183 protein-coding genes, 6 tRNA genes, 1 rRNA gene and 2 pseudogenes are annotated in these 209,825 nt (G+C 47.7%); 110 read left to right on the top strand and 82 right to left on the bottom strand.

Annotation, left to right across the window (positions count from 1 at the left end; translation table 11 throughout):
- The 4 genes from rrf to R0I52_RS00940 all read left to right on the top strand — a co-directional run.
- Positions 1 to 108, top strand: a 5S ribosomal RNA gene (gene rrf / locus R0I52_RS00955); the annotation flags it as partial.
- A gap of 155 nt (positions 109 to 263) precedes the next feature.
- Complete coding sequence (locus tag R0I52_RS00950) at positions 264 to 674, top strand: OsmC family protein (protein ID WP_317052768.1); 411 nt, start codon at positions 264 to 266, stop codon at positions 672 to 674.
- Between the two features lie 84 nt (positions 675 to 758).
- Positions 759 to 1,223, top strand: a complete 465-nt coding sequence (locus R0I52_RS00945; protein ID WP_317052767.1) for a flavodoxin family protein — start codon at positions 759 to 761, stop codon at positions 1,221 to 1,223.
- 81 nt (positions 1,224 to 1,304) lie between these two features.
- A complete protein-coding gene (locus R0I52_RS00940) occupies positions 1,305 to 1,961 on the top strand; it encodes a DUF938 domain-containing protein (protein ID WP_317052766.1) in 657 nt (218 codons plus the stop codon).
- A gap of 38 nt (positions 1,962 to 1,999) precedes the next feature.
- On the opposite strand, the gene ppc is transcribed toward R0I52_RS00940, so the two are convergent.
- On the bottom strand, positions 2,000 to 4,780 hold the full coding sequence (gene ppc, locus R0I52_RS00935) for a phosphoenolpyruvate carboxylase (RefSeq protein ID WP_317052765.1): 2,781 nt from the start codon (positions 4,778 to 4,780) through the stop codon (positions 2,000 to 2,002).
- 675 nt (positions 4,781 to 5,455) lie between these two features.
- Between ppc and R0I52_RS00930 the strand changes: the two genes are divergently transcribed.
- Both R0I52_RS00930 and R0I52_RS00925 read left to right on the top strand, forming a co-directional pair.
- Entirely contained in the window at positions 5,456 to 7,543 is a 2,088-nt protein-coding gene (locus R0I52_RS00930; RefSeq protein ID WP_317052764.1) for a catalase, read from the top strand.
- A 248-nt stretch (positions 7,544 to 7,791) separates the two neighbouring features.
- Entirely contained in the window at positions 7,792 to 8,586 is a 795-nt protein-coding gene (locus R0I52_RS00925) for an MBL fold metallo-hydrolase (protein WP_317052763.1), read from the top strand.
- 63 nt (positions 8,587 to 8,649) lie between these two features.
- Here the strand turns inward: R0I52_RS00925 and R0I52_RS00920 are convergent.
- The 7 genes from R0I52_RS00920 to leuS all read right to left on the bottom strand — a co-directional run bounded on the left by R0I52_RS00920 (position 8,650) and on the right by leuS (position 17,945).
- Positions 8,650 to 8,725, bottom strand: a tRNA-Lys gene (locus tag R0I52_RS00920).
- A gap of 285 nt (positions 8,726 to 9,010) precedes the next feature.
- Positions 9,011 to 9,086 (bottom strand) — tRNA-Lys (locus tag R0I52_RS00915).
- Between the two features lie 379 nt (positions 9,087 to 9,465).
- Complete coding sequence (locus tag R0I52_RS00910; protein ID WP_317052773.1) at positions 9,466 to 11,415, bottom strand: MacB family efflux pump subunit; 1,950 nt, start codon at positions 11,413 to 11,415, stop codon at positions 9,466 to 9,468.
- 191 nt (positions 11,416 to 11,606) lie between these two features.
- Positions 11,607 to 12,965: an efflux RND transporter periplasmic adaptor subunit gene (locus R0I52_RS00905; protein ID WP_317052762.1), complete on the bottom strand. Its 1,359-nt coding sequence runs from the start codon at positions 12,963 to 12,965 to the stop codon at positions 11,607 to 11,609.
- 208 nt (positions 12,966 to 13,173) lie between these two features.
- Positions 13,174 to 14,265 carry a DNA polymerase III subunit delta gene (locus tag R0I52_RS00900; protein ID WP_317052761.1) on the bottom strand — a complete coding sequence of 364 codons (1,092 nt, stop codon included), beginning with the start codon at positions 14,263 to 14,265 and terminating at the stop codon, positions 13,174 to 13,176.
- Positions 14,266 to 14,356: 91 nt separating this feature from the next.
- On the bottom strand, positions 14,357 to 15,043 hold the full coding sequence (locus R0I52_RS00895) for a hypothetical protein (RefSeq protein ID WP_317052760.1): 687 nt from the start codon (positions 15,041 to 15,043) through the stop codon (positions 14,357 to 14,359).
- 169 nt (positions 15,044 to 15,212) lie between these two features.
- Positions 15,213 to 17,945, bottom strand: coding sequence for a leucine--tRNA ligase (leuS, locus tag R0I52_RS00890; protein WP_317052759.1), 2,733 nt, complete (start codon positions 17,943 to 17,945; stop codon positions 15,213 to 15,215).
- A 239-nt stretch (positions 17,946 to 18,184) separates the two neighbouring features.
- Between leuS and R0I52_RS00885 the strand changes: the two genes are divergently transcribed.
- Positions 18,185 to 18,565 carry an arsenate reductase gene (locus R0I52_RS00885; protein ID WP_317052758.1) on the top strand — a complete coding sequence of 127 codons (381 nt, stop codon included), beginning with the start codon at positions 18,185 to 18,187 and terminating at the stop codon, positions 18,563 to 18,565.
- A 154-nt stretch (positions 18,566 to 18,719) separates the two neighbouring features.
- Positions 18,720 to 19,079, top strand: a complete 360-nt coding sequence (locus tag R0I52_RS00880; RefSeq protein ID WP_198335856.1) for a hypothetical protein — start codon at positions 18,720 to 18,722, stop codon at positions 19,077 to 19,079.
- Between the two features lie 64 nt (positions 19,080 to 19,143).
- Here the strand turns inward: R0I52_RS00880 and R0I52_RS00875 are convergent, their stop codons facing one another.
- From R0I52_RS00875 to R0I52_RS00850, 6 genes are all read right to left on the bottom strand, one after another.
- The gene (locus R0I52_RS00875) at positions 19,144 to 19,374 is read right to left on the bottom strand and encodes a hypothetical protein (RefSeq protein ID WP_317052757.1); all 231 of its coding nucleotides are present in this window, start codon (positions 19,372 to 19,374) and stop codon (positions 19,144 to 19,146) included.
- A gap of 18 nt (positions 19,375 to 19,392) precedes the next feature.
- Positions 19,393 to 20,304 (bottom strand): acetylglutamate kinase, encoded by a 912-nt coding sequence (gene argB, locus R0I52_RS00870; RefSeq protein WP_075101447.1) that lies wholly within the window; start codon positions 20,302 to 20,304, stop codon positions 19,393 to 19,395.
- Positions 20,305 to 20,367: 63 nt separating this feature from the next.
- A complete protein-coding gene (locus R0I52_RS00865) occupies positions 20,368 to 22,248 on the bottom strand; it encodes a phosphomannomutase (RefSeq protein WP_317052756.1) in 1,881 nt (626 codons plus the stop codon).
- A gap of 102 nt (positions 22,249 to 22,350) precedes the next feature.
- Positions 22,351 to 22,815, bottom strand: coding sequence for a dUTP diphosphatase (gene dut / locus R0I52_RS00860; RefSeq protein WP_317052755.1), 465 nt, complete (start codon positions 22,813 to 22,815; stop codon positions 22,351 to 22,353).
- A gap of 128 nt (positions 22,816 to 22,943) precedes the next feature.
- Positions 22,944 to 24,347, bottom strand: a complete 1,404-nt coding sequence (gene mgtE / locus R0I52_RS00855) for a magnesium transporter (protein WP_317052754.1) — start codon at positions 24,345 to 24,347, stop codon at positions 22,944 to 22,946.
- Between the two features lie 163 nt (positions 24,348 to 24,510).
- Positions 24,511 to 26,544 carry a UvrD-helicase domain-containing protein gene (locus R0I52_RS00850; protein ID WP_075101451.1) on the bottom strand — a complete coding sequence of 678 codons (2,034 nt, stop codon included), beginning with the start codon at positions 26,542 to 26,544 and terminating at the stop codon, positions 24,511 to 24,513.
- Positions 26,545 to 27,550: 1,006 nt separating this feature from the next.
- Here R0I52_RS00850 and ndhC point away from each other — a divergent pair.
- The 14 genes from ndhC to R0I52_RS00780 all read left to right on the top strand — a co-directional run bounded on the left by ndhC (position 27,551) and on the right by R0I52_RS00780 (position 44,862).
- Positions 27,551 to 28,174, top strand: coding sequence for an NADH-quinone oxidoreductase subunit A (gene ndhC / locus R0I52_RS00845; RefSeq protein ID WP_192994816.1), 624 nt, complete (start codon positions 27,551 to 27,553; stop codon positions 28,172 to 28,174).
- 123 nt (positions 28,175 to 28,297) lie between these two features.
- Entirely contained in the window at positions 28,298 to 28,966 is a 669-nt protein-coding gene (locus R0I52_RS00840; RefSeq protein ID WP_105244960.1) for a NuoB/complex I 20 kDa subunit family protein, read from the top strand.
- 145 nt (positions 28,967 to 29,111) lie between these two features.
- The gene (gene nuoC / locus R0I52_RS00835) at positions 29,112 to 30,902 is read left to right on the top strand and encodes an NADH-quinone oxidoreductase subunit C/D (protein WP_317052753.1); all 1,791 of its coding nucleotides are present in this window, start codon (positions 29,112 to 29,114) and stop codon (positions 30,900 to 30,902) included.
- A gap of 172 nt (positions 30,903 to 31,074) precedes the next feature.
- Positions 31,075 to 31,584 (top strand): NADH-quinone oxidoreductase subunit NuoE, encoded by a 510-nt coding sequence (gene nuoE / locus R0I52_RS00830; RefSeq protein ID WP_075101455.1) that lies wholly within the window; start codon positions 31,075 to 31,077, stop codon positions 31,582 to 31,584.
- Entirely contained in the window at positions 31,581 to 33,005 is a 1,425-nt protein-coding gene (gene nuoF, locus R0I52_RS00825) for an NADH-quinone oxidoreductase subunit NuoF (RefSeq protein WP_317052752.1), read from the top strand. Before nuoE ends, nuoF begins: the two co-directional genes overlap by 4 nt.
- Before the next feature lie 10 nt (positions 33,006 to 33,015).
- A complete protein-coding gene (nuoG, locus tag R0I52_RS00820; protein ID WP_317052751.1) occupies positions 33,016 to 36,087 on the top strand; it encodes an NADH-quinone oxidoreductase subunit NuoG in 3,072 nt (1,023 codons plus the stop codon).
- A gap of 52 nt (positions 36,088 to 36,139) precedes the next feature.
- Positions 36,140 to 37,132 carry an NADH-quinone oxidoreductase subunit NuoH gene (nuoH, locus tag R0I52_RS00815; protein ID WP_317052772.1) on the top strand — a complete coding sequence of 331 codons (993 nt, stop codon included), beginning with the start codon at positions 36,140 to 36,142 and terminating at the stop codon, positions 37,130 to 37,132.
- A 55-nt stretch (positions 37,133 to 37,187) separates the two neighbouring features.
- Positions 37,188 to 37,736 (top strand): NADH-quinone oxidoreductase subunit NuoI, encoded by a 549-nt coding sequence (gene nuoI, locus R0I52_RS00810; RefSeq protein WP_198335865.1) that lies wholly within the window; start codon positions 37,188 to 37,190, stop codon positions 37,734 to 37,736.
- Positions 37,733 to 38,440: an NADH-quinone oxidoreductase subunit J gene (gene nuoJ / locus R0I52_RS00805; protein WP_317052750.1), complete on the top strand. Its 708-nt coding sequence runs from the start codon at positions 37,733 to 37,735 to the stop codon at positions 38,438 to 38,440. Before nuoI ends, nuoJ begins: the two co-directional genes overlap by 4 nt.
- Before the next feature lie 98 nt (positions 38,441 to 38,538).
- Positions 38,539 to 38,847, top strand: coding sequence for an NADH-quinone oxidoreductase subunit NuoK (gene nuoK / locus R0I52_RS00800; RefSeq protein WP_075101564.1), 309 nt, complete (start codon positions 38,539 to 38,541; stop codon positions 38,845 to 38,847).
- Positions 38,848 to 38,851: 4 nt separating this feature from the next.
- Positions 38,852 to 40,726, top strand: coding sequence for an NADH-quinone oxidoreductase subunit L (gene nuoL, locus R0I52_RS00795; protein WP_317052749.1), 1,875 nt, complete (start codon positions 38,852 to 38,854; stop codon positions 40,724 to 40,726).
- A 1-nt stretch (position 40,727) separates the two neighbouring features.
- Positions 40,728 to 42,353, top strand: coding sequence for an NADH-quinone oxidoreductase subunit M (gene nuoM / locus R0I52_RS00790; protein WP_317052748.1), 1,626 nt, complete (start codon positions 40,728 to 40,730; stop codon positions 42,351 to 42,353).
- Positions 42,354 to 42,356: 3 nt separating this feature from the next.
- The gene (locus R0I52_RS00785) at positions 42,357 to 43,835 is read left to right on the top strand and encodes an NADH-quinone oxidoreductase subunit N (protein ID WP_317052747.1); all 1,479 of its coding nucleotides are present in this window, start codon (positions 42,357 to 42,359) and stop codon (positions 43,833 to 43,835) included.
- 208 nt (positions 43,836 to 44,043) lie between these two features.
- Positions 44,044 to 44,862 carry a ferredoxin--NADP reductase gene (locus R0I52_RS00780; protein ID WP_410524020.1) on the top strand — a complete coding sequence of 273 codons (819 nt, stop codon included), beginning with the start codon at positions 44,044 to 44,046 and terminating at the stop codon, positions 44,860 to 44,862.
- 164 nt (positions 44,863 to 45,026) lie between these two features.
- On the opposite strand, the gene R0I52_RS00775 is transcribed toward R0I52_RS00780, so the two are convergent.
- Positions 45,027 to 45,800 (bottom strand): hypothetical protein, encoded by a 774-nt coding sequence (locus R0I52_RS00775; RefSeq protein ID WP_317052745.1) that lies wholly within the window; start codon positions 45,798 to 45,800, stop codon positions 45,027 to 45,029.
- Between the two features lie 381 nt (positions 45,801 to 46,181).
- On the opposite strand from R0I52_RS00775, the gene R0I52_RS00770 reads away from it, so the two are divergent.
- Positions 46,182 to 47,069, top strand: coding sequence for an energy transducer TonB (locus R0I52_RS00770; RefSeq protein WP_317052744.1), 888 nt, complete (start codon positions 46,182 to 46,184; stop codon positions 47,067 to 47,069).
- Between the two features lie 136 nt (positions 47,070 to 47,205).
- Positions 47,206 to 48,093, top strand: coding sequence for a mechanosensitive ion channel family protein (locus R0I52_RS00765; RefSeq protein ID WP_317052743.1), 888 nt, complete (start codon positions 47,206 to 47,208; stop codon positions 48,091 to 48,093).
- 72 nt (positions 48,094 to 48,165) lie between these two features.
- On the opposite strand, the gene ybeY is transcribed toward R0I52_RS00765, so the two are convergent.
- On the bottom strand, positions 48,166 to 48,771 hold the full coding sequence (ybeY, locus tag R0I52_RS00760; RefSeq protein ID WP_317052742.1) for an rRNA maturation RNase YbeY: 606 nt from the start codon (positions 48,769 to 48,771) through the stop codon (positions 48,166 to 48,168).
- Positions 48,772 to 49,043: 272 nt separating this feature from the next.
- On the bottom strand, positions 49,044 to 50,150 hold the full coding sequence (locus tag R0I52_RS00755; RefSeq protein ID WP_317052741.1) for a PhoH family protein: 1,107 nt from the start codon (positions 50,148 to 50,150) through the stop codon (positions 49,044 to 49,046).
- Between the two features lie 553 nt (positions 50,151 to 50,703).
- Between R0I52_RS00755 and R0I52_RS00750 the strand changes: the two genes are divergently transcribed.
- From R0I52_RS00750 to R0I52_RS00740, 3 genes are all read left to right on the top strand, one after another.
- Positions 50,704 to 51,999: an FAD-dependent monooxygenase gene (locus R0I52_RS00750; protein WP_317052740.1), complete on the top strand. Its 1,296-nt coding sequence runs from the start codon at positions 50,704 to 50,706 to the stop codon at positions 51,997 to 51,999.
- A gap of 100 nt (positions 52,000 to 52,099) precedes the next feature.
- The gene (locus R0I52_RS00745; protein ID WP_317052739.1) at positions 52,100 to 53,353 is read left to right on the top strand and encodes an FAD-dependent oxidoreductase; all 1,254 of its coding nucleotides are present in this window, start codon (positions 52,100 to 52,102) and stop codon (positions 53,351 to 53,353) included.
- A 36-nt stretch (positions 53,354 to 53,389) separates the two neighbouring features.
- Positions 53,390 to 54,631 (top strand): PIN domain-containing protein, encoded by a 1,242-nt coding sequence (locus tag R0I52_RS00740; RefSeq protein ID WP_317052738.1) that lies wholly within the window; start codon positions 53,390 to 53,392, stop codon positions 54,629 to 54,631.
- A 5-nt stretch (positions 54,632 to 54,636) separates the two neighbouring features.
- Here the strand turns inward: R0I52_RS00740 and R0I52_RS00735 are convergent, their stop codons facing one another.
- The gene (locus tag R0I52_RS00735) at positions 54,637 to 55,548 is read right to left on the bottom strand and encodes a lysine exporter LysO family protein (RefSeq protein ID WP_317052737.1); all 912 of its coding nucleotides are present in this window, start codon (positions 55,546 to 55,548) and stop codon (positions 54,637 to 54,639) included.
- 196 nt (positions 55,549 to 55,744) lie between these two features.
- Between R0I52_RS00735 and R0I52_RS00730 the strand changes: the two genes are divergently transcribed.
- The 3 genes from R0I52_RS00730 to R0I52_RS00720 all read left to right on the top strand — a co-directional run bounded on the left by R0I52_RS00730 (position 55,745) and on the right by R0I52_RS00720 (position 60,626).
- Positions 55,745 to 58,396 (top strand): alpha/beta fold hydrolase, encoded by a 2,652-nt coding sequence (locus R0I52_RS00730; protein ID WP_317052736.1) that lies wholly within the window; start codon positions 55,745 to 55,747, stop codon positions 58,394 to 58,396.
- Positions 58,386 to 59,630, top strand: a complete 1,245-nt coding sequence (locus R0I52_RS00725; RefSeq protein WP_317052735.1) for a patatin-like phospholipase family protein — start codon at positions 58,386 to 58,388, stop codon at positions 59,628 to 59,630. Before R0I52_RS00730 ends, R0I52_RS00725 begins: the two co-directional genes overlap by 11 nt.
- Before the next feature lie 171 nt (positions 59,631 to 59,801).
- A complete protein-coding gene (locus tag R0I52_RS00720) occupies positions 59,802 to 60,626 on the top strand; it encodes an SDR family NAD(P)-dependent oxidoreductase (protein WP_317052734.1) in 825 nt (274 codons plus the stop codon).
- Positions 60,627 to 60,671: 45 nt separating this feature from the next.
- Here the strand turns inward: R0I52_RS00720 and R0I52_RS00715 are convergent, their stop codons facing one another.
- The 3 genes from R0I52_RS00715 to nadA form a co-directional block, all read right to left on the bottom strand.
- On the bottom strand, positions 60,672 to 61,574 hold the full coding sequence (locus R0I52_RS00715) for a phosphatidate cytidylyltransferase (protein WP_317052733.1): 903 nt from the start codon (positions 61,572 to 61,574) through the stop codon (positions 60,672 to 60,674).
- A gap of 132 nt (positions 61,575 to 61,706) precedes the next feature.
- The gene (nadB, locus tag R0I52_RS00710) at positions 61,707 to 63,659 is read right to left on the bottom strand and encodes an L-aspartate oxidase (RefSeq protein ID WP_410524019.1); all 1,953 of its coding nucleotides are present in this window, start codon (positions 63,657 to 63,659) and stop codon (positions 61,707 to 61,709) included.
- Position 63,660: 1 nt separating this feature from the next.
- Positions 63,661 to 64,800 carry a quinolinate synthase NadA gene (nadA, locus tag R0I52_RS00705; protein WP_317052731.1) on the bottom strand — a complete coding sequence of 380 codons (1,140 nt, stop codon included), beginning with the start codon at positions 64,798 to 64,800 and terminating at the stop codon, positions 63,661 to 63,663.
- Between the two features lie 349 nt (positions 64,801 to 65,149).
- Here nadA and R0I52_RS00700 point away from each other — a divergent pair, with 349 nt between their 5' ends.
- From R0I52_RS00700 to R0I52_RS00685, 4 genes are all read left to right on the top strand, one after another.
- Positions 65,150 to 66,199: an NrtR DNA-binding winged helix domain-containing protein gene (locus R0I52_RS00700; protein ID WP_317052730.1), complete on the top strand. Its 1,050-nt coding sequence runs from the start codon at positions 65,150 to 65,152 to the stop codon at positions 66,197 to 66,199.
- A gap of 164 nt (positions 66,200 to 66,363) precedes the next feature.
- Complete coding sequence (nadC, locus tag R0I52_RS00695) at positions 66,364 to 67,242, top strand: carboxylating nicotinate-nucleotide diphosphorylase (protein ID WP_317052729.1); 879 nt, start codon at positions 66,364 to 66,366, stop codon at positions 67,240 to 67,242.
- Between the two features lie 139 nt (positions 67,243 to 67,381).
- Entirely contained in the window at positions 67,382 to 68,023 is a 642-nt protein-coding gene (locus R0I52_RS00690) for a MarC family protein (protein WP_317052728.1), read from the top strand.
- A 124-nt stretch (positions 68,024 to 68,147) separates the two neighbouring features.
- Positions 68,148 to 69,521 carry an NAD(P)/FAD-dependent oxidoreductase gene (locus R0I52_RS00685; protein WP_317052727.1) on the top strand — a complete coding sequence of 458 codons (1,374 nt, stop codon included), beginning with the start codon at positions 68,148 to 68,150 and terminating at the stop codon, positions 69,519 to 69,521.
- Between the two features lie 104 nt (positions 69,522 to 69,625).
- On the opposite strand, the gene R0I52_RS00680 is transcribed toward R0I52_RS00685, so the two are convergent.
- Complete coding sequence (locus R0I52_RS00680) at positions 69,626 to 70,228, bottom strand: LysE/ArgO family amino acid transporter (RefSeq protein ID WP_317052726.1); 603 nt, start codon at positions 70,226 to 70,228, stop codon at positions 69,626 to 69,628.
- Between the two features lie 208 nt (positions 70,229 to 70,436).
- On the opposite strand from R0I52_RS00680, the gene R0I52_RS00675 reads away from it, so the two are divergent.
- The 3 genes from R0I52_RS00675 (at position 70,437) to R0I52_RS00665 (ending at position 72,579) form a co-directional block, all read left to right on the top strand.
- A complete protein-coding gene (locus R0I52_RS00675) occupies positions 70,437 to 71,177 on the top strand; it encodes a hypothetical protein (protein WP_317052725.1) in 741 nt (246 codons plus the stop codon).
- Between the two features lie 133 nt (positions 71,178 to 71,310).
- Positions 71,311 to 71,982 (top strand): hypothetical protein, encoded by a 672-nt coding sequence (locus tag R0I52_RS00670; protein ID WP_317052724.1) that lies wholly within the window; start codon positions 71,311 to 71,313, stop codon positions 71,980 to 71,982.
- A gap of 42 nt (positions 71,983 to 72,024) precedes the next feature.
- Entirely contained in the window at positions 72,025 to 72,579 is a 555-nt protein-coding gene (locus tag R0I52_RS00665) for a hypothetical protein (protein ID WP_317052723.1), read from the top strand.
- Positions 72,580 to 72,680: 101 nt separating this feature from the next.
- Here R0I52_RS00665 and rluB read toward each other — a convergent pair whose 3' ends face one another.
- Entirely contained in the window at positions 72,681 to 73,604 is a 924-nt protein-coding gene (gene rluB / locus R0I52_RS00660) for a 23S rRNA pseudouridine(2605) synthase RluB (RefSeq protein WP_317052722.1), read from the bottom strand.
- 690 nt (positions 73,605 to 74,294) lie between these two features.
- On the opposite strand from rluB, the gene R0I52_RS00655 reads away from it, so the two are divergent.
- The 17 genes and pseudogenes from R0I52_RS00655 to R0I52_RS00580 all read left to right on the top strand — a co-directional run bounded on the left by R0I52_RS00655 (position 74,295) and on the right by R0I52_RS00580 (position 93,238).
- Positions 74,295 to 75,335, top strand: a complete 1,041-nt coding sequence (locus tag R0I52_RS00655) for a polysaccharide biosynthesis/export family protein (RefSeq protein WP_075101487.1) — start codon at positions 74,295 to 74,297, stop codon at positions 75,333 to 75,335.
- Between the two features lie 9 nt (positions 75,336 to 75,344).
- Positions 75,345 to 75,821: a low molecular weight protein-tyrosine-phosphatase gene (locus R0I52_RS00650; RefSeq protein WP_317052721.1), complete on the top strand. Its 477-nt coding sequence runs from the start codon at positions 75,345 to 75,347 to the stop codon at positions 75,819 to 75,821.
- A 77-nt stretch (positions 75,822 to 75,898) separates the two neighbouring features.
- Positions 75,899 to 78,172: a polysaccharide biosynthesis tyrosine autokinase gene (locus R0I52_RS00645; protein ID WP_317052720.1), complete on the top strand. Its 2,274-nt coding sequence runs from the start codon at positions 75,899 to 75,901 to the stop codon at positions 78,170 to 78,172.
- 96 nt (positions 78,173 to 78,268) lie between these two features.
- Positions 78,269 to 80,266: a nucleoside-diphosphate sugar epimerase/dehydratase gene (locus tag R0I52_RS00640; protein WP_317052719.1), complete on the top strand. Its 1,998-nt coding sequence runs from the start codon at positions 78,269 to 78,271 to the stop codon at positions 80,264 to 80,266.
- Between the two features lie 129 nt (positions 80,267 to 80,395).
- Positions 80,396 to 82,195: an ABC transporter ATP-binding protein gene (locus R0I52_RS00635; protein WP_317052718.1), complete on the top strand. Its 1,800-nt coding sequence runs from the start codon at positions 80,396 to 80,398 to the stop codon at positions 82,193 to 82,195.
- A 29-nt stretch (positions 82,196 to 82,224) separates the two neighbouring features.
- Positions 82,225 to 83,541, top strand: coding sequence for a hypothetical protein (locus tag R0I52_RS00630; protein ID WP_317052717.1), 1,317 nt, complete (start codon positions 82,225 to 82,227; stop codon positions 83,539 to 83,541).
- Positions 83,538 to 84,509: a polysaccharide pyruvyl transferase family protein gene (locus tag R0I52_RS00625; RefSeq protein WP_317052716.1), complete on the top strand. Its 972-nt coding sequence runs from the start codon at positions 83,538 to 83,540 to the stop codon at positions 84,507 to 84,509. The genes R0I52_RS00630 and R0I52_RS00625 overlap by 4 nt, the downstream gene beginning before the upstream one ends.
- Positions 84,510 to 84,538: 29 nt before the next feature.
- Positions 84,539 to 85,285 (top strand): glycosyltransferase family 32 protein, encoded by a 747-nt coding sequence (locus tag R0I52_RS00620; protein ID WP_317052715.1) that lies wholly within the window; start codon positions 84,539 to 84,541, stop codon positions 85,283 to 85,285.
- A gap of 23 nt (positions 85,286 to 85,308) precedes the next feature.
- Positions 85,309 to 85,815 (top strand): annotated as a pseudogene (locus R0I52_RS09005) (glycosyltransferase); the annotation flags it as partial.
- A 15-nt stretch (positions 85,816 to 85,830) separates the two neighbouring features.
- Positions 85,831 to 86,412, top strand: a complete 582-nt coding sequence (locus tag R0I52_RS00615; RefSeq protein WP_317052714.1) for a glycosyltransferase — start codon at positions 85,831 to 85,833, stop codon at positions 86,410 to 86,412.
- 119 nt (positions 86,413 to 86,531) lie between these two features.
- A complete protein-coding gene (locus R0I52_RS00610) occupies positions 86,532 to 87,575 on the top strand; it encodes an EpsG family protein (protein WP_317052771.1) in 1,044 nt (347 codons plus the stop codon).
- Positions 87,572 to 88,453, top strand: a complete 882-nt coding sequence (locus tag R0I52_RS00605; RefSeq protein ID WP_317052713.1) for a glycosyltransferase family A protein — start codon at positions 87,572 to 87,574, stop codon at positions 88,451 to 88,453. Before R0I52_RS00610 ends, R0I52_RS00605 begins: the two co-directional genes overlap by 4 nt.
- Before the next feature lie 85 nt (positions 88,454 to 88,538).
- Positions 88,539 to 89,705 carry a glycosyltransferase gene (locus R0I52_RS00600; protein WP_317052712.1) on the top strand — a complete coding sequence of 389 codons (1,167 nt, stop codon included), beginning with the start codon at positions 88,539 to 88,541 and terminating at the stop codon, positions 89,703 to 89,705.
- Entirely contained in the window at positions 89,702 to 90,313 is a 612-nt protein-coding gene (locus R0I52_RS00595; protein ID WP_317052711.1) for a sugar transferase, read from the top strand. The genes R0I52_RS00600 and R0I52_RS00595 overlap by 4 nt, the downstream gene beginning before the upstream one ends.
- Before the next feature lie 10 nt (positions 90,314 to 90,323).
- Positions 90,324 to 91,565 (top strand): DegT/DnrJ/EryC1/StrS aminotransferase family protein, encoded by a 1,242-nt coding sequence (locus tag R0I52_RS00590; RefSeq protein ID WP_317052710.1) that lies wholly within the window; start codon positions 90,324 to 90,326, stop codon positions 91,563 to 91,565.
- Between the two features lie 207 nt (positions 91,566 to 91,772).
- Positions 91,773 to 92,663, top strand: coding sequence for a bifunctional methylenetetrahydrofolate dehydrogenase/methenyltetrahydrofolate cyclohydrolase FolD (folD, locus tag R0I52_RS00585; protein WP_317052709.1), 891 nt, complete (start codon positions 91,773 to 91,775; stop codon positions 92,661 to 92,663).
- A gap of 80 nt (positions 92,664 to 92,743) precedes the next feature.
- Positions 92,744 to 93,238, top strand: coding sequence for a phosphate-starvation-inducible protein PsiE (locus tag R0I52_RS00580; protein WP_410524018.1), 495 nt, complete (start codon positions 92,744 to 92,746; stop codon positions 93,236 to 93,238).
- Between the two features lie 226 nt (positions 93,239 to 93,464).
- Here R0I52_RS00580 and R0I52_RS00575 read toward each other — a convergent pair whose 3' ends face one another.
- The 4 genes from R0I52_RS00575 to R0I52_RS00560 all read right to left on the bottom strand — a co-directional run bounded on the left by R0I52_RS00575 (position 93,465) and on the right by R0I52_RS00560 (position 98,650).
- Positions 93,465 to 94,913, bottom strand: a complete 1,449-nt coding sequence (locus R0I52_RS00575) for a di-heme oxidoredictase family protein (protein WP_317052707.1) — start codon at positions 94,911 to 94,913, stop codon at positions 93,465 to 93,467.
- Positions 94,914 to 94,936: 23 nt separating this feature from the next.
- On the bottom strand, positions 94,937 to 96,673 hold the full coding sequence (locus R0I52_RS00570) for a chromosome condensation regulator RCC1 (protein ID WP_317052706.1): 1,737 nt from the start codon (positions 96,671 to 96,673) through the stop codon (positions 94,937 to 94,939).
- 317 nt (positions 96,674 to 96,990) lie between these two features.
- Positions 96,991 to 98,205, bottom strand: a complete 1,215-nt coding sequence (gene corA / locus R0I52_RS00565; protein WP_075101502.1) for a magnesium/cobalt transporter CorA — start codon at positions 98,203 to 98,205, stop codon at positions 96,991 to 96,993.
- A gap of 55 nt (positions 98,206 to 98,260) precedes the next feature.
- The gene (locus R0I52_RS00560; RefSeq protein ID WP_317052705.1) at positions 98,261 to 98,650 is read right to left on the bottom strand and encodes a DUF2237 domain-containing protein; all 390 of its coding nucleotides are present in this window, start codon (positions 98,648 to 98,650) and stop codon (positions 98,261 to 98,263) included.
- A 499-nt stretch (positions 98,651 to 99,149) separates the two neighbouring features.
- On the opposite strand from R0I52_RS00560, the gene R0I52_RS00555 reads away from it, so the two are divergent.
- From R0I52_RS00555 to R0I52_RS00500, 12 genes are all read left to right on the top strand, one after another.
- A complete protein-coding gene (locus R0I52_RS00555) occupies positions 99,150 to 100,457 on the top strand; it encodes an ATP phosphoribosyltransferase regulatory subunit (protein ID WP_317052704.1) in 1,308 nt (435 codons plus the stop codon).
- Between the two features lie 201 nt (positions 100,458 to 100,658).
- Positions 100,659 to 101,948, top strand: a complete 1,290-nt coding sequence (locus R0I52_RS00550; RefSeq protein ID WP_075101505.1) for an adenylosuccinate synthase — start codon at positions 100,659 to 100,661, stop codon at positions 101,946 to 101,948.
- Between the two features lie 365 nt (positions 101,949 to 102,313).
- Entirely contained in the window at positions 102,314 to 102,745 is a 432-nt protein-coding gene (ndk, locus tag R0I52_RS00545; RefSeq protein WP_100749128.1) for a nucleoside-diphosphate kinase, read from the top strand.
- A 372-nt stretch (positions 102,746 to 103,117) separates the two neighbouring features.
- Positions 103,118 to 104,353 carry a 23S rRNA (adenine(2503)-C(2))-methyltransferase RlmN gene (rlmN, locus tag R0I52_RS00540; protein ID WP_317052703.1) on the top strand — a complete coding sequence of 412 codons (1,236 nt, stop codon included), beginning with the start codon at positions 103,118 to 103,120 and terminating at the stop codon, positions 104,351 to 104,353.
- Between the two features lie 106 nt (positions 104,354 to 104,459).
- A complete protein-coding gene (pilW, locus tag R0I52_RS00535; RefSeq protein ID WP_317052702.1) occupies positions 104,460 to 105,410 on the top strand; it encodes a type IV pilus biogenesis/stability protein PilW in 951 nt (316 codons plus the stop codon).
- A complete protein-coding gene (locus tag R0I52_RS00530) occupies positions 105,401 to 106,216 on the top strand; it encodes a helix-turn-helix domain-containing protein (protein ID WP_256713736.1) in 816 nt (271 codons plus the stop codon). The genes pilW and R0I52_RS00530 overlap by 10 nt, the downstream gene beginning before the upstream one ends.
- Positions 106,217 to 106,300: 84 nt before the next feature.
- Positions 106,301 to 107,416, top strand: coding sequence for a flavodoxin-dependent (E)-4-hydroxy-3-methylbut-2-enyl-diphosphate synthase (gene ispG / locus R0I52_RS00525; protein ID WP_317052701.1), 1,116 nt, complete (start codon positions 106,301 to 106,303; stop codon positions 107,414 to 107,416).
- Between the two features lie 79 nt (positions 107,417 to 107,495).
- A complete protein-coding gene (hisS, locus tag R0I52_RS00520; RefSeq protein WP_100749132.1) occupies positions 107,496 to 108,785 on the top strand; it encodes a histidine--tRNA ligase in 1,290 nt (429 codons plus the stop codon).
- 130 nt (positions 108,786 to 108,915) lie between these two features.
- Positions 108,916 to 109,677: a YfgM family protein gene (locus R0I52_RS00515; protein WP_317052700.1), complete on the top strand. Its 762-nt coding sequence runs from the start codon at positions 108,916 to 108,918 to the stop codon at positions 109,675 to 109,677.
- 272 nt (positions 109,678 to 109,949) lie between these two features.
- On the top strand, positions 109,950 to 111,158 hold the full coding sequence (bamB, locus tag R0I52_RS00510) for an outer membrane protein assembly factor BamB (protein ID WP_410524017.1): 1,209 nt from the start codon (positions 109,950 to 109,952) through the stop codon (positions 111,156 to 111,158).
- A 425-nt stretch (positions 111,159 to 111,583) separates the two neighbouring features.
- The gene (der, locus tag R0I52_RS00505) at positions 111,584 to 113,005 is read left to right on the top strand and encodes a ribosome biogenesis GTPase Der (RefSeq protein ID WP_075101512.1); all 1,422 of its coding nucleotides are present in this window, start codon (positions 111,584 to 111,586) and stop codon (positions 113,003 to 113,005) included.
- 321 nt (positions 113,006 to 113,326) lie between these two features.
- On the top strand, positions 113,327 to 115,273 hold the full coding sequence (locus tag R0I52_RS00500) for a HAMP domain-containing sensor histidine kinase (protein ID WP_317052698.1): 1,947 nt from the start codon (positions 113,327 to 113,329) through the stop codon (positions 115,271 to 115,273).
- 177 nt (positions 115,274 to 115,450) lie between these two features.
- Here R0I52_RS00500 and R0I52_RS00495 read toward each other — a convergent pair whose 3' ends face one another.
- Entirely contained in the window at positions 115,451 to 116,617 is a 1,167-nt protein-coding gene (locus R0I52_RS00495; protein ID WP_317052697.1) for a D-alanyl-D-alanine carboxypeptidase family protein, read from the bottom strand.
- A gap of 581 nt (positions 116,618 to 117,198) precedes the next feature.
- Entirely contained in the window at positions 117,199 to 117,633 is a 435-nt protein-coding gene (locus R0I52_RS00490) for an MCR_0457 family protein (protein WP_317052696.1), read from the bottom strand.
- Between the two features lie 651 nt (positions 117,634 to 118,284).
- Between R0I52_RS00490 and surE the strand changes: the two genes are divergently transcribed.
- The 6 genes and pseudogenes from surE to R0I52_RS00460 all read left to right on the top strand — a co-directional run bounded on the left by surE (position 118,285) and on the right by R0I52_RS00460 (position 122,960).
- The gene (gene surE / locus R0I52_RS00485) at positions 118,285 to 119,181 is read left to right on the top strand and encodes a 5'/3'-nucleotidase SurE (protein ID WP_317052695.1); all 897 of its coding nucleotides are present in this window, start codon (positions 118,285 to 118,287) and stop codon (positions 119,179 to 119,181) included.
- Positions 119,182 to 119,344: 163 nt separating this feature from the next.
- Positions 119,345 to 120,145: a LysM peptidoglycan-binding domain-containing M23 family metallopeptidase gene (locus R0I52_RS00480; protein ID WP_317052694.1), complete on the top strand. Its 801-nt coding sequence runs from the start codon at positions 119,345 to 119,347 to the stop codon at positions 120,143 to 120,145.
- 219 nt (positions 120,146 to 120,364) lie between these two features.
- Positions 120,365 to 121,669: a lytic murein transglycosylase gene (locus tag R0I52_RS00475; RefSeq protein WP_289056598.1), complete on the top strand. Its 1,305-nt coding sequence runs from the start codon at positions 120,365 to 120,367 to the stop codon at positions 121,667 to 121,669.
- Positions 121,670 to 121,937: 268 nt separating this feature from the next.
- A pseudogene (locus tag R0I52_RS00470) lies at positions 121,938 to 122,192 on the top strand (molybdopterin molybdenumtransferase MoeA); the annotation flags it as partial.
- A 43-nt stretch (positions 122,193 to 122,235) separates the two neighbouring features.
- Positions 122,236 to 122,484 (top strand): substrate-binding domain-containing protein, encoded by a 249-nt coding sequence (locus R0I52_RS00465; protein WP_317052693.1) that lies wholly within the window; start codon positions 122,236 to 122,238, stop codon positions 122,482 to 122,484.
- 212 nt (positions 122,485 to 122,696) lie between these two features.
- Entirely contained in the window at positions 122,697 to 122,960 is a 264-nt protein-coding gene (locus tag R0I52_RS00460; RefSeq protein ID WP_256713739.1) for a hypothetical protein, read from the top strand.
- A 128-nt stretch (positions 122,961 to 123,088) separates the two neighbouring features.
- Here the strand turns inward: R0I52_RS00460 and R0I52_RS00455 are convergent, their stop codons facing one another.
- From R0I52_RS00455 to R0I52_RS00445, 3 genes are all read right to left on the bottom strand, one after another.
- Positions 123,089 to 124,078 (bottom strand): D-cysteine desulfhydrase family protein, encoded by a 990-nt coding sequence (locus R0I52_RS00455; protein WP_317052692.1) that lies wholly within the window; start codon positions 124,076 to 124,078, stop codon positions 123,089 to 123,091.
- A gap of 366 nt (positions 124,079 to 124,444) precedes the next feature.
- Positions 124,445 to 124,521, bottom strand: a tRNA-Asp gene (locus R0I52_RS00450).
- Between the two features lie 49 nt (positions 124,522 to 124,570).
- A tRNA-Val gene (locus R0I52_RS00445) sits at positions 124,571 to 124,646 on the bottom strand.
- 211 nt (positions 124,647 to 124,857) lie between these two features.
- On the opposite strand from R0I52_RS00445, the gene R0I52_RS00440 reads away from it, so the two are divergent.
- The 7 genes from R0I52_RS00440 to R0I52_RS00410 all read left to right on the top strand — a co-directional run bounded on the left by R0I52_RS00440 (position 124,858) and on the right by R0I52_RS00410 (position 135,729).
- Positions 124,858 to 126,513, top strand: coding sequence for a cardiolipin synthase (locus tag R0I52_RS00440; RefSeq protein WP_317052691.1), 1,656 nt, complete (start codon positions 124,858 to 124,860; stop codon positions 126,511 to 126,513).
- Positions 126,514 to 126,642: 129 nt separating this feature from the next.
- The gene (locus R0I52_RS00435) at positions 126,643 to 128,211 is read left to right on the top strand and encodes a sel1 repeat family protein (protein ID WP_317052690.1); all 1,569 of its coding nucleotides are present in this window, start codon (positions 126,643 to 126,645) and stop codon (positions 128,209 to 128,211) included.
- Between the two features lie 383 nt (positions 128,212 to 128,594).
- A complete protein-coding gene (locus tag R0I52_RS00430; RefSeq protein WP_317052689.1) occupies positions 128,595 to 130,184 on the top strand; it encodes a 3-deoxy-D-manno-octulosonic acid transferase in 1,590 nt (529 codons plus the stop codon).
- Positions 130,181 to 130,900: a 16S rRNA (uracil(1498)-N(3))-methyltransferase gene (locus R0I52_RS00425; RefSeq protein ID WP_317052688.1), complete on the top strand. Its 720-nt coding sequence runs from the start codon at positions 130,181 to 130,183 to the stop codon at positions 130,898 to 130,900. Before R0I52_RS00430 ends, R0I52_RS00425 begins: the two co-directional genes overlap by 4 nt.
- Before the next feature lie 325 nt (positions 130,901 to 131,225).
- Complete coding sequence (locus R0I52_RS00420) at positions 131,226 to 132,347, top strand: extracellular solute-binding protein (RefSeq protein WP_207970202.1); 1,122 nt, start codon at positions 131,226 to 131,228, stop codon at positions 132,345 to 132,347.
- Positions 132,348 to 132,435: 88 nt separating this feature from the next.
- Entirely contained in the window at positions 132,436 to 134,115 is a 1,680-nt protein-coding gene (locus tag R0I52_RS00415; RefSeq protein ID WP_317052687.1) for an iron ABC transporter permease, read from the top strand.
- A gap of 186 nt (positions 134,116 to 134,301) precedes the next feature.
- Complete coding sequence (locus R0I52_RS00410; RefSeq protein ID WP_410524016.1) at positions 134,302 to 135,729, top strand: ABC transporter ATP-binding protein; 1,428 nt, start codon at positions 134,302 to 134,304, stop codon at positions 135,727 to 135,729.
- Between the two features lie 17 nt (positions 135,730 to 135,746).
- Here R0I52_RS00410 and R0I52_RS00405 read toward each other — a convergent pair whose 3' ends face one another.
- Positions 135,747 to 136,673: a methyltransferase domain-containing protein gene (locus tag R0I52_RS00405; protein ID WP_317052686.1), complete on the bottom strand. Its 927-nt coding sequence runs from the start codon at positions 136,671 to 136,673 to the stop codon at positions 135,747 to 135,749.
- Positions 136,674 to 136,940: 267 nt separating this feature from the next.
- On the opposite strand from R0I52_RS00405, the gene R0I52_RS00400 reads away from it, so the two are divergent.
- The 8 genes from R0I52_RS00400 to R0I52_RS00365 all read left to right on the top strand — a co-directional run bounded on the left by R0I52_RS00400 (position 136,941) and on the right by R0I52_RS00365 (position 147,294).
- Positions 136,941 to 138,602: an alpha/beta fold hydrolase gene (locus R0I52_RS00400; RefSeq protein ID WP_317052685.1), complete on the top strand. Its 1,662-nt coding sequence runs from the start codon at positions 136,941 to 136,943 to the stop codon at positions 138,600 to 138,602.
- Between the two features lie 156 nt (positions 138,603 to 138,758).
- Positions 138,759 to 138,938 (top strand): hypothetical protein, encoded by a 180-nt coding sequence (locus R0I52_RS00395; protein WP_317052684.1) that lies wholly within the window; start codon positions 138,759 to 138,761, stop codon positions 138,936 to 138,938.
- 302 nt (positions 138,939 to 139,240) lie between these two features.
- Positions 139,241 to 142,051 carry a DNA gyrase subunit A gene (gene gyrA, locus R0I52_RS00390; RefSeq protein WP_317052683.1) on the top strand — a complete coding sequence of 937 codons (2,811 nt, stop codon included), beginning with the start codon at positions 139,241 to 139,243 and terminating at the stop codon, positions 142,049 to 142,051.
- Positions 142,052 to 142,262: 211 nt separating this feature from the next.
- Complete coding sequence (rarD, locus tag R0I52_RS00385; protein WP_317052682.1) at positions 142,263 to 143,333, top strand: EamA family transporter RarD; 1,071 nt, start codon at positions 142,263 to 142,265, stop codon at positions 143,331 to 143,333.
- A gap of 477 nt (positions 143,334 to 143,810) precedes the next feature.
- On the top strand, positions 143,811 to 144,881 hold the full coding sequence (gene rarD, locus R0I52_RS00380; protein ID WP_317052681.1) for an EamA family transporter RarD: 1,071 nt from the start codon (positions 143,811 to 143,813) through the stop codon (positions 144,879 to 144,881).
- A gap of 231 nt (positions 144,882 to 145,112) precedes the next feature.
- On the top strand, positions 145,113 to 145,781 hold the full coding sequence (locus R0I52_RS00375) for a glutathione S-transferase (protein WP_317052680.1): 669 nt from the start codon (positions 145,113 to 145,115) through the stop codon (positions 145,779 to 145,781).
- Between the two features lie 105 nt (positions 145,782 to 145,886).
- The gene (locus R0I52_RS00370; protein WP_317052679.1) at positions 145,887 to 146,147 is read left to right on the top strand and encodes a hypothetical protein; all 261 of its coding nucleotides are present in this window, start codon (positions 145,887 to 145,889) and stop codon (positions 146,145 to 146,147) included.
- A gap of 28 nt (positions 146,148 to 146,175) precedes the next feature.
- Positions 146,176 to 147,294: a ribonuclease Z gene (locus R0I52_RS00365; protein WP_317052678.1), complete on the top strand. Its 1,119-nt coding sequence runs from the start codon at positions 146,176 to 146,178 to the stop codon at positions 147,292 to 147,294.
- 14 nt (positions 147,295 to 147,308) lie between these two features.
- On the opposite strand, the gene R0I52_RS00360 is transcribed toward R0I52_RS00365, so the two are convergent.
- Positions 147,309 to 148,286, bottom strand: coding sequence for an ATP-binding protein (locus tag R0I52_RS00360; protein ID WP_317052677.1), 978 nt, complete (start codon positions 148,284 to 148,286; stop codon positions 147,309 to 147,311).
- 218 nt (positions 148,287 to 148,504) lie between these two features.
- Between R0I52_RS00360 and R0I52_RS00355 the strand changes: the two genes are divergently transcribed.
- Positions 148,505 to 149,503 carry a serine/threonine-protein kinase gene (locus R0I52_RS00355; protein ID WP_317052676.1) on the top strand — a complete coding sequence of 333 codons (999 nt, stop codon included), beginning with the start codon at positions 148,505 to 148,507 and terminating at the stop codon, positions 149,501 to 149,503.
- A 1-nt stretch (position 149,504) separates the two neighbouring features.
- On the opposite strand, the gene R0I52_RS00350 is transcribed toward R0I52_RS00355, so the two are convergent.
- The 11 genes from R0I52_RS00350 to R0I52_RS00300 all read right to left on the bottom strand — a co-directional run bounded on the left by R0I52_RS00350 (position 149,505) and on the right by R0I52_RS00300 (position 156,418).
- Positions 149,505 to 149,768 carry a hypothetical protein gene (locus tag R0I52_RS00350; protein ID WP_192993740.1) on the bottom strand — a complete coding sequence of 88 codons (264 nt, stop codon included), beginning with the start codon at positions 149,766 to 149,768 and terminating at the stop codon, positions 149,505 to 149,507.
- A 639-nt stretch (positions 149,769 to 150,407) separates the two neighbouring features.
- Positions 150,408 to 151,580 carry an Arm DNA-binding domain-containing protein gene (locus R0I52_RS00345; protein WP_317052675.1) on the bottom strand — a complete coding sequence of 391 codons (1,173 nt, stop codon included), beginning with the start codon at positions 151,578 to 151,580 and terminating at the stop codon, positions 150,408 to 150,410.
- Between the two features lie 214 nt (positions 151,581 to 151,794).
- Positions 151,795 to 152,061, bottom strand: coding sequence for a hypothetical protein (locus tag R0I52_RS00340; RefSeq protein WP_317052674.1), 267 nt, complete (start codon positions 152,059 to 152,061; stop codon positions 151,795 to 151,797).
- Positions 152,062 to 152,063: 2 nt separating this feature from the next.
- On the bottom strand, positions 152,064 to 152,261 hold the full coding sequence (locus R0I52_RS00335) for a TraR/DksA C4-type zinc finger protein (protein WP_286707808.1): 198 nt from the start codon (positions 152,259 to 152,261) through the stop codon (positions 152,064 to 152,066).
- On the bottom strand, positions 152,258 to 152,503 hold the full coding sequence (locus tag R0I52_RS00330) for a hypothetical protein (protein WP_201585257.1): 246 nt from the start codon (positions 152,501 to 152,503) through the stop codon (positions 152,258 to 152,260). The genes R0I52_RS00335 and R0I52_RS00330 overlap by 4 nt, the downstream gene beginning before the upstream one ends.
- A gap of 44 nt (positions 152,504 to 152,547) precedes the next feature.
- Positions 152,548 to 152,757 (bottom strand): helix-turn-helix domain-containing protein, encoded by a 210-nt coding sequence (locus tag R0I52_RS00325; RefSeq protein WP_201585255.1) that lies wholly within the window; start codon positions 152,755 to 152,757, stop codon positions 152,548 to 152,550.
- A 9-nt stretch (positions 152,758 to 152,766) separates the two neighbouring features.
- Positions 152,767 to 155,514 (bottom strand): toprim domain-containing protein, encoded by a 2,748-nt coding sequence (locus R0I52_RS00320; RefSeq protein WP_317052673.1) that lies wholly within the window; start codon positions 155,512 to 155,514, stop codon positions 152,767 to 152,769.
- 34 nt (positions 155,515 to 155,548) lie between these two features.
- Positions 155,549 to 155,740, bottom strand: coding sequence for an ogr/Delta-like zinc finger family protein (locus R0I52_RS00315; protein WP_317052672.1), 192 nt, complete (start codon positions 155,738 to 155,740; stop codon positions 155,549 to 155,551).
- An 11-nt stretch (positions 155,741 to 155,751) separates the two neighbouring features.
- On the bottom strand, positions 155,752 to 155,913 hold the full coding sequence (locus tag R0I52_RS00310) for a hypothetical protein (RefSeq protein WP_317052671.1): 162 nt from the start codon (positions 155,911 to 155,913) through the stop codon (positions 155,752 to 155,754).
- Positions 155,906 to 156,184: a hypothetical protein gene (locus R0I52_RS00305; protein WP_317052670.1), complete on the bottom strand. Its 279-nt coding sequence runs from the start codon at positions 156,182 to 156,184 to the stop codon at positions 155,906 to 155,908. Before R0I52_RS00305 ends, R0I52_RS00310 begins: the two co-directional genes overlap by 8 nt.
- Before the next feature lie 39 nt (positions 156,185 to 156,223).
- Positions 156,224 to 156,418, bottom strand: a complete 195-nt coding sequence (locus R0I52_RS00300) for a hypothetical protein (RefSeq protein WP_317052669.1) — start codon at positions 156,416 to 156,418, stop codon at positions 156,224 to 156,226.
- Positions 156,419 to 156,536: 118 nt separating this feature from the next.
- On the opposite strand from R0I52_RS00300, the gene R0I52_RS00295 reads away from it, so the two are divergent.
- From R0I52_RS00295 to R0I52_RS00285, 3 genes are all read left to right on the top strand, one after another.
- Entirely contained in the window at positions 156,537 to 156,977 is a 441-nt protein-coding gene (locus tag R0I52_RS00295; protein ID WP_317052668.1) for a helix-turn-helix transcriptional regulator, read from the top strand.
- 218 nt (positions 156,978 to 157,195) lie between these two features.
- Entirely contained in the window at positions 157,196 to 157,420 is a 225-nt protein-coding gene (locus R0I52_RS00290) for a hypothetical protein (RefSeq protein ID WP_317052667.1), read from the top strand.
- Positions 157,413 to 157,985 (top strand): DUF2335 domain-containing protein, encoded by a 573-nt coding sequence (locus R0I52_RS00285; RefSeq protein ID WP_317052666.1) that lies wholly within the window; start codon positions 157,413 to 157,415, stop codon positions 157,983 to 157,985. Before R0I52_RS00290 ends, R0I52_RS00285 begins: the two co-directional genes overlap by 8 nt.
- Before the next feature lie 44 nt (positions 157,986 to 158,029).
- On the opposite strand, the gene R0I52_RS00280 is transcribed toward R0I52_RS00285, so the two are convergent.
- From R0I52_RS00280 to R0I52_RS00265, 4 genes are read right to left on the bottom strand one after another with little or no spacing between them, the layout of a single operon-like run.
- On the bottom strand, positions 158,030 to 158,632 hold the full coding sequence (locus tag R0I52_RS00280) for a hypothetical protein (RefSeq protein WP_317052665.1): 603 nt from the start codon (positions 158,630 to 158,632) through the stop codon (positions 158,030 to 158,032).
- An 11-nt stretch (positions 158,633 to 158,643) separates the two neighbouring features.
- Positions 158,644 to 159,489 carry a Bro-N domain-containing protein gene (locus R0I52_RS00275; RefSeq protein WP_317052664.1) on the bottom strand — a complete coding sequence of 282 codons (846 nt, stop codon included), beginning with the start codon at positions 159,487 to 159,489 and terminating at the stop codon, positions 158,644 to 158,646.
- A 1-nt stretch (position 159,490) separates the two neighbouring features.
- Positions 159,491 to 159,688, bottom strand: coding sequence for a hypothetical protein (locus tag R0I52_RS00270; protein WP_317052663.1), 198 nt, complete (start codon positions 159,686 to 159,688; stop codon positions 159,491 to 159,493).
- A complete protein-coding gene (locus R0I52_RS00265) occupies positions 159,678 to 159,851 on the bottom strand; it encodes a hypothetical protein (protein ID WP_317052662.1) in 174 nt (57 codons plus the stop codon). Before R0I52_RS00265 ends, R0I52_RS00270 begins: the two co-directional genes overlap by 11 nt.
- Positions 159,852 to 159,984: 133 nt before the next feature.
- Between R0I52_RS00265 and R0I52_RS00260 the strand changes: the two genes are divergently transcribed.
- The 4 genes from R0I52_RS00260 (at position 159,985) to R0I52_RS00245 (ending at position 163,169) form a co-directional block, all read left to right on the top strand.
- Positions 159,985 to 160,284: an Arc family DNA-binding protein gene (locus tag R0I52_RS00260; protein WP_317052661.1), complete on the top strand. Its 300-nt coding sequence runs from the start codon at positions 159,985 to 159,987 to the stop codon at positions 160,282 to 160,284.
- Between the two features lie 2 nt (positions 160,285 to 160,286).
- The gene (locus tag R0I52_RS00255) at positions 160,287 to 160,916 is read left to right on the top strand and encodes a hypothetical protein (RefSeq protein ID WP_317052660.1); all 630 of its coding nucleotides are present in this window, start codon (positions 160,287 to 160,289) and stop codon (positions 160,914 to 160,916) included.
- A gap of 225 nt (positions 160,917 to 161,141) precedes the next feature.
- Positions 161,142 to 162,275, top strand: coding sequence for a DUF262 domain-containing protein (locus tag R0I52_RS00250; RefSeq protein WP_317052659.1), 1,134 nt, complete (start codon positions 161,142 to 161,144; stop codon positions 162,273 to 162,275).
- Entirely contained in the window at positions 162,276 to 163,169 is an 894-nt protein-coding gene (locus R0I52_RS00245) for an MAE_28990/MAE_18760 family HEPN-like nuclease (RefSeq protein WP_317052658.1), read from the top strand.
- On the opposite strand, the gene R0I52_RS00240 is transcribed toward R0I52_RS00245, so the two are convergent.
- The 25 genes from R0I52_RS00240 to R0I52_RS00120 form a co-directional block, all read right to left on the bottom strand.
- Complete coding sequence (locus tag R0I52_RS00240) at positions 163,155 to 164,171, bottom strand: DNA cytosine methyltransferase (protein WP_317052657.1); 1,017 nt, start codon at positions 164,169 to 164,171, stop codon at positions 163,155 to 163,157. The two genes, R0I52_RS00245 and R0I52_RS00240, sit on opposite strands and share 15 nt — an antisense overlap.
- Positions 164,172 to 164,244: 73 nt before the next feature.
- Positions 164,245 to 165,252, bottom strand: a complete 1,008-nt coding sequence (locus R0I52_RS00235) for a contractile injection system protein, VgrG/Pvc8 family (RefSeq protein ID WP_317052656.1) — start codon at positions 165,250 to 165,252, stop codon at positions 164,245 to 164,247.
- Between the two features lie 260 nt (positions 165,253 to 165,512).
- Positions 165,513 to 165,941, bottom strand: a complete 429-nt coding sequence (locus tag R0I52_RS00230; RefSeq protein WP_317052655.1) for a phage tail protein — start codon at positions 165,939 to 165,941, stop codon at positions 165,513 to 165,515.
- A gap of 13 nt (positions 165,942 to 165,954) precedes the next feature.
- Entirely contained in the window at positions 165,955 to 168,447 is a 2,493-nt protein-coding gene (locus R0I52_RS00225) for a phage tail tape measure protein (protein ID WP_317052654.1), read from the bottom strand.
- A gap of 45 nt (positions 168,448 to 168,492) precedes the next feature.
- A complete protein-coding gene (locus tag R0I52_RS00220; RefSeq protein WP_093071355.1) occupies positions 168,493 to 168,609 on the bottom strand; it encodes a GpE family phage tail protein in 117 nt (38 codons plus the stop codon).
- An 8-nt stretch (positions 168,610 to 168,617) separates the two neighbouring features.
- Positions 168,618 to 168,947, bottom strand: a complete 330-nt coding sequence (locus R0I52_RS00215) for a phage tail assembly protein (RefSeq protein ID WP_317052653.1) — start codon at positions 168,945 to 168,947, stop codon at positions 168,618 to 168,620.
- Positions 168,948 to 169,029: 82 nt separating this feature from the next.
- A complete protein-coding gene (locus R0I52_RS00210) occupies positions 169,030 to 169,557 on the bottom strand; it encodes a phage major tail tube protein (protein WP_201585230.1) in 528 nt (175 codons plus the stop codon).
- Between the two features lie 38 nt (positions 169,558 to 169,595).
- Positions 169,596 to 170,195, bottom strand: a complete 600-nt coding sequence (locus R0I52_RS00205; RefSeq protein ID WP_317052652.1) for a phage tail sheath C-terminal domain-containing protein — start codon at positions 170,193 to 170,195, stop codon at positions 169,596 to 169,598.
- 27 nt (positions 170,196 to 170,222) lie between these two features.
- On the bottom strand, positions 170,223 to 170,843 hold the full coding sequence (locus R0I52_RS00200) for a hypothetical protein (RefSeq protein ID WP_317052651.1): 621 nt from the start codon (positions 170,841 to 170,843) through the stop codon (positions 170,223 to 170,225).
- Positions 170,822 to 171,373, bottom strand: a complete 552-nt coding sequence (locus R0I52_RS00195) for a hypothetical protein (protein WP_317052650.1) — start codon at positions 171,371 to 171,373, stop codon at positions 170,822 to 170,824. Before R0I52_RS00195 ends, R0I52_RS00200 begins: the two co-directional genes overlap by 22 nt.
- A gap of 10 nt (positions 171,374 to 171,383) precedes the next feature.
- Positions 171,384 to 172,454 (bottom strand): phage tail protein, encoded by a 1,071-nt coding sequence (locus R0I52_RS00190; RefSeq protein WP_317052649.1) that lies wholly within the window; start codon positions 172,452 to 172,454, stop codon positions 171,384 to 171,386.
- 9 nt (positions 172,455 to 172,463) lie between these two features.
- Positions 172,464 to 172,994: a phage tail protein I gene (locus R0I52_RS00185; protein WP_317052648.1), complete on the bottom strand. Its 531-nt coding sequence runs from the start codon at positions 172,992 to 172,994 to the stop codon at positions 172,464 to 172,466.
- The gene (locus R0I52_RS00180) at positions 172,987 to 173,877 is read right to left on the bottom strand and encodes a baseplate J/gp47 family protein (protein WP_317052647.1); all 891 of its coding nucleotides are present in this window, start codon (positions 173,875 to 173,877) and stop codon (positions 172,987 to 172,989) included. Before R0I52_RS00180 ends, R0I52_RS00185 begins: the two co-directional genes overlap by 8 nt.
- Entirely contained in the window at positions 173,874 to 174,260 is a 387-nt protein-coding gene (locus R0I52_RS00175; RefSeq protein ID WP_317052646.1) for a GPW/gp25 family protein, read from the bottom strand. The genes R0I52_RS00180 and R0I52_RS00175 overlap by 4 nt, the downstream gene beginning before the upstream one ends.
- Positions 174,253 to 174,861, bottom strand: coding sequence for a phage baseplate assembly protein V (locus R0I52_RS00170; protein WP_317052645.1), 609 nt, complete (start codon positions 174,859 to 174,861; stop codon positions 174,253 to 174,255). Before R0I52_RS00170 ends, R0I52_RS00175 begins: the two co-directional genes overlap by 8 nt.
- 86 nt (positions 174,862 to 174,947) lie before the next feature.
- Complete coding sequence (locus tag R0I52_RS00165; protein WP_317052644.1) at positions 174,948 to 175,391, bottom strand: phage virion morphogenesis protein; 444 nt, start codon at positions 175,389 to 175,391, stop codon at positions 174,948 to 174,950.
- A 2-nt stretch (positions 175,392 to 175,393) separates the two neighbouring features.
- Positions 175,394 to 175,825: a phage tail protein gene (locus R0I52_RS00160; RefSeq protein ID WP_317052643.1), complete on the bottom strand. Its 432-nt coding sequence runs from the start codon at positions 175,823 to 175,825 to the stop codon at positions 175,394 to 175,396.
- The gene (locus R0I52_RS00155) at positions 175,822 to 176,448 is read right to left on the bottom strand and encodes an N-acetylmuramidase family protein (protein WP_317052642.1); all 627 of its coding nucleotides are present in this window, start codon (positions 176,446 to 176,448) and stop codon (positions 175,822 to 175,824) included. Before R0I52_RS00155 ends, R0I52_RS00160 begins: the two co-directional genes overlap by 4 nt.
- Positions 176,445 to 176,753 (bottom strand): hypothetical protein, encoded by a 309-nt coding sequence (locus R0I52_RS00150; RefSeq protein ID WP_201585215.1) that lies wholly within the window; start codon positions 176,751 to 176,753, stop codon positions 176,445 to 176,447. The genes R0I52_RS00155 and R0I52_RS00150 overlap by 4 nt, the downstream gene beginning before the upstream one ends.
- Entirely contained in the window at positions 176,740 to 177,141 is a 402-nt protein-coding gene (locus R0I52_RS00145; protein ID WP_317052641.1) for a hypothetical protein, read from the bottom strand. The genes R0I52_RS00150 and R0I52_RS00145 overlap by 14 nt, the downstream gene beginning before the upstream one ends.
- Entirely contained in the window at positions 177,132 to 177,338 is a 207-nt protein-coding gene (locus tag R0I52_RS00140; RefSeq protein WP_201585213.1) for a tail protein X, read from the bottom strand. The genes R0I52_RS00145 and R0I52_RS00140 overlap by 10 nt, the downstream gene beginning before the upstream one ends.
- A complete protein-coding gene (locus tag R0I52_RS00135) occupies positions 177,338 to 177,790 on the bottom strand; it encodes a head completion/stabilization protein (RefSeq protein ID WP_317052640.1) in 453 nt (150 codons plus the stop codon). Before R0I52_RS00135 ends, R0I52_RS00140 begins: the two co-directional genes overlap by 1 nt.
- A 110-nt stretch (positions 177,791 to 177,900) precedes the next feature.
- Positions 177,901 to 178,626: a phage terminase small subunit gene (gene gpM, locus R0I52_RS00130; RefSeq protein WP_201585211.1), complete on the bottom strand. Its 726-nt coding sequence runs from the start codon at positions 178,624 to 178,626 to the stop codon at positions 177,901 to 177,903.
- Positions 178,627 to 178,671: 45 nt separating this feature from the next.
- Positions 178,672 to 179,691 carry a phage major capsid protein, P2 family gene (locus tag R0I52_RS00125; RefSeq protein WP_201585210.1) on the bottom strand — a complete coding sequence of 340 codons (1,020 nt, stop codon included), beginning with the start codon at positions 179,689 to 179,691 and terminating at the stop codon, positions 178,672 to 178,674.
- A gap of 42 nt (positions 179,692 to 179,733) precedes the next feature.
- The gene (locus R0I52_RS00120) at positions 179,734 to 180,570 is read right to left on the bottom strand and encodes a GPO family capsid scaffolding protein (RefSeq protein WP_317052639.1); all 837 of its coding nucleotides are present in this window, start codon (positions 180,568 to 180,570) and stop codon (positions 179,734 to 179,736) included.
- A 176-nt stretch (positions 180,571 to 180,746) separates the two neighbouring features.
- Here R0I52_RS00120 and R0I52_RS00115 point away from each other — a divergent pair, with 176 nt between their 5' ends.
- Both R0I52_RS00115 and R0I52_RS00110 read left to right on the top strand, forming a co-directional pair.
- Entirely contained in the window at positions 180,747 to 182,534 is a 1,788-nt protein-coding gene (locus tag R0I52_RS00115; RefSeq protein WP_317052638.1) for a terminase large subunit domain-containing protein, read from the top strand.
- Positions 182,531 to 183,544: a phage portal protein gene (locus R0I52_RS00110; RefSeq protein WP_201585205.1), complete on the top strand. Its 1,014-nt coding sequence runs from the start codon at positions 182,531 to 182,533 to the stop codon at positions 183,542 to 183,544. The genes R0I52_RS00115 and R0I52_RS00110 overlap by 4 nt, the downstream gene beginning before the upstream one ends.
- Positions 183,545 to 183,950: 406 nt before the next feature.
- Here the strand turns inward: R0I52_RS00110 and R0I52_RS00105 are convergent.
- The 3 genes from R0I52_RS00105 to R0I52_RS00095 form a co-directional block, all read right to left on the bottom strand.
- Positions 183,951 to 184,035 (bottom strand) — tRNA-Leu (locus tag R0I52_RS00105).
- Between the two features lie 216 nt (positions 184,036 to 184,251).
- On the bottom strand, positions 184,252 to 186,060 hold the full coding sequence (locus R0I52_RS00100) for a sigma 54-interacting transcriptional regulator (protein WP_317052637.1): 1,809 nt from the start codon (positions 186,058 to 186,060) through the stop codon (positions 184,252 to 184,254).
- Positions 186,061 to 186,126: 66 nt separating this feature from the next.
- Complete coding sequence (locus R0I52_RS00095) at positions 186,127 to 187,506, bottom strand: two-component system sensor histidine kinase NtrB (protein ID WP_317052636.1); 1,380 nt, start codon at positions 187,504 to 187,506, stop codon at positions 186,127 to 186,129.
- A 134-nt stretch (positions 187,507 to 187,640) separates the two neighbouring features.
- On the opposite strand from R0I52_RS00095, the gene rimO reads away from it, so the two are divergent.
- From rimO to R0I52_RS00035, 12 genes are all read left to right on the top strand, one after another.
- Entirely contained in the window at positions 187,641 to 189,227 is a 1,587-nt protein-coding gene (gene rimO / locus R0I52_RS00090; RefSeq protein WP_317052635.1) for a 30S ribosomal protein S12 methylthiotransferase RimO, read from the top strand.
- Positions 189,228 to 189,651: 424 nt separating this feature from the next.
- The gene (gene pyrH, locus R0I52_RS00085) at positions 189,652 to 190,377 is read left to right on the top strand and encodes a UMP kinase (RefSeq protein WP_075101540.1); all 726 of its coding nucleotides are present in this window, start codon (positions 189,652 to 189,654) and stop codon (positions 190,375 to 190,377) included.
- A 128-nt stretch (positions 190,378 to 190,505) separates the two neighbouring features.
- Positions 190,506 to 191,060 carry a ribosome recycling factor gene (gene frr, locus R0I52_RS00080; protein WP_075101541.1) on the top strand — a complete coding sequence of 185 codons (555 nt, stop codon included), beginning with the start codon at positions 190,506 to 190,508 and terminating at the stop codon, positions 191,058 to 191,060.
- A 319-nt stretch (positions 191,061 to 191,379) separates the two neighbouring features.
- Positions 191,380 to 192,138, top strand: a complete 759-nt coding sequence (gene uppS, locus R0I52_RS00075) for a polyprenyl diphosphate synthase (protein WP_317052634.1) — start codon at positions 191,380 to 191,382, stop codon at positions 192,136 to 192,138.
- A gap of 241 nt (positions 192,139 to 192,379) precedes the next feature.
- A complete protein-coding gene (locus R0I52_RS00070) occupies positions 192,380 to 193,189 on the top strand; it encodes a phosphatidate cytidylyltransferase (RefSeq protein WP_317052633.1) in 810 nt (269 codons plus the stop codon).
- Positions 193,190 to 193,263: 74 nt separating this feature from the next.
- Positions 193,264 to 194,475, top strand: a complete 1,212-nt coding sequence (ispC, locus tag R0I52_RS00065; protein ID WP_317052632.1) for a 1-deoxy-D-xylulose-5-phosphate reductoisomerase — start codon at positions 193,264 to 193,266, stop codon at positions 194,473 to 194,475.
- A gap of 85 nt (positions 194,476 to 194,560) precedes the next feature.
- Positions 194,561 to 195,928 carry an RIP metalloprotease RseP gene (rseP, locus tag R0I52_RS00060; protein ID WP_317052631.1) on the top strand — a complete coding sequence of 456 codons (1,368 nt, stop codon included), beginning with the start codon at positions 194,561 to 194,563 and terminating at the stop codon, positions 195,926 to 195,928.
- A gap of 262 nt (positions 195,929 to 196,190) precedes the next feature.
- Positions 196,191 to 198,614, top strand: a complete 2,424-nt coding sequence (gene bamA, locus R0I52_RS00055; RefSeq protein WP_317052630.1) for an outer membrane protein assembly factor BamA — start codon at positions 196,191 to 196,193, stop codon at positions 198,612 to 198,614.
- Positions 198,615 to 198,784: 170 nt separating this feature from the next.
- On the top strand, positions 198,785 to 199,807 hold the full coding sequence (gene lpxD, locus R0I52_RS00050) for a UDP-3-O-(3-hydroxymyristoyl)glucosamine N-acyltransferase (RefSeq protein ID WP_317052629.1): 1,023 nt from the start codon (positions 198,785 to 198,787) through the stop codon (positions 199,805 to 199,807).
- Between the two features lie 123 nt (positions 199,808 to 199,930).
- Positions 199,931 to 200,440 (top strand): 3-hydroxyacyl-ACP dehydratase FabZ, encoded by a 510-nt coding sequence (fabZ, locus tag R0I52_RS00045; RefSeq protein WP_075101548.1) that lies wholly within the window; start codon positions 199,931 to 199,933, stop codon positions 200,438 to 200,440.
- A 179-nt stretch (positions 200,441 to 200,619) separates the two neighbouring features.
- A complete protein-coding gene (gene lpxA / locus R0I52_RS00040; protein WP_317052628.1) occupies positions 200,620 to 201,399 on the top strand; it encodes an acyl-ACP--UDP-N-acetylglucosamine O-acyltransferase in 780 nt (259 codons plus the stop codon).
- 341 nt (positions 201,400 to 201,740) lie between these two features.
- On the top strand, positions 201,741 to 203,093 hold the full coding sequence (locus R0I52_RS00035; RefSeq protein WP_317052627.1) for a sodium-dependent transporter: 1,353 nt from the start codon (positions 201,741 to 201,743) through the stop codon (positions 203,091 to 203,093).
- Between the two features lie 135 nt (positions 203,094 to 203,228).
- On the opposite strand, the gene tgt is transcribed toward R0I52_RS00035, so the two are convergent.
- Together tgt and asd are read right to left on the bottom strand one after the other, a co-directional pair.
- Positions 203,229 to 204,380 (bottom strand): tRNA guanosine(34) transglycosylase Tgt, encoded by a 1,152-nt coding sequence (tgt, locus tag R0I52_RS00030; protein WP_075101550.1) that lies wholly within the window; start codon positions 204,378 to 204,380, stop codon positions 203,229 to 203,231.
- 216 nt (positions 204,381 to 204,596) lie between these two features.
- The gene (asd, locus tag R0I52_RS00025; RefSeq protein ID WP_317052626.1) at positions 204,597 to 205,730 is read right to left on the bottom strand and encodes an aspartate-semialdehyde dehydrogenase; all 1,134 of its coding nucleotides are present in this window, start codon (positions 205,728 to 205,730) and stop codon (positions 204,597 to 204,599) included.
- A gap of 421 nt (positions 205,731 to 206,151) precedes the next feature.
- Between asd and R0I52_RS00020 the strand changes: the two genes are divergently transcribed.
- A complete protein-coding gene (locus R0I52_RS00020) occupies positions 206,152 to 207,282 on the top strand; it encodes an endonuclease/exonuclease/phosphatase family protein (RefSeq protein WP_317052625.1) in 1,131 nt (376 codons plus the stop codon).
- A gap of 567 nt (positions 207,283 to 207,849) precedes the next feature.
- Here the strand turns inward: R0I52_RS00020 and R0I52_RS00015 are convergent.
- From R0I52_RS00015 to R0I52_RS00005, 3 genes are all read right to left on the bottom strand, one after another.
- Positions 207,850 to 207,925: transfer RNA gene (locus R0I52_RS00015), tRNA-Asn, on the bottom strand.
- Positions 207,926 to 208,196: 271 nt separating this feature from the next.
- Positions 208,197 to 209,399 (bottom strand): pyridoxal phosphate-dependent aminotransferase, encoded by a 1,203-nt coding sequence (locus R0I52_RS00010; protein ID WP_317052624.1) that lies wholly within the window; start codon positions 209,397 to 209,399, stop codon positions 208,197 to 208,199.
- A 326-nt stretch (positions 209,400 to 209,725) separates the two neighbouring features.
- On the bottom strand, positions 209,726 to 209,825 hold a 100-nt coding region (locus tag R0I52_RS00005; protein WP_317052769.1), incomplete at its 5' end, for an integrase core domain-containing protein.

The raw sequence follows: 209,825 nt of genomic DNA, 5'->3' as shown, positions 1-209,825 counted from the left end.
ACAATAGCACGATGGCACCACCTGATCCCTTCCCGAACTCAGAAGTGAAACATCGTTGCGCCAATGGTAGTGTGGCTCCGGCCATGTGAGAGTAGGTCATCGTCAGCTCCCTATACCCTAAAGCCCCCACAACAATGTTGTTAGGGGGTTTTTTTTTGTGGGTTAATATAGTGTACTCATGTCTTGATTGGCTACTAGTTATTATTCGTTCATTCCATTACACTATTTATAAAGTATATTTAAGCTGTTTAAAAGGAATGAAAATGACAACCTCAAAAGTAACCTATCAAGGCGACTTGCGTACCACTGCTATTCACTTGCAATCAAACAACGAGATAATTACCGACGCGCCAACAGATAACCAAGGTAAGGGTGAAGCCTTTTCACCAACTGATTTGTTAGCGACCAGCTTGGCAAGCTGTATGCTGACGATCATTGGGATTAAAGCGCGTGATATGAATGTCGACCTTGCAGGTACTACCGCTGAGGTGACCAAAGTGATGGCTGCTGATCCAAGACGCGTCAGTGAAATACATGTCGCGATCACTTTCAATAAACAGCTAGATGAAAAAACGCAAAAGATATTTCATAACACTGCGCTTACCTGTCCGGTTGCGAAAAGTATTCATCCTGATATCATGCAAAAGGTAACTATTAATTTTAAAAGTTGCTAAATTTAAACATTACTAAATTTAAACATTACTTGCTCTAATAACTGCTAATTGCACTAATTAGTAACCTTTATAGAGGTGATTCATATGGCTACCAAAACCTTGCTTATCGTCGCGCATGCACCATCACCCAATACCAAAAAACTAGCGCAAGCCGCTTATGACGGTGCCAATCACCCTGATATAGATACCAATGTCATTTTAAAGACGCCCCAAGATACGCAGCCTGAAGATGTGCTCGCAGCTGATGCGTTATTATTAGGTACGACTGAGAACTTGGCATACATGGCAGGACTGACCAAAGATTTTTTTGATCGCTGCTATTACCCTGTGCTAGAAGAGAAGCAGGGTATGCCGTTCGCGCTGTATATTCGAGCAGGACAAGATGGCACAGGAACCAAGCGGGCGCTGCAAACGATTACGACAGGATTACGCTGGGAGTGGATACAAGAAGCGCTGATTTTACAAGGCGATTGGCAAGAGGCGTTCACTGAGCAAGTCGAAGAGCTGGCAATGACATTGGTAGCAGGCATCGAGGCAGGTATCTATTAGGTCGTTGTAGTAAGTTATTATTGCTTATCTTCGTTATTGATATCTGTACTTGATGAAAACAGCATTATAAGGATGGCCGTAGTGTTTAATAGTGATTCAGATAATACGCAATCGATTGCTCCAGCGGGAGTGCCATTTTCGCAAGCGTGTGAAAATAATAAAGCGCCTATCTTAAACGTGCTACAAAAAGAGCTACAAGAGCATACTCATGTCTTAGAAGTCGGCTCGGGTACCGGTCAGCACAGCGTTTACTTTGCACCAAGACTGCCACACCTACAATGGCAAACCAGCGATGTAACTGATAATCATCAGGTGATACAAGCTTGGCATAATGCCTATCCCGCACCAAACCTGTATGCACCGTTGGCTTTTAACTTGTTAACAGATTCTATTCCAAAAACTAATACTGGCGAACCTTATGACGCTGTATTTACCGCCAATACCTTACATATTATTGCTTGGCCTTTAGTTGAGAGGTTGTTTGAGTTGGTCGGAGCAGCACTACCGTTAGACGGCAAGCTGATTGTTTACGGGCCATTTAACGAGAACGGACGCTATACCAGTGCAAGTAATCAGCAGTTTGATATCAGTTTGCGCCAGCGTGATGCTGGTAGTGGTATCCGGCATAAAGAAGAAATCATTGCTTTAGCCAACACTCACCATTTAATATTAATGACTCAATATCAGATGCCAGCGAACAACAAAATTTTGGTTTTTCAAAAAATAACCGCTAACTAAGTCAGCGGTTATTTGTGTTTTAATATCAGTATCAAGTTCTAACCAGTATTACGTAGTCCTGCCGCGAGGGCATTGATACTGCGAATCAGGGGATCTTCTACCGCCAGTTTATCAGTACTTTTAGCATCATTGTCATCAGGTTGGCGCATGCGCTTGAGTAGCTCGATCTGAATATAGTTGATCGGATCTAAGTAAGCATTACGCCATTGTAAAGACGCTGCCAGCTCTTGCTGCGTGGATAATAACGAGGTTTGCTCAAGCAAGGAGTTTAGGCCAGAGTGAGTAAGCGCGTGCTCTTGCTCGACGGCCTGCATGACCTGTGTGCGTAAGTGCTCATCTTTGCACAGCTGACTGTAGGCGTGGGCGATATTCATCTCCGATTTGGTAAAGGCCATTTCGATATTGCTGATAAAGGCGCTAAAAAACGGCCAGTTTTTATTCATCTCTTTCATCAATGCTTCGTTTTGTTTGACACTCTCTAATGCCGTACCCACGCCATACCACGCAGGAAGGGTAAAGCGGGCCAGTGACCAGCCAAACACCCAAGGTATCGCCCGAATGGTCGATTTGCTTGGCAAGCCTTTTTTGCGGTGGGCAGGGCGCGAGCCGATATTTAGCAAAGAGATCTCTTGTACGGGCGTGGCCTCGGAGTAAAACTGGTAAAAGCCTTCTGTATTATCCGTCAGTGCTCGATATTGCTGCTCACCAGCATCGGCCAAATCCGCAAACAGTGCTTCATAGCTATCGAGCTGGGCCGGCTGCGCTACAAAGCGTGATGAGCTGGCTTTTAGCGCGCCTGTGATGCCCATGGTTAGCTCAAACACTGCTGTATCTGGGTTGGCGTATTTGGCATAGAGCACTTCGCCTTGTTCGGTAAACTTGATTTGTCCGTTTAATGTACCAGCAGGCTGAGCGGCGATGGCCTGATGAGTTGAGCCGCCGCCGCGACTGACAGAGCCGCCGCGGCCATGAAACAGACGGGTGCTAATACCATATTGGTTGGCAATACGTGTGATGGTCTGCTGGGCGCTATACAGCTGCCAAGCCGAGGTGATAATGCCGCCGTCTTTAGAAGAGTCCGAGTAGCCCAGCATAATCTCTTGAATATTGCCTGAGTGCTCAAGTAGCTCGCGATACAGCGGGTTATCCAGCACCGTTGGCATGATTTTATCGATATTTTTAAGGTCTTCGATGGTTTCAAACAATGGCGCTACCGGCAAGGCGGCAAATAAGTGTCCGTCGTCATCGATACCAGATAAACCAGCAAAACGCATCAGCAGCAGTACTTCTAGCAGCTGACTGGCGTTATTGGTCATCGAGATCACGTAGCTGCCAAAGGTATCGTCGCCGACCAGTTTGCGTAGTTTGGCCACCGACTGCATCAATGCCAGCTGCTCACGGGTTTGCTCGCTTAAATTATCGGTATAAATCAGCGGCGTGCCTGGTTTTTGTAGCAAGCGGGTTAGCCACTCTTGGCGCTCTGCTTCGCTTAGCGCCTTGTAATCGGGCAAGTTGGAGGCACTGGCAAAAATATCGGCAATGACCTCGCCATGATAGCCTGAGTCTTGGCGAATATCAAGCGCGGCCAGATGAAAGCCGCAGGTTTTGATCAAACGGATGGTATCTAACAGTAGCCCTTCGGCATGGGCACTATCATGTGTATTCACGCTTTTGCGAATAAGGCGTAAGTCATCTAACAGTGCGGCCGGCGATAAGTACGCCTCTTTTGCTGCATTCTCGTCAGTGCCTTGACTTTGGATATGTTGGTTGGTCGCTTTTATTTTGGCAAGGATAAGTGACAACAATCTACGGTATGGCTCGTTATTATAATCATCAGGGTTATAACAAAACACCTGCTGGTCCAGCTCACTGTAATCTTGGATGCGCTCATAAATCTCGGGCGCGATGGTAACGATACTATCGCTATGAATGAGCTCGCGGCGCAGCTTTCGGATCAATACTTGATAATGGCGCAGCACCGTATTGGCGTGCATCAACACGGCCATTTCTGTGGTCTCATGAGTGACAAAGGGATTGCCGTCTCTATCGCCGCCGATCCAAGAGCCAAAATTAACAAAAGCGGGCAGCGCATAGTCACTAAGTTCCGGATAAATCTCCACGATTGCGTCTTTGATATTGCGATAGACTTTCGGTATGGCGGTAAAAAGACTGGCGTCAAAATAATGCAGACCATTATTAATCTCATCATAGACCAAGGGTTTACGAGTCCGCACTTCATCTGATGACCACAGTAGATCAATGGTTTCTGCGGTTTTTTGCTTTGCTTGCTCAAAGGCGAGACTGCCCTCAGGATAGGCACCCATGGCATCGGTGTGCTCGTATAGTGTTTGCAGAATATTCATCGTTGTACGGCGACGCGCCTCGGTAGGGTGCGCGGTAAAGACAGGGATAAATTTTAGCTGATCAATGAGCTCTTTGATTTGTTCAGGTTCGATCTGGCGCTCGCGGCATTCTGATAAAGTACGGCGAAAAGAGCCTTCCCAGCTTTGGTTGGACTCCGCGCGCATCACTCGCCGTTGCTCACGTAAGTAGTTTTCTTCAGTCAAATTTGCCAAAAAAAAGTAAATAGAAAACGCGCGAATGACGTTTTTTAGTGTTTGATTGTCTAGCGAGGCGATGAGCTCGATAAGTTGCTGTTTTTTTCCGTCGTTATGCTCGCGTCGCTCTTGGATAAAACCTTGGCGCAAGGTTTCGATAGTGTCTAAGGTCTGTTGGCCAGACTGGCGAGAAATGGCCTCACCTAAAAACGATCCTAATAAACGAATGCGCGCACGCAATACGTCGTTGTCTAATAACATAACTGTCTTCCTTGTCTATAACTAGGGAATATATCCAATAAAGCTTAGATATGGCTATTTTCTTACTTAACGAACAATACGCCCTAGACGGATGAATAAAGACGGCTCGTAAATACAGGTACGAACCGCCTTATACAAAGTAATGCATCAAGCCTTCTATAATGACTATAAGCAATGGTTATAACAATTTTGCTTAATTGAAAATCGGCGCTAGTGTTTACCACAGCTTTGATGTCGGCTGACTTTATTTTATGGCTGTCCTTATAATCTAACTGATAATAGGCCCGAACGCTATCGATATTCTTTGGCTAAAAAATCTATATGACATAGCCCTGAGCGTTAAAGATTTAGCAATATATTTGATGATAAGCAGGTGCTAATAGTTTGGGTAATTGGTTTAACCAAAAATCAACAAGCTTCACGATATATGTGACATAAATCGCGAAGTTTTTAAGTAAGATGAGTGATGAGCACCATGATTGGCATTGCTAGTGGTTGGCAATGCCCGCCGTAGTAGCAGTGAAAGAGCAGCCATAAAAAGTTAAATCATACGTAACCCATAAAATACGAATCGACAGTCGAAGTCACTATATAGGTACAAGGATACAAATACTGGGTTTACGCGCTTTGGATAGTCTCATCAGAGACTATTTCATTCATCAGCTAGGATATATTATGAAAAAGAACCTTGATCATACTGACCCCGCAAACAACATGAATACTGAACATGGTAACGGGGGAGAAACTCATCAGCGTGCAGACGATAATGGTAAAGTTTTAACGACGCAGCAAGGCGTTGCGATTTCTGATAACCAAAACTCATTAAAGGCAGGCGCACGTGGGCCAACTTTGCTAGAAGATTTTGTCCTGCGTGAAAAAATTCATCATTTTGACCATGAGCGTATCCCTGAGCGTATCGTCCATGCGCGTGGTAGCGCGGCACATGGTTATTTTGAGCTGACAGAATCATTAGAAGAATACACGACCGCCAAAATCCTTACAGAAACAGGGAAGCAGACACCTTTATTTACTCGTTTTTCGACCGTGGCTGGCAATAAAGGCTCAAAAGATACGCCCCGCGATGTCCGCGGCTTTGCGGTAAAGATTTATACCGAAGAAGGTAACTGGGATATCGTTGGCAATAATATGCCGATTTTCTTTATTCAAGATGCCATGAAATTCCCAGATTTGGTGCATGCAGTGAAGCCAGAGCCTGATCGCGGCTTTCCGCAGGCAGCATCTGCTCATGATACCTTTTGGGACTTTGTGTCATTAAGTCCTGAGACCATGCACAATGTCATCTGGCTGATGAGTGATCGAGCGCTCCCGCGTAGCTTTAGCATGATGGAAGGCTTTGGCATCCATAGTTATCGTTTGATTAACAAAGACGGCAAAAGTACCTTTGTACGTTTCCATTGGAAACCAGTAGCAGGTGTACAGTCGCTTACTTGGGATGAAGCGGTAAAAATATCTGGTGCTGACCCTGATTATAACCGCCGTGATATGTATGAAGCGATTGAGAACGGTATGTATTTTGAGTGGGAGTTTGGTGTTCAGTTATTCACTGAAGAAGAAGCCAATGAGTTTCCATTTGACCATCTAGATGCGACCAAGCTGATTCCAGAAGAGACGGTACCTGTGAAAATCATCGGTAAAATGGTCTTGAACCGTAACCCCGATAACTTTTTTGCAGAAACGGAGCAAGTAGCATTTTGTCCGTCACATCTGCCGCCTGGTATCGATTTTAGTAATGATCCTCTACTACAAGGTCGTCTATTTAGTTATCTTGATACCCAGCTGTCGCGTTTGGGTTCGCCAAACTTTGCGCAAATCCCTATTAATGCGCCAAAATGTCCGTTTGCCAATAATCAGCAAGACGGCCATATGCAAATGCAAGTCCCCAAGACGCGTACCCTCTATGAGCCACAAAGTCTGGATTTAGATCGTCCACGTGAAAGCGTCAAAAAGGGCTTTGAGTCTTATGCAGAGCGCTTAGATGATAATGTAAAAGGCCGTATTCGCGCGGAGAGCTTTGCAGACCACTATAGCCAGCCGCGTATGTTTTATCGCAGTCAAACCCCAGCTGAGCAGGCACATATTGCGACGGCCTACGCATTTGAGCTGGGTAAAGTAGATACTCCTCATGTACGTACCCGTATGCTCGGCCACCTGCTGCATATCGATGAAGATTTGGCCAAGCGCGTGGCAACTGCCTTGGGTATGGAGTTGCCAGAGCCTGCTGATGCGGCAGCGCCTGTACAAGACATGGCGACATCAGAGGCTGTGCAGACCATCGGCCGTACGCCTAAGAGCTTAAAAGGACGATTGGTGGGTATCTTGGTCGCCGAAGGCTCTAAGCATAGCGAGATTAAAAAGTTCGAAGATGCGGTCAATGCTCAGGGCGGGATGGTAAAAATCGTTGCGCCGAGTAAAGAAGTGAAACTAGATGATGATACTCGCATACAAGCTGAAGAGCGCGTAGCAGGGGCGCCTTCGGTATTCTTTGATGCGGTGGTCAGTATCATCATGCCAGAGCAAGCCAAGAAACTAGCAAAAGACAGCTCGACCTTAGATTGGTTTACTGATGCTTATGTACATTGCAAAGCCATTGCCTACTGCGAAGCGACTGAAGAATACATTTTAAGTAAGTTACCAGTAGAAAAAGACAGCTTTGTCACGCCTCTTGCTGACTTAGATGCCTTTATCGAAAACGCTAAGTCGCGTCTGTGGGAGCGTGAGCCAAAGGTTCGTGACCTTGCATAGTTGACTGATACGGTATCAGTTTTTATCTTCAAACGCTTTATCTTAAACTCAGCCTAAGTGCTGAGTTTTTGCTTTTTTAGGGCTGGGTGCATCAGTGTATGATTTAAAGCTAATATAAGGTGAACTATTTATAGTCACAAGCGTTCACTCAAAGGCATTTTTTTAGTCATAATGAACGCTATACTAAATAGCAAATGGATTTAATAAATGCTCATGGCATTGAATCATGGGTCAGGGAATAAATAATAATGAGCTTATGTGACATTGTACGTTTAGAAGGCTATATTCAAAGTACCTATCTTGCGGTATATCCAGACAAGATTATGCTGTTAGATGGTGGCTGTCGTCCTGATGTGGCGTTGGTGCTTGATTATATAAAAACGACGCTACAACGCCCGCTAACGGATCTAAAGGTGGTGATGGTCACACATATGCACCCTGATCATGCTGGCGGTGCTCTGCAGTTTAAAAAACAGACAGGCTGCCTGATCGTATCAGCAGACAAAAAAACTCAGTGGTATGGCGGTATCGGCGGGCGAGCCATGCATCTCATCGATATGAATTTGGCGCATTATGTGGCGAGACGGCAAGGACGCTCGGCCAAAAATCTTTATTACCCGGCACATCTGAATCCTGATGTGATGGTAAAAGATGGCGACCGCGTGCCTGAGTTTGATGAGTGGCAAGTTCTTGAAACGCCAGGACATACAGATCGTGACTTATCGTTATTTCATCTGCCAAGTCGGCAAGTATATACGGCAGACTTGATCATCAAGCTGCGTCACAAGTTTGTCGCGCCATTTCCTATTTATGATCCAAAACTCTATATCCAGTCGCTACAAAAAATCAAAGCGTTAAAGCCCTCGGTGGTGATGATGGCGCATGGCCGCGAGCTGGCGATAGACGACGCCACTTTTGATATGCTCATCACGCAGGCACCCAAGCATCCGCGTACCATCAAAGACACCATCAAACATAAGCTGCTATGGCGCAAAAACTTTGACTTTACTGTCTTTCCGCGTCGCCGTAAATCTAAGCGATAGTGGTAACAGGCACGCAAAAAAAAGCCCCGTCACTATTAAGTTAGTGATGGGGCTTTTCAAATATGGTGGGCCGACCGCGACTCGAACGCGGGACCAATTGATTAAAAGTCAACTGCTCTACCAACTGAGCTATCGGCCCTGAGCGAGGATAAAATGAAGTGCTACTTCATCCGAGTGCAAGAGAATTTACATTTTCGTAAATTCTAAGAAACTCGATATCAACACTAGGTTTGCATGTTACTGCAAGAGAAAATCCTTTAAATAGGGTTTTCTAATATTTATGCATATAATCAATATATCTGATGCTATGCAAGAATAATTTTCTTAAAAGAAAACTATATAAATCTAAACATCTTAATGATGCTTTTTACTCATTTATCACTACCGGATAGGGCAGAACGATAAACAAGCATCAAGCTAAATATGGTGGGCCGACCGCGACTCGAACGCGGGACCAATTGATTAAAAGTCAACTGCTCTACCAACTGAGCTATCGGCCCTGAGCGAGGATAAAATGAAGTACTACTTCATCCGAGCGCAAGAGAATTTACATTTTCGTAAATTCTAAGAAACTCGATATCAACACTAGGTTTGCATGTTACTGCAAGAGAAAATCCTTTAAATAGAATTTTCTATCAAGCTTATTATCTGAGTATATCGTATTATCAATATTAGCAGAGACATTAAGCTTGGTTTCTCGTTTAGAAAGTTTGTATCCCTAAACGTGAGAGCACATTATATATATTATTATGACAATTACAACCCCACATGATAAAAAAAGTGCAAATCTAGCAGGATTTTTTAGTTTTTTTGCCATTTTTATCATTTTTGCTCTTTTTGACCGTGTGTGTTTGGTCAATGCGTCATTCTGTGTCGCGATTAGTCTCGAGACAGTGCGTCAACAGGATCGAGTTTGGCGGCATTACGGGCTGGTAAAAAGCCAAATACAATTCCAATGAGCGTCGAGCAAATAAAAGCTGCGATAATAGAGGTCGGTGAGTAGATGACTTTAAAGCTATCGCCGCCGATGCGGTTGATCAGCTCACCGATGGCAAATGCCAAACCAATACCCAGTAGTCCTCCTAAAATACAAACCAAAACAGCCTCTATCAAAAACTGCTGCATGATATCGCTTTGCCGTGCCCCAACCGCCATACGCACCCCAATCTCGTTGGTACGTTCGGTCACAGACACCAGCATGATATTCATCACCCCGATACCGCCGACGATCAGTGAAATAACCGCCACTGAAGAGATGAGCAGCGTCATCGTCCCTGTCGTGGCCTCGATGGTCTGGCGAATAGAGTCAGAGTTGATAATCTGAAAGTCCGCCTGACCGTGACGGCCCTCTATTAGCTCGTAAATAGCAGACTCGGCGACACTAGATGAGACGCTGTCATCGAGTAATGCCACAAAACGATCGATATAAGCGCCGCCCGTGATACGGGACATGACGGTGGTATAGGGCATATATATGGTGGGTGTGGTGATGTCAGGGCCAAAGCCGCCATCGTTTTCTGCTAGTACACCAATTACCCGCCCTGGTACGCTACCGATTAGTAGGACCTCACCGATAGGGTTGTCGATGTCGGCAAAAAAAGTCTGCTTGGCGTTGTCGTCGATGATGATGTCCTGACTGCGCATACTGATACTTTTTGCATCAAAACCTTGACCTTGTGCCAGTGTTTCGCCTGTGACTTGCAGGTAGTCTTCGCCGATCCCGTTGACCGTTGCGTCTTCTTGTACACTGCGATAACGAACGCTAGAGGTGCTATTTACTTGCGGACTGACGCTAATGACGTAAGGCTGATTGCCCACAGCTTGCGCATCTTCAGGGGTCAGGTTGTCGTCATTATACCGGCGGCGCGGATCGCCTCTGGGGTAGCCGTCATTGACAGTAATGGTGTTGGTGCCCAATGAGCTGATGTTGGCAAGTATCTGCTGCTGCGAGCCTTGACCGAGGCCGACGATAGAGACCACCGCCGCGATGCCGATGATGATGCCCAGCATGGTGAGTAGGGTACGCATTTTGTGCGCGCGCATGGCGAGCAAGGACATCTTAAAAGCTTCAAGCAAGCGATCAAGAAAGCTTGCCAAGGCGCTTTTGCGGTGGTTACCCAGAATAGGGGCTGGCTGCTGGGTGGTTGGCTGATAATGCTCGGTTTTATAATCTGCAATGATATGGCCGTCTTTTAGTTCAATGACACGTTCGGCTTGCTCGGCAAGATGCGGATCGTGGGTGACCATGATGATGGTATGACCCTGAGCATTGAGGTCATGCAAAATCTCCATCACATCATTGCCGGACTTGCTATCGAGCGCGCCTGTCGGCTCATCGGCCAAAATTACATCACCACCGTTCATCAAGGCTCGAGCGACAGAGACGCGCTGCTGCTGACCGCCTGAGAGCTGATTAGGACGGTTGTCGACTTTATTGCCTAGTCCGAGATCAGTGAGCAGCGCCTCTGCCCGCGTCATACGTGCACTCGTATCCATGCCTGCATAGACGGCAGGGACAGCGACATTATCACGGGCGCTGATGTCGCCTAGCAAATGATAGCGCTGAAAGATAAAGCCGAAGTGCTCACGGCGCAGCTCGGCCAGCTCGTCAGCATCAAGCTGGTTGGCTGATTGTCCATAAATCTTGTACTCTCCCGCTGTTGCTTGGTCCAAGCAGCCCAAGATATTCATCAACGTCGACTTGCCAGAGCCAGACTGACCGATAATCGCGACCATCTCGCCTTGATAAATCGTCAAATCAATATCGTGCAACACGCGAATGGTCTGCTCACCTGCCGCAAACTCCCGAATGATCCCCGACAGCTGCATGATGGGTGTGGTAGGAGGAGCGGCTGCTCGGCTTTTTTTATCAGCTATCAGCGAGCGCTCGCGCGGCTGTAGAGAGGGTTGAGGTGTCATCATAGCAGTGTCTCAATAAGGTCATGAGCTGTGTCATAAAAGCGCTTGTGTGCGTCAGTGCTTGTATGGCCGAGTGAGTTTAAGGCAGATTCAGTCAACATCTACATTCTTGGCGGGCCACCTGCGCGGCGACCACTGCGCAAGCCTTCTGCGTTTTCTGTACTGATGATGACTTCTTCGCCTGCTGTTAGACCACTGAGTATTTGCGCGTTGACGCGGTTGTCGATACCGACTGTGACGGCGCGTTTCTCTACGCTGCCGTCGTCTTTTAACACACGGACAAATTTACTGGTATGCTTGGATGTATTGCTACTCGCTTGGCGGTTGGTTGTATCCGTGGTCTTGCCATCAGCAGGTCCATCATGGATGGCAGCAGAGGGCACCAGCAGTGTGTTTTTTGCTTGATCGATGACGATATAGATCTGCGCGGTCATGTCGATGCGAAATAAACGCTCAGGATTGGGAACTTCAACGTAGCCGACGTAGTAAATGGCGGCGTCGGTGGAGCTAGTCTCGCTGATTTTTTCTGGTGCAGGCTCTATGGCGGTCAAGGTAGCATCGTACTTTTGGTCTGGATTGCCAATGATGTTGAAATAGGCGGGCATGCCAGCTTTAACATTGATGACATCGGCTTCAGAGATTTGCGCGTTGATACGTACGGTCGAGAGGTCGGCAAGGGTGACCAGCGTCGGGGCGGTTTGATTGGCATTGACCGTGGTGCCTTGCTCGGTGGTGATCGAGACGACAGTGCCAGAGATAGGTGCGCGGATAGTGGTATAGCTCAAATCCTCGCGAGCAGTATTGACGTTGGTTTGGGATTTTCTAAGCTCGGCTTGTTGGCTACTGATATCGGCATTGGCAGTCACGATAGCGGCCTTGGCAGTGTCAATTGCCGCGCGTGCATTGTCCACTGCCGCTTTAGCCGTTTGAACCGCTGTGGCTTGGGTGTCGTATTCTTGCTGACTGATGGCGTCAATTTCTACTAAGGATTTTAAGCGGGCAAAGTCAGATTGTGCCTGTTTAAGCTCAGATTGACGACTGGCCAAATCGGCATAAGCGCTTTTTAAGTTGGCACGTTTACTTAATACATCTGCCTGAGCGCTTTGTAATGCTGCTGCGCTTTGCTCTAGTGTGGCTTGTTGATTGTCTAAGGCATTTCGTTGCGTGACTTGGTCAATTTGAGCAATCAAATCACCTTGCTGGACTTGGTCGCCAATATCGACATACAGCTTTTTGACTTCACCAGAAACCTGCGCGCCAACCTCAACCGTATTTAGCGCTTTGACCTTGCCTGATGCCATGACATTGTTTTCGATATCACCGACCTTTACCTTCGCCGTTAAATAGTTAGGCGCTGTTTCTTTTGGCATAAAAAAACGATAGGCCAGCGCGCCGAATACGACGATGACCAAAGCGGCCACTGCCCATTTGATCGCGGGTTTTTTGCTTATTTTGCCCATGACAACTATCCAATCACAATAAAATCAAGAGTAGCTATAGTAGAGGCTTGCTACGCAGAAAGGAATGATAATTATTTTAAGAAAGGTTAAGGAGGGTCGAGAAAACCAAATCTGCCACTCGACTGTGGCGGATTTGGCCGTCGTTTATGCAAGTAAGTCGTTTATGGAAGCAAATTAGGGGTGGCGGCCAAACGAAAGGAGAGGTGTGTTAATTGCTAAATAAGCGTTTGCCGGACAGCTCAAGCGCTGCTTGTAATAATAACTCCCACGCAGGCTGATGGACAAGTCCTTTGATGGCTTGGTCGCAGCGATAAAGCAGCGCCGGCCATTGCGCGGTCTGCGCCTTTGACTGGCGACGACACGTCTGCTGATATAAGCCTTGTTTGCTGCGCCAAATGCCGAGCGCCTGTGGGTCTTGTCCATCTAGCAGCTGCATAATCTGGCGCATGTCTTTACTGATTGCCCACAGTACCAACGTCGTCGGCTCATCGGTGGCCTTGAGCTGCGTGATGATTTTGACTACCTGCGCGCTGTTGCCAGCCAGCATGGCATCGGATAAATCAAAGACACTAAACTGAGCATCACTGACCAGCGCGGCTTGTAGATCATCAATATCTAATGCGACGTTTTCGGTAGGAGCTTTGCCGTCAGTTGAGCTGATAGAGTGACGGGCTGATTGTTGATGAGTAGTCGCCGCAGGTGTGAGCTGCGGCGCAAACAGATAAGAGAGCCGCCATAAGGTTTGATAGGCGCTTAGCAGATGGTGCTCGGTATGCGACATCAGCAGCTGCCACGCTTCTTGTGACAGCGTGAGGCCAAACTGCTGGGCCTGTATCTGTAATAACTGCTGACGCTGCTGCTCATTGTACAAGTTGCAATCAATCACATGACCGTACTGAGCAAACGGCGCAAACCATTTGCTGCTCTGGCTGCGCTTGTCTTGCTTAGGCGTGAGCCATAGCAGGCTGTGACTGTGCGTGCCTGCTTGTGCCTCGATAGCAAAACGTTCGAGCGCGGCAATGACGGCTTTATCAGGTTTGTGATTGCCTGTCACAATCAGCGCACTGGCATCGTCAAACAACGACTGACTGCCAAGCTCGGATAGCACTTCTTGCCAGCTTTTGACTGACACCAGCTCGATGCGTTTGATGGCATAGTTTTGCGCGCGCCAGTGCGGACGCATGGCATCGATAAGCCATTGACTGAGTAACGGCTCATCACCGTGTGCCAGCCACAAGCCAGCTACTGCCGCCGCGGGTTGTAGTAGTTTTGGATAGGCTTGGATAAAAGTATCTTGCATAGGCTGAGGATACACAGGTTAAAAAAAAGAAGAAAAGAGCGGCGTTACATTATCATGAAAAATGACGAAGCATTCCTACAGACTTATAGAATTACTGGGCGTTTGGCACCATCACGGTGGGCGCAGTGGCGCTGTTTATCATGGGTACTGCCTGCTTACCAGCAGGTGGCACTTTGGGTAAGGAGATAGCGACGTATTGATCCGTGATACGGCGTGCCAAGCGCTCATAGAGCCAGTCACGAATCTGATCGCCTTGCTGATCGTCAGTGCTGACCGAGGCTTCGTTGTACTGATAGCTGCGATCGACTTGGATGGCGTTTTTGAGTATCACAGGTTTGCCATTTTCAAAAGTTTGATAGCTGACATCGGCTGAGAGCACCAAACGAATTTCTGTCAAAACCCCAACCAGCTCATAACGCTTAAATTGCACATTGCTGATATCGATGACGGCGATGGGCTCTGCATGTGCTTGTCGATTGTTACGTGCCACCTCATCTAAGGTCGTATTGCTCATGACTTCCGCGCCTAGGGTTTTTAGGCGCTGAGTCAATGGCAGCTTTAACGGAAACGACGTGCGATCATCCTCGATAATGACCGCTGTTTTGGCCACATCGAGCAGCATCGGCGTTTCATAACCGCGCAGCTGAAAGCCGCAGCCACTCAGTGCAGTGGTGGCACCGAGTACGGTCATCATCGGCAAGGCGGCCAGTAATGCTGTTGCAAGTTTTCGTCCGCTGGTCGATGATTGTGACGGTACCGCTCGGTGCTTATACGACATAATCGCTATCCTTTAATGATAAAAAGCTTGGGAAGTGTCCTCAAATCCTTGTCTTTGGCCTAGTGAGGCAGTAAAGGCCGCTATCGATGGAGGTAAGGACACGCCCTAACGTAATAAAGACGCATCGCCTAGTAGTGCTAGCGGGTAGCGCCTAGCTAAAGACGATGTACTAGCCTGCGACCACGATATTGACCAGCTTATTGGGTACGACGATCTCTTTTTTGATGTCCCCTGTCAAAAACTTGGCCACACCCTCAAGTGCGCGTGCTTGCGCTTTTAGCTGCTCAGGGTCGCTGTTGGGGGCGACATCCATTTTGCCGCGCATCTTACCATTGACCTGCACCACCATGGTGATGGTGTCTTGTACCAGTGCGCGCTCGTCGACAGCAGGGTAGCTTAAGTTGAGCGTATCGACACCCAGCTGCTCAAGCAAGTGCTCGCCGACGTGCGGTGCGTAGGCAGATAGCATAATCAACAAATCAATCAATGCTTCGTGCTGTACTTGCAGGTCTTGTTCACTGCTGGCTTTAAAACCAGTCAGCTCATTGGCAAGCTCCATAAGGCTTGAGACTGGCGTGTTTAGCGCCAAGCGCTCGCCTAGGTCACTGTCAATCTTGGCGATGGTTTCGTGAGTCTTACGGCGTAAGTTTTTCGCCTCTTTGCTAAGATGCTCTGTGTTTAATGCTTCGTTACTGAGCGTGGCTTTATTTAATGCATCAGGGCTTAGGTTTGCAGCCGCTAGGGCTTGCATATGGTCGGTTGCGATGCGCCATACTTTTTTAACGAAGTTATAAGGGCCTTTTAGCGCGTCATCTGACCACTCAAGCGTCTGGTCGGCAGGGGCGGTAAATAGCGTGTACAAACGTACGGTATCCGCGCCATATTTATCAATGGTGATTTGTGGATCGACACCGTTATTTTTTGATTTGGACATTTTTTCTATTTTGCCGATGGTGACAGGCTGTCCATCAGATTTTAGTGTCGCTTTAACTGGCTGACCGCGCTCGTTGTAGTCGATATCGACATCTTCGGTGAAGTAGTAAGTGGTGCTACCGTCAGCGTTGCGGCGGTAAAAAGTGCCCGCGAGCACCATGCCTTGCGTCATCAAGTTGGCAAATGGCTCATTGCCTGATACCAGGTTTTCGTCGCGCATGAGCTTATGGAAGAAACGCGCATAAAGTAGATGCATGACCGCGTGCTCGACACCGCCGATGTATTGATCGACAGGCAGCCATTTATTGGCGGCAGCTTTATTGACCATATTTTGTGTGTCGTTTGGACTGGCAAAGCGTGCGTAGTACCAGCTCGACTCAACGAAGGTGTCAAAGGTATCGGTCTCGCGCTCAGCTGGGTTGCCGCACTTTGGACAAGTGGTGTTGACAAACTCTGGCATGCTTTTGAGCGGGTTGCCGCGGCCATCAGGGACGACATCCGTTGGCAGTACGACAGGTAGGTCTTGCTCTTCGACAGGCACCGTGCCGCAGTGCTCACAGTTGATCATTGGGATAGGGCAGCCCCAATAGCGCTGACGCGAGACGCCCCAGTCACGCAGACGATACTGGATTTTTTTCTTCGCAAGCTGTTGTGGCTCAAGTTTGGCAAGCATTGCCTCAAACGCTTGATCAAAATCCAAGCCGTCAAATTCGCCTGAGTTCACCAAGGTATTACGCTCAGTATAAGCAAGGTTTGGTTCAGAGCCGTCCGCTTGAGCCGCAGCAAGGACGGATGCTTCAAAGTCTGCAGGCGACTGGATGACTTGCTTGATAGGTAGGCTGTATTTGGTCGCAAACTCATAATCGCGCTCATCGTGCGCTGGTACTGCCATCACTGCGCCTGAGCCGTAGCTCATCAAGACATAGTTGGCAACCCACACAGGGACTTCTTCACCAGTGAGAGGATGGGTCACGGTCAGGCCTGTATCCATGCCGATTTTTTCGGCTTTGGCCAGATCCGCTTCGGCAACCGAGCCTTTTTTGCACAGCGCACAGAACTGAGCGATGGCGTCATCATGCTCAGAGGCGTACTGCGCTAACGGATGCTCAGCGGCAACGGCGACATAAGTGACGCCCATCAAGGTATCAGGGCGAGTGGTAAACACTTCTAAGGTGTTGCGTTCGCCGGCAAGCTCATAAGGGAAGTGTACTTCCATACCCGCGCTACGGCCGATCCAGTTGCGCTGCATGGTCAGAACTTCAGATGGCCAATGACCCTCTAGCTGGTCTAAATCATCGAGCAGCTCATCGGCATAATCGGTGATATTAAAGTAATACATCGGGATGTCGCGCTTCTCAACGGGCGCGCCACTACGCCAGCCTTTGCCATCGATGACTTGCTCGTTGGCAAGGACGGTGTTGTCGACCGGATCCCAGTTGACGGTAGAGAGTTTTTTGTAGACCAAGCCTTTTTTGTAGAGCTGCAAAAACAACCACTGCTCCCACTGATAATACTCAGGGCTACAAGTGGCAAACTCACGTGACCAGTCGATAGATAAACCGAGCAGTTTTAGCTGGGCGCGCATGTTGTCGATGTTGGCAAATGTCCAAGCAGCAGGCGGTGTTTGGTTGGCGATGGCGGCGTTTTCCGCTGGCAGGCCAAAGCCATCCCAGCCCATTGGCTGCATGACATCAAAGCCTTTGAGGCGATAATAACGGCTGAGTACATCAGAGATGGTATAGTTACGCACGTGTCCCATGTGCAGCTTGCCACTTGGGTACGGAAACATCGACAGCATATAGCGACTTGGCTTGTCGCTTGGCTCATTGCTCACTTCATAGCGTTTGTCCGTTGCCCACTTGGCTTGTTGTGCCGCTTCGATCAGCTGCGGTTGGTATTGGGTATGGTCTATAGAAGTATTGTTGGTCTGATTGGTATTAGCAGTTTCTGCTGTCACGGCGTTGCTCATAGTCGGCTCGAAATTGATGATTACAGATAAATTGGGTAAAACAAAATAATGCCATAGCATAGCGTAATTTGGCAAAAATTGCGATGGTATGATAACGCGTTTGCGCGCTGTCACGACGACAGGTTGGCAAGTTGGGGGAAAGGCATCATAGTAGCGACAGGAGGTTTTTGTTTAATAAACCAAAAATTAACCGGCTTCGGTATAATACAGCGACTAATGATTATGGATTGGGAGTTTTTATGAGCATCACTGTTTATGGTATCAAATCTTGTAGTACCATGAAAAAAGCGTTTACCAAGCTTGAGGAGTTGGGTGTCAGCTATGAGTTTCATGATTATAAAAAGCAGGGTATTGATAAAGAGAGCGTAGAGCGTTGGGTAGATGCGCTAGGTATCGATAAAGTGCTAAACAAGCGTGGTACCACATGGCGAAAGCTGACGGATGAGCAAAAGCAAGCCGCTGCTGATAGTGTAGACAAAGCGATAGATTTGCTGGTAGAAAACACCAGCATGATTAAGCGTCCGATTGTGGAAGGTCAGATTGACGATAAAAATCAAGGTCAGCCAATATTGTTGTGCGGCTTTGATGAAGCTGAGTTTGAGGCGGTTTTTTATAAATAATTTTTATAAAAAAGCTGTCACTTTGACAAATAATAAACTATGCTCTCATAGGTAGAATTAAGTTTACTAATTCATAGGGTTTATTGAATATTCAGATGTGCTACCAGCACGATATCTGAATATTCAATAGACCCTAATGTTCGAGGATAGAATGATGAAAAAATTATTACTGATGGCTACGCTTGCAGCAACACCTATAATGGCCACAAGCGTACAGGCGGCAGACTCATCAACTAAAGTAACCTTTGCAAAAGACAGCTATTGCGGTAACTTTACAGGCAATATCAAAGATGGAAAAGTGTTTCGTTTATGGCTTGCAGCAGACCAGAATTTAGTAATTCGTAATGTCGGCGATGATCGCATCAATGTGGCTTACGTCTCAGGGCCAAGTGGTCGATTGGACGGTGACCGCTATGATAATGAAACGTCTTATATTACTGAGAGCAAAGGCAATCACTATATGAAGGTTTATGGCAATAGTTACCATAGTTCTGTTGAGTTCTGTGCTTATTAAATTCATCTTGTTTGAATGAATGTTGATGGGTCATAAAATTGATAGACAGTTAAAAAGCCCAAGCTTAGAGTCTAAGCTCGGGCTTTATAATACCTACGATAAACCAAATCGCACTGAAGCACCAAATAATGAGCACGTAAAGACGAATTTGCTCTGCTGTCCAATCAAGCGCAAACCACTCAATCATAAAGAACGACTTCCAGCCTTCTATCCAGCGCGCACCGCCGTAGCCAATAATCCACCAGCAATATAGGCTCTCTAAAACAAACAGTAGGCACCACAGCCACAGCGGCATGATCGACTCCTCAAGAAGTTAAAGCATGGCCGCATCAAGGTCACGACTGATTAAGGTACCGACGCCTTCGTTGGTAAAAATCTCCAGTAAGGTCGCATGAGGCACACGACCATCGACGATAACCGCACTTTTGACACCGCCACGTACCGCATCGAGCGCGCATCCTATTTTAGGAATCATACCACCTGAAATGGTGCCATCTGCGATCAGGCTATCGACAGTTTTTGGTGTCAGGCCCGTTACCACTTTACCATCACGGCCCAAGACGCCTTTGATGTTAGTTAAGAGCATGAGTTTTTCTGCTTGCAAAAACTCTGCCACTTTACCGGCCACCAAGTCGGCATTGATATTGTACGTATGCCCTTCGCTATCGACGCCAAGTGGGGCGATGACAGGGATGAAGTCGGAGGCAATAAGCATATTTATCACGTCTTTGTTGACGCTCACCACATCACCGACGAACCCTAAATCCACAGGTACAGCGACGCCATCGGTACCTATTTTGTCCATCATCAGTTTTTTTGCTTGGATTAAGTTGGCATCTTTACCAGTTAGGCCGATAGCGCGGCCGCCGTGTTTGTTGATGAGACTGACGATAGATTTGTTGACGCTGCCGCCTAGCACCATCTCGACGACATCCATGGTGCTTTTGTCAGTGACACGCATGCCATCGATGCGATCAGACTGCCGCCCCAGCTCTTTTAGCAGGTTGTCTACCTGCGGGCCGCCGCCATGAACGACGACAGGATGCATGCCAACGGTTTTGAGTAAGACGATATCACGGGCAAAGGAGCTCTCAAGCGCAGGGTCAGTCATGGCGTTGCCGCCGTATTTGACCACGATGATCTTATCGACAAAGCGCTGAATATAAGGCAGGGCAGTGGTCAATACTTCAGCGGTGATTTTGGCATCGTCTAGATTAAGCGTCATTACAAACTCCTACGGTAAAGGTACAGGGTAAAAAATATAAGCCAAAAAAGTGGGGGTGATAAGTTATTCAGCAGCAATCGCGATGATTTGCTCTGCCAGTCTTTGATCAAAGGGTCGGCACAAAGCGGCAAATCTGTTTTGTACTTCTTTTAAATCGTCAAGACTATCACCTGCAAAGCGCGCGGTCAGGTGATGACTGGTATTGGACTGCCGCAATACGCCAAAACCATGCGCAAAATCCAAGCGCACACCGTCGATACAGCTCAGCCTCGTGCCGATAGGCAATAACTGACGCGCCTGCGTTAAGGTGATAGCGGGCAGTTGCGCACAATCACAAGACGAGCGCTCATTAGCAACCGTGTGACTGCAGGCGGGATTGACCAAACAATGTTTTTGAGACTCTGCTGTATCTGACTGCTCGCGGGCTGCATCCATGAGCTGCTGTATGTACTGACAAAAAACCTGTAGCTGCGTCACGATAGAGCGCTCGCGCGTGAGGGCAGGCGGTATTGGCAGATAATGATCGGCGGTACTGACCATCGTAGGCAGGCTTTGGGTGATAGCTGCTAAGGAGGTTTGGGTAGCATCGTCCGGCTGAGCGGCCAATCCATGTAATAATCGTAAAGCCGCGTACATGGCATCATCATAAGCGATAAAATGCTTATCATTAAAAATAAAATGCCCTGATAGCTCGCCTGCAAAGACAATGCGGCTATCGGTATGCTGCATCTGCTGGCGCATCAGACTGCTCCCCGTCCGGCTTACGATAGGCTCAGCGCCCAGCTCGGCCAGCAATGCAGGCAGATGGTGAGAGCACTTAATATCAAACAGTACTTGAGGCACCGCAGTTGAGGCTGGATTAGGCGCGCTATCGCAGAGCGCGGATTTTGCCAGTAGATACAACAAATGATCCGGCATCACTGTCTTGCCATTTTCATCGACGACCATCAGCCTATCGCCATCGCCATCGAACGCCAGTCCGATATCGGCTTTGTGCGCAGTGACCGCTTGCTGCAACTGTTTGAGCCGACTTGGTTCAGTAGGGTCGGGGTTACCTAAAGGAAAATGGCCGTCTGCTGTATCATTAAGCATGATAACGCTCTGAAAAAAACGCTGAAATAAAGGCTGAGCGATGTGACTGGTCGCCCCGTGCATACAGTCGATCACTACCGTCAGCTCAAGCTTGGGCGCAGCATGGCGCCAGTCGCTGCATGGCTGCTGGGCTGTGCTGTGTTGTCCGTGAGGGTGCGATGCTTTATCACAGGCCTGCTCACCACTTATAGGGTATAGAGGGTATAGCTGGCTAAAAACATGATAAATGGCGTCGATATAGCCATGACTCACTTGCTCCGTTGGCAGATGCCCAGTCGAACCTATCGCTGCAGTCAGAGCAAGCTGCGTATCAGGAGGCGCTAGCTGCTGATAGAGCGCCTGAATCTCAGCACAGCTAGGGGACTGATGGTTTACCAGCCATTTTATACCTAAGATATCTTTGGCCGAGTGACTGGCGGTCACCATGATGCCATGTCCCTGATATTGCGCCGCCCAATATGCCATCATCGGCGTGGTCACCAAACCGAGCTGAATGACATGCAGGCCATGCTGTGCCAAGATAGTCGCTAAGGTATGTGCGATGTCATCACTGCTGCAGCGCACATCGTAGCCGATGACGACGATGCTTTGTTTGTTGGTATTGTTTATGGTATTAGGAAGGATATGCTGCTGATCAATGCTGTGCTGATCAGTGTTTGACTGACTGATATTTGACGGATCGACATTTGCCAAAACATCCATATCAGCGCTGGTGTCTCGGTATTCGGCAGTTTGATACAGATGGGCAAAAGCGTGCCCCAACGCTTGAATAAAATCGGTGGTAAAATGCTGACGCGGCCCGCGAATATCATAAGCACGAAATAAGGATTGCTGCGCAGCAAAAGATGGCATCGCTTACTCTCCTTATGGCGTGATAGTTAAAATAGTAGAGGTTTTCTAGGGGCTGTCTTCCATTCAAGCGACAGTCATTAAATAGTCAAAAAGCAAGTCGGTCTACTGGCGACCTGAATGACCAAAACCGCCCGCGCCGCGCGCACTGGTATCGCTAAACTCTGACACCACGGTAAACTCAGGACGAGCGACAGGGACGACGATATACTGCGCCATACGCTCTGCTGGGTTTAATACAAAATCCTCACCGCTGCGATTCCAGATACTGACCATCAGCTCGCCTTGGTAGTCGGCATCGATCAAACCCACCAAATTCCCCAAAACAATACCGTGCTTATGGCCCAGCCCTGAGCGCGGCAGAATCATCCCAGCATAGTTAGGGTCCTCGATATACACAGCCAGACCTGTACCGACAAGATGTGTTTCCCCGGCTTCGATGGTCAAAGGCGCATCGATACAGGCGCGCAAATCAATACCAGCACTGCCATCGGTTGCACGTGTCGGCAAAGAAAATGCTTTGTCTTCAACGATTTTCGGGTTTAACACTTTTACTTGTACAGCTTGCATAACACACTCACTCAACGATTGGATAGGTTGTAAATTAAATTCAAAAAAATGCCTGATTCAGGCGAAGCCGATTGGCTTTGTAAAAACAAAAAAGTCAATGACTACTACATGACTGTTTTGGTGCTCAATCACAGTATCAGCACACTTGCTAGGCCCAAAAACGACATAAAACCGACAATATCAGTGACGGTGGTCAAAATCACTGACGCTGATAGAGCAGGGTCGATATTCATGCGTTTTAGGAGTAAAGGAATGCTAATGCCTGAAACATTGGCTGCAGTCATATTGATGGCGATTGCCAAGCCAATGACCGCACTGATCTTGATATCATGAAACCACAATTGGGCGATAATCGCCATGATGATTGCCCATATCATACCGTTTATCGCGCCGACCCACAGCTCTTTATTCAGTAGCCATAAACGGTTGGAGCCACCAATTTGACCCATCGCTATACCACGAATGACGACTGTTAAGGTTTGCGAGCCAGCGATACCGCCCATACTGGCAACCACGGGCATTAAAATCGCCAGCGCTACCACTTTTGCCAACACCGCCTCAAACTGACCGATGACCGCCGCCGCCAATAGCGCGGTACACAGGTTGATACCGAGCCAGATACTACGGCTTTTGGCGCTGGTCAAGATAGGAGCAAACAGCTCCTCATCTTGGCTGACACCTGCGAGGTTTTTCATGGTGCTATCGACATCATCCTGGATAATCTCCATGATGTCCTCGCCATTCAACTGACCGACCAGCTCGCCATGGCTGTTGATGACAGGGGCAAAACGAATGTCTTCTGAGCGAAAAATCGCCGCCGCATCGGTGATATCGAGGCGATCATTGATGGTGACGGCAGGGTCGATAAGCGCTGAAACCAAAGTCGTTTGATCATGTTTGATCAAATCCACCAAGCTTAGCAGCCCAAGCAACTGCTGGCTTTGATCGACGACCAACAGCTCTTGGCTTTCGTCATCGAGCAGATCGTCATTGTCGCGCAGCCAGTCTTGTACCTCAGCCAGCGTAATGTCGTCTCTGACCTGAATGAGATCAGGGTCCATATAGCTACCGACTTCCCAATCGACATAGGTGTCGAGCTTATTGACCTGCACACGGATATCTTCGTCCAGCGTCGCCATCACCGAGGTGCGGACGCTGTCGGTCACCGTGTCCAAAATCTCTGAGATGTCTTGGGCATCTAGGTCTTGTGTAAAAAGCGATATCTCTTTGGAGGAGATGTTTTCCATCAACGGCTGGCGCGTATCGACTTCTAGCTCGGCCAGCACCTCACCTTTGATATTATCGGGTACTTGCTCCCAAATCAGCAGGCGGTTTTGTGCTGGAAAAGACTCAAGTAAGCTGGCAATTTCATATTCTGACTGCTTTTCTAAAAACGCGGTAATGTCCTCAAATGCCCTGTCAGCCACCAGACCTTGTAAATACAGCAGCTTGTACTCAGCGCTATACTCTGCAGGATTGTAATCTCCTTGCAGGGTCGATGGTCGTTCTTGTTCAGGCGGTGGCGTAGGCATAAAGGTTCCAATGTTTTTTACAAATGCTAGAACAGGTACTAGGGCGTGTTTTTAATTCACTCGGTAGTTGTCTCATCACTCAGCCATGTCGATGTTTTTTGTGCTGTGCCCTTATAATAACAAAGACGGAGACGAGCTGCGCTCGCTGAACGTTTAGTAACCGTTAACGATTGCCCAATAATGCCCGAATATTGGCCAAATATTCATCAGCGACTTTTTCAGGGTCTTTGCTGGCTTTTTTCTTTTTGGCTTTGGCAGGCCAGTCGATATGATCCTCTGGCAGCTCATCTAAAAACCGCGACTCGGAGGTGACGCGCATTTGTCCACCAGCGCGGCGCTGGGTTGCCAGCGTCAGCGTCAGCTCACGGCGCGCGCGGGTGATGCCCACGTACATCAAACGCCGCTCTTCTTCGATGGTCTCACTGATGATAGAGTTGCGATGCGGCAGCATTTCTTCTTCTAACCCCATGATATAGACAAAATCAAACTCCAAGCCTTTGGCCGCGTGCAGGGTCATCAGATTGACTTTATTGGTGTTTTCTTCTTCTTGCTGCTGCTCGAGCATATCGAGCAATACCAGCTTGCGAATGATGGTATCAATGGTGCGATCTTCATCGTCTTCTGCGCGGTTGATCAGCGACTGAATACTGGTGTAGAGCATGTCGATATTGTCAAGGCGGTTTTTTTCTTGCTGCGGCGTCTTGGCGTCGCTGCGGACAAAGTCGATATAGCCTGTCTCATCAATCATCTGGCGCACGATGGGCACAGGGTCAGGGTGCTGATCCAGCTCGCGGGTATAGTGCTCGATAAACTCGCCAAACTCCTTTATCGTACCATAGGCTTTGGATGGCAATACGTGCGAAAGGCCCGCATGGGTACAAGAGGCGAGTAGGGAGATGCTATGCTCTTGGGCAAATAAGCCTAACTTCTCAAGCGTCGCAGGGCCCATACCGCGTTTGGGCGTATTGATGATACGCAAAAACGCACTGTCATCTTCTGGGTTTAATATCAGGCGCAGGTAACCCATGATGTCTTTGATTTCACTGCGTGCAAAAAACGACTGACCGCCAGAAAGCTTATAGGGCACTTGCAATTGGCGCAACTGTGCCTCGAGCATACGTGCTTGGAAGTTACTGCGATAAAGCACCGCGTATTGCTCCCACTCATTGCCAAAGCGCAGCTTGTGTGTGACGATTTCTTTGGCGACGCGCTCGGCCTCGTCATCGTCATTACGGCAGTTGATGATGCGGATCTTTTCACCTTGACCTTTATCCGACCAGAGCTTTTTTTCAAATAAATGCTCGTTGTTAAGAATTACCGCGTTGGCTGAGGTCAAGATACGGGTAGTCGAGCGATAGTTTTGCTCGAGCATGACGATTTTTAGTTTGGGAAAATCTTCTTTGAGCAGTGCCATGTTTTCAGGTTTGGCACCGCGCCACGCATAGATCGACTGGTCGTCATCGCCGACCACGGTAAAGCGACCTTGCGGCCCGACCAAGTATTTGATCATCTCGTACTGGGCGGTGTTGGTATCTTGATACTCATCGACCAATAAGTAGCGAATGCGGTTTTGCCATTTGTCGCGCAGCTCCCTGTTTTCACGCAGTATCTTGGTCGGCAAGACGATCAAATCATCAAAGTCCACAGCGTTATACGCGCGCAGATTGCGCTCATATAAACCATATAGCGTGGCAAAAATCATGTCCTCTGGATCGTCCAACGTCTCCATCGCCTTATCCGGCTCAATCAAGTCGTTTTTCCAGTCTGAGATCATCTTGATGGCTTTGCCGACCAGCTCACGACTCTCAGCACCGCTTAGGTTGTCGCGCATCATCAGCTCCATCAACAGGCGCTTACTGTCGTCGCTGTCCATGATAGAAAAATTGCCCTTGAGCGGCGTATGCATCAGCTCATAACGCAAAAACTGTAGACCAAATTGGTGAAAGGTTGAGACTGTCAGACCACGCATCTTTTCGCTAGGGAGTAGCTTGCTGACACGCGCCTTCATCTCGCGCGCCGCCTTGTTGGTAAAGGTCACCGCGGTGATACGCTCCGCTGGCATGTTGCACTCTTCAATTAGATACGCAATCTTGCGGGTGATCACTGATGTCTTGCCAGAGCCGGCACCCGCCAGCACCAGTAGTGGGCCTGAGACGTAGAGCATGGCCTCGGATTGTTTGGGATTGAGTTGACTCATAACGTGACCTGTAAGACAAAAGCAAAAGATAAAATATCGTCGATTCTAAATAAAAGCGTCATGCGTTTATTGACCAGAAAGGCCGATAAAAATTTTCTGGCGTGCTATGCCGCTGCAGACAGAGGCTGCAAAAATTTCTATCAGCCTTGCTATAACATTTTATAGTGAACTGGCTATAGCGGTATAAACACTGTACCGACAGCCACTGGATAAAAATAAACCATCACTGTCATCTAAGAGGGACAAACAAGTATTGCCAATATATGCTAAGATTTTTCATCAGATATCGTGCTGTAGGTTTATCATTACCAAAGATGATTGAGACGCTGCCAAAGGTGTCTTTGTGCCAATGGCGAGACATCATTAAAATTCGGTGAGGTATTATAAAGCAAAAACAACGACTTTGGGGAGGAGATGGACGCGCAGAGATGCCAAGTAAAGCCAAGCGGTTTTGCTTAACAATGATATGATATCAATCATAAGTAAAAGTTATGGATTTGGGGTTAATATAAGGTAACGTCTATATCATAATTTATAATAAAAAAAACATATTTTTTTTATAGAGAAAGTGACCGTTCAATACAGTTAAAAACTAGCTTTTGGGCACTGAAATGCGTATAGTACGTAAATAATTTATGCCAGTTGTCTCGTCCATTGTTGACTACGTGTAATGAGTTATTAAATCAATTAAGTAAGCAGTGCGATATGATATTGATTTAATAAGTTGATCTTACGTTGTTACAAGCGGGGTTAGACGACCAGCTTGCTCCGTATGTCTAGCGGAACCTCTACAGTTGGTCATATCTGACATCGTCGTCAATACACTTGATAATTGGCTATTACCAGCACAGTACCTAATATGGTTATTTAGTCGTTACTTAAATACAGTGGCTCAATGACAGTCGCTTTGTGTTTTCGTCTGCGTCAAGCCTGCCGCCCACCGACCCTTGTTGGTCAGTCTCTGCGCGGCGCTTGACACTCGATTGGGTGAGGAGCACGTATTATCATGTCTGCTTTTAATTGGTCAGCAATTGCTTTTATCTTAGCCGCCATTGGGCTGGTTGTTTTTATGCTGGTCGTGCCGCGTTTGCTTGGCGGTCGCTCTCAAGGCTCACAAAAAGAAGAAGTATTTGAAGCGGGTGTTGTCGGAGCAGGCAACGCCCGTATTCGTCTGTCTGCCAAATTTTATTTGGTGGCGATTTTCTTTGTGATTTTCGATTTAGAGGCGCTTTATCTTTATGCGTATGCCGTTTCAGTGCGTGAAGCAGGCTGGTTAGGGTTTGCCGCCGCCGCTATCTTTATCACAATCTTAATCATTGGTCTGATATATGAGCTGAGTCTGGGCGCGATGAACTGGGCACCAGCGGACAAGCGCCGCAAAAAACCTCGGCTACATGCAGCGCCAGCTGGATTTAATTTGGCAGACATCACCCGTTTTGATGGGGCGCACGAGCTGATGGTCGATCCGACAGGTAAAGTCCCAGCGCAGTCATCAGGGCAGATCAACGTCTCAAACAATATCGAGACCAATCGTCGCCATCTACAAAATATCGATCATATCAATACCACGGGCAATGTGACCTCCGTGGATTTTGCCACGTCTGCGCAAAAAGACAGTGTTGAGCGTTAAGACGGTCAAGCTGTACAAAACCTTAGGGTTTTATGATGGTATATCAATGATCACTTATGAATAATGGGCGCGCGCGGTGGCAAGAAGGTAGTCCTGCAGTGCCCCATATAAAGGTTGTATGTTATGAAATACACATTAACAAAAGCCAACCCTGATGCAGATACCTATCCTGCTCAGACCAGTCAAACAGTCAATGACCCTATCGAAGATGAAGTCAATAAAAACGTCTTTATGGGTCGTCTCGAAGACCTTGTCCATTCAACAGCAAACTGGGGTCGCAAGCACTCGCTTTGGCCATTTAACTTTGGTACCTCTTGCTGTTATGTCGAATATGCCACCACGTTAACTGCGGTTCATGACTTGTCGCGCTTTGGTGCCGAAGTCATTCGCGCCTCGCCGCGTCAGGCCGATGTGATGATCGTTGCTGGGACTTGTTTTGTCAAAATGGCCCCTGTTATCCAGCGTCTTTATGAGCAAATGCTAGAGCCAAAGTGGGTCATATCAATGGGTGCCTGCGCCAACTCAGGCGGTATGTATGACATCTACTCTGTCGTACAGGGCGTGGATAAGATCATCCCTGTCGACGTTTATGTGCCAGGTTGTCCACCGCGTCCAGAAGCGCTGATTCAGGGGCTGATGCTGCTACAAGAGTCTATTACCAAAGAGCGCCGTCCGCTGGGTGTCCATGTCAATGAGCAGGGTATCTACCAGCCGCAAATGACGCCTGAGCGCGATCGCAAACAGGCAGACCGTATCGCGGTAAAAAACCTGCGCAGCCCAGACAGTATCTAAGCGCGCTGTTAGCGCCAGCGGTTATGTAGTCTGGCTAGGGTTTTATCGTTAATAATTCGTAGACGTGCTCAATACGCGTACGCCCATCACAGTTCGGTTATGATTAACATCGTTTAGTTATGATTAATGAAGGAATACATCATTCATGGTCACGGTAGTCGAAAACACAGATCCTAACAATAGGGGTCCTAAGAGCAAGCCTGCTCCAGCAGTCATCCAAGAGCTTACCCATAAATATGCTGGCAAGTTTGTGGTGCAGCATACGGTTGATGAGATTCCAACGGTGTGGGTGGCGCGCGCAGATTTGCTTGAGATATTGTTATTCTTGCGCAAGTTGCCCAAGCCCTATGTCATGCTATTTGACTTATCCGCGATAGATGAGCGGTTGCGCCAGCACCGTGCAGGTCTGCCAGATAGCGACTTTACGGTGTTTTATCATTTGATGTCGCTTGAGCGCAATAGTGATGTGCGTATCAAAGTGGCGCTAGATGAAGACGATTTGACGCTGCCGAGCGCCACGCAGATTTGGCCAAATGCCAATTGGTATGAGCGCGAAGTCTGGGATATGTTTGGGATTGTCTTTAGTGGCCACCCACATCTGACGCGCATCTTATTACCGAAATACTGGGAAGGCCATCCACTGCGCAAAGAGTATCACGCGCGCGCCACTGAATTTACGCCGTATTTCCTAAACGCGGCAAAACAACAATACGAGCAAGAAAACCTGCGTTTTGTCCCAGAAGAGTGGGGTATGAAGCGCTCGGGCCGCGATGAAGACTTTATGTTTTTGAACATCGGGCCTAACCACCCCTCAGCGCACGGTGCTTTTCGTTTGGTACTACAGCTCGATGGCGAGGAAGTCGTTGATTGTATTCCTGATATTGGCTATCACCACCGCGGCGCAGAAAAGATGGCTGAGCGTCAGACGTGGCACTCATTTATCCCTTATACCGACCGTATCGATTATCTGGGCGGGGTGATGAATGAGCTGCCCTACATCATGTCGGTGGAAAAGCTCGCTGGTATTAAGGTACCGCCGCGCGCTGAGACCATCCGCGTGATGATGAGCGAGTTTTTCCGTATTACCAACAACCTATTGTATGTCGGTACCTTTATTCAGGATGCCGGTGGCATGACGCCGGTATTTTATATGTTTACCGACCGCCAAAAAGCCTATGATGTCATCGAAGCCGTCACCGGCTACCGTATGCATCCAGCGTGGTTCCGTATCGGCGGTACGGCTGCTGACCTGCCGCGTGGCTGGCAGCGCTTGGTACGTGAGTTTTTGGAGTGGATGCCCAAGCGTTTGGATGAGTATGTCAAAGCGGCACTACAAAACAGTGTACTCAAGGGCCGTACTCAAGGCGTGGCACAGTACAATGCCAAGCAGGCTTTGGCTTGGGGTGTCACTGGAGCTGGTCTACGCGCGACAGGGGTGGACTTTGATCTGCGTAAGGCGCGTCCATACATGGGCTATGAGAATTTTGACTTTGAAGTGCCTATCGGCTACAACGGTGATGCTTATGATCGCTGTATGGTAAAAGTCGAAGAGATGCGCCAGTCGCTGCGTATTATCCGCCAGTGTATGGACAACATGCCGCAAGGCCCGTACAAAGCCGACCATCCGCTAGCGGTACCACCGCCAAAGGACCGTACGCTAAATGACATTGAGACGCTGATCAACCACTTCATCTCTGTCTCTTGGGGCCCTGTGATGCCAGCGGGTGAGTGCGCTACCATCGTGGAAGCGACCAAAGGCCTCAACAGTTACTACATCACCTCTGACAAAGCTACGATGAGTTATCGTACTCGTATTCGCACCCCGACATTTGCTCATTTGCAGCAGATGCCGTCAGTGATTAATGGATCCTTGGTCTCTGACGCCATTATGTATCTGGCATCGATTGATATTGTGATGGCAGACTGTGACCGCTAGCGCTGTGACTTGAGATGAGTGTTTTTTTAAGATAAGTCAATCAATATATTATTGCCTGATGGCACGCCAAAATGCGATCACCTGTCAATATCATACAGTGTCTTTATGTCAGCGATGATAAGGCTGTAGTGACTAGGTGCTTAGCATGATGAGTGAGGAAAGATAGAAGATTATGAAAATTGTTTCCGACAAAATGCCAAAAGTAGATGTGGCCAGCATCCTCACCCCTGAGGAGATTGCTGCCATTCATGAATATATGCATCACTACCCCCATGCGCGCGCCGCCTCGCTAGATGCGCTAAAAATCGTGCAAAAGCGCAACGGCTGGGTCGATGATGCACAGGTCAATGCCATCGCCAATATATTAGACATTCCGATGTCGGATATGGACGGCGTTGCGACTTTCTTTAACCGTATTTATCGTCAGCCTGTCGGCCGTCATGTCATCCTGATTTGTGATTCAGTGGCCTGCTATCTAACAGGTTATGAGGCATTATCGGCTGAAATTCGATCACAGCTGGGTATTGAGTATGGGCAGACCACAGCTGATGGCCGTTTTACGCTATTACCGATTTGCTGCTTGGGTAACTGTGATAAAGGCCCTGCGGTGCTGATAGACGAAGACACTTATGGTCCTGTCCAGCCATCTGAGGTCGCGCAATTATTGGAGCTATACGCATGAGTTTAACGATTTCAGAACAGATTGCTCGTCGCGGTCAAGGTAAAGCGCCAAGCCAGCTAAATGAACAGCGTGTACCAATTTATGGGGATAAGGCGACTGCCACCAGTGAAACCAAACCATTGACTTGGCGTTTGGCGCATCATGATGCCGTTTTGGATTTAGCGACTTATGAGTCTCTACAAGGCTTTACGGGTTTAAGAAAGGCATTGTCCAAATCACCAAAAGAAGTCGGCAATATGATCAAGGCGGCCAATGTCAGAGGGCGCGGCGGCGCAGGCTTTAACGCCGGTCTAAAGTGGTCGTTTATGTCGCCGCCAGATGGCTTGCCGCGCTATCTCATCTGTAATGCCGATGAGATGGAGCCGGGCACCTTTAAAGATCGTTTATTGATGGAGCGCCTACCGTTTCAGCTTATCGAAGGTATGCTCATTACTGCGCATGCGATCGGTGCCACCGATGGTTATATCTTTATCCGCGGCGAGTACATCTTAGCTGCTGAGCGCTTGGTCACAGCTATTGAAGAATGTCTAGCCAACAACCTAATGGGCGACAACATTCTTGGCTCAGATTTTAGCTTTAATCTGCATGTACATACGGGTGCTGGCCGCTATATCTGCGGTGAAGAAACCGCCTTGATCAACTGCCTAGAAGGTCGCCGCGCCAACCCTCGTACCAAGCCGCCGTTTCCGCAAATCTCTGGGGCGTGGGGCAGACCGACGGTGGTCAATAACGTCGAGACGTTAAATAATATGCCTGCGATTCTCAATCATGGTGTCGAGTGGTATCAGTCACTATCAAAGATCAAAGGTAAAAGTGAAACCCCGGGTACTAAGCTCTTTGGCTGCTCAGGATTGGTCAATGACCCAGGTCTATGGGAGCTGCCATTTGGCTATACCGCTCGCGAGATCATCGAAGAGTTGGCTGGCGGCATGAAAGATGGCAAGACACTCAAAGCATGGTTGCCTGGTGGTGCCTCGACCGACTTTTTGACCACAGAGCATTTGGACGTGGTGATGGATTTTGACACCATTCAAAAAGCCGGTAGCCGTATGGGTACTGGGCTGATTATGGTCGTCGATGAAGCGCAGGACATGGTGCCGCTGCTGCGCAATCTTGAGATTTTCTTTCAGCGTGAGTCATGCGGTTGGTGCACGCCATGCCGTGATGGTCTGCCATGGGGTGTCAAGCTGCTTACCGCCATCAATGATGGTGAGGGACAAGTCGGCGATGTGGAAAAACTAGAAGGCCTCACCCGTGACTTGTGGATCGGCAAAACATTCTGTGCCCATGCGCCTGGTGCGATGGAGCCACTGATGAGTGCGATTAAATATTTCCGTCCTGAGTTTGATCAAAAAATCGCGCAGGCGGTTGGTGTCGATGTCATTGATGCGGCAGCCAACCAACAGCCAGAAGTGAAATAAGGAGAGCGGCATGGCAGTCATACATATTGATGGTACCACTGTCGAAGTAGATAGCAGCGATAACTTGCTGCAAGCCTGCTTATCACTCGGCATTGATGTGCCGTATTTTTGTTATCATCCAGCCCTTGGCTCGGTCGGCTCGTGTCGTCAGTGCGCAGTCAAGCAGTTCCAAAACAAAGACGATATGGAAGCAGGGCGCGGTCGTCTGGTGATGTCTTGCATGGTCGCTCCTGGCGATGACATGTATATCTCAGTGACGGATGACGAAGCCAAGGCATTCCGCAAGTCGATGGTTGAGCTACTCATGACCAACCATCCGCATGACTGTCCAACCTGTGAAGAAGGCGGGCATTGTCACTTGCAAGACATGACCTATATGTCAGGTCATAGTCGTCGTCGCTATCGCTTTACCAAGCGCACGCATCATAACCAAGACCTTGGGCCATTTATCGCTCACGAGATGAACCGCTGTATCGCGTGCTATCGCTGTGTGCGTTTTTATAAAGACTACGCAGGCGGCGAAGATTTGGGCGTTTATGGCTCAAACAACCGTGTGTATTTTGGCCGTGATAAAGACGGTCAGTTCGAAAGCGAGTTTTCAGGCAACTTAACCGAAGTGTGCCCAACTGGGGTATTCACTGACAAAACGCATTCTGATCGCTACAATCGTAAATGGGACATGCAGTATGCGCCCAGCATCTGTCATGGCTGCTCGGCGGGCTGTAATATCTCGCCCGGTGAGCGTTATGGCGAGCTGCGCCGTATCGAAAACCGCTATAACGGTGATGTAAACCGCTATTTCTTATGTGACCGTGGCCGCTTTGGTTATGGCTATGTCAACCGCGCTGATCGTCCAACTCAAGCGCTTGAGCGTATCAATGACAAACACGTCAAAATCAATATTGACTACGCGCTTGATGAAACCATCAAACGCATCAAAGACAAAAAAGTCATCGGCATTGGCTCACCGCGCGCCAGCCTCGAGACCAACTTTGCGCTAAAAAATTTGGTCGGCTTTGATAACTTTTCAACCGGCCTCAATCATCAGCAGCAAGCACTGGTCAATAAATGTATCGAAGTGCTCAGTACCGAGGGTATTTATAACCCAAGTATGACTGATATCGAGGCGCATGATGCTGTGCTGGTGTTGGGCGAAGACATCACCCAAACCTCATCACGTGTGGCGCTATCGGTACGTCAAGCGGCAAAAAACAAAGGCCTAAAAATGGCGGCGGCGCTGCAAACGCAGCCCTGGCTTGCCGAGCCTGTCAAGCGTATCGCGCAAGATGCGTTAAGCCCAGTCTATGTCATCGATGTAACGCAAACCAAGCTAGAAGACATCAGCAAAGCCAGCGTGGTGGCGACTCCTGAAGATATTGTTAAACTTGGTTTTAAAGTAGCGGATGAGATTGCAGGTCTGGCAGATGATTTGACGCAGATTGTAGCGCCGCAAGCCGATACTGCCGAGCGCGAGACCGATGCGATGCAGGCACTCGCGCAGCAAATCGCTTATGACTTGATTCAAGCCGATCAGCCGCTGGTGGTTTCGGGTAGCAGCTTATCTTCTACCGCACTGATAGAAGCAGCGGCGCAGATTACTCAGGCGCTCACGCAAAAACGTGCGGCAATCAAAGCGACCGAGCAACAAAAAGTCGATGCCCACAATGCCAAGGTCACAGCAGCTCAAGCGCAGGCGGCGGACGATCAGCCAGAAGAAAACAAAGAGCTGGTGGCCAAGCCTGAAAAACCACAAACCGGTACAGATAAAGCGGCTCAAGAAGATATCAATCGTGAGCCTGCGGACAGCCATGAGCTAAAAGAAGTCAATAAAAACTATCAAGCACAAGCAGGTATTTATTTAACGGTGCCTGATGCCAATAGCATGGGCGTTTGTATGCTTGGTGGGCAGTCGGTTGAAGAGCTACTAGCCACTGACTTTGATGTGGTGGTGGTCGCAGAAAACCAGCTGACCGATGCCATTGATGCCAATAAGTTGACGCAATTACTCGCTGATAAGACCGTCATCGCCCTTGATCATCAGCTGCTTGATTGGTACAAAGACGTCGATATTGTCTTGCCAGCCGCCAGTTTTGCCGAAGCGGACGGTACGCTCATATCTGCTGAGGGCCGTGCGCAGCGCTTTTTCCAAGTGTATGACAACAATTATTATCATCCGATGAGCAGCATTAAAGAAGGCTGGCGCTGGTTGCATGCGGTGCATAGCAGTATCGAAGGCCGTGATGTGGATTGGACACAGCTTGATGATGTCATCAATGCATTGATCGCTACTCATCCAAAGCTTGCTGGTATCAAGGGCGCCGCGCCCGAGGCGGACTACCGTATCACGGGTCTTAAAATTGCGCGTCAGCCGCGGCGTTACTCTGGTCGTACCGCCATGCGTGCGCCGATTTCAGTGCATGAGCCAATGCAGCCAAAAGACTTGGATACAGGCTTGACCTTCTCTATGGAAGGCTACACGGGCAAACAAACACCAAGCTCGATGATTCCTTTTGCTCATGCTGCTGGCTGGAACTCGCCGCAAGCATGGAACAAATACCAAGACAAAGTCGGTGGTCATCTAAAAAATGGTGATCCAGGCGTGCGTTTGTTTGATATGCTCGAGCGCCTACCGACACGTCAGTATGTCGCACCAGACGCACTGTCTGCGACCACGACCGATATACAGCAAGGGCAAGCCAAACTAGTGCCTATCTACAACATCTATGCCAGCTCAATGATGGCATCGCGCAGTCCTATCGTCGCCGAGCAGCTGCCGGTGGCGGCATGGCGTATCGGTATGGATGATGCCAAAGACTGGAATATTGCCGCTGGTGATTACTTAGCAATCGAGATTGACAAACAGCAAATCACCTTGCCAGTACAGATTGTCGGTTATCTAGCAGAAGGCTGTATTGGTTATCCTGTCGGACAGGTGAGCATCATTCACCCTTCGATGCCAGCCTCAGTCCGTAAAGTCGATGCGCCCGTGACAATGAGGGGCGATATGGCGGATAGCGCTGACGATACCACCAACCGCGCAGCGCCAACTGGCACCGCGCCGACCACCACACAGGAGGTGTAATATGCAAGTTACCCGTATTATCCCTGATGTGCCAAGCTTTTTGGCCAGTAGTATGAGCTTTGATACTTGGTCCGTTTTATTTATGGTGGTGCAAGCACTGGTCATATTTTTGGTGGTCGTGATTGTGGCGGCGTTGATGATTGTCTATGAGCGCCGCATGCTGGCCTTATGGCAAGACCGTTATGGCCCCAACCGTGTCGGGCCGTTTGGCTCCTTGCAGCTGGTCGCTGATATGCTCAAAATCTTCTTTAAAGAAGACTGGACACCAAACTTCACCGATAAGTTTATGTTTACCTTGGCACCTGCGGTCGCAATGTTTACCGCATTGGCCTCATTTGCCATTATTCCTATCTCACCAACCCTTGGGGTAGCAGATTGGGATATTGGTATTCTGTTCTTTTTTGCCATGGCAGGTATCGCCGTCTATGCGGTAATGTTTGGCGGCTGGGCGTCTGCCAACAAGTTCTCGCTATTGGGCGGCCTACGCTCGGCGGCACAAACCATCAGTTATGAAGTTTTCTTAGGCTTATCATTGATGGGCGTGGTGGCCTTGACCGGCTCATTTAATCTGCGCGAAATCGTCGAGTCACAAATCGATGGCTGGTATATTATTCCGCAGTTTTTTGGCTTTTTGACCTTTGTGGTCGCTGGTGTGGCGGTGACCCACAGGCATCCATTTGATCAGCCAGAGGCCGAGCAAGAGCTGGCCGAAGGGTACCATGTCGAGTATTCAGGCATGAAGTTCGGTATGTTTTTTATCGGGGAATATGTCAACGTTGTCCTGATTTCAGCCTTGATGACCTGCTTGTTTTTTGGCGGTTGGCTTGTGCCGTTTAATTTAGATATTCCATTTATTCCACCAGCTTTTTGGTTCATGATTAAGACGCTGTTTTTTATGACCCTATTTGTTTTGGCTCGAGGCTCACTCATGCGTCCGCGCTATGATCAGGTGATGAACTTTGGCTGGAAAGTCTGCCTGCCAGTGACGCTGATTAACTTAATCGTTACTGCTGCGGTCATTTTGATCTTTTCCCCAACGTTGTAATCATTACTAGCCATCATTGATGAACTAGGGTAAAGCTGATAAGGATAATAATCCCATGTTTACTACCATAAAAAAGACCGTCATTGGTATCTTTACCATTGTCCGCAGCATGTGGATGGTCAACAGTCATGCGCTCAGGCCACGTGACACCATTCTTTATCCTGAAGAGCCAGTGCCAGTGCCGCCACGCTTTCGCGGGCGTATTGTGCTGACGCGTGACCCTGATGGTGATGAGCGCTGTGTGGCGTGTAACCTATGCGCCGTCGCCTGCCCAGTAGGCTGTATCTCACTACAAAAAGCCGAGCGTGACGATGGACGCTGGTATCCAGAGTTTTTTCGTATTAACTTTTCGCGCTGTATCTTTTGCGGAATGTGCGAGGAAGCCTGTCCGACGACAGCGATTCAGCTGACGCCAGATTTTGAGCTGGGTGAGTATAAGCGCCAAAACTTGGTCTATGAAAAAGAGCATTTGCTCATCTCAGGTCCAGGCAAATATCCTGATTATAACTATTATCGTGTGACCGGTATGGCGGTAGCGGAAAAACCAAAAGGCGCTGCTCAAAACGAAGCGGCACCGATTGATCTAAGGAGCTTGCTACCATGATGACTATTTTAAACAGCCCTGAGCTGGCAGGGTTTTATGCGCTGGCTGCTGTGGCGATATTTGCCAGCCTGCGCGTGGTGACGCAGGCCAATCCAGTACATGCCATCTTGTCGATGATTGTGTCTTTGCTCGCCATCTCAGGTATTTTCTTTGTCTTAGGTGCGCCGTTTGCAGGGGCGCTAGAGATCGTCGTCTATGCTGGCGCTATCATGGTGCTGTTCGTCTTTGTCATTATGATGCTCAACTTAGGCATGAGTAATGATGAGCGCGAAGAGCGCTGGCTTGATGCTGGCACGTGGGCGCTGCCGACAGGCCTGACGGTCATCATTGGCGTTGTGCTGTATGCGATGATAGGTATGGGGCATGATGGCGCGGCGATGATTGGTGGTACCTCCATCTCTGCCAAAGCAGTCGGTACGGTGCTTTTTACCAAATACGTCATGCTCATCGAGGTGGCGGCGCTACTGCTGCTAGCCGCTTTGGTTGCTGCCTACCACTTGGGCAAAGAGACGAAAGATGATGAGGTCATCGGCAATGGTAGCCGAGACGTGCAGCCAGCTGTCGGCAGTATCAAATCATATGATAACGACGATAGCCATGCAGCACAGATGGCGGAGCCTTATGAATACAAAGATGTTGACCCGCATGACTATGTCGGTAAGCAAGTAGGTGTACAACGAGTCACGCGCAAGGAGTCAGACTGATGGTACTAGCAGCGAGCGTGGCACAAGATGTGTCAAACGTGCCGTTTGCCCACGAGGTAGCAGGCTTAGTACAGCCAGCTGCTGAGGCGCAAAATGTACTGGGTATGATACCCATGAGTCATGGACTGATTTTGGCAGGTATTTTATTTGCCATCGGTCTGTGCGGCGTCATGGTACGACGTAACTTTTTATTTATGCTAATGAGTCTTGAGATTATGATGAACGCGACGGCATTGGCATTTGTAGTAGCAGGCAGTCGCTGGGTCGATCCAGATGGGCAGATTATGTTTATCTTTATTTTGACTTTGGCCGCGGCTGAAGCTTCAATCGGTCTGGCAATATTATTGCGGTTTTATCATAAGCGTGGGCATCTCGATGTCGATAGCGCCAATGAGATGAAAGGATGATGTCATGAGTTTATTACCATTAACCTTTATATTCCCGCTCATTGGCTTTTTAATCTTAGCCTTTATGCGCGATAAACTCACCGAGCAGGTGGCGAGGATAGTCGGTGTCGGTAGCATGCTGCTATCTGCGCTTTGTACGCTCGTCGTCAGCTATACTTTTTTGACCAGTCACCCTGCAGGTACGGTCATCGAGATGCCGCTGTGGACGTGGTTTCAGGTCGGGGATTTTGCTCCGAGCTTTGGGCTAAGTTTTGATGGCTTGGCATTGACCATGACAGGCATCATCACGGGCATCGGTTTTTTGATTCATATGTTTGCCGCTTGGTACATGAAAGGCGATACCGGCTTTGCCCGCTTTTTTAGCTATATGAACTTATTTGTCGCCAGTATGTTGTTGCTGGTGCTAGCAGATAACTTATTTTTGCTGTATCTGGGCTGGGAAGGCGTGGGTATTTGCTCGTACTTGCTGATTGGTTATTACTACCATGATAGAGCCAACGGCCGCGCGGCGATGAAAGCCTTTACGGTCACGCGGGTCGGTGATGTGTTTTTAGCCTTTGGTTTGTTTTTATTGTTTCGCGAGTTCGGCACGCTGCATATTCAAGAGATTATCACCCGCGCGCCCGAAGTCTTTGACCTAAACAACCCTATAATGATGCTCACCACTATGATGCTGGTGGGCGGTGCGATGGGTAAATCCGCCCAGCTGCCACTACATACGTGGCTTGCTGATGCGATGGCAGGTCCGACGCCAGTATCAGCATTGATTCACGCCGCGACGATGGTCACTGCAGGGGTATATTTAATCGCCCGTCTGCATCCATTGTTTGAGCTGACCCCTGGTATTTTATTGTACTGGGTCGGCGGCGTCGGAGCGTTAACGCTCGTGGTCGCTGGATTTTGTGCGCTGGCGCAAACTGATATCAAACGTATCCTTGCTTACTCGACCATGAGTCAGATTGGCTATATGTTTTTGGCCTTAGGCGTTGGCGCATGGCAAGGGGCTATCTTTCATTTGATGACCCATGCTTTTTTTAAGGCGCTGTTGTTCTTAGCATCAGGTGCGGTCATTCTAGCGGTACATCATGAGCAAGACATCTTTAAGATGGGCGGCTTACGCAAAAAGATACCTTTGGTGTTTTGGTGTTATATCGTCGGTGGCGGAGCACTCGCTGCGATACCTTGGGTCACCGTTGGTTTTTATTCTAAAGAAGCGATTCTTTGGGAAACCTATGCCACCGGTCACTTAGTACTATTTTACATGGGTGTGTTTGGCGCATTTTTAACGGCAATTTATACCTTCCGTATGATCTGGATTGTCTTTTTTGGTGAAGAAAAGACCCAGGCGCACAAGCTATCAGGGGTGTCATATTGGCTGCCGCTTACTGTGCTTTTGGTACTATCGACCGCTATCGGTGCGTGGATTACACCGCCATTGCAAGGTGTGTTGCCCCAGAGTGTTGGGAATCTATTAGAAGTGGCTGGCCAAGCAGAGGCCAAGCATACCGCAGAGTATATCGCCATGGGTGCGATGCTGGCAGGTTTGGTATTGGCCGCACTGCTATATGTGGTCAATAAAGGTCGCCTGCTTACCAGCTTTAAGCGCTCGCGTATCGGCGGCGCGCTGTATCACTGGTGCTATCACGGCCTAGGTTTTGATGCGCTATACGATTTACTTTTTGTAAAACCCTTTTTGTTCATCGGCCGCTTATTAAAAGCCGACCCTATCGATAAAACGTGGTATGTCTTACCTAAGCTGGCATCAGCAGGTAATAAGGTATTGTCTGCGACGCAAACAGGGTCACTTCGAGGTTACGCTGCAAGCTTTGGCTTAGGCGTTGCTGTATTGCTCGTGCTGGTAATGATAACGGTGGTATAAGATGATTGAGTTACAACAAACGTGGATGCTACCAGCATTGATTGCAATTCCTTTTATTGCAGGGTTGCTATGCTGGCTGGTAGAGCGGATTAATAAACGTCTGCCGCGCTGGATCGCCTTAATCGGGATGATCATAACTTTTGCTTTGTCACTCGTGCTATGGCAGTACGGCGACTATAGCGGTATGAGTAAGCAGGTGATCGCGCCAGATGCAAACGTGCCATGGGTCGCTGAGTTTAGTGTGCCGTGGATACCAAGCTTTGGTATCAGCTTTCATTTGGCGCTAGATGGCTTGTCGCTGCTAATGGTGGGTCTAACAGGGCTGCTCGGTATTGCCGCTGTTGCTTGTTCGTGGAACGAGATTCAGCGCCGTGTGGGTTTTTTCCATCTCAACTTACTGTGGAGCTTGGGCGGCGTTATCGGTGTGTTCTTGGCCATTGATCTGTTTTTGTTCTTCTTCTTTTGGGAGATGATGCTGGTTCCTATCTACTTCTTGATCGCGCTATGGGGTCATGATGTAGTGGGCAAAACCAAAGAGTACGCAGCGACCAAGTTCTTTATTTATACCCAAGCGTCTGGGCTAATCATGCTCATCGGTATCTTGGTGTTCGTCATTATCAGCTATGCACAAACTGGGGTGGTCAGCTTTAATTATAATGATTTGCTCGGCACCTCGCTTGGCGGCTGGGAATATCCCATTATGCTGTGCTTCTTTATCGGTTTTGCGGTGAAGTTGCCGATTGTACCTTTTCATGGCTGGTTGCCCGATGCGCACGCTCAAGCACCAACAGCAGGTTCGGTGGATTTGGCCGGTGTGCTAATTAAGACTGCCGCCTATGGTTTGATTCGTTTTGTCTTGCCATTATTTCCAGCCGCGTCGCAAGAGTTTGCACCGATTGCCATTACCTTAGGGACGATTGGTATCTTTTATGGGGCGTGGCTCGCCTTTATGCAGACCGACATGAAGCGTCTATTGGCATATACCAGTGTCTCGCACATGGGCTTTGTGGTATTAGCCATCTATGCTGGTACGCTCATCAGCTTACAAGGCCTGATGATTCAGATGCTGGCGCACGGGCTTAGCTCGGCGGCACTGTTTATCATGGCAGGGCAGCTGTATGAGCGCTTACATACGCGCGATCTGACTTTGATGGGCGGTATGTGGGGTCAGTTCCGCTACTATGCACCGATACTGATGTTCTTTTGCGCCGCTTTATTGGGTATCCCGGGTACGGGTAACTTCATTGGCGAATTTATGATCTTATTTGGCTCATTTGCTCAGTATCCTGTGTTTGTGGTTTTTGCTACGTTCAGCTTGGTACTTGCAGGCCTATACTCGCTCATTTTGATTCACCGCGCCTTGTTTGGTAAAAACAATATCGAAGCGCTGGCGATACACGAAACCAAATCGCATGGTCTGCCGACGCGTAGACTAAAAGATTTGGGCAAGCGTGAGCTTTCGTTGCTGCTTATGTTAGCAGCAGGTTTGGTCTGGCTAGGATTGTATCCGCAGCCATTCCTTGATACGTCAAGTCACGCCATGCAGTGGATCAATAATGCATATATATACAGTCAAGTCACACAGGTAGATGCCATGCAACTGCTTGATGCAATGGAGGCACGTTAAGTCATGAATGATATTACGATGAATGATTTGATGGGATTGCTACCTTACGCACCGATCATCGCCGTAGTGATTACGGTGTTGGTGGTGATGATTGCCATCGCGGTAAAACGCTCACATATGGTGACAGGTACTGTTACGGTGGTGGGCTTAAACGTTGGGCTATTTACCTTGCTGGCGCAGATGGCTGGTATCGTCAGTAGCGGCGAGGCTGCGCCTAGCGCTGAGCAGTTATTTATCATCGATAATTTTGCCCAGTTTAATATGGTGGTGATTTTTATCTGTGCATTGGCGTGCTGTACGCTGTCTTATGCTTATCTTGCCAACCTAAAAGACAATAAAGACGAGCTGTATCTGCTGATGTTGCTATCGACAATCGGCGCGCTGCTGATGGTCAGTGCTCAGCATTTGGCGGCGTTCTTTATGAGTCTTGAGATGCTATCGATACCGCTATATGGCTTATTGGCCTATACTTATATGCGTAATCGTTCGCTTGAGTCGGGGCTGAAGTATCTGGTGCTATCAGCGACCGCATCGGCCACACTGCTGATGGGCATGGCCTTTATCTACGCTGAGGTGGGCGCGCTGGCGTTCAAACCGATAAGCTTGGTATTAGGTAATGTATTTGAGTCGCCACTTTTGATACTTGGGGCGGCGATGATGCTGTTCGGTATTGCCTTTAAACTCTCAGCAGCTCCTTTTCATATGTGGACCCCCGATGTCTATGAGGGTGCACCAGCCCCTATCGCTACGTTTTTGGCGTCTGTCTCAAAAGTGGCGATGATGGCCTTGGCTGTGCGTTTCTTAATCGATACTGCGTTATTGGCGCTGCCGTCTGTACAGATACTGCTGATGGTGATGGCGACCTTGTCGATATTGGTAGGTAACTTACTAGCCGTACGTCAGACCAGTCTCAAGCGCTTATTGGGTTATTCATCCATTGCGCATATGGGTTATGTGCTGATCGTTATTGTTAGTATTGGTACCGCAGCCGATAGCATCTCTAGTATGTATATGGCGGTCTACGCCTTTACCTCTATCGGTGCCTTTGGGGTAGTGACCTTGATGTCGAGTCCTTATCGCTTGGCAGGTGAGGCCGATGAGCTGACTCACTATCAAGGGCTGTTCTGGCGTCGCCCAGTGCTGACGGCGGTCATGACCATTATGATGCTGTCACTGGCTGGTATTCCGCTTACCGCAGGATTTATCACCAAGCTGTTTGCGATATTGGCAGCGGTACAAGGGACCAACTGGTTCTTGGCTGCGATGATTATCCTAGGCAGTGCCATCGGTCTGTTTTATTACTTGCGCGTGTTGCTGACCTTGTTTAAACGTCCTAAACAGTTCATTGAGTTTGATGTGGCAGGGCAGTGGGGTATTCGCACGGGTGGTATCATGGTCATCGCCGTCACAGCGATTATTTTGTTCTTTGGTATCTTACCAAACAGTATGATTGAGTGGGCAAGCATGGCACGTATCTGGTAATGTACTGATAGATAGGTAGCAAAAAAAACGCTACAGTGCGGCAATCTATCGTGCCGCACGTCCGCTGCGATGGTAAACCACCCAAGATGCGCCAGCTTTATGATAAGCTTGGCGCATCTTTTGGTTTGACCCCTTTAAAAACAAATAAACACAACCATCAATAGAAGTATTAAAAGAAAACGATTAATAAAAACGAGAGTGATTAACTATTATGAGTGACAATATTCAGACAGTAACGGTGCTCAGTAAAACCACGTGGACACCCAATTTATTTAGCTTTACAGTCAGCCGTCCTGATAGTTTTAAGTTTACTGCAGGGCAGTTTGTGCGTTTGGGGGTCAACCCCAGTCGGCTGAAGTATTATCAGCAGCAGGACGAGGCATTAGCAGCATTGGACGAAGACATATTTCGTGCCTACTCAATTGTCTCCTCACCATTTGATGAGGTGTTAGAGTTTTTCTCTATTGTCATTCCTGATGGCGCTTTTACCTCGCAGTTGCAGCACTTAGAAGTGGGTGATGAGCTGCTTCTCAATACCATGCCATTTGGCTTTTTGACGTTGGCTCGCTACCAAAAACCCTTGCCCAAAGACTTATGGTTATTGGCGACAGGTACAGGCTTGGCACCGTTTTTATCGATGCTCCAAGACCTAAAGACATGGGAAGACTACGAGCATATCGTACTGGCCTACAGTGCGCGCTCGGTAGAAGAGCTGGCTTATATTGAGCTGATTGAACGCTTGCAAGCAGACTTTGGCTCGTTGGTGGACAACCCTGCCAAGCTGATTTTTATCCCTATTGTCACTCGCGAGCCCGTCGATGGCGCATTGACGGAGCGCCTGCCAAAACTGCTATTGGACGGTACGCTACAAGAGCGTGCAGGTATTGCGCTGGATGTCGACAGCACCCATGTGATGCTCTGCGGCAACCCTGAGATGGTAGAGAACACCAAAGAAGCCCTAAAGACATTAGGGCTGGTAATGAACCGCCGCGGCGAGGGCAATATCGCGGTAGAAAATTATTGGTAAAGGCTATTGATATATTAATAAAAGCTGCCGCTACAGGTGTTTGCTTAAATCTGATAAATAAAAGCTATATTGCCGCTGTACAAAAACGCCGCTACTTGATAGACGAAAAGTAGCGGCGTTTTAATGGTCTATTACGTACGATTGATAGCCCATGTAGTTGGATATCAAACCTGACTGGGCTCGGTGGCATCTGCGACAGGGTTGATCGGGCCTTGCATCAGCTCAGGCTCATCGGCGTCGCTAATGATGTCTTCATTGCTACTAGCGGCCAGTAGGTCACGATAGTTGATCTGGGTCTTTAAGATCATCTGCTCTTCTTCAAGCTCGCCATAATTGACCTGTACCTTGTGCAGTGTGCTGATGATTTTTTTGTTCTTTTTTAGCCAGCGGTTGATATCGAGGTAGATCACCTCGTCTTTGGCACGAGCAATGTTGATATACGATAAGATAAAGCCGAGTGGGTCTTTTTTGAGGATACGATGATAAAACCAGATAAACAGCTTGATGCCTTGGCGCTTGATAAAAGACTCGCAGCGCAGGTTTAGTACATCGGTATAGGTCTGCTGGCCGAAGACAAAACGCTGTACATTGCGATCGAGCTGTACATGAATCAAGCTAAAGTTACTGGCGACCTCGATATAGATGCCTGAGATATCAATCGTACAGTATAGGCGAAACCAGTCGTCATGCATCTCAACGCGCAGCTCTAAGATGGATTTTACATTGTCGGTGACAAACTTTTGCAAGGCATCGTTGACGTATTGCTGTGCTACCGGCAGCGACAACTCGTTTTCAAACTTATCGGTGGTTTTGTTATAAAAGTTTTTAACAGATTGGGTGAGCCGCTCCCAGCCGTCGCTAAATGACTCATCAAAACGATAGCCAATGTTTTCAAAGTACTCATCAAAACTGTCTGAATTGTTTACGTTATCACTCATGTTATCAAAGCCACTCAAACGTATTATCCTTATAGTGCGCTATTAAAGTATGCACTTCTTGTTGTGTTCCTGCATATTATTGAAAGCAAGCATCCCAATGATATGGTGTTTGTTTTATAGTATCTTGACTATAGCATTTATAAAGCAGTATATAACAAATATCGTGGCTTCAAAATGAACACAGGCGTTTTATCGTAAATGATTTGTTTGCAGTGTGGATGGCGCGCCTGTTTGACAGTTGTGCTGGCGACGCAATTCTATGTCATGTTATGATAGCCTCGGCACGGCATGAGTCAACCGCTTAGCGGTGCCTATTCATTGATACATAGATGAGCGGCAGACTTGTGCTGCGCCGCTCATACCCTTAAGCTGAGAGCAACTGTGGCCTATATTAAAGACTCACAAAGTTATCATTTTTCAGCGCAAGCCCCTAAGCGCGATAGAAGCCTGCCTATGGCGATCGTCATCGCTGTGAGTGTGCATGTGCTGATTATTTTTGGTATCAGTTTTTCTATAGGGCAAGATCCGGCTGCGATGATGCAGGATGTAGCCAAGGCCTTGACGGACAACATGCAGCCAAATGAGGACGCGCACTTTATTGCCAACGCCTCTCAGGTCGGTGGCGGCACGATAGAAGAGCAACTAAGACAAGAAACCGATCAGGTCAGCCCGCTGTCAGCTGAGCAAATGAGCGAGACACAAGATGTGATCAATTTACAGCGGCAGACCCGTCAGCAGCGCTATCAAGAAAGCTACCTGCGTACCACCTTGAGCTGGCGACAGGCAACCGTCGAGTCTGATAATGACAGTACGCAAGAGCAAGATGATATCTTGGCGCAAGAAGAGCGTCTGCGCAAACAAATCGCGACATTAGAGGCGCAGTTGTCCCAGCGTCAGCAGGTCTATGCGACCAAATCAAAAGTGGTGACGGTCGATAGTAACTCGACGACGCGCGGCGCGGCAGCGGATTATATCAATACGTTTCGTGAGCATGTCGAGCGAGTCGGCAACCTGCATTATCCAGCGCAAGCTCGGGCGCAGGGTATCACCGGTGATGTGCGCTTGATGGTGGTTATCAGTAGTGATGGCAATGTCAAAGCCATTCGTTTGCTAGAGAGCTCAGGCTCAACGATATTGGATGAAGCGGCAAAGCAGTCAGTGCGGCAAGCGGCACCCTTTGGTAAATTTACCGAAGACATGAGCGATATTGTAGAGCTGCGTTTGATACGCACTTATCAGTACAGCGATACAGTCAATGTGACGTATTAGCGGATGAGGTATCAATAAGCGATGTATCAATAAGCGATACAGCAAATCAAATAAAAGCCGTTTGCCAGCAAAGGCAAACCGGCGTTTTTATCAATACGCTTAGATATAACAATACACTTAAACAAAAAGAGTCAGTATGGAATTTTTAGGTTTTACAGTCGATGTTGCTGCTTTGACCAGTAACGCATTGAGCTTAGTAGTCAAAGTGGCTTTTGCCATCGTTATATTTGTGGTCGGGCGCTGGCTGGCCAAAAAAGCCGTCACCTTTGCTCATGGTATTATGCTCCGCAGTCATTTAGATGATACGGTGGCCAGCTTTTTAGGGCGCTTGCTTTATGGCGTATTACTGGTGGTGGTGGTGTTGGCCGCGCTGAGCAAGGTCGGGGTACAAACGACATCGGTCGTTGCCATACTGGGCGGTGCAGCAGTCGCGATTGGTTTGTCGTTGAAGGATCAGCTATCAAACTTTGCCGCTGGTATCATGATCGTCACTTTTCGCCCCTTTGTGCGCGGTGATTATGTACAGATTAGCAGCTACACAGGGACGGTGACCGAGATTACGTTGATCAACACCCACCTAACCACGATCAACAACCACGATATCATCATCCCGAATGGCGATATCACCACCTCAGCGGTGACCAATTATACGGCGCTGCCCAATCGCCGCGTCGATATCACAGTTGGGATCGGCTACGATGCCGATATCAAAACTGCCAAAGAGGTGATGCTGAGCTTGGCCAGAAACAACCCAATGGCCTTTACCGACCCTGAGCCTATCGTACGCGTGACCAATCTGGGCGACAACTCGGTCGATTTGACCCTCAATGTCTGGACGACAAATGCTGATTGGTGGACGATGCAGTGTGATTTGCTTGAGCAGTTTAAATACGCTTTAGATGATGAGAAGATTGAGATTCCATTCCCGCAGCGTAGCGTCCATGTCAAAGGCTTGGATCAGATGATCAATCAGATGGGTCAGTCGCAAAAACTGCCTATGAGTAAAGACTCAGCCTATGACTAGAGACTGAACAAGGATTGGCTATTCAGTGCTTATTCTGAGGAGTTGGTTCGGTCAAAAATTATCTCGTCAAATTCAAGCGTTTGGTAGATAGGGGTTTGGGAGGTTGAGACTTGCCAAAATCTCTATCTCAAACCCCTCCATCTCATCTTGCTCAGCTTGTCCAAGCTCGTGATCAAAGCCTAGTAGGTGCAGCACACCGTGTACTAGTAAATGACTGATATGCTGCGCGACAGTCTTATCTTGTTCGGCGGCTTCTCGTACCACGACTTCATGACAGATGATCAGTTCGCCGAGTGGTAGGGTTGGCATCAGGTCAATAATGGCGACGGGCAAGTCGCTTGGATAGGATAAGATATTGGTCGCATAATCCTTGCCTCGCGCCTCTAGGTTTAATTCACGACCTTCAATCTTGTCCGTGATATATATATCTAGCGCTTTGATCTTGTGCTGCCACGTCTCAAGACTAATATCTGTAAAATAAGGGAGCATCAGACCGTTTTCTATACGTCTATCTATATATTTTAAAGTTGCAGCCATGATTGGCAATAGACGATCTGCACTGTAGTAACGACTGATTACCCCCTCATCGATACTATCAAGAGCGCTGACATCTAGCTCAACTTTGTCTAGATTATTTATCTTTAGGGCGTTTATATTATCGTTGTTAGATTGGTTCATAGCGTCACCTTAAGGAGAGGTATCGTCGATTCTACATAAAACAGATATATTGTATATCAACGTGGAGTTGGTATAAATTTTTCTTGCGTGCTATGCCTGCGCCGCTCGATGCTGCGTAAAATTCATCCCAGTCCCACTGTATCGTTTTTATACTGAACTCACTATATTACGCTTATCAAGACTCATTTTGTTTAATGTTAACGAAAAGACCAGATCACTATGTTTAGTAATCCGGTCTTTTGGGTTAGAGATAACGGTTTAACGACGTTTAGCTACAGCTTAGAGGCTGCATCTGCCACCGCCTGTCTGCGCTCTTGCTCTTTGATGCGCTCAAACTTACGTTTTTCTTGTAGCGCAATTTGCTCTTCATCAAACACATCATAGGCTTCGACGATTTTTTGTACCAACTGATGGCGCACCACGTCTTTTGAGTCAAACTTAGTAATATGAATCTCTTCGATACCGCTTAAGATATCCATCGCCTGTGCCAAGCCTGATTTGGTACCGCGTGGCAAGTCGACCTGTGAGATGTCCCCTGTGATGACGGCGCGTGAGCCAAAGCCCAGACGCGTCAAAAACATCTTCATTTGCTCAGGTGTGGTGTTTTGCGCCTCATCCAAAATGACAAATGAGTTGTTTAAGGTGCGGCCACGCATATAAGCCAGCGGCGCAATCTCGATGATTTGCCGCTCGATCAATTTGCCGACCTTCTCAAAGCCAAGCATCTCATAGAGGGCATCGTAAAGTGGGCGCAGATAGGGGTCAATCTTTTGTGTGAGATCACCAGGTAGAAACCCAAGCTTCTCCCCAGCTTCTACCGCTGGACGTACCAGCAGTATGCGTTCAATCTCATTGCGCTCTAGCATATCGACCGCGCAGGCCACCGCCAGATACGTCTTGCCGGTACCAGCAGGCCCAATACCAAAGGACACATCGGAGCTGAGCACGTTTTTGACATAGCGCTGCTGGTTGCCCCCGCGCGGGATGATACGGCCTTTGCGCGTACGCAGGCTAATGGGGGTAAACTCATCTGCCGAATCTAAATCAGCTGTATCGTCCTCATTATCGGCAGATTCTTGCTCATCGTCTGCTATGTCTTCATCGCGGGAGACGCTCGATTGGATAATCAAATGCAGCTCTTCTGCACTGATATCCTTGGTGTTTTGCGCCTCATCGACCAGCTTATAGATGATGCGTTCGCCGCGCTCGACCGCAGTCACATCCCCGCTCAGGCAAAAGTCGCCTTGGCGTTGAATGATCTTGATATCGAGGCGATCTTGTAGGTATTTCATGTGGTTGTTGTATTCACCAAGCACGGTCTTGAGCTGTGCTGGGGTCAATGATTCAAACTTTATACGGCGGCTCATAGAATCAGTCAAGCGATTATCCTTGTGTTGTGTACCCGCTGCTATCGCCTGATGCTGATGAGATCAACATGGAAAGCGCCACGGGCTTCAGAGATAAAAAATAAAATGATAAAAAATAAAATGGGTAATAAAGGTCGTTCGTCAAGGTGTCTGGGCGGGCAGTGTGTCACGCGCCTTTTAACACGCATTTGGCGTATCTGCTAGCGATATAGATAACGGTAAAATTATTATTGGTTTTGGGATTAATGATAAATCAATGTCTTGTCTTCATTATGGTAGATAGTTTTTAAAATTCAAGCCATCACCTGCCCAGATGGCGGGGTTTTTGTATGTAGATTGCAACCACGGGCTGGTGGGCAAACGGCTGCAATGGTCAGGTATGCTTTGGCGTAGCTCACCCTCAGGTCAGTCTTTTATGCTATGACTGCAAGCAGGCCAGTACACGCTTTGCATACGTGTCAGGGCACAGAAACTCAAGCAAACTGTGGTAATCTAGGGCTTAATAAATAACGCCTGAAAAATAAGAAATCACACCATTAAAAGCAATATGATTAGGAATAGCATGATGCAAAACACCAACGCAACGTCATCAACTGTCAAAAAAAAAGCAGCAATCACCGAGCAGCAAGTCCTGATCGCAGGCGGCGGTCATGTGGGTCTGTCTTTTGCCTTGCTGCTCGCCCATCATGGTATCGCCAGCACCTTGCTCGAAAAAAACAGCTACCCAACCATCAGCCCGCAAGATGACCGCACGCGCAGTCATTATTTGGACAGTCGCAACACCGCTCTGTCGCGGCGCAGCGTACAGATTTATCAAGAGATTGGGCTGTGGGATGAGCTACAAAGCCATGCTTGCCGTATCGATGCGGTACAGATCAGCGAGCAAGGCAGCTTTGGCCGCGCGCAATTAAATAAAGCGGAAGAGCAGGTCGAATCGTTTGGGCAAGTGATGGAAAACGCTTGGCTGGGGCGCAAGCTATTACTGGCCGCGCAGCAAGAGCCGCTGATAAGTATCATTGATAACGCCAACGTCATCGCTGTCGAGCAGCAGTCTGATGGCGTGACGCTCAGCTTTAGCTACTATGGCGAAGAAGAGCACGAGCAGCAGCTGCAGGCCAGTCTACTGGTCGCTTGCGACGGCCGCGACTCTACCGTGCGCCAGCTATTAGACATCGGCACGACGATCTATGATTATCAGCAAACCGCCATCGTCGGTGTGGTAGAGACAGATAAGTCGCACGACCATGTCGCCATTGAGCGCTTTAGTCCAGCAGGGCCACTGGCGGTGCTACCATTGACTGACCCAGAGGGTGATGGCAACGATGAGTATCAGCAGGGCTATCGGCGCTCAGTAGTCTGGGTCTGCCCAAAAGGCGAAGAGAAAAGATATCTAGAAGATGATGCACATTTCTTGGCGACGTTGCAGCAGGCATTTGGCGATCGTGCTGGCACGTTTATCAACGCTGGTCGCCGCGGTGCCTATCCGCTGACACGCGTACTGGCAGATAAACAGGTCGCTGGCCGCTGCGTCATCATGGGTAATGCTGCCCACACCTTGCATCCAGTGGCAGGTCAGGGCTTTAATCTATGTATGCGCGATGCTCACGTACTGGCAAAAATGCTGAGCGCGCAAGTGTTGCGAGGCGAGGATATCGGTAGTCCGGCATTGCTCACGCGCTACGAAAAAGCCCGTCAAACCGACCAAAAACGCGTCATTCGTTTTTGTGATGCGGTCGTCCATGGCTTTACCCATCCCAATCCTGCCATCAAACTGGCGCGTAATATGGCACTGGTGGCGTTTGATAAACTGCCCAATATCAAACCGCTGGTGGCAAATTATGCCATGGGCTTAAAATCGTAATACCCATAACTAAAGTGATGCGCTATTTTTAGCCCATTTAGATAACTATCAAGTGAATTGAAGACACGCCCTAACAAGTCCTGATATCGAGAGCTAACTTATGACAAACAACCATACACTCATTATCGGCGGCGGTATCGTCGGTGCGACGCTGGCGCTAAAGCTGGCGCAGGCCAAAATGCCCGTGACCTTAATCGATGCGCGCCCACAACGTGATGAATCAGGTTGGCAACAGGTGCTAGGTAAACGCGATGCCCGTGTTTATGCGCTGAGCCTCGCCAGTATTGCGCTGCTAAAAGACGTGGGCGCTTGGCAAAAGATAGCGCTATCGGGGCGCAAGGCGGATTACTCGCAGATGCAGGTATGGCAACTGAACGGTATGGGCGAGCTATTATTTGGCGATAGTGACCGCAGTGCGCCAGAGCTGCTTGGTAGTATGGTTGAGCCAGCGGTCATCGAGTATGCCTTATGGCAGCGTCTGTCTGAGGAGGATGTCAATGATTATCTGACCGTCATCGCAGGGCAAAAAGTCGTCAATATGGACTGGCGCGGGACGCAGCAGGGCTACCGTGTGACGCTAGCGGACGGCGCTGCTATCGATACGCATCTGCTCGTCGGTGCCGATGGTCGTGGCTCGTTTGTCCGTCAGCAGGCGGCGATTGGGCTGGACACGCTTGATTATAACCAAACCGCGATTTGCTGTGCGATTCAGACTGCCAAACCTCATCAAGCGACCGCGCGCCAAGCCATGCTACCGACAGGGACACTGGCTCTGTTGCCTTTAGCGGATATCACCGATGAAGATAAAGTTAATCCGCAGCATTGGCAATCCATTGTCTGGACGCTGCCGCGCAATCAGGCACTGGCTTTGCTTGAGGAAGACGAGCGCGTGATTGCTGATAAATTGGCCGCTGCCAGTCACTATGAGCTGGGCGCCATCGAGCAGATAGAGTCAATTGCCAGCTTTCCACTGACCGCGCAGCAAGCGAAGCGTTATGTACAGGACAATTTGGTGCTAATAGGCGATGCCGCCCATGGTGTGCATCCGCTGGCAGGTCAGGGATTAAATCTGGGCATGCTCGATGTGAAGGCGCTAAGTGAACAGCTGATGCACGACTATGCGCGTAGCGGCAATAAACTGTGGGGCAGTACCCAAACTTTGCGTAGCTATGAGCGTCTACGCCGACCGCATAATAGCCTGATGATGCATAGCTTTTCGGCGCTTAATTGGCTGTTTGCAGGCTCGCTTGCGCAGATGCGTCCGATTCAGCAGATTCGCAGTGAAGGTATGTACCGCGTTGGCAAGATAAAACCACTCATGCGATTGTTTGCGAAGCAGGCGAGTGGGGTTTAGGGCATATTGTGACAACCAAATAATAAGAATATTTCGATGAAGCATATTTTAATTGATTATGAAAACATTCAACCCAAGAGCTTTGAGGGCATGGATACAAAGGAATGCCATGTATGGTTGTTTTTGGGCGTACATCAGCAAAAGAGCTTGCCTCTTGAGCTGGTCGAAGCATTACTCGAATTCAACAGCGATAATGTACATATCATCAAGATGCAGCATGCAGGTAAAAACGCTTTAGATTTTTACTTGTCTTTTTATCTTGGCAAAATATCTGAAATCGATGCACAGGCGGATGTGTGTATTTTGGCAAGAGACAGTGGTTACGATATCTTGGTTGAGCATCTCAACACTGTGTATGACGGTATGGCCATCACACGCGCAGCAGATGCTAACCAATTAAGCCTCGCCTATGAGGTAGAGAACACGATAGAGGCTGATATAGAACAAAGTCAACTCATCGTTGATACCAGTCAAAACGAAGTGTTCTATGACGATACTAATAGTGATGATCTGGTAGAGATAAAGACCGCTACAGTACCAATCAGTGAAGAAAAAACGCCTCAATCTGTCATTCATGACTGCTATGTTTTGGTGTTCGATAACATAGTAAATCGCAAGATGTTTTTGCCAAGCTATAAATCAAACCTACTCTCTGCGATGAAGAAATACGCGTTAGCAGAAGCTTTAGTTAAATTTGATGAAGCCGAACAAAACAATATCATTGAAAAAGTCTTTGATAAATTTATCAAGAAAGGGCTTATAGAGCTCGATAGTAAAAACGAAAAACTCTGCTACAACACGGACAGTCAGGATATATTAAATTTAGTAACCGAAAAAGTATTACTAAGTAAAGCTAAGACTATGACTGGATTAACCAACGTCATCAAACAAAAACTTGCCAGCTATCGTCAAAAAAACGATGAGTCCCAAGTAAACCTAGTTATTACATGGCTAAAAAATCAAGGACTGATAAAGCAAAACAATCAAAAAGTTTGTTATCCAACCTTAGATGATTTATCAGTCCATAAAACAAAAACCAGTGTTAAAAATGTAAGCTCAAAGACGATAGACCAACGTACCGTATATCAATGCGCTATTGCATCTATTAAGGCTCGGCCTGTCAGCTCACGACCTGTAAAAAAATCGAGTTTGATCAATTACCTTAACAGTCATCTGCGCGATGAAGACCCTAAAACAATTGATAATATCGTCAAACAAATGGTTGGCAATCAGGTTGTCACGATATCTAGTAATAACAAGCTTAATTATAACATCTAGTCAACTCACCCCAACGCCGAAAACGCCACCATCAGTACAGGCGAGACAATATTAATAATAAAGCCAAAACTAATCGCCAGTGGCACCACTTTTAGGCCACCTGATTGTTGAATGATAGGCAAGGTAAAGTCTAAGCTCGTCGCACCGCCAAGTCCGACCGCTGCTGATGGGTACTTACGCATAAAGACGGGAATAAATAATAGCGCAAAAAACTCGCGTATCAAGTCATTAAACAGCGCCACACTGCCCCAAATCGCCCCATAAGCATCGGTCATAACGATGGCCGATAGCGAATACCAGCCAAACCCAGAGGCCAGCGCCAAGCCTTTGGTCCACGATACATCGCTAAATATCAGCGCAAAGACAAGCCCGCCGACCAATATCGAGAGGGTAAAGATAATACTCATCTCCACTCCGCGCTTATTGAGCAGGACTTCTTTTAGAGTGATGCCTGAGCCTTTGAGGCCGATACCGACCAATAAGATCAATATCATCAGCATGACGGTCATGGTGTTTTCAGGCGGCATATAACCTGCCGGTAAAAAATAACCAATCACCATGCCAATCACGACACAAACCACTTGTGCCAAGCTACCGCGGATACTGACGCGGTGCTCTTTGGATTTGACGCTGGGTTTTCTGGCATGCCACGGGCGCAGACGGTCAAAGAGCATAAGCGCAAACAAACCACTGCCAATGGTCAGTATCGATAAGATGGTGACATATAGAGCAATCTCACCTATCTGACTGCCCAGCCCTTCCACTTGTGACAGCTCGATACCGATGAGCGCTAAGATAATAAACACCAAGTATGACAAGCCTTTATCCGCAAGCTTGGTCATTCGGGGATTCGAGGGGATGGCAAAGCCAATAAACATTGGCATTAATACCAGGACAAGGGTAATCAGGCTTTGCATGTCGGCAGGCTCGCAGCGGTTTTAAACAAGCCGAAGATTGTATCATATTCATTTATAAATACGGCTATCCGCGCATGATATTCATCATAAAATAGAACGATACTGGCCGCGAATAGTACTTTTATATGCTTGGCTTATCTTTACCTGATCAACTTTTGTTGCTACATTAAGGCACTCAACCTCTGTGGTCAGCCCTATGTCGCTCTATCAGCTCAAATCTCAGTTTCAAGACCAGTTGCGCCCCATAAGCGATACATTGGCTAAGTCAGGATGCAGCGCCAATCAAGTGACGATATCTGCTGTGATACTCAGCCTAGGGACAGCCTATGTGATTGCCAAGCCTGCGGCTCACCATCAGGCGCTTTGGGCGCTGCTACCGTCGTCGCTGTTTGTGCGTATGGCGCTCAATGCCATCGATGGCATGATGGCGCGTGAGCATGCACAGGCATCTGCGCTGGGCGGTGTGCTCAATGAAGCAGGTGACATTATTGCCGATACGGCGCTCATCAGCAGCTTGCTACCTCATAGCGCTCAGCCAAGCTGTCCATCTAAAAATGTGATTGATCAGCATGCTCATCAGCAGCGTCATGTCTTTGGGATGATGATACTGAGTGTCAGCACTGAGCTGATAGCCATCGCCTGCGATGCTGCGGTGGGCGCTCGAGCCAATCAAGGGCCGCTGGGCAAAAGTGACCGCGCGTTTGTGTTGGGCGCGCTTGGGGCGGCAAAAAGCCTTAGCGTACCGATATCATTGTCTCATCGCTCAGCAAGTCCGTTTTTTATGCTAATAGAAATACTACTGCTAAAAACATGCCTCAATCGTCTGCGCTATATGGCCGCATTGTATCTACAGCGTCAGCCGCCTGTACCGCGCTCAGCCCATACTGCTTTGGAGTCCCAGACCATGTCTTCTGATTTTATAAATATAAATGATACAGCGGCGCAGGATATGCCAGCCTCTCCTAGCGCGGCTACGGAGGTATTACAAGCAGCCGTGATAGAAGGTGAGAGCTGCTATAACGCGTATGATGGCACGGCGATTTATTACCGTTATTGGCTAACGATGCCTATTGAGCAGTTAAAAAACGCCGATCAGTGCTTACGGCAAGTGATTTTGTTGCATCGTGGTCATGAGCATTCAGGACGTCTGGCAGAGCTGGGGCAACAGTTTGCAGCGGCAGGCTATCAGGTGTTTGCGTGGGATGCGCGCGGCAATGGCCGATCAGGTGGTATCAAAGATCATGCCGAGAGCGTCACCGAGCTTGAGCGCGATTTAAATGACTTTGTTCAGCTGGTGATGGGACAAACCGGCATCGCCATCGACGACACACTAATCGTCGCCAGTAGTATCGGTGCCGTGCTCGCCGCCGCGTGGGTGCATGATTATGCGCCCAACATCCGCGGCATGATACTCGGTACACCTGCGCTCAAGATTCGTCTGTATTTGCCTTTTGCTATACCGTCGCTAAAGGTAGCGCGTACGCTTGGGCTGATGTCACGCGTCAGCAGCTACGTCAAAGCGCAAGTCCTCACCCATGACCAAGACGCGCAGCACGCCTACAATGCCGACCCGCTGATCTCTAGCAGTATCTCAACCGACCTGCTGATCGACACGCACGCGACCGGTCAACGTCTGCTCGATGATGCAGAGGCCATCACCGTACCGACCTTCGTCTTGTGTGCTGGCAAAGACTATGTGGTGGATAAGCAAGCAGAGCGGACATTTTATGAGGCGATCAATAGCCCAAGCAAACGCTGGCAGCTGTATCCTGATAGCTACCATGCCATCTTTCATGAGACCAACAAAGCCGATGTGTTTGCCGACTGTCTGGCGTTTGCCGAGGAGGTATTTAGTACACCGGTACAAACAGCGGATTTAAGGGCGGCGCATTTGCATAGCGCCAGCAAAGACAAGGTTGATCGACTGGCTATCAAGCCATTTAATCCAAGCTTTGCGCTGACTCGGTTGGCGATGCAAACATTTGGTCATGTGAGCGATGCGATTGCCACAGGGCTTGAGCATGGCTTTGACTCAGGGCATTCGCTCGATCATGTCTATCAAAACCAGCCTAGTGGCCAAAACAAGTTTGGTCAAGCGGTCGATAAATTCTATCTTAACAACATCGGCTGGCAAGGCATTCGTATCCGCCGCGAGCATATATTAGAGCTGGCGCGTATCGCACTGACAGCTATCGAAGACAACAACCCCCAAGGGAAAAAACCAAGTAGCTCTGAGCGCTATCAACCAAAGCTGCTAGATATCGCCAGTGGCCATGGTTATTATGCATTTGATCTGTTGACGGAATTTACGGGGCTACAAGCTGAGCTGCGAGATTATGAGGTGCATAATATTCAAGCGCTACAAGCAAAAGCTGAACGCTTAGGTATCACTGATCGAGTGGTGGTCAGGAAGCAGGACGCTTTTGACCCTGCCAGTTATACGCAGGCCGTGCAGGAGGATAGTGCCACCGCGTCATCACTACATATGCCATCATCAAACAACGCAAAATCTGATGCAGGGTTTGATATCGCTATCGTCTCTGGATTGTTTGAGCTGTTTTCTGACAACCGCTTACCCGAGACTGCATTAGCAGGTATTTATGATAACTTAAACACAAATGGCTACCTGATTTATACCAATCAACCATGGCACCCTGAGCAAGAGTTTATCAGTAAAACCTTAAACAACCATCGCGGCCGTGACTGGGTGATGCGTTGCCGCTCCCCAGCGGAGATGGACCAGCTGGTCAGGCAGGCAGGCTTTCAAAAAGTCAGCATGCGTATCGATCGTTTTGGTATCTTTACGGTATCACTGGCGGTAAAGGTCGCCCCGCTCGATGACAAATAAGCACACAACATATGAGCGTGTGCAGCTGTTTTCGGGAGGCGGCTCGCGCTTTGCCTATTATCTGGGCAGTTATGCCGCGCTGGTCGCCCATGATTTGAGGCCAGATATGATCATAGGTACTTGCGGCGGCAGCCTCTCGGCGTATTTGGTACATCTTGCACCTGAGCCAAAAGACTTGCAAGCACTGCTGTATAGCCATGAGCTGTATACCGCCATTTGTGCAATCAGGCATGTCAGGCCAGATGAAGCAAATAGACGATCAAAAATGCGCTATATAACGCAGGCCATACAGCGTTGGCGCTTAGCAAGCAAGCAAAGCGTCAAACCGCAACACTCATCGCCAGCCAGCTATGAGCAGCTACTCGCAGAGCTGCAGCAATTGGCCATGTTTCGTATCGATGATGAGCGGTATTGGCTCGATGCGCTATCTGGTGTTGCCAATGAGCGTAATGAGCGTAGAGACAAGAGTGCCTGTGGTCATAATTGTATTCAAAGCACCAAGCAAGCCATACCTGAGGTTGCCATCATCGCCAGCCGTCTGCAAAAAGCCTCTGGGGTTGACAGCGCGTGGCCACCTGCCTCATATACGGCGGCGGGTCCAGCAGCAGTATTGCAAGAGTTGTTATTTGCCTCGCCGCGTATGGCGACTATGATGTCGCTTGCCGCCGCCATGCAAGGCGCAGCTGACAATAAGATACGATCACCTGCGCATGCGTTTGCTGATGGGCGCATACCGCCGCATGTACAGATAGTGAGCCAGTGGAGTTTTGCGGACGCGATACGTGCGTCTATGGCCGATATGTACTATCTACCACCCACCCATATTTCAGCGCTCGGTTGGTGCTTAGGCGGTGTCATCAACCTCACACCCGTTGAGCTGGCCTGTCAGCTGGGGCAAACGGTATTTGCCGAGAGCAAAGCGGGTTATGATACCTGGCTTGCTGCCCCAGCGATTAAGCGTGTCTTTGGTTTTGATCCCAATGCTCGTTTGGCACAGGTGCATGGCTATCATAGAGAGCCAAGCCATCGCCATACCGAGCAGCTGCATTGGTTGCCGTTTGCTGACAATGCCGAGCAGCTCGCAGGCCAAAGCGTGCAAAAGCGCTTTAGTATAAAGCAAATGACCGTAGCGTTGATTCATCGTGATTATGATGGTTTTGTGCAGCAAATGCAGGCGCAGTGGCAATATGGCTATCAGCGAACGAGCAGCTATATTCGGCAGCATACGCTATAGTTGACCTACTTTAGCGCTACCGTTTTACAGGCGTACTGTGTTTATACCTTTGCTTATGCCTATACCGCCAGCGGCTATGCCACATTTATCCCAGTAGCGCGCTTAGACTTATAACGATGGTATTTTGAACTGACGATATACGAATACCGCGATTTATGCCGAACCGATGATATGATAGATCTTAAACCAAACGCCTTAAAGCCTGCCACCGCTGATGCACCGCACGTCATCATCGTCGGTGGCACCAGTGGTTTGGGGTTGGCATTGGCACGTCATCACCAGCAACTGGGCTGGCATGTGAGTGTGGTGGGTCATGATCGCCAAAAAATAGCGCAGATCAATCGTCAATATCCGCACATCACCACCTATCGCTGTGATCTGACTGACCGCGCCCACACGCATGAGTTTTTGCAGCGCTTATCTGCCATCACGTTTTATCGGCTGATTTATAGTGCGGGCAGTTATACCAACGAGCGGGTGCGGACGCTCAATGCGGCAGACAGCACGCGCATGCTAGCGATTAACTTACAAGCATTTGAGCAGGTGTTTTGGTGGGCAAGTGAGCGGCTAAAACAGCAGCCGACATCGTTTGACATGAGGCAATATGGCAAGCCAAGTCTCATCTGCATTGCCTCCATCGCTGGGGCGTTGAACTATCCTTATGCCAGCCTCTATGCCAAAAGCAAACGCGCGATGATAGCCACGGCCAGCGCCTATCGCTTGGCACTGCGCCCGTATGATATTCAAGTAAACGGCATCGCCTCAGGCTATATCGATACCCAAGCGCTGCGTGATCTAAATGACGGTGATGCCAGTCATAAGCCATTTATCATCAGTACACAGACCGCCGTCCAGCATGTCATGCAAGCGATCGCTGATGATACCGAGCTTGCCATATTTCCATGGGCGATGCGTTATATTATTTATGCCTTAAACAGTGTGCCCAAGCCGTTATTAGACTGGGTATTACGCAGCCAGCTTGATAAAAAACAATGAGTAATGAAAAATGAGTAAAAAAACTGTCTTTGCAATAGGCTTTATTTAACCCAGCAGCCAATAAAGGACGGTAAAGATAGGCACGCCAATCAGCAAGCTATCGATACGGTCCAATACGCCGCCGTGCCCTGCTAGCATGGTACCTGTGTCTTTGATACCGTGCTGACGTTTAAACGCAGACTCTAGCAGATCGCCTGCGATACCGCTCACTGCCAATCCATACGCGGCTAGCAAGCAAAGCCACCATTCAAACCCCGTCAGCCAGACCCCCAGTAGCGATGCCAGTAGCGCGGCACACATACTACCAAAGACAGCGCCTTCAATGCTTTTATTGGGGCTGATGCGCGGCGCTAGGCCACGTGAAAACAGGCGATGACCAAGTAGGCGACCGCATAGATACTGCGCGATATCGTTAAATTGACTGGCAAATAATACAAACAATAAGACACCATACTGCTCGCGTTGCCACGTCAGCTGCTGGAGGGCAATCAAGCTGACAATCAAGGCGACAAATGCTATGCTTAATAACCCATCTAAACCCGTTGGGCGCGTGTAGTGTGGAGTGGTCGCGCTAGCGGTGTGGTCAGTAGAGGAGGTGGGAGTGACGCTTGGCTGCAGGCCGCGGCTTTGCAGCTTATGGATCAGTCGCGCTCTACTAGGTAGGCACCATATCCGTTTGATTTCGTAGCCACCGCGCAGACCAATCAGCACAAAAAAACCAATAAGCAGCCATTGATAGGGATATCTGGACGTCAAAAGCTCGGCATGGCGATCTGCTATCTTTGCGACTGCATAGCAGCCAAAGAGCGCCGCCAGCATAAACCACCATGAGCGTGCGATCAAATAAATCTTCGGTAGGCGTCTGCGCAGGCGTGGTATGGCCAGCGCTCCCCATACCGCGCTAACCACCCCCATCAGCGCGATCACAAAGACGATATCAGAAGCCATAACTTTAAGATCCAAATGCCACCATTTTATGTCGCGGGCTATGTCGCAACGCTTACAGCTGAGTTGTTATGATAGCGTAAATGCTTCTTTAATCCTAACTATAGTTGATAAACTATGTGGTGTTGGTAGATATTAACCGGACTCCCACATGGCTAAAGGCGATACAGTTGTTTTTTGCACATCCGCTGTTGTTATATGGGCTGTCATGTCTATATCGTCAATAGTAGCAAATGCGGTCAGCGAGGGCGGCTCAATGACACTGGTCAAAGGTTTGCTCGCTAAGTTTGGATAGTCTTGTCTATAATGACCGCCGCGGCTCTCATGACGCTGATAAGCCGACTGGATAATCAAAGCCGCTAACTGCAACTGCCTGGTTAATTGAACGTAGGGCAGCGTATGGCAGGAGATGACGTAGTCTTTGCTTTTAGTATCTATGTGATTCAAGCTTCCGCCACCGAGCTGCTGTTGCCACTGCCGGATTTGCCCCAGCGCTTGCTCGAGCTGCTCTGCGTTACGAGTGATGCCCAGATGTGAAGTCATCAACGCTTTTAATTGGGTGGTTATGCCAGCGATATCAGTGTTTGTGCTGGTGCGGACATTGACGTTGTGATGGTCATTAGCATGGCGTTGGTATTCAATGGATGATGGCAAGGTGATGCGCTGACAGTCTGCCAGCATCGGCGGTGTCCAAACATCATAGATGGACGGCTCTGAGTTAGTATAAAATGACGTTGTATCTAGCTTTTCTATTGCTTTCAAATAGCGCGGGATATCGGCGGCGATATTTCGTCCGACCACCACGCATTCTAGCAGCGAGTTACTAGCCAAGCGATTGGCGCCGTGCAAGCCTGTATAAGCGACTTCTCCCGCCGCATAGAGCCCTGTCACATCGGTCAAGCCATTAGCAGAAGTGACTACCCCGCCGCAGCTATAATGCGCGGTGGGGGCGACTGGGATTGGGTCGGTGGTGATGTCGATGCCGAGGGCTAATAATGTCTGATAAATCTGCGGAAAGTGCGCTTGGAGGAATGGCGCTGGCAAGTGACTGACATCGAGATGAACGTGGCCAAGTCCATTGGTGCTAATTTGCTCGGCGATAGCACGAGCGACGATGTCTCTTGGTGCCAGCTCTGCGCGTGTATCGACCTTTAACATAAAGCGTTTGCCTGTCTGCGGGCAGTACAGCCGTCCGCCTTCTCCGCGCAGGGCTTCAGAGATTAAAAAACTACTGTCACCAAGCGCCAAACCTGTCGGATGAAACTGGATAAACTCCAGGTTTGCCAAGCGGCAGCCTGCTTGCCATGCCATCATCACGCCATCGCCGACACAGACATTGGGCGCGCTGGCACGTTTAAACAACTGTCCTAGACCGCCACTGGCCAGCACCACTGCGCGACTATAAAAAGTCAGCGGACGCTGGTTGTCATGAGCAAAAACGTATGCACCGTGGCAGTGGTTATCAGTGTTTTTTAGCAGATGAAGCGCTTCATGATAGGGCAGGATAGTGATATTGGACGCCGCTTGCGCTTTTTTAACTAAGGCTTCCATAATATGTCGGCCAGTGGCATCATCAGCATGAGCGACGCGCCGGCAGCCATGGCCGCCTTCTTTGGTCAAGTGTAAGTCGCTGGTTTGTAAGGCGGCCGTCTCAAGGTCTTCCTCATGGAGGTGCTGAAAACCATTTAATGTCGCTATTTTTTCTGATGACGCGTGTTGTTTTGGGAGGCGAGTAAAGGGCACGCCTTGCTCACACAGCCATTGCACCGCTTGTTGGCCAGCGCTTAGGATCTCTGTGGTATTTTTTGCCTCGCACAATCCTGCGCCTGCGATGAGCGTATCAGCGATATGATCAGCGGCACAGTCTTTGGCATCTAAACTTGCCGCGATACCGCCTTGGGCATAATGACTGGAGCAAACGTCCAGCGCCGCTTTACTTAGTATCGTCACGTTAAGTGTTTGCGGTAAGGCCAGTGCCGTGCTCAACCCTGCAAGACCTGCGCCAATGATCAACACGTCTGTGTGTCTGACGTCATGGGTATCCTCAGCAGAGGTGCTTGTATTAGCGGCTGTATGCGCCTCACTCATCTTAGGCGGCTCCCACATTGGCAAAGAGTGCGCGGTCTTTGACAATGTCACCGCTTGTAGTGACGCGCCGCTTTTGCGCTTCGGCAAAATCCAGCATGCGTTGTAAAGGTTTTTTGGCAGCCACTGCCAGCTCAGGCGTCAATGTGACTTCACCGCTTCGCTGTGTCAGACACTGCTCGATACCTTTTAGGCCATTCATCGCCATCCACGGGCAAAACGCGCAGCTCTTACAGCTGGCGCTTTCACCAGCGGTCGGTGCGGCCAAAAAGCGCTTGTTTGGCGAGCGTTTTTGCATCTCGTGCAAGATGCCCAAATCGGTCGCTACGATAAAGGTCTCGGCATCCATCTCATAGGTTGAGCTGAGCAGCTTACTGGTCGAGCCGACGACATCAGCGAGCGCAACCACGCTATCAGGCGACTCCGGATGTACCAGCACTTTGGCGTCAGGGTGCTCTTCTTTTAATTGCAGCAGCTCGGTCGCCTTAAACTCATTGTGCACCAAGCAAGAGCCTTGCCAGAGCAGCATGTCTGCGCCAGTCTCACGAGCGATATATTTGCCCAAATGACGGTCAGGCCCCCAAATGATAGGCTCACCCTGAGCATGTAGATGACGGACGATATCGATGCCGACAGAGGAGGTTACCACCCAGTCGGCGCGCGCTTTGACCGCGGCACTGGTATTGGCATAAACCACCACGGTACGCTCAGGATGGGCGTCGCAAAATGCGGCAAACTCATCTGCAGGACAGCCCAAGTCAAGCGAGCATTCCGCTTCTAAATCAGGCATCAGGACGGTCTTTTCCATACTTAGGATTTTTGCTGACTCGCCCATAAAGCGCACGCCAGCCACCACCAATGTCTGAGCCTCATGGGCTTGCCCAAAGCGCGCCATCTCAAGCGAGTCACCGACACAGCCGCCAGTCGCCAATGCCAAATCCTGAATAAAAGGGTCGACATAGTAATGAGCGACGAGTACAGCGTTATGTGCTTTTAGCAAGTGCTTGATGTTTTCTTCAACCGCCAGCCGCTCAGAGTGTGATAACTCAGTAGGTATTTTTGCTTTGGCGTGTTCGACGGTCATCTGGGTGGCGATGCGCTGGTCGGTACTCATGATAGGGGCGTCGTATGGATAAGTTTTCATAGCTGCAACCTTTCCTTTGGTGCGATAGTGACACATCATATGTCGTAATATTGGAGTGATTTGCTGAGGCAAAATCATAAATTGTTTTAATTATGCTCATTTTGAGCATAAAAACAAGGGTTTTTTATGATTTTTCTAACTATATTAAGGCGTGCGGCTTGGCTTATGTTACAGCGACAGACTGTGATCGTCTTAGATTCGAGCTATACTAGGAGGGTGATACTATGTAGATAAACGGTGCTAACGACTGCTTTAGCATGGCTGTTTTGATTGTATACTGAGTTTGTCTTTGTACTCAGCGTGTTTTTGTACTAAGTTTGATTTTCTACCGAGGATGATAAATACACTTATGACGTTGTCTTATTCACATGCGCATCAGCAAGGTAGTGGCACCACTGAAGTGGTTGCCGTACTCGTTGCAATTACCGAGCATACTGCCCGTGTCCTAACGGTCGATCAGGGCAAGCTATTGCCCAATGGGCCACTGATGCCGCTGCATCGCTCGTTGCAAGCAGGGGTGCGTCAATGGGTGGAGGAGCAGACGCAGCAGCCACTTGGGTATTTAGAGCAGCTTTATACCTTTGTCGATACCAATAGACGCAACGTCGATGGTCATGCTTTAGTGTATGTCAGTTATTTGGGGCTGGTGCAGGAGACACAGATGCCAAAGCTGCCCAGCCAAGCGCTATGGCGAGATTGGTATGATTACTTCCCGTGGGAAAACCACTTAGATGGCGCGCCAACTATCATTACCTCGTTTATTGTGCCAGCGTTATTGGCATGGGCAGAGGAGGCAGATGATGCTATCACCCAGCAGCGGCGACGTCAGCGTATTGAACTGTGTTGGGGCGTCGGTGAAGCGCATGTGACAAGCCAACAATCCCCAAGCTTGGTTGCCAGCGCGGCCAGTCGGAAGCAGCTGCCAGAAAATAGAGAATGGGTCGCCGAGCATGTATTGCTGCGCTATGAGATGCTTTATGAAGCAGGGTTGATACCTGAAGCGCCAAGCTATCCGCCAAGCTACTTAGCCAATGTGTCCACCGAGCTGCCCAAAAACTGGTCGCAGCTAATAGGCGAGCCGATGTATTACGATCATCGCCGCGTGATTGCCACGGCCATCTCTCGATTACGAGCCAAAATAGAGTATCGGCCGCTGATTTTTGGTTTGATGCCTGAGGTGTTTACTTTATCGCAGTTACAGCAGAGCGTAGAGGCGTTATCAGGTGTGCGCCTGCATAAACAAAACTTTCGCCGTCTGCTAGAGGCACAAAACCTAGTGATGGAAACAGGAGAGAGTAGTAGCGCTCAGCGCGGCCGTCCTGCCAAGCTGTATCGTTTTCGGCACGATATCGAGTTACAAAGCCTGCTCATGGATAGCAAGCTGCCCAAACGCAAATAATTAAATGACATTATTTTATTGCAGGGCGGGGTGCTTTACGTTATATTTATGCTCATTTTGAGCCTAATAAATGACCGTGATGCCAGTGATATGATTGCTATTTGTGGTGTTATCACTGGCGATGACGTATTTATTAGGCAAATGCGCAACGATAAGGATAACCGATGACAGGCAAACAAGAACCAGCATTAAATGAGGTGTTGCTACGCCCTTTAGTAGAGGCCGCTCTCACAGAGGATCTAGGCAGGCGCGGCGATGTCACCTCACAAGCAACCATCCCAGCCGATATGCAAGCGCAGCTACAGATCAAAGCGCGTCAAGCTGGGGTTATCTGCGGTATGGACTTGGCGCGATTGGCCTTTGATATGGTCGATACGCAGATTGGTTTTGATGCTCAGGTCGCTGATGGTGAAAGGGTTAAGGCGGGGACAGTGCTGGCGACCGTGTGCGGTAATGCGCGTCATTTGCTCACTGCTGAGCGTACCGCGCTTAATTTTATGACGCATCTGAGTGGTATTGCGACCGCGACACGGCAGATCGTCGATAGTGTGGCTGCATACCCTGCGCAAATCACCTGTACGCGTAAGACTATTCCTGGCTTACGGACAGTACAAAAATACGCTGTACGCTGCGGCGGCGGGCGCAACCATCGCTTAGGACTGGACGATGCGATTTTGATCAAAGACAATCATATTGCGATTGCAGGCGATATCGCAACTGCCATCAAGCAAGCGCAAGACTTTGCCGGCCATCTGATTCCAATTGAGGTAGAGGTCGACACATTAGCGCAGTTATCGCAGGCACTTGATGCCGGTGCAAGCTTGGTATTACTGGACAATATGACGCCTGATATTTTGGCGCAAGCGGTGGTTATGTGCCAAGGCCGCGCCAAGACAGAAGCCTCAGGAGGTATCACCCCCGAGACAGTACAAGCGGTCGCCCAAACAGGGGTGGATTTCATTGCCATGGGTTATCTGACGCACAGTACCACCGCGCTCGATATCGGTCTGGATTTTATGGTCAGTGATCATACAGAAAATTAAGCAAAGTTAATGATTTTATTGGCTTATCTGCCTATGCTACAATGGCGCTTATGCGGTGGTTAGCCGCCTAACAGGTCGTCGCTGTGTGCCGTGATGACCTGACTTTAGCATCATTGCTGCAACAGATAAGCGAGACTCAGTGAACACTGAAATAATCAAGATAATCTTAGCCTTTTTGGTGCTGATCAATCCATTTAGCGCATTGACGTTGTTTTTGGATTTGACCCGCGGTTATTCGATGAATAATCGGCGCAAAGTGGCGCGTGTTGCTTGCTTGACTATTTTTATTACCATCAGCTTTTTTACTGTTGTCGGTGAGACCTTGCTTAAGTTGCTGGGTATTTCTATCGGCTCGTTTCAGTTAGCGGGTGGCATCTTGGTGTTTTTGATTGCGCTCAATATGATGAATGGGGAAGGTAACCCCGTCAAACCCGATCAAGAAAATTTCGATGTCGAGTATGATAAACACGCGGCACCAAGTACTGCTTCTGCTGTCGTGCCGCTCGCTATTCCGATGATGATCGGTCCTGGCGGTATCTCCACCGTCATCATTTACTCTTCGCAAGTCTCTGGGATTTTGCAAGTCTCGGCCATTCTTATCGCTGGATTGTTTATCAGCTTGTTTTGCTACTTGGCCTTGATGGCGGCAGGCCGTATTAGCCGGCTGCTGGGCGATACTGGATTAAATATCATGAGCCGCATCATGGGCATGCTCTTGGCTGCAGTGTCTATCGAAATCATCGTCAATGGTTTGCGTACCTTGTTTCCTGCCTTGGTATAACCGCTTATCTGACGCTCGGCGGCCTGTATGTTTGTGTGACTAATCACCAAAGACGCTGGCAAAAAACGCCATTAATGAAAATATGTTATAGTAGTGATTCACTATTTTTTTACAGGAGTTGATCTTGAGTAAGAAAAGAATTGCTATTTTAGGAGCAGGTCCAAGTGGTTTGGCGCAGTTGCGTGCCTTTGAAGCAGCGCGCTTGGCAGGTGTAAAAGACTTACCTGAGATAGTTTGTTATGAGAAACAAAACGCCATTGGCGGTATGTGGAACTATAGCTGGCGCACAGGTCTAGATAGAAATGGTGAGCCCGTCCACGGTAGTATGTACCGCTATCTGTGGTCAAATGGTCCGAAAGAATGCTTGGAGTTTGCAGACTACTCGTTTGATGAGCATTTCGGTGGGCCTATCCCCTCATACCCTCCGCGTGAAGTCCTAAAAGACTACATCATGGGCCGTATCGACAAACAAGACATTCAAAAATATATTCGCTTTGAATGCCCAGTACGCTGGGTGGCTTTCGATGATGACACGCAAAAATTCACCGTCACGGTGATGAACCATAAAACCGACGAGCAAGAAGTCGAAGAGTTTGATTATGTTGTGGTTGCGACAGGGCACTTTTCGACGCCAAACATGCCGTACTTTGAAGGTCTTGAAGCCTTCCCCGGTCGTATCTTACATGCTCATGACTTCCGTGATGCCCTAGAGTTTAAAAACAAAGACATTTTAATTGTCGGTAGCAGTTACTCCGCCGAAGACATCGGTACGCAGTGCTATAAGTATGGCACCAAGTCAGTGACCATCAGTTATCGCAGCCAGCCACTTGGCTATGAGTGGCCTGAGGGCATCAAAGAAGTGCCCTTGGTGACGCATTTTGAGGGCGATGTGGCACATTTTGCTGATGGCACCAGCCAGAGCTTCGACGCCATCATTATGTGTACCGGCTACTTGTTCCATTTCCCATTTTTGCCGGATGAGCTGCGTTTGCAAACGCATAACTGCTTGTACCCTGCCAATCTTTACAAAGGTATCTTTTGGCAGCCCAATCCCAAGCTTATCTATTTAGGCATGCAAGATCAGTACTTTACCTTTAATATGTTTGACGCCCAAGCGTGGTATGCGCGTGATGTCATCATGGGTGAGATGGCGCTGCCGGATTTGGCGACGCGCGAGGCCGACGAGCAAAAATGGCTGGACACCTATGCCAAATGCGTCACGGTCGACGACTCTATCGACTTTCAAGCGGCTTATATTCGCGACTTGACCGATGCGACGGACTATCCTGAGTTTGCGGTAGAAAAACAAGGCGAGATCCTAAAGCAGTGGCAAAAGGACAAGGCTGAGAACATCATGACCTTTAGAGAAAAGGCCTATCGCTCGACGCTGACGGGCACGCTGGCGCCTGAGTTGCCAGAGCCGTGGCTGGATGTGTTAGATGACTCGCTTGAGCACTTTTTAAACTTGACATTTATCCAGCACAAAAAAGCCTCATAAGCGGTCCTTATTTACAAGTATTTATTATAAAAAACCAAACCTTCAAGTGAGGGTTTGGTTTTTTTTAGTATGGGCCATTCATCTTTGGTGACTAGCTTTGATGATTAGCTTTGATACAAATGCCATGCCAGATAGAGCATCAAAATACCGACGAGAGCGTCCAAAATATTCCAAGCTTTTGGTTTGGCAAACAGCGGCTTGAGTAAGCGCGCGCCATAGCCCAGCGCAAAAAAGAAAAAGAAAGACGCGCTGACGGCCCCAGCGGCAAACACCACTTTGCTACTAGCGCCTGTTGAAACCATGCCGACGAGTACCAATGTATCTAAATAGACGTGCGGATTGAGCCATGTAAAGCCAAAACACAGCAGCAGCGCTTTTTTTAGGCTGCTGACCACTTGACCCTCGACGGTCAGTGCATGTGATAGGCGCACACTGGCATATAGGCTTTGTAGGCCATAGCCAAGCAAAAACACCACGCCGGCGAATTTTGCGATATCGATAATGTGCGGATAGCGTGCTGTCACGGCGCCAAAGCCGCCGACGCCTGCTGAGATCAAGATGGCATCGCTAAGGGCACAAAACAAACAGACAAAAAAGATGTGCTCGCGTTTCAGGCCTTGTTTGAGTACAAAGGCGTTTTGCGAGCCTATCGCAATGATGAGCGATAGCCCAAGCAAGAAGCCAGAAAAGAAGTCAGGAGCATACATAATTAAGTGCTTAATCGGTGGTGGAACGGGGCGGATAGTGCTGGCGGCGTTGACATTTTGCGTACTGGCAGCATCATAAAAAGCTGTTAAGATACGCTATTGATTGCACCGATGCAATAAAGCAAAGCCCTTACCGTTAAATAGGGGTATAACAAGAGGCGTGTATAACAGAGAGGTACGATCGGTCATGGTGGTAAGTTTGACAAGAATGCTACAATCATTTGGGCAAGCCCAAGACGATCTGCCAGCGCAAGCGGCCATACAAGCGCAAAAGACAGCGAGCCACTATGATGGCCAAACAAATAATAAAGGCGGTGAGCAGGCAGATGACGACAATAGCAAAAACCCGCGTACTACGCTGACGCCCCCTGAGCGTGCCGACCGAATCTGTGCGGCATTAGCACAAGTGGGTGATGCGCGTTCGGCCACACCGCTCACCGACCGCTATTTGGCCAATCATGCACAAATGCGCCCAGCTAATAGACCCCCTTTTGACCCTGATACCTTATGGTATCTCAAACATGGACGTTGTCCGATTATGACTGAGCTTGTAGATGTGGTCGATGAAGCCACCTTAAACGCCATGCCCATCGAGGCGGTGGCGATACTCGATAGAATCAATGGTAAGCTAAAGCGCTACCGTGAGTGGAGTCATGAGCTCAACGATGAGCAGCAGCAACAGCATAACGAGCGGCAGTTCGTCATCGACAAGCTGGTGTCTGAGAGTATCCCCGAGGCGCTGCGTCATTATGAGCAGCTACAACGATTTAGCCCGCACCGTACCAGAAACCATACAGCACAAGGCAAGATGAGCGCGGGTGATATGTTGACGGATTTATTTTTAGAGATTGACTACGAGCTTGATGAGCTGCTCGATGAATTGCACAACACCGTGATGAGCCGTCTTGCTTCTACGCATCGCTATGTCAAAAGCCGCACGCAAAGCTAAGCTAAGCTAAGCTAAGGGCGGTGGTTATGACTGCGAACCTGCTCTCATTGATACCGTTTTAGACCGCGATGCTTGCCAACCATTTTGCCAAAAAAACTGCCAAAAAAACTTGCCATAAAATAAGGATCAGCCAATGACCCAAATGACTGCGATGTTTATCATGTTTGTATTGTATGGTGTGCTACCAGCGGCTGGGTTGTACTTGGGATATCGTGGTATCAAAAAAATGACCGCGCCCAAAATGCTGGAGTATAAGGCGATGCCGCAGCTGGGTTATATCCCCGAAAAAAGCCTACCGGCTGATATCAAGGTGATGCTGGCGCAGATCAACGAAAAAGGCGAAAAGCTGCGTGTCATTTATGGTGATACCAATAATGACGGTAAGATTGATGACAAAGACACTGTCAATGAGACCTATATCATGATTCAAAATCTCATGGACAGACATGTGCCGCTGGCGGTGGCGGACTATCGGCGCTTGCATGACTTAGATGTGGGCGATGGTGCGCGCGCTGATACCACCAAAATCAAGCACTCCAATGTCACAGGCAAAGAAGCGCTGCTTGAGGTGCTCACCACCATTGACGCGCAGTTTGATGATTTGCTCAATGCCTCTTATCATCAAGATGGGCAAAAGCTACTCGTGACCAGTCGCTATCTACAAAAACGTTTTAAAACGCCTGCTGTCAGTCATGAAGGACAAAACCTCGATGACGGTGCTGATGATGAGGCAGGTATTCAAACGCTTGAAACCCCAGCTGGCGCTGCGGCCAAAAAGGCGCGCGCTGATGATATCAAACGGTAAAGATTAAAAGCTAAGCGCAATAACGGTAAAAGAGTAAGATATATGAGTGTGCTCATTGGTGTCGGTATCGTGACGACCATCACGACCATTTATTTGGGTAAAAAAGGCTGGCAAGCCCTGCATAAGGCCGTCGGCATCACCCCAGGCGTGCTTACATATCAAGATGATCAAGCGCCTTTGTCATTGTCTGCGGTCACATGGCGGCATCTGCGTTTACACAAAAAATATCTACAGCGCTTACCAAACGATCAGCTGCGCCAGCTGCAGCGTATCGACGATAAGGTGAGTCGCTATCAGTCTTATCAAAAAACACAACAGGCTGATGATAAGACGCCGACGGTGACCGAGTCGCAGTTTGTGTTACAAAAGCTGCTGTACACGCGCTTGCCTGACACACTAGCCAGTTATGATTATCTGGTCAGTATCGATAGCGCCGACCTATCACAGACAGAAAAAAAAGTAGAGGCCAGTGAGCTGTTGCAACAGGTATTAGACCATATCGAGCAGCGTCTAGATGCGTTATTGGACCAAGCGCAGACGCAGCATCTACAAGCGTTACGCGTGATGAAAAACTATGTCGAGAGCCATGATCGTTAAAGGGTAGGGCAAAACGACAGCAAATGGCGCAAAAAAAGCTGCCTGTGATATCTCTCACAGGCAGCTTTTTTATGATCTAGGTGTATGAAGCCTCAGTAAAACTAACGCTTATCGCCGCGACCACGAGTGTGCCGAGTGCCGCGACTGGTAGGGCTGCCGCTGCTTTTCGGTTTGCTACTGTGCGACTTATCGCTACGACTATCGGCACGGCGCGCTTTGAGCGGTTTGCTTTTGATACGTTCTTGCTTTTCTTTGGCCGCGCCGTGCAGACCTGTACCATAACGCGGGCGCAAGCTGACTAAGTCGGTTAGGGTGTTGATCTCTTTTTTGTCCAGCTCCAAGAAGCGGCCTGTACGCAGCTCTTTGGGCAGTGAGATCGTACCATAGCGGGTGCGCAATAGGCGGCTGACCTTGAGGCCTTGCGACTCAAACAAACGGCGCACTTCGCGGTTGCGGCCTTCTTTTAGTTTGACGTGATACCACTTGTTGACGCCTTCACCGCCGCCTTCTTTAATGTCTTCAAACTGTGCCATGCCGTCCTCTAGCATGACACCAGCGGTCAAGTTGCGAGCGATATCAGGGGTGACCTCACCCAAGACACGTACCGCATATTCACGCGTGACTTCACTTGAGGGGTGCATCAAGCGATGGGCCATCTCGCCATCGTTGGTAAACAATAACAGTCCGGTTGAGTTGATGTCCAAACGGCCAACCATCACCCAGCGATCGTGGGTCAGCTTTGGTAGGCGCTCAAACACAGTAGGGCGACCTTCAGGGTCTTTTGCCGAGCATACTTCTCCTTCAGGCTTGTAGTATGCCAAGACGCGGCGGCGTTTTTCGTTTTCGGCGTTGTATTTGATCTGACGACCATCTACCCGTATCTCATCGCCTTGCTGCACGCGATCACCAATGGTCGCAGGCGCATTATTGACAGACACGCGGCCTGATCTGATGACTTCTTCCATCTGACGGCGTGAACCCAGCCCCATACGGGCGAGGGCTTTTTGTAATTTCTCATCTTTCATAATCATGTCCTTGAGTCGGTGGGTTTACATTTCTCAATGTAAAAAATGAAGTGCCTATTCTACGCGAATTTCAAACATTTAGCACGCAAACTGGCATAAATGCTCTAGGGAAAAAATTTTATCAGGTGGCCTTTGGCTCGTCCAGATAGTTCTCGATTGAACTGAGCAGATGTCCTAGTTTAATAAATAAAAGTTTGCTTGGTTGGCTCAATGACCGTTAGGTATTAGGGACACCGAGTCAATGAGTTAGCTCATCATGAATTAACAAATAGTTACATTTAGTCATAAGTAAAATTAAAAAAGTCATATTAGACATTTGGTTTTATTAAACTAAATATGAAGTTGCCATGTCTATAGAAGTATATATAACAAACGAAGAATGGTGGTGCTATAAAGAAAAATATATTTTTAATTCCTTATAGTCAGAATACGATAAGTGAAAAAACTGCTTAAAGCCTTTAATTATAGGGGTTTTATGATAGAAACAAGGGCTGATAAATATTTTTATATGAGTGTTTTTAAATATTGCGTTACGTATATTTTAAGTGTATATTCAATAAATACATTCTTTTTTATGAATATATTAGTAATGACAGCATGCGATGGTTTGATTCACCAATATAAATATGAGTAACTGTTATGGTTTATAAATATTTCTCTTATGTACATAGGCGCGCGATAACACGCAGCATGGCTGGTTTATTACTAATGGCATCGTTTGCTGGTTGTACGATAAATTCAGGACTTCAGTCTGGAAAACTGCCTGAGTCTGGCGCATTTGTCGCAGAAAACGGTTTACCGTTTTACATCCAACCACTGAGTCTGGCCAATTTACCTACAAAGCAGCCCCTCGCGCCCAGCGCAGACTTGTATCATTTATTAAAAACGTCTGGCGCTACCAGCTATGGCATCGCCAAGGGCGATATCCTGAGCATCATACTCACCAATTACCCAGATATTAATGCTTCTACCGAAAGCCTTACGGTCGATCAACAAGGGTTTATCCAGTTTCCACTGATTGGAAGGATCAAAGCGGCGGGACTGAGTGTGCCACAGTTTACCGCGACACTACAGCGCCAGCTACAGCGTTATCTAAAATACTCAGATCCGCAGGTCAAAATCATCAATTACCGAGGCAGTAAGTTTTTTGTCGATGGCGCGGTCAAGCAATCTGGTGAATTTGCGATTGCTGATGTGCCCATCTCATTATATGGCGGCATCTCTATGGCAGGCGGTGTATCCGAGACGGGCGATGCAAATCACATCATCTTACATCGGCAAGGCAAAAGCTATCCGCTAGGGATGCGCACCTTAAACCAGATGGGGCTATCTGCCAATCAGATCTATCTAAAAGATGGTGACGCGATTCATGTCAACAGCCAAAGCCGCAACAAGGTTTATGTGTTAGGAGAGTTTGGCAAACTCGAGCCCGTCGCCATTCCAGAGCAAGGGCTGAGCTTGGCGCATGTATTGGGGGAGTCAAATGGCCTAAACCCAAACACAGCCAATGCCGCTAAGGTCTATATCGTACGTGACAATCCACAAAGTAAATTTACCAACATCTATTATGTCGATATGCAGAGCATCACAAGCTTTGCATTAGCAAGTCGTTTTGAGATGCAAGCCAACGATATTTTATATGTCGACCCAACGGGGCTGGCACGCTGGAATCGTGTCATCAGTGCCATCTTGCCATCGACATCGGCCATCAATGTCATCTCAGGGATATAGGAGTCGGTCATGGAAGCGTTTGACAATTTGCTGGTGGTTTGTGTGGGCAATATCTGCCGTAGTCCGATGGCCGCTGCCATCTTGACAGAATACTACCCTAAAAAGCATGTCGACTCTGCTGGGCTATCAGCGTTGGTCGATCAAAGCGCAGACCCAAAAGCGGTGTCATTGATGGCGACGTACCAGATAGACATCAGCGCTCATATTGCCAAACAGATCAACACCGCGCTGGTCAGTCAAGCGGATTTGATTTTTACCATGTCGACTGGCCAAACCAAGTGGCTCGAGAGTCGCTGGCCGCATTGCCGCGGTAAGACCTTTCGGGTCGGTCATTGGCTGGATAAAGACATCATTGACCCTTATCAGCAGGATGATAGAGCGTTTGAGAAAAGCCGGCAAGATATCGCCGATGGGCTCAAACAGTGGCACAAAAAAATGCAGGAAGTAACAGCGATCAAAGCGTTAAGGATGAGCGAGTGCTATTAGGGCGTGTCCTTATTTTTATTATCATATTTAAATAAGAACACGCTAGCCAACTAACATTAAGCGATGAGTGAATGGTTATGAATAATATAGATTCAAAAGACCTATCGATGCCTACGGGCAAAAAAGACAACGACGACATCGACTTAATGGCGCTGGCTTTGGTATTGCTGCGCGGCTGGCGAATCATTGCGGTGATGGCAGTGCTTGGGCTTTTACTTGGTCTGTTATATAGCCGCTATGTCAATCCGACTTTTAAATCAGATGCACTGATACAAATCGAAGAAAATACCCAAGGAGTCGAGGCGCTGGGCGAGAGTATCTCAGAGCTTGTCGGGACGGAAGTCAGTAAGGCGGAAACCGAGGCGGAGCTGATTCGCTCGCGGATGATATTGGAGCCAGTGGTTGAACGTTTGCATTTGCGCATAAGGCTGACGGACCCAAATATCGGCCATCTCGACAAACTAAAAAGCGATGGTATCGCCACTCAGGTAAATACTCCTGATGAGGTGTCGCTCAATACCGAAAGCGGCGCCGTCAAAGTCAGTCAGTTTCAGGTAGCGCCTGCCTATCTGAACCAAGCCTTTACCTTGACACGATCGGAGACAGGGTTTGTGCTAAGTAATGGCGTGGATAAGTTTCAGGGTCAGATCGGTCAGGCACATCAGTTCCAAGGCGTAGAGGGGCTGATAGCTATTTTGGTCACAGATTTGCCTGCCACAGCTTATCCCGTTCAGATTCGTAAGCAAACGCTAAAGACGACAACAGATGCCATCAATAGCGCGCTGTCGGTCGAAGAAAAAGGCCAAAAGACAGGCATCCTCCAGCTGTCGATGGTGGGCGGTAACCAAGAGCAGGTCACCACCATACTCAATCAAATTGTCCAATCTTATGTGGCACAAAACCAATCTCGCGGCTCTGAAGAGACTACCAAAACCTTAGCCTTTATGGAAACGCAAATACCGCTACTAAAAGAAAAGCTAGAGGCTGCCGAGGCGCGATTTAATGATTTTCGTAAAAAATATGGCACTATCGATGTGGGCAAAGAAGCGGAGCTGTTATTAAACGAAAAATCCCGCATCGATGAGCAGCTCAATGAGCTTAATCTCAAAAAAGCAGATCTGACCACTTATTATACCGAGCAGCATCCCTTGGTCGTCCAAATCAATCAACAGCTCAAGGTGCTAAACAATCGAACGCGAGAGATAGGCAATACCGTTGCAGGCTTGCCTGAGATACAGCGAGAGTTTTTGAAGCTATCAGAAGACACAGCCATCAACAGAGAAATCTATCTGACTCTACTCAAAAACTATGAGCAGCTCAAAATCGTCAAAGCCGGTCAAATCGGCTATGCCCGTATCATCGACTCACCGACCAGCACCTTTAATGCCATTGCTCCAAACAAACTACAGATCATGATGCTTGCCGCCTTGGTCGGCACGATGCTTGGGGTCATCATGGTGCTACTCAAAAACCTAATGAGGAATGTGGTCAAAGATCCAGAGCACCTAGAAGCCAGCACGGGCATCCCTGTCATTGCAACCATTCCACGCTCGCCTTTGTTATCCAGATTAAGCAAAAAGAAAAAAGCGCACGCTCGTATGCTCGCCCATGTCGATCACAGTAGCTTGAGCTATGAGGCAATCAAAAGCTTAAGGACCAATTTGATCTTTGGAATGCCGACAGGCGCCATCACCGAACAGCCAGCACAGGTCATACTGATCACAGGCGAGAGCCCAGGTGTTGGTAAGTCGTTTATTACAGCGAACTTATCTGAAGTATTTGCACAGCTGGACAAAAAAGTCTTAATCATCGATGGCGACATGCGCTTAGGGGAGCTACATAAGATGTTTAATAAAAGTGCAGAGGATGGGCTTGCTGATTATTTATTACAAGATAAAAAAACCGTATTTGTCAATGATGAGCAGCCGACAAGCGTGCAAATAGACAAGGCGGCGTCTGTTTTGACCATTGAAAGCATCATTCATCCCACTGGTATGGCACAGATCGACTTTATACCGCGTGGACGACAATCGGCCAATCCTACTTCACTGCTGATAGGTGAGTCGTTTCGTCAGCTATTGGCGGCGCTAAAGACGCGGTATGACTATATTGTCATTGATTCGCCGCCGATACTTGCCGCCTCAGACGCTATGGTGCTAGCGCAGCAGGCAGATAAGGTGCTGATCGTCACAAAGTTCAACCAGTCGGTTGAGGGACAATTGGTCTATGCCGTCAAGCAGATGAACAAAGCCAATGTGAAAGTCGACGGTATTGTATTAAACGATGTGCAGCAAGGTTTGATGGATAAATATAGCTATCATTACCATTATGCCTATGGGGATAATCGCTGACGTACTCTTTACGATCATTCATGATAATAACGACGTTTTATCATCATGCTAGGCACATAACATGGACACATAATACAGCGGAAGTAGGTGGATCTTATGTTTATAAAGACAGAGTCTAACAATGCTTATCAAGCGTCTAATGGTTTTGATCGTCGATCAAAACGTGCGGCTCTGTATTTATTGTCGCTACCGCGCCTAGCCAAATGCAGTCTTTTATTTGGTATCGACTTTGCGGTGTCCAATGTTTGCTTGCTGCTCGCATTATCGTTACGTTATGGATATATAGATTTGCATATCGGTATTGCCGCTCAGCTCTTTTATGCCTTTATCCCTGTCGCTAGTTTGTATCTTATTGGTTTTTATAGAGGGGCGTCTAGAGGGTTTTTTGATGCACTCATGAGCCGCGTATTACAGCTGTTTTTATTGTTAATTATCGTCTATCAGCTCATTATTTATCTCAGCCCAGCAGTGGCAATACCACGCTCTGTGCCTATCATCTTTTTATTTTTGATGTTTATCTGGTTATGGAATAGTAGGCTGCTGATACGTACCTTACTAAAGCGTGTGCAAAGTACCAAGAAAACCCGACATCCAGACGGCTGTTGTGACAATGTAATCATCTATGGGGCAGGAGAGGCAGGCCGCGAGCTATTAGCCAGCCTAAGAGACTCCCATCAATACAATGTGGTGGCATATATCGATGACGATCCTCAGCTGATAGGGGCGTATCTACATGGCAAACAAATCTATGCGGCGCATGCGCTGCCATGGCTGATTGAGACCCTGAAGGTAGCGCAGGTGATTTTGGCCATGCCGTCTACGAGCCGTACACGAAAAAAACAAATCATGGATAGCCTCTCAGGTATCTCTGTCAAAATAAAAGACTTGCCTAGTCTGCGCGAGCTGGCTGATGAAGTCGTGACGGTCAGTCATATACGACCTGTAGATATATTGGATGTGCTGGAGCGAGAAACGGTCGAGCCGGTCGCAGAGCTGCTACAAAAAAACATCTCTGGCAAAAACGTCCTAGTCACCGGAGCGGGTGGTTCGATTGGTAGTGAGTTATGCCGTCAAATCATCAAAAACAGCCCCAACTGCTTGGTGCTATACGAGCAATCTGAATATGCGCTATATACTATCGATCAAGAGCTTAGAGCTTTAGAGATAGTAGGAGCTGAGACGACGCAGATTACGATTGTAAGCGTGATCGGAAGCGTCAGTAACGAAAAAAAATTAACCGATATATTCAAAAATAACCATATAAATACCATTTATCACGCTGCCGCTTATAAGCATGTGCCTATCGTGGAGTCCAACCCGTTTGAAGGCATGATTAATAACACCAAAGGCACCTACCACTGTGCCCGTGCTGCGATACAAGCGGGCGTCGATACATTTGTCCTGATCTCGACCGACAAAGCGGTACGACCGACCAACATCATGGGCGCATCCAAACGCTTAGCGGAGCTGGTTTGCCAAGGGCTAAGTCAAAGTAGCAGCCATACCTGCTTTAGTATGGTGCGTTTTGGCAATGTTTTGGGATCGTCAGGCTCTGTCGTGCCGCTATTTACCAAACAAATCGAACAAGGTGGCCCGATCACTATCACCCATCCAGACATCACGCGCTATTTTATGACGATTCCAGAGGCGGCCAGCTTGGTCATTCAAGCGGGGGCGATGGCGTTTGGAGGCGAGGTGTTTGTGCTGGATATGGGTGCACCGGTCAAAATCGTTGATCTTGCCAAACGTATGATTCGTCTAACAGGTTGCGAGCTCAAAGATGACAGCAACCCCGAGGGCGATATTGAGATTGTGTTTACAGGTTTGCGGCCAGGAGAGAAGCTCTATGAGGAGCTGATCATCGGTGAGGATAATATCGAGCCGACATTTCATCCTCTGATTATGCAAGCCATGGAGCATAGCTTTCCGTTGGCAGATATCGAAAATATCTTGTCTGAATGTATAGACCGCGCCACCCAGCAGGACGTGGCGTGGCTCAAGACCCAGTTTAGATGTTTTGTCGAAGGTTACCAAGAAGGCTGCGGTACAGCGATGCCCACCGAGGAGAATGCCTTGCTAAACGAGGTTGGCTGATAACTGGGCAGTCTTAGGCTCGGTCAGTGTTGGCAGTGTTTTTTACCGTAGCATTTTTACTTTGGCATTTTTACAAACATAACGTTTTTTACCAGAGCGTTTTTACAATGGCCTGTAGTTGAGTACATCATGTTTAACGTCATTAAACAGCTGTTTTCTCTGCTGACAGACAAGCAGAAAAAGCAATTTTATATCTTACAAGTGCTGGTGGTCATAATGGCTTTTACAGAGCTGTTAGGGATTGCCTCTATAGCGCCGTTCATGGCGCTGGTCGGTGATATAAGCATTCTAGAAAAAAACGCGGTGTTTGCTGAGCTGTATCAGATGTCGGGTCTAGATAGCCCTATGGATTTTTTGTTTTATAGCGGCGTGCTGGTGCTGGTCATGTTGACGTTTTCGACGTTGGTGTCGATGTTTACGATATGGAAGCTGTCTATCTTTGGGGCGCGAATCGGTACCGAAATCGCTGATCTGCTCTATACCTATTATATGCAGCAAAGCTGGCAGTTCCATGCTAGCAGTAGTAGCGCGCAGTTGACCAAGCAGGTATCGACTGAGGCGGCGCGTATCAGTATCGGTATCATGCAGCCGCTGGTGCAGATGAATGCCAAGACTGTGTTGGCCGTCTTTATCTCTATTAGTATCGTCATCTATGACCCGCTAATCGCGGTACTTGGGCTGGTCATTTTTTCGCTGGCATATTTGCTGTTGTACCGCTTGGTGCGCGAAAGACTGATGGCGAATGGGCAACGGCTATCGAGGATTTCGACTGAGCGTTTTCGGCTGATGAATGAGGGTTTTGGTGGTATTAAGGATGTCTTGTTGCTTGATCGTAGTCATGATTTTATCAAAAGCTTTCAAGACAGTGGCAAGGTTTTTGCGCATGCGCAAGGCACCAATATCGCCATCAGCCAAGTGCCACGCTATTTTATCGAACTTATCGCCTTTGGCGCGATGATATCGTTGGTGCTACTGCTGATCAAGCTGCATGCTGGCAACTTAGGTGAAGTGTTGCCGATTTTGGCTATTTATGCGCTGGCCGCCTTTAAGCTACTGCCAGCATTACAGCAAATTTACTCTAGCATCTCGCAAATTAAAGGCAATATCGCGGCTTTTGAGGCAGTAAAAGAGGATTTGGAACGCGCCTTTTATCAGCAAAAAACCATCAGCCAACGTCCTGTACCGCCGCCGATATCGCTTAAAAAAAGCATCACCTTAACAGAGATTGGGTTTAGTTATCCCGGCAAAGACACCGCAGCAGTCAATGGTGTCAATATGCGCATTCCGGTCAATAGCGTGATAGGTTTGGTCGGCTCTTCAGGCTCGGGAAAGTCCACCTTAATCGATATATTGCTTGGTCTGTTGACGCCGCAGCAAGGCTGTCTGTATGTAGATGGTACACGTATCACCGATAAAAATAAGCGCGCTTGGCAGGATTTATTGGGGTTTGTGCCACAAAGTATCTTTTTGAGTGAAGGCAGCATCGCAGAAAACGTGGCGTTTGGTATTCCCATATCCGATATCAGAACAGATCAAGTCTATAGGGCGCTGATTTTGGCCAATCTTATGGAGTTGGTCGAGCAGCTGCCAGAGGGCATCGATACCAAAGTGGGCGAGCGCGGTGTCAAGCTCTCAGGCGGCCAGCGTCAGCGTATCGGTATCGCGCGGGCACTCTATCACGAAGCGGCAGTGTTGGTGTTTGACGAAGCCACCAGTGCACTCGACGGTATCACAGAAAAAATAGTCATGGATGCGATTCATGAGTTTAGTGGCAAAAAAACCATCATTATGATTGCCCATCGTCTAAAGACAGTAGAACAGTGTGATCGGATTTATTTTATGGAGCAAGGAAAAATCATTGATTACGGCACGTACCAAGAGCTTGTGGCTCGTAATCTCAAGTTTAAAGAAATGGCAAGGCATGCCTAAGTTTGGCTTACTTTTATAAGGATATGATGATGTCAAATTTTATCGTAAACAGTATCGATCTGACAGGCGCTGGGACTCGTATCTCCTATGAGTACGAGGTCTCAGACGACATAAAAAAGTATTTTAAAACGCCATTTTTTATCGAATACGACTGTAGTGTGGCAGAGGTGCCAGAGAGCATTTTGATCATTCCATTATTGGCCAATATATTGCCCATCTCTTGGCTGGCAGGGTTTGATATTACGATAAATACCCTTGACCGTCGGTTTTACCAAGCGGCTTTAGACATCAAGGCTGTCTTTATCAAGGAGTTTCCAGAGATTCTTAACCATTCATCTAGCCTTATGGTCAATCAGCTAATGGACAATACCGCAGCCTACCACCGAGACAAAGGCAAAAAAGACGCTTTATTGTTTAGCGGCGGCGTCGATGCATATGCTTCGTACTTTAATCATCAGCAAGATGACGTGGATTTGATACTGATACAAGGGGCTGATATCCCGCTGAACGATAGCAAGCAATGGGCGACTGCCAAACAAAATATCAATAATGAGGTGATATTGCAGCAAAACCACAAGCACTATATCGCCATGAATTGTCGAGATTTTTATACGTATCGAGTCAAAGAGCTGGTCTATGGAGGCGGCTGGTGGGGTAAGGTGCAGCATGGACTAACGTTGACCTGTGCGGTGGCTCCGCTGGCTTACAAAAAAGGCTATCACTCACTTTATATCGCTGCCACAGATACCATTGGTTTTCAGGTGTTTTGGGGCTCGATGCCTGATATCGACAACAATGTGCGGTGGGCTGGCACGCAGGTGGTGCATGATGGCTACCACATGCACCGTCTCGATAAAGTGCAGTCCATCATAAAAAACGCTGAGCGGTTAGAAAAAAACGTCAACCTTCGCGTTTGTTATTCCGAATTAAACAATGGCCTAAATTGCAATAAGTGCGAAAAGTGCTATCGAACCATTTTTGCGCTGACGTTGTTTGGTCGCAATCCCAATCATTTCGGTTTTGCGGTGGATGGCAGTGTGTACACGCATATCGAGGCGCTATGGGCTAGGGGTTTTGCTAATGAAGGGGTGCGTTATGACTGGGCACCTATGCTGAGTCTGTTGAGCGCTGATAATTTATATCAGTTTGCAGAACATAAGCGTAATACCGAGCAACATAGTGCTGAGCAACATAGTGCTGAGCGACTAAAAGATAGCCTCAAAGTAGCGCTTGACGCTACCATCACCGAAACAGACTCTAAGGTAGATAAAGGCAAAAGAGCCATCATTGCTACTTTTCCTAAAACGTTTAAAAGCTATTTAAAAATCAGGGAGTTATTGAGATGAAATATGGTTTGATGACGTATGCCGAAAACAAAAGAACGTTTAATATTGGCGACTATATCCAAAGTCTGGCAGCCAAGCAGTTTTTGCCGCAAGTAGACTGTTTTATCAATCGAGAAAAGCTGGCTCGCTATACAGACAGCGACGCCAAGCTGATTATGAATGGCTGGTTTACGCACAATACCACCAGCTGGGTGCCGTCCGCACACATAAACCCTTTACTTATCTCCTTTCACGTAAACAACTCAGCGGCGCCCAATATGCTCAGTCCTCAAGGTATTGCGTTTTTAAAAAGCAAACAACCAATCGGCTGCCGTGATCACTTTACGGTGAGTCTATTGCAAGAAAAAGGCATCGAGGCTTACTTTTCAGGATGCCTGACTCTGACTTTAGATAGCTACCAAGCCTGCGACGCTGAGCGCGGTGAGGATATCTATATTGTCGATCCACTATATGGGTTTCCCAACAAACAGCGCATTTTTTATGACGTCAAATCCCTGCTCAGATCGACGCGTAGCGGTGATGTTTTTCACATGCACATCAAGCAGCAATACCTCAAAAAAATATTTACCAAAGAGCTATTAAACAAAGCGCAAGTCATTCATCAAGAGCTGCCAGCAAAGACGTATTCAGAGGCACAAAAATTCATCATGGCAGAGACGTTATTGCACAAATATGCCCGAGCAAAATTGGTCATCACCTCACGTATCCATTGTGCGTTGCCTTGTCTGGCCTTGGGTACGCCGGTGATTTATCTCAATGGCTTTGATAGTTTTGTTGATTCATGCCGATTAGCGGGTTTGGCAGATTTGTTTAACCGTGTGGATGTCGAGCGCTCGACGGGCAAAATCAGCAACAATTTCCATGCAAACGGTAAGATAGGCTCAAGTACCAATCTTGCCAACCCAGTGCGATACAAAGCCCTAAAGACGGCCATGGAAGCTACCTGCCACGCGTTTGTTGAGGCATAACGGACGCGGGCCTAAAAGGAGTTAGGACGATGCATATCGATAGAGTGATTCATTACTGCTGGTTTGGCAAAACCTCCAAGCCAGACTCAGTGTTGGCCTATATCGCCAACTGGAGAGAGATGCTGCCCACCTACCAGATAATCGAATGGAATGAAGATAACTTCGATATCGACTGCTGTCAGTATGTCAAAGAAGCTTATGCTGCAAAAAAGTATGCGTTTGTTAGCGACTATGCGCGGTTGTTGGCGCTCTACCAGCATGGCGGGGTGTATCTAGATACGGATGTTGAGGTCCGTAAAAACCTTGATCCCTTGCTGGCGCGGGGGGTCTTAACCTTTGGTTTTGAAGAAGGCCATTACGCCGCGACAAGCACCATGATTGCGCCCAAAGCCAGTACTTTCATCGCTGACTTTATAGACAGCTATCACGCCAGACATTTTATCGATAGTAACGGAAAGCTAGACACCACCACCAATGTCCAAGTGCTGACCGCCTTATTAGAAGCAATTGGGCTGGAAAAAAATGGCGTAGAGCAAGTCCTGCATTATCAAGACGAGGAAATTGTGGTTTTACCGCAGCGCTTTTTATCTCCTTTTGACTATCTCAATCATCAAGACAAATCCGGCAACCATACTTATACCATTCATCATTTTAGTAACTCGTGGGCTAGTGTGAGCAGCCTCAGAAAAAATAAAATAAAAAAACTGATAGGCAGTCGCGGCGTCAGAGTATTAAGAAAAATACTGAGCACGCGCTTTAATACCAATAATGTTTAGACAAATGATAAGGTGTGATACCAATGAATGCGACAAAGATTTGTATTATAGCGGATCAGGTATATAAAAGCGGCGGCATCGAAAGGGTGCTGTCACATCGTATCAATCATTGGATAAAGGACGGTTATGAAGTACATCTGATTACCAGTGAAAACGAGGGACGCAGCCCATATTTCTTCTACGATTTGCGTCTGGTGCGGCATGACTTAGCCGGTGGGTTTGATAAATCTATTTCTTTGCTATCGCCATTGAACCTAAAGCGTGCCTATCGATATTTTTTTAAATTAAGAGCAGCTATAAAAAATATAAACCCCGATGTGATTGTGATGACAAACTACAATTACGATTATTATTTTTTGCCGTTAATCGCGGCTGATACTCATTGTATTAAAGAGTATCACTCTAGTTTTTCTCAAAAAACAAATGCGATAGACAGGCTAAAAAAATACTATACTAAATTTTATGATACCCATGTTTTTTTGAGTAAAGAAGAGGCGTATCTACATTCGCTTAATGGTTCAGTTGTCATACCCAACCCCGTCGTTATGAGTGATGATTCTCCTTGTGAGCTGACAAAGCGCCGCAAGGTCATCATGACGGCGGGACGTATCGTTGCTATCAAAGGCTTTGAGCGCCTGCTTGCTAGCTGGTCGACTATCGCCAGTAAGTATCCAGACTGGCGGCTGGAGATTTATGGTGATGGCGAGCATACATATATACAGTCATTGCAGGCGCTGATCGATCATCATGATATAGCGACAAACACCGCAATTTATCCATCTAGTCCCGATATCATCAGCAAAATGCTGGACAGCCGTATATATGCCATGAGCTCGTTGTCAGAGTGTTTTCCGATGGTGCTGTTAGAAGCCATGCAATCTAGAATGGCTATCGTGGCCTTTGACTGCCCGACAGGCCCGCGAAATATTCTCAAAAATAACAAAACCGGCATCTTAGTGGAAAATCATCATATTAATGGCTTTTCACGCTCTTTAGAAGAATTGATGACCCGTACAGATCTGGCGCAAACGCTTGCCGATAATGGGTGTTTAGAAGTGAGACAATATGATGCAAAAGCAGTGATGAAAAAATGGAACACCCTAATCGATGAGGCTTGTTTTTCATAAGTGGTTTACAACCAGATATTTATAGTGATTTTTTTAGGATTATAAAAAATAGTCGTGGTATAAATATATATATACACCAATTGATAATAAAGGGATTTATATTATCTAAAGAGGGACAAATGCTGCCATACCTGCTCATGCTTGGTTTTGTCATGTTTTGGATAGTGCTGGAGAAGCACGCTCTAAATCGTACCTCTTTTTGGCTGCCATTATTTGTTTTGACTGTATTTGCAGGGTTTCGTAGTGATCAGGTCGGCACAGACGCGACAAACTATACCAGAAACTTTACCCATAAGATAAATGCAGAGTATTTTCAGTTTAACGATGATATTGAGATTGGGTATCAGCTATTAGAATATGCAATATTGAATTTTACCAGTCAGTATTTTTGGCTATTGACAATCACCAGCTTTGTCATTGTGTATTGTTATCTCAAGATAATAAGAAAATATAGTGTGAACTATTGGTTTTCTGTTTTTTTATTTATTACTTTAGGGGTTTATACATTTTCTTTTAATGGGTTACGTCAAGGAATGGCGATGGCGATATTTACTTTGGCCACTCCTTATTTGTTAGAAAAAAGACTGATACCTTATTTGTTGTGGTGCGCTATCGCTTCATTGTTTCATGTCACTGCGTTATTTATTATCCCGTTTTATTTTATCGTGAATTTAAGAATAAAGCCGACATACAAGGTCTTTGCCACGTTTATAGGGTCGTTATTGGTCAGTGGATTGTTGGTATCTTATATCTCCTCGACCAATGATAGGTATGAGAGTTATGCCAGCGCCTCTACCGAAGCGGGTGGGTTTTTGACCATTGGATTTTATGTAGCGCTCATGATTTTGCTTCTGGCGGCGCGCTATATATACAAGATCAAGGATGTGGCTTTTCAAAAGCTGTTGACGTTTTATGCTTCAGGCGTGGTTTTTGTCATTCCTTTGGCCATATTGGGTACCAATCCATCAGGGCCACAGCGGCTATTGGCATATTTTACGTGGGTATTGGTTTTGATAGTGCCTGTGGTCTTTAAACGAGTAAACAACATTTATCTCTATATGCTGAGCATCGTGGTGTTTTTGCTGTACTTTATATTGACGACCTCGCGATTTAGTGATTTGAGCCCGTATCTTCTTAATCCGACATTTAAGGTTTTGTTATGAAAAACCAAACTTACGTCTCTATCGGCATCCCCATCTACAACGCTGAGGCATATTTAGCAGACGCCATCAAATCCATATTGGCACAGACACATGAGCGGTGGGAGCTGATACTGCTAGATGACGGCTCAACGGATGGCTCGCTAGCCATCGCTCAGCGCTTTGCTGCGTCAGATGACAGAATAAAAGTCCTCTACGACGGGGCAAACAAAAAGCTGCCTGCCCGTCTAAATCAGCTGATCGCTGTTGCTCAATATGACTACGTGGCGCGAATGGATGCTGATGATTTGGTGCATCCTGACAGGTTGGCGACTCAATTGCGTTTTTTAGAAAAAAATCCAGATTATGATTTGGTGTCTACCGGCGTGGTCTCTATCGATAACCACAATCAGGTATATGGTTGCCGTCACGTGGAGCACCTTTATACAGGGTTTGAAAAAATAGAAGCCGCGTATCCCATTGTGCATGCCTCCATACTCGCAAAAAAAAGCTGGTACCAGCGTCATGCCTACAATGAGGCATATCCCAGATCTGAAGATTATGATTTGTGGTGCCGTGCCATCGCCAGTCAAGACCTAAAATTGGCGGTATTGCCGGATTTGCTTTATTACTATAGAGAAGAGGGAAACTTGTCATTAGCAAAAATCATTAGATCATACAAAGACAGCTTTCATACATATTGTGATTATACAAACCCTCGCCGTTTAAGCGCCACGAAGCTGGCTGGCACCGTAAAGCTGGTTGTCAAAGTGAGCACCGTCAAGCTGCTGGATTCAGTGGGATTACTACAAAAAATAGCCAATAAAAGAAACAAGCTCACAATGTCTACTGCGCTCAGAGCGCAGCATCAAGCTGTGGTCGATAGTATCTGCGGTATATGAAGTTTGATAGATGTTGATGGTGGTTTAATAGCGGATGTTTTATCCAATCATCATGCCCATAACAACCAAATGCTGAGGTGTGCAAATGACGTCAAAAATATGCTTTGTGATGACCGATGCGGTGTCATTTAATCTGCTGTACCGTGACCAGCTGGAGTACCTCAGAGATCAGGCAGATATAGACATCACGCTGATCTGCGGCGGCAGTCCAGAGCAGCTTGCTACATTGCGCGCACGTAATATAGGTGAGGTGGTTGATTTGGATTTTCAGCGTCAGCCCAGTGTGTTAAAAGATGGTAAGGCGCTTGCTCGATTAAGTGCCTATATGCTAACCCACCGTTTTGATGTGGTTATTTATATCACTCCAAAAGCGATGCTTTTAGGTAGCATAGCAAGCGCGATGACCCGACAAAAAAGAAGGATTGCGTTTAGTGTCGGCCGTCCTTATGAGAATTTTTTAGGAATAAAAAAACGCGTGTTTCAAGGTTTTGATGTCTTGAGCTTTGCGCTATCACACGAGGTACTGTTTGTCTCAAAGTCTTTACGCAGCGTATGTCTAAAAGAAGGTCTCGTCAATAAAAGCAAAGCACGGGTCATCGATCAAGGCTCGTTTAGCGGCATAGATGTCAAGTGCCTGGCACCTGTCTCACTAGAACACAAAAAGGCATTGAGACAAAAATATCAGCTGCCTATAGATGCCTTTGTCATCTGTGTGGTCGGGCGTGTATGTACAGATAAAGGCTTTGCGGATATCGGTGCCATCGCTCAGAAACTAAAAGAAAAAAACATCCATTTTATCTTTGCAGGCGACCTTGAGGATACGCTTGGAGAAAGCGTCGTTGAGACTATTGTCAAAGACAATAAAGGCGTGTATCTGCCCACCAGTATGGATGTGCATGAGGTGTTTCAATGCGCTGATTTACACTTGTTTTTGAGCCACCGTGAGGGCTTTGGAAATGTCGCTATCGAGGCGGCCAGCTGCGCTATTCCAACCTTTGCTTATGATGTCGTTGGTGTCAAAGATAGCGTAAACGATGGGGTCAGCGGTCGAAAGTTTGCGCTCAAAGACATATCCGCTGTCGCCGAGGCCATTGCTTATGCTGCCGATGACGCACATTTCAAAACCCGCTACCCGCAGGCAAGAGACTGGGCGATAGCACATTTTGAGCGCCAGCAGCTATGGGACGACTATCTAGATTTTTACTTATCCAATGTGGATCATAGAGACCAGCAGAGGCGGACCAATATATGATGAAACGACTGTTTGATATCACCATCGCCACCACCGCGCTGATTGTGCTCTCTCCGGTATATGCCATTACCGCTTATCAGGTCAGGCGACACTTGGGAGCGCCAGTGTTGTTCCGTCAGACGCGCCCAGGCCTGCATGGCAAGCCGTTTGAGATGATAAAGTTTCGGTCGATGAAGGATGGTGCTGGTTTGCACGGCAAGCCACTAGAAGATGATGAGCGTTTGACGCCATTTGGCAAGGCGTTACGCAATAGCAGCCTTGATGAGCTGCCTGAGCTGTGGAATGTTATCAAAGGTGATATGAGTCTGGTCGGCCCGCGGCCGCTACTGATGGAGTATCTACCGCTATACAATGCTGAGCAAGCACGCCGGCACAACGTGCGCCCAGGTATTACAGGTTACGCGCAGGTCAATGGCCGCAATGCCATCGGCTGGGACGAAAAATTTTCCCTCGATATTTGGTATGTCGACCATCAGTCGTTATGGCTGGATACAAAAATTTTATTAAAGACGATCAAAAAAGTCATACGTAAAGAGGGTATCAGTGCTGATGGTGAAGCAACCATGAGTAAATTCACTGGTAACCGCGTCGATACAGAGATGCTTTGATGAGGAACTTATGCTAAACACTCCGTTTTCACCATGGCCCAGCTTTACCCAAATCGAGGCCGATGCCGTCAGTCAAGTACTGTTATCCAACAAGGTAAACTACTGGACAGGGCAAGAGTGTCGTCAGTTTGAGACGGAGTTTGCTGAGTGGACTGATAGTAAGTATGCCATTGCGATGGGTAATGGTACGTTAGCATTGGACGTGGCGTTACAAGCCTTAGATATCGGCGCAGGCGATGAAGTGGTTGTCACCCCGCGTACCTTTATCGCCAGTATCTCATCCATCATTAATGCTGGCGCGGCCCCTGTATTTGCCGATGTCGATGAGGCGACTGGCAATATCACACCGGACTCTATCGCGGCAGTGTTGACGCATAAGACCAAAGGCATCGTCTGTGTGCACTTGGCCGGCTGGCCTTGTGATATGGATGGCATCATGGCATTGGCAGATCAGCATAATCTATATGTGATAGAGGACTGCGCGCAGGCGCATGGTGCAATATATAAAGGTCGCAGCGTCGGCAGTATCGGCCATGTGGGTGCGTGGAGCTTTTGCCAAGACAAGATCATGACCACAGGCGGTGAGGGCGGTATGGTCACCACCAATGACGAGAGCTTGTGGCGCAAGATGTGGGCGTATAAAGACCATGGCAAAAGCTATGCTGCGGTCTATGAGACTGAGCATGCGCCTGGTTATCGCTGGCTGCATGAGAGCTTTGGTACCAATTGGCGTATGACCGAGATGCAGGCAGTGATTGGCCGTATTCAGCTACAGCGTATGAGTGACTGGACAGCCAAACGTACGGCTAATGCGCATGCCATACTAGATGCTTGTACTCACTGGGAAGCAACAGGCTATCTGTCGGTGCCAAGACTAGAAGCATCAGCGCAGTTTGCAGATTCGGTCCATGCCTATTATAAGCTCTATGTCTATGTGCAGTCAGACAATCTACCTGACGGCTGGTCGCGCGATCGGATTATTGCAGAGATAAATGCGCTGGGCGTGCCTTGCTTTTCAGGATCTGCCTCGGAAGTGTATCTAGAAAAAGCCTTTGATAATACCGGCTTGCGTCCTAAGACGAGACTGCCAGTAGCCAAACAGCTTGGCGAGACCAGCTTGATGTTTCTTGTGCATCCAACGTTGACAGAAGATGAAATCAAGCAAACTGTACAGGCGATCGATCAGGTGTTTGGTGCCGTGAGCGCTCGCGTCTGTGGCGATATGGATTGTGGTGAGATAAACAAGGATTGACTAAATCTGTGCATGCGCGAGAGGGAGCCGCCGAGACATTTATCGGTTACCAATGCCGGTAGGCAAGTTTTATATCGCGCTAGGATTTTTTGCCGCAGGCAGGTACAATATCGGTATTCATCCTATATTGACCAAGCATAAGACAGGCATGCAAGTAGTTGCGGGCGCTGTCTTTACTTTTTTATCGTACCCTATATTGGAGTTCTTATGTCTACTGCCCAAGCGTCTGCCACCTTATTAGATGGTAAAGCCCTTGCCAAACAAATCGAACAGCAACTGAGTACGCGTGTAGACGCTATCAAAGCTAAGACGGGACGCACCCCAAGTCTAGCGACGATATTGGTCGGTGATGACCCTGCCTCTGCGACCTATGTACGCATGAAAGGCAATGCTTGTAAGCGTGTCGGCATGGACTCGATTCGGGTCGAGATGCCAAGTGCTACGACTACCAAAGAGCTGATGGCAAAGATTGATGAGCTTAATAACGACCCTGATGTCCATGGTATCTTGCTACAGCATCCTGTCCCTGCGCATATCGATGAGCGCGCATGCTTTGAGCAAATTGACTTGGCAAAAGACGTCGATGGCGTGACGTGTCTTGGCTTTGGTCGTATGGCGATGCAGCAGTCTGCGTATGGCTCTTGCACGCCGCAGGGCATCATGCACTTATTGGCGCATCATAATATCGAGTTATCAGGTAAAGAAGCTGTGGTCGTTGGCCGCAGTGCCATCTTAGGTAAACCGATGGCGATGATGCTATTAAATGCCAACTGCACAGTGACAATGTGTCACTCAAAAACACAAGATTTGGCCGCTCATATCAAGCGTGCTGACATCGTGGTCGGGGCAGTGGGCGTGCCTGAGCTGATTAAAGCTGAGTGGATCAAAAAAGGGGCCGTGGTGGTCGATGCAGGTTTTCATCCTACCGACAATGGCGGCGTTGGCGACATCGAGCTGACAGGCGTTGAGAGCATTGCTAGTGCTTATACACCCGTACCAGGCGGCGTAGGCCCGATGACGATTAATACTCTCATTCGCCAGACGGTAGAAGCCGCTGAAAAATCAGCAGGCCTGAGCGGTGGTGATATTAGCGAATGAAGCCGCTAAGCGAGCAAGACACAAAACACTCAACCGAAGCGCACATTCATAAAACAGACGATACGCATTCGCTGGGGTCAATGATGGGCATACATGAGCGCTTGCAGTATATTGGCCGTGAGTTTGTCGATATTTGCCACTACATTATCTTGTTTTTGATCAGTGTGGTGGTGGTTTGGACCGCGGGTAAAGAGTTTTTGGTGATTTTTCAAAAGGGCTCCGCAGATCTAAAAGATATCTTACTGTTGTTTATTTATCTTGAGCTGCTAGCGATGATTGGTATTTACTTTAAGACCCATCGTCTGCCCGTGCAGTTTTTGATATTTATCGCCATTACTGCCTTGTCACGACATCTGGTGGTGGACGTACAGGCCGTCTCTGACAACTTTCATTTGTGGCTATTGGCGACGATTTCGTTTGCCATTATGGTGCTTAGCGCCTCGATTGTCATCTTGACTTGGACGGCCAAAATGTTTGGTCGCCCTGAGGATTATCTGGACGATCATCAAAGCATTAGCCCTGAGCATCATTTGCCAAGCTATAGTGTGAAGAGTGTTAAGCGCCGCGATGATTAAGTGATTTGTCATTGAGAGTGCGTTTAATCTACGGGTTGGGTGTGGTGTCTATGCTTAGGGATTGATGACAGACTATTGATACTTTTATAAATGATACTTTTAAAAAAAAGAGGGCGACTATGGCAGTGGCCCGCTTTTTTTTGCGTGTTATATATTTTGAAAAAAATCGATACGTTGGTCGCATGATATCGGTTTTTATAACCTACAGTCTAACCTCTATGGCCGGCTAAATACCATTTAAAAAGGTCATTAACGTCTGCTGCTCGGTGGTAGAGAGTTGGCTAAAGCGTGTTTTTGCGCCTTGTGCTTCACCGCCATGCCACAGTATCGCATCGCTCAAGCTGCTGGCACGCCCATCATGCAAAAACCGCGCTTGAGGATCGCGGGCCACGATGCCGATACCCCATAATGGTGGCGTGCGCCACTCATAGCTCTCTGCGTTCTTTTCTTTTACGCCATCATCTAGCCCCGCGCCCATATCATGTAGCAGCAAGTCGGTATAAGGGTAGATGGTTTGCTGTGATAGAAGCGGGAAGCGCGCACTGTCGCCAGTTTTTTGTTTGGGCGTATGACAGCTGGCACAGCCCACTTGAGCAAACAGTTTGGCACCTGCATTAAAAGTCGGCAAGTCATCTATTCGCCGTTCAGGTACGGCAAGCGCTGTCATAAAGTCAGTCACCGCATCCAGACTGCTGTCTGAGACTTCAGGAGTGCCGCCGCTGGGTGCCGTCCAGCAAATCGGCTGATTGACCGTGCAGTTGGGTGCCATAAACACCGAGGTTGTCAAGCCCATATCTTGTGACATGGCATTGGCGTTTTGGGTGCGTAGGCTGACGTTGATGGCTTTCCAGCCAAAGCGTCCAACGCGCTGCTGCTGATCATCATCGACCCAATGGACGCGGCCGCTGATACCGTCATTGTCGCTATCGTCAGGGTCGGCCGCTGCGATTATATCTGCTTCAGGGATAAGATCCAGCAAGCCCATACCGACCAGTTGCGGCGAGATGCGCCCGCTGATGGCAGTTTTTCCTAACGGCTGATTGGGATCGGTGGGAGTGAAATCAAAGGCCACTCCAGCAGGTTTGCCGTTTTGACTGGCCGTGGCGGTATAGTGCATGTGGCCTTCGGTGGCGATACTGGGGTCGATGCTCTGGTGCTGCAGTTGCTCACCGTAGTAAGCGTGCGCCGCGCCTTGCTTATCACCTAAGCGAAACAAAATCGCATCGGTGAGCTGACCGTTGGCAGCATAGACAGGCTTGCGGCCATCTGCACTGTGGCACTGGGTACAGGCATTGGCATTAAGCAGTGGCCCCACACCGTCGAACAGCGCGCGGCCCTCGCCAGCAGGTGTCCACTCTGTGATAAACAGCTCACGCCCAGGCGATACGCCGCCCAGTGCGCTGCTTGGCAGGTTTGGCATGATCTGCAAAAAAGGCTGTGCGACACTGCCGGCGATCGTCGCGTTGCCACCTGCTGGCTGCCAGTCGCTATCGACAGTGGGATGATCAGGTGTGGTCGGCGGACTTGGAAGGTTTGGCTGAGTGCTGCTTGTGTTATCCGAGCCGCCACAGGCGCTAAGCAGCGCCATCGTCACGCCAAGCGCCGTGCTTTTTATGACATAAGAGGATAAAGACAGGGGGCGGGTGCTGCCTGCCGGTGTTGATAATAAAAACATGGTATGACCTAAAAGTATATTGACTATAGTTGGCTTGGTAGTGTCACTGGTATCGGGTTGTTGTACATCCACACATGGGCGGTGTCGGCATTGCCCAGCGAGCCTTCAAAGCTCCAGCCCCATGTAAATAACTGCTCGGCTTTTGCAGCATCCTCATTTACGGCATCATCGTCTTGGATTTGCGGTTTTTGATGAGCGATCAGGTGCATAGCGCCCATGGCCATATTGTCGATATCTTTTAGGCTAGGCAGTTTGTTGGTTGGCTCATCTAAATCATGGTAAATGGTCTTGCCAGCACCGTTTGTTTCGCCAAACATACCCCATGCGTATAGGACGCCATTGGTCGAGGCGATGCTGTCACTTGCAGCATTGGTGGCGGTGCTATTGGTCGCGACGTCGTCAATCAGCGCGTAGCTGGCATTGCCATTGGCATAGACACGGCGCACGTCTTTGTCGGTAAACCAAGGCAGTTTGGTTGGGGTGGTGATGATATTTGCCCACGCATTTGGGGTGCCTTGATAGGTTTCACCGTTATAGCCCAGTTGGCTTGCGGCATTTAATCCCCAGCCGTAGACCGCCTCTTTATTGGTCAAAGCCAAGATGTGATCTCTACCAGCGGCCAGCTGTGTGACTTTTTCTGTGCTTAGCGCGGCTTCTGTGCTTGGCATGACGTCATCTTTGGCTGGCGCAGTCTGATCTGTCGTACTATTTCCTAGTACGTTGATACGTACGGGCGTAGCGTTTATGTTGGTGCAGTCATTAGCCAGCGTACAGGCGGCTCCCTTGCCAAGGTTGGCATAGGCATCGCTGCCCCAACCCCAGACTTGACCTTTATCATCTAATGCATAAGAGCTATTGGCGCTAGCGACCACCTGAACGATATGGCCAGCTTCTGCCGCCGAAAAATCTACCTTGACAGGGGTACTGCTATCGCGGCTGGTATTATTTCCAAGTTGGCCTTGGCCATTGGCCCCAAAAGCCCAAACGCTACCGTCTTTGGTCAAAACTAAATTGTGCTTATAGCCTGCAGCGACCATGACGGCGTCTTCGATACCGTCGATGGCGCTGATATCTAAACGGCAGTCTGCCGTTTTGCTGCAGTCATGACGACCACTATCACCGCGGCCGAGCTGTCCGTATTTGTCTTCGCCCCAGCTATACACCTGACCATTTTGTGCGATGGCAAGCGAATGGTTTTGATTAAAGCTGATGGACATCACATCTTTGGGTGCGCTGCGCATTAGCATCGGCGTGACTGGGTGGCCCATCACGTCAGTGAGTTTTGTGGTCAGCCCCAGCCCTGTTTGACCATAGTTATTGCGTCCCCAGCCATATAGCTGACCGTCACGTAGGGCGGCGGTATGCGAGCCACCGGCCGCGATGGTATCGCCTAGATAGAGAGTTTTGACCTTGCGCATGATGTTGCCGGCATTATCCGTGGCCTCTAGGACAATGCGGTTGCTACCGAGGCTCAATAAAATACGATCGTCAAAGTAACCTTCGGCATCTAGCGTTAGCGCTTGGGCTGGTTGTCCGTTATGCGAGTAGGTGAGCGATTTGACGCCGCTGCTGTCTTGAACTTGCCCTGAGACAAAAACGGCCGCGACGGCGCTATAGCCGTTGCTAAAGTTACTATCGGTGATGATGAGTGGCGGCGCCCCATCTATGATCGTGGTGTGATCAGAGTCATCACCGCATGCTGTCAAAGTTAAAATAGCAGCAGTACAAGCGGCGATCGGGGTAAGATGGGATAAACGCATAAAAACCTCAATAGGTATAAAATAATAGATATAAAATGACAATACCGCCCCGTACAAATGCTACGCGTGTAGTATTTGTCGTGCTGGCTGATAATGTAGCGAAATAAGGATAACGGTAAGAGTGCGGCAATAATAACTAAGAATAATATTACAAATAATAATCATTATCAATCAATAATAAAAAACAGCACCGTGAACGATGCTGTTTTTCCTCTGGTATGGTAGGCGTGAGCCAAATACCAAAGCCTAGCTTTATTGAGTTTTGTGTGGGGCGTTTTGTGTTTTTTGACCAAAAAAATGACGTTAGCGTACAGCCGTTATAACCATTTGAGGCGTTTAAAGTTGTAATACAAATAGCCGCACAGTGAGCCGATGATCACCATGATAACCAGATATGAGTACTGCCAGTGCAGCTCAGGCATAAAGTCAAAGTTCATACCGTAGATACCAGCGATGGCCGTTGGTACCGCTAAAATCCCTGCCCACGCGGCGAGCTTACGTACCACCTCGTTTTGTCCCATATTGACCATGGCCATATAGGTGTTCATTACCACGCTTAGCATCTCATTGAGGCCGTTGATGGCGTCTAACGAGTGCAGCAAGTGGTCATTGACGTCACGAAAGTAGGGCTTGGCCGCTTGCGAAAATCCAGAGACCAGCTCGCTTTTTTTGTGATTGATAAAAAAGCTACAGATGTCTTGCACCGGTAAGATAATCGCCCGCATGTGTACCAGCTGTGATTTGAGTTCGTAGAGGTTTTTGAGCGTGCCCTTATCAAACTCATAGGTAAATACGTAACGCTCTTGCTCACGCAGATAACGTCCCAAACGATCGGTAATCGGCATATAGTTATCCACGATAAAATCGAGAATCGCGTGCAAGACAAATATCGGCCCCATTCTGAGTTTTTCTGGGCGGCGATGGCAGTGCTCGCGGACAGGTGCGTAGGAGTTGGATGGACCATTGCGAATGGTGATTAAATAGTTTTTGCCCATAAATATCGCCGTGGTGCCGTAGCGAATGACGTTGTCTTCAAGCTTGGCGGTACGTAAGACCACAAACACCATGTCGTTGTCGTAATTTTCGACTTTGGCGCGCTGATGGTCGGCAAAGGCATCCTCGATGGCAAGTTCGTGCAGACCAAAGGCTTCTTTGACTTTGACCATGGTCTGGAGACTGGGGTCATACAAACCCAGCCAGATAAACTGGCCATTGTTACTCAGCGCCCGGCTGACATCATTTAGCGCCACTTTATCGAGGTTTTCACCGGTCTTACGAGAGTAGGCGTAGCAATTGACGACCTCATCCTCACTGGATAGATCGATATCTTCATAGCGCTCAGAGTCAGGGTCATAGACCGTCATGGTCTCGATGGTGTCTTCTCTGGTGGCATCGGCATCGCCGTAGATATAGCTATCATCATTATCGAGATACAAATGCTCATCATTCATATCCGCATAAAGACGGTTGATGTCGGAGTTAGGTTCAATACGTGCGGTTTTTTTGAGCAATTGATCGTTATTGTGGTCCATACCCCCTCCCGTGATAAAGTAAAAAATGTCTCACAAATAAAACGCTGCGCCGTCATTAAAGCGCATGGTTTTTTAAAGTCTCAATATCGACCAAGCTCAGCAGGCTTTCGTGACAGGCTTCGAGCTTGATCGGCGGGGCGATATCGAAGTCCAAGGCCTCGACCCAGCGCAGCGCACAGATGCACCAGTAGTCGCCAGGTTTTAATCCAGCAAAACCATACTCAGGCAGAGGCGTGATCAAGTCATTGCCGCGACTGGCAGAAAAATTCAAAAACTCGCTGGTCATCTTGGCGCAGACGGTATGCTGGCCGACATCATGACTGCCAGTATGACAAAAACCATTGCGATAATAGCCGGTAATCGGGTCAAAACAGCAGCTAGCAAGCGCCGTCCCTAAGACGTTGGTTTGGTTGATGGCTGGGTTTGGGTGGTAATCAGATGACATAAGGCTTCCGAGATAAAAATATGTGTTAGTGTAACATGAGTCTGTCTGCATGGCGCTGTTCTTGCTGGGGTAGTTCGCGCACGTTTTTGTCAAGTAATGCAAGCGCATAGCGGCTATTTCACGGACGCTATTTGTTCAATACGAGCAGATAGCCGTCGCCGTAGCTACTGATGCTCATGATGCCATGGACGATAATTAGATAGTAATTGTGCCCAATTGTCACTAGGCGAACCTTGAGTGCTATGCTACACTAAAGCATAAAGTGCCTTGATTATTTATCTCTGTTTATTAGCGCATAAAGATACTCGTCTTATCATCCTAAATTATACTTATTACTCACCCTGTTGCGGTTACCTAGTTTGTTTATAAATAATTGGGTCAATGATGTTGTGTGTTAAAAACACAACGATACGATGTCAATGCCCTTATAAATACAACCTTTTAGTACCGCATCAGTACCGCGTTTTTTGGTAAGCGATACGCCAAACAAGGATTTATTGTGTCTGTCAGTTCTGATTCTGCAAAACCTGCCCAGTTAAATGCAACAAAAAACGCGGCCACTCAGCCTGCCGATAGCGTTGCTAAATCCAATAGTATGCCCTACCTAAACCACTTTGCCAGCGACGTGGCCAACAGTTGGCTGTTGCCTGATGGCGTGGTGGATGTGTTGTTTGAAGACGCGCATAAGCAAGAGGTGCTCAGGTTTCAATTGACGCAGCAGCTGATCACTCATGGCTATCAGTTGGTCAACCCGCCGATGATTGAGTTTACTGAGTCACTGTTAAGTGATGCCTCAGAGGATTTGAAACGTCAGACGTTCAAGATCATCGATCAGCTGACGGGTCGTTTGATGGGCTTGCGTGCCGATATTACTCCGCAGATTTTGCGTATCGATGCGCATCACGGCGGTACAGGTATTGCGCGTTACTGCTATGCAGGTGATGTGATTCACACCTTGCCGTCAGGATTGTTTGGTTCGCGTACGCCTTTGCAATTAGGCGCTGAGATATTTGGCTGCGCAGATTTGGCAGCCGATATCGAGCTGATTGATGTCTTGTTTGGGATGGTCAATACACTAGATATGAGCGCGGCGCTGCATATTGACTTGGGTCATGTGGCGATATTTAAGCGTTTGGCTGAGATGGCGGCGCTATCTGACAGCGACGCTGAGCAATTGATGCATTTATATGCCAACAAAAACCTACCAGAGCTCAAGCGCGTCTGCCAAGCATTGCCGATAGGCGATGACTTCTATGCCTTAGCGCGTTTTGGTCACGATATCGATAATTTGCTGACCAAGCTCTCTACTGCCGCACAGCAAGATGAACAGATATCTACGGCTATCGATGAGCTACAGCGCCTAAAAACGCACCTAAAAACGCAGTGGCAGTGTCCGGTGAGTGTCGATGTGACTGAGCTATCAGGCTATCACTATCATACTGGCATTGTCTTTAATGGCTATATCAATAGCGAGACTCAGCCGCTGGTACGCGGCGGGCGTTTTGATGGTATGCAAAGCGGTGGCCATCTGTCCGCCAGCCAGCCACGCGAAGCCACAGGCTTTAGTATGGATGTCAGCCGTTTGCTGGCGCACACGCAGCTTGAGGCGCCGAGTATCGTGCTGATCGATTATCAAGCCGCCACTCAAGCAAGCCCTGAGCAGCGACAAACCTTGCTCCAGCAGGCCACCAGCTTACGCGAGCAGGGCTACCGTGTCACCATGCCGCTAAACGCGGACGATCGTCCCGATGGCGTGACACATCGTTTGGGTTTTGCTGACAATCAATGGCAACTACAAACCATCTAGCTTAACTAGATTCAGTTTGGCTGACTTATAGGTACATTTACAGTGGCATCGCCGCTTGGATAAAGATTTTAAGATAAAACATACTTGGTTTGGCGCGGCAATGATAAGCGCGCTGAGCGCAAGCATCAAACACTGCTAACATCACGTTAGTTTTGCAACCGTTATTGCACACACCTCAATACATAAAGGTAAGGATTGATCATGGGTAAGAATGTCGTAGTTTTGGGTAGCCAATGGGGCGATGAAGGTAAGGGTAAAATCGTTGATTTACTTACCGAAAAAGCCTCAGCCGTTGCTCGTTTTCAAGGCGGTCACAACGCTGGGCACACACTGGTTGTCGATGGCAAAACCACCGTCCTACATTTGATCCCATCTGGTATCTTGCGCGAAGGCGTCACCTGCTTCATCGGTAACGGTGTGGTACTAGCGCCAGACGCCCTACTAAAAGAGATAAAAGATCTAGAAGCCAACAACGTACCGGTACGTGAGCGTCTACGTATCTCGCCAAACTGCCCACTAATCATGCCATATCACGTAGCGCTTGACCAAGCACGCGAAGCCAAACGCGGTACAGGCAAAATCGGTACCACAGGTCGCGGCATCGGTCCTGCGTATGAGGACAAAGTGGCTCGCCGTGCCATCAAGCTTGCTGACTTGTTCCGTGATGATTTAGAAGAAAAACTACGTAACCTAATCGAATATCACAACTTCCAACTGACGCAGTATTATAAAGTCGATGCCATCGATTTTGATGAGACCTTTAAGCTGTGCCAAGAGTGGCGCGAAGAGATCAAAGGCATGGTTACTGATGTGACCGAAGACCTCAACCAATTGCGCCTTTCTGGCAAAAACCTAATGTTTGAAGGTGCACAAGGTACGCTACTTGATATCGACCACGGTACCTATCCGTTTGTCACCAGCTCAAGCGTCACAGCAGGCGGCGTATCGACTGGTACGGGTATCGGCCCATTGTACCTAGATTATGTACTTGGTATCACCAAAGCCTACACCACGCGCGTTGGTAGTGGCCCATTCCCAACAGAATTGTTTGATGATGTGGGTGCCCACTTAGCCAAAGTCGGCCATGAGTTTGGCGCGACCACTGGCCGCGCGCGTCGCTGCGGCTGGTTTGATGCCGAGGCATTACGCCGTGCGGTGGTATTGAACTCTATGTCAGGTATCTGCTTGACCAAGCTTGACGTCCTAGATGGTCTTGAAGAGTTGCTAATCGGTGTGGGTTACAACCTCCCTGAGACAGAATGTGCTGGCGCGCACGACGCAGAGTTTTATGAGTCTGTCACACCGAAGTACGAAACGATGGAAGGTTGGAGCGAGTCTACCGTTGGTATTACCAACTATGACGACCTACCAGAAAACGCCAAAAAATACATCAAACGTATCGAAGCATTGATTGGCTGCCCAGTAGATATCATCTCAACCGGCCCTGACCGCGAAGAGACCATCGTACTTCGTGACCCGTATGATGCTTAGTACTTACTATAAGTCTTGGTGTTATAAGCACTAACTGGCTTGTAGTATTAATCAAGTAGTATTCATCAAATAGCATCAATTAAAAGGACCCCAGTGCTGAGCATTGGGGTTCTTTTTGGTCAATGTGATGACCGTATTAATAATTAGCGGATCATAAATTTACTTTTATGCAAGGTGCGGTCATAAATTAACCCTATCATTTATAGCCTCAATCATTATAATAGGCAACAATCCTATGTTGACGCTCGTGTTTTGCTATCGATAAATCATGAGTTATCCGCTTCGTCGACATGGCGGCCAACGTTAAAACAAAGCATCTATCCCTTTACTTTTACCAAACTGACCCCCTATTAGGAGTTTTTTTTATGGCTAACGAACGTACTTTATCTATCATCAAGCCTGATGCCGTCGCTGGCAACAATATCGGCGCTATTTATAGCCGTTTTGAAGAAGCGGGTTTAAAAATCGTTGCTGCAAAAATGTTGCATCTTGATGACAAAAAAGCAGGCGGTTTTTACGCTGAGCATGCCGAGCGTCCATTTTATAATGCTTTGGTCTCATTCATGACTTCAGGCCCTGTCGTTGTTTCCGTATTAGAAGGCGAAAACGCCATTGCTAAGCACCGTGAAATCATGGGCGCAACCAACCCAGCCGACGCTGCCGAAGGCACTATCCGTGCTGACTTTGCCAGCAGCATCGACGAAAACGCGGTTCATGGTTCAGATTCAGCTGAGTCAGCAGCACGTGAAATCAGCTACTTCTTCAATGATGATGAAGTATGTGCACGTACGCGCTAAGAGCAGCCAGTTATTGATAGCAGCCGAGAGGTTGGTTATGAATAATTTGTGTCGTAAGACGGCTTATATCTGATGGGTATAAGCCGTTTTAGCTATTTTGGTTTGTCTGTTTTTTCGCTGTCTTTGTGTTATTGAAATTTTTTATTATTAGCCTCATTATTGTCTTTATCTAGCATTATCAATCCTTTATCAGTATAGTTACTCATTTTTTGTGCTTGTCGCTATGTATGATTGGCATGAGTACAAGAGCCGCTGCACTCATAATGGATTGCTAATGGCCATATTTGCCATAAGGCGTATGGAGAGCAACACTCATCGCTTATATCAACAATTGCCACGCTTAATTTAGCTGATGCAAAAAGGTTACCTATTATGTCCACTGTTCAATCTCCGATCCAGCATGTCCCTGCCACCTCCAAAGCCAGTATCAAGCTGGTCGATGAAGCGCAGGCCAAGACCAATCTTTTGGGGATGACCCAAGCACAATTGGCTGACTATTTTAAGAGCCTTGGCGAAAAGCCATTTCGCGCGACGCAGGTGATGAAATGGATATATCAGCACGGGGTGACAGATTTTGAGCAGATGACCAATCTGAGCAAGTCACTGCGCGATAAATTGTCGCTGAATGCCTGCGTGACTCCGCCTAAGGTTATTCATCGTCAGTACAGTGATGATGGTACGCGTAAATGGGTGTTTGAAGTGACGGGTGGCTCGCTGGTGGAGACGGTATTGATTCCGGCGGATGATAATAAATCAAATGGCCGCAAAACCTTGTGTATCTCTTCGCAAGTCGGCTGCGCGCTCGACTGTAGTTTTTGTAGTACCGGTAAGCAAGGCTTTGAGCGCGATCTGACGGCGGCTGAGATCATCGGGCAGCTGTGGGTGGCCAATGCTTCCTACATGAGCGATGACAATGACAGCTTGGAGGCTGTCGATCATAGCGTTTGGGAAAACCATGTCACCAACGTGGTGATGATGGGTATGGGTGAGCCTTTATTAAACTACAAGCCTGTGATCGGCTCGATGGAGGTTATGCTCAGCGACCATGCTTATGGTCTTTCAAAGCGCCGCGTGACATTATCGACTTCAGGCGTGGTACCCAAGATGTATCAGCTGGCACAAGATCTCGATGTGGCATTGGCGATATCCTTGCACGCGCCCAATGATGAGCTGCGTGATGAGCTGGTGCCTATCAATAAAAAATACCCATTAAGTGAGCTGATCGCCGCGGCAAAAAACTACGTGTATGATGTTAATCCGCGCCACAAAAAACACGTTACCATTGAGTATGTCATGCTTGATGGCGTCAATGACAGCGATGAGCATGCGCGGCAGTTGGTGGCGTTGTTGGATGGCCTGCCAAGTAAGATTAATTTGATACCGTTTAATCCGTTTCCGCATGCACCATATGACAAATCAAGCAACAACCGCATCCATGCGTTTAGCAATATCTTAAGTGACGCTGGGTTTGTGTGTACCATTCGTCAAACGCGCGGCGACGATATCGATGCGGCTTGCGGTCAGCTGGTCGGGCAGGTCGCCGATCGTACTCGTCGTTCAGCGGCATGGCAGCAAAGCATCAAAGCGCGTGAAAACGCTGAGTTGTGATTCATCATACAATTAATCACAACTAAATTGTACTTATGGGGGCTAAATCTATTAAACTGATGCTTCGATTATCGAACGCATTGAATCCAGTTTTATGATGGCGGCTATGATGACTTCTAAAAATTCTTGTCAAAATAAGTATCAAAGCGTGTGTTTTTTGACTGACAAACTATGGATGACAGCCACGTTGCCAGTCGTGGCGCAGACGGCAGTGACGTCCAAACGGCTACTGCTTGGGATGGTGATGGCGGGGCTGTTTTTGACGGGGTGTCAAAGCACGCCAACCGATGATTTATTGGGGGATACCCCTTATCAGACGTCGACGCGGCCGAGCAATGATCGCAACTTGGATCAACAAGAAATTGCACGCGTACGCACCTCGCTTGCGGCGCAATATATCCGCAAAAACGAGCTTGATACCGCTCAACGTCAACTCGAAAAAGCCTTCGCTGCCGATAGCCGTTACGCGCCAGCCTATGATATGATGGGCGTTTTGCTGCAGCAAGAGGGCAGCCGTATCAATCTGCAAAAAGCCGATCAGTACTTTAAAAAAGCCATCGCGCTTGATAAAGACTTTGAGCAAGCTCACAATAACTATGGCGTGTATTTGTCGCAAATGAAACGCTATAAAGAGGCGGCTGAGCAGTTTGAGATTGCAGGGGCGGCGCTTGGCTACGAAGGTCGTATCGGCGCGCTGGAAAACCTAGGCCGTATCTATCTACAGATGGGCGACCGTACTGCTGCGGCCAAAGCGTTTTTGCGCGCACTGGATGGCAACCGCAATAGCATTATCGCCCATATCGAATTGGTGGATTTATTGCTTGAGCAGCAGCGGGTGGCCCAAGCACAAAAACTTTATGATGAGACACTGATCTTGGTACAAGGGCAAGGTATCAGCCCGCGCTTGCTACTGCAAGGCATCAAACTTGCGGCGGCTCAAAACAATATAACCACACGCCAGCAATTGGCACAGCAGCTTTTATCCGCTTATCCACTAAGTGATGAAGCAAAACAACTTAAGACTTGGCTTAACAATCCAGAGGCACCATGGAAATGACCACCCCATCATCAAACACTCAATCAAACACTCAGGGATCATTTGGTGCCATGTTGCAGCAAGCCCGCAAAACAAAGCAAGTCAGTCTAGAAGAGGCCGCCGCCGAGCTGTTTATTTTAAAGCGTCACCTAAAAGCCTTAGAAGACGAGAATTTTGCAGATTTGCCGCAAGCCGCGTTTGCTCGTGGTTTTGCTATCAACTATGCCAAGTTTTTGGGGTTGGACCCTGTAAAGATCGCCAGTAGCTTTGATGCCGCCTATCCCAATGAGCTAAAACCGTATTCAGTCAACAACATTGATACACCGCTGCGCCCGATGGGCACCTTGCAGCGCGACACTCACAACCGTATTCGTTTCAATCCGTTACTGATTATCGCGGTCATTGGCGTTATTATCTTAGCGATTTTTTTATTTCGCATGGTCAGTAATGCCAGCAAAGAAAATACCCAAGCACCGACCAACGCTGTCGAAGACATCTCGGCACTCGAGCAGGCTCAAGGCGCTGCTATCGATAGCGAGACGGGCGTGGGTGCCGCAGGCTCTGCACTTAACATAGGCGCGGCGAGCAGTACCGCGACGCTAGAGGTGATGTTGAGCGACGAGGCGGTGGTGGTGATTACTGATGCGTCGGGGAGCAATCTGATGAACGGCGCTCAAAGCACGGGTAGCTATAAGTTGTCTGGCATGCCGCCATTTAATGTACAGATCGATAATGTCGATAATGTCAGCTTAATGCTCAACCAAGAGGCGGTGGCATTAGAGGCGTACGCCACTGATAAGCAAGCCAGTTTTGAGCTTGCGCCATAAGTGGGCAAAAGCATAACGCCGCATTGTTAGGTATTATTGTCAGGGTTTATTTTTATTTTTTTGCTTTAACCAAAGGGTTTGTCTATGTCAACGTCAGCGCCTATTAACCGTCGTCTTACCAAAAAAATATATGTCGGTGATGTCGCGATTGGGGGTGATGCACCGATTAGTGTGCAAAGCATGACCAACACCGAGACTTGTGATGTGGCCGCGACGGTCGCACAAATCGAGCGCTGCGTAGAAGCAGGCGCTGATCTGATGCGCGTCTCGACCCCGACGATGGACACCGTAAAAGCCTTTGCCGAAATCCGTAAGCAGGTCAGCGTGCCGCTCGTCGCTGATGTGCATTTTGATCATAAGATTGCTTTGGCAGTGGCCGAAGCAGGCGCTGATTGTTTGCGTATCAACCCAGGTAATATCGGTAGTGATGCCAAAGTACGTGAAGTGGTTGCCTGCGCCAAGCATCACAATATCCCGATTCGTATCGGTGTCAACGCAGGCTCGCTAGAAAAAGACATCCAGCGAAAGTATAAAGAGCCGACGGGTGAGGCGATGCTAGAGTCCGCGATGCGCCATATTGATATTTTGGAGCGTCTCAACTTTGATCAGTATAAAGTCTCAGTCAAAGCCAGTAATGTGTTTTTGACATTAGAGGCGTATCGTCTGCTCTCAGCCCAAATTGACAACCCGCTGCATCTAGGCGTGACCGAAGCTGGTGTCTATCGCACCGGCGCGGTCAAATCTGCCATTGCATTAGGGGGGCTGCTCCTAGACGGCATCGGCGATACCATTCGTATCTCTCTAGCGGCAGAGCCTGAAGAAGAAATCAAAATCGGCTTTGATATTTTAAAGTCGCTAAATATCCGCTCAAACGGTGTCAATTTTATTGCTTGTCCTAGTTGCTCGCGTCAAGAGTTTGATGTGATCAAAGTGATGACAACGCTAGAGTCGCGCCTCGAGGATATTCGTGAGCCGATGGATCTGTCAGTGATTGGCTGTAAAGTAAATGGCCCAGGAGAGGCCAAAGAAGCCGATATCGGTGTCGTCGGTGCTGCGCCAAAGTCATTGGTCTACCGTATGGGCGAAAAAAGCCATTTGATCAATACCGAAAACCTAGTCGATGAGATTGAAAGTATGGTGCGCGCCCATGCTGAAGACTTGGCAAAAAAGCGCGAAAATGAGATTATTCGCGTAAAATAAATACCAGTAGCGCTGTCGCTGTTTTTAGGTTAACTATATAAAAAAGAACTTGTGAGAAATTTAAGGATATGACCGTACCATGATCAAAGCTATCAAAGGGTTTAATGATATTTTGCCTACCCAATCGGCAAAATGGCTACAATTAGAAGCGATATTGGCGGATGTGCTGGGTAGGTACGGTTATGAGCATATTCGTCTGCCTATCGTCGAGCAGACTGACTTGTTTGCCCGTGCTATTGGCGGGGCCACCGACATCGTCGAAAAAGAGATGTATAGCTTTGCCGATAAATCTGAGCCGCCCACTCCTTTGACCTTGCGCCCAGAGGGCACCGCAGGCGCGGTAAGGGCTGTGATCGAGCACAATCTACTGCGCGGTGATACGCCCAAACTATGGTACATCGGCCCCATGTTTCGCTATGAGCGCCCGCAAAAAGGCCGCTATCGTCAGTTTCATCAATTAGGGGTCGAAAGCTTCGGTAGTGCGCTGCCCGATGCCGATGCTGAGCTGATCGCGATGACGCATCTGATGTGGCAAGCGCTGGGTCTCAAAGACGAGATGCGCTTGCAACTAAACAGCTTGGGTGAAATCGACGAGCGCCATGCTTATCGTGAGGCCCTAGTCGCTTATCTAACCGACAAACAAGATCAGCTTGACGAAGACAGCAAGCGCCGTCTGACGACCAACCCGCTACGTATCTTAGACAGCAAAGAGGCGAGTACGCAAGCGTTATTGGCAGAAGCGCCAAAGCTGGCTGAGTTTTTGGGTACGGAGAGCATGGCGCACTTTGAGCAAGTGCAGGCATACTTGACCGCGCTTGGTATCGATTTTGAGATCAATCCGCATCTGGTACGCGGTCTGGATTATTACAATAAGACCGTCTTTGAATGGGTGACAGACAAGCTAGGTAGCCAAGCCACCGTCTGTGCAGGTGGTCGTTATGATGGTTTGATTGGTCAGCTAAAGTCTGTCGGTACCGACGGCAGTAAACCTGCTAAGTCTGAGCCTGCCGTTGGATTTGCCATGGGGCTTGAGCGTTTATTATTGTTACTAGAGGCGGTCGCGCCGATGGCAGACGTTTCGGCCTGCGATGTCTTTGTGGTCGCTCATCCAGAAGTCTATAGCGCGGGTATCAAGTATGCCCAAAACCTACGTTATGAGCGTCCAGATATCCGAGTCAAGATGGCAAGTGCCACCAGTCTAAAAGCGCAAATGAAAAAGGCGGATAAATCAGGGGCCGCGCTCACGGTGATCATTGCTCAGCAAGAGCTCGATGACAATCTGGTGAGTATCAAAGACATGCAGACAGGCGAGCAGCGTAGTGTCTCGCAAGACTGGCTATCGAATGCAGACAATTTTTCGCGCCAATGATGAATGGGTCGATCGATTAGTCGATCAATTAATAGATCGATAACGGCTTTCGCCTCAGTATTTTTATAACACTTTTATTAGGTAATCCTTTATGGCTTTGACACCCAATTCGCCAAATCCAGACAATTCCATGGACGCGTTAAAGCAGTATGGCAGTTATATCGTCACTGCGATTTTATTGGCATTGGCCGCTTATTTTGGTTGGACATATTGGCAAAATAACCATGCGCGCGTCGATACAGTCGCAGCAGATCACTACGCGGATATCCAACGGCTCAACGAAGAAATCAGTCTGGCGGCGCAAAACCCAGATTTGGAAGCTGAGGCGCAAGAAGCGCTGGCACAAAGCCGTACACAACTTGATAAAGATATCGACGCATTGGTTGCCGCCCACGGCGAGTCAGTCTATGCGTGGCAAGCACTGATGATAAAAGCCCGTCATCAAGTGGATAGTGACGAATTTACCGCCGCGGCAAACACCCTGAAGCAAGCATTGGCCATTGACTTGGGCGATGCTGGCCTAAGCGCCATCACCCGTCTACGTTATGCCAACACGCTACTGGCAGCAGGCGATGCTGAGGGCGCATTGGCAGAAGCCAAACAGGACATGCCAAGCTCATTTGAAGCCAGTCAACAAGAGTTGCTAGGCGATATCTATCTGGCACAAAACGATAAAGATTTGGCCATCAACGCTTACAATAATGCGTGGGAGCTGTTACGTGAGCGTCAAGAAATGCGTGCAGTATTGGCATTGAAGATGGAGAGCTTGGGGGTAATGCCTGAGCCTATCGAGGCGCAAGCCAGTCTGATCCAAGAGCCTGTTGTACCAGCGCCTGCGATATCTGAGCCGCGACCAGTGGTAGAGAGCGCACCGGCCGAAGTTACACAGTAGTGGTATTGTATTAGGCGCTATTAACGAATAATAGCGCTGATGTTTTATCAGTACCCTAGGCAGTACCAACAGAATTCTATATGCTAGATTGGCGGCCAGTGGGCTGATCGTGAGAGCAGAGCTGATAAGAGGCTGTTATCTATTAAAAAATTTATAACAGTCACCGAGATAATTAAAACCAAGCAACACTGTGAGCAGATCATTGATGGATGAGCCACAGACTGACCGCCCAATCCACTAATTCATAATAATTTTTGTAGTGAGAACCTATGATGACTCAATCCATTCGCTCGAGCAACATGTCAACCGCCAATATTATCAAAAAGACAGTCATGCATGTGGCCGTACTGGCAGTAATGAGCACTGCAGTGATTGGGTGTAATCGCGGTATCAAGCCTGTCGTCAATGATCCTGTCGATTTGGTGCAAATCGCAGAGCCGGTCACTGTGCTACAGCCTGTCTTTAGCGCAGACGTTGGCAATAAAAAAGCCAGCAAAAAAGATCCTTTGGCGCTACAAGTTGGCTATGCCAATGGTCAAATGGTCGTAGCCTCACGCGGTGGCGACTTGATAGGGTTTGATAATGCAGGCGAGCGTCTGTGGTCAGTCAATGTCGGTGATCAAATCACCGGCGGCGTGACAGTAGATGCTTTGAGCCAAACGGCAATCATTAGCACACGCGGCGGTCAGGTGATGGCGTTTGATAGTACAACGGGTGCCAAACGCTGGCAGCAGCAGCTATCAGGGTCGGTATTGACGCCGGCTTTGGTCAGTAATAATCGTGTGATTTTGTCAGCGAATGATGGGTTTTTGTACGGCTTATCTCTACAAACCGGCCAGTCCGTATGGCAGTTTGCCACCCAAGTGCCTGCCATCAGTGTACGTGGTAGCGCCGCACCAACCTTACTCGACAGCAAGACTGCGCTGCTGGCGACCGCAGATGGCCGACTGCATGCGGTGACGGTTGATAGTGGTCTGCCGCAGTGGTCGAGACGCGTCGGTGTCGGTATGGGCAGCAGCGAAGTTGAGCGTATGAGCGATGTCGATGGCACGCCTATCGTTGATCAAAACCAGCTGTTTGCGATCAGCTATAGTGGTCAGCTATTAGGTATTGATTTGGCCTCGCGTCAGGTTTTATTTGTCAATGAGCTTGCCAGCCTCAAGTCCCTTGCTGTCAATAATCAGCAAGTCATCGCCACCAGCCTAGATGGTAAAGTGGTCGCGTATGATCGCAGCAATGGCGAGATGCTCTGGGAGAGCGATGAGCTGGCATATCGTCACTTGACCAATCCTGTGATGATTGGTGATTATATCGCGGTCGGTGATTTAGAAGGTGTGGTGCATTTGTTCAACCCTGCCAATGGTCAAATCATCAGCCGTGTACAGACCAAAGGGGCATTGACCAACTTGCAAGTACAAGGAAGTCGTTTGCTAACGCAGAGCGCTACAGGTCAAGTGGCTATCTGGCAGCTGATGCGTTAAGTATCATAGGCTGTGCCGCGCGGCAGCTGATGAGTCGTGATATTATTATCAGTCAGTCATTGGCTATCAGACTTGCGGTTTGACATCACGATCACTACTATTATCACTCACGCTGCTAGGTCAGCGTTTTGTGCTTGGTTGTAAACTGCTTGTTTAAACGCAGGCTTTCGCGTACTCTATGCGACCGATATGCGGTAGGTTTACCATATAGACGCCATCATTTGATAGATCCGATAAAATGATGTCTGAGAGATATAATCATCACTGTAGGCTTGCTTACTATAGAGTCGATGTTATAGGGTTGATGAGTGTATCTGCTGTCGTTTTATCATTTATATTAATTTGCGGTCACGTACAACAATATTTGCGACTATGATTTTAGTCGCTGTACGGTCTGCCATTGTGCCTTTCACTGAGAGTAACCCATGAGTATCAAGCCTGTGGTCGCCTTAATTGGTCGTCCAAACGTCGGTAAATCCACCTTATTTAACCAGTTTACAAAAAGTCGGCAGGCATTGGTTGCTGATATGTCGGGGCTGACGCGTGACCGTCAGTACGGCGATGCTACCTACGAAAACAAATCGTTCATCGTTGTCGATACGGGCGGTATCGGTGAGGCAGACGATGGCAGTGGCAATATCGATGACTATATGTCTGAGCAATCGCACACAGCGATCCATGAGGCAGATATCATCGTGTTTGTGGTGGATGCGCGGTCTGGAATGATTGGTGCTGATGCTGAGATTGGTAAGTTTTTGCATACATTGGGTAAGCCTGTCTATGTGGTCGCCAACAAAGTCGATGGCGTCCATGATGCCGCGCCTGCGGAGTTTTATGCGCTTGGTTTGGGCGAGCCGTATCCGATGGCTGCCAGCCACGGCCGCGGTGTCGGTAACTTGCTAGAAGTGCTGACCGCTGATATGCCTGAGCAAGAAAACGTCGTCGAACCAAATGGCTTAAAACTTGCCATTATCGGTCGTCCAAATGTCGGCAAATCAACCTTGGTCAACCGTTTGCTTGGCGAAGATAGGGTGGTGGTGTTTGATATGCCAGGCACCACGCGCGACAGTATTTATATTCCTTATAAACGAGATGGTAAGGATTATGTCCTTATCGACACCGCAGGCGTGCGCCGCCGCGGCAAAATCGATGAAAAAGTAGAAAAATTCTCCGTTATCAAGACCCTACAAGCCATCGAAGACTCCAACGTGACGGTGATTGTCATCGATGCGCAAGAAGGCATCGTCGATCAAGACTTGCATATGATAGGCTATGCGCTCGATGCAGGCCGGGCGCTGGTGGTCGCGATAAACAAATGGGATGGCCTCAGCCAAGACCAAAAAGACTATATCAAGCTTGAGATGGATCGCCGCTTTAGCTTTATTCCTTTTGTGAAAGTGCACCTGATCTCAGCGCTACATGGTACCGGCGTGGGCAACTTATACCCGTCGATTTTGCGCGCTTATCAGTCATCTATGTTTGAGGTATCGACCAATCGCTTGACGCAGATATTGCAAGACGCTGTGACAGCCAACCCACCACCGACCGTCGCAGGTCGCCGTATCAAGTTGCGTTATGCGCATATCGGTGGTCACAACCCACCGGTCATCGTCATTCACGGTAACCAAACCAGTGCGCTACCGAAGAGCTATCAGCGTTACCTTGAAAACCAATTTCGTCAAGTCTTTAAGCTTGAAGGCACACCGCTGAATGTCATCTTTCGACAAAATGACAACCCTTATGCCAATAAAAGCGACACGCCGACGAAAGCAAAAGCGCAGCAGCTACGCCAACGTGAGCGCAATCGGGCAAAAAAATTCACCACCAAAGACAAAAAACCTCGCTAACTTGCTAATGGCTAACTTGTCAATGGTAAGGGCACGCACCAGTCGCTTTATGATGTCGCTTGTAGCGTTGGCATGATAAGGCGGCATAGTGCTGCGCCGCTGTTTTTATCCTCACCTCGTTGTATATAGCCAATCCAATATAAAATTGGCACACTTTATGCCAGTAGGACGGTACCTATTTTAGAGTAGGTGAACGATACTACAAAAGGCAGTGTGTCGATGTTGACACGACTTGCCCAAAAATATCTGCATGTTTGTCTTATCACTTCTGCAAAATACCTGTAGTATGAATAAAAAGTTGTCCTGGCTTTGTTGAGTGATATGAACAGCCCTCGATCTCGCACCATTCCTATGCTTATCTGGCGCTCTGTCGTACAGGCCATTACGCTGGCTGTGTTGGCAGGGTTTGTATTATCTTTTGTCTATGGCCTGACTTATCATTACAAAGAAACGCATCGGCATATAGATCAGCTTGCCGCGGTATTGACCGCCAGCGCCTCGACAGCAGAAGGGGCAGATATCGTAGCGGAGCAAGTTGCCTTTTTATTAGAAAACGAGCCAAGTATTCAGAGTATTTTATTTTACTCAACCCCTCAGCCTATCAGCGATACCCATCAATCTAGAGGCGACTGGAAAAATGCCCTGTTTGCCGATACGGTCAGCTTTAATTACCCAGTCGTCAGTAATGATTTGCAACCAGACAGTCTCACTATTCCCGCTACGCCCTCTGATGCTGATGGTTTACCGCGCCAGTCGTCAGGCGCGGCGGCGCCCTCAAGCACCACAAAAAATGCCAATAGTACGCTGGTCGGTTATATTAATATCACCTTAGATGTCAATAAACTGCGCGCAAGTTGGTTTCAAAGCAATGCTTTATTGTGGCTGATTACGATTTTGCTGGCTGTGGTCTGGGCGCTGTATATCTTACGTAAGCTCAACTGGCCGATTAGGGATGTGGACGCGCTCACTGAAGTATGCGACATCATCATTAGGACGCCTGAGCTGGAAAAATTGCCCGTTATCGCTCAGCATTTTAATTTTCAGGAGCTGGCGCAAATTAAGCAAGCTTTGATTGTACTGTTTAAACGCTTGCAAGACGTCAAACAAGACTATGAAGCGGTGGCGATCTTTGAACAGCAGCTACACAGCAAGGATGTATCGCTCGATGTGCAGCTGCATAATTTTCAGAGCATGATAACTCACGAGCTAAAAACCTCATTAAATGCCATTGTCGGCGGTTTACAGCTGCTAGATTATGAAACGTTGAGCCGAGAGCAAAAAGACGCGGTCGATATCATCAGTAGTGGCAGTGATAAGCTGGTGTCTTCGCTTGAGCATATCATTCAGTTGAATCAGATACAAAAAGGTCAGATGACCATTCATCTTAGTGAGTTTAACCCACTACAGCTGATCGCTGATCTGTTGGCAGAGTTTGAGCCTGTCGCTAAACGTAAGGGCTTAGAGCTGATTAGCCAAGTGCATCATATAGATTATGGCCTACAAGGTGATGTAAAAAAGATACAGCAAATACTCTCGATTTTGCTAAGTAACGCCATTAAGTTTACCTCAGCGGGGCAGGTCATCATTACTTCGCAGCTCACGCATTTTGATAAAAGTAATCGCTGGCAGATTAGCGTAAAAGACACGGGCATCGGCATCGATAACAATCACATCGACGATATTTTTAATCCGTTTTTTCAGGTAGACTCATCACAAACGCGGCAATACGAAGGCTCAGGGATAGGCTTGCCCGTCGTCAAACAAATGGCCCAGCTGATGGGAGCGAGCATCAATGTCGATAGTGCGCTGGGCGTCGGTACAGAGTTTGTCTTGACCATTCCACTACCCAACCAGCAGCAAGTTCATCAGCAGCAAGTGCTGGCGGGGCTGAGTATTATTTACTATTATTATCATGAAGCGGGATTTTTGGTGGAAGAGCTTGAGCGGTTGGGCGCGCAGGTGAGCTGCCATCAGCATGATCAGCTGGCGCTAGATGAGATACGTCACAAAAAAATCGACATAGTGATGTTTGCAGAGGACGTGTATCCAGCGAGGGCAGAGGCATTGGCCACCCGTATTCGTCAGATAGAAAACACTGATATCACCCATCGGGCGCTATTGATATACTGGTATCCAAAACACCACGTGCGCAGTTTAGAGAGCTTTGAGCATGGGCTAAAAGCCGCTGGTGTCGACTATTGCCACATGGTGACGTATAGTGATAAAGGATTGAGTGATTTGATAAAACGCTGGCTCGTTTGGACATGATATGTCGAGATGACTTATATGGCGAGATGACTTTGATAAGACATACTTGATAGCTTGGATATCATAAACCTTGCCATTACCACAAGCTTTGATACAACAAGCCTTGATTTTATGCAAACAAAAAAAGACGCTCCGATAGATGAGCGTCTTTTTTTGTATATAAGTTATGACAAGTGCTTAAAAAAAGCTTTGTACCCAGCGAACCACACGCTGCCAAGTGCGGCTCAAAAATCCTGATTGTTCGATGTCACTGGTGGCAATAATAGGCACGGATGCCACTGCTTTGCCGTCGATGACCGCCATCATTTTACCGATCTTCTGTCCTTTTTTAATGGGAGCTTCTAAGCTTTCGGGGATGTCGACCACGGTGGTGATTTTGTTTTTTTGTGTCTTGCTGGTCAGTATTTGCAAGTTATCGCCTGTGACCAGCTCAATTTCGTCAGTTTCGCCAAACCAGACAGGTACCTTACTGACAAACTGCCCAGCAGGTGCTTTGGTGACGGTGGTAAAGTGCCCAAAACCCCAGTTGAGCAGCTCGCGCGACTGGTCGGCACGGGCTTGTGGGCTTTCGGTGCCCATGATCACAGAAATCAGACGCATGCCATCACGTTTGCTCGAGGCGGCCAAGCAGTAGCCTGCAGCGTCTGTGTGACCTGTTTTTAGACCGTCGACCGTGGGGTCAGTCGCTAGTAGGGCGTTGCGGTTGCCTTGAGTGATGCCATTGTAGGTAAACTCTTTTTCGGCATACAAGCCATAGTAGTCGCCGCTGTTTTTGATGATGGCACGCGATAGCTTGGCCAAGTCCAGCGCTGAGGCCCTATGGCCTTCGTCAGGCATACCTGTCGAGTTGACAAAATGGGTGTTTTCCATGCCCAGCTTTTCTGCCTGCTCATTCATCAAGATGGCAAACGAGGCTTCGCTACCAGCGATATGCTCTGCCATGGCTTTTGAAGCATCATTACCAGATTGAATGATGATGCCGCGCAGCATGTCGAGGACACTGGCGGTTTTGTTGACAGGGACGTACATACAAGACTGACTGCTACTGCCGCGGCACCACGCATTTGGGCTCATCAGCACCTGATCATCTTCTTTTAGGTCGCCTGAGGCGAGGCGCTGCTCGATGATATAGCTGGTCATCATTTTTGTCAAAGATGCTGGCGGTAGCGCTTCATTGGCGTTTTTTTGTGCCAAGATTTCACCAGTGTTGTAGTCCATTAATACATAGGCGGTATTGTCCATCTCGGGTGGCTGAATGGCGGCATTTGCCATCATCGCACTCATAGAAACACTTACACCAACGACCAGCTGTACCAGCTGATTTTTTACACGCTTTACTGTCATATATCGTTACACCGCATCATAAAACCAAATGTATCTGCCGCTTGCGACTCGCCCCAAACCTCGGTCATTTTTTCGTATGTCTTAAATATTATATTTAAAAACAAAGGATTAATGATGGTGGTGACGATGGTGCGACAGACATAAAATTAACGGCTTATCTTAGCAAAATGATAACCGATGGGGAATCGATAACTGCAAAAAATAAGGCCGCACCAAAAATAAAAAGCCCTGCTTATCTCTATGATCGCTTGTCGCGTTTATCACATAACTCAGGCTACTTTCACCTATTTATAAGGTATCTTAAAAAACAAACCCAGCGCAATCTTTGATTGCAAAAAAGCCTGCTGCATGGCCCATCTTCTGTCAGGGCAATACAGCAAGCTTTTAGGTCATCTATCACTCGTCAGAAAAACATTAAAAATCTTGACGCTTTGTCTCGCTCTGGACGCTCGCTTGTGTCGTTTTTTATTGTCGTTGATGATCAATATTATTTTGGCGTCAAAAGCGCAGTGGTGCGTTTTTGTTTATTTTTTTAAATCGTCTGTTTTCTCATGCTTATCATCAGTGGTGATGAGGGGGTACTAGTATTCAGCATTGGCCAAATCTTCGCACAGCGCTCGGTTGTCTTGCTTAGAAAACCCCATCGTCCAGCTACGGATGCCTTGGAGAATTTGGCGATAGTCTTGCTGCGTTGATAGGTATTGAATCGCCGCTTTGGGATCTTCTAGTGACGGCATCAGCTCGTGCAACTGCACGTTATAAGACTTATAAAAACGCTGTTTTTGCGTGCCATTTAGCATCGGCGGGCAAATCTCTGAAAGTACTTGCATCACGGCAATTTCATGCTTGGTGATGTTGATGCCAGACATGTCTAAAGGAATGGTCGTCGCAGCATTGTTTGCCGCATAGGAGGCTTGAGACAGCATGGCAACAGACGTTATCAGTCCTGCAAGACCTACCTTGGACGCGGTCTTCGCTAGCACAGAAGCTATAGATAATATCGATTGATTTTTCATTCTGTATTACACTCGCTTATCTTTATTTAATGGTCATATGTTAATGGGTAAAAAAACAAAAGTCACATAAAATATTGATTTATGTGTAGATATATTGTGAGCCAAAGCCATCTTGCAGCAACATATCAGCAGCATCGTCAGCTAAGTTACGTCCGCCTAAAAGTATAAGTTTGTATTGTAGTGCGTTGTTGCCTATTGTAACCTAATGGCAAGTTTTTGCTTATCATTTAATCTGTACTGTCGGTATGACGCTCTGCCATAAATAGCTCAGGATAATTCTGCTAAAGCTGTAAATCCTTGAATACTGTAGGCTGTGAGCCTTCATATTTGTATCTATTGCATCTATGGTTTGGTCTGCTATGTGTGCGTCAGTGTATGATTGGGGTATAATCGCCATTTATTTTTGCCCTTCTGCTTTTTTGCGCTTTTACTTACGATACCAGCAGGGCGCGCTGATGATCTTTACCATGGGTAGTGAGTTAGCACAATTTATAAGTATAAGGAAGAAGGTATCATTGGGCGATAAATTTTACCAATCAACCGTTTTCATAATGGCCTATCATCTAAGCAATGCTGCGCCGAGTATAGCAATATTATGACAAAAAGGCTGAAAAGCAGACAAACGGTCAAAGACAAAAACAACGAGCAAATATGAGATTTTTACTTAGCAATGATGATGGCGTACACGCGCCAGGACTATGGGCATTGGCTCAGGCACTATCGACCATCGGTGAGGTCGTCGTCGTCGCCCCAAGCGAAGAGCAAAGTGGCTGCGCAAGCTCGCTTAGTGTCTCAAAGCCGCTGTATGCTCATCAGTTGCCGTCAGGTTTTGTCGCTGTCAATGGCTCTCCTGCCGACTGTATTTATCTGGCATTGCACGAGCTGTACCGTGATACGGACTTTGATTGTATCGTCACCGGCATCAATTCAGGCGCCAATTTGGGACAAGATGTCTTGTTTTCTGGTACCTTTGGCGCGGCATTGACCGCTCAGATTTTTGGTATACCCGCGATTGCCACTTCTTTGGTAGGTGGCGGTGTCAAAGGAAAAAAAGCAGGCAAACGACGAGGGCAAGAGGATGCCAGTCACTATAAAGTGGCTGCTGAAGAGATTGCCAAGCTCATTCGTGAGACCGCTATTTTGTCGATGTGTAAAAGTTTGCCCTATCACGTATTAAACGTTAATATTCCTGATGTGCACAGTAGTGCTGAGATAAAAGGCCGAAAAATCACCACGCTTGGCCATGCTCAGATTGCGCGCCCTGTCCATCACATGGTAGATCCGCGCGGGCGAGATGCGTATTGGCTGTCGTTACGCAAACGCAAAAACGCCCACGCCGCATCAGTGCGAAATGATGAGGAGGGTGACGAAACGACCCGATTACTAGATCGTCAGGCGCTTAACCCCTTATACCAGCAAACCTATGAGGTGGCAGGTGTGATGACCGACGATAAAGCCGTGGCCGAAAACTATATCAGCCTATCACCTGTGCGATTACACCATGCGCCAAAAGCTGCGTTAGAGACGTTGTCGAGTTTGGCCTTATAAAGATAATTGAGGCGATAAAGGCAAGAGTAATAGCACAAATCATAGACAGCTGAGGTCTGTGGCCATAGGATAGATGACCCAAAAAGCATAATACGTATGAGTGGCACACAAACCACTCAATGAGACAAAAACTGATGAGTGAGAGAAAGAATAGGAACCTTGTATGAAAAAGCTTAACACAGGATCGCACCTTGCAACGTCGGTGTTGATTGGTAGCATGGCCGCCGCTGCGCTAACGATGGTAGGCTGTGCCACCAAACCTACTTATCAGACAGCAAACCAAGCTGCGCCCAAGATCATCACCAACGCACAAGGGGTTCCTAACTACCATCTGGTCCAGCGCGGTGATACCGTCAGCCAAATCGCCGCCCGCTATCGCCTAAACTATCGTCAAATTGGCGCGATCAATGGCTTAGATAGCAAATACACCATCTATAGTGGCCAATGGCTAAAGCTCTGGCAAGGACAGCCAAATGCTGCCAATAACAATCGCTATAACGCGCCTGCTCAGACACGGCCACAGCCTACTTACAACCCGCCTGTCACCAGCACACCTAATAACACCAGCCCTGTCTATGAAGTCACGGCAAACGCCACGTCAGGCTATGAGTACCCGAGCCGCAACCAGGTGACACGTAACTTTGATGCGGCGGCTGGCACGATGGGCATGTGGTTTGCTGGCAATATCGGCGACCCTGTACTGGCGAGCCAATCAGGGACAGTGCTATATGCAGGTAACGGTCTGCCTGAATATGGCAATCTGATCATGATTCGTCATAGTGACAACTATATCACCGCCTACGCTCACAATAGTCAGCTTTTGGTTAAAGAAGGGGACACGGTGCAGCGAGGCCAACGTATTGCCAATATGGGGAGTAGTGGCCAAACCAATCAAGTGGGTCTGGAGTTTCAAGTACGCTTAAATGGCAACCCTATTGATCCACGGGCAGTATTGGGACGCTAGTCTTTGTCAGTGCCATGATTGATTGTGCAGCACGGCCTAGCATTGCTGCTCTACCGCTGCTGGTTTTTATTTGCTAAGTTATCCCAAGCCCTAAAAAGATGATAAGCGACTGATGAGCGATATGTTGATGAGTGGTATATAGTTACTCTATGCTTATTACTCTGATTTTTGGCAACGGTATGGCTTACCGATAGTACTTATTCACACCTGAGACTTCTTATGATTTTAAAAAAACACTATATTGCTCTTTTCCCAGCGCTAGTCATGGTGGGCTGTACCAGCCAGCAAGCGATGCAAAAACCTAGCAAACCTGTGCGTCAGGCTAACGTGCAGATTACTCAAACTCAGACCATTCAGGTCAAGCCGACCCCCAAGCCTGCTGTCAAACCCCAGCCAGTCGCAAAACCAAGCTATGGCAGTTTTTCTGACTGGAAGTCGGATTTTTCTATGCGCGCCATGGCGTCAGGTCATGATGCACAGACCATCCGCCGCCTGCTAGATTTGGCGTATCTCAATCAGCAAGTCATCTCTTTAGACTCAGGGCAGCCTGAGTTTTCTAAAATGCCGTGGGAGTATGTGGATTCGGCGGTATCAGACGGCAGAGTCAGCACAGGTAAGCGTAAGTTTGCAGAGCAGCGGGCGTTTTTGTCCCAGTTACAGTCGCAGTATGGCGTCAATGCCGAAATCATCGCGGCAATATGGGGGATGGAGTCTTCGTATGGCGCGGTGACGGGCAACAGTAGCATTCCAAGCTCGCTTGCCAGCCTTGCCTATGACGGTCGTCGCCAAGAGTTTGCCGAAACTCAGTTGTTGTCGCTTGCTTCGTTATTGCAGCGCGGTGATGTGTCATGGTCACAGCTTGATGGCTCTTGGGCGGGCGGCATGGGGCAAACCCAATTCATCCCTGATACTTGGCTAAAACAAGGGGTGGATGGCGATGGTGATGGTCACCGTAACCCTTGGGCAACGGGAGATGCGTTGGCGTCTACTGCCAATTATCTGAGTAACTCAGGCTGGGTACGCGGCTTAGCGCCTTTTTATGAAGTGAGGATTCCTGCATCTTTTGATTATGCCGTTGTTGGCAGCAAACAGTCGGCGGCCAGATGGGCGGCGCTTGGTATCGATACTATCGATGATGTGTCTTTGGATGCCAATACCCAGATGGAGTTGTGGCTACCGGCTGGTAAAGATGGTCCTGCACTGCTGCTCAGTCCCAATTTTGATGTGATCAAAGTCTATAATAATTCATCAAGCTATGCCCTAGGGGTCAGCTTGTTGGGCAAAGCGCTGGCAGGGCAAGGCGGTCTATATAAATCATGGCCGCGTTATGAGCGCCCATTATCGACTGTGCAAGTACGCAATCTCCAACAGCGCCTGACCAGCATGGGTTACGATACCAAAGGTGCTGACGGTATCGTAGGCACCAATACGCGTAGGGCGTTTCAGCGTTGGCAAGCAGATAATGGCCAGACGCCAGATGGCTTTATTACTCAGCGCAGTGCTGCAAGCCTAGCCTCATGGTGAGCTAGGCTGTTAAACTGGCTGTGTCATCTGGTTGGCTGTTAATGTTAGGCTGTCAAAGAAGGCATTTTGCTCACTTGCTTGTTAGTTCTACAGCAAGACTTCAATAACCACAAAAAAAGCACCTTATTAGGTGCTTTTTTTGCGCTAATCTGGGATTGCTATATCAGCTATGGTCAATCTGATACGCAAGAAAAATAGCTGCTCATTGAGCGATTTAATAGCCGTCAAAAAAAAGAGTACCCTTTTATGATTACCATGGAAGCCTTGCAATCAGATACTGACGCAAGATATCGCCTTGCCTTTTGATATACCCAGACAAAACCTATCGGCGATGGATGGTTATGCTATCGCGCAAGGCAGCGAACTATCGGCAGATAGCACCATCGAGATCATCGGTGAGTCACAAGCGGGCAGCGCTTATACAGATCCGCTTGTAGCAGGGCAGGGCGAAGAGATAGAGGTAGATGAAGCGGTATTGATAGTCGGTAAGCGCATAAATCCTACTGATATTAGCCTACTTGCAGGCGCAAAAGATATATGATGCTTTAGAGCAGCAAAAGCGAATCATGCAAGCAGAAAACATCGGGCAGACCTTTCAATATGCGTATACAGGCAATATCGACTATGGCTTTGTCGTGCAATCACAAATTAGCGCTATCAATGCGAAACCTGAGCAGTTTATTACCTTGGCGCCTGAGCTTTATCTGGCTATTTTGCAAGACGGTATTATCATTAGTGATCAACCTGCTACCATAGGTTTTACGCACTATTTGCGTTCAGCCGAGGGGCAGCGATACTTCTCACAAGCACTGTGATTGGGTTTTACTTACTGCTTTTGCTAAGTCCTAGCGCTGGTATCGGTCACTATCTTCATGAGCACAATATTAGCCCGCTTATTTTCACCTTTGAGGGCTTAGTTATCGGCTCTACTATTTATTCCCTCCCATTTTATGCGCAGTTTTTGCGTATTCCAAAGAGCGTGATGGAGATAGCACAATTACTCGAGCCAAGCCGCCTAAGGTGTCTGATGATGGTTGCGCCCCCACAAGCCAAGGTTGGTATTATTTTGGGTAGTCTAATCAGCTTTGCTCATACCATTGGTGAGTTTGGCGTGGTGCTTATGATAGGCGGCAGTATCTCTGGTGAGACCAAAGTGGTGTCTATCGCCATATATGAGCAAGTCGAAGCGCTCAATTATGACGCCGCGCATATGATGTTAGGCGTTTTGATTATGATGGGTATGATCATGGTGGCGCTTATTGCGAGTGTGAATAAACTCAATCAGCGCTGATGGCTTTTGGCATCAGACGATGACGTGATATAAGATTTAGCGCGGCTCATTGACGTACTTTTGGCCGTTTATATGGGCATGATAGATGGTCGTGGATTGAGCCGCTCTGTTTTTTTAGACGCTTACTTTTATACCCTCAAGTCACTGGCATAAGCAAATAAGGCAGGGGCGCCGCCAGTATGCCAAAACAATACCCGATCGGTGTGTTTGATTTTGCCTATACGAATCATATCGATAAGCCCGCCCATCGCACGGCCTGTATAGACAGGATCCAATAATATTCCCTCGGTTTGTGCTGTCAAAGCGATGGCTTCGTTTTCTAATGCGCCAACCACGCCATAGCCGTCGCCGACATAATCAGCGTTTAGGCATAAATCGGCTGCTGTAAACTGATGGTCTGCGCCGATAAGCTTCGCTGTACGGTTGGCAAGGGCAAGCGTGTATTCATCAAAGGGGATTTGGTCGGTTTCGCCCTTGTCGATATTGATACCCATAATCTGCGAGGGTGAACCAGACAGCCTATTGCCCAGCATCAGTCCTGCTTGGGTGCCGCCAGAGCTAGAGGCAAAAACAATATGAGTAAAGGTCTCATGGATTTCACTACGCTGCGCCTCAAGCTCCTTAAATGCTTCTACAAAGGCAAGCGCGCCCAGCTCACTTGAGCCGCCATATGGCACCACATGGACGTTTTTGCCAGCGTTGGTCAACTGCTCTACGAGCTGAGGGATGTCCTCACCTTTGCGATGGGCACCCGCCCAGTGAATATGACAACCAAAAATCTGATCGAGTAGGAGATTGCCGTTAGCCGCTGCAGGTGCCTGTCCGCCTAATACCAAATGACACTCAAGCCCTAAGCTTGCAGCAGCGGCGGCCGTCTGCCGGCAGTGATTGGACTGTGCAGCCCCTGCAGTAATGATGGTGTCGGCTCCTTTGGCAAGGGCGTCACCAATGATAAACTCTAGCTTTCGAGTTTTATTACCACCTAATGCCAGCCCCGTCTGATCATCGCGCTTCATAAAAATCGTGGGGCCACCGAGCGCATGACTCAGTCGAGTCAGCTCAATCAATGGCGTTGGGAAAAAGCCGAGCGGCTCTCTAGGTATGTGGTGATATTCCATGTGTTTGTTCACTTTTTTATTCATCGAGAGTAAAAGAGGTGGTGTCAGATCAAAGCTGGGGCAGTGACTGTCGCTATACAGAGGTTTAACTCTATTAATAGCATATAAGCCACGATGATAAAAGCAGCTGGTTTTAGTGTTTTAGCTCGTGACTTGGTGTTAGTTACAGTGTTAGTAGGTAAGACTTGGCGTTTTATGGTTTTGATTGTTATATGTTAATCGCGATAAGCTGACTGGTTTTTATGGTTAGGCTTGAAGTTGTCGAGAGGTTGTTGACGCGGGTTTATAGACACAAAAAAACCCCAAACAATCTAATGTTTGAGGCGAAACTTGCTTAAACTTAACCGTTTAAATTCGTTTTAAATATGGCGCAGCGGACGGGACTCGAACCCGCGACCCCCGGCGTGACAGGCCGGTATTCTAACCAACTGAACTACCGCTGCTTAGGTCGTCTTAGCATCTTGCCTTTATAAAAGGCCACTTGCTAATAAGTGGTGGGTGATGACGGATTCGAACCGCCGACATTCTGCGTGTAAGGCAGACGCTCTACCAACTGAGCTAATCACCCGCTCTGTGGGTGTGTATTATATAGATTTAGATATGGCTGTCAAACGATATTTTGATTATTTTAGCAAATAATCGAAAATATATTTTTAAGCCATTGATTTATTGTCATAAAATCTAGAAAAATAACGGTGTTTCCTGTAAATCATTTATGATAGTTATCTGTTGTTTGAAGATTAAAAGCTACTATACTACTGAATGTTTTATAAGGGTCATTGATTTTATCTGAATGGTTGGAGGCGAGCATAGATACTTTTGCTATTGAACAGTACTTTACGACTTGGTCTTGGGGTGATTTTGCCGGACTGGGTCTGGTATTGCATATTGTGCTGATGATAGTGATGACGCTGCGTATCGTATCTGTGCAGCGCAATATCGGCGTGTCTATCGCTTGGGTTGCGGTTCTTTATACATTGCCGGTGTTTGGTTTTATCGCCTATATTTTGTTGGGTGAGCCGATGATTGGTCGCCGTTATCGTGAGCGGGTAGATCAAGCCAGTCTATTGATGAATGACATGGCACGGCGTGAGCATTTGGTGTTTGATCAAGGTCAAGAGCTGCTACCGCCCAACTATCGCGGTGTTAGTCAGATAGGAACGCGCTGGACAGGGTTTGGCGTGTTTCCAAATCACAATATGCAGCTGTTGACAGAGCCGAGCGCAATCTTTAACAGTCTCATCGATGATATCAATGCCGCTCAGCGGACTGTTTTGATGGAGTTTTATATTGTCTATCCAAAAGGGCAGGTACTAGAGCTGATAGAGGCGCTGGCGGCGGCGGCGCGGCGCGGGGTAGAGTGTCATCTGTTGGCTGATAGTGTGGGCAGTTTTAGCTTTTTTAATAGTAGCGCGCATCGTACGCTTGAGCGGGCGGGGGTATTTGTCCATCAGTCGCTTCCTGTGGGCTTATTTAAGACGCTCTTTAAGCGCTCTGATTTGCGCAATCATCGCAAGATTGTGGTGGTTGATGAGTATATTGGCTATATCGGTAGCTTTAATCTGGTGGACCCAAGGTTTTTTAAACAAAACAAAAATGTCGGTCAATGGATTGATGTGGCGATTCGGGCGACCAGCCAGCAGGCGATTAGCATTGCGACGGCGATGACAAAGGTGGTGGTGACCGATATCGGCGCCGAAAACAACGAAAACCTAGATGCGCTCAATCAGCGAGTCAATAACTATACGCGCAAGCTCTATGTGATGGATCCGACCATCAACGACTTAAACAGTCGCGTAAAAGTATTGGGCGATCACGTTGATTATCACGAGCAGCCAGATATTGGCTCGACGTCGATTGTGATACCCAAAAAACCGATCGTAAAAGACGTGTTGGCACAGCTCATACCCTCAGCACCGCAAGTCACAGCGCATGTGATTTATAACACTTTGGTGACGGTCATTCATCGTGCCAATAAACGCATTCGCATTACCACGCCGTACTTTGTGCCTGATGAGGCGCTATCAGGAGCGCTGACCATCGCCGCAAAGCGCGGGGTCGAGGTGACGCTGATTGTACCGGAAAAGGTCGATTCGTTTTTGGTGCAGCATGCCTCACAAGCGTATTATCAAGAGCTGTTAGAGGCGGGGGTCAATATCGCTTTGTTTACAGGCGGGCTGTTGCATACCAAAACGGTGGTCATCGATGATGACTATTGTCTCTTTGGGACGGTAAATATTGATATGCGCAGCTTTTATTTAAACATGGAGGTCAGCTTGGCGATTTATACGCCAGAGATGGTCGCACAGGTGGCAGACTGTCAAGAGGTGTATTTACAAAGCTGTCGCTATGTGAGTCTTGAGGCGTGGCAGCAGCGGCATGGTGCGGAGCGACTGTTTGATAACGTGGTGCGTCTGTTTAGTCCGTTATTGTAGCCTGTGGTATTTTAGGATAAGGTAAGCGGGCGCTCGCTGCCGCTTTGTAAGTGAGCTGGTTGATAAATGCGCTGTGTTACCGATTTTTGACTAAATTTTTGAATATTTAAATAAAGGACACGCTGGTTTATGGCTGCATCGCCCGTAACGCCCCTTGATTATATGGCAGCTGGCTATTGGCAGGATTTTTTGGCCAATCGTCCTATCGCAGGCGGTATGGCTTATGAAAGTCAGCTGCACGCTTGTATGCTGGATGAGTCGCTGGCAAGCTTGCAGCGCGTCGATACCTTGCTGTCTCAGATACGCCGCGATCTGATCAAAACAGAGCGCTGGTCTGAAGAGATGCTGCTGGTTGATGAGCACTATCGCAATTTGATGGTGTTTTTGGCGTTTTATGCAGGTCGCGTGCTGGCGCAGCACTGGCAACAGACGCCGCACTGGTACGGGCAGTTTGAATTAGGCAAGCGTTATTCTGAGCTTGCGCTCATTCGTGAGGATTTTTATCAGCATATGGCGGTCGTCTATCGTGAAGATAATAAGGCGACTGAGGGGACTGAGGCAGATAAGCCGCCGTTGTTTTTTGCGTTAGAGCCTATCGGGCTGCGGCTGTTTGGCCATATCGATCGCCCCTTTGTTGCTGTGCAAGGCGATCAGGTGGCAAGCGGACTGTATCAAGCGGTGAGCGCCAGATTGCCAGCGGCACATACGCCCAGCACTCATGGTACTGAAGCACCCGATACCGCGCCATCTCTTACCAAAGACAGCATCACTACAAATAAGGACACTGACAGTCGCAATAGCGTTGCTGGCATCGATAGTATAGACCGCCAAGTCGGTATCGATGATGACACAAAAGCAGGCGCGCGCGTTAGTACCGCGCCCACGGCAGATAACCAAATTGCCTCCAGTGACGTATCGCGCAATAAAGCACAAACGCCAATCAGTAACTTATCCCATGACGCATCACTGATAACTGAATCTGCCTCGCCGCGCACTCTGCAACCAACACCTCAGCCTTCAACACCTCAATCATCCCAAGCACCCCAATCATTCCCAGAACCATTGGAACCACTGGCACCAAGCGCCAAACTATCGCCTACGCCCGAGCTGTTTACTCAGCTAATGACTGAGCTAAAGGAAATTGAGGTCATGCAGAGCGCTGGCGAGTCAGACTATCAGCAAGCCAGTCGCATTCTAGAGCAGTTCGAGCAGTATATCGCCAAGCAAAACACACCGCGCGCGCAGGTGAAATTTGCCCCAAAGCATTTGGCTGTAAAAAAACAAGCATTACTCAAATTACAAACCGCAGCAGAGGCGGGTAATACTGCTGCCATGCTACGTTTGGCAATGTATGAGCTACTCGGCGAAGGTGTCACAGCCGAGATAGAGGCGGCGCTGGCAGCGGGCGCTGAATGGGTCAAACAAGCGGCAAGCAAAAACGATAGCCGTGGCCAGCGTCTGCTAAGTAAGATGTACTACCAAGGGCTGGGGGTGGCGCAAGATATCGACAATGGTAAATATTGGCTCGAGCAAGCGGCAAAAAACGGTCATACAGAAGCGGCAAGTGTGCTCGAGCAGTGGCAGCAAGCGCAAGCGCTGATCACTACCCAAAAACAAGAGCAACATAGTAGTAAGCGCTATCAGTTGCTGCTCGCTGCTGTCGTTATGGTGGCGATACTGATATTTATCATTGTTTAACATATAGTCGTTTCAATCTAAAAAGAACACAGTACTGCTGGGATGAATTTTTTGAAGCCTCTGGAGTGCAAAGCGCACAGCAAGCGAGAAAAATTTATACCAGCAGAACGCAATTCTTAATGTATACCTTTTATTTTGAACTGCTTATACTTATGGCGGGCAGTGATTAAAGGCGTGTTGTTTAGTGTCAAATTGAGGTAGAATTGGCGCGTTTTTTATTGCCATTTTGTCATCATTGATTCAATCTAAAAAACTCATAGCAGCCAAGTACAGACATATACGAGTGTATCGGTATGTGTAATACTTCAAGCGCGTTTAATACTGTCATTCTTTTATACTGGATTGACCATATAATCTGATTCATTACCAATCTGGGCGACGCTATGTCATCTTCTTCTACGCCATCTGAGCACGTTTCGCAGAGATCTGATTCAGTATCAGGGCTTAATCATGCGGTGTATCAGCCGCCGTTTTATTATCAATGCGCCATCAATGTCCTAAAGCCCTTGTATCGACTGCAAGTATGGCGACGCTCGCACCAGCGCGACAACTATCAGCAAGAAGTGGCGCAGCGCTTTGGTAAGCATTATCCCTCACGTCCTATAGCTGTGAGCGATAATGTGACGCATCACGGCGTCATCTGGTGTCATGCGGTTTCATTGGGTGAGACCAATACGGTCGCGCCACTACTGGAGGCGTTATTGGCAGCGGGTTATCAGATATGGTTGACCAATACCACTCAGACGGGTTTTGCCCGTGGTGCCAGCCGTTTTGCTGATGAGATTGCCCAAGGCCAGATGAGCCATAGTTATGTGCCGGTCGATAGCCCTGTCGTGATTGAGACGTTTTTGGCCCATGTACAGCCTATAGCGGCATTGTTTGTCGAGACAGAGCTGTGGGCAAATATCTTATCTAAATTGGCCGAACAGCGTATTCCCAGTATTTTGGTCAATGGCCGGCTCTCAGCGTCTTCTTTTGCCAGTTATCAAAAAATTGCTGCTGTCAGTCGTAGTATGATGAAAAACCTTACCTTAATCATCGCGCAAGACAATGAATCTGCTAAGCGCTTTCGGCAGCTCGGTGCCAGCAGTGCCCAAATCCGTGTGGCAGGCTCGCTAAAATGGGTTATCAATGCGCCAAAGCAGGACAGCAGCGCCAGTGAGCCGCGCGTAGATGAGCAAAGCAATACGCTGCACGATAGCATCAGCGATCAGATGAGTCTGGCCGAGCGATTTGGAGTCGCCGGTCGTCCGATTTGGGTGGCGGCCAGCACTCACAGCGGCGAAGAAGAAATCGCCCTGTCATTACAGCAGCAATTGTTGTCACAGGCGGCACTGACTGATACGCTGCTTGTACTCGTGCCCAGACATCCTGAGCGCTTTGATGAGGTGGCCGAGCTCGTCAAAAAGTCAACATTGACGATGGCGCGGCGTAGTAGTGATGAGGCGATTGATGCAGCCACGCAAGTGTATGTGGCAGATAGTATGGGTGAGCTGATGATATGGTATCAGCTTGCTGATGTGGCATTGGTCGGTGGCTCGCTCGTCGATATCGGCGGACACAATCCCGTGGAGCCGGCAAGTGTGGCCACGCCTGTCATCATGGGGCGCTATACGCAGTCGTGCCAAAGCGTGGTCGACAAGCTCGCTGAGGTTGGGGCGCTGTATCAGCCGGACAATGCTTTTTATCGTCCTGTGACGACCTCTCACGCGCATACTGCTCCTGACACGGCGGCACCAGCCAGTCTCACAGACGAGACATGGGCGTCAGCCGCCCATACTGCTGGCGACATCCGTGCGGAAACCGCGCTGATTTACCAGCAGTTAGCCGCTTGGCTTTGTGATCTGGCACTGGCCAAACGGGCAGGGCTTGCAGGCGAGCGGCTGACCAGACAACAACAATCCGTACTGACCCGTCAAGTGACCATGATAGAAGAAGTGATTGCCCAGCAGTCGCACCAAGAGCCTTTATGAACTGTATCTTATTGCCCAGCGACAACTTTTCGGCAGACACCGCTTATATTGATAATGCGGCGCAAATCACGCACGTCACTCAAGTACTGGCAGCCACCGCCGAAGATAGGCTAAAAATAGGCCAGCTCGGTGGCCAGCTCGGTACGGGACAGATAGCAAGCATGCACTCTGATAGAATCGAGCTATGCGATGTACAGCTGAGCTGCGCACCGCCCAAAAAGCTTGATTTGACGGTGGTGTTAGCACTGCCACGGCCAAAGGTCTTACGTCGCCTAATCATGGATATGACGGCGCTAGGTGTGCGACATATCGTCCTGATTAATAGCTACCGCACCCAAAAAAGCTACTGGCAAAGCCCGATGCTCGATCGTTTGGATGAGTTTGTCTTAGAGGGGCTACAACAAGGCGTCGATACCATCGTGCCGCGTATCACGTTGGCCAAGCGTTTTAAGCCGTTTGTCGAAGATGAGCTGGCGGGCTTGATCACTTGCCGTGCCATCGTGGCGCACCCGTACAGCGCGCAATCATTTGCCCAATACGTCCAGCCGTCATCATTGGCACTACCGAGTTTGGTTTGTATCGGTAGCGAGGGCGGCTGGATAGATTACGAGATTGACTTACTTGCCAAGCAAGGCTGTACAGCGGTCACCATTGGCCCACGTATCTTACGTACTGAGGCGGCGGTCAATGTCATCTTGGGTCAGTGGTTGCTCTAACTGCTATGTTTGTGTTGGGAAGACACGGCCTAGAAATACGGCAAAAATGAGTCGAGATGGAGGCTAAATCTCGCTCAAACAAATGTATTGATAATTAATCTCATTTCTATTAGTATGTTGTTTTCATATATTAGGGGTTATCAATCGCCAGTAATAGAACTTGCTAGTAGCTGGCATGACTATTCTGACATATCTAACATGATTATTAACGTCTTGTGTCAGCGATCCGCACTGCAGCAAGTGTTGTTATTGATAATATAACCATTTTATATCGTCGCCATCTTATCTATCTCACCTTTTTTATAGCACTATTATGGGGAAAACCATGTCATTGAACACCATCAGCGCTACGCGTTCTGCTTCTAAGCTTACTTTACCTGTTGTCGTCTGTGGCATGATGCTCGGACTAGCGGGTTGTAGTAATTCCTCAACGACAGAAGAGAGCGCCGAGACTACGGCCAGCGAGAGCACTGCGCCGCAAGCAACCACCGATGGTGCCACGAGTGCAGATGGCCAAACCATTACTATTTATTCTTCTCGTAATGAGCAGCTGATCAAGCCGCTACTTGATCGTTATACTGAAGAGACAGGCGTAAAAATTGAGCTGGTAACGGACAAGACAGGCCCGCTAATGGCGCGCTTGCAAGCAGAAGGTCAGAACACGCCAGCTGACATGCTATTGACCGTCGATGCGGGCAACTTATGGCAAGCCGCTCAGCAAGGCCTGCTCCAGCCTGTGGCTTCGACGGTACTTGAAAACAATGTCCCTGCCAAATATCGTGACCCAAAAGGCCAGTGGACAGGGCTGTCACTACGCGCTCGTACGATCTTTTATGATCCAAGCAAGGTCAGCGCCGATCAACTGTCAACTTATGCAGATTTGGCTGATCCAAAATGGAAAGGCAAGCTATGCTTACGTACCTCAAAGAAAGTCTATAACCAATCATTGGTTGCTAGCATGATTGAGCACTTGGGCGCAGAAAAAACCGAAGAAATTATCCGCGGCTGGGTAGATAACTTAGCCACAGATGTGTTCAGTGATGACACCAGCATGCTAGAGGCGATCGCGGCGGGTCAGTGTGAAGTCGGTATCGCCAACAGCTACTATTATGGCCGTATATTGGACGAAAAACCAAACTTCCCAGTAAAAATATTTTGGGCCAATCAAGGCACCACTGGTACGCATGTAAACGTCTCAGGTGCCGGTGTGGTCGCAGGCTCAGACAATCCAGATGGTACGCTAAAGCTGATCGAATGGTTGTCCTCTGATGAAGCCCAAGGAATCTATGCCAGCTCGGACAAAGAGTTTCCGGTCAAAGAAGGCGTGGATGAGTCTGAGATGCTAAGATCATGGGGTAGCTTCAAAAAAGACGATATCAATGTACAAAAATTTGGTGAGCTGCAAACCCAAGCCATTCAGATGATGGATAAAGCGGGTTATAAATAGATCCCGATGACTAATGCCAATCTCAAATTTCTTTGGGATTGGTATTGTTGTTTTGTGGACTCTATAAGTATGACACGGTAATAATGATATGATCACAACGCCAGATGCGTCTGTAAGTCAAAGCGATATCGTCGATGGTGATATGAGTGACGGGCATCCCGCAGTCAGTCAAGACCACACTTTGCGTAAGCGTATTCTTTCAAAATCAGTCTTAGGACTGATTTCGTTGTTTATGCTGGTGCCAATTTTGATCGTGCTGTTGTCTTGGACGCAGCCTGTCGCTGATATTTGGACACACATGCGTGAGTATGTGCTGCCACAAGTGCTCAAAAACACCGCTATTTTATTGATGATGGTCACCGTTATTTCTGGGACAATCGGTACTGCCTTGGCGTGGGTGACCAGTATGTACCGCTTTCCTGGCCAGCGGTTTTTTTCGTGGGCGTTGATGTTGCCGCTGGCGATACCTGCCTATGTTTTGGCATTTGTGACCGTCGGTATTGTGGATTTTAGTGGGCCGTTACAGACCGCCTTACGTGATTTGGGCATGAGTACGGCGATTCCGTCCGTGCGAAATGTCTGGGGCGCAGGGCTGGTGCTATCGCTGGCGTTTTATCCTTATGTATATCTGCTGGCGCGTCAAGCGTTTTTATCTCAAGGTCGGCGGGCGATTGAAGCTGGTCAAATGCTGGGGCTGAGCCGTCGACGGGTGTTTTTTCGTTTGGCCTTGCCGCAAGCCTTGCCGTGGATTATTGGTGGTTTACTGTTGGCCAGTATGGAGACCTTGGCGGACTTTGGCGCGGTGTCGGTGTTTAATGTCGATACCTTTACCACTGCGATCTACAAGGCGTGGTTTGGGTTTTTTAGCTTGACCACGGCCGCGCAGCTTGCCGCGTTATTGATCGGTGTGGTCTTTGTTGTGGTGTTGTTTGAGCAGTATTGGCAGGCCAAGCGCGGCACTGCTGTCACCCAAGGCAGTAGTCATCGTTTTGAGGCGAGTAAACTTGCAAAATGGGGTATGGCACTGCTGTGCACGCTAGTGTTTGCGCTGGCTTTTTTGATACCGTTTTTGCAGCTTATCTACTGGACGGCGGCCAATTTTCGTCAAGACTTTGATGCTCGTTATATCGATTTTGTCACCAATAGTCTGATGATTGCGAGTATGACCACGATGTTTATTGCCTTTTTGGCGATTATCATCGCGTGGATCAAGCGTCAGTACCCTGACAAAACAACCAAGCTGATGACGACCTTGGCAAACCTAGGCTATGTGGTACCAGGTACGGTGCTGGCGGTGGGGATATTTATTCCCATTGCATGGCTTGACAATCAGATGATTGCCTTTGGTATCACCTCGCAGCAGATATTGTCAGGCAGCGTCATTGTGATGCTGCTGGCTCTATCGACGCGCTTTATGACGGTGAGCTTTCAGCCTGTCGATCGCCAGTTGCAACGCTTGACGGTCAATCAAGAAGCGGCGGCCAAACTGCTCAGTGACAGTGCTTATCAGCGCTGGCGGCAGGTCATGCTGCCGGTATTGAGCCCCGGGGTTTTGACAGCGTTGCTAATGGGTTTTGTTGAGGTGATGAAAGAGATGCCCATTACTTTGATGACGCGGCGGCAAGGCTGGGATACGCTGGCGGTGCGGGTATTTGAGATGACAAGCGAGGGCATGTGGGGGCGAGCGGCGCTGCCAAGTCTCTTAATCGTGCTGGTTGGGCTGCTACCAGTATGGATATTGCTGCGCCAAAGTGACAAACAAGGCTAACAGCAGTTTTGGACAGTAGGAGTTATGCACTTTATTAGCGGACGGTTTTAGCATGCGGCTTATGACTTGTATGGCCTGAGTCAGTTAAACCTGCTACAGTACGATTTTAGTCATTTTTAGCACCCATCTGTATGTGCGCGCAGCATGCCCAAGGTTTTATTTTTTTATCGCTAACTGGTACCTTTTATGTACACTGATTCAATCCATGATCCATCAGAATCTAAATCTATCCATACCAGCAGTCTAAAGACCAAGCCACTACTGGCCAAGTCTATACAAGCCAAGACGCGTCTTGAGCACCGAAAAAACGCCCCAGTTATCAAAGCCCATAATCTGGCACATGCGGCTGTCGAGCAAGATGCACCAAAACCCGATGAGGCACCGCAAAAGATAGACGCCCGCCAAGACCATAAAGTTAAAAACACAAATTCCCAAAAAGACCAAGTAGATAGCGCAGCGTCGCCGTATTTTAGTGTCCAAGATCTCATCGTAGGTTATGACGATACGATCGTCGTCGATGGACTGTCGTTGACGTTACAGCAGGGCGAGATTGGGTGTTTTTTGGGGTATAGTGGCTGCGGCAAAACCACGGCCTTACGTGCCATTGCAGGACTTGAGCAAAGCCGCGGTGGTAGTATTTATCTGAGCAATCAACGCCTGACTGATAAGCGCGCGCGCAAGTCGTTTGCCGTTGCGCCAGCCAAGCGCGGTATGGGTATGGTGTTTCAGGACTATGCGTTGTTTGGCCATCTAAGCGTGGCAAAAAATATCGCGTTTGGTCTGAACAAATGGTCTACCGCCGACAAAAAAGCCCGCGTGGCTGAGATGTTAAGTTTGGTTGACTTGACTGAGCACGCGGACAAACGCCCAAATGAGCTATCAGGCGGTCAGCAGCAGCGTGTGGCGCTTGCAAGAGCGCTGGCACCAAAACCTAAGCTGTTGCTGCTTGATGAGCCGTTTTCGAATCTAGACGTGGTACTGCGTGAGTCGCTGGCGATGAGTGTACGTGATATTCTCAAACGCACCAACACCACTGCGATACTGGTCACGCATGATCAAAACGAAGCGTTTGCTATTGCTGATAAAGTTGGGGTGATGCATCAAGGTAAGCTGGTACAGTGGGCGACGCCAAGTGAGCTATATCATGAGCCAGTCAGTCCGTTTGTCGCTGAGTTTGTCGGTGAAGGGGCGATGATAGATGGTATCATCAAAGAAGGGCACGTCGAGACAGCGCTGGGTGATATCTATCGCCGTATGGAAGTCTATGACGAAGCCGGCTATCCGCAGTACTGTGAGTATGACTATCCAAATGGCACTCCGATCAAGGTACTGGTGCGCCCTGATGACATCATTCATGATGATGACAGTACGCAGACAGCATTGGTGGTTGGCCGCGTGTTTCGCGGTGCAAATTATCTATACCGTTTGCAGCTGGATGATGGCCAGACGGTATTGTCTTTGGTCGCCAGCCACCACAATCATGAGATAGGCTCACATATCGGTATTTTGCCCATACTCGAGCATGTGGTTGTCTTCGATGAAAAGGACGTCAACGCCACCACATGGTCAGAGTACGATGGCGTAGAGCGGTTTGCAGATATTCGGCAAGACTGAGCAAGTGAGCCGGCAGATTAGACTTGCCGCGTTGCCAGTATATGCAAGTAGCGTCCCAGCCATTTGTAGGGCTCGTGCTGTGAATAGCGTAGCTCCATACGTATCACCGCCTCGGGGTCTGTGTGTCCGCCACGTTTGAGCGGGGCATAGTCATGAAACACGCGTAGACCACTGCTGCGTATGACATGATAACGATGCGCGGCGAGCCAAGTCTCGACCTCTTCTTTTGCGACTGGATGATTAGGCGTTAGGCTCTTGACGTTGTCTGCTTTATAGTCGCTATTGTCGAGTAAATTAAAATTCCCCATGATTAAATTACGATAATCAAAGCTCGCTGGGTTATAAAAACACAGTGACAGCGCGCCTTTGGGCATCAAATACTGATCAAAAAAGTCCATCACACCGGCAGGCTCTGCTAGCCATTCAAGCAGCGCATGACATAGTATCAAATCAAATTTTTCATTGTTCTTTATCTCTAACTTTTCTGTGCTTAGCTTTGCTGGTAGCTCCTGATAAGGGCAGATATGCCAGGTAATATCAAGAGGCGTGTCTATCTGCGCTGCATGAGCCTGTGCTTTGGCAAGCATGTTGGCGGAGATATCATTGATTACCACAGTGTGCCCTTGAGCGGCCAGATCGATGGCGATTTGCGCCAGACCTGCACCCACATCCAGTACACGTAGCGGCCGGCCAAGGTGCTGGCGCATCTGGGCGCTGTACTCAAAAATATCACGGCGTAGTACCGCCAGCCTAATCTCACCCTTTAATCCGCCGTAGACTTTTTTTTCAAAATGATCGGCGATGGCATCAAAGCTGCGATCTGTGCGCTCGCTGCGGCTTTGAGGAGCTGCTGCTGGCTTGGCGGTGGCACCAGTGGTGGTCTTGGTTTTTACTTTGGAAGATGCGTGCATGTCGCTGAGACTGAGGTCGTTGTCGTTTGCCATATTTGTCATATTGTTATCGGTAGAAGGTGATTGTTGGCGTTGAGTGTGCTTAAGCGCTTGGTATCATCGGTTGCGGGATGAAAGGCTGAGAGCAGGCTTGTCGATACTCAACGCGGGTATGACAGGTGCTTGTGATGCGCTATCGCGCCTGTTTTCTGGTAGCTTTTCGGTAGTATTTGCGGTATAAATGTATCATCATTTGCCAAGGACGCACGGCGCTTTTTTTTCATAATTTTTTACCGCTTTTGACTGCTAAGGATAGCCATTATGATCACTTCCCACTCACGGCGCGGCCGCGCAGCGACTCACAAACCGATAGCGATGCGCAGTGTCTTATCAGTTGCCATCGCCAGTAGTATATGGCTGGTCGGCTGCGGCGATGACAATGACTTTGACAATGATGTCGATATCGTCTCATCAGCCACTGCTGAATTTGTCAGCTCCTTTAGCGCCTCTCAAGTAGACAGCAGCTTTGGGCTGGGTAGTACCGCAACGCCCGCAGCCAAATGCGGCGTCACGATAGAAAAAGTCAGCTACGACACCAAAGGTGCCGCTAACGAAGATACCAATGCCACGGCTGCATTGATGCTGCCAACGGGCGATGCTCCTGAATGCCAAGGCGCGCGCCCGCTGCTATTATATGCCCATGGTACGACCACCGACAAGTCTTATGACTTTGCGCAAGTGGGTAATATCCAAAATCCTGCGGTAAGCGAAGCCAACTTAATCGCTGCTAATTTTGCCGCACAAGGCTATATCGTTGTCGCACCCAATTATGCAGGCTATGATGACTCCACGCTGGATTATCATCCTTACCTTGTGGCTCAGCAGCAGTCGACAGACATGGTCAACGCCCTAGACAGCGCGCGCGATATCATGGCACGGCAAAAGCGTGCCAATGCGGTCAATTACCGTGATATTGTGGATTCAGGCAAGCTATTTATCGCTGGCTACTCGCAAGGCGGCTATGTCACGATGGCAACGGCCAGATTGCTACAATCCCAAGAAAAACCAGTGACAGCCATCGCGCCATCTTCAGGGCCTTATGCGCTAGCAGCGTTTGGTGATGAGATATTTAGAGGTAACGTCAATATCGGTGCCTCAAGGTTTGCGCCATTACTTGGCAGTGGCCTACAAGAAAAATATGGCAATATTTATAATAAAAAATCAGACATATTTTTGGATAAATATGCCAATGCGCAACTGCCAAATGAATTACCATTTGGGGAGCTAGTGGAGATGGGCAAGTTGCCTAATAATGCGCTGTTTCAAAAAAATCCTAGTGACCCTAGGCTGGCAGGACTAGAGCAAGGCAAACTGTTTTCTATCTTGGGTGGTTATGATGAAAATGACTATCTGATTAAGACAGATTTTCGTGCCGCCTATGTCGCTGATACCGACAAACATCCTGATGGGCTGTGGGCAGAGAACGGCGATGGTCTGCCAGCGGCCATGCCTAAAAACACTTTACGTAAGGCATTAAAAGACAACGATTTGCGCGGCTATGTGCCGACCATGCCGACACTGCTTTGCGGCGGCAACCAAGACCCGACGGTTTATTTTGATACCAATACCGGCTCGATGGTCACGCTACTGCAAGCAGCGGCAAAAAAATCAGCCAAAAACCTCAACGTCACCGTGCTCGATGTCGATATCGACAATGCTGACGAGCGCCCAGATCAGCAGACCTTGAGCTTGATTGGCCAAGCTGCCATGAATACTTGGGATGCAGAGGCGATCAGAGTCCGCGTACAGACCCGCTTTAGTCAGAGCGTAGAAAAGGTAAAAGCTGACGCTGAGGCGCAAGGCAATATACCGCTCCTAGCATTTTATACCAACTATCATGGCGGTCTGGTCAGTCCAGCCTGTACTGAGGCCACGCGTGCGTTTTTTGATCAAAACTTTAAGCCGGTAGTCAATCCAACATAACATCGGCAGCCTTTAGGTCATGTACTACGGCTGCTATTTCGCGATAAGTTAACGATACTCAAACGGATAAATCGTCTGACAATCCACCAAACTGTGTCCATGAGGTTGGACGCAGTTTTTTATGCCGCTTAACGAGCCACCGATAAGAGAAACCCTATGAAATCTATCTTGTTAGCACTACTGGCTTGCGCCATTATCACTGCGCCCATCAGCCAAGCACAAGCTCGAAACACACCTTGTTCAGGGAAAATGGGCGGGGTGTCGCACTGCTCAAAAGATGGCAAATTTGTTTGTCATAACGGCAAGATTAGTCAGTCTAAAAAGATCTGCCGCTGACCCACAAAAAATAGAGAAAAAAAGTCAAAAAAATGACCGCTAATCTCCTGATTCGCTTGGTTTTAATCCTGTGCAAATGCCCCTAATACGGCAAATTTGTGCTAAAATAGCTTCTTTTATAAAACGTTACTTTTAACAAAAACCGTATCACTATTTTCTTGTTGTTTTGTGCGCTGAGTGGGGGTTTTTTGGGGTTTATATTTCGATGATAGCTGCATTTTTTGGTAGCTGTATTTTTGTATGACCCAAAGACATTTCAAGCAGTGTGACAGTATCAGAAAAAAGTGAGTGAAGGAGTGTATATGAGCGAATCGGTCAGTCCTATTGGCATCGTAGATGAACTAAAGCAGTCGTATTTGGATTATGCGATGAGCGTGATCGTCTCACGTGCGCTGCCTGATGTGCGTGATGGGTTCAAGCCTGTACACCGCCGTGTGATGTATGCCATGCACGTGCTATCAAACGATTATAACAAACCCTACAAAAAATCAGCACGTGTGGTCGGTGACGTCATCGGTAAATATCACCCACATGGTGATAGTGCGGTTTATGATGCTATCGTGCGTATGGCGCAGGATTTTAGTCTGCGTTATCCGATGGTCGACGGCCAAGGTAACTTTGGCTCCATCGATGATGATCCACCGGCGGCCATGCGTTATACCGAAGTTCGTATGACCAAGCTTACGCACCAGATGCTTGCTGACTTGGATAAAGACACGGTCGATTGGGAAGACAACTATGATGGCTCTGAGCGCATGCCAAGCGTGATGCCAGCGCGTATTCCCAACCTACTGGTCAACGGCGCAACAGGTATCGCCGTTGGTATGGCGACCAATATGGCGCCGCATAACCTGACTGAAGTCATCAATGCTTGTCTGGCCTATGCCGCAAATCCGCAAGTTTCAGCAGAAGAGCTGATGTCGCATATCTCAGGCCCCGATTTCCCAACGGGCGGTATTATTTATGGCCGCGCGGGTATTTTAGATGCCTATCGCACCGGTAAAGGCCGCTTGCATATTCGTGGGCGCTATCATATCGAGCCGATGAGTGACACAGGTGTCAACCGTGATCGCGAGCGTATTGTCTTTACCGAAGTGCCGTATCAGGCCAACAAAGCTAAGCTGATTGAGCGTATCGCCGAGCTGGTACGAGACAAAAAAATCGAGGGCATCACCGAGATTCGTGATGAGTCGGACAAGGAAGGGATGCGTATCGCTATTGACTTGCGTCGTGGCGAGACGGCTGAAGTCATTGTCAATAATTTGTTTTTGCAAACGCCGCTAGAGTCGAGCTTTAGTATCAATATGGTGGCGCTGGATAATGGTCAGCCAAAACTGCTGACTTTGCGCCAGCTGATAGCCGCCTTTGTCCGTCACCGTCAAGAAGTGGTGACACGCCGTACGATTTTTGAGCTAAACAAAGCGCGCGTCCGTGGTCATTTGCTCGAAGGTCTGACCGTTGCGCTCGCCAATATCGACGATATCATCGCTACTATCAAAGCCTCGGCCAACCGCGGCTTGGCACGCGAGAGTTTATTAAATAATACATGGGGCTCCGGTAGCGTCGTGGCGATGCTAACAGCAGCTGGTAGCCAGTCTGTGCGTCCTGAATTTATCGAAGGCGAAGACCCAAAAGCGCCGTTTGGTTTGATCGAAGGTGAGGAGCGCTATCGCTTATCACTTGAGCAGGTCAATGCGATTTTAGACATGCAGCTGCACCGTTTGACGGGGCTTGAGCAAGACAAGTTGACCGAAGAGTACCAAGATTTGCTGCGTGAAATCGCTCATTTGGAGTCGATTCTTGGTGATTTTGATAAGCTGATGAGTATCATCTCTAATGAGCTTATCGAGATTCGTGATAACTTTGGGGATGAGCGCCGTACCGATATTATCGACTCGCGTATGGATTTCAACCGTGAAGATCTCATCCCTGAGCAGACTGTTGTGATGACTGTCTCGCGCACCGGCTACGCCAAGACTCAGCCCATCGATGATTATGTGGCGCAAAAACGCGGCGGCAAAGGCAAGTCGGCAACTGCTATGAAAGAAGACGATGTGATAGATCACTTGGTGGTGACCTCGACGCATGCGACCGTGCTGTGTTTTACGGACAGCGGCCGCGTCTTTAGCTTACGTGGGTTTGAAGTGCCGATTGCCAGCCGCGGCTCGCGAGGTCGTCCATTGGTCAACCTCATCAGTTTGGATGCTGACGAAACCGTCACCACCATTTTGCCTATTCCAAAAATCGTCGAAGAGCTGTCTGGCAATGCTGTGAGTGATGACGATGATGAGAGCTCAGAGAATAGCAATGAGGCCGAGCCACCGTTTGTTTTCTTTGCCACTGCCAATGGTACGGTGAAGCGCGTAGAGCTCAAGCAGTTTGCCAATATCCGCTCAAATGGCTTGATTGCCATTGGTCTAGAGGACGGTGACAAACTGGTGAGCGCCCGTATCACCAACGGTAGCCAAGAGGTGATGCTGTTTGCATCGAGTGGTAAAGCCATTCGTTTTGATGAAAACGATGCCCGCGCCATGGGCCGTACTGCCAAAGGTGTACGCGGTATGCGTTTGGCTGATGATGAATTTATCAAATCACTAGTTGTTATCGAGGATGATGTACGCGAAATCCTTATCGCTTGTGAAAACGGCTTTGGTAAGCGTACCTTTATCGACGAGTTTAATACGCAAAACCGCGGCGGCGGCGGTGTGATAGCCATCAAAACCAGCGCACGTAATGGCGCACTGGTGCGAGCGACCAAGGTTGACCCTACAGACGATATCATTCTAATCTCGGACAAAGGCACGCTCGTGCGTACGCCAGTTGAGCATGTGGCCAGCTCTGGTCGTAACACCCAAGGCGTCACCTTGATTCGTCTATCGAAAGAAGAAAAGCTGGTGGCGATGGCGCGAGTCGAGCACGAAGAGAGCGACGATGAGCTGGTCGATGCCATGCGTGAAGACGGCACCTTTGAGGTAGCAGGCCAAGCGCAAATCGATATCGATGCAGTGACCGATGACGCGGCGACGACCGATGTGCACGATGTGATCGACATTGCCAACGATCCTGTATTAGATGAGACAAATATTGAGGGTGACAATACCGACGATAAATAACGGTTTCAGTAGTTTGCTTTTGCTCTAGTTTGGCATTTTTGCTCTAGAAAAGGCCTCTGACGTTATCGTTGGAGGCTTTTTTTTGGATGTTATTTATCGCTTATAGGATGTTGTCTTTGATAATCCTTTTTATCTTTTATGACCACTGTTTATGCTGATCTTTGAATGATACTTACTGATACCTAAAAAGTGCTAAATTGAGGCTGTTGTTATGCTGACGACCAATCAAACCTTTCAGGGGGCTATCGCGTCGATATCATCGAGTGTTTTATTTTCGATGATGTTTTTATTTGGGTTATTTATGCAGCCTTTGACGGGCACGCAAGTGGCGTCATGGCGTGTGTTGATGATGCTACTCAGTCTGGTGCTGCTGGTTAGTGTGAGCAAGCAGTGGCAGCATGTTTTCGATTATCTAAAAACGCTCAAAACCGCCAAAGACTGGCTGATATTTATACTGCCAACCCCGATATTGGGTGGGCAGATTTGGCTGTTTATGTGGGCACCTGTGAACGGTTATGGCCTTGATGTCACTTTGGGGTATTTTTTATTGCCGCTGGTGATGATCGTGCTTGGTCGCTTTTTTTATCGTGAGCCGATGAGCCTGCTGCAAGGAGCGGCGGCGCTACTAGCGGCTTTTGGTATTGGTCATGATATCTTGCAATATGGCTCGGTATCGTGGGTGACGCTGTTTGTATGCTTGGGCTATCCGCCGTATTATCTGCTCAGGCGGACGATTGCTGTGCCACCGATTACAGGATTGTTGTCTGATTTGACGCTGCTGACGCCAGTGGTGCTGCTGATGCTCTATGCCAGTGGCGGCTTTAGTATGGCGGCGCAAAATATGAAGTTTTGGTATCTATTGCCACTGCTAGGCGCTTTTAGTGCGCTGGCGATGTCGCTGACGATGCTGGCCAGTAGCAAGTTGCCCGTGTCGCTATTTGGCGCGCTTAGCTATATCGAGCCTATGTTATTGTTTGTATTGTCCATCACCGTGCTCAGTCAGAGCTTGGATGAAGGAGGCTCATTGTTTATGTATGGCATGATTACGGCAGCGCTGCTGGTGATGATTGTCGATAGTGCGATAGGTTATCTGAGTCGTCGCCGTAGGGATCATTTGCATGGCTACCGCGAGCCACAAGTAGGTGGCTTTCCGCCGCGCCGTCGCCTGATAAATCGCCGTATTGATGGCGTACTAAAAGCGCATCGGTTTCGTAAAATACGCCGTTATCAGCGAAAAATGGATAAAATCCAGCGAAAAATAGAGCAGTTAGATGCTAAATAAAGCGCCAAACTCGTAATGATATAGTTGCTTCTAAATAAAACTGGCATGCAAGATACTATGTGTCAGGCGCTACTGGTATAAATTTTCTTTGCTTGCTGGATGACTTAGTCACGCCAGAGGCGGCATAAAATCCATTCCAGTAGTACGGCACCTGTCTGAAAGTAGATCGGCTATATAAAAAATTAAAGACTCGTTAAGTGGATGTATTGCTTATCTATTCTGACTTTGTCATAATGCTGGCTATGATATAAGTATGAGTCATTTCAAGCGTTTATCTTGTGATATGTCACGACAGATGATTGTATTAGCCTGCTTTTAACACCGAAGGGTTTTAGCACGATTGGCGACGTACAACCTGCGTGTACAATGAGATAGACAACAGGTCTTGTAGACAAAAGCCTCCGACGTCCGCGTCTGAGGCTTTTGTTTTTTTCTAAAATTGCCAAGGACGTGCGCTTATCTCAAAAGGCTGTTTTTATGCTCACCACTACCCAAACGTCGCAGGGCACCATCGCTGCCGTGGCAGCAAACTTTTTATACTCATTATTGTTTTTATTTGGTCTGTTGATGCAGCCGCTATCTGGGACGCAAGTCGCCTCGTGGCGTGTGCTGATGATGCTGCTGAGTTTGGTACTGCTGGTCAGTGTATTAAAACAGTGGCAGCATATTTTTGATTATCTAAAAACCCTAAAAACACCCAAAGAGTGGTTTTTATTTATCTTGCCGACGCCGATACTGGGCGCCCAGATTTGGATATTTATGTGGGCACCAGTCAATAATCTGGGGCTTGAGGTAACGCTGGGGTATTTTTTGTACCCGATGATTATGATCATGGTGGGTCGGTTTTTTTATAATGAAGCGATGACGCCGCTACAATGGGTCGCCACCATCTGCGCAGCTCTGGGCATCGCGTATGATGTTTGGCAGTATGGCGCGATTTCTTGGGCGACATTGTTTGTCTGTCTGGGTTATCCGCCTTATTATCTGCTGCGTCGCAAGCTGGCAGTACCGCCCATCACCGGCCTTATCTCTGATTTGGTGCTGCTGACGCCAGTGGTGATGATCGCCCTTTATATGAGTGGCGGGTTTGCGCTGGCGATCACTACCGATAAATTTTGGTATCTGTTGCCGCTGCTGGGTATCATCAGCACCGCGGCGATGTCGCTGACCATGGTCGCCAGTCAAAAGCTGCCCGTCTCGTTGTTTGGCACGCTATGCTATCTTGAGCCGATTTTTTTGTTTATCTTTTCGATTACGATATTGCACCAAAGCATCAGTGAGGGCGGCTCATTATTTATGTACGGCATGATTTTTGTCGCGCTACTGATCATGATTGCTGATAGTGCGCTTGGCTATAGAGCGCGTCGCCGTGATGATCGTCTGCATGGCTACAATGAGCCACAAGTCGGTAGCTTCCCACCGCGTCGCCGCCTGACCAACCGCCGTATCGAAGGGGTGCTTGCGGCTCATCGTTTTCGTAAAATCAAACGCTATCAGCAAAAAATAGACAAAATGACACGCAAGATAGAGCAGCTGCATTCAAAGTAAGGCGATTATTTATCGGGTGATAGGTTTGATTTTTTAGCCATGGTTTTTTAGCCATAATTTTTGCCCGCGTGCGCCACAGTTTGTGTGTTAATGACAGATGAAGTGCGCTATTATCGAGCAGTATGCACGCCAAGCGCTGTCACGGACAAACGCCGTTACTGCCAAGCGCATCAGGCGCAGGACACTTTGTCTATATGCTATTGCTCACTCACATAATAACTAGGACGGTTTATGTTACATCTTCATCATTTAGCAAACTCACGCTCGTTTCGTATCTTATGGCTGTTAGAAGAGCTAAACGCCGATTATGAATTGACGTGCTACGAGCGCAACAAAGCGTATCGTGCGCCTGATAGCTTAAAAAAAGTGCATCCAATCGGTCATGCGCCAATGTTGGAGGTCAACGATCGCGTGCTGATTGAGTCAGGATTTATCATCGAGTATTTAATCAAGCATTATGATACCGATAAGCAGTTCAAACCTGCTGATGACAACGAAGCGGCATGGGAAGCTTATACCTTTTGGCTACACTTTGCCGAAGCATCGTTGATGCCGCCGCTAGTGATGCGTTTGGTGTTTAGCAAAGTCGTTCAGCAGTCGCCGATGCTCATCAAACCTGTCAGCAAAAAAATCCAAAGCCAAGTGGAAAAAAACATGATTAGCCGCAGCCTAGATAGTATGCTGGGCATGATGGAGCAGCACCTACAGGACAATCATTGGTTTGCTGGTAGTGAGTTTAGCGCCGCTGATATTCAGATGCATCTTGCCGTCGTCGGAGCCAATGCAGGCTCTGGTTTGGATAGCAGTAAGTACACCAATATTTTAAACTGGCTAAAACGCTGCGAAGAGCGTGAGGCGTTTAAACGTGCCGAAGAAAAAGGCGGGCGTTTAAAATTCTAAACAAAGCGAATGGTATCAACGATTAGGATACGCTCTAATTATTGATTTAAAACTAACATAAAAGGTTTTGTTTATTTATAGACAAAACCTTTTTTAGGATAAGAAATGACAGACTTGAATAAGCCCAATAGGACACCGACTGACAGTGAGATTGCAGCCAAACAGCATATAGAGGCGGCAGAGGTGAATAGCCAGCAAGTATCTATCAAAGCGTGGTCACAAAAGCTGCTGGTGGTGATTTTGTGTGTTGCCAGCTTTTATGGTGGCTGGAAATCTTATGAGTCCAATATGGTCAATGAATGTACGGCCAATGGTGGGCAAATGGTACAAGCACAAAGGACCATGCTATGCCAGTCGCTACAGTAGATGAGGGTTTAGCTAAAAAAGGACGTCTATGTTAAAGTTCACCTTTTTGGGCACCTCCGCTGGCGTGCCAACCAAGCAGCGTAACGTGACTGCTTTGGCGATAGAATGCATCAATCCTTATAGCTCGGGGGTAAGTCGACAACAAAGCAAAAAGTCGCGTCCTTGGGTGTTAATTGATTGCGGTGAGGGCACACAGCAGCAGCTGCTTCATACCAAGCTATCTTTGCATCAGCTACAAGCCATTTGTATCACTCATGTGCATGGCGACCATTGTTATGGTCTGCCGGGGCTGCTTGCGAGTGCAGCCATGTCAGGACGTACTGCAGCGCTGACGCTTATTGCGCCCAAAGCCATTGCCAAAATGCTTGAGGCGATGAGGCTGACAACCGAGCTGTATTTGCCATTTACCATTGATTTTATGGCGATAGAAGATATATTGTCTGAGCCAGATGATGAGCACAAAGGCGATGTAACTATCAATGTAGACCACCAACATCAGCTGGTTATAGACATTCATCCGTTGTCGCACCGCGTCGCCTCTTATGGATTTGGCATTACTCAGACGATCAGCCGCCGTACGCTGAATACTGATAAATTACTAGCCGCTGGTATCCCAGCCAGTACGCTGTGGGGCAGGCTGCAGCAAGGCCAAGATGTCGTGACCGAAGACGGACGCATGTTGTCGTCTACTGAGTATGTCGATGACGATATGCAGCGTACCAAGGTTGTGATTGCAGGCGATAATGATACGCCAGAGTGCTTATATGCGGCGGTCGTTGATGCAGATTTACTGGTGCATGAAGCCACTTATACCCATGAGGTGTTAAATAAGATACAGACAAAAAATCCAGACTTTGATCCGATGCACAGTAGCGCGCAGCTGATCGGCAAATTTGCCCAAGATAGCGGACTGCCAAACTTGATATTGACCCATTTTAGCGCACGTTATCAAAGCTTTGATAATCCGCAGAGTCGTACGCCAAACATGGCGCATATTCGTCTGGATGCCCAAAGTGCTTATACCGGTAATCTATGGCTGGCCGCAGATTTCGACCAATATATAGTAAATGGCGCTGCAGACTTGATAGACGAAGAAGCAGGTAGCTGCGTGCAGTACTTAGGTTCTGCACGCGCTCCTAAAAAATGACTGGTAGCCGGTATTTAAGACAGACGGTCCTCAGCAGCCAACTGCGCTTGTCCTATCCAGTAGCGGCTAAACTGATAAGCCACTCGCCCCGAACGCCCGCCGCGCTCTGATGCCCAGCGTAGGGCGGCGGCTCTAATGTTGTCAGGTAGCGTCTTATTGGTTGCTTCGACATCAATGTTATTAACATTACTTTCTTTACCGTCATTCGCATTATCTAGCGTGCGACTTGGGGAAAGTGATAAATAATGGCGGACGATATGTAAATAGGTGTTTTGATCCATCGGGTGAAACGACAGCCATAAGCCAAAGCGATCAGACAGCGATACCGTCTCGTCGATGGTCTCATAAGGGTTGACTTCATCGGTTTGCCCATTATAAATATTGACATTGTCTTTCATCAGCTGCGGTAAAAGGTGCCGACGGTTACTGGTGGCATACACCAGTAACCTGTCTTGTTCGGAGTCCAGCGCCCCGTCCAACACGCTTTTTAAGGTACGGTAACTCTCGTCTTGACCGTTAAATGCCAAATCATCACAGTACACGATATAGCGGCAATCGGTGTCCGCTGGTAGGGCGCGGATGGCGGCGCGTATCTTATCAAGTACGCGCAAATCATCACGGGCGATTTCGATGATACGTAGCCCTTCGCTATGGTAGGCTTGTAGCAACGCTCGAATCAGCGATGATTTCCCTGCGCCGCGAGTCCCTGTCATCAAGACGTGATTGGCCGGATAGCCCTTTAAAAACTGCCGTGTGTTTTGCACCAGTTTTGCCTTTTGTCTATCGATACCATGCAAATCATCCAGACTTAAAAACAAATTGACTGCCAAAGGCTCCAAGCGCCCGCGGTGACCACCGACCCAGCGATAGGCCAGCTGCTGAGGATCGATATCGATCTTTGGTGTGACTTGCTCTTGCAGATACTGCCCCAGTAGCTTTAATAGCGGCTCTGGCAGGGCATAATTTATAACGGATGTGGAAGACTGGGACATAATACTGGGTCGCTTATAACAGGAAAAATATTAACGAAAATAGGTACCGTCCTACTGGTATTTATTTTTCTTGCGTGCTGTGCCTACGCCGGCAGATGCTATGCAAAATGAATACCAGTAATACATGACATCAAGTGTGTCAATTTTATGTCGGTTTGACTATATAAAATGACGATATAAAAATACAAAGTAATTCTAAATAAAGGCCTTACTTTAGCATGAAAGACAATGCCAGTAATTCATCGTCATCGTTAAAACAAGCGAAGACATCGCCCGTATGGCAGGCTCATGCTCAGCAGATATTGCCTGTACTGACAAAAGAATTGGTAAAATTGCAGTATTGTCAGATATCGCACTTGCGCATCGGCGTACACGCAGCCGACTATCAGGGTTTGAGCCGTGCCATACACTCACAGTTTGGCCCAGTGCTACTAAAATGGCAATTAAGCGAGCATCATTGTCAGCAGAGCGCTCAAGCGGTATCTAGCGGCATCTTTTATGAGTATGGCGTCATCACCGCGCTGTCTGCTCTAACGCCATATAAGCGCGTGGCACCGCCACTACTGGCGCATCATAAGTTACGTCTGCACATCACAGCGCCGCCGTCAGCGCTCATCGTTGTGGTGATGCCATATTATAAAAACGGCAGTCTATCACAGTATCTAAAGCAGCCGCTGCCCGCCCGTCAAAAGCATCAGCTTATCATGCAAGCGGCACAAGTAATCGCGCAGCTGCATCGCGCAGGCTGGCTGCATAATGATATTAAACCCAGTAATATCTTGCTAGATGATTTGGCGCCATCTCATTTTTTATTAAGTCAGGCTGATGATAGCAGCCTCAAGGCTGACTTATTATTAACTGATTTTGCGTTGGCCACTCGTGTGGAGGCATCAACCGTAGGTCATCTTGCGGGTACACCGGCGTATCTGGCACCTGAGCGCTGGCAAGGACACGCCGCATCGGTACAGAGCGATATCTATGCGTTTGGGATTATGCTGTATGAGATATTAGTGGGGGTGCGGCCGTTGCAGATTGATACACAAAGTCGTGAACCGCTCAAGGCTTGGGCAGTCCAGCACTGTCAGCAGCCAATTCCAAGGCTACCACCAGCATACCGCCATTATCAACCTATTATTGATCAAGCACTGGCAAGGCGAAATAAGGAAAGATATTCAAATATTAGGAAATGTTTGAGAGATTTAAAAATAGCTTATTAATTTATTTACCATATTTTTCGATTATCTGCTTCAAAGTTAAACCATCTTTTATAGTATTATTTCCGACCACATCATCTACTGACAAATTGCCAACTATAGGTATTTCACCTTTAGGAGTTCGTCTATAAACAAGTTCAAAAGTTCGTGGTAATTCTCCAGTTTGATTGTAGTGACGAATAGTGAGTCCATATTCTCTTGCAAGCTCAACCATAATGCCAAAAGTAGAACTTATGTCACCGTACTCAACTTTGTTGTTATTAGTCATTATCATACCCTTAACAAAAGACATTTTGTAGAGAATTTAGTAAACTTTAAAAGTTATAGACACAAAAAAACCTGCATTAAGGCAGGTTTTAATATTTGGTCTAAGATGTACTATCCGAAAATGGTGGGGCTGGAGAGACTCGAATTTTCTATACGGAATTTTTGCGACGTGGTTGGTTAGATTAAGTGATTGATATAGCAGCGTTAAAGGTGTTGTATAGCAAGATAAGTGCATCCCATGCCAATCCCACGCTTAGATAGAGAGACAATCAGGTGCGTGTCGGTGACGGTCTTGTTTTGGATGTTTTAAAATTTTAGGGGGTGGTCTGAAAACTAGGTAATATATGTAATCATATTGATTTTATTAGGTTTATTTTGTAATTTAAAGGTAATTATTAGGTAATTGATTACAGGTATAAAAGGTATTAATTAAGAAATTATAAATACTATATATATCATGCACTTACTTTAAATATGTAATTATTATTACTTTCTATTACCTGATTCAAGTAATTGTTATTTGTATATTTATCAATGGCTTATGTCTTATTTCTTCGGGGGTTACTTGGATTACATGATTTGCAGACCCCTGCCTGATTTTATTTTCATTTTTGCAGATTGGTACAAGAAAAAGCCCTCGTTATTGAGGGCTGATAGTGAATTTCAATGCGCTGTCTAGGTTGCGGATGATGTGCCGCGAATCGCTGGGTATAAATTTACCATAGTGGCGATGTATCATGTCTGTGCCCGCATGACCAAGTTGGTTGGCCAACCATTCTGCGCTGATTGCACCTGTTGATAGCACTTGACTTGCGTAGGTGTGTCGTCCGTTATTTAGCGGTCGGTAGTCAATGTCGCATAGTTTCAGGTGGCGTTTCCATCGCTTTTCTAGTTGCGGATAGGTGTAATGCATGTCTGTGCGCTCGTTGTACCAAAGCCAAGTCAACTGTTGATTCTGATAGGTATGGTTGTCGCGATCAAGTATGTCGACTGTTTGTGCTGCATTGGTAGCTACCAGCGCGGATTGATTGGCCAATGCATTTACAACGATGGGTAGTAGCTCAATTTGCCGGTTACGGCGGCGGTTTTTGGTGACGCGGTGCTGGCCTTTGACAAAGCCGCGCTTGATGTGAGCGGTGGCTTGCTTGATGTCGATATCCTCAACTGCTAGTGGCATGAGCTCATGGCTGGATAAGCCCGACCAGAGCATAACGGTCCAAAGGTTGCGTAGGGTTTGATCGGTTTCACTATTGATGATGGTGCGGATTTCATCGCGGGTGAATGGATTGATGTCCTCTGGGTCTTTTGTAGTCAGCTTGATATATTGGCTGGGGTCGTTAGGATGCTTTTGATGCCGCGCCCAGTAGCGCCAAATGCTGCGCCATAGATTGAGCACGTCGATGATGGTTTTGGGTGATAGCTTTTTTTTGAGTACTTGATAGACCCAGTGCTCGATGTCTTCAGCATTTATTTTGCTTATCTGCTTATCGTGCCAATATGGCTCTATGTGGTTGGCTACTTTGCTTTTATATGTTTTCCATGTTGATGGGGAGACGGTGCCAGATTCAGCGGTTTGCCAAACTGGGATGTAGTGGCCAAAGAATGCGGCTTGGCGCTTGGGGGAGTCGGGGAAAACTTGGTCACGGTTGAAGATACCCATGCTGATTTGTTGCTCTACCATGTCTGCAATGCGCTGTGCGTGAGCCTTGTTTGCTGGGGTGGGCGGTGTATCAGTGAGGGTTTCGCTGTCCTTTTTGCCGTCGATGTACCAGATAATACGGATGCTGGTTTTTAGGGGTTCAATACTTGCCATTATGTCGTTAATCCTTGCGCTTACATGCTGTTTAATAGGCTTAAACACCTGATATACCTAGCTTTTACAACATTTTCGCGCTATAATAAAGGTCTGGTTTGGTAACTATGGAGCCACTGAAAAGTTCTTGGTTTGGGGCTTTTGGCTCTAACTGTTTGATAAAACAGCCTTCACAATGGTGAGGGCTGTTTTTTTTATGCCGATTGTACTGCTTTCATTTGATAAACCTGTCATCAATAATTATTGAAAAAGGGTTGTCTATGTTGAGCTTCATTGTCTTGGCTTTTTTGTGCGCTAGTCTGGTCAGTTCGTCTATACCGTAGGGTTTATTGTTATGTAAGATGACGCTACCTTCTGGCATCTTTTTGATGGGTGATTTTCTGCCCATGCGATCACGGTTTAGATGCTCATTGACCATACTTTCATCAGTTGCTATGCAAACTTTGTCACGACAACGATATAAACTTAGTGGTAATGGCATGACTACCTCCGCCGCTCAATGACACTTTGGCAATCAATGCAGCGGGTGACGCCTCCCAAACGCCGACGGCGCTCGGGAATATCTTCACCGCATTCGACGCATTCAGCTAGTGATGGCGTATCAAAGCGTTGGGCCTTGGCTAGGTTTCTATTTAACTCTTCTTGCGCCTGGTCGTTGGCGCGGTCGATAATGTCGCTCATTGGTCTTTTCCTATTTTAATTTCTGTGAGTGATTCAAATTTACGCTCTTGGTAGACTTCGATCTTGCAGCGCATTTCGATCTTGTCTTTATTAATGCTGTAATGCTTGCCTTGATAGAGGTCTCGCTGCTTGTGCGTTGGGTGCATCGAGCAGTCAATCATCTGACCGCTTACGGTGTCGAAGGTCAGCCAATGTAAAGGGCTTTCACGGTTGTAAGGGAATAGGGCGCGGACTAGGTTCATTGTTTATTCTCCGCAATCGCCTTCGCTGTCTTTAAATTCGTAAGTCATTTTCTTAATCCTTTTCTCATAAATTGATAACCATTGGTTCTATTACCAAAGTCAATTAAACCTTCTTCTGCCAGTCGTAGTGCGTGACGTTGAACCGTGCGAACATTCATCTCTGTCTCTGCGGCTATTTGCTGTGGACTCATTGGCTCATCGTTATTATTGATAAGTCGCATAACTCGAAAGAGTTTTTCTACTGGACCGCTCATGACCACCCCTTAACTAAAAATTAAATTCTTTGGCATCTCAAACACCCAGCAGCGCATTGAGCGTCCTGCTATTTTTGATGCCACGACCTTGTTTGCGGCGACAAACTTAAATTGTCGTGACTGGCGTAGCGCGTTGTGCATATCCGCTTGCGGCGGTAGGTCATAACGGTATTCGTTTGCTAGCTGATATATCTCTGGCATACTGATTGCCAACAAATTGGGGTCTTTACTGTGATTGATATGTAAGCGGCGGATATGATGACCTGCGCCTTCGATCTCATTGGGTGCGGCGTTTAAGCGCTCAAGCACATCAAAAAACTGAATATTTAGTGGATGCTCGGTATCAAGCGTCTGATCTCGCTCGGTTGCCATATTAAATACTTCTTGCTTTACGGCCCCATCCACCCGCTGTAAATCTGGCAATATCAGTTTCATAGCATCAAACAGTGCCAATAGCTGGGCGTGACAGTGAGCGACACGGAAGGCTTTGATACCGCTGTCCTTTAGCCAGTTTTCATGCTGCATTTTGGTATCAAAAAACGTCTGCAAAAACTTGTCTTCTACTTTGAGCGTATCAATCAAAAAGTGGCTAACATCTTCAGTTTGTAATGCCTCAATTCGACGCGCCGCTGCCTCGCTATCGCGGGTCTGACGCTCGACGGTAAAAAACAGATGACAGATACGGCTTAGCACGGCTTTGGAGGCGACGACTGGTAAGTTTTGGCTAATCACAATCGTGCCGCGAAACGGTGGCTCGTAGACTTCATTGCCGGCCGACTTGACGCCACGCGTGCCAATGGTGCCGCCGTCGTATAGGTTTTTTAGTTCGTCCCAGTTGAACTGGCTATTGCGGCCAGTCCCAGCGCCATCACGGTCCGACTCAATGAACACGCTTGGCATGTTTGAAGTCTGTGACAGTGAGCGCAGGCGCCCGGCCTTGGTGGTTTTGTTGGGGTCGATACCCTCATAAGAGTCACGGCCTATCAATCGCCAAAAAAAACTCAATAGCGTTGATTTACCAGTCCCAGGCTCGCCCACAATCTCCATAAATGGATAGGATTTTTGACGCTCGCGGATCTGCTGAGCAAACAGGCTACCCATAAAACCCACTAGACTAATGACGCCTTGGACGCCCCAACCAGTTATGATGTCCGCTAGCCAATTTGCAGGTTCTTTGGGTTTGTCGCCTATGCGGATATTTGGACTGGCCGCTAATGTCTTTAGGCTCTTATTATTGGGCAGGTCAAAATAGTCGTCTTTATTGAGCGCGTAAGTCACACCATGACGGATTGCGGTATCATTGAAAATATAGGTCTGGTGGTCTTTGCTGTAGCCTATAAAATCAATGGTCTCAACGGTCTTGATACCGTTAATCATACGACCTAGCATGATGTCGAGTTGCTTGGAATTGCCTTGGTAAATGACACCTGGGGCGACTGACAATAGCCGCTTTTTAAACTCACCAGCGGCCGACAGTTGACTGCCAGTAAAGGTGTTTTTTGTATCACCTTGAGGCGTGCGGATACGAAAGAAATACCACGATTCATCAGTGACTAAGTTTTGCTGATAATAGAGCGCTTGCGGTTGGCAGTTCATGATCTGAGTGACACTCATGCAGGACTGCATCAGATCGTCATGCCATAGTTGATACGCTTCTTTGAGTTCTTCTTCAGTACTGAACAGGTCTTCTGTCGGTTCGCTGTCGGCATCCATCTGTTTGGCTTTATCAAAGCTTTCTGTATCGACTTTTACCCAATAGGTACAGTGATTAAAAAACATATAAAAGCTGGTCGTGCCATATTGGTTATAGGTGAGCAGCGCCTTGTCTTTCGCCGTATCGGCAATGAGCAGCTCACCGTAAAAGCGGTAGCGTTCAAGGTCGGTCTTGGTGAGTTTTCCGGCCTTATGCAAGTCGTTCCAGTCTACACCGTCGCCGTACTCACTTGACTGAGCGGCGGTGACCTCCCAGCCGTTTTGGCGTGCGGTGGCCACCAGCTTGTCAGTGGCTTTGCGTCCAGCGTGGTCGCTATCGAGTGCGATGATAAGCTTGGGTTGCGGCTTACCAAGCTCTGCCATTCGCGTCTTTATTTGCGCTAAGGTGTGCGCTGGGAAGTTTCCGGCGGTGATGTTGCTAATGGCATGTAAGCCGTTCTCAGTCAATGCCATGGCGTCAAAGATACCCTCAGTGATCCATAGTTCTTTGACATACGGCCAGACGCCATGCTGTAAGTGCAGCTTTGGCGGTAGCCAAGCATGGCCTTTGAACTTAAAGCCTGTCTGTACTCGTGCTTTTTTGATGTGGGCAGCTGGCTCTATCAGTCGTTCCCAATAGCCGATGGCTTGGCCATCGCTGGTGATATTGAAGCGCACGCTGGGGCAGGTGAAGTCGGAATAAAAATCCTTGAACACTTCTTGGGTATAGCTGCCTTGCCATTTGACAATATCAAAGCCGCGCCCAGACTGAAGATAAGCATCGGCGGTGGCGTTTGGATTGCTAGGCGTTGGTGGGTTTTTCTTTGTCCAGTTGGCAAAGATGTCTGGATAGATGTCACGGGTAGAGGCTTGATAGCCGCATTTGTTGGCGCGGCCACATTGGATGGTCCAAGGGCTATCGGCGCCAGTGAATAGCTCCTTTTTGCCGCATGACGGGCAGCGGCCATAACGCAAAAATTGTCTATCGCTTGAGAATTTGAGGGCGTAGTCTTGAACGAGCCGATTGATCAGCTCGTTACGGGTGTCGTCTTGCATGGTTTGCATAATAGTGCTCGTTTGGTTTGGTAAGTGGTTTGGTTTATGCCTGCGCTGTACTAGTCGTCTCGATGTCCATCAAAGAAGGTACTACTGAGCGTATAAACTCTTGCTGAGTGACAAACACATGGCCGCATTCTTTGTTTTTGCAGCAGTGCACCAAGTCGCGTAGATGTTCTGTGATGACGTAGGTGCGTTGAACGCGGGTTAGGGACTTGCAAACAGGGCAGATCATAAAAACCTCTTTTAGTGTTTGATGATGAGTTGTAAATCGGTGTCGGTGTCAGCTAGTGCTTGTCTCAATGCCCACGCGACAAACTCATCAATGCTCATCCCGCGTGCAGTAGCCTGCTGCTCAAGTAGGCGCTGCTCTGCTGGGGTAGGATGAATATAGATATCGTTAGGCATGACTGGTGACCCCTGTAGTACTCTGTGGTGACTGCGTCCATGCCCAGAAGTGATTCAAAGGCATCTCGACTGTGTTTGATGACGGCAGTATCATGGCAATAGGTTGTTCGCGGAACATCAAGTCATGGATCTTGCTCATAGCTAACTGGCGGACGAGGGTAGCGAGCTCCACACCTGAGCGTTCAGCATGGGCCAGTAAGATTTGATAGTCATAATGATCGACACTGACTTTGATGGCGTTATCGCGTAGTTTTTTGGTGTTTGGGTTCATGGTTTGGTTTCCTTCTGGATTTGGTTTGGTTTGCTCGCCTTATCTTTCTAATTGGCGTCCGTTTTGATAGCGGCGAAGCGCGACAAAGCTCATAGAGCGATGCTCACGCTTGGCTGTCTGCATCAGCTCTTTGTGTTCGCTTGGCGTTAGTCGCAATTGCAATGATTTGCGTTTGCCCTGTTTTAGGTGAGTTAACTCTCCCTTAGGCGTTGCTTGTAATGTTGTTTGGGTCATTTGGTGGTATCCTATAGTTAAATGAAAGCGTGTTATCTTGGTACGGTTTAATAATACATTCAAATGAACGTATTTGCAATCATATTATACATTCAAATGAAAATATAGGAGATGGGTTGTGGAATTTTTGAACATGGGGACGCGATTAGAGTCTGAGCGTCAGCGTTTGGGGTTGATGGCAGTTGAAGTCTATGAGGATCCGACTATTAAGATTGCTCAAACCACATATAAAAACTATGAAACAGGCAAGCGTGATATGCCCTCGTCTTTGCTTAAAAAGCTATGGGATATGGGTTTTGATGTGATGTATGTCTTGACAGGTCAGCGTTTGGAAGATATTGCTCTGGATGTAAAAAGACATAGTGGTGCACCAAGCTATCACCAGCGCCTGGTACATCTACCTGAAATTATGGACTTAGATAATCCATCGGATAGGCTGCTGACGGCGATGTATCATGCAGAAGAAGCATTGGTGCAAGCTGGGGCAAGTGCTAACGAGGACTACGATTACAAGACATTAGGGCAGCTCGGCTTAGGTCTGCTTGATAGCGTCAATTGACTGTATAGATATAAGTGGTAAGCTGACATTTCGGCGAGTATTATGTTTACATACATATCTCGATAGATTCGCGATATAGCAATGTGCTACACTTCGACTATAAACAATCTTCATTCCTGAAAGATCGTTTATATAACATATAGATGAGTAACCAAGTATTGTCTCCGTGCGAGGCAGTACTTAAAAGCATTTGTATATGTAGAAAGGGAGAAGTAAATATGAAAACTCAAGCCAAAAACAACCGTCATATCACGCAGTCAAGAAATGCAGCCGCGTTTGGTATACAAGATGGCGTGGCTGGTGGTTGGATTACGCCTAATTATCTAAGAGCAAAACCCAGCAATTATTCGCCAGGTAGTAAGCAGTATTTTGAAAGCGTAGCTCAACAGTTGAATCGTTCTGTTGAAGCATATAAAAGAGAGCTGGAAAACTCCTATGGATAGAGATCCGAAAGCTACAGAGCATGTCGATGATGCCGCCAAGCATAAAGACAATGATCAACCTGATTATTCTCCCGATAGTCAGGTTGAAGCGTCTTTTAGCGATGAAAGTCCAGATGCTTTAACTCAAGGCTCTATGCAGAACTCCATTCAAAATGCGCAGTTCAATATCAATAACCCCATTATGCCTGCAAAAGAAATGGCACAGCTCGAAGAAGCTTATCCCGGAGCCATTGATAGGATACTATCCATGGGGGAGCTTGAGCAGGCCTTTACTCATCAAGTTCAAGAACGTTTGCAAGGCGAGCATATCAGGCTCAATGATAGAAATATCGAAATGAGCAGAGAGCAAACTGAACTAACCAACAAGAAAATAAATCTAACAGCGGTATTAATAGTTATTATGGTTGGCTGTGCCGTAATCCTGTTTGCTTTTGATAAAACTATAGGAGGAGTGCTGATGGTAGCTCTATCAGCAGCTGTTGCTATAATATTTGTATTGGGTCAGTCCCCTGATAGTTTGTTCAATATCTTTAAAGCAAGTCCTCCAAATAATCCAGATGAATAAAAAACCAGTCCGCTAAGACTGGTTTTTTTACTGCTATTAAGTTATTAGAATGCATTGTCTGACATGTCGTTTTGACTGTTTATCAAATCCAGCAAATCGCTACTGGTCATACTGATACGAGCATTGGGATCTGCGACATGTAGTGTCTCCGCCATATCAACGATGACGGAACGTAGCGATTGGATGGTGTCTTGCTGCTCCATCCATCGCCGACCGGCATCGCATTTGTCAATTTCATCTGCCAGCGCTTCTCCAAGGTCAATCTGAGCCAGCTCTTCGGCCAGCTCGTCAGTCTTTGCTGGTTGACTATAGTCCAAGCGGATGGCGTTAATCTGTTTGCCATTAAAATCAGAGTATGTGCTAATGGTTCCGTTGAACAGCAGTTTTGGAAACTCTAAGCCTTTTAGTGCGTCAAGAATATCGTCTTGGCTGTAATCGCCTTCGCGGCGCTTTATCAGTAACCACTGAATTTGATTTAAGTCGAGCGTCATAATATCACTAATATTAGGGGTGTGGTCTATGACGTGACCTTCTTGCTGCTCGACAAATAGCGCATTAAATAAATTGCGTATGATGCGCTCGTGATGTTGGCTGATGTCGGCTTTCATTGTGTAGTCACGTAGACTTTTATTTGATTGAGTAGTCATGATAGTACCCTTTATACTTTTGCAATGGCGGTTTGGCCAAACGATTTGATGAATATCCAAACACGGCGCGATCTATTGGTTCGCTCGCTCGCTATGACAGCATTGGCACGATAGAAGCGCGGCGTCGTGCTCAGGCGTAGCGCCTTATATAACAGGCTGGTGTCTGGTAGCTGCCACGGCTCTGCTAACTCATAAACCTCGGGAATGCTAATCGCTAACTCATGTGGCTTGTGACTGTGGTTGAGCGCTTTGATGTCTTGAGTGGCGATAAAGCCCCAAAACTGGTCAAGGGCGTATTGCATCTCAGGCGTCATGACTGGGGCTGGACTGGTAGTGGGTACTTTACTGCCCAGTACCTTATGTAAGGCGTTAATGACTTGCTGCTCGGTATGGCCTGTAAGCTGTGCCATCTCGGGAATGGTCATCGAGCGGGAGTAGCGCACCCAATCGGCATCGGTGATAGCGGGTGGCTGCTCGATAGCTGGTGTGCTGACCTCACGGTCTAGGATATCAAGTACCCACTTGCGGAAGTCTTTGGCGACTTTGGTACGGGCAAACATGGCGATTAGGTGGCAGCCTCGTAAGGAAAATATTCTTATCGCCATTTTGCGTTTACTACCATTTATTCCATTGGTCACTGATTCAGTGACCATTGTCATGCCTGAAGTAAACTCGCTTGAGTTTGCATTAAATAGATTAGTGACCGACTTTGAGTTTTTATAACTTAACGCTTTTGCTAAATCACTGGCGGTCATCCAAATCTGGCCGTCCTTGATGATAGACTGTAGGGTGTGGCCATTAAATGACATTGCCATGACTTCGTTGTTCGCTTTATTTGTTGTGTTATAATGTGACATACTAATTAGCTCCTTGAGCTGATTGGTTAAAAGAGTTAACTTTAATCAAGTTAATTGCTTTTGTAGTGAAGGCAGAAACTTCTTGGCGGGAGTGGTCTGCCTTTTTTAATGCCTGTAATAAATGCAAGTGAGCATGGATAAGCTGCTGATTGCGGATATAGGTGTTAATCTGCTGGGTGGTGTTGGGACTACTTATCATCGTTACTTTCCTCTTGTGCAGCTTTATATGCTTTGTCCAGATGCATGGTGATTTCGGCTGATAACGTGCGGTAGTTTTCGGCGGCGTGAGCTTTTAGCCAGTGATGAAGTTTAGGGTCAAGCTTAAGCTTGTAATCAATGGTTTGTTTTCTAGCATTTGCCATTTCTTATTCCTTTTTAGCCATGGTAATATGTTTAAACCTTAAAGGTTCATTAACGTACCTACTAGGTACGTTAGGTACTTTATTCTTTTAAAATACACATGTCAACACCTAGTAGGTACTTGAAGGAAAATAAATGACTACTCAAACTGAGCCTCAGTACAAGCTTAGACTCTCTGAAGAACTTCGAGATAAAATAAAAGAATCGGCGAAAGCCCATAACCGTTCAATGAACGCTGATATCGTTGCTCGGCTTGAATCTAGCTTTGCTATAAACGAGGCTTATTTCCCTGGCTACATTCCTGGCTATGATAGTGGTGTTCGTCATACTATAAGTGATGAGTTGTTTGATGGAACTGGATTAACTAAAGAAGAGTTTGTTGAGTTTGTTCGTTTGTTTATTAAGAAAGGTCTGCATGAGGAAGGGAGTAAGTAACTATGTCTAGCTTAAAAGCGGGCTTTTATATAGGGTTGTTGTCATTAGGCATGTTTGGTTGTAGCGAGCCTGAACCACAAGTTATTGATGTCGATGAAGCAGCTGCTAATGCTGGACTTGCATCAGATGAGTATGAGACGCATGAGAATGGGGCAATTGAGGTTAAAGCGCCTGAAGATAATTCAACGGCAGAGAACAAAGTTCTATGGTATCAAGATGATTTAAGCGAGCCTGTTGAAACTGTGGGCATGCTCGATGGGAAAGCTATTTTGGCTAGTGCAGGGTTAGAACCGGCCGAAGTGGAAGACTCTGTCGATACTGAAGGTGAGCCTAAAAAACTGTACATCATGAATGACGAAAGCCCTCTATCCGCTTGGTTTTCTCATAGTCCAAACAATATCTCGTTAAACTGGTATATGTATTCAGACGAACCTAAAACTACTGAATATAGCCAACAAAGTTTAAAAGATGCTTATAAATTGGCTAGAGCTATGGCAGGTCGTGAGGGTGCGGATGCTGTTATGTACTTGTCAAATGGTGGTAAATACCGTAGTAAACCAGTAGGTGGGCATCCAGCTACCGGCCAATGCAATAATGGAATTTGCTTCATTCATATAGACTTAAAAAGTTAGAAAATATTATGAATTTACAAAATAATATATGGATGACGCTTTGGCTTGAGCACTTCTTGCAACATGCTACGTTGGTTACAGACTTACCATTTGGATGGGGTGTCTATCGTGAAGCAGTAGACTGGGACTGACAAAAGTTAGATATTTATTGATGAAAGCGTGTCATAGTGATACGCTTTTGTTTTGTAAAAAAAACAATTTTCGTATGTAAAGGGCAGTAGAGGCATGGGATACCAAAATCAACTTTTCAGTAGATTAGACTTTGCAGAAACTGAAAGAGAAATTAGAGATAATCAAAAGCAATTTGACTTTGATATTAGAGAATATCCGATTGAAGTTATTGCTATGAAATTCAACCCATCGCAAAAAGATCCTGAAATATTTATACCTGATTATCAGAGAGAGTTTGTCTGGTCTGACAAACAAAAATCTCTGTTTATTGAGTCTTTACTTATAGGTTTGCCTATTCCTTATCTATTCGTTGCCGATATTGATGAAGATGAAGATCCATATACTGAAGGCAATGTAGAGGTCATTGACGGAGCACAAAGAATCCAAACCATTTATGCATATTTAAACGATCATCTGTCTTTAACTGGTATGGAACGATTGAAAATTTTAGAAGGCAGCTTATTTAGTGATTTACCTCCTGTACGACAAAGACGTTTTAATCGTAGTACTATAAGGATGATTGAGCTTAAAGATGTTGATGAAGATGCAAGACGTTTAATGTTTGATCGCTTAAATAGTGGAGGCACTAAGCTTACAGATATGGAGAAGTGGATAGGAACAAAAAATAGTCGTTTTATAGACTTTATCAGACGTCTTGCGAGCGACGACCTATTTATGACTATGACCCCAATGCCTGCATCTAAGGAGAAAAGGCGTGAAAGAACAGAATACGTTTTACGGTTTTTCGCTTATAGAGACAGATACCTAGAGTTTGGTAGAAGGAATGATGGAACAACAGATAATAGTGTTCTTGGTTTTTTAGATGATTACATCAATGATATGGACGAATCTTTTACTGAAGCTACAGAGAACAGTCTAGAAACCCAGTTTATAGAGATGCTGCATTTTGTTCGTGATTATTTCCCAAATGGATTCAGGAAGTCTGCTACTTCAAAGGCCGTATCTAGGATTCGTTTTGAAGCTATGTCTGTTGGGGCAAGCTTAGCACTTTCGGAGGACTCTAGCATTTCTCCAACTGATAATTACTGGGCGTATGAAGACCCTGATTTTTTAGCAATGATACGTTCAGATGCTAGTAACTCTAGACCAAAAATTAAGAAGCGAATAGAGTTTGTAAAAAATAAGCTGTTGGGTGATGAAGTGAATTTAGAGGATGAGGTGGAGTAGATGCAAATTAGTAATGCGAATCTTCAGTTCGCTTATGAAAATTTCCAAACAAGATTACAGGAAGTAAAAAACTATGTTGTTTTTGTAAAAAAACTAGCTGATATATCTTCTCCAGTGGTATCAGAAGAAAGATACATTGAAAAATATATAGATGATGAATTAAACTCTTCATTTAATTTGAATTCACTTTTTCCTATACAGAGAAGAGTTGTAGATCCTTTACAGCAGAGAACGGAAACAGACAATTTTAATTGGATAAATGTTCTTACCGTTGAACCTCAATCGACTAGAACACCTACAAGAAGTGATTTCGCATGTCATAAGATAGATAGGGAGTTACAAAAGACATTAAGAGCTTCAACATACCTCTTACTCTATAACTTAATGGAGTCAACAATGAGTGAGTCTATTAATGCTATACATGAGACTATACGAGATGAAAATCGTAATTTACTAGAACTTTCAGAAAAACTGCATAAGGTGATTTTACAGTCCTTCAGTAAGGGTTTAACTAATGAAAAGGTTTCAGAGTTTTCTAGAGATAATGCAGATATCCGAGATAGAATATTTGATTTAGGATACGATAAAAAGAAACTTTTTAGTGGAAATATTGACTGTGGAGTAATAGATGAATATTGTAAGAAATATGACATCAGAATTTCACCATATAAGATTGATAGTCAACCTTTACTCTGGAATCCAGATAAAATAGAGGATATCAGGAAAAAGCGTAACTCCCTAGCTCATGGCTCAGAGTCTTTCGCACAATGTGGGCAGAATATGCCCATTGATTCTATTGATGATAACCTGCAAAGCGTTGAGGCTGTATTGATGGGTGTGTTTAACGGGTTAAATAACTTTTTAACCCGTCAAAAATACCTACGCGCTCCTTAATAAGCTAATCCCAACAACTTCGCCTAGTCTGACAGGAACTGCATTTCCAATCATCTTACCAATAGATTTAATGTGAAAATCATCTTTACAAAACTGGTAGTCTTCTGGAAACGTCTGGAAGATTGCTGCCTCTCTTAGTGATATGGCTCGATGCTGTGAAGGATGGCCAAAGCGCCCATTACCAAAGCCAAAGCATTGAGTCGTCATTGTTGGCGCAGGTTTGTCCCACTCCATACGACCATAGACACCACTATAAGACTTGCCTGAATCTTTAGTGTGACAAGCTGCTAATAATTCTTTAGGCCAATCTTTCCATGTGCCGCCTGGTTTAGATGCTTTTATCCGCTTCATATTTAACTCACTTAATTTTGAACATATATGGAGCGCATCTTTTTGGCTCTGTTTGCCAGCATACAATACGGGTAAGTTTTTGATGACCTCTCGCACTGTTACAGGCTTATCATGTGTTGGTGGTATCAGTTTAATATTTTTTGATATTAAGCTAGCTAACAGAACATGCCGTTTGCGCGTCTGTGGGATACCATACTGTACACAATCAACCTTATTGGCAGATACGGTATATCCTAACTCTTCAAGCTTGGATACAAAGTCATGATATACCTTATGCTTAGTGACATCAGGAACATTTTCCATGGTTACTAGCTCAGGGCGAACTTCTTCGATCAATCTCATGAAGTGATAAAGTAATGGCCACTTTTTATCTAAAGTGGTGTCTTTACCTTGATTGTAAGTCGAAAAAGGTTGGCATGGCGCGCAACCTGCTAGTAGGCGAACAGCGCCTTGTGAGTACCAACTGTTAATTTCATCCGCTGTGACATCAGCCACGTCTTTGAGAACAAAGCTAGCCTTATTATTATACTCATAGCCATACTGGCAAGAAGGTTCTATATCATAGCCAGCTTTTACCTGCACACCAGATTTAATAAGACCTGCCGTAAGACCGCCTACGCCACAAAATAAGTCAACCGCTTCAATATTCATCACATATCTCCTCTACGTTAGAATGATACACTAACTCTTCGAAAAACTCGAGCAGGGAGACAGTTTTTTTTATTTATATTCCAGCCTCACACTTAACCCTAGTCTGATACCCACTACCTGATAAATCATGGCTAATCTCAACAGCTGTCCAAGCGTGAGCATCAATATATGGTCTGAAGCCACTGACCGTCACTGGACTGTCAGCGATGATATCAGGACGCGCAGTTGCTAACGTCAGTTCAAAGCTCGCCATCTGGCGGGCTTTTTTATTGGCGCTCGCTTTTGCCTTGGATACCGCTTCATTTTTTGATTTGGCAGGTTTGGTCAGTACATGAGCTTTAGCGCTGGGTAGGGTGTCTAGTGGTTTAGATTTGCCATCTTTAACGCTGATATGCTTGGTCTTACCAGATTTATCATCATGATAGCTCGCGGTCGTTTCGTCATAGTCGCTGGTACGATCGGTACGACTATAGCGATGACTGTCGCCAGACTGACGAGTGATGGTGACTGTATCCAATGTCGCCCCTGAAGGTGATCTGGCATTACCAATCGGCTTGATAATCAATCGACCCGCCTTGATCGTACACATCAACTCATGATCCTCGCAAAGCCTGGTCAGTAAATTGATGTCGCTCTCACGGTGCTGGTCGATATGGTCAATCATCATCGCTGCTACCGTAGCATCAATGGCCAGTACCAAGTCGTGACGTTTTGCCACTGTTTGTGCTATTTCGCCAAGTTTATGCTGATGATAACTGTTTGAGCGCTTTACCTTCAATGATGATTTAAAGTCCGCTGACTTGGCGCGGATCTGTAGCTGGTCTGGTGTGCCGCTATGCTCGGCATCATCAATGACAAATGTGCCTTTATCAATCATATCGCCCGTGTCTGGCTTCGCTAGCCATAATCGTATCTTATTACCTTTAGTGGGCAAGGGCAGCGCCGCGTCATGATCAGATAGTGTCAGTGATAGCTCATCTGCTTCAGTACCACGCTTGTCTGTCATTGAGAGATTAATCAGACGCTTCTCAACCTGCGCTGTGCGATCAATACCTTCGATTGTGAGTTTGAATAGATTCATACTATGCTTTCTTATTTAAGTTTACGCCATTGCTTTAGGATGTCAGGCAGCTTCCAAATAATTACTCCTACTAATATGGCAATAATTATCAATACCAAATTACTCGTTGGAATTTCTTCTATACCATTCAAGCTGATGCCATCCAAGCCGATACTGAATGTGCTCATGTAAATTTTTCCTATATCACATTGATTTAATCTGTCAATGAAATATATCTTTACTGAGCTGCTAGTGCGAACCTTACAGGGGTGTCGGTAATTTTAAGATGTCTCTGCTCGATCCTGGTCTAAGATGGCCACTTGCTCACGCTCGCTGTCATCAGCAAGCTTCAGTGATAGGCTAAAGTCAATCTTACGGGCTGTACCGTCGTCCAGTAAGTGAGATTGGGTTTCACTGATGTCAGTGATATAGCACATGCCGTAGTAGTAACCATTGCCGTTCATCAAGGCATAGGTTTTGCCAGTCGCGGCCATGTCACGTAATTCATCTAACGACAAAATACCGTTGGTGATCTCTGGATATAGTGTGCCTGATAGCGATATATCGTCATTATCTTGACCAATATACTGCATATGCGGCCTGGTACCGACAGCGTTGCCAGTACCAAATCGGTAGTTTGACTTACGCGAAACCTCTTCAAAGGCGGCACTGGTGGTCTCAAATACGAATAACCCTAAACTGGCTAACATGGTTGATCCTTATTTAATCAATATCAGAAAAGCGGCTACGTTGACGCGCCATTTGGTTGCGTTGCTCACCAGCCAATACGCGCTGGACTTCACGCGCCACGGCTTGCGGATCGGTTGCGCCATTGATGTTGATGGTAATATTGCCACTACTCATACCGCCCATCATTGCGATACTAGACTGGCCGCGAGGCGGTAAGATAGACTTGCGGCTGTCGATGCTGATGGGCGCATAGTCATTGATTTGGCCAGCGATGGATTTGGTAGCGCTAACGGGAATACCAGCATTGGATAATATGCCACGTCCCAAGCCTTGCATCATATAGCCGCCATAGCTGTCAAACACACGGCTGGGGCTATGGATATCCATACCTTTTGAGCCAGTAAATGCGCCCTTGATACGACCGACGACGTTGCTGATTGAGCTAACAACTGCTTGAGCTTTGCCTAAAATGCCGTTTTTTAGCCCCTCAAGCATGTTCATGCCGTACTGTTTAAACTTCGCGCCAAGACTAGATAGGTAAGGCCAGACAGCAGCGAATGCACGGATAAATAGACCAACTGGCGTAAAGTTCATGATGAAGGACTTGAGTGCCTGAATCCCCATATTAAATATGGCTTTGATGCGCTCCCATAGCGCGGCAAACATAGGGCCTAACGTATCCCAGTTCTTATAAATGGTAAAAGCCAGTACTGCTAATGCTAGGCATAGTGCCAAAATGGGATTGGCCATTAGCGTGAGCGTCAATGCTTTGACAGCACCGCCAATCATGCCAAATGATTTAGCCAACATTGATAATGGCGTTAGAGTTGTGGGTAGCCCTAGCGTAACCAATGATGCTCTTAATAATGCCATAGGCCCTAATATGGTCAGCATCACAGCACCCAATCCACCAATGATGACGGCACCAATGGCTAAGGTCGCAAATAATTTGCCTAAAACTGACATTAATTCAGGATTGGCATTAGCAAAAGCGGTCATGCGTTGAGTCATGGAAGTTATCGTTTGAATAAACTCACGAAGCGCGCCACCATTGGCATCAAAGATGGAGGTTCTAAGGGCGTCAATCGCCGATGTCATTGACTTGAAGTCACCAACGGTATTGTCGCTCATGGTGTTTGCCAAGTTACCAGCTTCGCCTTGGGCGTTTTGTAACTCACCAATGAGATTTTGTAGCGCACCGCTACCAGCTTGATCAACGAGAATGGCTAAAGCACCACCGGCTTCCTCTCCTGCAATATCCTTGAATAACTCAGCTTGCTCTGTATTGCCTAATTTCTTGGTCTTGTCATGAATCTCTTTTAATATATCTGGCATTTGGCGCAGGTTGCCATTTGCATCGGAGGTTTTGACGCCCAGTCTTTCAAATGCCTCTATGGTCGCTTTTGGGCCTGATGCCATTCTAGACATAATAGCCCGCATAGCTGTACCGGCCATACTTGCCTGAATGCCATTGTCGCCAAGCTTAGCTGCCATTGCTGCTGATTGTTCTAATGACACACCCATTAGTGCAGCATTCGGTGCGGCGTACTTCATGGTTTCGCCAAGCATTTCAATGCTGGTATTGGATCGAGTAAAAGTACCTGCTAACACATCGCCTAGTTGACTCATCTTGGCGGGATCAAGCTTCATGCCTGAAAGAATATTTGACGCGATATCAGCTGTTCGGTCTAACTCCATGCCACCTGCTAAAGCAAGATCAAGCATCCCCGGCATAGCGGCTTTCACAGATTCAGGAGTAAAACCAGCCATCGCTAAGAACGTCTGTCCAGCCGCGGCATCGGCTGAAGTGAACTGAGTCGACGCGCCCAGCTCCTTGGCTTGTTCTACCAGCGCTTGGTATTGAGGGCTGTTTTTGTCTAAACGTGTTACCGCTTGAACTTTACTTAAGTTGGTTTCAAGGTCTAATCCAGGCTGAATAAAACGAGCGCCAGCATAAGTGGCTGCGGCGCCACCAGCTGCAAGGCCAATCGCATTACCACGCATACTACTCATATTCTGTGATTGCCGTTCCAGCCGCCGAACCTCGTTCATACGCCGCCGCTGCTCTGCTAACTGCTGATTGGTGCGCTCAATATTCCGTGCAAGCTCACGCTCATGACTGGATAAGTTACTGGTGCTGATGCCTGCGTCTGATAAACGGCCCCGTAACTGCTGCAAGTGCTGCCGTTGGCTATCCAAGCGAGTATTTAGTCGCTGTGACTCACGACCAGCGGCCTCAAACTGACGAATCAATGTGGCGCTAGGATTCGCCGTATCACGCATCTGGCGCTCTAATTGCTCCAGACGCATTCGACTACGCTGCGCTTGCTCTGAGGTTTCAGCTAACGCTTGTTTTTGTTGCTTAAAGCTGTCAATCAAGCGCTGTTGACCTTGTAGCTTTTTAGCAGCTTGTGCAGTCTCTCCAAACTGACGACCCAATCTATCTGCTTGGCTAGCGATTGAGCGCATGGGGGCCGTCATACGATCAAGTAGCTCTATCTGTGCTCTAAAATTTAGATCTGCCATGTCATCGGTCCGTTTTATGGTTCCCTCATAGACGAGGGAACCAAATTAATCATCGGGGTTGTTGCGAATACGCGCGCGTTCGCGCCAATCTGCCAGCTCTTCAATGCTCATGTGATACATAGACTCTGGTGTCCAACCGAACACCAGAGCAATATCTGCCATACAGTCTTCTACACGGTTGGGGTATGAGCGGTTTCGGCTTGCGACTGAAACTTCGCTTTGGTAAAAAAACCCGCGATGGCTAGTCCCACGTCCATCAAGTCAGACGCGTCCATGCTGCGCACTTCATGCTCGTGAATAACTGGATTACTAATACGAGGCAGCACCACAGCAATGGCATCGACTTTGGCCATGCTTATATCAATAAGTGACTGGCCACGTAAGTCGCCGCCCATTGGACGACGCAGGGTAAACTCTTTAATCTCTTTGGCCTTATCTCCAGTGCCACGGATGATAGGGTAGTCAAGCTCAATCGTTGGCATTTCTACGTTGTTGCTCATGGTGTATCCTTAATCAGTAAGTTTTAATAGATGTTTTAATCAGATAGGTGTCTGGTTTGGCCACTTGATTTGTATGATTAATTTAGAACGTAGTGAATAGTCCCATTGCTTCACGGATTTCTTTTAGTCGATCCTCGCCATTGACGATACATTTCATGGCCATGGCATCAATTTCAATGATGTCTTCACCGTCCACGACCAGCTTGTAATAAGCCAATGCATACTTAAACGACTCTTCTGTGTCGTCGCCTAACTTGGCGCTACCAGGGTCGATCTCTTCTAAACGACCGCGGCAATAGATATCGACAGCTGCCACACTACAATCATCATCGCGTTGATAGGCACCTGAATAAGACAATACGACTTTATCAATACCAGCACGCGCAAAGTCGCGGTACAAATCTGCTTCGTGACCACCGCATTTGATGGTCATCTCCATGGCTTCTTGACCTAGATCGACCTTGACCGGCATATCCATACCGCCAGCGCGATACTCTTCGAGTACGCGCGTGAGCTTTGGCAGCTCAATCTCTGGGATCTGACCTTGGTAGCGCTTCTGACTGCCAAGGCCTTTGTAAGCCATGAAGTTCTTTAATTTACGAGGTAACATAGGGGTTCCTTTTTAGTAATAGGGTCGTCAGGTGGCTATTAGGCCGCTGCTGCTACCAAGTCGGCAAAGTTGACCAGGTATGTATCAGTGATCGTCTGATTCAGGTTCAAGTTTTCGAGGTTAGGTACTGGGGTAAAGTCATAATCTAGATACAGCTTGCCTTGCATGAGTAGCGTCTCGCTGTTTAGTTCGTTGTTGTACCAGCACTTTGCACCGATTAAATAGCCGAAGTTGACCATCTCCTGAAGCTTGGCGTTGATTGCGCGGATGATGTCACGCACAGTCGTCGGTGATAGCGGTTGATCAATAAACTGAAAGCAGCCATTGATGATGGTATCGAGCAAAAATTGCGAGGTACGCACGACCGGCTCAAACATATATTCAGGCTGATCAGAGCAGGTATGACTGCCCCAAAAGCGAAAGCCATTGTGTTGGATGAGGCTGGTCACATCATTCGCGTTTAAATATCCGACTTCAGTATCTGGGTCTTCTAAATCCCATGTACGTGGATGTTTGATACCACTAACAGTATCAATGGCAACGTTGGACAGCGACTTGACGAAGCTATACTGGTGCGTCTTGTCTAGGTGAGCGCGTAGCGCTGCGGCCACTGCGATGATTGGGGTTACTTGGGTCATGGTTTTTCCTTAGATGTTTTTAATTACTTAAATACCACCCCAATTGGCATATCCACAGGCATGCAATGTAATATCACCACCAAATGCATGTTTGACTAAATCCAAGCCTGTACCAGCTGAGGTTACAAATTCCACCGTTACGGGTGTCGTATCTAATACTTGTGCACTGACTTTAGTGCCAATGAAGTTGCCTTCAGAGTCATATATATCTTCGCTAGCCATGTCTTGAGCGGGTGATCCATAAAGAGTATCTCCTTTGAAAGCTACGAAAAATGGGAACGGAAATTTAATATCTCCATCTGGGCCATTGTCATCACCAAACTTGTAGCCATTACCCCCTTCACTGAATAGGAAGCTATTATCTGCTGCGCGTATTTGGTTATCTCGCATACCAACTAACTGCTGCGTAACGGGGAATGGATGTACTATTTTTGATAAATAAAAGTCCAGATTCTGACCCTCGGCTGGGGCGTGAAAGTTCAACCATTCGCCATTGTTGACACGGTATCTGGCATAAACATCCGTTGTGCCGATAGGTATATCTAGATTTATTGGCACCTCACTTGGTGTGCAAGTAGTGACGCTGCCATCATTTCCGCCGCCATCTGGTAAAGATGGGGCGGCTTCTACTTTCCCGGCACACCCCACTCGTTTTCAATCAGCATCAATTCACGAGCTGCGAACGTATCGCGGTAAGCGACAATATCTTCCTTGGCCGTAATCAAAGAGCCATCTTCCATACGTGGTGACGCATAGACAAAGCCACGGCGCTTCTTGGCAATCTCTACCAGCTTACGTGTCATCGTCGGCGTATCAATCTCAGGCGCGATCAAGATCTTTGGCGTCACACCAAGGCGAGATTGGCAGCTCAGTAGCGTATCAACAGCAGTGACATCGACAGGCTCTGACAGTCGTAATACGACTACGCTTGTGTTTTGGATAGACTTAATTGTCTGCAAGCATTGACTGAGCAAAGTATCTTTAGCGCCAGCTTTGGTGACATCATCTGTCGTGATGCCTGTCAGCAATACAGGGGTATCAAGCGGGTATTTAGCATCATCAGCATCAATACTGATGCTCACCAGTGCAATGGTGCTCATACTGACCGATTTGATAATCGGTGTGATGTTGCTGGTCTCGGTGGCAGTAATGCCGTGGTGGTACGTTGTTAATGCCATGGTTGGCTCCTTACTTGTTGTAGATGTAAATACGGAATTTAGCAGACATACTATCTGTGACGACGCCTTCGCCATCTCGAACGCTTGTAACGGGCACGCTAAAGACAATGGTTTTACTAGCTTGGTTGATTGCATAACTACCGCTGCTGGTCGTGATTGATAGATTATGATCAAGTTCAACGTATTCAGTTGGCAGGGTGATGGTTATATCCTTTAAGTAACTATTAGGGCTATTACCTATCGGTGGCGACAAGCTAAAAGAGGTCGGGTAATCAAATGCAAAACCATAGGCTTCGTTTAACGTGACCGTTTCAGATCCTGTAAAATCGTTTTTGCTACTAACTGATCCGCTATAAGTAACATCTAAAGTGCTAACCAGGACACCAACTCCAGCACTATCTTCTATCGCTGCTAAACGCTGACGTATCAAGTCAAGTGCATCCCGCATGTCATCCAATAAAGCATACTGCGAGTGAGGATTAAGTGTGGTTAAATGCTGATCTTGCCAATTATTAAAGCCCTGGTGGTCGTCATCGTTTTGTTGAACGTGCAAGTTGTAGTCAGTTTTTAGTACGTACTGGCTGTGCGGATCTTTATCACCCAAATGGCTAAGCGGAACAAATGTATCAAGCACCCAATCACGAGTAGCGCTGACCACGTTACCATCCATCTCAATCACAACAGTCGCCAGGTTATCCGCAGTAATCGTAATTACCAGCTCCATGTCACCGCCAGCACCTTCGGTAAGCGTTGGACGATAGCCACCGTGGAAGTTACCAACATAGACAAGTTTGCCGCTGCTATCTGTGATACCGATCTCGTGAACATTGAACCCACCGACATTGGACGGTACAACTGCAGATACTTCAGCAGTTGTTGTATTGATGACTTTGACAGATGCCACAGGCAGCTTTGCTGTTTGATGTACAAGCTTTGTCTGATTCAATCGTGATTCAGGCAGATATGGCTGATCGTTTGCATCACCCAACACCACATGCGTCAATGCAAGTTGTGAGTTCGCTTGTGCATTTGCAATAAAAGATTTGCCGTGGTCAGTGAGTAATACGTAATAGTTAGCCATTATTAATACCTAAGCGTTTGGAGTTGATAGATAAGTAGTATTGCCAGTCCGACAGGTCCCAGCGACAAAGAAGTTCGCGGTAGTAACTACGCTTGCATCGACAGAGAATTGATCACGCGCTGATTTGACGCTATCTAGTGCGGTATAGATCTCTTGTTGCTGCTGCACGCTCACACGACCGCTAGTGATTTTCACGGTAAAAGTGTAAGGTGTACCTTTGGGTGATAACTCATGCCATGCAAGCAAGCTATGACCTAGCCCAATATTTTTCATAGCCTGCGTTAGTGTGCTTTTGGTACCACGTTGCGCATTAAATGCACGTGCACCCTTGATGACATCACGCTTTTTAGATTCTGGCCATTGAGCATCCCAATATTCGACACGGCGTGACCAAGCAAGCCAAGGTAAAAAAGACAAAGGGCAGGTATCAGCATCAACCAAACGAGCAAAAGTCACGGGCAGCGCATCAATGCGCTGCGTCTGCTCATCAAATGCTTTTTCCAGCTTGGTACTATTCTTTGGTAGTAGCGCATTAGACATCACGATACTCCACAGCACTGATAGTCACATCTGTACAATTGGCATACTTGCCATCTGGCAAACTAATATCAGCCGTCGGCTGTAGCAGGCTAACGCGCTGAACACCCGCTTGATGTAATGCGTGATATAGACCAGACAAAGTAACGTCATAGCCCAAATAGCGGACTTGCTCGATGTATTTATCAAGCTCAGCTCTAGCAGTGGCAATGACGACATCTTTGTCTGGACCAGGATAAAGCGTTAATTCGGCTTGTAGCGTCCAGTCTTGCGGCTGACCCGCTGAAATGCGCACACTATCGGTAAAAGGGCGCCGCTCATCAGTATCAACAGCTTGTCTGACACTCTCACGTAGCGCATCACTAGCAACAGCATCACTATGGCTTTGGACATAGACAGTGACACGACCAGGGGAAGCTGTGACGACGCTTGCATCACGAACATCACCATCAGCAGACAATGCCCAAAATAGATAAGCTCCTTTACTACCAGCAGACGCTCGCTCAGGCTCTAGTTGCACACGGCGGCGTAGGGCAGTGTCAGACTCTATAATATCTGGAACCGGTGGTACAGAATTGGGGTTGCCAGGCTTAACCAATAGACGAGTGACACCAACGCCAGCTGCCAGATGATCAAGGGTTGTGCCAGTGCTATACGCGAGCAGCATCGATTTGGCCGTTTGATTAATATGATTAGTCTTGGACATTAGCCGATAGGCGAACAGCTGTAACAGCTTGGTGAGCGGTTCACTTTCAAGATCTAAAGCGTCGGCCAGCTGTGGATCCTTGGCTATCAATTCGGCTTTTAGGTCTGCAAGCTCTACCTCAAAATCTAAAGGCGTTAAGATATCAGGGGCAGGTAGGCCAGATAAGTCAATACGACTCATAGTGCACCGCCCAATGACAGATAGGTACGTTCAACTTTTTTGCTAATAACATAGCGATACTCAATCATCAGACTGGCAAGGCCTTGTGATGTACTATCGTCAGTCACCAGCTTAATGCGAGTTGGCGTGACACGAGTTTCCCACCGCATTAGCGCATGAATGACGGATGCACGAAGCTGCATGATGAAAAAAGAGTTGATAGGAGAGTCAATCAAGAATGGCAGTAATGATCCGTAATCACGGCGCATGACACGACTGCCGATTGGTGTTGTCAAAATATCACGCACGCTTTGCAAAATATGGCTAGATTGGTCTATGTGTAGACCTGTCTGGCGTGACATGCCTTTTATATTGGTAATTGTAGGGTTTTCTTGATTAAGCATTGACGCCCCCAGTACTGCCGCTGCCTGTTTCAACGCCTTTGTGATTGTGATCTAGATAAGGTTGGTCATTAATAATTAGTTTGCCGTTTTGATTGATCGTTTGACCGTTCAAGGTATAAGACTGGCAACCAATAGAATAGGACTCGCAATTAACATCAAAGTTATTACAATCAAAAGAAACATCGCGAGCAGATATTTGCACGCGGCTGGAAACGAGCGTAGTAGTGGAATCATCAGGTAAAGTAACCCCTAGGTTATGCGTCGCATGATTGTAGATAAAGGTCGCGCCATCGTCGCAACGTATTTCAAAAGTATCGGCATTGGCAGACGGCATTGGCTGATCATCATAATCAAATGAAGTGGTCACAAGGCCTGTCGATAGCTCACCAGTCTCGCTAATGACTAATACTTGCTCACCAATAGAAGGCGGGTTCCAAATTTTGACTTTGCCAATGCGTGTGCTAGTGAATTTCAACCAGTCAGTCTCTAACCCATCAATCTGTACACGGCAACGAGCAGCGGCATGGTCAACTTGAGTGACAATGCCGCGATTGATGATGCTTTGGAGCCTGCGCTCATTTTCAATAGGGGATGTATTCATGACGTTATCGTCACCCATAAGCACTATCGGAGGCAAAAGCAAAGGCGGTGCATATGTGTTAATCCACCACAAAAAAATAGCAGTAATTAGTCAGCGGTTAATGACTCGCGTAGCACTCGGATAATGATATGTCTGTCAGCACGAGCAATGCCAATCAGCTCGCGTTTAGGGTAAGGGAATTTTTTAGAACTATCAGGGCGGACAGTACTGCGCTGACCTTCGTGGTGAATACGCGCAATCTTAGCCGCGCTACCTTTAAAACCAATCTGGGCGTAACGACTTGTCGCATTAAACTTAAGGTGACGTGCTTTGGTTAGCTCTCGAAACATAGGATTGTTAGAGGCTTTTAGAGGATCGACAAAACGACTGCCGTCTGGATCTGTCTGGGCGCGAATGCGGTCGCGATTGACCGCTCTCATTTCCATAGCGAGAGTACGATTGACTTTTTTTAACTGTTTGCTATCCAGCTGTGATGCGATAGCAGTGGCCCATTCCGGTAGTGCAGTGGCTAGTTCAGTTAAATCGCTCATAGTTATTTGTGCGGGTTATGAGGTGGTTTAGGTGGGTGTAGAATTGGACGTGGACAAGTATTGAAAACGTAGTTACCAGTGGTATCAGTAGATACCTGGACAATTTCTTCGACTTTGATAGTAAAGACTACGGTGGTCGTATAGTTGCTCAATATATAAGATTCAAATTCAATCGGTGGTGGTGACGTTGGTGGAACTGGGTCTTGGTGCTTCTGATACCAGTCAAGGATAGGAACGATAATGCTGTTCGCGTCCAGACGCTCAGGCCATTCGTCTACCTCGACAAGTAATTGGTATTGCTGTCGATGACTCAAACTGGTTCCAGTCCATTTTAGCGAGCCTTTTTCTACGCTAATAATCAGCCGGTCGGGGTTCTCTTGAAAGAACTCGACTTTATCAGTTAAAAATCGGCGTAGGCTGTCATCAAATATCATTTCGCCAACTCTTTATCCCAGTATTTGGCACGGTCACGCATTTTAGTGTCATATTTATTCTTCTTATAATCGCGGCCGTTATATATCTCTGCAAACATGGCCCAGTCACGGCTACGAATGGCATTGAGCAAGCGTTTATCTGTCTCGATAAAGCGACAAAATGCCTCTAACTGCTCAGGTTCGCCCTTGGAGAGAGTCAGTACGTAATCCACAGCTGATTTATAGCCAAGACGCTCCCAGTGATAGCCCATAATCTGAAACATGCCCCAGCTGGCAGACTCTAAACCTAAGTCTTTATCAATACGACGGGCTTTAGCAAGGCGATCATGTTCGGCATTGCCGCCGCTGTAGCCACCACTGCGCGTATTAACCACATCGGGATTGGCATAGACGGCAGACAGCGCTTTGTCACGTCCGTTTTCGATTTTGAGCAGTCGATACATGATATGACGCTCAAATAAAATCTTAATGCGCCACTCTTTTGAATCGTCATCATATAAAAACCCATCGCCGCGCGACTCAACATCACTGACCGCGCGGATAGCAGCTTCATCACAGCGCAGTCGGCGCGCGGCTACTTTAAAATCACAGTCAATTAGGGTCATTGGTTTAGTTTTACTCATGCTGTTTTATCTCCAGTCTGATTGATTGCGCTGATAAAAACGCCGTAGCGGGCCCAAAATGCGCGTAATTTAAAATAGGCGGTAGCAGTGGCAGCCGCGGCCAGCATACGAAATGTTGGCAGCGCCCACACGCCATCGCGTCCGGTGGTCTCATCAAAGGCAAGTCCCACACAAGACAGCGCAAAAAATAAAATGGCTAAGGTGACAAGTAAACCTAATTGTCTGTGATATTTGATAATTGTCATCGCGCAAACGAGAGCAATGACAACGATAGATAGAGTGCTGATGACGCTAAGTATTGTCATGATTGTCCTCGTTGTCTTTTGTGAATAAGAAAGGGAAGTAGTGGCGCATCGCGGACAGTAGCACCGGTGCGGCCCTGTCATGAATGAATTCGTACATCGTGACAAAAAGCTCACGGCCGACCATTCCGTAGACGACTGCATAACCACTGCCATAGTTGCCGTTAGTGAATAGCATTGCTGTGGTCTCTGCCAACGTAATAGCCAACAAAACCCCAGCAGCCGCGTTTTGTGTGCGCATCCAAAATGGTTCGGCGCGTACCAATAGCAAGCGTATCCCAGCACCAGCGATGGCAGCATAAATAATCGGCAATGTGGCAAGCAGCCAAGTCATGTGTTCACGTATAACATCATCAAAACTGACAACATGCTGAATTTGATTTACGTCCATAATTGGATAATCTCTTTTTGTTGTCGTTTTGGCGCGTCTGGCAACGCGATATTGATAAGAGCCGGTAATACCAAATCATGATTGGTCAATTGCGGATTGAGTGACATGACTTGCTCAGTGACGCCGCCAGTAAAGCCAAAGTAGCGCAGACATATAAGGTCAACCGTGTCGCCTTGCATCGTTTGCACGGTACGCATTAGATTAGCTCAACTGTCGAATGCGGCTCATCGGTAATGTCAGCGATGGCGTTACGTGCATTGCGGTAGCAGCTGTCAATTGTGGGTGTCAGCTCTTTACTGCGTGCGCTGGCATCGCGGCCAGTGTCATAATCGCGGTAATGTTCGGTTAATTGTGCTTTTGCCGTGTTGTAGACGGCTTTTTTGAAACTAAAGCTTTTATCAGTGCGGTAAGCCACATCATATTCAGCAAGGGTTAAAAACCCATCACTATCTATGACAAAGCTGACCCAGCTTTTCAGCTCACGGCATACGCTCAGCGCGGCATCTTTTAGCGCATATGCCATACGCGCAGGGGTGACAGTACCGTCAAGCTTCATCGCGTCGCCAAATTCCTTGACAGACAAGTCAGGCATAAATGGCGGGGTGGTCACAACATCGTCACGTACCGGATTGACAGCGCTAAAACCCATAACGGCTCCAAAATCATTTATAAAATAAAAATAAAATAGGGTGAGGCGGTGGTCATAATTGTCATGTGCAGTATCAACTGAATGCAGTTATGAGCCGCCTCGGCTCGCGGCTACGAGTTGTTTTCGCCTGATTGCTCAGACAAATCTGGTTCTGGTACCGAGTTTTTTTCTTCTGGCACCTCTTTTTCTTTAAGCTGTTTTTCTAAGCGTTTGATCGAGCCTTTGACGCCGCTGTTTTCGTCAAACTTTAGCGCTGTTTGAAATTGCTCAAGGGCAAATTCTGGCGTAACAGCTTCAGTCAATTCACCTACTTGACGTGCGAGTTTTGCACGTACCTGATCAGGCATGTCTTCTTCAGCTGTTATGGTTGATGCTCGCAATACTTGCGCGATTTGCTCATCATTGATTTCACCACTGGCAGCCAGTTTTTTGGCAGTGTCAGCAATCTCTTCAGCGACTACCGTTGCAAGCGTGCGCTGGTGTGCGTCGGGCATTTTGAGCTTATGAGTCATCGCATAGTCAGCGATATCAAGCGCACGCTCAAAGCTACCGATATCGATATGCCAAAGCATAAGCGTGGTCAATAGATTGTCTTGATCGCCTTTGCCAGATGCCAAGCTTGCGTTGATCCACTCGTCGTAGTGTCCAACCAATTCGCGTTTTAGCTCAATCTTGGCTTGGATTGACTGCTTAGATTTGAGCAGCTGCTTGTCTTCGCGTAGTTTCAATTGCAATAAGCGGTAGGCGCTATTAGGGCCCGCCGTGATATTGGTTACTTCTTTTTGTGCCAGCGCGGCCTGGCGATGTCGCTGCGCTGGGGTCATGTTGTCGCTCATAATTCCCATCCTTCGTTAATTTTCATCCGTCCCATCCTTCAGTCATTAGACAAGCTCAACATTTTCAATCAAGCAGCCAGCTTTGTAGTTTTCAACCACATACGCTTCATTGTCTGATTCATAAAAAGCTACGCGGTCATACTCTGGCTCATCTTTATGATTGCGGCGGCGGCTGCCTTCTTGATAGTAAATTGATAGATTATCTAAAGGTGTGATCAAAATGCCGTCAGCAGGGAAATTTGGCGGAGTTGGTTCAATCGTAATACCACCCACTTTATCGAGCATTAATAAGCTATTGACCGCGATAACCTCGCTTGGCGTGTTGTTGTCATTGACCATGTTGAAATCACGGCTTTGCTTGAGATCACGACCCAAAATCACGCGCAAATCACTATCATCACGGACGATAGGATCAATCAGCTGATCAACACAGTCTTTAACCAGAGCATCAAGGTTTTTATAGCTAGTGGCAGACGCGCCAACAGAGACTTTGCTGGTGCCCACTTCTGATTCAGTCATTACTGACTCAGGTGCGTTATCACGGTATTTCTGCAACCAGCCGATATTGACATCTTGCAACAACGGATTGACATCAATGTCAGTATCAGCGGCGACATGAGTGCCGTTAAAACCGACAGTGATACGATCGAGCGCTTGCTGTTTTAGTACCGCGTCACGAATTTTCTCTTGGAACTTTGGATCACGCGCCCAGCTGTCTAGCTTGTTGTAAGGGATAGCAGTATCAAAGTCTGTCTTTTCACATACATAAGTGTAAATAGGGCCCACTTCACCAACGTTTTTCGGTTCACGGCGCTTACCGTTTTTGGTGTTGGTACGGCTTGCGATACCGCCACTAATACCAAGCCCAAGCGCTTCACCTTTTTGATCGGTAACAGGGATGACGTTAATCTTTTTCAAAAACTCGCTTGATTCTTGAACTCGGGTTTCAACTTTTTGCTGTACTGATGGCTCGACCGTGTATTGCTCGGTAGCGCTTGGTACGCCATTTAGCTCTGCTTGATTTGCAAGATAGCCATTAAACTGCTGACGGGTAGTATTTTTCATATTGTGTTTGTCCTAGATAATTGATTTTAGTTGCCGTTTAGCCTAACAGTCAGACTTGACATAATCAGATGAACCGGTGGCAGCCGGACGCTCGGTATAGTTGTCATCAGGTGTATTGTCGAGATTGGCCTGCACGGTTTTTAGTGACGTTTCGATCTCGTTTTGTTTGTTTGCAAACTCGGTGACAGTGTTGGTCAAGTTGCCAATACTCGCATTAGTGGTGTCTAGCGCTGTGGCCATTGCTTCCATTACCTGTTTAACACTATCAATTGTGCTTGGTAGGTCAGCGAAAGCTTCAGCGGTAGCGACTTCTTTACTTTTTTCGGCTTTGGTAGCAGTGGGCGCGGCGAATAGCTCTTTGACTGATGCCAATACAGATTTTGGTTCGTCTTTATATTCCCAAACGCTTTCGGCTGTGCTGATAAATGTATCAGGGTTTTGTTTGCGTGCAGATAATGGGCTGTCATCTGGATTTTGCTGACAAAACTGCATGTAACTGGTGCCAAGCGAAGCAGGGGAGTCAGTGCAAGCAAGGCCGACCATGTAGGCTTCTTTCGTATCTGCAAATTCTGGATAAAATTCGATTGAGAAATATACTTTTTGCTTCGACTTGGCCAAAGCGATGAGCTCTTTGGTCGGTTCAATCTCAGCCAATAGATAGAGGTGATCGCCAACTTCTTCAGTCGATAGTGACACCACGTCGCCATAGCAGCGAAAGTCAGAGTTGGGCATAAAGCCGCGATAGTGTTCTAAATTAACGCGCGCGCCATAAACTTCAGGGTCATAGCTTGAGGCCATTTGGGTGATCTGTTCGCGAGTGATTTCACGGCCGTCCGTAGTCTGTCCGGCGCGTGCAACTCGAAATGTTTTGGTAGTCATAGACGGTCCATGAGTAAAGATAATAGGGAGGTTCATTTACAAAGCTTTACTTTGACCGCTACGCAAATTAAAAACAAAAGCAAATACGGTGCATAGGTGTTAATCCACCACAAACGGCGATGATTAAAAAGACTCACTAAAGGAAAGTAGCTGCATATCGTTTATGAGCTGAATTGATGTCATCGCTGATTACCTTACCGACTGGAGAGAACCCCAAAACCGTTGCCCGTGGTCTTTATTGGCAGGGGTGGAGCATTAGTGCCATCGCGGAAATGGTCAATACACCGCGCACCACCGTGGACGGTTGGAAAAAGTCAGACGGCTGGGATGACGCAAAGCCCATAGACCGCGTAGAGTCAACGCTTGAAGCGCGATTGGTTCAGCTGATCAATAAAGATGACAAAACAGGAAAAGACTTCAAAGAAATAGATTTGCTAGGCCGCCAAGTCGAGCGTATGGCCAAAATTCATAAATACAATGAATCTGGCAAACAATCGGATATCAATCCAAAACTATCGCATCGGGGTCGTAAGCAAGGCCAGAAAAACCCATCAAACGTCATACAGATAGATGATATCGATAAATTCAAAGACTCATTCCGTGATTGCCTGTTTGATTATCAAAAAACGTGGTACCAGGCAGGACTCACCAACCGTATCCGAAACCTATTAAAGTCGCGCCAAATCGGGGCGACTTGGTACTTTGCGCGCGAAGCTTTTTTGGATGCTATCGAGACTGGCCGCAATCAGATATTTTTATCCGCATCGAAGGCGCAAGCGCGTGTATTCCGTGAATATATCTGTGCGTGGGCGATGGAAACGGCAGGGATTGAGCTGACCGGCGACCCAATTACACTCAACATCGAAGGCCCAGAAAAGGACTACAGCGCAAGCCTGTATTTTTTGGGTACAAACAGCCGTACCGCGCAGAGTTATCACGGCAATGTCTATATGGACGAATACTTTTGGATTCATAAATTTATTGAGTTCAGAAAAGTCGCGTCTGGCATGGCGATGCACAAAAAATGGCGGCAAACCTACATATCCACGCCATCATCCAAACAACATCAAGCCTACAAGTTTTGGACGGGTCAGCTCTACAACCGTGGGCGTAAGGGCGATGACCGGATTGAGATTGATGTCACCCCGCATAATCTAAAAAATGGCAAGTTGTGCGGTGATAAACAATGGCGGCAAGTCGTCAATGTCTATGACGCTATGAACGGTGGTTGTGACCTGTTCGACATTGATGACTTGCGGATGGAATACAGCGAGGACGAGTTCAATAACTTGCTTATGTGTGAGTTTATTGATGACACGCTGTCAGCATTTAGCGTCGCAGAGTTGCAATCATGCATGGTCGATACGTTAGAGATATGGGAAGACTATAAACCCTACACGCCAAGACCGCTGGGGAACCAGCCCGTATGGCTTGGTTATGACCCATCATTGAGCCGTGACAGTGCAGGTTTAGTAATTTTGGCAGCGCCTAGCACACCAAACGGCATGATTCGTGGCATTGAGCGTTTGCAGTTTAAAAACCCAGATTTCGAAGCACAAGCAAACGTCATCAGAGAAATGACAGAAAAGTATAACGTGGAGTATATAGCTATTGACGTGACTGGTCTTGGCATTGGTGTCTATCAGTCGGTCATTAAGTTTTATCCGCAAGCTGTCAAGCTGCATTACAGCCCAGAGTTGAAGCAGCAATTTGTCCTAAAGACAAAGGACGTTATCAAAAAAGGCCGCTTAACTTTTGACCACGAATGGACGGATGTAGTAGGCGCGTTTACTTCGATACACAAAACAATCACTAGCAGCGAAAAGGCGGTCACGTATAAAGCCGACCGCAATGAAGACACGGGCCATGCGGATTTAGCATGGGCATTAATGCACGCACTACATAGAGAACCTTTAGCGATCGCTCAAGGTGAAGACGAATCCGCACTGGAGATATTTGAATGAATGAAACAGAAAATCATGCAGTGGTAGAAATGCCGGGCATGGAGGCTTTTACCTTCGGCGATCCCATCCCAGTGATGGAACAATGGCAAACCTTATACTGGGGCGAATGTCATAATCATCAACTGTGGTATGCACCGCCGTATGATCCAGACGCTTTGGCCAAAACTATGCGCGCATCGCCGCATCATAGCAGCGCGATATTTGTTAAACGTAATATTTTGGCCAGCACCTTTATCCCGCATCCGTTATTATCCCATCGTGATTTTAGCCGCTTAGTCTTGGACTATATGACGTTTGGCAATGCCTACATTGAACGCGTTACCTCACGCTCTAAAAAAACCATGAAGCTAAATGTTCCACTTGCTAAGTACATGCGCGTCGGTGTTGACGCTCAAAGCTACTACTTTGCAACGCATAGCTGGGCCGAACCGCATAAGTATAAAGCCGACAACATCTGTCATCTGATTGAACCAGATATCAACCAAGAAGTCTATGGTGCGCCTGAATATCTATCAGCGCTTAATGCGGCGTGGCTTGATGAGTCAGCGACACTATTCCGCCGCAAGTATTATCTGAATGGCAGCCATGCTGGTTATATTTTATATATCAATGACCCAGCGACAAACAAAGAAGACATCGACGCGATCCGCAAAGCACTCAAAGACAGCAAAGGCCCTGGTAACTTCCGCAATCTTTTTATGTATTCGCCAAACGGAAAAAAAGACGGCATTCAGATCTTACCAATCAGTGAAGTGTCCGCCAATGATGACTTCTTCAAGATTAAAGAAGCCAGTCGAATTGACATAGCCGCTGCGCATCGAGTACCGCCCCAACTCATGGGCGCCACACCAACTAACACCGCCGGCTTTGGCGACCTAATCAAAGCGGCCAGAGTTTTCGCAGTCAATGAGCTTATGCCTTTACAACAGACCATGCTACAGATTAATGATTGGCTAGGCGAAGAAGTCATCCGCTTCAAAGAGTATGAGCTGCTCAAAGATAATAGTTAATCAGTAACACACAGACGAACTATCCGCTCCCAGTCGAGCGGATTTTTTTCGTCCAGCAAAAATCGCAATCGAAGCCCCGCCTCGCCCACGATAAAAAAATGTGGTTTTTGACGATAGTGACGATGTTGATTGCGGCTTGGCGGTGCCTAGGGCGAGGGCGGATAATTAGATAATAAAAGTGACGGGATATGACGGATATTTATGCTCAATCCCACGGCAAATCGGCTCGGATTGGTAAACGGCGGCGCTGTACGCGCATAGAATAAAGGTTTGCGGGGGATGGGGCAGTTCTGCGCAATCCCACGGTCTATCCCATCGTGGGATTAGACTCAAATTGCAGACATAAAAAAACCTGCTTGAAAGCAGGTCTAGTATAGGTTTGAGAACGTTTATCACTATCCGAAAATGGTGGGGCTGGAGAGACTCGAACTCTCACACCTCGCGGCGCCAGAACCTAAATCTGGTGCGTCTACCAATTCCGCCACAGCCCCATTTTCGTTACTCTATCATCAAAAGCATGTGAACTCAAATGCTATCGAAATAGTTAACTGATTCGGTAGTGCGTCTCAGTGGTTGGCTATTATATAGAGTTTAAATTGTTTGGCAACCCCTATTTGCAATTATTTTCGATATTTTAGCAATTATTTTTCATATTTTTTATAAGTTTATGATATAAAAGGACTTTTGTTTTAAGTTTTTTTAACGTTTTAGTGATATTTATTTTGATCTTGTGCTGGTGTGAGGTTTAGTTGCTGCAATTTGCGTGTCAAGGTATTGCGTCCCCAGCCTAGCAGGTGGGCCGCCGCTATTTTTTTGCCACCACTATGGTTAAGGGCGGCGGTGAGTAGCACGCGTTCAAACTCAGGCATTGCTGTTTGTAGGATGTCGGTCTCGCCGGTCTGTAGCGCCTGCTTTGCCCATGCGGCTAGAGGCTGTTGCCAGTCGGTCTGCGTCATCATAGGTGGATTGGGGCTAGTAGCGCTAGAGTCGATCGACCCTTGGGTGTTTATATCGTTCTGCGGCGGGATTTGGGATGGGCGCGCTGCATGAGGTGGCTGTGGTTGCTGCGTTATACTCGCTGGCACACTATCGAGCAGCTCTGGCGGTAAGTCCTCTACCATGACCGTGTCACCGGTGGCCATCACGGTCAGCCACAGGCAGACATTTTCGAGCTGACGCACATTACCGCGCCACTCAAACGCCTGCATGACTTGCAGTGCTGCTGGATGCAGATGTTTTTTGGCAGTATTCATCTGCTCGGCGGCGCGCTGCATAAAGTAGCGGGCGAGGGCAGGGATGTCTTCGCGGCGTGTGCGCAGGGGCGGCAGAGGCAAGCGTATGACGTTAAGGCGATAAAACAAATCTTCGCGGAACTTACCTTGTTTGACCAGTGCTTCTAAGTTTTGATGAGTGGCGGCGATGATACGCACATCGACTTTGACAGGCTGCTGCCCACCAACGCGATAAAACTCGCCATTGGCCAATACTCGCAGCAAACGTGTCTGCGTACTAAACGGCATGTCACCGATTTCATCTAAAAACAGCGTCCCACCATTGGCCTGCTCAAACCGTCCTTGCCGTGTGGTCGTCGCCCCCGTAAACGCGCCTTTTTCGTGACCAAATAGCTCAGATTCGATTAAATCATGCGGAATCGCTGCCATGTTTAAGGCAATAAAAGGCTGCTGTCGCCGCGGTGAATGCTGATGTAGGGCGCTGGCGACCAGCTCCTTACCAGTGCCTGACTCGCCTGTGATCAACACTGTTATGGGAGAGTGGGCCAAACGGCCAATCGCGCGAAACACCGTTTGCATCGCTTGTGACTGACCGATGATGCCGCTGGGGTTGTCGGTCGCGGCGGGTGGTGTCGGGGATGTCTCTTTAGCAGCTGGTTTGATCGGCGCGGTGGTTGATGAGGTTTTGGGTGCTTGATTTGTATGGCCAGTCGGCTCAGTAGGTTTATTGGGCTCGTTGGGCGTCGCATCTGATTTGACAGCGGGTTTGCTGGTGTTTTTTGTCTTAACATCGGTATGGGACTGATAATGAATGGCTTTATAAATCGTTGTCACCGCGTCATCTAAATCAAAGGGTTTGGGCAGATATTCAAACGCGCCCGTCTGATAGCTACTGATGGCAGAGCTTAGATCAGAATGCGCCGTCATAATGACGATGGGCAGCTGAGGGAAATGCTGATGTACCCAGTCGCTAAAAGACAGACCATCCATCATAGGCATACGAATATCAGTCAATATCACATCAGGGAGCTGGTCTGCAGGTGTTTGCTGCTGCAAGATATCATTTAGGCGTGTCCATGCCGCTTGCGCTTGCGTAAAGCTAATCACAGTGAGCCCTGCATCCTCAAAGGTATCGGCCAATATCAGGCGTAGGGCGGCATCATCATCGATAAGCCATAATGTAGCAGCGGCAGGACTGCTGGGCTTGTCCGTTTGAGCAGGTATTGGCTGATCGCTTGAGGGTTGATGGTCATGTAAAGCGCGGTGGTCATTATACTCAGTCATATCTTGGGCCTAGTGGGCGATAACATCAGAGGGCGTCTTGGTTGTCATGAGGTTATCATAGGATTGTTATGAGGTTTTTATAGTAAGGTCTGGCTGGCTAAAGGGCAAATACAGAGCAAACTGAGTTTGGCGTGTGTGATGGGTGCTCGATTGGGCGGAGCTGACATCGATCATACCATGATGGCGGCTGATGATATCTTGGACAATAGACAGCCCTAGACCCGTGCCTGCTGCGCGGCTGGTGACCATCGGAAAAAATATCTGGCCGATGAGATCGGCATCTATGCCTGAGCCATTATCGGTGATGGTCACTTGCAAAACTTGTTTGTGCTGCTGGCTGCCGATGGTGTGCTGAAAGACCACTCGTGTTTGTAGATGCAGTATGGGCTGATAAGTAGAATTGCTATCCATTTGCATGGTAGCTTGTGGTGTTTCTTGAGACTCTGAGATTTTATGCTGCTGTAGTGTTTGTTCAAACTCAGTCATCGACTCACAAGCATTATTAATGAGGTTCAAAAATACTTGAATCAGTTGATCTTTATCAGCGCAGAGCTCAGGCAGTGACAAATCATAATCACGCTGTAGCGTTACATGTGGATATTGGTTGACGATTAGAGACAAGACATGCTCTAGCGGCTCATGAATATTGAGCATTTGCCAGTTTGGTAGCTGATGGGAGCCAAGAAACTGACCGATAAGCTGAGTCAAACGGTCGGTCTCTGCGATGATGATATCGGTGTAGCTGCGCAGCTTTGCCGCGTTTTTTTGTTTGTCGTGATGGAGGCTGGCCGCGCTTTGCTGAGTGAGAGCTGCCTCAGCAAAAAAAACGCCCTCACTAAACTTGATAAATTGACGCTGCAACAACTGCGCCGCCCCGCGAATACCGGCCAATGGGTTTTTTATTTCGTGAGCGACCGAGCGTAGCATCTGACGCGCGACGTTATATTGCTGCTGCTGGCGCTGCTCTTCTGAGATACGGCTTTGGCGATCCTTGCCCCACATCTCAATGATAAAACCATGTTGCTGCGCATCAATGACCGGCGTCACGCTATAGTCGATCAGCAGCGCTGTATGATTGTTCAATTGTGTGCTCACAAGATGATCGTGATCAATAAACGGCTGTTGATACAGTCTGGCTTGCCGAAAGCGCTCGCTCAAGGAACAAGAGGCATCCTTTGTTTTTTTAGAGCTCTGAGTATCGCTATGGCTTTTGAGATGAACTTTGGGGTGGTCTTGGAAAGTCGATGTTGAGGTCTTTGGGGTGAGCAGCGCCAAGATAGATTGCCCCAGTAGGCGGCCACTACTGGTCGCCAGCAATTGCTCTGCTTGAGTATTTAGCCAAGTAATGGTCAGATTTTCATCGACCCACAAGATAGCCGTAAACAAATGCTGAGCCATAAAGGCAAAATTGGGAGCAGGTTTTGTCACTACTACATCAGCTGTCATGAAGCGCGCCTAACATAAAAAAGAAATCTACCAATATTTAATCATAAATCAACACTATAGAGCGGCAAAACTGGTGATTATCATAAAAAAAACGTACAATGCGCACAGCCAATTTATCTCAAGCAAGGTTAGCCATGCCCAACACCTCTACCGAGTCGGTAAATACGACGATATCTTCACAGCCAGCTTCTACTGCTCCAAAAAACACAGCCACTATCTTTAATCCTGCTAAGCCTGCGCACGCGCAAAAGCAGTCAACGAGTCAGGCGGACGGCACTCAGCCCTATCACCACAAAGCCAATCACAATCAAAACCGCAGTATCGCGCAAAGTGGCGATGCCACAGTAGCCCGTACAGCTGCGAGCGATGCGCCAGTTCAAGCCGTGCCAAAGATCGGTTTTGTGTCGCTTGGTTGCCCAAAGGCACTGGTCGATAGCGAGCGGATCATCACAGAGCTTAGCCGCGATGGTTATCAGGTCGCAAGTGACTACGACGGCGCAGATTTGGTGGTGGTTAACACCTGCGGTTTTATTGAGTCAGCGGTACAAGAGTCGCTCGATGCCATCGGAGAAGCCATCAGCAAAAACGGTAAAGTCATTGTTACTGGCTGCTTAGGAAAAGAAGCGGATAAAATCCGTGAGATGCATCCAGCGGTGCTATCGGTCACAGGCGCACATGCTTATGATGAGGTCATCACTGCCGTCTCGCAGCATGTGCCCAAACCCAAGCGCGACGTAGATAGCCATTACGATCCAAAAATAGATCTGATCAATGAAGCGGGTATTAAGCTGACCCCAAGCCATTATGCTTATCTAAAAATATCAGAAGGCTGTAATCACCGCTGTACCTTTTGCATCATTCCAAGCTTGCGCGGTGACTTAGTCTCGCGTCCGATTGATAATGTCATGAACGAAGCACTGGCGCTCAAAAACGCTGGCGTAAAAGAATTGCTAATTATCTCGCAAGACACGTCTGCTTATGGGCTCGATCTGAAGTACAAAACCAGCTTTTGGAATGGCATGCCGCTCAAATCCAAGTTTTATGATTTATGCCAAGCACTAAATGACTTGGGTATCTGGGTGCGCCTGCATTATGTCTATCCGTATCCGCACGTAGATAAAGTCGTCGAGCTGATGGGTGAAAAAAAGCTACTGCCGTATTTAGACATTCCGTTTCAGCACGCCAGTCACCGCATCTTAAAGGCCATGAAGCGTCCAGCACATAGCGAAAACACCTTGGCACGTATCAAAGCGTGGCGTGAGATTTGCCCTGATATCGTCATTCGCTCAACCTTCGTCGTCGGCTTCCCTGGCGAGACCGAAGAAGACTTTCAATGTCTGCTCGATTGGCTCGTCGAGGCACGCCTTGATCGCGTCGGTGCCTTTACCTATTCAGAGGTCGAAGGCGCGGTAGCCAATGACTTGCCAGGTCATGTGCCTGAAGCGGTGAAGCAATCTCGCTATGAGCGCTTGATGACGCTACAACAAGACATCTCAGCACAAAAGCTGCAAGAGAAAGTCGGTAAAACCTTAACGGTATTGGTCGATGAGATCGATAGTGCTGAGGGCATTGCGATTTGTCGGAGTTACGCCGATGCCCCAGAGATCGATGGTCATGTCTATGTTGATGACATCAGCGCGCAAGTCAAGGTTGGTCAGTTTTTGACCGTCACCATTGACGAGGCCAGCGAGTACGACTTATTTGCCAGCTATCAAGGCTAGGGCGTGTCCTCATTTTAAAAATGGTGATAAAAATGAGATAAATCGCAGTCAAACAAGGAAGATAGCGCAGATAATATCGAGATATTAGTCAGCTATTTGACACCGTTTGGCCAGATTTAGCCATTTTTAGCCCATTTAGATGGCTATTGATTGAATTGAGGATACGCCCTAGGCCGTCACAATGATAGATGAGTGAAAATTGCCCAATCGCGGGCAGTTTTTGCTACAATTAGCGCAATTTGGCCTTTTTATCTACTCAGCACTGCATCACGAGTAGGGCGACGAGTAGGGCGCTGCACGTAATCTAGCAATACGCAGACACTGGCCTGCGTATCAACGCTGGCTGTACGTAAATCAGAAGGCAATCTTCATTTGTATTTTACCGATGACTTTAATTATAATTTAATGCTAACAAGGTGACCTCATGTCTGACAAAAACCCGCGTTACTCTCGTATCTTGCTAAAACTCTCAGGCGAAGCCTTAGCTGGTGGCAAGGACATGGGTATCGATACCGAAGTGCTCGATAAGATGAGCCTATCTATCGCCCACTTGCGCGGCCTTGGTGTGCAAGTTGGTATCGTCGTTGGCGGTGGTAATTTATATCGCGGTGCTCAGCTGCAACAAGAGGGCCTAGTTGGCCGTGTGACCGGCGATCAAATGGGTATGCTTGCGACTGTGATGAACGGTCTGGCCATGCGTGATGCGCTTGAGCGCCGCAATATCAAAACGCGCTTGATGTCAGCCTTACCGATTGGTGAAGTCACTGAAAGCTATAGCAGCCGCAATGCCATTCGCTACCTAAAAAACGGTGAGGTTTGTATCTTTGTCGCCGGTACTGGTAATCCTTTCTTTACCACCGACACAGCAGCATGTCTGCGCGGTATCGAGGTCGAAGCAGGCTTGATATTAAAAGCCACCAAAGTGGATGGCGTCTATGACAAAGACCCAAGCTTGCATGCCGATGCCAAAAAATACGATGGTTTGACTTTTGATGAAGTCTTAGAGCAAAAACTTGGCGTTATGGACTTAACCGCTATCGCCTTGTGCCGTGAGCACAATGTACCGCTACAAGTGTTTGATATGACCAAGCCCAACGCCTTATTAAATGTGGTTATGGGCGAAAACGAAGGCACGCGCGTTTATCATTAGCATTAATTGGCATAATATTGCCCAATATGCGCGGTCAAGTGGCCTGCCACGAGCGATGAGTTGCCGAAAAACAACCATATATTAACAACCATGAATGATTTATCGACAGCGATAAATAAGGATGCACAATGATTAAAGAGATTAAGCAAGACGGCGAAGCCCGTATGCAAAAAACCTTAGAAGCGCTTGAAAACACCTTTAGTAAGGTACGTACAGGCCGCGCCCATCCAGGCATGCTATCTGGCGTGATGGTCAGCTACTACGGTGCCGACACACCGCTCAACCAAGTGGCCAGTGTCAACGTCGAAGACTCGCGCACATTGCTTGTACAGCCTTTTGACCGTACGATGGTACAGGCCGTCGACAAAGCCATTCGCGAAGCGGATTTGGGATTGAACCCGATGACCGCTGATGTGATTCGTGTACCGATGCCAGCATTGACAGAAGAAACCCGCCGCGATATGCAAAAATTGGCGCGCGGTGAAGCAGAAAACAGCCGCGTCTCGATTCGTAATATCCGCCGTGATATGATGAATGACATAAAAGATCTGGCAAAAGAAAAAGAGATCTCAGAAGACGACGAGCGCCGCGCTAGTGATGATATTCAAAAAATCACTGACAAATATATCGAAACCATCGACAGCCGTTTGAGCAAAAAAGAAAGCGAGCTGATGGAAGTATAACGATTGATAGCAGAGCGCGACTGGGATGCTGTCTGTAAATGCAGGCTACGCCGCATCGAACGATAGCAGCACGCAAGTAAAGCTTATAGCAGTCGCGCAGCCCTATCTATAAAAGTTTTATTTCCAATGGACTATATGTCGTTTAGCAGCCACTGCGCCAGTGCGATTGGCTGCTTATTATTGTGTCGTCAATCATAAAGCCGTAGCAGACCGCTTTATGATAAGTTTGTGAATAATCACCACATCTTATCTTTTTGGCTTTTTTGCCGTCATGGCATGCGTTATCATTAAACCATCTCAACAATAAGCAAGCTAGCCTATGTCTACTTCAGCCGCCTCGGCTCCTGCTCTTCTTCCCCGTCATATCGCTATCATTATGGATGGCAACAACCGCTATGGTAAAGCCAATCATCTACCCAAAGGCCATGGACATGTGGCAGGAAAAGATGCGCTAGACCCTATTGTCGAATACTGTGTCGATACTGGTATCGAGGTTTTGACGGTGTTTGCTTTTTCTAGCGAAAACTGGCAACGTCCGCCGAGTGAAGTGGCGCTGCTCATGCAGCTTTTAACCTCGACCATTCATGAGCAAATGCCGCGGATGGACAAATACCGTATTCGCTTACGGTTTATCGGAGATCGCAGTCCGCTCAGTGCGGACTTACAAGCACTGATGGCCGATGCAGAAGAAAAAACCGCGCATTTTGATGCCATGACGTTGGTCATTGCCATCAGTTATGGTGGACAATGGGATATTGCCCATGCTGCCAAACAGTTGGCCAAACAGGTGCAGGCAGGGGAGCTGTGTGCTGATGATATCGATAAAGACTTGCTTGGCCGCCATGTCCAGTTAGCAGACGCCCCAGCGGTCGATATGCTGATACGGACGGGCGGCGAATACCGATTATCGAACTTTTTATTATGGCAGTCCGCTTATGCTGAGTTGTTTTTTACCAAAACCCTATGGCCTGATTTTCGCGCAGCAGAGCTGGCATCGATGGTTGCAGAGTTTGCCCAGCGCCAACGCCGCTTTGGTAAAACCAGCGAGCAAATCGCTTGCGCGCAGCAATTACCCTAAACGACCCTAACGTCTTATCTGATACTTGCTTGTCTGATACTTGCTCGCTGCTTGTCTTTTTTGTGCCTTAAAAGCCTGCTACGCTTTTAGTCGTGATTATTCACAGTGGTTAAGGCCGCGTGCTTATGAAATAATAAACCGCTTTTGTTGCAGTCAGTAGCAATGAGTGGGCTATTGTGGATTAGCTGCTATAATGCATTTTTTGACCATACGTTTTTCATTATTATAAGGCTCAATGAGTATGTGGCAACGGATTAAGACGGCAATTGTTCTCGTTATTATCGTTGGTATTGCAATGTTTGCGAGCCAAACACCGATTTTGTTTGCGCCGCTGTTGGGGGTAGGGGTAATCATCGCTGCTCACGAGTGGACCAAACTGATGCCCAAATGGCGTCAACCAGCGTTGTTTGTGCTTTTGGTTTTGGCGCTGACCGTGGTGTCGCTGCTGCTTGAAGTGACGTGGCTGTTTTGGTGGGCCGCATCGCTCGCCATATGGTTGATGGCGCTGTCTTGGGTTCGGGTCTTTCCGACGACGACCAATTGGTATGGCAAAAAACTGGGCGTGATGGGCGCGGTGATATTAACCGCCGCCATCACGGCTATGTTTTATCTGTGGCAGCTATCGGCTTGGTGGCTACTGTATGTGTTTTTATTAGTGTGGTGCGCGGATAGTGGGGCATACTTTGTTGGGCGCAAGCTTGGTCGCCGAAAAATGGCACCAAACGTTTCACCCAATAAAAGTATGGAAGGATTGGCTGGCGGCATTGTCACAGGGTTGCTCGTCGTTGTGGCCATCAGCGTCTTTAAGCTACAGCTGACAGGGGTGCCGCTGATCGCCTTTGTCGCGCTATCGGTACTGACGATATTGGCTTCGGTACTCGGCGATTTGTTTGAGTCAATGCTCAAACGCCGTGCTGGTGTCAAAGACTCAGGGACGATCTTGCCAGGGCATGGCGGTATCCTTGATCGTATTGACTCCTTATTGTCTGCCACGCCGATATTTGCGCTTGGCTTTTGGGCGCTGCAATACTTTGGTTTGATGGTGGTATAAAAGTGTCTTGCTTGGGTTTATCCAGTTAGGCTTTATTTTTATTTTTTTTGTATTATTGATAGGCAACGATGGTTATGATGCAACGTATCGCCGTATTAGGCGCAACTGGCTCGATTGGCGATAGTACGTTGGCGATTTTGGCGGCTCATCCGCAGCAATACCAAGTCTATGCCTTGTCGGGTTACCATCGTTTGGACAAACTGTTTGCGCTGTGTCAGCAGTTTGTGCCAAAGCGCGTCAACGTACCGGCAGCCGCAGTCGATGATTTTGCTCAGCGTCTGAGGGCAGCGAAGCTTGATATCGAGGTCGTCGGCGGCGCAGCAGGACTTATAGATATCGCCACCGATAGCCAAACCGATACGGTCGTTGCTGCCATTGTCGGTGCAGCAGGGCTGCCTTCTACGTTGGCCGCCGCGCGCGCAGGCAAGCGTATCTTGCTTGCTAATAAAGAAGCGCTGGTGATGGCAGGACAGGTGATGATCGATGCGGTCAAAACCCACCACGCCACTTTGTTGCCGCTCGACTCTGAACACAACGCGATTTTTCAATGTTTGCCGGTAGATATCCAACAAGACAGCTGCCAGATTCATCAGCTAAAGCACGGGGTGCGTAAGCTGTGGTTGACCGCCTCTGGTGGGCCATTTTTGCAGCAGTCATTTGCGCAGATGCAGCAAGCTGGTGTCGCTGAAGCCGTCAAACATCCCAATTGGTCGATGGGACAAAAAATATCGGTCGACTCGGCAACGATGATGAACAAAGGGCTTGAGCTGATAGAGGCCTGTCATTTGTTTGATTTGAGTGAGGATAAAATAAATGTGGTGATTCATCCACAAAGTATCATTCACTCAATGGTAGAATATAGCGACGGCAGCTTTTTAGCGCAGCTGGGCAGCCCAGATATGAAGACCCCTATTGCTCATGCACTCAGCTATCCTGCGCGTATTGATAGCGGCTCGCAGCCTTTGGACTTGTATGCACTAAGCGGCCTAGAATTTATCGAGCCTGATTTACAAAAATTTGCTTGTTTGCGTTTGGCGAGACAAGCCATGCAAGCGGGTACGCAGGCGACCATCGTGCTCAACGCTGCCAATGAGATTGCCGTGGCCGCGTTTTTGGCAGAACAAATTCGCTTGACAGATATTGCTGATATCAATGAACAGGCGCTCAGTGAGATACAAGTGCCACTGTTAGCGGCGTCGGCGGATATAGAAGATATATTGTCGATTGACCAGCTAGCGCGTCGGCATACTGAGGCATTGGTGGCCAAGGTGGCAGAGTCCATATAAGCGGCGCAGACGCTATAAAAGTAGAAGTCCTGCAAATCAGCCTTGTACGAGAGAACTTGCTAAAAAACCATATTGAGAAGACATCATGACGTTTTTATTGACGCTCCTTGCGGCCATTTTTGTCTTAGGTCCGCTCATTGCTCTGCATGAATGGGGGCACTATATCGTGGCGCGCCTGTGCGGTGTTAAGGTGCTGACATACTCTATTGGTTTTGGCCCCAAAGTCGCAGGCTGGACCAGCAAAAAAAGCGGTATTGATTATCGTATTTCGGCGCTGCCACTGGGCGGCTATGTCAAAATGCTCGATGAGCGAGAAGGCGAGGTGGCAGCCGATGAGCAGCATTTGGCATTTAACCGACAACATCCGCTAAAAAAAATCGCCATCGTCGCCGCTGGGCCTATCATGAACTTTGTTATTGCGATTGGTTTGTTTTGGGTGTTGTTTATGACCCCATCTGAGCAGCTGGCGACAAAGATTGGGCAGGTGTTGCCTGATACACCAGCGGCCACCGCTCAGCTGCCCGTTGGCGATAAGATCGTCGCCATCGATGGTCATGAGGTGCAGACGTGGGAAGGGATTAATTACCGTCTCGCTGGGCGCATGGGCGAGACGGACAATATAAGTGTCACACTACAAGCTGATGACAACGCCGCCAAGACCTACTACGCGCCTGTAGATGAGTTTATGCAAGGCGATGACCATGGAAAAGATGCGCTGAGCAGCTTTGGTATGCTGCCATGGCAACCGACGATTGCCCCTATCGTCGGTGAGCTGACGCCTGATGGCGCCGCCAGTCGCCAAGGCCTTAAGGTCGGTGACCGCATCACTGCGATTAATGATGTCGCCATCGCAGACTGGATCAGTGCCACGCGCATCATTCGCGATAATCCTGAGACTTTACTCAATTTTACCGTCTTAAGAGAGGGTAAGCCTGTACAATTGGCCATCATGCCGCAGGGCAAAAAAGACAATTTAGGTAACGATTTTGGGCAAATTGGTGCTATGGTGGCACAGTCTGAGATTGTTATTCCTGATGAATATAAAACCACAGTGGTCTATGGTCCAGGCGAGTCACTGGTCAAGTCGTTTGAAAAAACCGAACAGCTGGCGGTGATGACGGTCAGCTCGATGGGCAAAATGCTCTCAGGTATGATTGGTCTCGATAATTTATCAGGCCCGATTACCATTGCTAAAGTCGCCAAACAAAGCTTCGATATTAGCTGGCAGATGGTATTGTCTACCGCCGCGCTGATCAGTCTGAGTCTGGCAGTGCTCAACCTTTTACCCATTCCTGTATTGGATGGAGGGCATATCGTCTATCATCTCATAGAGCTGATTCGCGGTAAGCCGCTCTCAGAAGGCGTACAAATGGCTGGACTTAATATCGGTTTACTCTTGCTGGCAGGTTTCATGGTGTTAGCAATTGGTAATGATATCAGCCGACTGTTTTGATGGTTTGCCCAAGCGTTTGGGTGATAAGGCAAGATACACTAATGGTTTTACGCGTATCGGGCAGCGATTGCGAGGGTGACGGCAGAGCAGCTTTGTGCCGCCGTCTCTGTACTAATCGTAATTTTTAGTTTATTTTATGATGCGTTTTATATAAAGTGTTCTGAGTCTTGTCCGCCAAAGCATACGACTTTGTGGCAAATGGACAAGACAACATATGCTTTTTAACTTAACTTAAGCAATTTTTTATTGACGGATAGTGTTTATGCGTACGCCTTTATTTATGAGCGCGGCAGGGTTGCCGTTAGTGGTAGCGATGATGAGTATGCCGGTACAGGCTGCAGAATTTGTAGTGACTGACATCGGTTTTAATGGCTTACAACGTCTAACCCCCGATAGCCTCTATCCGGTTCTACCTATCACGGTAGGAGATACGGTAAATGACAGCAGCTTGGCGGCCAGTATTAAGGCGCTATATGCGACCGAAAACTTCGCGGACATTCAAAGCCGTGTCGAAGGTGGTCAGTTACGCTTTGATGTCGTTGAGCGTCCTACCATCGCCGAAGTCAACTTTGAGGGCAATAAGCTCATTCCAAAAGAAGGACTAGAGCAAGGACTGAGCAACGCAGGTTTGTCTGTCGGTGATGTACTCAAGCAAGCGACCTTACAAGGCGTCGCCAACGAGCTGCAGCAGCAGTATATCAGCCAAGGCTATTACAACAGTAATATCGAAGTCGACCAAACGCTACTCGATGGCAATCGTGTCAAGCTCGATGTACGCTTTATCGAGGGCAAACCTGCCAAAGTCGTCGATATCAATATTATCGGTAACAAACACTTCAGCGATGATGAGATCAAAGATGTCTTTGCCGTAAAAGAATCTTCTTGGACACGCCTGTTATCTAAGTCTGATCGCTATGCCAAAGAAAAGCTGGCGGCCAGCTTGGAAAACTTAAAAGCCTTGTATCAAAACGACGGTTACGTGCGTTTTGCTGTCGACAATGCGGTACTTAACATCAGCGAAGATAAGCGCAGTGTGTTTATCGAAGTCAGCTTAAGCGAAGGCGAGCAGTACCAGTTTGGTGAGGTCAATTTTTTAGGTAAGCCGACGTTTGAGACGACTGAGCTACAAGAGCTGGTTACCTTTGCCCCAAACGAAAAATACTCGCAAGCCAAACTCGATGAAACCACCGCCGAGCTCAAGCGCCGTTATGGCAACGAAGGCTATTATCTGGCCCAAGTCAGACCAGTACCACGTATCAATGACGATACTAAAATGGTCGATGTGGATTACTTTATCGATCCTGCCCGTCCTATCTACGTGCGCCGTATCAACTTTACGGGCAATATCAAAACCCAAGACGAAGTATTGCGCCGTGAGATGCGCCAACTAGAAGGCGCGCTTGCCTCTAGCGAAAAAATTCAATTGTCACGCACGCGTCTGATGCGCACCGGGTTTTTTAAAGCCGTCAATGTCGATGTCAAACCAGTGCCCAACCAGCCAGACCAAGTAGACGTACATTACACGGTAGAAGAGCAGCCTTCAGGTAGCTCGACCGTTGCCGCTGGTTACTCACAAAGTGGTGGTGTGACCTTCCAGCTGGATTTGACCCAAAACAACTTTATGGGTACAGGTAACCGAGTCAAAGCCGCGTTGTCTCGCTCAGAGACCCGCGACTCGTATAGTTTGGGTTATACTGATCCGTACTTTACCGAAAACGGTGTCTCTCAAGGTTTGAGCGCGTATTATCGTGAGACCAAGTACGATGACAGAAACGTCAGTAACTATGTGACTGACTCCTATGGTGCGACGCTCAACTACAGCTACCCTGTCGATGAAACCAAACGTGTTAGTGCAGGTCTCAATGTGGATAATACCTCAGTACGGGGTGGCCGCTGGCTTGGCGTATCGAACGTACAGCAAATCATTGATGATGGCGGCGAGTTTAAAAACTTCACAGATAGTGAAGGAAAGCCATCTGGGCGTACTGGCTTTAAAAACGACTATCAGACCTATAATCTACTATTTGGTTGGGACTATAGCACCCTAGATCGTCCTGTGTTTCCAACCAAAGGCATGAGCCATACCGTCGATGCAACCATCGGACTTGGTGATGCCAGCTATCAAAAAATTGTGTACCGCGGTAATATTTATTATCCGATTTATAAGGACTGGATAGCACGTGGTTATACCAAGCTTGGCTATGGTAATGATTTACCATTTTATGAAAACTTCTACGCTGGGGGCTATGGCTCTGTCCGTGGTTACGAAGCCTCAACACTTGGGCCAAAATCACAGACGTATTATGATGCCATTAATGATGAGGTTCGTTATAAAGACGAAGAGATCGGTGGTAACGCGCTGGCCAGCTTTGGGGCAGAGCTGGTGTTGCCCATGCCATTTAAAGGTGACTGGGCTGACCAAGTACGTCCCGTACTATTTGCAGAGGGCGGGCAAGTCTTTGACACCACCGATAAAGAGGATCGCAACTTTATTAACCCGAATGATGGAACGGATACTGGTATACCATTATTGACTCAAGACAATGACTTGCGCTTTAGTGCTGGTGCTGGTATCACTTGGTATACGCCAATTGGCCCTATCTCCTTGAGCTATGCGGTGCCTATCGGCGATAAAGAAGGTGATGAGACCGAAAAAGTACAGTTCCAGATTGGTAATACGTTCTAATGTAGCGACCATCTGAAGCGCTTTGGCTTTGTTCTTATTTGTACGGCACCATAACTTGTGTGGTATAAATAGATGGCAATAGATAACTTGGTCATCAAGCTGATATAGCAGCTTGATGACTGTCTTATTTATAATACGACTTTTATTCTTACTTCATACTAATAATAACTATGATAACGATTGAGCAACTTATCACCCAAATTGAGCAGCGCCAGCCTGTTATAAATAAAGCAGAGCTGAGCGCTGAGCAGTTATGCCAACAGCTTGGCGGTATCGGTAGTCTGACGACAGCCAATGACACGCAGCTGAGTTTTTTGGCCGATCCTCGTTACCTCTCTAGCTTGACAGGCAGTCAGGCTGGAGCTGTACTAGTCACGGCAGATCATCGCGAGCAAGTACCTGCATCAACCTTGGCGTTAGTGGTCGCAAATCCATACTTGGCTTACGCCAGCGCCAGTCAGTTATTTGCTTATCAGTCAGCCTCGAGTCGTATTCATCCGAGTGCGGTGATTGCCGATAGTGCCATCATCGGCGAGCAGGTGAGCATAGGGGCGTTTTGTGTGATAGGCGAGCAGGTGCAGCTTGGGGCGCGAACAGCGCTGGCCGCCCATGTGACGATTGAGGCAGGTACGAGGGTCGGCAGCGATTGTGTTATCAAATCACAGGTGGTCATCGGTCATGACTGTACCATCGGCGATCATGTCAGAGTGCATGCTGGTACAAGTATTGGCTCAGAAGGTTTTGGCTTTGCCCCGACCAACGACCCAAGCACCACCGGGTGGGAGCGTATTGCGCAGTTAGGCCGAGTCATCATCGGTGATCATGTCCGTATTGGCAGTCAGACTTGTATCGATCGCGGTGCTATCGATGATACCGTCATCGGCAATCATGTGATTATCGACAATCTGGTGCAAGTGGCGCACAACGTGCATATCGGTGATGGGACGGCCATCGCCGCGCACACTGGTATCGCTGGGAGTACGCATATCGGTAAACGCTGTATCATTGGTGGCGCGGTCGGTATCACCGGCCATATCGAGATTGCTGATGATGTTACGTTATCGGGTATGACGATGGTGACCAAATCCATCAAACAAGCAGGCTCTTACTCTTCAGGTACCGCGGCCATGCCAACTGCCAATTGGCGACGCGCTGCAGTTAGGTTTCGCCAGCTTGGTCGCGATGAGCGCTGATTTGACTGACCACAGGATATCACTCTCTGTTACAACCTTTAGTAGTTAACCATATAATATCCAATATTTTAACCCTTAACCTTTTAATCCTTTTATACTTAGCAATGAGCAAGGACGCGGCATATGAGCAGCAATGACATAGATATTTTAAATGATACCGATATGAAAAGCTTGGCTGAGCAAGGCCTGACTTTGCCTCTGACTTATCATACGCTAAAGCACTACTTACCGCATCGCTATCCTTTTATGCTGGTCGATAAAGTGATCGACTGTATCCCTGGTGAATGCATCACTGGGGTCAAAAACGTCACCATTAATGAAGAGTTTTTTAATGGGCATTTCCCCAATGAGCCTATCATGCCAGGCGTGCTGATGGTCGAGTGTATGGCACAAGTATCAGGGGTGCTTGGGTTTATCAGTGCAGGATTGACTGCCGAAGATGGTTATCTGTATTTGTTTGCTGGGGTGGACAAGGTTCGTTTTAAGCGCCGCGTTATCCCTGGTGATCAGCTGATTATTCGAGCAAAAACTGTGATGCAAAAGCGCGGTATTTATAAGTTTGACTGTACCGTCCATGTCGAAGACGAGCTGGCGGCGAGCGCACAGGTTATGATTGCTCGTCAAGAGCAATAAAATTGGCTGATAACTTTTAGGCTCATCAGTATCTAAAGAGTTATGTCAAAACAGACAAGAAGAATTATAATGAGCATCGATATTTTGTCGCAAGACTGACTTTGGTTTGTTTGATAAGTTATGACTGACGGTCAGTGTTTTACCATTTATTCGCACCAGAAGATACAAAGGCCCACATTATGAGTCAGATCCATCCAACAGCACTCATCTCACCCTCCGCTCAGATAGATGAGACTGCAACCATTGGCCCGTACTGTATCGTCGGGGATGATGTCAGCATCGGCGCGCATACGGTGTTGCATCGTCATGTGGTCGTGACCAAGCTGACTCGTATCGGCGCGCACAATCAGTTTTATCAGTTTGCCAGTATTGGTGAAGATCCGCAGGATTTGAAGTATGCAGGCGAACGCACTTGGCTTGAGATTGGCGATTATAATACCGTTCGTGAGGCCTGCAGCTTGCACCGCGGCACCGCCCAAGACAGCGAGTTGACCAAGATTGGTAGTCATAATTTGTTGATGGTCAACACCCACGTGGCTCACGACTGCGTGATAGGCGATCACAATGTGTTGGCTAATAATGTGGGGGTCGCGGGTCATGTCACTATCGGCAACCATACCATCATCGGTGGCAACTCTGGTATTCATCAGTTTTGTACGGTAGATGACTATAGTCTGATCGGTGGAGCAAGTCTAATCTTAAAAGATGTGGCAGCCTTTACTATGGTATCTGGCAATCCTGCCAAAACTCATGGCCTCAATGTCGAAGGTATGCGCCGCAAAAACTGGTCAAAAGAGACAATTGATGTTTTGCGTCAAGCGTATCGTACGATTTTTAGATCTGGTCTAACCACTGTACAAGCGCTTGAGGTGTTGCATAACGAGCTACTGCCGAAAGAGCCAAAGATTCAGCTGCTTATCGACTCATTACAAAACAGCCGCCGCGGTGTCGTGCGCTAACGCCGCGGTGTCGTGCGCTAAGTAGTTAGTAAACAATTGATTAGGCTTAATCACAGTCCATGATAAAAAGAATTGTTAATAGTCCAAACTCTTGTTAGTTATAGGTAAAATGATAGCAAGCCATAACCAATTGTTATGGCTTTTTATATTTATGAGCACTTGACTTTTTTGATGGCTTAGCAGAAACTGAGCGTTTACGGTATTGTAAACAATTTTTTCTTAATGTTACTGGACGCTTCATATCGGGGCGTTTAATAATTCGCTTAAGTATTGTGATAGGCGGCTTATGATAATCAAGGAAGGTTATCAGTGGTATTAATTGAAGCAAGAGGACGGAAAAGATGGCTATGAATAAACAAGAACATGCACAATGGAGCTCAAGCTTTGGCTTCGTGCTAGCAGCGGTAGGATCGGCAGTTGGGTTGGGAAATATATGGAAATTTCCATATATGGTCGGTGAAAGTGGGGGTTCCGCTTTCGTTATCGCTTATTTATTCTGTATCGCGTTAGTAGGTTTTCCGATTCTAGTCGCTGAGTGGTTGATCGGTCGCCGCGGACAAAAAAACCCAGTCAATACCTTTGCTGATGTGGCCGCCAGCGAAGGCAAGTCACGCAGCTGGGGTATCGTGGGTGCGTCAGGTATTTTGGGTGGTTTTTTAATTTTATCGTTTTATAGTGTCATCGGTGGCTGGGCGCTAAACTACATCACCAAAATCGCCTCAGGTGAATTTGCTGGCCAAGATGGTGATGCAGTCGGTGCGACATTTGATGCTATGCTGGCATCAGCCGGCACATTGACCATTTGGCATACTGTGTTTATGGTGCTGACGGCTATCATCGTCGGTATGGGGGTGACAGGTGGTATCGAAAAAACCGCCAAGGTGTTAATGCCATTATTGGGTCTTATCTTGTTTGTCATCGTTGGTTATAACGTCATGAACGGCGGATTTGGTGAAGCGGTTGCTTACCTATTTGCTCCAGACCTTAGTAAGCTGACTGCAGACGTGATGCTTGCTGCGCTTGGTCATGCGTTCTTCACCCTATCTATCGGTATGGGTATTATGATTGCGTATGGCTCTTACTTGGGCCGTGAAGTTAACTTACTAAAAACTGCTCGTACAGTGGTTATATTGGATACCGTGATTGCCTTGGCTGCTGGTCTGGCGATCTTCCCGATTATCTTTAGCAATGGGTTAGATCCTGCCTCAGGCCCTGGTCTTATCTTTGTCAGTTTGCCGATTGCCTTTGGTAGCATGGGCGCAGGTACGATCATCGGTACTTTGTTTTTCTTATTGATTACCTTTGCCGCTATCACTTCATCGATTTCGCTGCTTGAGCCGACGGTGGAGTTTTTAGAAGAGCGTACCTCGATGAGCCGTACAGTATCGACCATCGTGGCGAGTATTGTGATTTGGCTACTCGGTATCGCAGCCTTGTTGTCGTTTAACCTATGGGCTGATTTTACAATCATGGGCAACGGTGTCTTTGATGCTTTAGACAAGCTCACCAGTAAGTTTATCCTACCACTTACGGGTCTGGCGGCGATTATCTTCCTTGGCTGGCAGATGGATCAGCGCGGTATTCAGCAAGAACTGGGTCTGTCTAATGGTACGTGGACGCTATGGCAGATTATCTCCAAGTTTGTAGCACCAATCGCAGTGGTTATCGTATTTGTGACCACATTGATGGATTAAAACGTTTGGTTGTTAACCTCTTTAAATGATGCATGCATCAGTCAAGCAGTAAAAAGGGCTTAAGAATTTTCTTAAGCCCTTTTTTGGTTTGAATGATAGATAAAGATGCAGAAAGATAGATGAGTGTTTAAAGCGTTAGCGTAGGTTTAGCTCAGGCACCGTTTGACCACGCTTGGCATAAAACTCACTGACAAAGGCATCAAAGGTATCTTGCTCGATAGCGTCTCTGATGCCTTGCATCAAGCGCTGATAATAACGCAGGTTATGAATGGTAGCCAGCTGCGCCCCTAGCATCTCTTTACACTTATTGAGATGGTATAAATAGGCACGGCTAAAGTTTTGGCAAGTATAGCAATCACACTCAGGGTCTAGTGGGCCTTCATCGTTACGATACTGGCTATTGCGGATACGCACCACGCCTGCATTGTCTGTATCGCCTGTGACGAAGTAATGACCATTACGGGCGTTACGAGTGGGCATGACACAGTCAAACATATCGACCCCGCGGCGTACCGCCTCAACGATGTCCTCAGGCTTGCCAACGCCCATCAGATAGCGCGGTTTGTCTGCTGGCATCGCATCTGGGATATAGTCTAGTACATCCATCATCTCATCTTTTGGTTCGCCGACAGATAGGCCGCCGATGGCATAACCATCAAAACCAATCTCAAGCAGGCCCTCGAGCGATTGCTGGCGTAGATCTGGGTACATACTGCCTTGAATAATACCAAACAGCGCATTGGTGCTGCCTAGTCTGTTATGCTCGTCAACGCAGCGCTGGCCCCAACGTAGCGACAGCTCTAAAGACTTTTTGGCCTCGTCGTGAGTGGCAGGATAAGGGGTACACTCATCAAACTGCATGACGATGTCTGAGTTTAAGCTGTACTGAATTTGCATCGATTTTTCTGGTGACAAAAATACCTTAGCACCGTCAATGGGCGACTTAAAATTAACGCCTTCCTCGGTAATTTTGCGCATTGCACCGAGGCTAAAGACCTGAAAGCCGCCTGAGTCGGTCAAGATAGGCTTATCCCAATGCATAAACTTGTGCAGACCGCCAAACTTGTCGATGACCTCAGTACCAGGACGTAGCCATAAGTGAAACGTATTGCCAAGGATAATATCAGCGCCAATGGCTTCGATATCGCGCGGCAGCATACCTTTGACCGTGCCGTACGTACCGACAGGCATAAAGGCAGGCGTTTGTACGTCGCCATGATTGAGATGGACAGTGCCACGGCGCGCACGCGTCTCGCCGCTGGCCGTTTTGTGTAAGACAAATTGCATATGATAACCGCTATGTAAGCTATGAAAATGGCACTAATTATAGCATTGTTAAGGGTTTATTGGGACAGGGATGCCAGTATCAATTTATTTTCTGCCATTTATATTATGCGCGATTATGTACGGCTCATAGCGCGTTATGAGGAGTGAACCTAAAATCGCCATAAAAAAAGACAGCCATCTGCTGTCTTTTTTGTACTTCATAGTTGAGTTATAAAATTAGGCGTTTTGCTTGCGGATGATGTTTAGCATACGGCGTAAGGGTTCGGCTGCACCCCACAGTAGCTGATCACCCACAGTAAATGCACCGAGATATTCAGGCCCCATGTTTAGCTTACGCAGGCGTCCTAGCGCCACAGTCAAGGTACCTGTTACGGCAACAGGTGTTAAGCGGTTCATCGTGGCTTCTTTGTCGTCTTCGACCAAGTCCAACCACTCATTACCGCTATTTTTTAGCGCCGCTTCGATTTCCTCTAGCGGGATGTCTTTTTTGAGCTTGATGGTCAGGCCTTGGGCGTGGCAGCGCATGGCACCGATACGCACACACATACCATCGATAGGGATGGTGTTGGCTGCTGAATTGCCAAGGATTTTGTTGGTTTCGACGCCGCCTTTCCATTCTTCGCGCGATTGCTTGTTTTCTAATTGCGCATCGATATAAGGGATCAAGCTGCCTGCGAGCGGTACACCAAAATACTGCTTAGGGAAGTCATCTGCGCGCTGGGTCTGCGCAATTTTTTTGTCGATATCCAAGATAGCACTTGCAGGATCAGCCAGCTCGTCCTTGACCGCATCACGTAGTACGCCCATGCCTTCGATGAGCTCGCGCATGTTGTTTGCGCCAGAGCCACTCGCCGCCTGATAAGTCATGGCGCTGACCCATTCTACCCAGCCTTTATTAAACAGTTCACCGATCGCCATCAGCATCAAGGATACCGTGCAGTTACCACCGATAAAGTCTTTTTTGCCACTGGCGAGCGCGCTATCGATGACATTGCGATTGACTGGATCAAGGATAATGATGCTGTCATCTGCCATACGCAAGGTGCTGGCTGCATCGATCCAGTAGCCATTCCAGCCGCTATCGCGTAGGGGCTGATGCACCTTTGAGGTGTAATCGCCGCCCTGACAGGTAATAATCACATCACAAGCTGCGAGTGCGTCGATATCATGAGCGTCCTTTAATTGGCTGGTCTGTACGCCATCGAAGCTTGGCGCATCGCCACCTGCGTTACTGGTCGAAAAAAACACGGGCGTAATACCATCAAAGTCTTTTTCTTGCTGCATGCGCTGTATCAACACTGAGCCAACCATGCCGCGCCAGCCCACCAAGCCTACTGTTAAATTACTCATGAAATTTAATCCTATTTACAATTATTTGTTGCGTCGCCAACCAATAACAATGCCGTGAATGCTCCCAAAAAGCAAGACGTTTTGGCGATTTTTAGCGGTTTTTTATACACTATTTGCTATGTTGATTATAACGTGATGTTATTAGTATGCAGATGCTGGTCATTGCGGTTTTATGGTACAAAAGCCTTATCAACAAAAGCTTGTCAACGAGTCACCAACACCACACTGCCAGATGCTTGACATTGTAATGTTTTATAGTTGTTGTCATATAATTCGACTGTGGCAGTAGGCGTCACTGGATTGAAGTGCTAAAGTAAGCGCTAGCATCAGTATCGTGAGCCGTACGCCTAAAGATGCCTGAACACCCAGCATACCTTGTGCAGCGGCAAACCAGAATTTCAACCAACGGTTAATACATACTATGGATCTTTCACTATTATATTATTCTGCCCAGTGGCTAGCAGGGCTTGTCGCGTTCGTGACGATTTGGGGCTGGCTGCCGCTGGATAATTGGTGGGTACGCGCTGTCGAGTTTCCTCGTATTCAGATCATGGTGCTGGGGGTGATCGCTTGGGTTAGTATGTTGATGTTTTGGCCAGACTGGCAGCTAGGGCAGTGGTTGTTGTTTGTGGTTTTGAGCCTCACATTGGCGTTTCAGCTAAGAATGGTGTTGCCCTATACCAAACTATGGAAAAAAGAAGTACAACAAGCAAAATCCAAATCTACAGGGCAAGCGCATCAACTAAAACTCATGGTGTCAAATGTCCTAACGCCCAATGATCATACCCAAAAGCTGGTCGATCTGGTCAAGCAAAAGCAGCCCGATATTTTAATCACCTTAGAGAGTGATAAAAAGTGGGAAAAAGCACTGGAGCAGATTGAGTCAGACTATCCTTATACCGTCAAGGTGCCATTAGACAATTTATACGGCATGCACCTGTACTCAAAACTTGAGCTGATCGATCCTGAGGTCAAGTATTTGATGATAGATGACATACCGTCGATTCACTCGCAGCTGCGCCTGAAAAATGGTCAAGTGATTTGGCTATACTGCCTACACCCCATGCCGCCCAGTCCCACTGAGGCCGACAAATCGACCACTCGCGATGCCGAGCTGCTAATGGTCGGCAAACACATCAAAGAGCACAATCAAACCGCTATATTGGCAGGCGATCTCAATGATGTGGCTTGGTCGAAGACGACGCGCCGCTTTCAGCGTATCTCAGGCTTGCTAGACCCGCGTATCGGCCGCCACTTTATCAATACCTTTCATGTCAATTATCCATTTTTGCGCTGGGCGCTTGATCATATTTTTCACAGTGCTTGCTTCACAGTCGTTGATATTCAGCGTCTGCCGTCTATAGGCTCTGATCACTTTCCAGTCATGACGACGCTGCAGTATGAGCCAGAAGAAGCCGCGCAACAACAGAAAAACGCCCCAACGGCCGAAGCAGACGATATAAAAGAGACAGATAACAAAATAGAAGAGGGCAAAGAAGAAGGCGAAAAAGTCTCTAAAGAGCATGCTAAGGAGCAGCAGTTATTGGGATAGAGTGGGATAGTAGGGCAGATTGGTTCTAGACAAATCACGAGCCGCTAAACAAGGCAAGTGGGGCAGTAAGCGGGTGTACAAATGTAAGCATATGCTTACGCGAAATAAGGTCTTTAGCCTCTAGGCGCATCAAAGTGATTGCCCTACAATACAACCATCAACACAAGGAGAGGCAAGGATGCAGTGTTGAGGCAGTATCGATAAAAGCACAGGTCAGCCCGCTGTCTTATAGATGACTGTTTATGACTTAGGATAAGTCGACATGGAAGAAATAATAATAACAACAACATGAAGCGCCATAAGCCCTGAACCAATCGCCCTAGGTTCGGGGCTTTTCTTTGTCTGTCTATCTTATCTTTATTTGCTAACTTAAGACCTCATACCACCAAGGCGTTATACTCCTTAAATTCCCTGCTACAAGCCCCGAGCTAAAAGAAATCAGACTGCTGATAAGACCAAACTGCATAACAAACAGACGACCATAAAAAAACCCTCATCAAAGTGATGAGGGTTTTGGCAAATGCCATAATTGAATTAAAAATAATTCAAATTTTTACAACTAAAATGTGGCTCTCCAACCTGGGCTCGAACCAGGGACACACGGATTAACAGTCCGTTGCTCTACCAACTGAGCTATTGGAGAATAGGCTGTACGTACATGATACGTGACAACAAGACTTAGAAAGTCTCTAATGAGTTCTTGCTAAGTGGGGCGTATTCTAGCAAAGATAAAAAATACGTCAAGCCTTTTTTTTCATAAATTGCAAAGATTGTCATTTTAATGAGAAAAGAGAGCTATTTTATCAAAAGCCGTCATAAAAAAGACGCCCACATAACAAATATGGGGCGTCTTTTTTTATGGTTTTTAACGATCAGACTACTTAGCTTAAAAGCCTTTTTGCTTAGTGAGTTGCTTATTCAGCAACGTCCAAGTCAGCCACGGCTTTTTCGATACGTGATAGCGCATCTTTTAGCGTCGCTTCGTCAGTGGCATAAGAGATGCGCATATAGCCGCCAAGACCAAAGGCATCACCTGGGACGACGGCTACGCCAACTTTATCTAGTAGCCATGCGGAAAACTCTGTACATGAAGACAGGCCAGCGGCTTTGATCAATGGTTTGATTTGAGGATAGACGTAAAATGCGCCATCAGGACGCAGGCACGTGATGCCTTTAATGGCATTTAGGCCATCAACGACCAAATCACAACGCTTCTCAAAGGCTTCTACCATAGGTGCTAGTACGCTTTGGTCACCACTGATGGCGGCTTCGGCAGCCACTTGGCTGATAGAAGTTGGGCATGAAGTGGACTGCGACTGTACTTTTTTCATCGCGCCGATGAGTTTGGCAGGGCCGCCAGCGTAGCCGATGCGCCAGCCTGTCATGGCATAGGCTTTTGATACGCCGTTTAGGATGATGGCGCGCTCTTTTAGCTCAGGTGCGGCGTTTAAGATATTGTAGAATTTATCACCCGTCCAGCGAATGTGCTCATACATATCATCTGAGGCGATATAGACGTGTGGGTGCTTTTTTAATACTTCCGCAATGGCTTTTAGCTCATCTAGTGTGTAGATCATACCTGTTGGGTTCGATGGGCTGTTTAGCACTAGCAGTTTGGTTTTGTCCGTGATGGCGGCTTCTAACTGCTCGGCGGTGATTTTGAAATTCTGCGCTGCTGGGCATTCGACGATGACGGGTTTGCCACCTGCGATGATGACCATGTCGGGGTAGCTGACCCAGTAAGGTGCTGGGATGATGACTTCGTCGCCTGGATTGATAAAGGCTTGGGCAAGGTTAAAGAAAGACTGCTTACCGCCGACCGATACTAGGATTTCATTTGGCTCATAGCTGATGTCGTTATCACGTTTGAACTTATCAATGATGGCTTTTTTGAGCTCTGGCGTACCATCGACAGCGGTGTACTTGGTAAAACCGTTATTGATTGCATCAATGGCTGCCTTTTTGATGTGCTCTGGCGTATCAAAGTCAGGTTCGCCAGCACCTAGGCCGATGATGTCTTTACCAGAGGCTTTTAGCTCTTTGGCTTTATTGGTAATCGCTAGCGTTGGTGATGGTTTGATGCTATTGACGCGGTCAGACAATTGCAACTCGCTCATGAGGGATCCTTTTTATAGTGAAGGGTGGTTGGGGATAGCTGATGTTAATTATATAACGTTTTTATCGTCATCAGGACATGACGTCGGTATATAGTTAGTCCTAAATAAAACGGGCAATGACTATATAGGCCAGGTGCTACTGATAGGTAGTTTGCGCGGCCTTTGTCGGTGTAGTGCCTATTGTAGAGGGGCTCAACTATAGACTGAATATTGTAGCACGCTGATATTTCGCTGTCGCATGGGGCTGGTAACAAAAATTATGGTGATGCTGCGTAAAACTCATCCTGTAAATACCCCATTCTTAACACAACATCAACGTAGAATAATTAAGCCACCTGCCTGTACTCAGCAGGTGTCATATCATTAAGTGAATCATGGGGTCTTTCGGTGTTATAAACCTTGATCCAGTCTTCAGTCAGCATATTG

Source organism: Psychrobacter sp. CAM01 (assembly GCF_032842965.1).
GTDB classification, from domain to species: Bacteria; Pseudomonadota; Gammaproteobacteria; order Pseudomonadales; family Moraxellaceae; genus Psychrobacter; species Psychrobacter celer.
This window is presented reverse-complemented; position numbering and strand designations above follow the sequence as displayed.

Excerpts from the sequence above, each read along its gene's own strand:
- R0I52_RS00950 (WP_317052768.1), top strand. The coding sequence starts at position 264 with ATGACAACCTCAAAAGTAACCTATCAAGGCGACTTGCGTACCACTGCT.
- R0I52_RS00945 (WP_317052767.1), top strand. The coding sequence starts at position 759 with ATGGCTACCAAAACCTTGCTTATCGTCGCGCATGCACCATCACCCAAT.
- ppc (WP_317052765.1), bottom strand. The coding sequence starts at position 4,780 with ATGTTATTAGACAACGACGTATTGCGTGCGCGCATTCGTTTATTAGGA.
- R0I52_RS00930 (WP_317052764.1), top strand. The coding sequence starts at position 5,456 with ATGAAAAAGAACCTTGATCATACTGACCCCGCAAACAACATGAATACT.
- R0I52_RS00925 (WP_317052763.1), top strand. The coding sequence starts at position 7,792 with ATGAGCTTATGTGACATTGTACGTTTAGAAGGCTATATTCAAAGTACC.
- R0I52_RS00910 (WP_317052773.1), bottom strand. The coding sequence starts at position 11,415 with ATGCAGCTGTCGGGGATCATTCGGGAGTTTGCGGCAGGTGAGCAGACC.
- R0I52_RS00905 (WP_317052762.1), bottom strand. The coding sequence starts at position 12,965 with ATGGGCAAAATAAGCAAAAAACCCGCGATCAAATGGGCAGTGGCCGCT.
- R0I52_RS00900 (WP_317052761.1), bottom strand. The coding sequence starts at position 14,265 with ATGCAAGATACTTTTATCCAAGCCTATCCAAAACTACTACAACCCGCG.
- R0I52_RS00895 (WP_317052760.1), bottom strand. The coding sequence starts at position 15,043 with ATGTCGTATAAGCACCGAGCGGTACCGTCACAATCATCGACCAGCGGA.
- leuS (WP_317052759.1), bottom strand. The coding sequence starts at position 17,945 with ATGAGCAACGCCGTGACAGCAGAAACTGCTAATACCAATCAGACCAAC.
- R0I52_RS00885 (WP_317052758.1), top strand. The coding sequence starts at position 18,185 with ATGAGCATCACTGTTTATGGTATCAAATCTTGTAGTACCATGAAAAAA.
- R0I52_RS00880 (WP_198335856.1), top strand. The coding sequence starts at position 18,720 with ATGAAAAAATTATTACTGATGGCTACGCTTGCAGCAACACCTATAATG.
- R0I52_RS00875 (WP_317052757.1), bottom strand. The coding sequence starts at position 19,374 with ATGCCGCTGTGGCTGTGGTGCCTACTGTTTGTTTTAGAGAGCCTATAT.
- argB (WP_075101447.1), bottom strand. The coding sequence starts at position 20,304 with ATGACGCTTAATCTAGACGATGCCAAAATCACCGCTGAAGTATTGACC.
- R0I52_RS00865 (WP_317052756.1), bottom strand. The coding sequence starts at position 22,248 with ATGCCATCTTTTGCTGCGCAGCAATCCTTATTTCGTGCTTATGATATT.
- dut (WP_317052755.1), bottom strand. The coding sequence starts at position 22,815 with ATGCAAGCTGTACAAGTAAAAGTGTTAAACCCGAAAATCGTTGAAGAC.
- mgtE (WP_317052754.1), bottom strand. The coding sequence starts at position 24,347 with ATGCCTACGCCACCGCCTGAACAAGAACGACCATCGACCCTGCAAGGA.
- R0I52_RS00850 (WP_075101451.1), bottom strand. The coding sequence starts at position 26,544 with ATGAGTCAACTCAATCCCAAACAATCCGAGGCCATGCTCTACGTCTCA.
- ndhC (WP_192994816.1), top strand. The coding sequence starts at position 27,551 with ATGTCTGCTTTTAATTGGTCAGCAATTGCTTTTATCTTAGCCGCCATT.
- R0I52_RS00840 (WP_105244960.1), top strand. The coding sequence starts at position 28,298 with ATGAAATACACATTAACAAAAGCCAACCCTGATGCAGATACCTATCCT.
- nuoC (WP_317052753.1), top strand. The coding sequence starts at position 29,112 with ATGGTCACGGTAGTCGAAAACACAGATCCTAACAATAGGGGTCCTAAG.
- nuoE (WP_075101455.1), top strand. The coding sequence starts at position 31,075 with ATGAAAATTGTTTCCGACAAAATGCCAAAAGTAGATGTGGCCAGCATC.
- nuoF (WP_317052752.1), top strand. The coding sequence starts at position 31,581 with ATGAGTTTAACGATTTCAGAACAGATTGCTCGTCGCGGTCAAGGTAAA.
- nuoG (WP_317052751.1), top strand. The coding sequence starts at position 33,016 with ATGGCAGTCATACATATTGATGGTACCACTGTCGAAGTAGATAGCAGC.
- nuoH (WP_317052772.1), top strand. The coding sequence starts at position 36,140 with ATGAGCTTTGATACTTGGTCCGTTTTATTTATGGTGGTGCAAGCACTG.
- nuoI (WP_198335865.1), top strand. The coding sequence starts at position 37,188 with ATGTTTACTACCATAAAAAAGACCGTCATTGGTATCTTTACCATTGTC.
- nuoJ (WP_317052750.1), top strand. The coding sequence starts at position 37,733 with ATGATGACTATTTTAAACAGCCCTGAGCTGGCAGGGTTTTATGCGCTG.
- nuoL (WP_317052749.1), top strand. The coding sequence starts at position 38,852 with ATGAGTTTATTACCATTAACCTTTATATTCCCGCTCATTGGCTTTTTA.
- nuoM (WP_317052748.1), top strand. The coding sequence starts at position 40,728 with ATGATTGAGTTACAACAAACGTGGATGCTACCAGCATTGATTGCAATT.
- R0I52_RS00785 (WP_317052747.1), top strand. The coding sequence starts at position 42,357 with ATGAATGATATTACGATGAATGATTTGATGGGATTGCTACCTTACGCA.
- R0I52_RS00775 (WP_317052745.1), bottom strand. The coding sequence starts at position 45,800 with ATGAGTGATAACGTAAACAATTCAGACAGTTTTGATGAGTACTTTGAA.
- R0I52_RS00765 (WP_317052743.1), top strand. The coding sequence starts at position 47,206 with ATGGAATTTTTAGGTTTTACAGTCGATGTTGCTGCTTTGACCAGTAAC.
- ybeY (WP_317052742.1), bottom strand. The coding sequence starts at position 48,771 with ATGAACCAATCTAACAACGATAATATAAACGCCCTAAAGATAAATAAT.
- R0I52_RS00750 (WP_317052740.1), top strand. The coding sequence starts at position 50,704 with ATGCAAAACACCAACGCAACGTCATCAACTGTCAAAAAAAAAGCAGCA.
- R0I52_RS00745 (WP_317052739.1), top strand. The coding sequence starts at position 52,100 with ATGACAAACAACCATACACTCATTATCGGCGGCGGTATCGTCGGTGCG.
- R0I52_RS00740 (WP_317052738.1), top strand. The coding sequence starts at position 53,390 with ATGAAGCATATTTTAATTGATTATGAAAACATTCAACCCAAGAGCTTT.
- R0I52_RS00735 (WP_317052737.1), bottom strand. The coding sequence starts at position 55,548 with ATGCAAAGCCTGATTACCCTTGTCCTGGTATTAATGCCAATGTTTATT.
- R0I52_RS00730 (WP_317052736.1), top strand. The coding sequence starts at position 55,745 with ATGTCGCTCTATCAGCTCAAATCTCAGTTTCAAGACCAGTTGCGCCCC.
- R0I52_RS00725 (WP_317052735.1), top strand. The coding sequence starts at position 58,386 with ATGACAAATAAGCACACAACATATGAGCGTGTGCAGCTGTTTTCGGGA.
- R0I52_RS00720 (WP_317052734.1), top strand. The coding sequence starts at position 59,802 with ATGATAGATCTTAAACCAAACGCCTTAAAGCCTGCCACCGCTGATGCA.
- R0I52_RS00715 (WP_317052733.1), bottom strand. The coding sequence starts at position 61,574 with ATGGCTTCTGATATCGTCTTTGTGATCGCGCTGATGGGGGTGGTTAGC.
- nadB (WP_410524019.1), bottom strand. The coding sequence starts at position 63,659 with ATGAGTGAGGCGCATACAGCCGCTAATACAAGCACCTCTGCTGAGGAT.
- nadA (WP_317052731.1), bottom strand. The coding sequence starts at position 64,800 with ATGAAAACTTATCCATACGACGCCCCTATCATGAGTACCGACCAGCGC.
- R0I52_RS00700 (WP_317052730.1), top strand. The coding sequence starts at position 65,150 with ATGACGTTGTCTTATTCACATGCGCATCAGCAAGGTAGTGGCACCACT.
- nadC (WP_317052729.1), top strand. The coding sequence starts at position 66,364 with ATGACAGGCAAACAAGAACCAGCATTAAATGAGGTGTTGCTACGCCCT.
- R0I52_RS00680 (WP_317052726.1), bottom strand. The coding sequence starts at position 70,228 with ATGTATGCTCCTGACTTCTTTTCTGGCTTCTTGCTTGGGCTATCGCTC.
- R0I52_RS00675 (WP_317052725.1), top strand. The coding sequence starts at position 70,437 with ATGCTACAATCATTTGGGCAAGCCCAAGACGATCTGCCAGCGCAAGCG.
- R0I52_RS00670 (WP_317052724.1), top strand. The coding sequence starts at position 71,311 with ATGACCCAAATGACTGCGATGTTTATCATGTTTGTATTGTATGGTGTG.
- R0I52_RS00665 (WP_317052723.1), top strand. The coding sequence starts at position 72,025 with ATGAGTGTGCTCATTGGTGTCGGTATCGTGACGACCATCACGACCATT.
- rluB (WP_317052722.1), bottom strand. The coding sequence starts at position 73,604 with ATGAAAGATGAGAAATTACAAAAAGCCCTCGCCCGTATGGGGCTGGGT.
- R0I52_RS00655 (WP_075101487.1), top strand. The coding sequence starts at position 74,295 with ATGGCTGGTTTATTACTAATGGCATCGTTTGCTGGTTGTACGATAAAT.
- R0I52_RS00650 (WP_317052721.1), top strand. The coding sequence starts at position 75,345 with ATGGAAGCGTTTGACAATTTGCTGGTGGTTTGTGTGGGCAATATCTGC.
- R0I52_RS00645 (WP_317052720.1), top strand. The coding sequence starts at position 75,899 with ATGAATAATATAGATTCAAAAGACCTATCGATGCCTACGGGCAAAAAA.
- R0I52_RS00640 (WP_317052719.1), top strand. The coding sequence starts at position 78,269 with ATGTTTATAAAGACAGAGTCTAACAATGCTTATCAAGCGTCTAATGGT.
- R0I52_RS00635 (WP_317052718.1), top strand. The coding sequence starts at position 80,396 with ATGTTTAACGTCATTAAACAGCTGTTTTCTCTGCTGACAGACAAGCAG.
- R0I52_RS00630 (WP_317052717.1), top strand. The coding sequence starts at position 82,225 with ATGTCAAATTTTATCGTAAACAGTATCGATCTGACAGGCGCTGGGACT.
- R0I52_RS00625 (WP_317052716.1), top strand. The coding sequence starts at position 83,538 with ATGAAATATGGTTTGATGACGTATGCCGAAAACAAAAGAACGTTTAAT.
- R0I52_RS00620 (WP_317052715.1), top strand. The coding sequence starts at position 84,539 with ATGCATATCGATAGAGTGATTCATTACTGCTGGTTTGGCAAAACCTCC.
- R0I52_RS00615 (WP_317052714.1), top strand. The coding sequence starts at position 85,831 with ATGAGTGATGATTCTCCTTGTGAGCTGACAAAGCGCCGCAAGGTCATC.
- R0I52_RS00610 (WP_317052771.1), top strand. The coding sequence starts at position 86,532 with ATGCTGCCATACCTGCTCATGCTTGGTTTTGTCATGTTTTGGATAGTG.
- R0I52_RS00605 (WP_317052713.1), top strand. The coding sequence starts at position 87,572 with ATGAAAAACCAAACTTACGTCTCTATCGGCATCCCCATCTACAACGCT.
- R0I52_RS00600 (WP_317052712.1), top strand. The coding sequence starts at position 88,539 with ATGACGTCAAAAATATGCTTTGTGATGACCGATGCGGTGTCATTTAAT.
- R0I52_RS00595 (WP_317052711.1), top strand. The coding sequence starts at position 89,702 with ATGATGAAACGACTGTTTGATATCACCATCGCCACCACCGCGCTGATT.
- R0I52_RS00590 (WP_317052710.1), top strand. The coding sequence starts at position 90,324 with ATGCTAAACACTCCGTTTTCACCATGGCCCAGCTTTACCCAAATCGAG.
- folD (WP_317052709.1), top strand. The coding sequence starts at position 91,773 with ATGTCTACTGCCCAAGCGTCTGCCACCTTATTAGATGGTAAAGCCCTT.
- R0I52_RS00580 (WP_410524018.1), top strand. The coding sequence starts at position 92,744 with ATGATGGGCATACATGAGCGCTTGCAGTATATTGGCCGTGAGTTTGTC.
- R0I52_RS00575 (WP_317052707.1), bottom strand. The coding sequence starts at position 94,913 with ATGTTTTTATTATCAACACCGGCAGGCAGCACCCGCCCCCTGTCTTTA.
- R0I52_RS00570 (WP_317052706.1), bottom strand. The coding sequence starts at position 96,673 with ATGCGTTTATCCCATCTTACCCCGATCGCCGCTTGTACTGCTGCTATT.
- corA (WP_075101502.1), bottom strand. The coding sequence starts at position 98,205 with ATGGACCACAATAACGATCAATTGCTCAAAAAAACCGCACGTATTGAA.
- R0I52_RS00560 (WP_317052705.1), bottom strand. The coding sequence starts at position 98,650 with ATGTCATCTGATTACCACCCAAACCCAGCCATCAACCAAACCAACGTC.
- R0I52_RS00550 (WP_075101505.1), top strand. The coding sequence starts at position 100,659 with ATGGGTAAGAATGTCGTAGTTTTGGGTAGCCAATGGGGCGATGAAGGT.
- ndk (WP_100749128.1), top strand. The coding sequence starts at position 102,314 with ATGGCTAACGAACGTACTTTATCTATCATCAAGCCTGATGCCGTCGCT.
- rlmN (WP_317052703.1), top strand. The coding sequence starts at position 103,118 with ATGTCCACTGTTCAATCTCCGATCCAGCATGTCCCTGCCACCTCCAAA.
- pilW (WP_317052702.1), top strand. The coding sequence starts at position 104,460 with ATGATGACTTCTAAAAATTCTTGTCAAAATAAGTATCAAAGCGTGTGT.
- R0I52_RS00530 (WP_256713736.1), top strand. The coding sequence starts at position 105,401 with ATGGAAATGACCACCCCATCATCAAACACTCAATCAAACACTCAGGGA.
- ispG (WP_317052701.1), top strand. The coding sequence starts at position 106,301 with ATGTCAACGTCAGCGCCTATTAACCGTCGTCTTACCAAAAAAATATAT.
- hisS (WP_100749132.1), top strand. The coding sequence starts at position 107,496 with ATGATCAAAGCTATCAAAGGGTTTAATGATATTTTGCCTACCCAATCG.
- R0I52_RS00515 (WP_317052700.1), top strand. The coding sequence starts at position 108,916 with ATGGACGCGTTAAAGCAGTATGGCAGTTATATCGTCACTGCGATTTTA.
- bamB (WP_410524017.1), top strand. The coding sequence starts at position 109,950 with ATGACTCAATCCATTCGCTCGAGCAACATGTCAACCGCCAATATTATC.
- der (WP_075101512.1), top strand. The coding sequence starts at position 111,584 with ATGAGTATCAAGCCTGTGGTCGCCTTAATTGGTCGTCCAAACGTCGGT.
- R0I52_RS00500 (WP_317052698.1), top strand. The coding sequence starts at position 113,327 with ATGAACAGCCCTCGATCTCGCACCATTCCTATGCTTATCTGGCGCTCT.
- R0I52_RS00495 (WP_317052697.1), bottom strand. The coding sequence starts at position 116,617 with ATGACAGTAAAGCGTGTAAAAAATCAGCTGGTACAGCTGGTCGTTGGT.
- R0I52_RS00490 (WP_317052696.1), bottom strand. The coding sequence starts at position 117,633 with ATGAAAAATCAATCGATATTATCTATAGCTTCTGTGCTAGCGAAGACC.
- surE (WP_317052695.1), top strand. The coding sequence starts at position 118,285 with ATGAGATTTTTACTTAGCAATGATGATGGCGTACACGCGCCAGGACTA.
- R0I52_RS00480 (WP_317052694.1), top strand. The coding sequence starts at position 119,345 with ATGAAAAAGCTTAACACAGGATCGCACCTTGCAACGTCGGTGTTGATT.
- R0I52_RS00475 (WP_289056598.1), top strand. The coding sequence starts at position 120,365 with ATGATTTTAAAAAAACACTATATTGCTCTTTTCCCAGCGCTAGTCATG.
- R0I52_RS00465 (WP_317052693.1), top strand. The coding sequence starts at position 122,236 with ATGCAAGCAGAAAACATCGGGCAGACCTTTCAATATGCGTATACAGGC.
- R0I52_RS00460 (WP_256713739.1), top strand. The coding sequence starts at position 122,697 with ATGATGGTTGCGCCCCCACAAGCCAAGGTTGGTATTATTTTGGGTAGT.
- R0I52_RS00455 (WP_317052692.1), bottom strand. The coding sequence starts at position 124,078 with ATGGAATATCACCACATACCTAGAGAGCCGCTCGGCTTTTTCCCAACG.
- R0I52_RS00435 (WP_317052690.1), top strand. The coding sequence starts at position 126,643 with ATGGCTGCATCGCCCGTAACGCCCCTTGATTATATGGCAGCTGGCTAT.
- R0I52_RS00430 (WP_317052689.1), top strand. The coding sequence starts at position 128,595 with ATGTCATCTTCTTCTACGCCATCTGAGCACGTTTCGCAGAGATCTGAT.
- R0I52_RS00425 (WP_317052688.1), top strand. The coding sequence starts at position 130,181 with ATGAACTGTATCTTATTGCCCAGCGACAACTTTTCGGCAGACACCGCT.
- R0I52_RS00420 (WP_207970202.1), top strand. The coding sequence starts at position 131,226 with ATGTCATTGAACACCATCAGCGCTACGCGTTCTGCTTCTAAGCTTACT.
- R0I52_RS00415 (WP_317052687.1), top strand. The coding sequence starts at position 132,436 with ATGATCACAACGCCAGATGCGTCTGTAAGTCAAAGCGATATCGTCGAT.
- R0I52_RS00410 (WP_410524016.1), top strand. The coding sequence starts at position 134,302 with ATGTACACTGATTCAATCCATGATCCATCAGAATCTAAATCTATCCAT.
- R0I52_RS00405 (WP_317052686.1), bottom strand. The coding sequence starts at position 136,673 with ATGGCAAACGACAACGACCTCAGTCTCAGCGACATGCACGCATCTTCC.
- R0I52_RS00400 (WP_317052685.1), top strand. The coding sequence starts at position 136,941 with ATGATCACTTCCCACTCACGGCGCGGCCGCGCAGCGACTCACAAACCG.
- R0I52_RS00395 (WP_317052684.1), top strand. The coding sequence starts at position 138,759 with ATGAAATCTATCTTGTTAGCACTACTGGCTTGCGCCATTATCACTGCG.
- gyrA (WP_317052683.1), top strand. The coding sequence starts at position 139,241 with ATGAGCGAATCGGTCAGTCCTATTGGCATCGTAGATGAACTAAAGCAG.
- rarD (WP_317052682.1), top strand. The coding sequence starts at position 142,263 with ATGCTGACGACCAATCAAACCTTTCAGGGGGCTATCGCGTCGATATCA.
- rarD (WP_317052681.1), top strand. The coding sequence starts at position 143,811 with ATGCTCACCACTACCCAAACGTCGCAGGGCACCATCGCTGCCGTGGCA.
- R0I52_RS00375 (WP_317052680.1), top strand. The coding sequence starts at position 145,113 with ATGTTACATCTTCATCATTTAGCAAACTCACGCTCGTTTCGTATCTTA.
- R0I52_RS00370 (WP_317052679.1), top strand. The coding sequence starts at position 145,887 with ATGACAGACTTGAATAAGCCCAATAGGACACCGACTGACAGTGAGATT.
- R0I52_RS00365 (WP_317052678.1), top strand. The coding sequence starts at position 146,176 with ATGTTAAAGTTCACCTTTTTGGGCACCTCCGCTGGCGTGCCAACCAAG.
- R0I52_RS00360 (WP_317052677.1), bottom strand. The coding sequence starts at position 148,286 with ATGTCCCAGTCTTCCACATCCGTTATAAATTATGCCCTGCCAGAGCCG.
- R0I52_RS00355 (WP_317052676.1), top strand. The coding sequence starts at position 148,505 with ATGAAAGACAATGCCAGTAATTCATCGTCATCGTTAAAACAAGCGAAG.
- R0I52_RS00350 (WP_192993740.1), bottom strand. The coding sequence starts at position 149,768 with ATGACTAATAACAACAAAGTTGAGTACGGTGACATAAGTTCTACTTTT.
- R0I52_RS00345 (WP_317052675.1), bottom strand. The coding sequence starts at position 151,580 with ATGGCAAGTATTGAACCCCTAAAAACCAGCATCCGTATTATCTGGTAC.
- R0I52_RS00340 (WP_317052674.1), bottom strand. The coding sequence starts at position 152,061 with ATGCCATTACCACTAAGTTTATATCGTTGTCGTGACAAAGTTTGCATA.
- R0I52_RS00335 (WP_286707808.1), bottom strand. The coding sequence starts at position 152,261 with ATGAGCGACATTATCGACCGCGCCAACGACCAGGCGCAAGAAGAGTTA.
- R0I52_RS00330 (WP_201585257.1), bottom strand. The coding sequence starts at position 152,503 with ATGAACCTAGTCCGCGCCCTATTCCCTTACAACCGTGAAAGCCCTTTA.
- R0I52_RS00325 (WP_201585255.1), bottom strand. The coding sequence starts at position 152,757 with ATGAGCGGTCCAGTAGAAAAACTCTTTCGAGTTATGCGACTTATCAAT.
- R0I52_RS00320 (WP_317052673.1), bottom strand. The coding sequence starts at position 155,514 with ATGCAAACCATGCAAGACGACACCCGTAACGAGCTGATCAATCGGCTC.
- R0I52_RS00315 (WP_317052672.1), bottom strand. The coding sequence starts at position 155,740 with ATGATCTGCCCTGTTTGCAAGTCCCTAACCCGCGTTCAACGCACCTAC.
- R0I52_RS00310 (WP_317052671.1), bottom strand. The coding sequence starts at position 155,913 with ATGCCTAACGATATCTATATTCATCCTACCCCAGCAGAGCAGCGCCTA.
- R0I52_RS00305 (WP_317052670.1), bottom strand. The coding sequence starts at position 156,184 with ATGAACCCAAACACCAAAAAACTACGCGATAACGCCATCAAAGTCAGT.
- R0I52_RS00300 (WP_317052669.1), bottom strand. The coding sequence starts at position 156,418 with ATGACCCAAACAACATTACAAGCAACGCCTAAGGGAGAGTTAACTCAC.
- R0I52_RS00290 (WP_317052667.1), top strand. The coding sequence starts at position 157,196 with ATGAAAACTCAAGCCAAAAACAACCGTCATATCACGCAGTCAAGAAAT.
- R0I52_RS00285 (WP_317052666.1), top strand. The coding sequence starts at position 157,413 with ATGGATAGAGATCCGAAAGCTACAGAGCATGTCGATGATGCCGCCAAG.
- R0I52_RS00280 (WP_317052665.1), bottom strand. The coding sequence starts at position 158,632 with ATGACTACTCAATCAAATAAAAGTCTACGTGACTACACAATGAAAGCC.
- R0I52_RS00275 (WP_317052664.1), bottom strand. The coding sequence starts at position 159,489 with ATGTCACATTATAACACAACAAATAAAGCGAACAACGAAGTCATGGCA.
- R0I52_RS00270 (WP_317052663.1), bottom strand. The coding sequence starts at position 159,688 with ATGATAAGTAGTCCCAACACCACCCAGCAGATTAACACCTATATCCGC.
- R0I52_RS00265 (WP_317052662.1), bottom strand. The coding sequence starts at position 159,851 with ATGGCAAATGCTAGAAAACAAACCATTGATTACAAGCTTAAGCTTGAC.
- R0I52_RS00260 (WP_317052661.1), top strand. The coding sequence starts at position 159,985 with ATGACTACTCAAACTGAGCCTCAGTACAAGCTTAGACTCTCTGAAGAA.
- R0I52_RS00255 (WP_317052660.1), top strand. The coding sequence starts at position 160,287 with ATGTCTAGCTTAAAAGCGGGCTTTTATATAGGGTTGTTGTCATTAGGC.
- R0I52_RS00250 (WP_317052659.1), top strand. The coding sequence starts at position 161,142 with ATGGGATACCAAAATCAACTTTTCAGTAGATTAGACTTTGCAGAAACT.
- R0I52_RS00245 (WP_317052658.1), top strand. The coding sequence starts at position 162,276 with ATGCAAATTAGTAATGCGAATCTTCAGTTCGCTTATGAAAATTTCCAA.
- R0I52_RS00240 (WP_317052657.1), bottom strand. The coding sequence starts at position 164,171 with ATGAATATTGAAGCGGTTGACTTATTTTGTGGCGTAGGCGGTCTTACG.
- R0I52_RS00235 (WP_317052656.1), bottom strand. The coding sequence starts at position 165,252 with ATGAATCTATTCAAACTCACAATCGAAGGTATTGATCGCACAGCGCAG.
- R0I52_RS00230 (WP_317052655.1), bottom strand. The coding sequence starts at position 165,941 with ATGTTAGCCAGTTTAGGGTTATTCGTATTTGAGACCACCAGTGCCGCC.
- R0I52_RS00225 (WP_317052654.1), bottom strand. The coding sequence starts at position 168,447 with ATGGCAGATCTAAATTTTAGAGCACAGATAGAGCTACTTGATCGTATG.
- R0I52_RS00220 (WP_093071355.1), bottom strand. The coding sequence starts at position 168,609 with ATGGCAGATATTGCTCTGGTGTTCGGTTGGACACCAGAGTCTATGTAT.
- R0I52_RS00215 (WP_317052653.1), bottom strand. The coding sequence starts at position 168,947 with ATGAGCAACAACGTAGAAATGCCAACGATTGAGCTTGACTACCCTATC.
- R0I52_RS00210 (WP_201585230.1), bottom strand. The coding sequence starts at position 169,557 with ATGTTACCTCGTAAATTAAAGAACTTCATGGCTTACAAAGGCCTTGGC.
- R0I52_RS00205 (WP_317052652.1), bottom strand. The coding sequence starts at position 170,195 with ATGACCCAAGTAACCCCAATCATCGCAGTGGCCGCAGCGCTACGCGCT.
- R0I52_RS00195 (WP_317052650.1), bottom strand. The coding sequence starts at position 171,373 with ATGGCATTAACAACGTACCACCACGGCATTACTGCCACCGAGACCAGC.
- R0I52_RS00190 (WP_317052649.1), bottom strand. The coding sequence starts at position 172,454 with ATGGCTAACTATTACGTATTACTCACTGACCACGGCAAATCTTTTATT.
- R0I52_RS00185 (WP_317052648.1), bottom strand. The coding sequence starts at position 172,994 with ATGTCTAATGCGCTACTACCAAAGAATAGTACCAAGCTGGAAAAAGCA.
- R0I52_RS00180 (WP_317052647.1), bottom strand. The coding sequence starts at position 173,877 with ATGAGTCGTATTGACTTATCTGGCCTACCTGCCCCTGATATCTTAACG.
- R0I52_RS00175 (WP_317052646.1), bottom strand. The coding sequence starts at position 174,260 with ATGCTTAATCAAGAAAACCCTACAATTACCAATATAAAAGGCATGTCA.
- R0I52_RS00170 (WP_317052645.1), bottom strand. The coding sequence starts at position 174,861 with ATGAATACATCCCCTATTGAAAATGAGCGCAGGCTCCAAAGCATCATC.
- R0I52_RS00165 (WP_317052644.1), bottom strand. The coding sequence starts at position 175,391 with ATGAGCGATTTAACTGAACTAGCCACTGCACTACCGGAATGGGCCACT.
- R0I52_RS00160 (WP_317052643.1), bottom strand. The coding sequence starts at position 175,825 with ATGATATTTGATGACAGCCTACGCCGATTTTTAACTGATAAAGTCGAG.
- R0I52_RS00155 (WP_317052642.1), bottom strand. The coding sequence starts at position 176,448 with ATGAGTAAAACTAAACCAATGACCCTAATTGACTGTGATTTTAAAGTA.
- R0I52_RS00150 (WP_201585215.1), bottom strand. The coding sequence starts at position 176,753 with ATGACAATACTTAGCGTCATCAGCACTCTATCTATCGTTGTCATTGCT.
- R0I52_RS00145 (WP_317052641.1), bottom strand. The coding sequence starts at position 177,141 with ATGGACGTAAATCAAATTCAGCATGTTGTCAGTTTTGATGATGTTATA.
- R0I52_RS00140 (WP_201585213.1), bottom strand. The coding sequence starts at position 177,338 with ATGCGTACCGTGCAAACGATGCAAGGCGACACGGTTGACCTTATATGT.
- R0I52_RS00135 (WP_317052640.1), bottom strand. The coding sequence starts at position 177,790 with ATGGGTTTTAGCGCTGTCAATCCGGTACGTGACGATGTTGTGACCACC.
- gpM (WP_201585211.1), bottom strand. The coding sequence starts at position 178,626 with ATGAGCGACAACATGACCCCAGCGCAGCGACATCGCCAGGCCGCGCTG.
- R0I52_RS00125 (WP_201585210.1), bottom strand. The coding sequence starts at position 179,691 with ATGAAAAATACTACCCGTCAGCAGTTTAATGGCTATCTTGCAAATCAA.
- R0I52_RS00120 (WP_317052639.1), bottom strand. The coding sequence starts at position 180,570 with ATGACTACCAAAACATTTCGAGTTGCACGCGCCGGACAGACTACGGAC.
- R0I52_RS00115 (WP_317052638.1), top strand. The coding sequence starts at position 180,747 with ATGTCATCGCTGATTACCTTACCGACTGGAGAGAACCCCAAAACCGTT.
- R0I52_RS00110 (WP_201585205.1), top strand. The coding sequence starts at position 182,531 with ATGAATGAAACAGAAAATCATGCAGTGGTAGAAATGCCGGGCATGGAG.
- R0I52_RS00100 (WP_317052637.1), bottom strand. The coding sequence starts at position 186,060 with ATGACTGAGTATAATGACCACCGCGCTTTACATGACCATCAACCCTCA.
- R0I52_RS00095 (WP_317052636.1), bottom strand. The coding sequence starts at position 187,506 with ATGACAGCTGATGTAGTAGTGACAAAACCTGCTCCCAATTTTGCCTTT.
- rimO (WP_317052635.1), top strand. The coding sequence starts at position 187,641 with ATGCCCAACACCTCTACCGAGTCGGTAAATACGACGATATCTTCACAG.
- pyrH (WP_075101540.1), top strand. The coding sequence starts at position 189,652 with ATGTCTGACAAAAACCCGCGTTACTCTCGTATCTTGCTAAAACTCTCA.
- frr (WP_075101541.1), top strand. The coding sequence starts at position 190,506 with ATGATTAAAGAGATTAAGCAAGACGGCGAAGCCCGTATGCAAAAAACC.
- uppS (WP_317052634.1), top strand. The coding sequence starts at position 191,380 with ATGTCTACTTCAGCCGCCTCGGCTCCTGCTCTTCTTCCCCGTCATATC.
- R0I52_RS00070 (WP_317052633.1), top strand. The coding sequence starts at position 192,380 with ATGTGGCAACGGATTAAGACGGCAATTGTTCTCGTTATTATCGTTGGT.
- ispC (WP_317052632.1), top strand. The coding sequence starts at position 193,264 with ATGATGCAACGTATCGCCGTATTAGGCGCAACTGGCTCGATTGGCGAT.
- rseP (WP_317052631.1), top strand. The coding sequence starts at position 194,561 with ATGACGTTTTTATTGACGCTCCTTGCGGCCATTTTTGTCTTAGGTCCG.
- bamA (WP_317052630.1), top strand. The coding sequence starts at position 196,191 with ATGCGTACGCCTTTATTTATGAGCGCGGCAGGGTTGCCGTTAGTGGTA.
- lpxD (WP_317052629.1), top strand. The coding sequence starts at position 198,785 with ATGATAACGATTGAGCAACTTATCACCCAAATTGAGCAGCGCCAGCCT.
- fabZ (WP_075101548.1), top strand. The coding sequence starts at position 199,931 with ATGAGCAGCAATGACATAGATATTTTAAATGATACCGATATGAAAAGC.
- lpxA (WP_317052628.1), top strand. The coding sequence starts at position 200,620 with ATGAGTCAGATCCATCCAACAGCACTCATCTCACCCTCCGCTCAGATA.
- R0I52_RS00035 (WP_317052627.1), top strand. The coding sequence starts at position 201,741 with ATGGCTATGAATAAACAAGAACATGCACAATGGAGCTCAAGCTTTGGC.
- tgt (WP_075101550.1), bottom strand. The coding sequence starts at position 204,380 with ATGCAATTTGTCTTACACAAAACGGCCAGCGGCGAGACGCGTGCGCGC.
- asd (WP_317052626.1), bottom strand. The coding sequence starts at position 205,730 with ATGAGTAATTTAACAGTAGGCTTGGTGGGCTGGCGCGGCATGGTTGGC.
- R0I52_RS00020 (WP_317052625.1), top strand. The coding sequence starts at position 206,152 with ATGGATCTTTCACTATTATATTATTCTGCCCAGTGGCTAGCAGGGCTT.
- R0I52_RS00010 (WP_317052624.1), bottom strand. The coding sequence starts at position 209,399 with ATGAGCGAGTTGCAATTGTCTGACCGCGTCAATAGCATCAAACCATCA.